At 69.4% G+C, this 227,914-nt stretch carries 205 protein-coding genes, 2 tRNA genes and 2 pseudogenes (2 of these 209 running past the window's edge); 104 read left to right on the forward strand and 105 right to left on the reverse strand.

From position 1 onward, the window contains the following. Together SLW55_RS04475 and SLW55_RS04480 are read right to left on the reverse strand one after the other, a co-directional pair. Positions 1–1,354, reverse strand: partial view of a Na+/H+ antiporter gene (locus tag SLW55_RS04475; RefSeq protein WP_017907651.1) — the 5' portion only. The gene continues 284 nt to the left of window position 1, outside the view; the window shows 1,354 of its 1,638 coding nt (coding positions 1–1,354); it begins with the start codon at positions 1,352–1,354; its stop codon lies off the left edge, out of view. A gap of 420 nt (positions 1,355–1,774) precedes the next feature. Next, positions 1,775–2,248 (reverse strand): hypothetical protein, encoded by a 474-nt coding sequence (locus SLW55_RS04480; RefSeq protein WP_267124091.1) that lies wholly within the window; start codon positions 2,246–2,248, stop codon positions 1,775–1,777. 444 nt (positions 2,249–2,692) lie between these two features. Between SLW55_RS04480 and SLW55_RS04485 the strand changes: the two genes are divergently transcribed. From SLW55_RS04485 to SLW55_RS04495, 3 genes are all read left to right on the forward strand, one after another. Continuing rightward, a complete protein-coding gene (locus SLW55_RS04485; protein ID WP_017914793.1) occupies positions 2,693–3,361 on the forward strand; it encodes a class I SAM-dependent methyltransferase in 669 nt (222 codons plus the stop codon). Between the two features lie 248 nt (positions 3,362–3,609). Continuing rightward, entirely contained in the window at positions 3,610–4,227 is a 618-nt protein-coding gene (locus tag SLW55_RS04490) for a pentapeptide repeat-containing protein (RefSeq protein ID WP_267085660.1), read from the forward strand. 254 nt (positions 4,228–4,481) lie between these two features. Then, a complete protein-coding gene (locus SLW55_RS04495; RefSeq protein WP_017911977.1) occupies positions 4,482–5,072 on the forward strand; it encodes a fasciclin domain-containing protein in 591 nt (196 codons plus the stop codon). 123 nt (positions 5,073–5,195) lie between these two features. Here the strand turns inward: SLW55_RS04495 and SLW55_RS04500 are convergent, their stop codons facing one another. The 3 genes from SLW55_RS04500 to SLW55_RS04510 all read right to left on the reverse strand — a co-directional run bounded on the left by SLW55_RS04500 (position 5,196) and on the right by SLW55_RS04510 (position 9,203). Continuing rightward, complete coding sequence (locus SLW55_RS04500; protein WP_267100587.1) at positions 5,196–6,638, reverse strand: UdgX family uracil-DNA binding protein; 1,443 nt, start codon at positions 6,636–6,638, stop codon at positions 5,196–5,198. A 419-nt stretch (positions 6,639–7,057) separates the two neighbouring features. After that, positions 7,058–8,302 carry a putative DNA modification/repair radical SAM protein gene (locus tag SLW55_RS04505; protein ID WP_017914786.1) on the reverse strand — a complete coding sequence of 415 codons (1,245 nt, stop codon included), beginning with the start codon at positions 8,300–8,302 and terminating at the stop codon, positions 7,058–7,060. A 94-nt stretch (positions 8,303–8,396) separates the two neighbouring features. Beyond that, on the reverse strand, positions 8,397–9,203 hold the full coding sequence (locus SLW55_RS04510; protein ID WP_152235745.1) for a class III extradiol ring-cleavage dioxygenase: 807 nt from the start codon (positions 9,201–9,203) through the stop codon (positions 8,397–8,399). 138 nt (positions 9,204–9,341) lie between these two features. On the opposite strand from SLW55_RS04510, the gene SLW55_RS04515 reads away from it, so the two are divergent. Together SLW55_RS04515 and SLW55_RS04520 are read left to right on the forward strand one after the other, a co-directional pair. After that, complete coding sequence (locus SLW55_RS04515; protein WP_017909607.1) at positions 9,342–10,247, forward strand: LysR family transcriptional regulator; 906 nt, start codon at positions 9,342–9,344, stop codon at positions 10,245–10,247. A gap of 107 nt (positions 10,248–10,354) precedes the next feature. Then, on the forward strand, positions 10,355–10,924 hold the full coding sequence (locus SLW55_RS04520; protein WP_010343649.1) for a flavodoxin family protein: 570 nt from the start codon (positions 10,355–10,357) through the stop codon (positions 10,922–10,924). 199 nt (positions 10,925–11,123) lie between these two features. Here the strand turns inward: SLW55_RS04520 and SLW55_RS04525 are convergent, their stop codons facing one another. Continuing rightward, positions 11,124–12,035 (reverse strand): LysR family transcriptional regulator, encoded by a 912-nt coding sequence (locus SLW55_RS04525; protein WP_267085662.1) that lies wholly within the window; start codon positions 12,033–12,035, stop codon positions 11,124–11,126. A gap of 147 nt (positions 12,036–12,182) precedes the next feature. Here SLW55_RS04525 and SLW55_RS04530 point away from each other — a divergent pair, with 147 nt between their 5' ends. The 12 genes from SLW55_RS04530 to SLW55_RS04585 all read left to right on the forward strand — a co-directional run bounded on the left by SLW55_RS04530 (position 12,183) and on the right by SLW55_RS04585 (position 23,676). Next, the gene (locus tag SLW55_RS04530) at positions 12,183–13,250 is read left to right on the forward strand and encodes an aldo/keto reductase (RefSeq protein WP_320744672.1); all 1,068 of its coding nucleotides are present in this window, start codon (positions 12,183–12,185) and stop codon (positions 13,248–13,250) included. A gap of 38 nt (positions 13,251–13,288) precedes the next feature. Continuing rightward, a complete protein-coding gene (locus tag SLW55_RS04535; protein WP_152235741.1) occupies positions 13,289–13,708 on the forward strand; it encodes a carboxymuconolactone decarboxylase family protein in 420 nt (139 codons plus the stop codon). 54 nt (positions 13,709–13,762) lie between these two features. After that, positions 13,763–14,758: an aldo/keto reductase gene (locus SLW55_RS04540; RefSeq protein ID WP_320744674.1), complete on the forward strand. Its 996-nt coding sequence runs from the start codon at positions 13,763–13,765 to the stop codon at positions 14,756–14,758. Between the two features lie 64 nt (positions 14,759–14,822). Beyond that, positions 14,823–15,524: a glycosyltransferase gene (locus tag SLW55_RS04545; RefSeq protein ID WP_043093436.1), complete on the forward strand. Its 702-nt coding sequence runs from the start codon at positions 14,823–14,825 to the stop codon at positions 15,522–15,524. A gap of 81 nt (positions 15,525–15,605) precedes the next feature. Then, entirely contained in the window at positions 15,606–16,052 is a 447-nt protein-coding gene (locus SLW55_RS04550) for a GNAT family N-acetyltransferase (protein ID WP_208602381.1), read from the forward strand. A 109-nt stretch (positions 16,053–16,161) separates the two neighbouring features. Next, on the forward strand, positions 16,162–17,178 hold the full coding sequence (locus SLW55_RS04555; RefSeq protein ID WP_320744677.1) for a 3-oxoacyl-[acyl-carrier-protein] synthase III C-terminal domain-containing protein: 1,017 nt from the start codon (positions 16,162–16,164) through the stop codon (positions 17,176–17,178). 1 nt (position 17,179) lies between these two features. Beyond that, on the forward strand, positions 17,180–18,157 hold the full coding sequence (locus tag SLW55_RS04560) for an NAD-dependent epimerase/dehydratase family protein (protein ID WP_320744679.1): 978 nt from the start codon (positions 17,180–17,182) through the stop codon (positions 18,155–18,157). Continuing rightward, complete coding sequence (locus SLW55_RS04565; protein ID WP_295958099.1) at positions 18,154–19,002, forward strand: MBL fold metallo-hydrolase; 849 nt, start codon at positions 18,154–18,156, stop codon at positions 19,000–19,002. The genes SLW55_RS04560 and SLW55_RS04565 overlap by 4 nt, the downstream gene beginning before the upstream one ends. Continuing rightward, complete coding sequence (locus SLW55_RS04570) at positions 18,995–20,176, forward strand: ATP-grasp domain-containing protein (protein ID WP_320744681.1); 1,182 nt, start codon at positions 18,995–18,997, stop codon at positions 20,174–20,176. The genes SLW55_RS04565 and SLW55_RS04570 overlap by 8 nt, the downstream gene beginning before the upstream one ends. Continuing rightward, positions 20,173–21,288 carry a hypothetical protein gene (locus SLW55_RS04575; protein ID WP_320744683.1) on the forward strand — a complete coding sequence of 372 codons (1,116 nt, stop codon included), beginning with the start codon at positions 20,173–20,175 and terminating at the stop codon, positions 21,286–21,288. The genes SLW55_RS04570 and SLW55_RS04575 overlap by 4 nt, the downstream gene beginning before the upstream one ends. A gap of 143 nt (positions 21,289–21,431) precedes the next feature. After that, the gene (locus SLW55_RS04580) at positions 21,432–22,619 is read left to right on the forward strand and encodes a GGDEF domain-containing protein (RefSeq protein ID WP_320744685.1); all 1,188 of its coding nucleotides are present in this window, start codon (positions 21,432–21,434) and stop codon (positions 22,617–22,619) included. A 43-nt stretch (positions 22,620–22,662) separates the two neighbouring features. After that, positions 22,663–23,676 carry a Rieske 2Fe-2S domain-containing protein gene (locus SLW55_RS04585; protein WP_267097265.1) on the forward strand — a complete coding sequence of 338 codons (1,014 nt, stop codon included), beginning with the start codon at positions 22,663–22,665 and terminating at the stop codon, positions 23,674–23,676. On the opposite strand, the gene SLW55_RS04590 is transcribed toward SLW55_RS04585, so the two are convergent. The 3 genes from SLW55_RS04590 to SLW55_RS04600 form a co-directional block, all read right to left on the reverse strand. Beyond that, on the reverse strand, positions 23,666–24,364 hold the full coding sequence (locus SLW55_RS04590) for an EAL domain-containing protein (protein WP_320744688.1): 699 nt from the start codon (positions 24,362–24,364) through the stop codon (positions 23,666–23,668). The genes SLW55_RS04585 and SLW55_RS04590 overlap by 11 nt on opposite strands. Further along, positions 24,322–26,562: a PAS domain S-box protein gene (locus tag SLW55_RS04595; RefSeq protein WP_320744690.1), complete on the reverse strand. Its 2,241-nt coding sequence runs from the start codon at positions 26,560–26,562 to the stop codon at positions 24,322–24,324. Before SLW55_RS04595 ends, SLW55_RS04590 begins: the two co-directional genes overlap by 43 nt. Positions 26,563–26,739: 177 nt before the next feature. After that, positions 26,740–27,669, reverse strand: coding sequence for an oxygenase MpaB family protein (locus tag SLW55_RS04600; protein ID WP_267100573.1), 930 nt, complete (start codon positions 27,667–27,669; stop codon positions 26,740–26,742). 114 nt (positions 27,670–27,783) lie between these two features. Here SLW55_RS04600 and SLW55_RS04605 point away from each other — a divergent pair, with 114 nt between their 5' ends. Then, positions 27,784–28,461: a hypothetical protein gene (locus tag SLW55_RS04605; RefSeq protein WP_223875750.1), complete on the forward strand. Its 678-nt coding sequence runs from the start codon at positions 27,784–27,786 to the stop codon at positions 28,459–28,461. A gap of 308 nt (positions 28,462–28,769) precedes the next feature. Further along, the gene (locus tag SLW55_RS04610) at positions 28,770–30,887 is read left to right on the forward strand and encodes a TonB-dependent siderophore receptor (protein ID WP_320744692.1); all 2,118 of its coding nucleotides are present in this window, start codon (positions 28,770–28,772) and stop codon (positions 30,885–30,887) included. A gap of 551 nt (positions 30,888–31,438) precedes the next feature. Here SLW55_RS04610 and SLW55_RS04615 read toward each other — a convergent pair. From SLW55_RS04615 to SLW55_RS04640, 6 genes are all read right to left on the reverse strand, one after another. Then, positions 31,439–31,834, reverse strand: coding sequence for a hypothetical protein (locus tag SLW55_RS04615; RefSeq protein WP_152238481.1), 396 nt, complete (start codon positions 31,832–31,834; stop codon positions 31,439–31,441). 43 nt (positions 31,835–31,877) lie between these two features. Further along, positions 31,878–32,645: a LytTR family DNA-binding domain-containing protein gene (locus tag SLW55_RS04620; protein ID WP_017916878.1), complete on the reverse strand. Its 768-nt coding sequence runs from the start codon at positions 32,643–32,645 to the stop codon at positions 31,878–31,880. Beyond that, a complete protein-coding gene (locus SLW55_RS04625) occupies positions 32,638–33,927 on the reverse strand; it encodes a histidine kinase (RefSeq protein WP_320744694.1) in 1,290 nt (429 codons plus the stop codon). The genes SLW55_RS04620 and SLW55_RS04625 overlap by 8 nt, the downstream gene beginning before the upstream one ends. A gap of 168 nt (positions 33,928–34,095) precedes the next feature. Beyond that, the gene (locus tag SLW55_RS04630) at positions 34,096–34,314 is read right to left on the reverse strand and encodes a hypothetical protein (RefSeq protein ID WP_295965353.1); all 219 of its coding nucleotides are present in this window, start codon (positions 34,312–34,314) and stop codon (positions 34,096–34,098) included. Then, positions 34,295–34,744 (reverse strand): type II 3-dehydroquinate dehydratase, encoded by a 450-nt coding sequence (locus SLW55_RS04635; protein WP_152182479.1) that lies wholly within the window; start codon positions 34,742–34,744, stop codon positions 34,295–34,297. The genes SLW55_RS04630 and SLW55_RS04635 overlap by 20 nt, the downstream gene beginning before the upstream one ends. Positions 34,745–34,754: 10 nt before the next feature. Next, positions 34,755–35,177, reverse strand: a complete 423-nt coding sequence (locus SLW55_RS04640) for a hypothetical protein (RefSeq protein WP_017913863.1) — start codon at positions 35,175–35,177, stop codon at positions 34,755–34,757. A gap of 283 nt (positions 35,178–35,460) precedes the next feature. Here SLW55_RS04640 and SLW55_RS04645 point away from each other — a divergent pair, with 283 nt between their 5' ends. Continuing rightward, a complete protein-coding gene (locus SLW55_RS04645) occupies positions 35,461–37,053 on the forward strand; it encodes an APC family permease (protein WP_017908520.1) in 1,593 nt (530 codons plus the stop codon). Positions 37,054–37,066: 13 nt separating this feature from the next. Here SLW55_RS04645 and SLW55_RS04650 read toward each other — a convergent pair whose 3' ends face one another. From SLW55_RS04650 to SLW55_RS04660, 3 genes are all read right to left on the reverse strand, one after another. Beyond that, a complete protein-coding gene (locus SLW55_RS04650) occupies positions 37,067–37,534 on the reverse strand; it encodes a hypothetical protein (protein WP_026143830.1) in 468 nt (155 codons plus the stop codon). 77 nt (positions 37,535–37,611) lie between these two features. Continuing rightward, positions 37,612–39,285 (reverse strand): M28 family metallopeptidase, encoded by a 1,674-nt coding sequence (locus SLW55_RS04655; protein WP_320744697.1) that lies wholly within the window; start codon positions 39,283–39,285, stop codon positions 37,612–37,614. Positions 39,286–39,561: 276 nt separating this feature from the next. After that, a complete protein-coding gene (locus tag SLW55_RS04660) occupies positions 39,562–40,080 on the reverse strand; it encodes a hypothetical protein (RefSeq protein ID WP_295965350.1) in 519 nt (172 codons plus the stop codon). 479 nt (positions 40,081–40,559) lie between these two features. On the opposite strand from SLW55_RS04660, the gene SLW55_RS04665 reads away from it, so the two are divergent. From SLW55_RS04665 to SLW55_RS04680, 4 genes are all read left to right on the forward strand, one after another. Next, positions 40,560–42,029 carry a cellulase family glycosylhydrolase gene (locus tag SLW55_RS04665; protein WP_267112731.1) on the forward strand — a complete coding sequence of 490 codons (1,470 nt, stop codon included), beginning with the start codon at positions 40,560–40,562 and terminating at the stop codon, positions 42,027–42,029. Between the two features lie 254 nt (positions 42,030–42,283). Continuing rightward, the gene (locus SLW55_RS04670; RefSeq protein WP_320744699.1) at positions 42,284–43,756 is read left to right on the forward strand and encodes a cellulase family glycosylhydrolase; all 1,473 of its coding nucleotides are present in this window, start codon (positions 42,284–42,286) and stop codon (positions 43,754–43,756) included. A gap of 164 nt (positions 43,757–43,920) precedes the next feature. Continuing rightward, positions 43,921–46,806 (forward strand): pitrilysin family protein, encoded by a 2,886-nt coding sequence (locus SLW55_RS04675; protein ID WP_026143887.1) that lies wholly within the window; start codon positions 43,921–43,923, stop codon positions 46,804–46,806. 263 nt (positions 46,807–47,069) lie between these two features. Continuing rightward, positions 47,070–47,849, forward strand: a complete 780-nt coding sequence (locus SLW55_RS04680; RefSeq protein WP_320744701.1) for a DUF72 domain-containing protein — start codon at positions 47,070–47,072, stop codon at positions 47,847–47,849. 437 nt (positions 47,850–48,286) lie between these two features. Here SLW55_RS04680 and SLW55_RS04685 read toward each other — a convergent pair whose 3' ends face one another. Next, complete coding sequence (locus SLW55_RS04685; protein ID WP_226977997.1) at positions 48,287–48,643, reverse strand: hypothetical protein; 357 nt, start codon at positions 48,641–48,643, stop codon at positions 48,287–48,289. Positions 48,644–48,973: 330 nt separating this feature from the next. On the opposite strand from SLW55_RS04685, the gene SLW55_RS04690 reads away from it, so the two are divergent. Both SLW55_RS04690 and treA read left to right on the forward strand, forming a co-directional pair. Continuing rightward, a complete protein-coding gene (locus tag SLW55_RS04690; protein WP_320744702.1) occupies positions 48,974–49,894 on the forward strand; it encodes a GAF domain-containing protein in 921 nt (306 codons plus the stop codon). 377 nt (positions 49,895–50,271) lie between these two features. Next, positions 50,272–51,966 carry an alpha,alpha-trehalase TreA gene (treA, locus tag SLW55_RS04695; protein WP_148829875.1) on the forward strand — a complete coding sequence of 565 codons (1,695 nt, stop codon included), beginning with the start codon at positions 50,272–50,274 and terminating at the stop codon, positions 51,964–51,966. A 73-nt stretch (positions 51,967–52,039) separates the two neighbouring features. Here the strand turns inward: treA and SLW55_RS04700 are convergent, their stop codons facing one another. After that, the gene (locus tag SLW55_RS04700; protein ID WP_320744704.1) at positions 52,040–52,813 is read right to left on the reverse strand and encodes a lytic transglycosylase domain-containing protein; all 774 of its coding nucleotides are present in this window, start codon (positions 52,811–52,813) and stop codon (positions 52,040–52,042) included. A 438-nt stretch (positions 52,814–53,251) separates the two neighbouring features. Further along, positions 53,252–54,253 carry a hypothetical protein gene (locus tag SLW55_RS04705; protein ID WP_295972173.1) on the reverse strand — a complete coding sequence of 334 codons (1,002 nt, stop codon included), beginning with the start codon at positions 54,251–54,253 and terminating at the stop codon, positions 53,252–53,254. A 270-nt stretch (positions 54,254–54,523) separates the two neighbouring features. Here SLW55_RS04705 and SLW55_RS04710 point away from each other — a divergent pair, with 270 nt between their 5' ends. Then, complete coding sequence (locus tag SLW55_RS04710; protein WP_153752318.1) at positions 54,524–55,309, forward strand: transporter substrate-binding domain-containing protein; 786 nt, start codon at positions 54,524–54,526, stop codon at positions 55,307–55,309. 84 nt (positions 55,310–55,393) lie between these two features. Beyond that, positions 55,394–55,867, forward strand: coding sequence for a DUF4410 domain-containing protein (locus tag SLW55_RS04715; RefSeq protein WP_017911769.1), 474 nt, complete (start codon positions 55,394–55,396; stop codon positions 55,865–55,867). 393 nt (positions 55,868–56,260) lie between these two features. Here SLW55_RS04715 and SLW55_RS04720 read toward each other — a convergent pair whose 3' ends face one another. Next, positions 56,261–57,160 carry an AraC family transcriptional regulator gene (locus SLW55_RS04720; RefSeq protein WP_265530875.1) on the reverse strand — a complete coding sequence of 300 codons (900 nt, stop codon included), beginning with the start codon at positions 57,158–57,160 and terminating at the stop codon, positions 56,261–56,263. Between the two features lie 302 nt (positions 57,161–57,462). Between SLW55_RS04720 and SLW55_RS04725 the strand changes: the two genes are divergently transcribed. Further along, complete coding sequence (locus tag SLW55_RS04725) at positions 57,463–57,822, forward strand: hypothetical protein (RefSeq protein ID WP_043093466.1); 360 nt, start codon at positions 57,463–57,465, stop codon at positions 57,820–57,822. A gap of 30 nt (positions 57,823–57,852) precedes the next feature. On the opposite strand, the gene SLW55_RS04730 is transcribed toward SLW55_RS04725, so the two are convergent. The 4 genes from SLW55_RS04730 to SLW55_RS04745 form a co-directional block, all read right to left on the reverse strand. Further along, entirely contained in the window at positions 57,853–58,773 is a 921-nt protein-coding gene (locus tag SLW55_RS04730; RefSeq protein ID WP_267083811.1) for a CorA family divalent cation transporter, read from the reverse strand. Between the two features lie 78 nt (positions 58,774–58,851). Continuing rightward, positions 58,852–60,222: a D-serine/D-alanine/glycine transporter gene (cycA, locus tag SLW55_RS04735; protein ID WP_010340292.1), complete on the reverse strand. Its 1,371-nt coding sequence runs from the start codon at positions 60,220–60,222 to the stop codon at positions 58,852–58,854. A gap of 139 nt (positions 60,223–60,361) precedes the next feature. After that, a complete protein-coding gene (locus SLW55_RS04740) occupies positions 60,362–60,718 on the reverse strand; it encodes a hypothetical protein (protein WP_017911542.1) in 357 nt (118 codons plus the stop codon). A 185-nt stretch (positions 60,719–60,903) separates the two neighbouring features. Next, on the reverse strand, positions 60,904–61,779 hold the full coding sequence (locus tag SLW55_RS04745; protein WP_010340290.1) for a DMT family transporter: 876 nt from the start codon (positions 61,777–61,779) through the stop codon (positions 60,904–60,906). Positions 61,780–62,044: 265 nt separating this feature from the next. Between SLW55_RS04745 and SLW55_RS04750 the strand changes: the two genes are divergently transcribed. After that, a complete protein-coding gene (locus tag SLW55_RS04750) occupies positions 62,045–62,881 on the forward strand; it encodes an SAM-dependent methyltransferase (protein WP_320744712.1) in 837 nt (278 codons plus the stop codon). A gap of 21 nt (positions 62,882–62,902) precedes the next feature. On the opposite strand, the gene SLW55_RS04755 is transcribed toward SLW55_RS04750, so the two are convergent. After that, positions 62,903–63,796 carry a LysR family transcriptional regulator gene (locus tag SLW55_RS04755; protein ID WP_320744714.1) on the reverse strand — a complete coding sequence of 298 codons (894 nt, stop codon included), beginning with the start codon at positions 63,794–63,796 and terminating at the stop codon, positions 62,903–62,905. An 84-nt stretch (positions 63,797–63,880) separates the two neighbouring features. Here SLW55_RS04755 and SLW55_RS04760 point away from each other — a divergent pair, with 84 nt between their 5' ends. Beyond that, positions 63,881–64,714, forward strand: a complete 834-nt coding sequence (locus tag SLW55_RS04760; protein WP_320744716.1) for an NAD(P)H-dependent oxidoreductase — start codon at positions 63,881–63,883, stop codon at positions 64,712–64,714. 65 nt (positions 64,715–64,779) lie between these two features. Beyond that, a complete protein-coding gene (locus tag SLW55_RS04765) occupies positions 64,780–65,871 on the forward strand; it encodes a DUF1615 domain-containing protein (protein WP_267082133.1) in 1,092 nt (363 codons plus the stop codon). Positions 65,872–65,898: 27 nt separating this feature from the next. On the opposite strand, the gene SLW55_RS04770 is transcribed toward SLW55_RS04765, so the two are convergent. From SLW55_RS04770 to SLW55_RS04780, 3 genes are all read right to left on the reverse strand, one after another. Beyond that, positions 65,899–66,231 (reverse strand): hypothetical protein, encoded by a 333-nt coding sequence (locus tag SLW55_RS04770; protein ID WP_244149935.1) that lies wholly within the window; start codon positions 66,229–66,231, stop codon positions 65,899–65,901. A 121-nt stretch (positions 66,232–66,352) separates the two neighbouring features. After that, positions 66,353–66,673 (reverse strand): DUF3817 domain-containing protein, encoded by a 321-nt coding sequence (locus SLW55_RS04775; protein WP_267100709.1) that lies wholly within the window; start codon positions 66,671–66,673, stop codon positions 66,353–66,355. Positions 66,674–66,893: 220 nt separating this feature from the next. After that, complete coding sequence (locus tag SLW55_RS04780) at positions 66,894–68,981, reverse strand: beta-galactosidase (RefSeq protein WP_320744719.1); 2,088 nt, start codon at positions 68,979–68,981, stop codon at positions 66,894–66,896. Between the two features lie 333 nt (positions 68,982–69,314). Here SLW55_RS04780 and SLW55_RS04785 point away from each other — a divergent pair, with 333 nt between their 5' ends. Beyond that, positions 69,315–70,532, forward strand: coding sequence for a glycoside hydrolase family 30 beta sandwich domain-containing protein (locus SLW55_RS04785; RefSeq protein WP_267121473.1), 1,218 nt, complete (start codon positions 69,315–69,317; stop codon positions 70,530–70,532). A 135-nt stretch (positions 70,533–70,667) separates the two neighbouring features. Here the strand turns inward: SLW55_RS04785 and SLW55_RS04790 are convergent, their stop codons facing one another. The 6 genes from SLW55_RS04790 to SLW55_RS04815 form a co-directional block, all read right to left on the reverse strand. Further along, entirely contained in the window at positions 70,668–71,492 is an 825-nt protein-coding gene (locus SLW55_RS04790; protein ID WP_267121474.1) for an alpha/beta hydrolase, read from the reverse strand. Between the two features lie 101 nt (positions 71,493–71,593). After that, positions 71,594–72,970, reverse strand: coding sequence for a type II toxin-antitoxin system HipA family toxin YjjJ (gene yjjJ / locus SLW55_RS04795; RefSeq protein ID WP_320744723.1), 1,377 nt, complete (start codon positions 72,968–72,970; stop codon positions 71,594–71,596). 213 nt (positions 72,971–73,183) lie between these two features. Further along, a complete protein-coding gene (locus tag SLW55_RS04800) occupies positions 73,184–73,819 on the reverse strand; it encodes a DUF2076 family protein (RefSeq protein ID WP_043093480.1) in 636 nt (211 codons plus the stop codon). Positions 73,820–74,159: 340 nt separating this feature from the next. Then, entirely contained in the window at positions 74,160–74,360 is a 201-nt protein-coding gene (locus SLW55_RS04805) for a hypothetical protein (RefSeq protein ID WP_082028787.1), read from the reverse strand. Between the two features lie 97 nt (positions 74,361–74,457). Further along, complete coding sequence (locus tag SLW55_RS04810; protein ID WP_320744726.1) at positions 74,458–75,426, reverse strand: polysaccharide deacetylase family protein; 969 nt, start codon at positions 75,424–75,426, stop codon at positions 74,458–74,460. Positions 75,427–75,550: 124 nt separating this feature from the next. Beyond that, positions 75,551–76,360 carry a hypothetical protein gene (locus tag SLW55_RS04815; protein WP_320744728.1) on the reverse strand — a complete coding sequence of 270 codons (810 nt, stop codon included), beginning with the start codon at positions 76,358–76,360 and terminating at the stop codon, positions 75,551–75,553. Positions 76,361–76,582: 222 nt separating this feature from the next. Between SLW55_RS04815 and SLW55_RS04820 the strand changes: the two genes are divergently transcribed. After that, on the forward strand, positions 76,583–77,551 hold the full coding sequence (locus SLW55_RS04820) for an alpha/beta hydrolase-fold protein (RefSeq protein ID WP_284468868.1): 969 nt from the start codon (positions 76,583–76,585) through the stop codon (positions 77,549–77,551). Between the two features lie 172 nt (positions 77,552–77,723). Here SLW55_RS04820 and SLW55_RS04825 read toward each other — a convergent pair whose 3' ends face one another. The 10 genes from SLW55_RS04825 to SLW55_RS04870 form a co-directional block, all read right to left on the reverse strand. Continuing rightward, positions 77,724–78,644: a hypothetical protein gene (locus SLW55_RS04825; protein ID WP_267116611.1), complete on the reverse strand. Its 921-nt coding sequence runs from the start codon at positions 78,642–78,644 to the stop codon at positions 77,724–77,726. Between the two features lie 149 nt (positions 78,645–78,793). After that, a complete protein-coding gene (locus tag SLW55_RS04830; protein WP_017907998.1) occupies positions 78,794–79,573 on the reverse strand; it encodes an SPFH domain-containing protein in 780 nt (259 codons plus the stop codon). Positions 79,574–79,758: 185 nt separating this feature from the next. Next, positions 79,759–80,634 (reverse strand): hypothetical protein, encoded by an 876-nt coding sequence (locus SLW55_RS04835; protein ID WP_320744731.1) that lies wholly within the window; start codon positions 80,632–80,634, stop codon positions 79,759–79,761. Positions 80,635–80,698: 64 nt separating this feature from the next. After that, a complete protein-coding gene (locus tag SLW55_RS04840) occupies positions 80,699–80,995 on the reverse strand; it encodes a hypothetical protein (RefSeq protein ID WP_320744733.1) in 297 nt (98 codons plus the stop codon). A gap of 321 nt (positions 80,996–81,316) precedes the next feature. After that, positions 81,317–82,165 carry a hypothetical protein gene (locus SLW55_RS04845; RefSeq protein WP_320744735.1) on the reverse strand — a complete coding sequence of 283 codons (849 nt, stop codon included), beginning with the start codon at positions 82,163–82,165 and terminating at the stop codon, positions 81,317–81,319. Then, positions 82,144–83,379: a S41 family peptidase gene (locus SLW55_RS04850; RefSeq protein WP_320744737.1), complete on the reverse strand. Its 1,236-nt coding sequence runs from the start codon at positions 83,377–83,379 to the stop codon at positions 82,144–82,146. Before SLW55_RS04850 ends, SLW55_RS04845 begins: the two co-directional genes overlap by 22 nt. Next, positions 83,370–83,822, reverse strand: a complete 453-nt coding sequence (locus SLW55_RS04855; protein WP_320744738.1) for a hypothetical protein — start codon at positions 83,820–83,822, stop codon at positions 83,370–83,372. The genes SLW55_RS04850 and SLW55_RS04855 overlap by 10 nt, the downstream gene beginning before the upstream one ends. 404 nt (positions 83,823–84,226) lie before the next feature. Beyond that, complete coding sequence (locus tag SLW55_RS04860; protein ID WP_320744740.1) at positions 84,227–85,126, reverse strand: XVIPCD domain-containing protein; 900 nt, start codon at positions 85,124–85,126, stop codon at positions 84,227–84,229. 110 nt (positions 85,127–85,236) lie between these two features. Next, positions 85,237–85,890: a hypothetical protein gene (locus SLW55_RS04865; RefSeq protein WP_295931928.1), complete on the reverse strand. Its 654-nt coding sequence runs from the start codon at positions 85,888–85,890 to the stop codon at positions 85,237–85,239. A gap of 163 nt (positions 85,891–86,053) precedes the next feature. Beyond that, positions 86,054–86,653 (reverse strand): hypothetical protein, encoded by a 600-nt coding sequence (locus SLW55_RS04870; protein ID WP_320744742.1) that lies wholly within the window; start codon positions 86,651–86,653, stop codon positions 86,054–86,056. Positions 86,654–87,232: 579 nt separating this feature from the next. Here SLW55_RS04870 and SLW55_RS04875 point away from each other — a divergent pair. After that, the gene (locus SLW55_RS04875; protein WP_320744744.1) at positions 87,233–89,077 is read left to right on the forward strand and encodes a Z1 domain-containing protein; all 1,845 of its coding nucleotides are present in this window, start codon (positions 87,233–87,235) and stop codon (positions 89,075–89,077) included. Further along, positions 89,067–89,516 (forward strand): hypothetical protein, encoded by a 450-nt coding sequence (locus SLW55_RS04880; protein WP_320744746.1) that lies wholly within the window; start codon positions 89,067–89,069, stop codon positions 89,514–89,516. The genes SLW55_RS04875 and SLW55_RS04880 overlap by 11 nt, the downstream gene beginning before the upstream one ends. Here the strand turns inward: SLW55_RS04880 and SLW55_RS04885 are convergent. Together SLW55_RS04885 and aceE are read right to left on the reverse strand one after the other, a co-directional pair. Next, positions 89,506–90,630, reverse strand: coding sequence for a hypothetical protein (locus tag SLW55_RS04885; protein ID WP_320744747.1), 1,125 nt, complete (start codon positions 90,628–90,630; stop codon positions 89,506–89,508). The genes SLW55_RS04880 and SLW55_RS04885 overlap by 11 nt on opposite strands. 227 nt (positions 90,631–90,857) lie before the next feature. After that, complete coding sequence (gene aceE / locus SLW55_RS04890) at positions 90,858–93,548, reverse strand: pyruvate dehydrogenase (acetyl-transferring), homodimeric type (RefSeq protein WP_017915609.1); 2,691 nt, start codon at positions 93,546–93,548, stop codon at positions 90,858–90,860. 216 nt (positions 93,549–93,764) lie between these two features. Between aceE and SLW55_RS04895 the strand changes: the two genes are divergently transcribed. The 5 genes from SLW55_RS04895 (at position 93,765) to SLW55_RS04915 (ending at position 99,155) form a co-directional block, all read left to right on the forward strand. Further along, on the forward strand, positions 93,765–95,741 hold the full coding sequence (locus SLW55_RS04895; protein ID WP_320744881.1) for a SpoIIE family protein phosphatase: 1,977 nt from the start codon (positions 93,765–93,767) through the stop codon (positions 95,739–95,741). Further along, positions 95,738–96,178 carry an ATP-binding protein gene (locus SLW55_RS04900; protein WP_320744748.1) on the forward strand — a complete coding sequence of 147 codons (441 nt, stop codon included), beginning with the start codon at positions 95,738–95,740 and terminating at the stop codon, positions 96,176–96,178. The genes SLW55_RS04895 and SLW55_RS04900 overlap by 4 nt, the downstream gene beginning before the upstream one ends. After that, the gene (locus tag SLW55_RS04905) at positions 96,175–96,567 is read left to right on the forward strand and encodes an STAS domain-containing protein (RefSeq protein WP_017910037.1); all 393 of its coding nucleotides are present in this window, start codon (positions 96,175–96,177) and stop codon (positions 96,565–96,567) included. Before SLW55_RS04900 ends, SLW55_RS04905 begins: the two co-directional genes overlap by 4 nt. Before the next feature lie 1,162 nt (positions 96,568–97,729). Then, positions 97,730–98,275 (forward strand): PadR family transcriptional regulator, encoded by a 546-nt coding sequence (locus SLW55_RS04910; RefSeq protein ID WP_320744750.1) that lies wholly within the window; start codon positions 97,730–97,732, stop codon positions 98,273–98,275. A gap of 85 nt (positions 98,276–98,360) precedes the next feature. Next, on the forward strand, positions 98,361–99,155 hold the full coding sequence (locus tag SLW55_RS04915; protein ID WP_320744752.1) for a siderophore-interacting protein: 795 nt from the start codon (positions 98,361–98,363) through the stop codon (positions 99,153–99,155). Positions 99,156–99,501: 346 nt separating this feature from the next. Here the strand turns inward: SLW55_RS04915 and SLW55_RS04920 are convergent, their stop codons facing one another. Next, complete coding sequence (locus tag SLW55_RS04920; protein ID WP_017910034.1) at positions 99,502–100,140, reverse strand: YceI family protein; 639 nt, start codon at positions 100,138–100,140, stop codon at positions 99,502–99,504. A gap of 83 nt (positions 100,141–100,223) precedes the next feature. After that, entirely contained in the window at positions 100,224–100,814 is a 591-nt protein-coding gene (locus tag SLW55_RS04925) for a malonic semialdehyde reductase (protein ID WP_017915369.1), read from the reverse strand. A gap of 126 nt (positions 100,815–100,940) precedes the next feature. Between SLW55_RS04925 and SLW55_RS04930 the strand changes: the two genes are divergently transcribed. Further along, the gene (locus SLW55_RS04930; protein ID WP_295910084.1) at positions 100,941–101,912 is read left to right on the forward strand and encodes a mitochondrial fission ELM1 family protein; all 972 of its coding nucleotides are present in this window, start codon (positions 100,941–100,943) and stop codon (positions 101,910–101,912) included. Positions 101,913–101,985: 73 nt separating this feature from the next. On the opposite strand, the gene SLW55_RS04935 is transcribed toward SLW55_RS04930, so the two are convergent. Further along, complete coding sequence (locus SLW55_RS04935; protein ID WP_320744753.1) at positions 101,986–103,860, reverse strand: S53 family peptidase; 1,875 nt, start codon at positions 103,858–103,860, stop codon at positions 101,986–101,988. 725 nt (positions 103,861–104,585) lie between these two features. Here SLW55_RS04935 and SLW55_RS04940 point away from each other — a divergent pair. The 4 genes from SLW55_RS04940 to SLW55_RS04955 all read left to right on the forward strand — a co-directional run bounded on the left by SLW55_RS04940 (position 104,586) and on the right by SLW55_RS04955 (position 109,468). Next, positions 104,586–106,883 (forward strand): TonB-dependent receptor, encoded by a 2,298-nt coding sequence (locus SLW55_RS04940; RefSeq protein ID WP_320744755.1) that lies wholly within the window; start codon positions 104,586–104,588, stop codon positions 106,881–106,883. Positions 106,884–106,963: 80 nt separating this feature from the next. Continuing rightward, positions 106,964–108,034, forward strand: coding sequence for a glycerophosphodiester phosphodiesterase (locus tag SLW55_RS04945; RefSeq protein WP_320744882.1), 1,071 nt, complete (start codon positions 106,964–106,966; stop codon positions 108,032–108,034). Positions 108,035–108,240: 206 nt separating this feature from the next. Then, a complete protein-coding gene (locus SLW55_RS04950; protein ID WP_320744756.1) occupies positions 108,241–108,828 on the forward strand; it encodes a queuosine precursor transporter in 588 nt (195 codons plus the stop codon). Positions 108,829–108,940: 112 nt separating this feature from the next. Further along, positions 108,941–109,468: a hypothetical protein gene (locus tag SLW55_RS04955; RefSeq protein ID WP_295912806.1), complete on the forward strand. Its 528-nt coding sequence runs from the start codon at positions 108,941–108,943 to the stop codon at positions 109,466–109,468. A 224-nt stretch (positions 109,469–109,692) separates the two neighbouring features. Here the strand turns inward: SLW55_RS04955 and glnE are convergent, their stop codons facing one another. Then, positions 109,693–112,533, reverse strand: a complete 2,841-nt coding sequence (gene glnE, locus SLW55_RS04960; RefSeq protein ID WP_320744757.1) for a bifunctional [glutamate--ammonia ligase]-adenylyl-L-tyrosine phosphorylase/[glutamate--ammonia-ligase] adenylyltransferase — start codon at positions 112,531–112,533, stop codon at positions 109,693–109,695. A gap of 657 nt (positions 112,534–113,190) precedes the next feature. Here glnE and proP point away from each other — a divergent pair. Next, a complete protein-coding gene (proP, locus tag SLW55_RS04965) occupies positions 113,191–114,672 on the forward strand; it encodes a glycine betaine/L-proline transporter ProP (RefSeq protein ID WP_267102865.1) in 1,482 nt (493 codons plus the stop codon). Positions 114,673–114,872: 200 nt separating this feature from the next. Here proP and SLW55_RS04970 read toward each other — a convergent pair whose 3' ends face one another. Next, on the reverse strand, positions 114,873–116,417 hold the full coding sequence (locus SLW55_RS04970; protein ID WP_320744759.1) for an MFS transporter: 1,545 nt from the start codon (positions 116,415–116,417) through the stop codon (positions 114,873–114,875). A gap of 164 nt (positions 116,418–116,581) precedes the next feature. Between SLW55_RS04970 and SLW55_RS04975 the strand changes: the two genes are divergently transcribed. Beyond that, positions 116,582–117,460, forward strand: a complete 879-nt coding sequence (locus SLW55_RS04975) for a LysR substrate-binding domain-containing protein (protein WP_320744761.1) — start codon at positions 116,582–116,584, stop codon at positions 117,458–117,460. A gap of 279 nt (positions 117,461–117,739) precedes the next feature. Here SLW55_RS04975 and SLW55_RS04980 read toward each other — a convergent pair whose 3' ends face one another. Continuing rightward, positions 117,740–120,055, reverse strand: coding sequence for a hypothetical protein (locus SLW55_RS04980; RefSeq protein ID WP_295952268.1), 2,316 nt, complete (start codon positions 120,053–120,055; stop codon positions 117,740–117,742). 284 nt (positions 120,056–120,339) lie between these two features. Between SLW55_RS04980 and SLW55_RS04985 the strand changes: the two genes are divergently transcribed. Together SLW55_RS04985 and SLW55_RS04990 are read left to right on the forward strand one after the other, a co-directional pair. Further along, positions 120,340–121,860, forward strand: a complete 1,521-nt coding sequence (locus SLW55_RS04985; RefSeq protein WP_152236712.1) for an acetyl-CoA hydrolase/transferase family protein — start codon at positions 120,340–120,342, stop codon at positions 121,858–121,860. 29 nt (positions 121,861–121,889) lie between these two features. Further along, positions 121,890–123,053, forward strand: a complete 1,164-nt coding sequence (locus SLW55_RS04990; protein ID WP_295950545.1) for an AAA family ATPase — start codon at positions 121,890–121,892, stop codon at positions 123,051–123,053. Positions 123,054–123,267: 214 nt separating this feature from the next. Here the strand turns inward: SLW55_RS04990 and SLW55_RS04995 are convergent, their stop codons facing one another. The 6 genes and pseudogenes from SLW55_RS04995 to SLW55_RS05020 form a co-directional block, all read right to left on the reverse strand. Beyond that, positions 123,268–123,582 (reverse strand): GIY-YIG nuclease family protein, encoded by a 315-nt coding sequence (locus tag SLW55_RS04995; protein WP_295946691.1) that lies wholly within the window; start codon positions 123,580–123,582, stop codon positions 123,268–123,270. A 92-nt stretch (positions 123,583–123,674) separates the two neighbouring features. Then, positions 123,675–123,782 (reverse strand): annotated as a pseudogene (locus SLW55_RS05000) (LysR family transcriptional regulator); the annotation flags it as partial. A 319-nt stretch (positions 123,783–124,101) separates the two neighbouring features. After that, positions 124,102–125,175 (reverse strand): 3-deoxy-7-phosphoheptulonate synthase, encoded by a 1,074-nt coding sequence (locus tag SLW55_RS05005; protein ID WP_150409731.1) that lies wholly within the window; start codon positions 125,173–125,175, stop codon positions 124,102–124,104. A 338-nt stretch (positions 125,176–125,513) separates the two neighbouring features. Then, positions 125,514–128,426, reverse strand: a complete 2,913-nt coding sequence (locus tag SLW55_RS05010) for a TonB-dependent receptor (RefSeq protein WP_320744883.1) — start codon at positions 128,424–128,426, stop codon at positions 125,514–125,516. Between the two features lie 845 nt (positions 128,427–129,271). Then, entirely contained in the window at positions 129,272–130,918 is a 1,647-nt protein-coding gene (groL, locus tag SLW55_RS05015; protein ID WP_010340980.1) for a chaperonin GroEL, read from the reverse strand. A gap of 147 nt (positions 130,919–131,065) precedes the next feature. Beyond that, positions 131,066–131,353, reverse strand: coding sequence for a co-chaperone GroES (locus tag SLW55_RS05020; RefSeq protein WP_010340979.1), 288 nt, complete (start codon positions 131,351–131,353; stop codon positions 131,066–131,068). 280 nt (positions 131,354–131,633) lie between these two features. On the opposite strand from SLW55_RS05020, the gene SLW55_RS05025 reads away from it, so the two are divergent. The 4 genes from SLW55_RS05025 (at position 131,634) to SLW55_RS05040 (ending at position 136,794) form a co-directional block, all read left to right on the forward strand. Then, complete coding sequence (locus SLW55_RS05025; RefSeq protein ID WP_152240146.1) at positions 131,634–133,412, forward strand: endonuclease; 1,779 nt, start codon at positions 131,634–131,636, stop codon at positions 133,410–133,412. Positions 133,413–133,569: 157 nt separating this feature from the next. After that, the gene (cutA, locus tag SLW55_RS05030) at positions 133,570–133,902 is read left to right on the forward strand and encodes a divalent-cation tolerance protein CutA (RefSeq protein WP_320744763.1); all 333 of its coding nucleotides are present in this window, start codon (positions 133,570–133,572) and stop codon (positions 133,900–133,902) included. Between the two features lie 4 nt (positions 133,903–133,906). Further along, entirely contained in the window at positions 133,907–136,204 is a 2,298-nt protein-coding gene (locus tag SLW55_RS05035) for a protein-disulfide reductase DsbD (RefSeq protein WP_320744765.1), read from the forward strand. Continuing rightward, positions 136,201–136,794 (forward strand): TlpA disulfide reductase family protein, encoded by a 594-nt coding sequence (locus SLW55_RS05040; RefSeq protein ID WP_320744766.1) that lies wholly within the window; start codon positions 136,201–136,203, stop codon positions 136,792–136,794. Before SLW55_RS05035 ends, SLW55_RS05040 begins: the two co-directional genes overlap by 4 nt. Before the next feature lie 234 nt (positions 136,795–137,028). On the opposite strand, the gene SLW55_RS05045 is transcribed toward SLW55_RS05040, so the two are convergent. Next, positions 137,029–138,420: an FAD/NAD(P)-binding protein gene (locus SLW55_RS05045; RefSeq protein WP_320744768.1), complete on the reverse strand. Its 1,392-nt coding sequence runs from the start codon at positions 138,418–138,420 to the stop codon at positions 137,029–137,031. Between the two features lie 428 nt (positions 138,421–138,848). Further along, on the reverse strand, positions 138,849–140,804 hold the full coding sequence (locus SLW55_RS05050) for a beta-N-acetylglucosaminidase domain-containing protein (RefSeq protein ID WP_320744770.1): 1,956 nt from the start codon (positions 140,802–140,804) through the stop codon (positions 138,849–138,851). A 311-nt stretch (positions 140,805–141,115) separates the two neighbouring features. On the opposite strand from SLW55_RS05050, the gene aroQ reads away from it, so the two are divergent. From aroQ to accC, 4 genes are all read left to right on the forward strand, one after another. Beyond that, a complete protein-coding gene (gene aroQ / locus SLW55_RS05055; RefSeq protein ID WP_019801847.1) occupies positions 141,116–141,562 on the forward strand; it encodes a type II 3-dehydroquinate dehydratase in 447 nt (148 codons plus the stop codon). Positions 141,563–141,654: 92 nt separating this feature from the next. Beyond that, on the forward strand, positions 141,655–142,137 hold the full coding sequence (accB, locus tag SLW55_RS05060; RefSeq protein WP_148827977.1) for an acetyl-CoA carboxylase biotin carboxyl carrier protein: 483 nt from the start codon (positions 141,655–141,657) through the stop codon (positions 142,135–142,137). 17 nt (positions 142,138–142,154) lie between these two features. Next, the gene (locus tag SLW55_RS05065; protein WP_026143397.1) at positions 142,155–142,532 is read left to right on the forward strand and encodes a four helix bundle protein; all 378 of its coding nucleotides are present in this window, start codon (positions 142,155–142,157) and stop codon (positions 142,530–142,532) included. Positions 142,533–142,586: 54 nt separating this feature from the next. Then, on the forward strand, positions 142,587–143,954 hold the full coding sequence (gene accC, locus SLW55_RS05070; RefSeq protein WP_017911501.1) for an acetyl-CoA carboxylase biotin carboxylase subunit: 1,368 nt from the start codon (positions 142,587–142,589) through the stop codon (positions 143,952–143,954). Positions 143,955–144,212: 258 nt separating this feature from the next. Here the strand turns inward: accC and SLW55_RS05075 are convergent, their stop codons facing one another. After that, positions 144,213–144,569, reverse strand: coding sequence for a hypothetical protein (locus SLW55_RS05075; RefSeq protein WP_150409239.1), 357 nt, complete (start codon positions 144,567–144,569; stop codon positions 144,213–144,215). Next, on the reverse strand, positions 144,566–145,495 hold the full coding sequence (locus SLW55_RS05080; protein WP_320744772.1) for a hypothetical protein: 930 nt from the start codon (positions 145,493–145,495) through the stop codon (positions 144,566–144,568). Before SLW55_RS05080 ends, SLW55_RS05075 begins: the two co-directional genes overlap by 4 nt. Positions 145,496–145,910: 415 nt before the next feature. On the opposite strand from SLW55_RS05080, the gene prmA reads away from it, so the two are divergent. The 4 genes from prmA (at position 145,911) to fis (ending at position 148,742) form a co-directional block, all read left to right on the forward strand. Further along, positions 145,911–146,831, forward strand: coding sequence for a 50S ribosomal protein L11 methyltransferase (gene prmA, locus SLW55_RS05085; protein ID WP_320744773.1), 921 nt, complete (start codon positions 145,911–145,913; stop codon positions 146,829–146,831). Positions 146,832–146,917: 86 nt separating this feature from the next. Next, entirely contained in the window at positions 146,918–147,364 is a 447-nt protein-coding gene (locus SLW55_RS05090; RefSeq protein ID WP_267098754.1) for a helix-turn-helix domain-containing protein, read from the forward strand. A gap of 299 nt (positions 147,365–147,663) precedes the next feature. Further along, positions 147,664–148,353 (forward strand): DUF3426 domain-containing protein, encoded by a 690-nt coding sequence (locus SLW55_RS05095; RefSeq protein WP_320744775.1) that lies wholly within the window; start codon positions 147,664–147,666, stop codon positions 148,351–148,353. 116 nt (positions 148,354–148,469) lie between these two features. Beyond that, positions 148,470–148,742: a DNA-binding transcriptional regulator Fis gene (gene fis, locus SLW55_RS05100; protein ID WP_010343856.1), complete on the forward strand. Its 273-nt coding sequence runs from the start codon at positions 148,470–148,472 to the stop codon at positions 148,740–148,742. A gap of 414 nt (positions 148,743–149,156) precedes the next feature. Here the strand turns inward: fis and SLW55_RS05105 are convergent, their stop codons facing one another. The 8 genes from SLW55_RS05105 to SLW55_RS05140 form a co-directional block, all read right to left on the reverse strand. Beyond that, positions 149,157–150,131 (reverse strand): phosphatidate cytidylyltransferase, encoded by a 975-nt coding sequence (locus SLW55_RS05105; protein WP_017916454.1) that lies wholly within the window; start codon positions 150,129–150,131, stop codon positions 149,157–149,159. Continuing rightward, positions 150,128–150,760 carry a lysophospholipid acyltransferase family protein gene (locus SLW55_RS05110; protein WP_017909397.1) on the reverse strand — a complete coding sequence of 211 codons (633 nt, stop codon included), beginning with the start codon at positions 150,758–150,760 and terminating at the stop codon, positions 150,128–150,130. Before SLW55_RS05110 ends, SLW55_RS05105 begins: the two co-directional genes overlap by 4 nt. Next, positions 150,757–151,410, reverse strand: coding sequence for a CDP-alcohol phosphatidyltransferase family protein (locus SLW55_RS05115; protein WP_043093545.1), 654 nt, complete (start codon positions 151,408–151,410; stop codon positions 150,757–150,759). The genes SLW55_RS05110 and SLW55_RS05115 overlap by 4 nt, the downstream gene beginning before the upstream one ends. After that, positions 151,410–152,876: a TIGR04222 domain-containing membrane protein gene (locus tag SLW55_RS05120; RefSeq protein ID WP_320744778.1), complete on the reverse strand. Its 1,467-nt coding sequence runs from the start codon at positions 152,874–152,876 to the stop codon at positions 151,410–151,412. Before SLW55_RS05120 ends, SLW55_RS05115 begins: the two co-directional genes overlap by 1 nt. A gap of 13 nt (positions 152,877–152,889) precedes the next feature. Continuing rightward, positions 152,890–153,324, reverse strand: coding sequence for a hypothetical protein (locus SLW55_RS05125; RefSeq protein ID WP_267098758.1), 435 nt, complete (start codon positions 153,322–153,324; stop codon positions 152,890–152,892). Continuing rightward, positions 153,321–154,658 carry a phosphatase PAP2/dual specificity phosphatase family protein gene (locus SLW55_RS05130; protein WP_267098759.1) on the reverse strand — a complete coding sequence of 446 codons (1,338 nt, stop codon included), beginning with the start codon at positions 154,656–154,658 and terminating at the stop codon, positions 153,321–153,323. Before SLW55_RS05130 ends, SLW55_RS05125 begins: the two co-directional genes overlap by 4 nt. After that, complete coding sequence (locus tag SLW55_RS05135; RefSeq protein WP_152237842.1) at positions 154,655–156,409, reverse strand: bifunctional alpha/beta hydrolase/class I SAM-dependent methyltransferase; 1,755 nt, start codon at positions 156,407–156,409, stop codon at positions 154,655–154,657. The genes SLW55_RS05130 and SLW55_RS05135 overlap by 4 nt, the downstream gene beginning before the upstream one ends. A gap of 62 nt (positions 156,410–156,471) precedes the next feature. After that, the gene (locus tag SLW55_RS05140) at positions 156,472–157,086 is read right to left on the reverse strand and encodes a CDP-alcohol phosphatidyltransferase family protein (RefSeq protein WP_320744779.1); all 615 of its coding nucleotides are present in this window, start codon (positions 157,084–157,086) and stop codon (positions 156,472–156,474) included. A 256-nt stretch (positions 157,087–157,342) separates the two neighbouring features. Between SLW55_RS05140 and purH the strand changes: the two genes are divergently transcribed. The 5 genes from purH to yccS all read left to right on the forward strand — a co-directional run bounded on the left by purH (position 157,343) and on the right by yccS (position 164,816). After that, entirely contained in the window at positions 157,343–158,926 is a 1,584-nt protein-coding gene (purH, locus tag SLW55_RS05145; protein ID WP_320744781.1) for a bifunctional phosphoribosylaminoimidazolecarboxamide formyltransferase/IMP cyclohydrolase, read from the forward strand. Between the two features lie 11 nt (positions 158,927–158,937). Then, positions 158,938–159,801 carry a hypothetical protein gene (locus SLW55_RS05150; RefSeq protein ID WP_267124656.1) on the forward strand — a complete coding sequence of 288 codons (864 nt, stop codon included), beginning with the start codon at positions 158,938–158,940 and terminating at the stop codon, positions 159,799–159,801. 55 nt (positions 159,802–159,856) lie between these two features. Continuing rightward, on the forward strand, positions 159,857–161,146 hold the full coding sequence (purD, locus tag SLW55_RS05155; protein ID WP_267093031.1) for a phosphoribosylamine--glycine ligase: 1,290 nt from the start codon (positions 159,857–159,859) through the stop codon (positions 161,144–161,146). A gap of 698 nt (positions 161,147–161,844) precedes the next feature. Continuing rightward, positions 161,845–162,522 (forward strand): uracil-DNA glycosylase family protein, encoded by a 678-nt coding sequence (locus SLW55_RS05160; protein WP_267098763.1) that lies wholly within the window; start codon positions 161,845–161,847, stop codon positions 162,520–162,522. 65 nt (positions 162,523–162,587) lie between these two features. Next, the gene (gene yccS / locus SLW55_RS05165; protein WP_152237840.1) at positions 162,588–164,816 is read left to right on the forward strand and encodes a YccS family putative transporter; all 2,229 of its coding nucleotides are present in this window, start codon (positions 162,588–162,590) and stop codon (positions 164,814–164,816) included. Here yccS and SLW55_RS05170 read toward each other — a convergent pair. Beyond that, entirely contained in the window at positions 164,755–165,972 is a 1,218-nt protein-coding gene (locus tag SLW55_RS05170) for an MFS transporter (RefSeq protein WP_267093035.1), read from the reverse strand. The genes yccS and SLW55_RS05170 overlap by 62 nt on opposite strands. Positions 165,973–166,186: 214 nt before the next feature. Here SLW55_RS05170 and SLW55_RS05175 point away from each other — a divergent pair, with 214 nt between their 5' ends. From SLW55_RS05175 to SLW55_RS05215, 9 genes are all read left to right on the forward strand, one after another. After that, positions 166,187–167,113, forward strand: coding sequence for a hypothetical protein (locus SLW55_RS05175; protein ID WP_267083873.1), 927 nt, complete (start codon positions 166,187–166,189; stop codon positions 167,111–167,113). 88 nt (positions 167,114–167,201) lie between these two features. Next, positions 167,202–168,146: a LysR family transcriptional regulator gene (locus SLW55_RS05180; RefSeq protein ID WP_043093558.1), complete on the forward strand. Its 945-nt coding sequence runs from the start codon at positions 167,202–167,204 to the stop codon at positions 168,144–168,146. Between the two features lie 27 nt (positions 168,147–168,173). Next, complete coding sequence (locus SLW55_RS05185; RefSeq protein ID WP_267117310.1) at positions 168,174–170,096, forward strand: MFS transporter; 1,923 nt, start codon at positions 168,174–168,176, stop codon at positions 170,094–170,096. 153 nt (positions 170,097–170,249) lie between these two features. Continuing rightward, entirely contained in the window at positions 170,250–170,477 is a 228-nt protein-coding gene (locus SLW55_RS05190; RefSeq protein ID WP_267084041.1) for a CD225/dispanin family protein, read from the forward strand. Between the two features lie 46 nt (positions 170,478–170,523). Continuing rightward, a complete protein-coding gene (locus tag SLW55_RS05195; RefSeq protein WP_043093563.1) occupies positions 170,524–170,805 on the forward strand; it encodes a CD225/dispanin family protein in 282 nt (93 codons plus the stop codon). Between the two features lie 56 nt (positions 170,806–170,861). Further along, positions 170,862–171,284: a DUF2752 domain-containing protein gene (locus SLW55_RS05200; RefSeq protein ID WP_267098764.1), complete on the forward strand. Its 423-nt coding sequence runs from the start codon at positions 170,862–170,864 to the stop codon at positions 171,282–171,284. Positions 171,285–171,360: 76 nt separating this feature from the next. Further along, positions 171,361–171,711, forward strand: a complete 351-nt coding sequence (locus tag SLW55_RS05205) for a CD225/dispanin family protein (RefSeq protein ID WP_017912540.1) — start codon at positions 171,361–171,363, stop codon at positions 171,709–171,711. A 5-nt stretch (positions 171,712–171,716) separates the two neighbouring features. Then, entirely contained in the window at positions 171,717–172,124 is a 408-nt protein-coding gene (locus SLW55_RS05210; protein WP_320744782.1) for a DUF2752 domain-containing protein, read from the forward strand. Positions 172,125–172,129: 5 nt separating this feature from the next. After that, positions 172,130–172,486: a hypothetical protein gene (locus SLW55_RS05215; protein WP_267097342.1), complete on the forward strand. Its 357-nt coding sequence runs from the start codon at positions 172,130–172,132 to the stop codon at positions 172,484–172,486. A gap of 63 nt (positions 172,487–172,549) precedes the next feature. Here SLW55_RS05215 and SLW55_RS05220 read toward each other — a convergent pair whose 3' ends face one another. From SLW55_RS05220 to SLW55_RS05240, 5 genes are read right to left on the reverse strand one after another with little or no spacing between them, the layout of a single operon-like run. Then, positions 172,550–173,446, reverse strand: coding sequence for a hypothetical protein (locus SLW55_RS05220; protein WP_267098766.1), 897 nt, complete (start codon positions 173,444–173,446; stop codon positions 172,550–172,552). A 52-nt stretch (positions 173,447–173,498) separates the two neighbouring features. Beyond that, entirely contained in the window at positions 173,499–174,428 is a 930-nt protein-coding gene (gene nudC, locus SLW55_RS05225; protein WP_267098767.1) for an NAD(+) diphosphatase, read from the reverse strand. Between the two features lie 48 nt (positions 174,429–174,476). Continuing rightward, positions 174,477–174,863, reverse strand: a complete 387-nt coding sequence (gene erpA, locus SLW55_RS05230) for an iron-sulfur cluster insertion protein ErpA (RefSeq protein ID WP_017908990.1) — start codon at positions 174,861–174,863, stop codon at positions 174,477–174,479. A 31-nt stretch (positions 174,864–174,894) separates the two neighbouring features. Beyond that, positions 174,895–175,344, reverse strand: coding sequence for a polymer-forming cytoskeletal protein (locus tag SLW55_RS05235; protein WP_017908989.1), 450 nt, complete (start codon positions 175,342–175,344; stop codon positions 174,895–174,897). Positions 175,345–175,351: 7 nt separating this feature from the next. Then, on the reverse strand, positions 175,352–176,086 hold the full coding sequence (locus tag SLW55_RS05240; RefSeq protein WP_017912460.1) for a DUF6776 family protein: 735 nt from the start codon (positions 176,084–176,086) through the stop codon (positions 175,352–175,354). A 186-nt stretch (positions 176,087–176,272) separates the two neighbouring features. Here SLW55_RS05240 and SLW55_RS05245 point away from each other — a divergent pair, with 186 nt between their 5' ends. Genes SLW55_RS05245 through SLW55_RS05255 form a run of 3 tightly spaced genes read left to right on the forward strand, consistent with a single transcriptional unit; the run spans position 176,273 to position 181,565 of the window. Next, entirely contained in the window at positions 176,273–176,902 is a 630-nt protein-coding gene (locus SLW55_RS05245; protein WP_267098768.1) for a DUF4126 domain-containing protein, read from the forward strand. Positions 176,903–176,943: 41 nt separating this feature from the next. After that, positions 176,944–178,878 (forward strand): EAL domain-containing protein, encoded by a 1,935-nt coding sequence (locus tag SLW55_RS05250; protein ID WP_267098769.1) that lies wholly within the window; start codon positions 176,944–176,946, stop codon positions 178,876–178,878. Positions 178,879–178,880: 2 nt separating this feature from the next. After that, positions 178,881–181,565, forward strand: coding sequence for an ATP-binding protein (locus SLW55_RS05255; protein ID WP_267098770.1), 2,685 nt, complete (start codon positions 178,881–178,883; stop codon positions 181,563–181,565). Positions 181,566–182,333: 768 nt separating this feature from the next. On the opposite strand, the gene bfr is transcribed toward SLW55_RS05255, so the two are convergent. The 3 genes from bfr to SLW55_RS05270 form a co-directional block, all read right to left on the reverse strand. After that, positions 182,334–182,804, reverse strand: coding sequence for a bacterioferritin (gene bfr / locus SLW55_RS05260; RefSeq protein WP_017910327.1), 471 nt, complete (start codon positions 182,802–182,804; stop codon positions 182,334–182,336). A gap of 103 nt (positions 182,805–182,907) precedes the next feature. Next, positions 182,908–183,117, reverse strand: coding sequence for a (2Fe-2S)-binding protein (locus tag SLW55_RS05265; protein ID WP_017912292.1), 210 nt, complete (start codon positions 183,115–183,117; stop codon positions 182,908–182,910). Between the two features lie 80 nt (positions 183,118–183,197). Beyond that, positions 183,198–183,809 carry an RNA pyrophosphohydrolase gene (locus SLW55_RS05270; protein ID WP_010341422.1) on the reverse strand — a complete coding sequence of 204 codons (612 nt, stop codon included), beginning with the start codon at positions 183,807–183,809 and terminating at the stop codon, positions 183,198–183,200. 120 nt (positions 183,810–183,929) lie between these two features. Here SLW55_RS05270 and SLW55_RS05275 point away from each other — a divergent pair. Continuing rightward, positions 183,930–184,006 (forward strand) — tRNA-Met (locus tag SLW55_RS05275). 41 nt (positions 184,007–184,047) lie between these two features. After that, a tRNA-Gln gene (locus tag SLW55_RS05280) sits at positions 184,048–184,122 on the forward strand. A 478-nt stretch (positions 184,123–184,600) separates the two neighbouring features. On the opposite strand, the gene rpsI is transcribed toward SLW55_RS05280, so the two are convergent. Beyond that, on the reverse strand, positions 184,601–184,993 hold the full coding sequence (gene rpsI, locus SLW55_RS05285) for a 30S ribosomal protein S9 (protein WP_010341421.1): 393 nt from the start codon (positions 184,991–184,993) through the stop codon (positions 184,601–184,603). Positions 184,994–184,995: 2 nt separating this feature from the next. Beyond that, a complete protein-coding gene (gene rplM, locus SLW55_RS05290) occupies positions 184,996–185,424 on the reverse strand; it encodes a 50S ribosomal protein L13 (RefSeq protein WP_010341420.1) in 429 nt (142 codons plus the stop codon). 206 nt (positions 185,425–185,630) lie between these two features. On the opposite strand from rplM, the gene coq7 reads away from it, so the two are divergent. Together coq7 and SLW55_RS05300 are read left to right on the forward strand one after the other, a co-directional pair. Then, positions 185,631–186,275 carry a 2-polyprenyl-3-methyl-6-methoxy-1,4-benzoquinone monooxygenase gene (gene coq7 / locus SLW55_RS05295; protein WP_148829503.1) on the forward strand — a complete coding sequence of 215 codons (645 nt, stop codon included), beginning with the start codon at positions 185,631–185,633 and terminating at the stop codon, positions 186,273–186,275. 228 nt (positions 186,276–186,503) lie between these two features. Beyond that, a complete protein-coding gene (locus SLW55_RS05300) occupies positions 186,504–186,968 on the forward strand; it encodes a hypothetical protein (RefSeq protein WP_017910330.1) in 465 nt (154 codons plus the stop codon). Between the two features lie 24 nt (positions 186,969–186,992). On the opposite strand, the gene SLW55_RS05305 is transcribed toward SLW55_RS05300, so the two are convergent. After that, a complete protein-coding gene (locus SLW55_RS05305; RefSeq protein ID WP_017910331.1) occupies positions 186,993–187,310 on the reverse strand; it encodes a multidrug efflux SMR transporter in 318 nt (105 codons plus the stop codon). Between the two features lie 116 nt (positions 187,311–187,426). Beyond that, positions 187,427–188,221 carry an adenosylmethionine decarboxylase gene (gene speD / locus SLW55_RS05310; RefSeq protein ID WP_017910332.1) on the reverse strand — a complete coding sequence of 265 codons (795 nt, stop codon included), beginning with the start codon at positions 188,219–188,221 and terminating at the stop codon, positions 187,427–187,429. 147 nt (positions 188,222–188,368) lie between these two features. Between speD and crp the strand changes: the two genes are divergently transcribed. The 3 genes from crp to SLW55_RS05325 all read left to right on the forward strand — a co-directional run bounded on the left by crp (position 188,369) and on the right by SLW55_RS05325 (position 191,057). Beyond that, complete coding sequence (crp, locus tag SLW55_RS05315) at positions 188,369–189,058, forward strand: cAMP-activated global transcriptional regulator CRP (protein ID WP_010341415.1); 690 nt, start codon at positions 188,369–188,371, stop codon at positions 189,056–189,058. A gap of 27 nt (positions 189,059–189,085) precedes the next feature. Beyond that, positions 189,086–189,844 carry a sulfite exporter TauE/SafE family protein gene (locus tag SLW55_RS05320; RefSeq protein WP_017913961.1) on the forward strand — a complete coding sequence of 253 codons (759 nt, stop codon included), beginning with the start codon at positions 189,086–189,088 and terminating at the stop codon, positions 189,842–189,844. A 193-nt stretch (positions 189,845–190,037) separates the two neighbouring features. Continuing rightward, the gene (locus tag SLW55_RS05325) at positions 190,038–191,057 is read left to right on the forward strand and encodes a glycoside hydrolase family 5 protein (protein ID WP_267098771.1); all 1,020 of its coding nucleotides are present in this window, start codon (positions 190,038–190,040) and stop codon (positions 191,055–191,057) included. A gap of 27 nt (positions 191,058–191,084) precedes the next feature. Here SLW55_RS05325 and SLW55_RS05330 read toward each other — a convergent pair whose 3' ends face one another. The 13 genes from SLW55_RS05330 to SLW55_RS05390 all read right to left on the reverse strand — a co-directional run bounded on the left by SLW55_RS05330 (position 191,085) and on the right by SLW55_RS05390 (position 202,032). Beyond that, complete coding sequence (locus SLW55_RS05330) at positions 191,085–191,822, reverse strand: haloacid dehalogenase-like hydrolase (RefSeq protein ID WP_267098772.1); 738 nt, start codon at positions 191,820–191,822, stop codon at positions 191,085–191,087. Next, a complete protein-coding gene (gene trpC, locus SLW55_RS05335) occupies positions 191,819–192,616 on the reverse strand; it encodes an indole-3-glycerol phosphate synthase TrpC (protein WP_017910188.1) in 798 nt (265 codons plus the stop codon). The genes SLW55_RS05330 and trpC overlap by 4 nt, the downstream gene beginning before the upstream one ends. A gap of 158 nt (positions 192,617–192,774) precedes the next feature. Further along, positions 192,775–193,833, reverse strand: coding sequence for an anthranilate phosphoribosyltransferase (trpD, locus tag SLW55_RS05340; RefSeq protein WP_267098773.1), 1,059 nt, complete (start codon positions 193,831–193,833; stop codon positions 192,775–192,777). Next, on the reverse strand, positions 193,830–194,348 hold the full coding sequence (locus SLW55_RS05345) for a DUF3304 domain-containing protein (protein WP_267098774.1): 519 nt from the start codon (positions 194,346–194,348) through the stop codon (positions 193,830–193,832). The genes trpD and SLW55_RS05345 overlap by 4 nt, the downstream gene beginning before the upstream one ends. Before the next feature lie 9 nt (positions 194,349–194,357). Continuing rightward, complete coding sequence (locus tag SLW55_RS05350) at positions 194,358–194,996, reverse strand: flavin reductase family protein (protein ID WP_152238971.1); 639 nt, start codon at positions 194,994–194,996, stop codon at positions 194,358–194,360. 49 nt (positions 194,997–195,045) lie between these two features. Continuing rightward, positions 195,046–195,624: an aminodeoxychorismate/anthranilate synthase component II gene (locus SLW55_RS05355; protein WP_152236621.1), complete on the reverse strand. Its 579-nt coding sequence runs from the start codon at positions 195,622–195,624 to the stop codon at positions 195,046–195,048. 10 nt (positions 195,625–195,634) lie between these two features. Next, positions 195,635–196,402: an SIMPL domain-containing protein gene (locus tag SLW55_RS05360; protein WP_267098992.1), complete on the reverse strand. Its 768-nt coding sequence runs from the start codon at positions 196,400–196,402 to the stop codon at positions 195,635–195,637. A gap of 27 nt (positions 196,403–196,429) precedes the next feature. Then, entirely contained in the window at positions 196,430–197,503 is a 1,074-nt protein-coding gene (locus SLW55_RS05365) for an aminotransferase class I/II-fold pyridoxal phosphate-dependent enzyme (RefSeq protein WP_267098776.1), read from the reverse strand. After that, a complete protein-coding gene (gene trpE, locus SLW55_RS05370; protein ID WP_026144605.1) occupies positions 197,500–198,975 on the reverse strand; it encodes an anthranilate synthase component I in 1,476 nt (491 codons plus the stop codon). Before trpE ends, SLW55_RS05365 begins: the two co-directional genes overlap by 4 nt. Positions 198,976–199,381: 406 nt before the next feature. After that, on the reverse strand, positions 199,382–200,320 hold the full coding sequence (gene yegS, locus SLW55_RS05375; RefSeq protein WP_267098778.1) for a lipid kinase YegS: 939 nt from the start codon (positions 200,318–200,320) through the stop codon (positions 199,382–199,384). A gap of 217 nt (positions 200,321–200,537) precedes the next feature. After that, the gene (locus tag SLW55_RS05380) at positions 200,538–201,020 is read right to left on the reverse strand and encodes a GNAT family N-acetyltransferase (RefSeq protein WP_267098779.1); all 483 of its coding nucleotides are present in this window, start codon (positions 201,018–201,020) and stop codon (positions 200,538–200,540) included. A gap of 1 nt (position 201,021) precedes the next feature. Further along, on the reverse strand, positions 201,022–201,690 hold the full coding sequence (gene rpe / locus SLW55_RS05385; RefSeq protein ID WP_152236626.1) for a ribulose-phosphate 3-epimerase: 669 nt from the start codon (positions 201,688–201,690) through the stop codon (positions 201,022–201,024). Positions 201,691–201,699: 9 nt separating this feature from the next. Next, positions 201,700–202,032, reverse strand: a complete 333-nt coding sequence (locus SLW55_RS05390; protein WP_010341396.1) for a DnaJ domain-containing protein — start codon at positions 202,030–202,032, stop codon at positions 201,700–201,702. Between the two features lie 142 nt (positions 202,033–202,174). Between SLW55_RS05390 and SLW55_RS05395 the strand changes: the two genes are divergently transcribed. From SLW55_RS05395 to SLW55_RS05420, 6 genes are all read left to right on the forward strand, one after another. Further along, positions 202,175–203,101, forward strand: coding sequence for a phosphoribosylaminoimidazolesuccinocarboxamide synthase (locus SLW55_RS05395; protein WP_209030213.1), 927 nt, complete (start codon positions 202,175–202,177; stop codon positions 203,099–203,101). A 170-nt stretch (positions 203,102–203,271) separates the two neighbouring features. Beyond that, entirely contained in the window at positions 203,272–203,952 is a 681-nt protein-coding gene (locus SLW55_RS05400; protein ID WP_320744783.1) for a hypothetical protein, read from the forward strand. Positions 203,953–204,102: 150 nt separating this feature from the next. Then, entirely contained in the window at positions 204,103–204,585 is a 483-nt protein-coding gene (locus tag SLW55_RS05405; protein ID WP_267098781.1) for a hypothetical protein, read from the forward strand. 343 nt (positions 204,586–204,928) lie between these two features. Then, positions 204,929–205,462, forward strand: coding sequence for a hypothetical protein (locus tag SLW55_RS05410; RefSeq protein ID WP_152239025.1), 534 nt, complete (start codon positions 204,929–204,931; stop codon positions 205,460–205,462). A 70-nt stretch (positions 205,463–205,532) separates the two neighbouring features. Then, on the forward strand, positions 205,533–207,314 hold the full coding sequence (locus tag SLW55_RS05415) for a peptidoglycan-binding protein (protein WP_320744784.1): 1,782 nt from the start codon (positions 205,533–205,535) through the stop codon (positions 207,312–207,314). A 464-nt stretch (positions 207,315–207,778) separates the two neighbouring features. Further along, the gene (locus SLW55_RS05420) at positions 207,779–208,261 is read left to right on the forward strand and encodes an Mpo1-like protein (protein WP_152236627.1); all 483 of its coding nucleotides are present in this window, start codon (positions 207,779–207,781) and stop codon (positions 208,259–208,261) included. A gap of 115 nt (positions 208,262–208,376) precedes the next feature. Here SLW55_RS05420 and SLW55_RS05425 read toward each other — a convergent pair whose 3' ends face one another. After that, the gene (locus tag SLW55_RS05425) at positions 208,377–209,312 is read right to left on the reverse strand and encodes an NAD-dependent epimerase/dehydratase family protein (protein ID WP_295910041.1); all 936 of its coding nucleotides are present in this window, start codon (positions 209,310–209,312) and stop codon (positions 208,377–208,379) included. A gap of 445 nt (positions 209,313–209,757) precedes the next feature. Between SLW55_RS05425 and SLW55_RS05430 the strand changes: the two genes are divergently transcribed. The 6 genes from SLW55_RS05430 to SLW55_RS05455 are packed head-to-tail and all read left to right on the forward strand — an operon-like array spanning position 209,758 to position 215,667. Further along, a complete protein-coding gene (locus tag SLW55_RS05430; protein WP_295968982.1) occupies positions 209,758–212,589 on the forward strand; it encodes a monovalent cation/H+ antiporter subunit A in 2,832 nt (943 codons plus the stop codon). Further along, positions 212,589–212,954 carry a Na+/H+ antiporter subunit C gene (locus tag SLW55_RS05435; protein WP_017908199.1) on the forward strand — a complete coding sequence of 122 codons (366 nt, stop codon included), beginning with the start codon at positions 212,589–212,591 and terminating at the stop codon, positions 212,952–212,954. Before SLW55_RS05430 ends, SLW55_RS05435 begins: the two co-directional genes overlap by 1 nt. Further along, a complete protein-coding gene (locus SLW55_RS05440) occupies positions 212,951–214,513 on the forward strand; it encodes a monovalent cation/H+ antiporter subunit D (RefSeq protein WP_320744785.1) in 1,563 nt (520 codons plus the stop codon). The genes SLW55_RS05435 and SLW55_RS05440 overlap by 4 nt, the downstream gene beginning before the upstream one ends. A gap of 1 nt (position 214,514) precedes the next feature. Next, a complete protein-coding gene (locus tag SLW55_RS05445) occupies positions 214,515–215,018 on the forward strand; it encodes a Na+/H+ antiporter subunit E (RefSeq protein WP_010341382.1) in 504 nt (167 codons plus the stop codon). Then, complete coding sequence (locus SLW55_RS05450) at positions 215,015–215,299, forward strand: K+/H+ antiporter subunit F (protein WP_017908201.1); 285 nt, start codon at positions 215,015–215,017, stop codon at positions 215,297–215,299. Before SLW55_RS05445 ends, SLW55_RS05450 begins: the two co-directional genes overlap by 4 nt. Then, positions 215,296–215,667: a Na+/H+ antiporter subunit G gene (locus SLW55_RS05455; protein WP_017908202.1), complete on the forward strand. Its 372-nt coding sequence runs from the start codon at positions 215,296–215,298 to the stop codon at positions 215,665–215,667. The genes SLW55_RS05450 and SLW55_RS05455 overlap by 4 nt, the downstream gene beginning before the upstream one ends. Positions 215,668–215,731: 64 nt before the next feature. On the opposite strand, the gene SLW55_RS05460 is transcribed toward SLW55_RS05455, so the two are convergent. Further along, entirely contained in the window at positions 215,732–216,682 is a 951-nt protein-coding gene (locus SLW55_RS05460) for a sodium:calcium antiporter (protein ID WP_295942839.1), read from the reverse strand. A 212-nt stretch (positions 216,683–216,894) separates the two neighbouring features. Between SLW55_RS05460 and SLW55_RS05465 the strand changes: the two genes are divergently transcribed. The 3 genes and pseudogenes from SLW55_RS05465 to SLW55_RS05475 form a co-directional block, all read left to right on the forward strand. Further along, complete coding sequence (locus SLW55_RS05465; protein WP_152236634.1) at positions 216,895–217,992, forward strand: catalase family peroxidase; 1,098 nt, start codon at positions 216,895–216,897, stop codon at positions 217,990–217,992. Next, positions 217,989–218,558 carry a cytochrome b gene (locus tag SLW55_RS05470; protein WP_320744786.1) on the forward strand — a complete coding sequence of 190 codons (570 nt, stop codon included), beginning with the start codon at positions 217,989–217,991 and terminating at the stop codon, positions 218,556–218,558. The genes SLW55_RS05465 and SLW55_RS05470 overlap by 4 nt, the downstream gene beginning before the upstream one ends. Before the next feature lie 184 nt (positions 218,559–218,742). Continuing rightward, positions 218,743–218,904, forward strand: a pseudogene (locus SLW55_RS05475) (TonB-dependent receptor); the annotation flags it as partial. Positions 218,905–218,992: 88 nt separating this feature from the next. Here the strand turns inward: SLW55_RS05475 and SLW55_RS05480 are convergent. The 5 genes from SLW55_RS05480 to SLW55_RS05500 form a co-directional block, all read right to left on the reverse strand. Beyond that, positions 218,993–220,684 carry a diguanylate cyclase gene (locus SLW55_RS05480; protein WP_152236636.1) on the reverse strand — a complete coding sequence of 564 codons (1,692 nt, stop codon included), beginning with the start codon at positions 220,682–220,684 and terminating at the stop codon, positions 218,993–218,995. A gap of 103 nt (positions 220,685–220,787) precedes the next feature. Further along, positions 220,788–221,390 carry a response regulator transcription factor gene (locus SLW55_RS05485; protein ID WP_026143841.1) on the reverse strand — a complete coding sequence of 201 codons (603 nt, stop codon included), beginning with the start codon at positions 221,388–221,390 and terminating at the stop codon, positions 220,788–220,790. A gap of 52 nt (positions 221,391–221,442) precedes the next feature. After that, positions 221,443–222,642, reverse strand: a complete 1,200-nt coding sequence (locus SLW55_RS05490; RefSeq protein ID WP_267098787.1) for a sensor histidine kinase — start codon at positions 222,640–222,642, stop codon at positions 221,443–221,445. A 100-nt stretch (positions 222,643–222,742) separates the two neighbouring features. Further along, positions 222,743–223,528 carry an ABC transporter permease gene (locus SLW55_RS05495; RefSeq protein ID WP_267098788.1) on the reverse strand — a complete coding sequence of 262 codons (786 nt, stop codon included), beginning with the start codon at positions 223,526–223,528 and terminating at the stop codon, positions 222,743–222,745. Next, positions 223,525–224,427: an ABC transporter ATP-binding protein gene (locus SLW55_RS05500; protein WP_267098789.1), complete on the reverse strand. Its 903-nt coding sequence runs from the start codon at positions 224,425–224,427 to the stop codon at positions 223,525–223,527. Before SLW55_RS05500 ends, SLW55_RS05495 begins: the two co-directional genes overlap by 4 nt. 250 nt (positions 224,428–224,677) lie before the next feature. Between SLW55_RS05500 and SLW55_RS05505 the strand changes: the two genes are divergently transcribed. The 3 genes from SLW55_RS05505 to SLW55_RS05515 form a co-directional block, all read left to right on the forward strand. Beyond that, on the forward strand, positions 224,678–225,925 hold the full coding sequence (locus SLW55_RS05505; protein WP_267098790.1) for an efflux RND transporter periplasmic adaptor subunit: 1,248 nt from the start codon (positions 224,678–224,680) through the stop codon (positions 225,923–225,925). 929 nt (positions 225,926–226,854) lie between these two features. Then, positions 226,855–227,544 carry an ABC transporter ATP-binding protein gene (locus SLW55_RS05510; protein WP_017908954.1) on the forward strand — a complete coding sequence of 230 codons (690 nt, stop codon included), beginning with the start codon at positions 226,855–226,857 and terminating at the stop codon, positions 227,542–227,544. A gap of 13 nt (positions 227,545–227,557) precedes the next feature. Continuing rightward, a protein-coding gene (locus SLW55_RS05515; RefSeq protein WP_017908953.1) for an FtsX-like permease family protein crosses the window boundary here: on the forward strand, positions 227,558–227,914 show its 5' portion. Its footprint extends 801 nt past the window's final position; 357 of the gene's 1,158 nt are visible here — the first part of the coding sequence; it begins with the start codon at positions 227,558–227,560; its stop codon lies off the right edge, out of view.

Below are 227,914 nucleotides of genomic sequence, written 5' to 3' on the forward strand. Positions count from 1 at the left end.
GCAGCTTCTCCACCGCCGCCAGCGCCGCGCGCGAGGACTCGCGGCGGGCCAGGTCTTCCTCCAGGCGATCGGTCGGCTCTTCCGGCAACTCCAGGCCGCGCAGCAACCGCGGCAGGCCGATGCTGGCGACCAGCAGCGAGGTGACGATCACCGCGCTGGCCAGGAAGATCGCCAGGTCGCGCGCCGGGAACGCGGCGCCGCCGGGCAGGGCCAGCGGCAGGGTCAGCACGCCGGCCAGGGTGATCGCGCCGCGCACGCCGGCCAGCGAGGTCGCCACCACGATCCGCCACGGCGGGCTCTGCCGGTCCTCGCCGCGACGGCGCGCCTTGAGCAGGGTCCAGCGCAGCGACAGCCACACCCACAGGAAGCGCAGCAGCAGCAGGCCGACGTAGATCGCCAGCGCATAGGCGGGCAGCCACCACGGGTCCAGGTGGCCGGCTTCGTCCATGTTGTGCATGGCGCCCTGCACGATGCCCGGCAACTGCTCGCCGAGCAGCACGAACATGATGCCGTTGAGGGTGAACTGCACCATGTCCCACACCGCCGAGCGCTGCACGCGCATGCTGCCCGGCGCGCGGCCGCTCAGCTCCACGTAGCTCATGGCGATGCCGGCGGCGACCGCGGCGAGGATGCCCGAGGCGTTGATCGCCTCGGCCAGCAGGTAGGCGGCGAACGGCAGCAGCAGGTTGACCAGGATCGCCGCGCCCGGCTCCTCGCCGACCTGGCGCCACACCCAGCGCTGCGCCAGGCTGGTGCCGACCACCACCGCAATGCCGGCGGCCACGCCGACCAGCGCCACCCACAGGAAGGTCAGCGAGGCATCGGCCAGCGAGAACGTGCCGGTGATCGCCGCGGCCACCGCGAACTGGAAGCAGACCAGGCCGGAGGCGTCGTTGAGCAGCGACTCGCCTTCCAGGATGTGCATCAGCCGCTTGGGGATCGGCGCGCGCGCGGCGATCGAGGACACCGCGATCGGATCGGTCGGCGACACCACCGCGGCCAGCGCGAACGCCACCGCCAGCGGCATGGTCGGGATCATCCAGTGGATCAGGAAACCGGCGCCGATCACGGTGAACACCACCAGGCCCAGCGCCAGTTCCAGGATCACGCCCTTGTCGCGGAACAGGCCCTGCTTGGGGATGCGCCAGCCGTCCAGGAACAGCAGCGGCGGCAGGAACAGCAGGAAGAACAGCTCCGGCTCCAGCGCATAACCCTTCTTGAACACGCCGGCGATGATCGCGCCCAGGCCGATCTGCACCAGCGGCAACGGCAGCGAAAACGGCAGTACGCGCACCAGGTAGCCGCTGGCCACCACGGCCAGCAACATCGCCAAGACCACTTCGATCGAATGCATGCTCGTCCGGACGGCGGCGCCACGCCGGCGGCGCCGCCCATGAATGGGGGAGCCTGCAAGCAAAGCGCACCGCGGCGGCGATGTCCAGTGGTGCGGCGCAGCCGGACGCTGATGTCGCAATGTTGCAGCCCGGACGGGTGGCCGCCACCTGGCGCGCCAGGTAAGCAGCGCTCGCCCCAGACCAAGCAGCGTCCATCCCGTCCGGATATGGACGCCCCCGGTGTGTCACCGACCGATGGTGGCCGCACGGCCGCATTGTCTCGCTGGCTGCATCGCGCCCAGCGGCGCACGATCCGTCCATGTTCCCTGACGCAACACAGGTGCGGAACGACGGCACATCGCTCCCTGCGTCCGCAAAATGCGCGCACGCACGCATCGTGCCGAAAACGTGCGCAGCGAGCAGGCGCAGAACCGGATCGACTACGGCTTGTAGGGTTCGAATGCCTTGCCTTTCCCCGTGCCAGTACTGATGGTCCATATTTGCGTGCAGTACGCACGATTGATATAGATGTAGTCGCTACGTGGGTCCACGCCTTCATCGATACTCGCGTCGTAGCCGTTTTGCTTGGTAAGAAACAGGGCGATTCCCTGCTTGCCTCTGTCCCCCTTGATGGGCGTGACCAGCACGGCAGCCCCTTTTTCTTCCCAGGCATCGGGCAAGTCCATCTCAAAGCACAGCCAGCGATCGCCCGGCGTCGCCTTCAGGCCCAGCACCCGCGCCACCGGGTTACTGTTGTCGGCAAGTTGCGCCGGCGAAAGGCGTGTGACATAGCACGCTTTCGGCTTTCCTTCCGACTGATCCTGCGCGCTTTCGATGAACTCCCATCCCTTGCTGCCGCCCAGTCGCTTCACCTTGCTCAGAATCGACATTGGGCCGTAGTGGTAGTACTTCATGTCATCCTCTCTCTACATGTGATCGTGCGGTTGATTTGGCATGTCCTTGCATCCCGGTCGACGGCAGATGCCGATCGCGTTGCACTGGCGAAACCAGCGGCTTCCAGTTGATCGACTAGGACCGGATCGCGGTTGGCGAAGGCCACGCACCCACAGAATCGACCGTCGCCAAGGGAAGGGATGCCGGGCAAAACCTGATTTGTGGCCAATACCCACCCTATTGATCCCTTCCGGCGTAGGGGAGCGCGCTGCCAGTCAGTGTGAACGGCGACGGCTCGCGACGGCCCTGCCGGGCATGAGCGTGCGTCGCCTACAGGATGCTCCGGCAGCACTTGGCGCACTCGCCGGCATGACATATGCAAAATGGCGGCGTCCGGGGCAGCGCTGGAGCTACTATCCGACTGCAGCGCCGGTGACGGACCGGCGCATTCGGCCGGAGACCGCATGCTCACCATCCAGGAACTCAACCGCTTCATCGACGAACACGCGGCCGAAGGCAGCATTCCGCGGATCTGGGACCTGATCGGCGACCACTTCGTCCAAGCCCAGGCCGGCCTGCCGGCCGAGCACGCGATGGAGCGACGCGAGCTGTCCTTCCACGACCATGTGCGGCTGCTGGGTTATCTGTGCCTGCTGCTGGAGGGCGTGCCGGGCGATCTGGTGGAGATCGGGGTGTGGAAGGGCAAGTCGCTGGTGCTGATGAACGAGGTGTCTGGCCGCCAGCGCCGGGTGATCGGCATGGATCCGTTCGCGCTGCCGAATCAGTTCGAGGAATTCAACCACTATCGGCAGCAGTTGCTGCCCAATGCGCGCTTCATCCGCGGCTATTCCGAATTCTGCGCCGAACATTTCTACGCCATGGAGCCGAAGGTGGCGCTGTTGCACATCGACGGCGGCCACACCGGGCGCAACGTGTTGCTGGATTTCCTGCTGTACGGGCCGAGCGTGGTCTCCGGCGGGTTCGTGGTGTTCGACGACTACGGCGACTGGGAATACTCGCCGGAGGTCGGTCCCGCGGTGGACCTGCTGCGCGCCGCCGGCTACTTCGGCGACTTCCATGTGCTCGGCTGCGCCCACGGCTTCGAGAACAGCTATGTGCTGCAGCGCCGCTGAGCCGGCGCGCCTTGGCCCTCCAGCGCGTGCCGGCAGCGCAAAGCGACGTTCCGAGAACGGCATCGCCGGGATGATCCCGGCCAACCAACAGGACAAACATTTCCGACACACCGATCATCGGTCCTGGACCCTGAGCCCGACAGCCACTCAGGGTGCGGACGTCGCGGCGCGTCCGAAGCTGCAGCCGCGCTCAACCATAACGGCATGGCAGATAGCATGCCGCCAATTCATCGCCGAGGCGGCCACCCATGAAAAACACAACCGCCAAATGGCGAAACCATGAATATCTGGCGAGCATCATCGACAGCATCGATTCGATCGCGGCTGGACGACCGATCATTCGCGACGCTGATCTTTCCGGCATCAGCATCGGCCCATCTGCCATCCTGGAGCAGTTAAAAGCCGCAAATCTCTTCGAATCGAGGATCAGCAACACCGACCTGTCTTACTCGAAAATATCGGGAAGTGCGAACGATAGTTCCTTCATGAATGTCAGCTTCGAAAGTGCCAGCTTGAACGGAGCCCTTTTGTGCAGATCGGAAATAAAAAACTGCAACTTTTCAAAAAGCAAGCTTGTGATCAACATGGATGATGCGATCTGCGAAAAAACCGATTTCGTCAAAGCCAGATTTTCCGGTGGATCTTGCGGAGTGGAGTACGGCGGCCGCCGGGTAAAATTCATAGACTGCGATTTTACCGGCGCTGTCTTTGACAGAGTCGAATTCAGAGCATCGACATTCATCAACTGCATCTTTGCCGATGCGAAATTCAAGAAATGCGACTTGCGTGGCGCCAGGTTTGAGGCTGGCGTTCTGCCATTGGCAGCCCAATTCGAGGATATGGACATCCCTTCTCAGTGTCGGTGATCTCATCGATGCAGGCCGACAATGACGCACTACCTGCACTCGGGTAGACCATTCGCCGCAGCGCTGCCCGACCTTAGAGCTGCACCACCGTGCGACAGGGCACTCGCCTGAACCGCCCTGGATGCGAGCGGCGGTACCCGCCAACTCTTCTGTTCAGCATTATCTGGACGGCGTGATGCAACCGCGGCGGCGCAGGCCGCGTAAAGACAGGTGCACGGCCGACTGGCCGCGCATCCCTTTCAAGGAGCAAGCCCATGAAGATCCACTTGCTGTCCCTGGCCCTCGCCGGCCTCGTCTCCCTGCCCGCCATGGCCGCCCCCAGCCAGGCCGCGATGCACGACCACGCCGCGATGAGCGAAGCCAAGCCGAATCCGATGGTCGGCGGCGCGCCGATGTACGCCACCAAGGACATCATCGACAACGCGGTCAACTCCAAGGATCACACCACCCTGGTCGCCGCGGTCAAGGCCGCCGGCCTGGTGGACACGCTGAAGGGCGCCGGCCCGTTCACCGTGTTCGCACCGACCAATGCCGCCTTCGCCGCGTTGCCGGCCGGCACGGTCGACACGCTGCTCAAGCCGGAGAACAAGGAAAAGCTGACCCAGGTGCTGACCTACCACGTGGTCCCCGGCAAGCTCGATGCGGCGGCACTGCTGGCGCAGATCAAGGCCGGCGGCGGCAGCGCCAAGCTGACCACCGTGCAGGGCGAAACGCTGATCGCCAAGACCCGCGGCGGCAAGGTCACGCTCACCGACAGCAAGGGCAACACGGCGCACGTCACCACCGCCGACGTGATGCAGAGCAATGGCGTGATCCACGTGGTGGACAAGGTTTTGATGCCGTAAGCACGCGTCGGGGGGTGCATTGGCATCGCGGGGGCGGCTACGGCCGTCCCCGTTTTGCACGTCCATGCAGCCAACGGCGATCGCGCGCCACGCCGACAATGCCCGGACCACGCGCACGTACCGTCAGTCGCCAGCACCGCCTGCGTGCGGCATCGGCACCTGCGCTGCCAGCACACGCAAGTCATCCACAAAGCCTTGGTAGGCGGCCACGCCCGCCTCGCCGCCGCGCTGGCGCAGCACCCACGACGGATGCACGGTGGCCAGGGCGCGGGTGCCGTCGTCCAGCGCCTGCCATTGCCCACGTTGGGCCATCAGCTTGAAGCCGCTTCCCAGCACCGCGCGCGCCGCGGTCGCGCCCAGGCACAGCACGATGCGCGGACGCACCCGCGCCAGTTCGCCGGCCAGCCACATCCGGCAGGCCTCGACATGGGCGCGCTCGGGATTGCGATGCAGCCGCGCCTTGCCGCGCTGCTCGAAACGAAAATGCTTGACCGCGTTGGTGACGTACAGGCCTGCGCGTTCGACGCCCAGCTCCTGCAACGCGCGGTCGAACAAGCGCCCGGCCGGGCCGACGAAGGGACGCCCGCTCAGGTCCTCCTCGTCGCCAGGCTGCTCGCCCACCACCATCACCGCGGCATCCTGCGGACCTTCGCCGAACACGGTCTGGGTGGCCGGCTGCCACAGCGGACAGCGGCGGCAGTCGCGCGCCGCCGCGCGCAGCGCGTCGAGGCTGTCGTCGGCGGCCACCACCGGCGCCGGTGCCGGCGCGGGAATGCGCCGCCGCACCGGCTCGGGCGCGCGCTCGGCCATCTCGCGCACGCGCTGCCCGGCGTCGCGGATCAGCGTGGGCAGCAGTTGCGCTTCCGGCAGGTGCTTCCAGTATTTCTGCGGCATCTCCTGGCGCATCATCGTCGGATTGAGCCGCGCCGGGTTGAAGATGTTGGCGTAGTAGGTGCGCCACAGCGTGTCCTGCGCATCGTCGGCCGGCGCATCGGCGCGCTGGGCGCCGGCGCCGAACTGCAGCGTCTCGCCGTCCCAGCGCACGCTGCGGTACGGAGTGAGGATCGCCCAGCGCATCCCGGCGAAGCGCCGCGCGAAGAACGGCGCCACCCGATCGACGATGTGGTGCTCCGGCTCGAACCAGGCGATGTAGGCCTCCTGCTCGCCCGGCACCTCGCGGAAGCGCACGAACGCCTTCATCTTGTGGCTGTCGCGGCGCACCGCCTGCGCCCATTGCTGGGCGCGGTGCACGTCGGCATCGGTGACCCGCTGCAGCAGCGCGCGCTCGCCGCCGGCGATGCGCCACAGCAGGCGGTACAGCAGCGCGTGCCGCTGCGGATCGCGATGGCACAGCACCGCACCGGCCAGCGCCAGGAACTCGGCCGATACCCGCGGCGGCGGCACCTGCGCCGGCAACATCGCGACGTCGGTCCCGACCAGCAGCCCACCCTGCGCATCGCCGTCCCAGGCCAGCGTCTCCGGCGCCACCTGCGCGCACCACGCCGCCCGCGCCACCGCCCGCCACGCCTCCAGGCTCCACGGCGGCGCCACCTCAGCCTGGAACATGCACCGCTCCACGCATCAGCTCACCGAAACGAATGCAGAACACAGCAACACAACCGCCAACACAGCATCCGCAACCATCGCCGCGCGTGCAGATGTTGCTGTTGCTGTTGCTGTTGCTGTTGCTGTTGCTGTTGCTCGTGATGTTGCTTTTAAAACTTCCCGCCTTAAAGCGAGCCGAGCACCGGAGTGGCGAGCGGCCGAAGAGGCGCCCTTGTTTGAGCGAAGCGAGTTTGGGCGCCGTGCCGCTCGCCGCGAGGAGCGCAGGGGACCGGTGCGGCCGTATCGCACCGGCTCGTGTCAGGCGGGAGCGGTTTTGGTGACTTTTGCCAAGACAAAAGTCACTCGCGCCCGTAGGCGCGAAAGCCTTTGCTGTTGCCGTTGCCGTTGCAGCAAGCATGGCAACACCCCACCCCACCGCGTCAATCAAACAAGCCCCCCTGCCGCGGTGCCGGCGCCAGTTGCGCACGCAGCCGCTGCGGATCGTCCAGCCGCTGCCGCGGATGGTGGTCCAGCACACTGACGAACGGCAGCAACTTCTTCAGCGGCACCCGCAGCCGCGCCAGATCCTCGACCCGCAGCCGCGCATGCCGCCGCGCCAGCAGCAAGCGCTCGACGTTGCGGGTGCCCAGCCCCGGCACGCGCAACAACAGTTCGCGCGCGGCGGTGTTGAGATCCACCGGGAATCGCTCCGGGTTGCGCAGCGCCCACGCCAGCTTGGGGTCCACGTCCAGATCGAGCATGCCGCTGGCCGCAGGCGGGGCGATCTCCTCCACCGAGAAATCGTAGAACCGCAGCAGCCAGTCGGCCTGGTACAGGCGGTGTTCGCGCTGCAGCGGCGGCGCCAGCAGCGGCAGCTTGGCCGAGGCGTCGGGAATCGGACTGAACGCGGAGTAATAGACCCGGCGCAGGCGATAGTTGCCGTAGAGATTGTGGCTGGTGTGCAGGATCGCGCGATCGTCCGCGCCGTCGGCGCCGACGATCATCTGCGTGCTCTGTCCGGCCGGGGCGAAACGCGGCGGCTTGGCGCGCACCCGCGCCTCGGCCTTGCGTGCTTCCTTGCTCTCCTCGATGCGCCAGCGCAACTCGCCCATCGCCGCGCGGATACCGCCGACGTTCTTCTCCGGCGCCAGTTGCGCCAGGCCGCGCTCGGTCGGCAGCTCCACGTTGATGCTGAGCCGGTCGGCGTAGCGGCCGGCGGCGGCGAGCAGCTCCGGCGCCGCGTCGGGAATGGTCTTGAGATGGATGTAGCCGGCGAAGCGGTGCTCCTCGCGCAGTTGCCGCGCCACTTCCACCAGTTGCTCCATGGTGTAGTCGCTGTTGCGGATGATGCCGCTGGAGAGGAACAGGCCTTCGATGTAGTTGCGCTTGTAGAAATCCAGGGTCAGCTTGACCACTTCGGCCGGGGTGAAGCGCGCGCGGCGCACGTTGCTGGACACGCGGTTGACGCAGTACGCGCAGTCGAAGACGCAGAAGTTGGTCAGCAGGATCTTCAGCAACGACACGCAGCGCCCGTCGGGCGTGTACGAATGGCAGATACCCATGCCCTCGGTGCTGCCGATGCCGCCGCTGCGCAGCGAATGGCGCTTGTCGGCGCCGCTGGAGGCGCAGGACGCGTCGTACTTGGCCGCGTCGGCGAGCACGGCGAGTTTTTCGAGGGTATTCACCGGCCGACGATGCCGGGTCCGCGTCTCAAACGGTGAGACGCGGATGCGCTGCGGCCTTCACCGCGATGAACCGCTCAGGTCGATCTCCTGGCGTTCAGGCCGCCACGCGCGCTGCGGCGCCGTCGAAGCGGTAGATGTCCATCGCCAGCAGGCCGGCGTCGATCCCCGCATCGATGCGCTGCGCGCCCAGCCCGTCCGCGCCGGCCGCACCCATCGCCACATAGATCGGCAGCCAGTGCTCGTCGGTGGGATGCGCGCGCTCGGCGAACGGCGCCTGCCGGCGGTAGTCGAGCATCGCCGGCACGTCGTCGCGGCGCAACGCCTGCTCGGTCCATTCGATGAACGGACGCACGTAGGGCACTTCCTTGCCCTCGGCGTAGCGGCCGAAGTCGTGCAGGTTGTGGGTGATGCTGCCCGAGCCGATCACCAGCACGCCGTCCTCGCGCAGCGGCGCCAGTGCGCGGCCCAGCGCCAGGTGGTGCTCCGGCCCGAGTTCCGGCTGGATCGACAGCGGCACCACCGGGATGTCGGCCTGCGGGTACAGCAGCGACAGCGGCACCCACACGCCGTGGTCCAGCCCGCGACGCTCGTCCAGCACCGGCGCCAGCCCGGCCTGCGCCAACAGCTCGGCGACCTGCTGGGCCACGGCCGGCGCACCCGGCGCCTGGTACTGCATCGCGTACAGCGCCTGCGGGAATCCGCCGAAGTCGTGGATGGTCTGCGGCTGCGCCGCGGCGCCGACCAGCGGCCGCCTGCCCAGCCAGTGCGCCGAGGCCAGCACGATGGCGCGCGGCCGCGGCAGCGTCGCCGCCAGTTCGGCCAGCCGCGTGCCGACCAGGCCGGGCTGCAGCGCGGTCATCGGCGAACCGTGCGAGATGTACAGGGAAGGCAAACGCGCCATGGCAGGTCTCCACAGTGGGGGGCGGCACGGTGGCGCGCGCGGCCAGCGCCGGGCGTTCGTGCAGGCGACCAGGGTATTTCCGCCATCTGCGGGAATAAATTACCCTGCCGCCGACGATCCATTTCAGGAACCGAAACAATGGACACGCTGGAGGCGATGCGGGTCTTTGTCGCCGTGGTCGACCGCAACGGCTTCAACGCCGCCGCCGACGCGCTGGGCATTTCCACCGCCAGCGTCACCCGCCAGGTGGCGTGGCTGGAACAGCGCCTGGGCTCGCGCCTGCTCAACCGCACCACCCGCCGGGTCAGCCCGAGCAGTGTCGGCGCGGCGTATTACCAGCGCTGCCAGTTGCTGCTGGCCGAGTTCGACGACATGGAGGCGGCGGTCGGCGAGCAGGCGCTGACGCCCTCCGGCACGCTGCGGATCAACGCACCGTTCAGTTTCAGCGTCGCCCGGCTGGGTCCGCGCCTGGCCGGCTACAGCGCGCGCTATCCGCAGGTCGCCCTCGATCTGTCGCTGTCCGACCGCCTGGTGGACATCGTCGAGGAAGGCTACGACCTGGCGATCCGCATCACCCGCCAGGTGGCGCCCACCTTGATCGCGCGCAAGCTCGGCGAAGTGCAGGCGTTCCTGTGCGCGTCGCCGGACTACCTGGCGCGTGCCGGCACCCCGCAGCTGGCCGCCGACCTCGCCGGCCACGCCTTCCTCAGTTACAGCTACGTGCAGGACGACCTGACCCTGCACGGCCCCGACGGCGCGACCCAGGTGCGGGTGGCCGGCACCCTGCGCGCCAACTGCGGCGACGTGCTGCGCGAGGCGGCCATCGCAGGCATGGGCGTCACTGTGCAACCGGACTTCATGGCCGAAGCGGCGCTGGAGGACGGCCGCCTGGTGCGGGTGCTGCCCGACCATGAGATCGGGCCGATCGGCGTCTACGCGGTGTACGCCAGCCGCAGCCACCTGGCGCCGAAGGTGCGCAGCTTCATCGACTACCTGGTCGAAGTGGGCATCGACCGCACGATGCGCTCCCCGGCCGAGAGCTGAACCGCGGCGCGCGGACCGGACACAACATCCCGCCGATGACGCTGATCGCGGCCGCCGCGCATGCGCACAATGCCCGCGCTTTTCCCCTCACCTTCAGGAGTCCGCGTATGAGCAAGATCGCGATCGTCTACTTCAGCGGCTACGGCCACACCGTCAAGCAGGCCGAGGCCGTGCACGCCGGCGCCGCCAGCGTCGGCGAAGCCACGCTGTACCGCATCGACCAGGACGGCAACCTGCCCGACGGCGCCTGGGAGGCGATCGGCCAGGCCGACGCCATCGTCTACGGCAGCCCGACCTACATGGGCGGCCCGGCCTGGCAGTTCAAGAAGTTCGCCGACGCCAGTTCCAAGCCGTGGTTCGCGCAGGCCTGGAAGGACAAGATCGCCGCCGGCTTCACCAACTCGGCCTCGGTCAACGGCGACAAGTTCGCCACCATCGAATACTTCTGGACCCTGGCCCAGCAGCACGGCCAGATCTGGGTCGGCACCGGCCTGCTGCCGTCCAACACCAAGGCGCACGGCCCCAACGACGTGAACTGGACCGCCGGCTCCGGCGGCGCGCTGGCGATCTCGCCGTCCGACGCCTCGCCGGACGAGGCGCCGCGCAGCGGCGACCTGGAGACCGCGCGCCTGCTCGGCAAGCGCGTGGCCGAGTTCGCGGCCAAGCTCAAGGGCTGAGCCAGGCGGTGCCGCCCGCAAAGGGCGGCACTCTGCATCGCGATCGCGGCCGTCTCCGGGCGATGCGATGCCCCTGCGGCGCCCGGCCTTGCCGGTCGGGCGCGTCTTCGAGGGGACAATGCCCTCGCGCTGCGGCGCTGCCGCGTGTTCTCTGCATCCCGATCTCGCCATGTGCCGGCCCTCGGCCAGCGCCATCGCGCTACACCGTGCCACCCACTGGATGCTCCGCACGCAGATGATCGATGAACACGCGCAGCTTCGGCGGCAAGTGTTCGCGCGCCGGGTAGTAGATGTGCCAGCCGGCGAACGGCGCGTGCCAGTCGTCCAGCACCTGCTGCAAGCGGCCGGCGGCGACGTCGGCAGCCACCTGCCACTCGAACGCCTGGCCCAGACCCAGACCGCGGCGCGCGGCATCCAGGCCGACCGCGGTGTCGTTGACCACCAGCCGCCCGCTGACTTCGACCAGGAAATCATGGCCGTCGCGGGTGAACTCCCAGGCCTGCAGGCGGCCATCGGTGCGGCGCCAGCGGATGCAGTCGTGTTCGGCCAGTTCGGCCGGCGTGTGCGGCGTCCCATGCGCGGCGAAATAGGCCGGCGCGGCCACCACCGTCTGCCGCTGCGGCGGTCCCAGCGGCACCGCGATCATGTCGCGCGCCAGGCTCTCGCCCAGGCGGATGCCGGCGTCGAAGCCGCCGGCGACGATGTCGGCCAGGGTCCGATCCGAATACAGCTCCACGCTGACCTCCGGATAGCGCGCCAGGAACGCCGGCAGCTGCGGGCACACCAGTTGCTCGGCGGCCACCAGCGGCAGGTTGATGCGCAGCGTGCCGGCCGGGCGGTCGCGCAGGAAATCCAGGTCGGCGAAGGCCGCATCGATCTGCGCCAGGCCCGGCGCCACCCGCTGCAGGAAGCGCTCGCCATGCTCGCTCAGGCCGACCCGGCGGGTGGTGCGGTTGAGCAGGCGTGCGCCCAATTGCGCCTCCAGCGCGCGCAATGTCTGCGACAGCGCCGAGGGCGAGACGCCCAGCTCGGCGGCAGCGCGGGTGAAGCTGCCATGGTGGGCGACGCGGACGAAGGCGACGACGGCGGACAGCGGCGGTGGACGGTGCATGGCGAACGGGCGGCAGTGGAAGGACGAACGCGGCGGGCGAACCAGCCATTGTTTAGCACAGCTTCAAAGCACATGCGGATTACCTGGATTTATCCGTTGCGACATGGCGCCTACAGTGCCCGCACCCTCACTCCGGAGACCGCCGCGATGGCCCTCGATCACTACCGCCTGCTCGGCCGTTCCGGCCTGCGCGTCAGCCCGCTGTGCCTGGGCACCATGACCTTCGGCGCCGACTGGGGCTGGGGCGCGGACGAAGCCGAGGCGCGCCGCCTGTTCGACCTGTACGTGGATGCCGGCGGCAACTTCCTCGATACCGCCAACATCTACACCAACGGCAGCGCCGAGACCCTGCTCGGCCGATTCGTCGCCGGCCGCCGCGACCGCCTGGTGATCGCCAGCAAGTTCGCGCTCAATCCCTTTCCCGGCGACCCCAACGGCGGCGGCAACCACCGCAAGGCGCTGCTGCGCTCGGTCGACGCCAGCCTGGCGCGGCTGGGCACCGATTACCTGGACCTGCTGTACCTGCACGCCTGGGACGGCACCACCGGCATCGACGAGGTCATGCGCGGCTTCGACGACCTGGTGCGCGCCGGCAAGATCCTCTACGCCGGCATCTCCGACACCCCCGCCTGGCAGGTGGCGCGCATGCAGACCCTGGCCGACCTGCGCGGCTGGACGCCGTTCGTCGCCCTGCAGATCGAGTACTCGCTGGCGCAGCGCACCGTCGAGCGCGAACTGGTGCCGATGGCCGAGGCGCTGGGCATGTCGGTGCTGGCCTGGTCTCCGCTGGCGATGGGCGTGCTCACCGGCAAGTACGGCGCCGCCGATCTGGCGCGGGTGCGCTCGGCCGCCTCCGGTGGCGCGCAGGTCGATGGCGTGGGCCGCGCCGAGGTCGCGCATTCGCAACGCACCTTCAACGAACACGCGCTGGCAGTGGCCGAGGCTGTGGTGGCGCTGGCCGCCGAGCTGCAGCGCTCGCCGGCGCAGGTGGCGCTGGCCTGGCTGCTGGCGCGCGGGGCGATGCCGATCGTCGGCGCGCGCAGCGTGGCGCAACTGCAGGACAACCTGGGCGCACTCACCCTGCACCTGGATGCCGAGGCGCTGCAGCGGCTGGATGCCGCCAGCGCGATCGAACTGGGCTTCCCGCACGACTTCCTGGCCTCGCCCAACCCGCAGGCGCTGCTGAGCGGCGGCACCCGCATCCAGCCGCGCTGAGCGCGGCGTCCTGCCCCTTCGTACACGAGCACCATTCCATGGCATCCATCGCGAACGCGTTGCCGAGCAACATGACCCTGGCCGAGGCCGAAGCGGCCGGCATCGCGCAGATCGCCGCGCTGATGGGCCCGCAGCAGGGCGCGGCGATCCGCGCCCTGGCCGACGACGCAGACACCGCACTGAGCGGCCGCGGCGCCGCCATCGCCTTCGCCGAGATCTACCGCGCCGACAGCGCGCTGGACCTGAAGACCCGCGAACTGGTCACGGTGGCGGTGCTGGCCAGCCTCGGCCACGCCGCACCGCAGTTGCGCCTGCATCTGCGCGCCGCGCAGGCGGCCGGCGCCAGCCGTGCGGAGATCTTCGCCGTGCTCGACCAGTTGTACGCCTACGTCGGCTTCCCCACCGCGCTCAATGCCCTGGCCGTCGCCCGCGACGCGCTGGGCCCGTCCTCACCCTGAGCGAACCGCCCGGCGGCCACGCTTTCCCTCCCCTCCCCCTCAGGAGCATCCTCCATGCAAACCCGCACCCTCGGCCGCAACGGCCCCCGCGTCTCCGCCCTCGGCCTCGGCTGCATGGGCATGAGCGCGTTCTACGGCGGCCGCAGCGACGACGACGCCTCGATCGCGGTCATCCATGCCGCGATCGAGCACGGCGTCAGCCTCATCGACACCGCCGACATGTACGGCCCGCACACCAACGAAGTGCTGGTGGGCAAGGCGCTGGCCGGGCGCCGCGACCAGGTCGTGCTGGCGACCAAGTTCGGCATCAAGCTCGACCCCAACGACCCGGCCGCACGCGGCATCGACGGCCGCCCGGAGTACGTGCAGTCGGCCTGCGAGGCCAGCCTGCGCCGACTCGGCGTGGACCACATCGACCTGTACTACCAGCACCGGGTGGATCCGAACGTGCCGATCGAGGACACGGTCGGGGCGATGGCGCGGCTGGTGGAACAGGGCAAGGTGCGCTTCCTCGGCCTGTCCGAAGCGGCCGCCGCCACCATCCGCCGCGCCCACGCGGTGCACCCGATCACCGCGCTGCAGAGCGAGTACTCGCTGTGGTCGCGCGATCCGGAACACGACGGCGTGCTGGAGACGGTGCGCGAGCTGGGCATCGGCTTCGTGCCGTACTCGCCGCTGGGCCGCGGCTTCCTGACCGGGGCGATCCGCTCGCCGGAGGATTTCGAGGCCGACGACTACCGGCGCCATTCGCCGCGCTTCCAGGGCGAGAACTTCGACCGCAACCTGCAACTGGTGGAGCGGGTACGTGAGCTGGCGCAGGCCAAGGGCGTGACCCCGGGGCAACTGGCGCTGGCCTGGGTGCTGGCGCAGGGCGAGGACCTGGTGCCGATCCCGGGCACCAAGCGCCTGGCCTACCTGGAAGAAAACCTGGGCGCGCTGCAGGTGAAGCTGAGCGCCGAGGAACTGGCGCAGATCGAGGCGATCTTCCCCGCCGACGCCGCTGCCGGCCATCGCTACCCGGCCGCCTCGCGCGGCGCGCTGCAGGGCTGAACCGCGCCCCCGGCCGCGGCGCGGGTCGATTGCCCGCGCCGCGCCGGCCCCGCATGATGCGGGGGTGATCTCCTTCATCGTCCCCGCGCACGACGAAGCCGCCCTGATCGGCGACACGCTGGCCTCGCTGCATGTCGCCGCGCAGGCGCTGCGGCTGGACTGCGAGACGCTGGTGGTGGCCGATGCCTGCCGCGACGGCACCGCCGAGATCGCGCGCCGGCACGGCGCGCAGGTGCTGGAGGTGGAACTGCGGCACATCGCCGCCGTGCGCAATGCCGGCGCCGCCGCCAGCCGCGGCCGCCATCTGCTGTTCGTCGATGCCGACACCCGGGTCAACACCCCGCTGCTGGCCGCGGCGCTGCGCGCGCTCGGCACCGGCGCGGTCGGCGGCGGCGCGCAGGTGCGCCTGCTCGGCGACATCGCCTGGCACGAGCGCCTGGCGCAGACGCTGTTCGGTTGGCTGTTCCGCTGCACCGGCATCGCCCCCGGCTGCTTCCTGTTCTGCACGCGCAGCGCCTTCGTCGCCGCCGGCGGCTTCGACGAGCGCTACTACGCCGGCGAGGACGTGGCGCTGAGCCGCGCACTGGCGCGGCAGGGACGCTTCGTGATCCTGCGCGAGCCGGTGCACACCTCCGACCGCAAGCTGCGCAGCTTCAGCAAGCGCGAGCACCTGGGGCTGCTGTTGCGCCTGCTGCGCCGCGGCCGCAGCCTGCTGCGCTCGCGCGACGGACTTGGCTTCTGGTACGGGCAGCGTCGCGGGCGCTAACGCGCCGCCCATTTCCGCACAGATTGCGTCGGGTCGGCAAAGCGGTTGCGCCCGACGCGGGCGACTTCCTACTGCCTGCAAATGCGCGAGAACGGCACCCTGGACATCAGGAACGCGGCAATGGCGGACCGGCAGGCGATCGTGACGCTGATGGCGGCACTGGACTACGCCGGAACCGAGGACTTCATCGAGGCGCGCCTGGCGCAGCTCCTGGCACATCCGGACGCGGCCTTGCTGTTGGCCGCCTCAGGGGACGACGTCCTGGGTGTGTTGTCGCTGCACTTTCTGCCGCAGTTGGCATTGGCCGGCGACATCTGCCGCATCAGCTATTTCTGCGTCGACGATCGCGCGCGCGGCGCCGGGGTGGGACAGCGTTTGCTGGCAGAGGGCGAGGCACTGGCGCGGCAGCGCGGCTGCGACCGCCTGGAGGTGCACTGCCACAGCCGGCGGGAACGCGCGCACGCCTTCTATCGGCGCGAAGGCTTTGTCGAAGCGCCCACGTATTTCGCCAGGTCGCTGCGCGATTGAGGATTGTCTGAGGTCGCCAGCCGCAGACAGCGGCGCGATCTTCGCAAGAGCGGTTGCCGGCGCCGAGCCGCTGGCAGTACGCTGCGCGCCCCTTGTGCGAGCTTTACGGATGAGCGTCCACACCAGCAGGCCCATCGCGCTGCGCATCCTCGGCACGGGCGAGTATCTGCCCGCGCAGCAGGTGCCGGCGGAGGCCTTCGACCGGCGCTGGGGCAAGCCCGCCGGCTGGACCCTGCGGCATACCGGGGTCGCCACGCGGCACTACGCGGGCGCCGACGAGCCGGCCACCTTCATGGGCGAACGCGCCGCGCGCGCGGCGCTGCAGGCGGCGCAGTTGCAGGCGCACGAGGTCGATTGCGTGATCAGCGCCTGTAGCCTGATGGAACAGGCGATCCCGTGCAGCGCGGCGCTGCTGCACGCGCGGCTGGGCCTGCAGGGAAGCGGCATCCCCGCCTTCGACATCAACGCCACCTGCCTGAGCTTCATCGCCGCGCTCGACCTGGCCGCCTGCGCGATCGCCGCCGGCCGCCATCGCCGCGTGCTGATCGTCTCCAGCGAGATCGCCAGCGTCGGCCTCAATCCGGACGATGCGGACACTGCGCCGCTGTTCGGCGACGGTGCCGCCGCGGTGGTGCTCGGCGCCGACGACGGCGCCAGCGGTTCGCAGTTGCTGACCGCGCGCCTGGAAACCTATTCCGAAGGCATCGACCACTGCCGCGTGCGCGCCGGCGGCACCCGCCTGCGCCTGGATCACGGTGTCGAGGCGCTGCGCGCCGGTTCGCAATTCGAAATGAACGGCCGCGCCACCTATCGCCTCGCCGCGGCGAAGCTGCCCGGTTTCCTGCAGCGGCTGCTGGCGCAGGCCGGGGTCGATCTGGCGCAGCTGCGGCGGATCGTGCCGCACCAGGCCAGCGCCAAGGCGCTGCGTCACCTGCGCGTGGCGCTGGGGCTGGCGCCGGACGCGCTGATCGAGGTGATCGGCCAGCGCGGCAACCAGATGGCGGCCTCCATTCCGAGTGCGCTGCACCAGGCGATCCACAGCGGCCGCATCGTCCGCGGCGACCTGATCGGCCTGGTCGGCTCCGGCGCCGGGCTGGCGTTCGGCGGCGCGGTGTTGCGTTACTGACATGGCACGCGTCCTGGTCACCGGCGCGTCCGGCTTCATCGGCGCCTACATCGTGCGCGCCCTGGCCGATGCCGGCGTAGCGGTGCGCGCCAGCGGTCGCGACGCCGCCAAGCTGGCGGCCTTCGCCGGCAATCCGCGGATCGAGGTCGTGCCCGCCGAGCTGTGTCGCGATGACCTGGCGCCGTTGCTGCGCGGCTGCGATGCGGTGATCCACTGCGCTGCGTTGTCGGCACCTTGGGCCAGCGCCGAGACCTTCCGCCTGGCCAACGTGGTCGCCACCGAACGCCTGCTCGCCGCCGCGCTGGCCGCACGCGTGCGCCGCTTCGTGCACTTCAGTTCGCCCAGCATCTACTTCCGCTTCGCCGATCAATACCAGATCACCGAAGACTTCACCCCGCCGGCGCGCTGGATCGGCGGCTACCCACAGACCAAGTGGGAAGCCGAGGAAAAGGTGCGCGCCGCCGCCGCGGCCGGACTGCCGGCGGTGGTGCTGCGCCCGCGCGCGGTGTTCGGCCATGGCGACAACGCGATCGTGCCGCGCTTGCTGGCGGTGGCGCAGCGCGGCTGGTTCCCGCTGGTCAACGGCGGCCGCGCGATGATCGATGTGTGCTGCGTGGAGAACGCGGTGGCCGCGGCGCTGGCTGCGCTGCGCGCCGAGCACATCGGCGATGGCCGCGCCTACAACATCAGCAACGGCGTGCCGATCGCGGTGCGCGACCTTTTGACCGAACTGTTCGCGGTGCTGCGCCTGCGCGTGCGGCTGCTGCCGGTGCCGCGCGGACCGGCACTGGCACTGGCCACGCTCGGCGAGCAGATCGCGCTGCGCCGTCGCGGGCAGCCGGAGCCGCGGCTCAGCCGCTACGGTATCGGCGTGCTCGGCTATTCGCAGACGCTGGACATCGGCCGCGCCCGCCGCGAACTCGGCTATGCGCCCGTGCTGTCGACCGAGGCCGGGCTGACCGCGCTGGGGCGGCCATGAGCGCGCCCAGGCTGCAGTGGCGGCTGTACGAAGCCGGCCACTGCACACATCCGGAGCGCGCCACGCGCCGCGGCGCGCCGCTGGCGCCGTGTCCGTTTCCGGCGCTGGCGGCACTGCTGCAGCATCCGCAGCACGGCGACCTGCTGTTCGACACCGGCTATTCGCCGCACTTCTTCGACGCCACCGCGCGTTTCCCCGAGCGCCTGTACCGCTGGCTGACCCCGGTGCAGTTGGCGCCCGGGCAATCGCTGCGCGAACAACTCGCCCGCGACGGCGTGGATGCGGACCGCATCGGCTGGATCGTGCTGTCGCATTTCCATGGCGACCACGTCGGCGGCGTCGCCGATTTCCCGCAGGCGCGCCTGGCCTGCGCACAGCAGGCCTGGGACGATCTGCAGCGCCGCGGCCGGCTGGCCGCGCTGCGCGAAGGCTTCCTGCCGGCCCTGCTGCACGGCGCGCGCCCGCGCATGCACTGGATCGAGGCGCTGCCCGCGGCGCTGTCGCCCGCCGCGCTGCGCGACTTCGGCACGCCGCGCGACCTGTTCGGCGACGGCAGCGTGCTGCTGGTGCCGCTGCCCGGGCATGCGCCCGGCCACTACGGCCTGTGGTTCGAGGACGCGCACGGCCCGGTGTTCCTGATCGCCGACGCGGCCTGGTCCAGCGCCGCGCTCGCCGACGGCACGCCGCCGCCGGCGCTGGTCACCCACCTGCTCGGCGAGCATCGCGTCTATCGCGACACCCTGGCGCGGCTGCAGGCGCTGCGCCAGGCCGAGCCGGGCTTGCGCCTGGTGCCCTCGCATTGTCGGCAATGGCGGCCGGCACCGGCGGAGCACACGCATGGCTGAGGCCCCCGGCGTGCTGATCACCGGCGCACGCGCGCCGGTCGCGCTGGACCTGGCGCGCCGTTTCGCCGCGCAGGGTTGGCGGGTGCACCTGGCCGACAGCGTCGCCAGCCGCATCTCCGGCTGGTCGCGCGCGGTGGCCGCGCATCACCGCATCGCACCGGCACGCGATGCGCCACGCGCCTGGCTGGCCGATCTCAACGCCCTGCTCGCGCGCCAGCGCATCGACGTGCTGGTGCCGACCTGCGAGGAGGTGTTCTACCTGGCCCGCTATCGCAGTGCGCTGCCGGCGCAGTTGCAGCTGCCGTTGCACGACTTCGACACGCTGCGCACGCTGCACAGCAAGTACCACTTCATGGAACTGGCGCGCAGCCTGGACAGCGCCATCGACGTACCCGCCAGCGTGCGCGTGCGCAGCCTGGCGCAGGCGCGCGAATGGGCCGGCGACGCGCCGCTGGTATTGAAACCAGAATTCTCGCGATTCGGCGTGCATGTCCGGCTCTATCCGGACGGTGTGACCGCCGATGCCACGCCGCTGCCCGCGCAGGGCGACTGGGTCGCACAGCGCTACTGTGAGGGCGAGGAACGCTGCTCGTATGCGCTGGCGCGCGACGGCGTGCTGCTGGCGCATGCGGTGTACCGCCCGCGCTACCGCCTGCGGCGCAGTTCCAGCTACTACTTCGACGCCGCACCGAACCCGCAGATCGAGCGTTTCACCGCGCAACTGGTGCAGGCGCTGCGCTTCACTGGGCAGATTTCCTTCGACTGGATGGTGTCCGCGCAAGGGCGCTGCAGCGTGATCGAATGCAATCCGCGTGCGACCAGCGGCCTGCACCTGTTCGCCGCGACCGATCCGCTGGTGGCCTTGCTGTGCGGCGACGCGGGCGCGGCGCCGGCGCCGTTGCGCCCGGCCGACGACCGCGCAGCGATGCTGGGCATGCTGATGCTCGGCGCGGCCTTGCCGGCGGCGCTGGGCCAGGGCCGGCTGCGACAGTGGCGCCACGACTACGCGCGCGCCGAGGACGTACTGGCGCCGCGCGGCGACCGCTGGCCGCTGGTCGGCACGCTGTGCGACCTGGGCAGCCACGCGCGCCTGGCGCTGGCGCAGCGCTGCAGCGTGCGCGAGGCCGCCACCCGCGATACCGAATGGGACGGCGAAGCGCTGCCGCCGCCATGAGTACCGACAGCGCCGACGCCGCAGCCGCCGACTACGCCGCGAAGCTGCAACGCTTCGCCGCGCTGCACGCCGGCGGCGACGCGCAGCAGTTGGCCGACAACGCACATGCGCGCATCGAGGTATTGCAGGCGGGCGACCTGGCGCTGCCGGTGACGGTCGGCGAACGCCACCCCGGCAACGCCTGGGTGTGCTCGCCGCGCACCACCTATGCCGACTACGCCGCCGAAGAAGCCGCACGGCTGCTGCCGGGCACGCTGGCCGCGCCGGTGCGCGGCCTGTGCGGCGGCATCGGCGCGTGGCTGGACTGGGCACGGATCGACCGTGCGGTCACCCTCAACAACTGGCTGCTGTCCACCAACCTGTACCCGCCGCTGCCGCCGAGCGGCTTGCGCGCGTTGCTGGATGTCGCGCGCGCGCGCTGGCCCGACCACGCGCTGTGGTTCCGCTCGCTCAACGCGGTGGATACGCCGCAGTGGCTGCACGCGCTGCAGGCCGAAGGCTTCACCCTGATCGCCAGCCGCCAGGTCTACCTGTACGAGGACTGGCCGCGACTGCTGCGCCATCGCGACCTGGCCCGCGACCTCAAACTGGTCGAGCGCCGCGACCTGCAGCGCTGCGGCAACGACGCCATCGGCGAGGCCGACTATGCGCGCATCGCCGCGCTGTATGCGCAGCTGTATCTGGAGAAATATTCGCACTGCAATCCGGCCTACCACGCCGGCTTCCTGCGTGCCTGGCACCGCGCCGGGCTGCTGCGCTTCGACGGCTTCCGCGATGGCGACGGGCAACTGGTCTGCATCACCGGCCTGTTCGGCATCGGCGGCACCGTCACCGCCCCGATCGTCGGCTACGACCTGCACCTGTCGCAGCGGCTGGCGCTGTACCGCACCCTCACCGCCTGCGGCATCGACCATGCGCGACGGTATGGCCAGCGCCTCAACCAGAGCGCCGGCGCGGCCAGTTTCAAGCGCCAGCGCGGCGGCATGCCGGTCATCGAGTACAGCGCGGTCGATGCGCGCCACCTGCCGCTGCGGCGACGCCAGCCGATCGCCGCGCTAGGCGCCCTGACCCGGCGCATCGGTGTCCCGCTGATGCGCCAGTACCGGCTGTGAGGCCAGGCAGCGCCGGGCCCGAAGGCGGGCCGTAATCGTTTTCAGCGTCGATCGCGCATGCCGCGTCGGCTGCCCGACGCTGGCACTGGCATATACTTTGCTGCATCTGCAACACCTCATCGCCGCTGCGGCCCGGAACATCTGTGGAATGGATTGCGCATCTGGCCCATGCCGGCACCTTGCTGATCGTCAACGCATTGCTCGCGGCGGTGTCCTCGGCGATGTTCCTGGCGCTGTACGTCACCGGCCGCAAGGAACGGCACGCCCGCAGTCTGTTGCTGCTGACGCTGAGCTACGCCGTGTTCACCCTGGGCTTCGGCACCCTGCTGGCGCCGGCCTGGCACTACATGGAAGTCTGGGTCGCGCCCGCCGGCAACGTCACCCTCGACGTGGCCACCGCACTGACACTGTTGGCGGTAAACGCCTACCTGCGACGCCCGCTGCTGCAGTGGACATTGCTGGTCCCGATCGCGCTGCTCTGCGCGCTGGAACTCTACAGCCTGCACTACACAGGCCTCGATCACCGCATCATGGTGATCTTCGGCGGCCTGGTGCGCGGCATGCTGACCCTGGCCACCGCGGTGGCGCTGTGGCGCCATGCCGACAGCACCGTGCGCACGCCGGCGCGCTTCACGGCCGTCTTCCATTTCCTGTGGGCCGGCATGGTCGGGCTGCGGGTGGTCTGGTGGGCCGTCCATCCCGACGTCGATACCAGCTACGACCCGACCACCAACTTCGGCCTGCTCTCGCGCATCGTGCTGACCGCCAGCATCACCCCCGGCTTCCTGTGGATGCTGACCCGCGAAATGAACGCGGAACTGCGGCGGCACGCCTCGCAGGATCCACTCACCGGGGTCACCAACCGCCGGGTGATGTGGGAGCGCGGCGAGGCGGCGACCCTCGATGCCGCACGCAAGCGGGCGTCGATCGCGGTGCTGATGATCGACGTGGACCATTTCAAGGCGATCAACGACCGCTTCGGCCATGCGGTCGGCGACCAGGTGCTGGTCGCCATCGCGCAGACCCTGACGCAGCACATCCGCATGCCGGACCTGCTGGCGCGCATCGGCGGCGAGGAGTTCATGGTGCTGATTCCGCAGGGCGACGAGGCGTCGGTGCGCGATCTCGCCGAGCGCCTGCGGCGGCGGATCGAGCAGCAACAGATCGATGCTGCGCCGGAGGCGCCGCTGGTGTGCACGGTGAGCATCGGCTACTGCCTGTCGCCCGGGGCACAGGCGTCCTGGCAGACCCTGGTGCTGGCCGCCGACCAGGCGCTGTACGCGGCCAAGCGCGCCGGCCGCAACCGGGTCGCCGGCACCACCATCACATGAACGCGCGCGGCACGCGGCACACCACGCGCGTGGCGCCGGCGGCATGAGCGCCTGGCATCCGTCCCTGTACCGGCAGTGGTTCGCCGTCGCCCCCGCCACGGCGTTGCGGCGCCAGCCGCTGGCGGTATCGGTGATGGACCGGCATGCGGCGATCGCGCGTTGCGCCGACGGCGGCCTGCTGGCGCTGGAAGACCGCTGCCCGCACCGGCACGCGCCGCTGTCGGCCGGCTGCGCCACCGGCGACGGCCTGTCCTGCCCCTATCACGGCTGGCGCTTCGACCGCGCCGGCGCCCTGCGCGAGATCCCCGGCCTGCCGCCCGGGCAGGCGCCGCCGGCGGTGCGGGTCCGCGCCTTCGCCGCGCGCGAACACGACGGCCTGATCTGGCTGCGTCCCGACCCGGAAGGCGCGGACGCGCCCTCGCAACTGGTGCAGGCGCTGCAGCCGTCGGCGCGGCGCTTCCTGTGGCGCACGCGCTGGGATGCGCACGTGGTCGATGCGCTGGAGAACTTCCTGGACCCGTTGCACACCCATCTTCTGCATCCGGGGCTGGTGCGGCGCGGCGGCGCGCGCACCGCCATGCGCGCCGAGCTGCGCCACACCGACGAAGGCTTCCACGTCGACTACCGCGGCGCCGCGGCGCAGAGCGGCTGGCTGTACCGGTTGTTCGAATCGCCGCGCATCCTGGAACGCGCGCATTTCGCCGGCCCCGGCAGCGCGCAGATCGAGTACCGCTACGCGCGCGGCGGCCGCGTGCGGATCAGCCTGCACTTCACCCCGCTCGACGCGCGCAGCACCGACGTCTTCGCCAGCCTGCACGTGGAGGGGCGCTGGGCGCCGGCGTGGGCGGTGCGGCTGCTGGTGTGGCCGCTGCTGCGCCGGGTCGGCGAACAGGACCGGCGCATGCTCGCGTTGCAGTCGCGCAACCTGCAGCGCTATCCGGGCGCGCGCGGTGCCTCCACCGCGCTGGACCTGGTGCGCGAACCGCTGCGGCGTTACTGGGACGGCGAGCCGCTGCCGGCACCGGGCAGCGGCCACGACGTGGAACTCATGCTGTGACCGCGCCGAGCCGCTGCAGCACATCCGCCAACGGGGCCGGACGCCCGAGCAGATAGCCCTGCACGCCGCCGCAGCCGTGCGCGCGCAACCAGCGCAGCTGCGCCTCGGTTTCCACGCCCTCGGCGACCACGTCCAGCCCCAGGCAGTGCCCCAGGGTCAGCAGCGCCTGGCAGATCGAGGCGTTGCGTGGATCGTGGTCCACCTCGGCGACGAAGCTGCGATCGATCTTCAGCGTGTCCAGCGGCAGGTCGCGCAGATACGCCATGCAGGAGAAGCCGGTGCCGACATCGTCCAGGGCCACGCGCACCGCCAGCGCGCGCAGTTGCCGCAGCACGTCGCCGGCCTGCTGCGGCTGCCGCATCAGGCTGCTCTCGGTCAGCTCCAACTGCAGGCCGTTGGCGGCCAGCCCGGCCTCGGCGCAGGCCTGCACCAGGTCGGCGACCAGGTCGCCGTCGAAGAACTGCAGCGCCGACACGTTCACCGCCACCGGCAGGTCCGGCCATCCGTGCTCGACCAGGGCGCGACGCGCCCGCGCCGCCGCGCGCATCACCCAGCGCCCCAGCGGCAGGATCAGCCCGGTGTCCTCGCACAACTGGATGAACGCATCCGGCGCGATGAAACCGCCATCGCGCTGCGGCCAGCGGATCAGGGCTTCCAGTTCGCGCGGCGCGCCGCTGACGGCATCCATGATCGGCTGGAAGTACAACTCGAACTCCTGGCGCTCGATCGCCTGCTGGATGCGCCCGGCCAGGCGCGGCGTTCGCCGGTGCGCGCGGCCATGGCGCGGTCGAAGCGCACCAGGCTGCGGCCCTCTGCCTGCGCCGCATGCGCGGCCTGCGCGGCGCTGCCGATCGCCTCGTCGGCATCGGCGGCATCGTCCGGACACAGCGCCACGCCGATGTGCGCCTGCAATTGCTGGGCGAATTCGCCGCCCTGCACCGGTGCGTACAGCGCCTCCTGCAGCGCCTGCAAAGCCTGCGGCAGGAGCTGGGGGTCCAGGATCGCCAGCACGAAGTCCTGCGCCGGCTGGTGCGCGCTCAGGCCGAAGCGCTCGCCGAGCGTGCGGATGCGCCCGGCCACCGCGCTGCGCACCGCGTCGCCGGCGGCGCGGCCCAGGGTGTCGCCGATCAGGGCCAGGCCGCGCACCTGCACGTAGGCGATAGCATAGCCGCCGCGCTGCGCACGCAGGGCTTCGGCCAGCGCCCGCGGCTTGAGCAGGCCGGTGCTGAATTCGTGGCGTGCGAGATAGGCCAGTTCGCGTTCGTGAGCCAGGCGCTCGGTGACGTCCTCGGCCAGGATCAGCCGCGCCGGCACGCCGCCGAACTCCAGGTCGGCGCTGTGGATGCACACCGACAGCAGGCTGCCGTCCTTGCGCCGATGCGTCCACACGCTCGGCGCGTCGAAGTCCTCGCGCGGTTTGCGCACGTCCTGCAGCAAGCGCTCGGCATCCTCCGACGGGCGCAGATCGCGCAGGTCCATCGCCAGGAATTTCTCGCGGCTGTAGCCGTACTGGCGCACCGCGGCCTGGTTCACTTCCAGGAAGCGCAGGCTGTCCACGGAGAACACCCAGTACGGCAACGGATTGCGATCGAACACCAGGCGGAACTGGCGCTCGGCATCGAGCAGGCGCGCGTGTGCCGCCACCCGGTCGCTGACATCCTGCACCGCGCCGGTCATGCACACGCCCTCGCGGGTGTGCACCAGCGCGCCGCGCGCGGCCAGCCAGCGCAGGCGTCCATCGGGCAGGTGCATGCGATAGACGGTGTTGTAGTCCGCGCGCCCTTGCGCAGCGTCCTCGTACAGCTGCGTCACCCGTGCGCGATCCTCGTCGTGGATCCGCGCCAGGAACGCCTCGATGGGCAGTTGCATGCGCTGCAGGCCGAACATCGCGCCGGTCGGTTCGGACAGGCGCAGCACGCGCCGCGCGATGTCGACGCGCCAGGTGCCGATGCCGCCCATCCCGTGCGCCAGGCGCAGATCCTCGTCGCCACGCCGCAGGCGCTGCAGCAGGTGGCGCTGGCGACGCTCGGCGCGGCGCAGGCTGACCAGCAGATAGGCCAGGCCGAGCAGGTACAGCACGTACACCAGCGCCGCCGCCGCGACGAACCACCACCAGCCGGACAGCGTCTCGCGCAGCCCCACCCCGGCCACCGCCAGCAACGGATACGCACCGCCGCCGCTCAGCGCCAGGATCCGCGGTGTCCCGTCGAAGACATCGCGGCGTACCCCCAGGGCGCCGCCGTGCGGCATCGGCTGCGCCAGCGCGATCGGCAGACGTGGCTGGCCGGCCGCGAGCGGGCGGCTGGCGGCCAGCAGCACGCCCTGCGCGTCGGTCAGGGCGACGATGCCGTCGCGCCCGCTGTCGGTGCCCTGCACGATGCGTTGCAACGCGGCCACCCGCCATTGCGCCTCGACCCAGCCATCGGTCCCCCACGGGACCGCCACGCGCACCACCGCCTCGCCATCGGCCAGGCGCACTGGCGGACTCACGCAGACCCGGTCGCCGCAGCGCGCGCGCGGCATCCATGCGCGCAGTTGCGGATCGCCCGTGCCGCCGAAGCGGGGTTGGCCCTGCACATCCAGCAGGGCCACGTCGCGCAGTTCCGGGTGCCGCGCCTGCAGGCCGTGCAGCGAGGCGGCGATCAGCTCGGGCGCCCGCATCGGCGTCTCCGCCAGCAGCGCCTGCGCACTCAGGCCCTCGCTATGCAGGGCCTGGCCGAGATTGTCCAGTTGCAACTGCAGCAAGCGGTCGCTGCCGGTGGCCAGGGCCAGGCTCTGCCGCTGCGCTGCGGCCAGGCGGTTGTGGCGGTCCTGCGCCAGCACCAGCACCAGGCCGGCGGCCAGCAGCACCGCCAGCGCCACGCCCCAGGTCGCGATCGCCCGCAACGGCGCGCGCGTGACGCGCCGCAGGCTGTGCCGAAAGCGACGGTCACGCTTCCTGTCGGCGAGCGGATTCGGCGGCATCGAGGGTCGGGAGTGCGGCGTAGATGCTGGATACAGCGGCCTGGGACCGGCGATCTTGACCGCCCGTGACGCGATGCTGCGTTCAGCGATGCGGATAAATCATTCAGTCCGCTGTGGCCACTGCGCCAGTGCCGGCGTCGTCAGCCCCACCCGTCGGCACGCACGCGCGGCGATGCCATCGTGCAGTGCCACCCGGAACAGCGGCGCCACCTGCTGCAGCAACCAGGCCGGCACCGTCGGGCCGGTGCGCTGCAGCCGTGCCTGCCGCAGCAGGGCGCTGGCCCATGGCGGCAGCAAGGCCGCGCCGGCGCCCAGGAACAGTTCGCGCGATAGTCCCGGCGCCGGCACCGGCAGGCGCAGGCCGGACAGCACCGCCAGCACCTCGCGCGAGCGCGCATCCACCCGCAGCAGCGGCCGCTGCCGCTCGAAATAGTCCAGCACCGCCGCCTCGCTGGCCGGAACGTCGCGTGCGCCCAGCGCTTCGGCGACGCGCCGGCCTTCGTCGTAATAGCGGTCGGCGATCGCCGCCGGCACCGCGCGGCAGTAGCGGCGGTAGCCCTGCAGGAAGCCGTAGGCCTCGGTCACGTGGACCCAGGTCAGCAGCGCCGGATCGTCGGCGGCGTAGGCGCGTCCGTCGGGCGTGTGGCCGCGCACCCGCGTGTGGATCGCACGCACACGGGCGATCTGGCGCTGCGCCGCGTCGGTGGGCGCGTAGCTGGTGGCGGCGACGAATTGGGTGGTGCGGCGCAGGCGCCCGACCAGATCCTCGCGAAAGTTGGAATGGTCGTAGACCCCGGCCAGCGCCAGCGGATGCAGGGTCTGCAGCAGCAGCGCACACAGCCCGCCGGCCAGCATCCCGGGAAACTCGGCATGGATGCGCCAGGTGACGCTGTCCGGACCGAACAGGCCCACATCGCCGAGCGGCTGGTCGTAGTCGATGGCGTCGCGCTCGCGCGGGAACGCGCCCAGCACCCAGCGGCGGATCTGCGCGGTGGCCGGAGCGGAGAGGGTGCGTAGCAGCGGGGGCATGCGCCGATGGTAGCGAAAGCGGCGCGAGCGCCGTGCGATGGCGTATGGCGCGCCGCTACCGCGCCGCATGTGCGACCGCAGCATGCACTTTGCGGCCGCTGTGCTAGAAAGAAGCTGCCTCAAGATCGCCAACCGACGTTCCGCGTCCGTCACCGCATCTGCAAGGAGCCCGTCATGCTCGCTCTGTTCAAAGGCTTGGGATTGCTGCTCGAGGACAACGCGCTGCACCAGCGCTCGTTTCCCGAGCAGGTCGCGCACTGGCAGCACAAGAGCGAGGCGCAGATCCGCGAAGAGGTCGCGTTGCTGGCCAAGGCCAAGCAGCAGTGGCTGGTGGCGTCGATCATCGGCTGGCAGGCGATCTCGCTGATCCTGCTCGGCGTGATCACCGCGCAGTTGTGGCAGCACGACTACCACCTGACCTTCTCGCGCATCGTCATCGTGGTCACCTCGTGGGTGGCGATCCTGTTCGTGATCTGGTTCATCGCCAACATGTTCGACCGCACCGCCGGCTTCGAGCGCTGGCTCACCGCGTTCAACAGCCGCGAACCGCTGTCGGCCGATGCCGACACCGTGGAGTGCGTGGCCGACGCGCTGAACATGGCGCGCAAGTACCCGGAGATCCTCGCCTACAAGCGCGAGGTGGTGGCCAACCGCGAACTGCGCCACGAGGACATCCGGATCATGCGCGAGATGGGCCGCATCCGCCTGCATGCCGAACTGGTCGCCTCGCTGATCCAGTTCGAGGGCACGCCACCCGGCGGCCAGCCCGGCGTGTTCCGCGTCGCCGGCTGAGTCGGCGGCACACGCATCTCACGCGCGCCGTCTGCGATAGACGGCGCGCCCGCCGATCCGACATCACGCGCGGGCGCGACTCGGGCGCAACACGCGCACAGTCGGTCGCGATCCGCGCGCCCGATAGCGTGTTCGCTCAAGCCCGCGGTCGCCGCAAGGGCGCAACGCCACGGCGATGCCAGCCCCCAGTCAAACCGCACCGACCCGACGCAGCCGGCGTCGGCCGACCGCGATGACACAGGGCATTCCCAACGCCCGTTTCGCGAAATATAATCATTCTCGATTAGAACTTTCGCCTCACGGTCTCGATGACACTGCATCCCCTTTCGTGCGCCTGCCTGCTGGGCATGGCGCTGTCCTTGCCTGCGCACGCCGCCAGTGCCGACACCGCCTCGGACGCCGACAGCGGCGCCGATGCCGCACAGGCGACCGCCCTGCCCACGGTGCAGGTGCGCGCCGACGCGCAGAGCGGCTTCCGCGCCACCGGACCGGTGCAGGCCGACAAGTCGGATGCGCCGCTGGCGCAGACGCCGTTCTCGATCACCGTGGTGCCGCGCGCGCTGCTGGACAGCCAGCAGGCGCGCACCCTGTCCGATGCCCTGCACAACGTCTCCGGGGTCGTCGCCAACACCTACGGCCGGCGCGGCTGGGACGACCTGATCATCCGCGGCCAGACCGCCTCCGACGCGCTGTTCGTCGACGGCCTGCGCACCGCCGACAGCAACCGCGTGGCCGAGCAACTGTTCGGCGTGCAGCAGGTGGAGGTGCTGAAGGGCCCGGCCTCGCTGCTGTACGGACAGGTGCTGCCGGGCGGCCTGGTCAACCTGATCAGCAAGCGTCCCGGCGCCGAGCCGATGCGGCGGGTCGACCTGGGCGTGGGCAGCGACGGCCTGCGCCAGGGCAGCGTCGATCTCAACCAGCCGCTGTCGGCCGACGGCAAGGTCGCACTGCGCCTCAATGCGCTGGCGATGAACAGCGACGACCCGACCGACCACGTGTACTTCCGCAGCCGCTGGATCGCCCCGTCGCTGTCGCTGGACCTGGGCCCGCGCACCGACTTCGTGCTGCTGACCAGCTACCAGGAACGCGACTACATCCGCCAGCAGGGCCTGCCCTGGGAAGGCAGCGCCGAACCCAACCGCAACGGCAGGATCGACCGCGCGCTGTTCACCGGCGAACCCGGGCAGCGGCCGTACCACAGCCACCAGAGCCGGATCGGCTACGTGCTCGATCACCGCTTCGACAACGGCTGGAGCCTGCACCACGCCGCGCGCTGGCAGAGCTTCGGGCTGGACGGTTTCCTGATCGCCAACAACGGCCTGGCCGCCAACCTGCGCACCCTGCGCCGTACCGCCACCCAGCAACAGTTCGACGGACGCACCTGGGTGCAGGACACCTACCTGCAGGGCGGCTTCGCCACCGGCACCTGGCAGCACACCGTCACCGCCGGCCTGGACGCGTTCAAGACCTGGGAATGGAACGTGCAGTCGACCTGCCGCGTCGGCAATCTCGACGTGTACGCGCCGGTCTACGGCAGCGCCGTGACCTGCCCGGCACGCCCCACCCGCGACAACCTCAGCGTGGTGACCTCGGGCGGCCTGTACCTGCGCGACCGCATCCAGTTCGCACCGGACTGGCAACTGCTGCTGGGCCTGCGCCACGACCGCAGCCGCAACCGCAGCGAGGACCGGCTGGCCGGCAGCGACACGCGCACCGACAACAGTGCCACGACGGGTTCGGCAGCGCTGATGTTCGACGCCGGTGGCGGGCTGCGCCCGTATGTCAGCGTCGCCACCTCGTTCTATCCCAATGTCGGCGTCGATGCGCAGGGCGCGCAGTTCGATCCCGAGCGCGGGCGCCAGGTGGAACTGGGCGTCAAGATGGAAGTCGGCAGCGGCACCAGCCTGAGCATGGCGCTGTACGACCTGCGCCGGCGCAACGTGCTGCAGACCGATCCGTTCAACGACGGCTACAGCATCGCCGTGGGCGAACAGCGCAGCCGCGGCCTGGAGCTCAACGCCGCCGCCGACCTGGGCAACGGGTTGAGCCTGTTCGGCGGCTACGCCTACACCGATGCGGTGGTCACCGACGACGGTGGCCAGCGTGTCAGCAGCGTCGGCAGCCGCCTGAACAACGTGCCGCGGCATAGCGGTTCTGTGTGGCTGCAGTACACCGCCCACGGCGCGGCCGACGGCTGGAGCGTCAGCGGCGGCGCCCGCGCCGAAGGCGAGAAGACCGCCTACGGCCATCGCATTCCCGGCTACCTGGTATTCGATGCCGGCCTGGGCTACCGCCAGGGCCATTGGCGCTACGCGCTGAACCTGAAGAACGCCTTCGACCGCGACTACTTCACCGGCGGCCTGCAGCGCGCCGTGGCCCTGGGCGACCCGCGCACGCTATTGTTCTCGGTGGGCGTGGATTACTGAGTGGGTGCGCGTCATTGCGCACGACGCGACGCCGTTCGTGCCAGCGTGCTGTGGGATCGCGGGACAGCATTCTGTGGGAGCGACTTCAGTCGCGACGCGAGAGCCCATCCGGCGGCTCCGTTGCGGAGGCGTCGGGACTGAAGTCCCTCCCACAACGGCAGCGATCCGATTGCGACAGTCGGATGCAAGGGCGGATACGGCGACGCGATGCGTCGGTCGACCTCGCATCCGGGTCGCGGCTGACGCCGCTCCGACGGTGCCGATCTTCGGACCGCAACGAGGCATCGCGCAGGAGCGGCGTCAGCCGCGACGCATGACGCTGTCCGACGGCTCTGCGGCAATGCCTCTCAACGGCTTCAGCCGCGACGCGCGACGTCCGACAGCTCCGCGGTAATGCCCGTGTGGGAGCCACTTCGGTCGCGATGCAAGACGCCATCCGGCAACTCCATTGCAGACGCGTCGGGACTGAAGTCCCTCCCACAACAGCCGCGGCCATCGTGCATCGCTGGTTGTGTCGGAAGATCGTATCGACCAGCGTTCGCTATCGCCTCTCACTCGCGCCCGCAGGCCGACGCCGGTGCATCCGACACCACGCACTGGCGGAAGTCGCGGGGCAGCCCGGCGATCTCGCGGCGCTGACCGATCGCCAGATCGAAGGCCTGCAGCACGCGCGGATTGCAGGCAGCGCCATCGCCGCCGCTAGCCTGCGGCGATGCCGTGCAGGCGGCGTAGACCTGGTAGTGGCAGCGCCCGCTGCGGCTGTCGATGCAACGGAACGTGGCCAGGCCACCGCGATACGTAGTGCGGCTGAAGAGCAGCGGCACGCCGCGTTCGCTGGCCTGCACCACGGTCTCGCGGCGGGCGCCCATGGACAGGTCGAGATCGGCATGTCCCTGGCAGCCGAACAGGCCGAGCAGGCACGACCACAGCACGGAGAGCAGACGCATGGCGGAGATTCCTTGTTCCAGTGCGAAGCGAGGGAATGCGCGGCTACATGCCGCGGAACAGGCTCATGTACGGCTGGCTGACGGTCAGGACCTCGTCGCGGTGGCGCAGCTTCAGCCGGCCCTTGCCGGTGTCGTCGCGCACCACCGAGGCCACCGCCTTGAGGTTGACGATGGTGGAGCGGTGGATCTGCCGGAACGCCGCCGGATCGAGCACGTCCAGCAGCTCCCGCAAGGAGGTGCGCAGCACCGCCTCGCCATCCCGGGTGAGCACCGTGGTGTACTTGCTGTCGGCCTGGAAATACAGCACGTCGTCGAGCAGGATCAGCCGCGTCTCGCGGCCGCTGCTGGCGGTGACCCAGGCCAGCGGTGGCGGCGCCGACGGCGCGGCCGGGCGCTGCTGCAGACGCTGCAGCAGCGCGTCGAGCACCGCCGGATCCGGCCCCTGCGCCGCCCGTGCCTGCAGCCGCTGCACCGTGGCCTGCAGACGCTCGCGCACGATCGGCTTGAGCAGGTAGTCCACCGCGCCATGCTCGAACGCGTCGATGGCGTACTGGTCGTAGGCAGTGACGAACACCACCTGCGTGTGCGGGCTCAGTTCGCCCAGCGCACGCGCCACCTCGATGCCGCTCAGCCCGGGCATGCGGATGTCCAGGAACGCCACCTGCGGGCGCAACTCGGCCAGCCGCTCCAGCGCGCTGGCGCCGTCCTCGCACTCGGCGACGATGCGCAACTCCGGCCACACCTCGCCCAGCAGCGCGACCAGCGCATCGCGCAACAGGGTTTCGTCCTCGGCGACGATCGCGTCAGTCATGGTGCGCTCCCGTGTGCGTCGCCACCGGCGGTGGCGGCGTCGTCCCCGCCGGCCACGGCAGGGTGAGGGTGGCGGCCACACCGCTGGGGAAGTTGGAGACGATGGCGAAGCTCGCCGCGCCGGCATAGGTGAGGCGCAAGCGCTCGCGCAGGTTCTTCAAACCGATGCCGGTGCCGCTGGACTGGGTGTTGAAGCCCAGGCCGTCGTCGGCCACGGTCAGGGTGACGTGGTCGTCGACCGCGCGCGCCAGGATCCAGATGGTGCCGCCGCCGGGCTTGGGTTCCAGACCGTGCTTGATCGCGTTCTCCACCAGCGTCTGCAGCATCATCGACGGCAGCGGCAGCGTCTTCATCGTCTCCGGCACCTGCACCTGCAGTTGCAGGCGTGCGCCCATGCGGATGCGCAGGATCTCCAGGTAGGCCTGGGTCCGTTCCAGTTCGTCGCCGAGCGAGCTCATCGCGTCCTCGGTGCTGGGCAGCGAACGCCGCAGGTACTGGATCAGATAGCCCAGCATCAGGTCGGCGCGCGGCGGATCGGTCCGCGCCAGCACCTGTGCACTGGCCAGCGTGTTGTAGAGGAAGTGCGGCTCGACCTGGGCGTGCAGCAGGTTCAGCCGCGCCACGGTCAGCTCCTGCTCGGTGGCGGCCTGTGTGGCGGCGGCCTGCTCGTCGCGGCGCAGCTCGGCCACGCGCCGCGCCAGCGCACGACCCAAGGCTTCGGCGTTCTCGTAGTTGCTGCCCTCGTCGACCGCGAACAGGTCGATCCAGGCGCTGGCATCCGGCTCCAGCAGCAGGGTCAGGCTGCTGGTGCCGGTGCCCGGGGTCACCGTCGCCACCACCTGGTTGCGCTTGACCGCGAAGCGCGCGGCCAGGTTCCAGCGCGACGGCGGGCGGCCGTTGTAGGGATCGATGCGACGCACCTTGGCGCGCACCTGCAGGCTGTCCAGCGTGCTTTCCACCTCTTCCACCCGTGGCAGCTCGCGCACCGCCGCATCCAGCAGTGCGAACGCCTCATGGGTGTCCAGCGGGATCTCGATCTGGCGCCGCTGGCGGCTGGCCAGGGTGCCCCAGTCAAGGCGCCCGGCGATCAGCCAGACCTTGCGCAGGTGGGTGATGCCGGCGATCAGCGCCGACAGCATCAACAGCATCGCCAACAGGCCGAACAGCCAGCCCGGTCCGGAATTCATACCGTAGAACAACCCGGCCCAGACGAAGGCGGCGACAACCACCGCCACTGCCCAGGCGCACAACAGGCGAACGAGGAAGAACAGGCTGGCGAGCATGGCGGCCGGGGACTGGGAAGTTCCGGCGAGGATAGCCGCGGCGTCGCACGGCGCCAGCGGCGTGCGACGAAACCGCCGCTGGCGAGGATGGGACCTGGCCTTGGCAGGACGAAACCGCAGCCCAGCCGCACGCCGAGGCGGCGGCGCCATTCCAGGCGACAGCGCGCCCTAGAGCCGGCTCACGCTGCGGATGCGGATCTCGCTGCTGTCCACGCCGTGGCGTTGCGCCGCCTGCGCCCGCATGTGACACAGCAGCCGCTCCGGGTCCAGCGGCGCGGGCTCGGCCCAGGTGTGCGCCAGGGTGCCCCAGGCCACGCGCTGGCCGAAGCTGTAGGCCTCGTAGTCGGCCAGGTAGTGGCGCTCGCGCTCAGGTGCCGACGTGGACATCGCCTTCGTAGCCGTTGCAGCCAAGATGTTCGAGCGCGATCGACAGCGCCAGCGCGTAGCCCTGCGCGCAGTAGCCGCCGACCTGGCCCAGGCGCTGCCCCGACGCCGCGCACAGGCAGGCTTCGCGGCGATCGCTGGCATCGTCGTGCACTTCCACGTAAGGCCGGCGCAGGTGCGCCACCGCGTCGGCGGTGATGGCGCTGTCCGAGCACGCGCCCGGATCCAGCAACAGCATCTCCACCCCGGCCTGGTCGGCCTGGGCCAGCGCCTGCAGCAGTTCGCGCTCGCTGGCGCAGCCGCGTACGGCCAGGGTCTTGCCGGCGCGGCCGGCATGGGCCAGCAATTGCCGCATCACCGGTGGGGCGATGCGGGCCGGGCGGCCGCGATGGCCGGCCACGCAGTCCGGGCCACGGAGCAACAGGATCGACATGGCGGCGCCCTCAGTTGGCCAGCGCCGCGCGCGCGCCGAGCCGGCGCTGCGCCACGCCCAGGGCGATCGCGTAGCTGTCGGCGAGCGCACCGTTGGCGATCACCGTCAGCAACGGCATGTGCCGCGGATGCAGCAGCGGTTCCAGCGCCTGCGCGCTGGCATCGTGCACCTCGATGTACGGATGGCCCAGCGCATCCAGCGCCGCGCACAACTGCGCGCCATGGTCGGCCAGCTCTGATGCCGGCAACTCGCCGGAATCCAGCAGCACCAGCTCGGTGTCGTCGCACGCGCCCTGCCGCAGCCGCGCCACGATCTGCGCGGCATCGGCACAGGCCACCGGCACCACCTGCGCGGCATGGGAAGCGGCCAGACACTGCGCCGCGGCGATGGCCGACGCATCGCGATGCGGGCCCTGGATCAGCAGAATCGACATGGAACACATCCAACGGAAAGGACGTGGCGCAGTCTGCGCGCGCGCCGCGTAAGCGTTCCATGGCGGAAGAGGGCCTGGGGCGTAAAGCTTGCGTAAGGCGGGAATCGGGAATCGGGAATCGGGAATCGGGAATCGGGAATCGGGAATGGAGAATGGAGAATCGTTGAGCGCAAGCCGGGAACGTTCAGCCAACGACATGCCGCTTTTCCGATTCCCCATTCCCCAATCCCCATTCCCGGCTTTATGCGATCATCCCCCGCTTCCCGCCGCCGCCGGACCCGCCATGACCCAAACCGCCCTGCGCCGCGATGTCGGCCCGTTCGCCCTGATGCTGACCGGCCTCGGTTCGATCATCGGTTCCGGTTGGCTGTTCGGCGCCTGGCGCGCCGCCGGGCTGGCCGGCCCCGGTGCGATCTGGGCCTGGGTGCTGGGCGCGGCGATCGTCACCACCATCGCCCTGGCCTATGCCGAGCTGGGCGCGATGTTCCCCGAGTCCGGCGGCATGGTCCGCTACAGCCACTATTCGCACGGTTCGCTGGTCGGCTTCATCGCCGGCTGGGCCAACTGGATCGCGATCGTGTCGGTGATCCCGGTGGAGGCCGAGGCCTCGGTGCAGTACATGGCGTCCTGGCCCTGGCAGTGGGCGCAGGACCTGTACGTGCAGCAGCCCGGCGGCGCCGGCGAGCTGTCGGTGCCCGGCCTGTGCATCGCCGCGGTGCTGGTGCTGGTGTATTTCCTGCTGAACTTCTGGAGCGTCAAGCTGTTCGCGCGCTCCAACAGCCTGATCACCGTGTTCAAGCTGGTGGTGCCGGCGCTGACCGGCGTGGCGTTGATCGCCAGCGGCTTCCACAGCGAGAACTTCAGCGTCGGCCTGCACGGCGGCAGCCACACCATCGACTTCGCCGCGGTGCTCACCGCGGTGGCCACCGCCGGCATCGTGTTCAGCTTCAACGGCTTCCAGAGCCCGGTGAACCTGGCCGGCGAGGCGCGCAATCCCGGGCGCAGCATCCCGTTCGCCGTGCTCGGCTCGATCGCGCTGGCCACGGTGGTCTACGTGCTGCTGCAGGTCGCCTATCTGGGCGCGGTGCCGCCGGACCTGCTGGCCAAGGCCGGCTGGCACGGCATCGACTTCCGCTCGCCGTTCGCGCAGCTGGCGATCATCGTCAACCTGCACTGGCTGGCGATGCTGCTGTACGTGGACGCCTTCGTCAGCCCCAGCGGCACCGGCATCACCTACACCGCCACCACCGCGCGGATGATCTACGGCATGGAGCGCAACGGCACCATGCCCAAGGTGCTGGGCCGGATCCATCCGACCTGGGGCGTGCCGCGCCCGGCGATGTTCTTCAACCTGCTGGTGTCCTACCTGTTCCTGTTCTTCTTCCGCGGCTGGGGCACGCTGGCGGCGGTGATCTCGGTGGCGACGATCATTTCCTACCTGACCGGCCCGATCAGCGCGATGGCGCTGCGCAAGCACGCGCCGGAGATGCACCGCCCGCTGCGCATCGCCGGCCTGCCGGTGCTGGCCGCCGCCGCCTTCGTGCTGGCCACCGAACTGCTGTACTGGGCGCGCTGGCCGCTGACCGGCGAGATCATCCTGCTGATGCTGGTCGCTCTGCCGGTGTACGCCTACTACCAGCAGCGCGACGGCTGGAAGGATTTCCGCCGGCACCTGCGCGGCGCCAGCTGGCTGATCGCCTACCTGCCGACCATCGCCCTGCTGTCGTGGGCCGGCAGCACCACCTTCGGCGGCCACGGTTACCTGTCCTACGGGCCGGACCTGGTGGTGGTCGGCGTGGTCGCGCTGGGCTTCTACTTCTGGGGCGTGCGTGCCGGCTGGCGCACCCCGTCGCTGCAGCAGGCCAGCGGCGGCTGAGCCGCGGCGGCGCTCAGCCGCCGCGCAAAGTTTGCAGCGCGCGCGACAGCAACGTGGCGCCGCTGAAGCCGGCCAGCGCGCACAGCCCTGCCGCGGCGGCCAGCGCACCGATCTCGGCGTGATCGCCGAACAGCGCGATCGCCGAGCCGATGCACGCTGCCGAGAACCCGGCGCCGACCAGACCGATGCGCAGATGCGCGCGCCAGCCGCGCAGATGCGGCCAGGCGCGTACTGCGACCAGGCCGGTCAGCAAGGCCGGCAAGACGCCGAACAGGTAGGAATACAGCGCGATCCCCAGCAGCATCAGCAGCCCGCCGCCGATGTCACCGAGGTGAGCGCCGCCCCAGAGCCACGCGACTGCCATCACCGGCAGGCCGACCGCCACGGTCCCGAGCGGCGGCCCGACCAGCGGGAACGCCACGGCCACGCCGAGGTAGACCAGCCAGCGCGGCAGCGGATCGCTCCCCGCGTCGGCGCCCATCGGATCGGCGCCTTCCGCGCCCGCGCCCGGCGGCGGATCCGCAGCCGCCTGCGGCGCAGGCGGCACTGGGGCGTGACTCACTTGGCGGGCGCGGCTTGGCGCTGCGCGGTGCTGGCGTCGCGGGTGGCGCGGAACTCGGAGTCGCGGCTCCAGTTCGGCCACTGCGTCGAATTGGCCAGTTCCTCGCCCAGCGTGTACAGCACCTGCATGTCGCGCGCGGCGCCGGCGAAGGTCCAGTTCGGCTGCCATTCGTCGCCGGGCTGGTGGTAGCGCTTGGCGGTGTAGTCGTCCGAGGCGGCCTTGCCGGCCGCCACGCCGCCGTCCACCCAGTCCTGACCGGCAGCGAAGGACAGCGCCGGCACGCCGCGCTTGGCGAAGGAGAAGTGGTCGGAGCGGAAGAAGTAGCCGGCTTCCGGCTTCGGATCGGGCGTGTAGCGCAGGTCCCAGCCCTTGGCCACGCGCTTGAGGTCGTCGAGCAGTTCCAGCTTGGCGGTGCCGTAGATGCCGAAATCGCGCGAGGGTCCGAACGGGCTCATGCCGTCCATGTTGATCACCGCCACCGTGCGCGCCAGCGGATACAGCGGCTTGGAGGCGTAGTACTCCGAGCCGAGCAGGCCCTTTTCCTCGGCGGTGACCGCCATGAACACCACCGAGCGCTGCGGCGCCGGGCCCTTGGCGAAGGCGCGGGCCAGTTCCAGCAGTGCGGCGACGCCACTGGCGTTGTCCAGCGCGCCGTTGAAGATGCGATCACCCTTGGCGTCGGGTGCGCCCACGCCCAGGTGATCCCAGTGCGCGGTGTAGATGAGGGTGTCGTCCGGCCGGGTCTTGCCGGGCAGGCGCGCGACCACGTTGTGCGAGGTGATCACCTCCGACTTCACCGCGTAGTCGGCGTACAGGCGCTCACCCTTCAGCTCCACCGGCTTGAAGTCGCGCGATTGCGCCTGCTTCTTCAGCGCATCGAAATCCAGCCCGGCGCGCTTGAACAGGTCCACCGCCAGATCGCGCTGGATCCAGCCCTCCAGTTCAGGGTGCACCGACTTGGGATCGTCGCGGACCACATCGAACATGCTGTTGGTATTGGAGTTGGCGACGGTGGCCCAGCCGTAGGACGCCGGTGCGGTCTCGTGCACGATCAGCACGCCGGCCGCGCCCTGCCGCGCGCCTTCCTCGAACTTGTAGGTCCAGCGGCCGTAGTAGGTCATGCCCTTGCCGTCGAACGCGCCCTTGCCGGTCTCGAAATCGGGGTCGTTGATCAGCACCACCGCGATCTTGCCCTTCAGGTCCACGCCCTTGAAGTCGTCCCAGCCGCGCTCGGGCGCCTTGACGCCGTAGCCGACGAACACCAGCGGCGCGCCGTCCAGGGTCACCTGGCTGCTGCCGTCGAGCGCGGCGCGCACGGCGATCTGCTGGCCCTGGGTCAGGGCCTGGCGCTGGTCGCCGCTGGCGATGGCCAGCTGCGGGGTACCGACGATGTCGGCGCGGCGCAGCGGCACCGCCTGGGTCCACAGGCGCTTGCCGTCGCGCAGGTCGCCGCCGGGCTGCAGGCCGGCCGCCTGGAACTGCGCGCTGAGGTAGGCCACGGTCTTCTCCTCGCCCGCCGAGCCCGGGGCGCGGCCCTCGTAGGCGTCGGAGGCCAGTGTCTTGACGTCGGCGGACAAGCGCTTGGTGTCGAAGGTCGGTGCGGGCGGCGGTGCCGCCAGGCTGGCGCCGGACAGCGCAAGCGCCAGCAGGCTCACGATCGGTCGTTTCACGGAGTTCCCTCGGCAGACACAAAGAACCTCGAGTGTAGCGGCGCGGCCAGGCGATCGGCAGGGGCCGGGGGCGGTTTGGGCGCGCGCGGTCGTTCGAGCGCTGATGTCGTGGGGCGCGCCATCATCCCCGCGCATGCCGCGTGCCGCTGCGCGTGGGCGTAGCAGGGACGCGCGAGGAAATGGACGCTCGCCCGGGACTTCCGTGGCTGGAGCCCGCGGGCCGGCTGGCGCCCCCCTCGCTGCCGCAGGCCAGCACCGGCCGGGCCGCGGCAGCGCTCAGCGTCCGCGCAGCCGGTCCAGCGCCAGCGAGAGCAGCATGGCGCCGACGCCCCCGGCAAGCACGCAAGATCCCAGCCAGCCGCCGGGCTCGCGGAACGCGTCGCGATGGCTGTTGATCCAGGCGATGAGCGCACCGACGCAGACGGCCGACATGGCGGCACCGATCACCCCCACCAGCAGATGCGCGCGCCAGCCACGCAGGCGGGGCCAGGCATAGGCGGCGAACAGGCCGGTCAACAGCCCCGGCAACGCGCCGAAGATGCAGGACATCAACGCCATGAGCAGGAGAAGCGGCAGCGCATCGCCGAAGCCGCCGGGCTGCCCCCATGTCCAGGAAAACGCCAACGGCAGACCGACGACCAGCGTGCCCAGGAGCGGCGCGACGATCGCGAACGCCAGCACCACGCCGCTGCGGACCAGCCAGCGCGGCGCCCCATTGCCCGGGGGCACGCCCTCCGGCTGCGCGCGCGCAGCGGTCGCGGTGTCCGCCGGAGCGACCGCCGCAGCTTCGCCCATGCGTGCCGCCGCGGCCCCGGCGGCAACCGCCGGGGCAGGCGCCGGCGCTGCGGACGGCGGTAGCGGTTCCCGACTCACGCGCGCCGCGCTGCGTCGGCGCCGCGGCTCGCACGGAAGGCGGAATCGGGGCGCCAATGGGGCCACTGCACCGCGAAGGACAGGTTTGGACGTTGCACGAAGATCCCTCTCGGCAGGCATGAGCGGCCGAGTGTAGCGAGGCGGCCGCGGGACCGGCGAGGGCCGGGCACCCGCCAGACGTGCGCTGTCGCAAAAATTTATTGTGATAAACCGCTCAAATACGAACCTGAACATGCTCTAATGCCGCGCTCGCGTATCACGGGGCCGCGCCGATCCGGTGGCCACGCCGATCCGCGAGCGCCTCCCGGCTTCCACCCGAGCCGGGCGCGGCGCCCGTTGCCCCTACCCTCATCTGGGCCGCTCCGACTGCGGGGCCGGCCCGCTTCCGGAGACCTGCAGAGATGTCGATGTCCCCTCTCACCCGCATCACCCGTTGCGTGCTGGCCGCCGCGCTGCTGGCCGCCAGCGGTTCGGCCTGGAGTTACGCCGTCAGCAAAGGCACGGTGGTGGACGACCGCGGCAACGCGGTGCAGCTGCGTGGCGTCAACTGGTTCGGCTTCGAAGGCAGCGCGCACACCGTGCATGGCCTGTGGGCGCGCAACTGGAAGGACATGATCACGCAGATGCAGGGCCTGGGCTTCAACGCCGTGCGCCTGCCGTTCTGCCCGCAGACCCTGCGCGGCGTCGCGCCGACCAGCATCGACTACGGCCGCAACCCGGACCTGCAGGGCCTGAATTCGCTGCAGGTGCTGGACAAGGTGGTCAACGAGTTGAGCAGCCGTGGCATGTACGTGCTGCTGGACCACCACTCGCCCGATTGCCAGGGCATCTCCGAGCTCTGGTACACCGACTCCTACAGCGAGCAGCAGTGGCTCAGCGATCTGACGTTCGTGGCCAAGCGCTACGCGTCGGTGCCGGGCGTGATCGGCATCGACCTGAAGAACGAGCCGAACGGCCGCAACACCTGGGGCACCGGCAACCTCAAGACCGACTGGAACAAGGCGGTCGAGCGCGCCTCGGCGGCGGTGCTGAAGGTGGCGCCGAAGTGGCTGATCGTGGTCGAGGGCATCACCGACAACCCGACCTGCTCCAGCAGCTACGGCTACTGGTGGGGCGGCAACCTGGAACCGCTGACCTGCACCAAGCTCAACGTGCCGGCCAACCGCCTGCTGCTGTCGCCGCACGTGTACGGCCCGGACGTGAACTGGCAGCCCTACTTCGGCGACAGCAGCTTCCCGGCCAACATGCCGGCGATCTGGGAGCGCCAGTTCGGCCAGCTGACCCAGCTCGGTTACACCATGATGATCGGTGAGTTCGGCGGCAACGAAGGCCGCAACCAGGCGCAGGACCCGATCCTGCAGAAGGCGCTGATCGACTACCTGATCAAGAAGAACATCCGCAGCGGCTTCTACTGGGCCTGGAACCCGAACAGCCGCGACACCGGCGGCGTGCTCGACGACGACTGGACCACCGTGCGCACCGAGAAGATGACCGGGCTCAAGCGGCTGTGGGGCGACACCAGCGGCACCACGCCGACACCCACTCCGACGCCCACGCCCACCCCGGAGCCGACCCCGACCCCGACGCCGACCCCCACGCCGACCCCGGCCCCGGGCAGCGCCAGCTTCAGCACCAAGGTCATCGTCGACAGCGACTGGAACGCCGGCTACTGCGAACGCGTGCAGGTGACCAACAGCGGCAGCGCCACCGGCAACTGGGCGGTCACCCTGTCCATCAGCGGCACCGTCAACAACCTGTGGAACGCCACCTGGAAGCAGTCGGGCACCACCCTCAGCGCCAGCGGCGTGGACTGGAACAAGACCCTGGCCCCCGGCGCCACCGCCGAGTTCGGGTTCTGCGCCGCCCGCTGAAGACGGCGCCATCGCCCCGCGCAGCGCGCGGGGCGCAACCTCAACGGCAGCGTCCCACGACGCTGCCGTTGGCGTTTTCACCAGGCGACGGCACGCCCGTGGACATCACCACAGCTCCCGCGCGCAATCCGTGGACAAGCCCGTCTTCTGCAACGGCAGTCACGGCCGCCATGGCGGACACTGCCGATCATCGCCGCCAAGTATCCGCCCCCTTGGCCGGCGCACTCCGCACCGGCCACCCTCGGAGCATCGCGATGAACCGATCCCTGCATTCCCGCATTACCCGCTGCCTGCTGGCCGCGGCGCTCGTGGTCGCCAGCGGCTCGGCCTGGAGCTATGCCATCGACCAGGGCAAGGTGGTGGACGACGCCGGCAACGCCGTGCAATTGCGCGGCGTCAACTGGTTCGGTTTCGAGACCTCGCAGCACACCGTGCACGGTCTGTGGGCGCGCAACTGGAAGGACATGATCACGCAGATGCAGGGCCTGGGCTTCAACGCCGTGCGCCTGCCGTTCTGCCCGCAGACGCTGCAGGCGGTATCGCCCGGCAGCATCGACTACAGCCGCAATCCCGACCTGCAGGGCCTGAACTCGCTGCAGCTGCTCGACAAGGTGATCAACGAACTCAGCAGCCGCGGCATGTATGTGCTGCTCGACCACCACACCCCGGACTGCAACGCGATCTCCGAACTCTGGTACACCGGCAGCTACAGCGAGCAGCAATGGCTGAATGATCTGAGCTTCGTGGCCAAGCGCTACGCGTCGGTGCCGGGGGTGATCGGCCTGGATCTGAAGAACGAGCCGCACGGCGCCGCCACCTGGGGCAGCGGCAATGCCGCCACCGCCTGGAACAAGGCCGCCGAACGCGCGTCGGCGGTGGTGCTGAACGCGGCGCCGAACTGGCTGATCGTGGTCGAAGGCATTTCCAACACGTCCACCTGCTCCAGCGACACCGCCCACTTCTGGGGCGAGAACCTGGAACCGCTGGCCTGCACCCCGCTGGCCATCCCGGCCAACCGCCTGCTGCTCGCCCCGCACGTGTACGGACCGGACGTCTACATGCAGCCGTACTTCAGCGCGTCCAACTTCCCGGCCAACATGCCGGCGATCTGGGAGCAGCACTTCGGCCAGTTCGCCCAGGCCGGCCACGCGCTGCTGCTGGGCGAGTTCGGCGGCAAGTACGGCCAGGGCAATCCGCTGGACGTGCAGTGGCAGAACGCGCTGGTCGACTACCTGATCGGCAAGGGCATCCACAGCGGCTTCTACTGGTCGTGGAACCCGAACAGCGGCGACACCGGCGGCATCCTCAACGACGACTGGAGCACGGTGCGCACCGACAAGGTGACCCTGCTGAAGAAGCTGTGGGACAGTGACGGCAGCAGCACGGGCGGTGGCGGTGGCGGTGGTGGCAACGGTGGCGGTGGCAACGGTGGTGGCAATGGCGGCGGCACCACGCCCACGCCGCCGCCGTCCGGCAGCAGCTTCAGCACCAAGGTGCTGGTCGACAGCGACTGGAACGCCGGCTACTGCAACCGCGTGCAGGTGACCAACACCGGCGGCAGCAGCGGCGACTGGAGCGTCACCCTGTCGATCAGCGGCACCGTCAACAACCTGTGGAACGCCAGTTGGACGCAGTCGGGCACCACGCTCAGCGCCAGCGGCGTGGACTGGAACAAGACCCTGGCCCCCGGCGCCACTGCCGAGTTCGGCTTCTGCGCCGCACGCTGAGCGCGCCGCTGCGTCCCTGACGCCACCCGCACGGCCCTTCTCCCGCGCGGGCCGTGCGCGAGGCCGGCCGCCCACGCGGCGCCGCGCGGTGTGCCATCAGTCACGTTCCCGCGGCCGCCGCCGCCCCTCTATGCTGGCGCACTGTCCACACTCAGGCCCGGCCCATGCTCCGTCCCTTGTCGCTGTTGATCTCCAGCATCCTCACCCTCGGCACCGGCGCCGCCTTGGTCGCCGCGCCGTCGGCCCTGGCCGCGGCCACGCCGGGCCAGGCGACCGCGCCGGAGATCGCCTACACCCGCTTCACCCTGCCCAACGGCCTGACCGTGGTGGTGCACGAGGACCACAAGGCGCCGGTGGTGGCGGTGAGCATCTGGTACCACATCGGCTCGGGCGATGAGCCGGCCGGCAAGACCGGCTTCGCGCACCTGTTCGAGCACCTGATGTTCTCCGGCTCGGAGAACCACAAGGGCACCTACTTCCAGCCGTTCGAGAAGGTCGGCGCCACCGACATGAACGGCACCACCTGGTTCGACCGCACCAACTACTTCGAGACCGTGCCGACCACCGCGCTGGACACCGCGCTGTGGATGGAATCGGACCGCATGGGCCACCTGCTCGGCGCGATCGGCCAGAAGGAACTGGACACCCAGCGCGGCGTGGTCCAGAACGAGAAGCGCCAGGGCCAGAACCGCCCCTACGGCCGCGTCGACGAGAACATCCTGGCCAACATCTTCCCGGCCAACCATCCGTACCAGCACGACACCATCGGCTCGATGGCCGACCTCGACGCGGCCTCGCTGGACGACGTCAAACAGTGGTTCCACGACAACTACGGCGCCGCCAACACCACCCTGGTGCTGGCCGGCGACATCACCGTGGCGCAGGCCAAGGCCAAGGCCGAGCAGTACTTCGGCGACATCCCCGCCGGCCGCCCGGTGCCGCGCCAGCAGCCGTGGATCACCCCGCTGGCCAAGCAGACCCGCGGCGTGCAGCACGACCACGTCGCGCAGCCGCGCATCTACCGCACCTGGGTGGCGCCGCAACTGGGCACCGACGACGCGGTGCTGCTGGACCTGGCCACCACCGTGCTCGGCGGCGGCAAGACCAGCCGCCTGTACCAGCGCCTGGTCTACCGCGACAAGCTGGCCGACGACGTCTCCGCCGGCCTGCAGTCGTTCGCGCTGGCCAGCCAGCTGCAGATCACCGCCGACGTGAAGGAAGGCGTGGACCCGGCCAAGGTCGAGGCCGCCATCGCCGACGAACTGCAGAAGTTCCTGGCCGAAGGCCCCACCGCCGACGAACTGCAGCGCGCGCAGGTGGGCTACCGCGCCGGCTTCGTGCGCGGCCTGGAGAAGGTCGGCGGCTTCGGCGGCAAGGCCACGGTGCTGGCCGAGGGCCAGGTCTACCGCAACGATCCGGGCGCCTACAAGAAGGACCTGCAGCGCGCACAGGACGCCACCGTCGCCAGCGTGCGCAAGGCCGCCGACACCTGGTTCGGCAAGGGCGACTACCTGCTGACCGTGCTGCCGGCGCCGGAAGGCTTCGATCCGGCGGCCGAGGACAAGGCGGTCAAGCCGCTGCCGGCGGCCCCGGGCAAGCCCGCGCCGAAGGTGCCGGCCAAGGGCAACTACAGCGTCGGCAAGTCGCAGGTGGACCGCGCGGCCGGCGTGCCGGAGACCAGCCAGTTCCCGAGCCTGAGCTTCCCGCAACTGCAGCGCGGCAAGCTCAAGAACGGCATCGAGGTGGTGCTGGCCGAGCGTCACACCATCCCGGTCACGCAGATCCAGATGCTGTTCGATGCCGGTTACGCGACCGACCGCGGCAGCAAGCTCGGCACCGCCAACTTCACCGCGGCGCTGATGAACGAGAGCACCCGCAACCTGGATTCGGTGGACGTGGCGCAGCGCCGCCAGCGCCTGGGCGCGATGACCAGCGTGTCCTGCGAACTGGACAGCTGCGACGCCTCGCTCAACGCGCTCAACGACCAGTTGGCGCCGTCGCTGGAGCTGTTCGCCGACATCGTGCGCAACCCGGCGTTCAAGGCCGACGACATCGAGCGCATCCGCGGCCAGTGGCTGGCCTCGATCGCGCAGGAGAAGACCCAGCCGCAGGGCCTGGCGCTGCGCACCCTGCCGCCGCTGCTGTACGGCCCCACCCATCCGTACGGCGTGCCGCTCACCGGCACCGGCACCGAGGCGGCGATCAAGAGCCTCACTGCGGGCGACCTGAGCGCGTTCCAGAACAACTGGCTGCGTCCGGACAACGTGCGCATCCTGGTCGCCGGCGACACCACCCTGGCCAAGATCATCCCGCAGCTGGATGCCGCGTTCGGCGACTGGCAGGCCCCGGCCGGCAAGCGCCCGACCAAGAGCCTGCCGCAGGTGGCCGCGCAGCCCAAGCCGCGCGTGTTCCTGATCAACCGCGACGACGCCCCGCAGTCGCTGATCCTGGCCGGCCTGCTGGCACCCTCGACCAAGGCGCCGAACAACCTGGCGATCGGCGTGGCCAACGGCGCCTTCGGCGGCACCTTCACCTCGCGACTGAACATGAACCTGCGCGAGGACAAGCGCTGGGCCTACGGCGCCAACAGCTTCATGATCGACGCGATCGGCCAGCGCCCGTTCCTGTTCTTCGCCCCGGTGCAGACCGACAAGACCGCCGAATCGGCCGCCGAGATCCTCAAGGAAGCCAAGGCCGTGGTCGGCGACAAGCCGCTGACCGCCGCCGAGATCGCCAAGATCAAGGAACAGCGCGTGCGCGCCCTGCCGGGCAGCTTCGAGACCACCGGTGCGGTGCTCGGCGCGATGGAAGGCATCGTCCAGTACGGCCGCCCGGACGACTACGTGCAGACGCTGAAGACGCGCCTGGAAGCGGTCGACCAGCCGGCGGCGGAAGCGGCGATCAAGGAGATCGTGGCGCCGCAGGCGATGACCTGGGTGATCGTCGGCGACCTCAAGCAGATCGAAGCGCCGGTGCGTGCGCTGAAGCTGGGCGAGGTGCAGGTGCTGGACAGCGACGGCCAGCCGGTCAAGGCGAAGGCCAAGCCGTAACGCCGCACACGCATGGCGGGGCTGCCCCGCCATGCGCCACGCGCCGGCGCCAGCATGGGCGCCGGCGCCATCGCAACGCATCGCCAACGCGCGATGCGACATGCGACGACAGTGAGTGAACGCGCAGGCTGCAGGCATCGACCGTCCCTGGCATGCGCGCGGGTCGCGCATGGATCGCCAAGGCGGCGCGCCGCGCCTGTCCTTCACGGCGCCTGGTCGCAACGCTTGGTATCCGCAAGGCCTGTCCTGGCCTGCCACCGCCGATGCCGACCGCTTCTCCCCGCTGCGTCGTCGCCCCCCGCATCCGCATCGGCTGCGCCGGCTGGTCGATCGCCAGCACGCAGCGCGGCTTGGTCGGCGATGGCGCCAGCCAGCTGGCGCGCTATGCCACTAGCTTCGACGCGGTCGAGATCAATTCCACGTTCTACCGCGCCCACCGCGCCAGCACCTACCAGCGCTGGGCCGACAGCGTGCCGACGGAGTTCCGCTTTTCGGCCAAACTGCCACGCACCATCACCCACGACGCGCGCCTGTCCAGCGTCGGGCCGCTGCTGCAGACCTTCCTCGACGAGGTCGGCCATCTCGGCGACAGGCTCGGCTGCCTGCTGGTGCAACTGCCGCCAAGCCTGGCCTTCGACGCGCGCACCGCCGCCACCTTCTTCGCGATGCTGCGGCGCCGCTGGCACGGCGGCATCGCCTGCGAACCGCGTCACGCCAGCTGGTTCGACGCACGCGCCGAGGCGCTGTGGCAGCGCCACCACATCGCGCGCGTGGCCGCCGACCCGGCCCTCAACGCCAACGCCGCGCAGCCAGCAGGTGCGGCGGCGCCGGCCTACTGGCGCTGGCACGGCGCACCGCGCCTCTACTACAGCGCCTACGCCGACGACACGCTGCGCGGCCTGGCCGAGCGCGTCGTCGCCGCCACGCCACGCACGGGCGAAGCCTGGGTGATCTTCGACAACACCGCGCTCGGCCACGCCCTCGACAACGCCGCCACGCTGCAGACGCAGCTGCGCGCGCTCGGCGCCGGCGCCGCCGTCTGACCGCCACACCCCGCCGATTCCCGCGATGTGCGGACAAGCCCGCTCCTCCGACGGGGACCAGCCCGGCATTCGCCGATGCTGTAGAAGCGGCGGCAGCCGCGACCTCAAGCGGATCGAAGCCGCCGGCGCGAGCGCCGAAGCTGGGCGAGGTGCGGGTGCTGGACAGCGACGGTCAGCCGCTCAGGCGCTGATCGGCCACGGCCCGCCGCGCCACGGCTGCGAGGTCATCGCAGCGCGGCGCGGCCTCGTCCGACTCACGGCCGCTGTGCTGCAGCACATCGGTGCACCGGCCACCTACAAGCGCGCGCAGGCCCCGAGGGCTGGACCGCTCGGCGTGGAAGCGCCCAAGACGCGGGTAGTCCCCTCGGGTACTGCAGCAGCCGGCGCGGATGGAGCGTTGCCGGGCTCGCCGGCCAACGCGGCGCAGTAGCGGCGGATTAGTGGAAAGCCACGCTGTGGATGTCCTCTCCGTCGCTCCATCGGGTACAGGCATCGGTACCTTCGATCCAAACCGGCTTCCCGGCCATGTAGGCTGAGAGCAGCATCGCCAACTGCGCCTTGCCGACGTCCGACGTCTCATCGCGGATCATGTAGTACGTCGTGTTGCCGGCGCAGGTCGGGCGTTGGCTAGGCGTGCCGTTGACCACGACGTAGTGCACGCCGTCGGTCGAACGCACATAGAGATCCTTGATCGTTCCCGTCACCCTGCTGGCGGACGCCAGGCCGGTCGGCAGCCAGAGCACAAGCAAAACAGCGGCGAGCGTGTGGGAACGGCGGGGAGCCAGCAGAGCCATGGTGGTCGTCCTTGCGAAGTGGTGGCGCGTGCCGGCGCCGAAGCATGCATCCAGCGGCATCCGGAGGCACGCAGCACGGCCATTACAGATGCTGGCGCAAACGCGTCACTCCGGCTCAGCTGAACTGCGAACCGTCAGACTGCGGATGCTATCACGGTGAATTTCCGGATCCGACGCCATCGGGCGGATCGTCATCGCTGGCGGCGCCGGGCCAGGCGCGCAAGATTCGCACGTGCACGGCGTCACGCTTGCGACATCGTCCACGCGACGTCGCCACGCCCTGCGGTATGGTGCTGCGCCTCGCGATCCGCGCCAGACCCGACGCCGCCCATGACCGATGAAGCCCAGCGCCAGCGTGTCCTCGACAGCTACCGCATCGTCGACAGCCTGCCCGAGGCCGCCTACCAGGACATTGTGCAGATCGCCGCCGCGCTGTGCGACACGCCGATCGCGCTGCTTTCGCTGCTGGACCGCGACCGGCAGTGGTTCAAGGCCCGCCTGGGCTTGGACCTGCCGCAGACCGAGCGCAGCCAGGCAGTGTGCGATCACGCGATCCGTGAGCCCGAGCAGTTGCTGGAAGTGCCCGACCTCGCCGACGATCCGCGTTTCGCCAATATCTCGGTGGTCCGCGGCGACACCGGCGCACGTTTCTATGCCGGCATGCCGTTGGTGACCGACGACGGCGTCGCACTAGGCACGGTCTGCGTGCTGGACACCGCACCGCGCCAGCTCAGCAATGCGCAACGCGACGGCCTGCGCGCCCTCGCGCGCACCACCATGCGCCTGCTCGACGAACGCCGCAACGCCCTGCAGCGCGAACGCGAGGCGATCCTGCATCCGCACGCCGCCGATGCCCATGGCACCGGTGCCGACGGCCGCTATCGGCTGGTGATCCTGGAAGTGCAGGAACTGGCCGCGCTGGCCGAGCGGCAGAGCGAACGCCTGCTGGGCAGCAGCCTGCAGCAACTGGACCGCACCTTGGCCAGCTACGTGCACGACGGCGGCGCCGATACCGTGGACCGCGCCACCGAGCACGCCGAATTCATCGTCATGCTGCACGGCGCCGACGCCGAGCAGAAGCTGCGCGGCCTGCGCGAGATCGCCGCGCGGCAGCAGGCGCTCGGGCTGACCGTACTGGTCGGCGACGCCCAGGCCACACGGGCGGACGAGCCGATCGGGCAGGTGTTCCTGCGCGCCGAAGCCGCGCTCAGCGCGGAGAAGGACCGCCAGCGGCCGCATCAGTCGGCCTGACCTGCGGGCGGATCGCCGACCGGCGACCGCCGGCGCACGTGGCGCGCTGACGCCCCAGCTCCCTGATCCGCAGCGGGCAAGCACCTACGCGCACCGGCCTTGGCGACGCGCTGAACGCCCAGCCGCCCCGCTCTGGGCGAGCGGCGCCAACCATTCTGCAGATGACGTGCTCCGGCTGACCCGGTGACGAGCAGCCACGCCGCCCTAGCGGCCCCGTTCTTGCATGCCCCCAGGCGTTGCGGTCCCTCACCGGTACGAGCCGGGCGGCGCGCGGCCGCCAGGGCAGGATCGGGTGGGCACGCACCGGATCCGGCCGCGCGCCCCCGTCTCCGCTTCGGTCGTTTACCATGCCGCACGCATCCTGCTCTGGACCCGACATGAGCCATGCCGCTCCTCCCTGTTGCACCCCGCTGCTGAGCCTGTCGCTCGGCCTGTTGCTGGGCACCGCCGACACCGCCATGGCGGAGGCCGCGCCCGCGACCACGCTGACCGCGCCGGCACCGCCGCCGCAGACGCCCGACCTGGCCTACCCGGAACTGTTCCAGGCGGTGCAGCAGCAGGAGCTGTTCGACGACCAGAAGCACTTCGTCGACGCGTTGCCGCTGCGCGACCCGGCGCTGATCAACGCCGACTATCTGGCGCAGCGCCAGCAGCCGGGCTTCGACCTGCGCCGTTTCGTCGCCGCCAACTTCGAGGAATCCGGCCCGGTGCAGACCGAGGCGATCCGTCAGGACACCGGCCTGCGCGAGCACATCGACGCGCTGTGGCCGCTGCTGGTGCGCCGCCAGGTCGACGTTCCGCCCTACAGCAGCCTGCTGTCGCTGCCGCACCCCTACGTGGTGCCGGGCGGGCGCTTCCGCGAGGTCTACTACTGGGATTCCTACTTCACCATGCTCGGCCTGGTGGAGAGCGGCGAACACGAACGCAGCCGGCAGATGCTGGACAACTTCGCCTACCTGATCGACACCTACGGGCACATCCCCAACGGCAACCGCACCTACTACCTGAGCCGCTCGCAGCCGCCGTTCTTCTCGCACATGGTGCAGTTGCAGGCCAAGGTGGAGGGCGATGCCGCCTACGCGCGCTACCTGCCGCAGTTGCAGAAGGAATACGCGTACTGGATGGAAGGCGCGCAGACCCTGGCCCCGGGCAGCGCGCATGCGCACGTGGTGCGGCTGGCCGACGGCAGCCTGCTCAACCGCTATTGGGACGCCCGCGACACGCCGCGCCCGGAAGCCTGGCTGCACGACGTGCGCACCGCCGCCGAGGCCAAGGACCGCCCCGCCGCCGAGGTCTACCGCGACCTGCGCGCCGGCGCCGAGAGCGGCTGGGACTATTCCAGCCGCTGGCTCGGCGACCGCAAGACCCTGGCCAGCATCCGCACCACCGCCATCGTCCCGGTCGACCTGAACAGCCTGCTCTACCACCTGGAGAGCACCCTGGCCCTGGCCTGCGCCAAGAACCCCGGCGCGGCCGGCTGCGATACCGACTACGCGGCCCTGGCCAGCGCGCGCAAGACCGCGATCGACAAGCACCTGTGGAGCGATGCCGGCTACTACGCCGACTACGACTGGCAGCAGCGCCGGCTGCGCGACCAGGTCACCGCCGCGGCGCTGTACCCGCTGTTCGTCGGGGTCGCCTCGCCGGCACGGGCCAAGCGCAGCGCCGACACCGTGCAGGCGCAGTTGCTGCGCCCCGGCGGCGTGGCGACCACGCGCCTGCACACCGGCCAGCAGTGGGACGAACCCAACGGCTGGGCGCCGCTGCAGTGGATCGCCGTGGACGGCCTGCGCCGCTACGGCCAGGACGCGCTGGCGCAGCGCATCGGCAGCCGCTTCCTGGCGCGGGTGCAGGCGCTGTTCGCGCAGCAGCACAAGCTGGTGGAGAAGTACGGCGTGGACGCGCAGGCCAAGGGCGGCGGCGGCGGCGAGTACGCGCTGCAGGACGGCTTCGGCTGGACCAATGGCGTGACCCTGTTGCTGCTGGATCTGTATGCGGCGCCGGCCGCGGCGCCGACAGCGCCGCACGCGCAAGCAACGACCGAAGCCGAGGCGGAGGCCGTCGCGCTCTGAGCCGCCGCGGGCGGCACCGCGGCCACGCCGCGTCCGCCTGCCCCCCCGTCGACGCCGGCGGTGGGCGCCGCCGCTATTGCGCGGGCGTCTCCACGGCCATCCCCATCGCGAGGCGGTAGCGCTGGTACAGCGCCATCACCTTGTCGATGTACGCGCGGGTCTCCGCGTACGGCGGCACGCCGCCGTAGCGCGCCACCGCGCCGATGCCGGCGTTGTAGGCCGCCGCGGCCAGCACCCGATCGCCGGCGTAGCGGCGCAGCAACGCGCGCATGTAGCGGGCGCCGCCGTCGATGGACTGGTCGGCCGCGAACGGGTCGCGCACGCCGTACTCCCTGGCGACCTCGGGCAACAGTTGCATCACCCCCTGCGCGCCCTTGGGCGAGACCGCGGCGGCATAGAAGCCGCTCTCGGCATGCGCGATCGCGCGCAGCCACGGCTCGTCGACCCCGGTGGCGCGCGCCGCGGCGCGGAACTGTTTGGCATGCGCCTGCAGTTGCGGCGCCCCGAGCTTGCCCAGTCCGGGATGCGCCACCTCTCCCGGCGGCGTGACCGCGGTAAAGCGCAGGTACGGGCGCGAGCCCGGCAGGTTGCGCGTGGAGTAGACCAGTTGCCCGTCCTGCTCGCGCTCGTACAGGGTGCCGCTGAACACGCCGAGGTTGCCCCACAGATTGGGCGTGGCGATCGCCGCATCGTCCAGTTCCCTGGGGGTGCAGCGCGAACCCGGTTCCGGCGCGGTAGCCAGGCTGACCGTGCCGTCGCGCACGCAGCGGTACACCGTGCGTGCTGCCGCGTCGGCGACGACGCCACAGCACAGCAGCAGGCACAGCACGGCACGGGCAAGCGGCATCGGCGACACGCTCGGATGGGGCGGGCGCGCATCATCGCGCAGCGCGCGTGGACGCAGGTGACGGCCTGTCGCCCGGCGCTGTTTCCGACACGGGTCTGGATAAGAGCGGCTTCAGCCGCGACCAGGCTCCTGCACACCACGATGGCACCAGACTCCACGGGTCGGGACTGAAGTCCCTCCCACAGGGGCATGCGGTACGCTGGCTGGAACATCGTGGGCGGGTCTTTGGACCCGATTGCTTCAGCGGCCGGATAGCGCACCGCCTTCGCTCGTCGCGCCTGAAGCCGTTCCTACAAGAACGTGCAGCACACGGCCTGGGCGCACTGTGGGAGGGACTTCAGTCCCGACTGCTGCCAAGGTCGAATCGCTCGCGGCCTCCGCTCTTCGCGCTTCAAGCAGCGACGACCATTGCATGCGTCCTCCGACCTGCACGCCCGCCTACGGCGCACACGCCGCCAGCTTCTGATCGGCGTACCACAGCGCGCGCCGCGCCAGGTCGTAGGCGCTGTCGGCCTCGCGCGGCAGCAGTTGCTGCGCGCGGATCGGGTCGGCGCCCTTGGCCATGGCGGTTTCCACCTGCAGCAGCGCATCCAGGTGCTGCTGCACCGGCGCCAGCAGGCGCGCGCGCTGCGCCGCCGGGCAGGCGCCGCGGCGTTGCTGCAGATCGGCCAGGGCCTGGCGAATCCGCCGACTGGCTTCGCCCTCCAACCCGGGCGCCTTTTCGAAGGCGATCGGCGCGGCCTTGTAGGCATCGCCGGTGGCCTCGCTGCCGAGGTCGCTGGCGCGCTCGTGCAGCGCCGGGTTGAAACGCACGTCCGGCGGCGGCCGCGCCACCGCCGACTGATGGGTGTTCTTCGGCAACAGTTGCTTGATCGCCCGGTCGATGCCCTGCACGGCGACGTCGCCGAGGGTGCCGTCGCTGGCCCAATCCTTGTCGAAACGGGTCGACCGGTAGTCGATCGGGTTGGGCCGTTCGAGCAGGCGCTTGGACTTGGCCACGTCGCGCGGATTGAGCGTCCCCGGCGGCGTGCCCTGCGCCTGCGCGAACGGATCCACCGCCACCCCATCCGGCAGGCGCGGATGGCCATCGCCGGTGTACAGCATCGCCGCCATGCCGGTCGCGGCCGCGGCGGCCGCGGCGGGCGCGGTCGGCGTCTGCGAGGGCGAAGACGGCGGCGCGGCGGCGCCGCGCGGCGGCCGTGCCCCGGCCAGCATGCGCGCGTCCACGGCCGGCGCGCGCGCGGACGCCGGCGACGGGGCCGGAACACGCTGCGCGGGCTGCCGCGGCAGGAACACCAGGCGCAGCGCGTCCTCGGCCACGGCACGCGGCGGCGCCGACGGCGTGCCCCACAGCAGGCGTCCCAGCAAGGCCAGAATCATCGCCGTCGCCAGTGCCGCCCACAGCTGCAGCCATCGGTCTTGCGCAGGAAGGGGGGTCACGACGGTCGAGGATCCATGGGCAAGCGGCGAGGACGAATGTGGGGGACGGACCGGTACAGCGTGCCGCGAGTTCCGTTGCCGGCGCGTGCCGCCGCGCGCGGCAAGCGGCAACATGGCGTCACCGGCGCCCGCCCGGTGCACGCAAGGCCTTGTCGCGTCAGGGATTGCGTCGGTGCATGCGCAAAACGGCTAAGGTGACGCGCACCGCCGGCGCGACAGCCGGCGTACAGCCAACGGGCACCGATGCCCACCCTGCCGCAGGAGAACCGCATGATCCGACGCCTGGCCGCCGGCCTGCTCGGCGCCGCGCTGGCGCTGCCCGCACACGCCGCGCCCTCGCACCTGGACAGCGTCCTTCGCGATGGCGTGCTGCGCGTGTGCACCACCGGCGACTACGCGCCCTACAGCCGCCTGCGCCGCGACGGCACCTACGAAGGCATCGACATCGCCCTGGCGCAATCGCTGGCCGACAGCCTGGAGGTCAAGCTGCAATGGGTGCCCACGCGCTGGCCGACCCTGCTGCCGGACCTGCTCGCCGACCGCTGCGACATCGCCGTCGGCGGTATCTCGGTGTCGCTGCCGCGGCAGCGCCAGGCCTGGTTCAGTGCCGTGCTGGAGGTCGACGGCAAGATCCCGCTGGTGCGCTGCGCCGACCGCACGCGCTACCGCACCATCGCCCAGATCGACCGGCCCGAAGTGCGGGTGATCGAACCGCGCGGCGGCACCAACGAGGCGTTCGCCCGCCGCGAACTGCCGCATGCGCAGTTGCGCCTGTCCGACGACAACCCCGCCATCTTCCGCGACCTGCGCGAGGGTCGTGCCGACGTCATGATCACCGACGCCTCCGAGGCGCGCTTCCAGCAGCGCCAGGTGCCCGGCCTGTGCGCGGTGGCGCCGGAGCAGCCGCTGCAGTACAGCGAGAAAGCGTTCCTGCTGCCGCGCGACGACATGGCCTGGAAGGCCTACGTCGACCAGTGGCTGCACCTGAGCAAGGCCAGCGGCGCCTATGCACGGATCGTGGCCGCGTGGCTCGGCGATCCGGAGACAACGCGCTAGGCCTCCCGCCTGCCCGCGCGCAGCCGCTATGCTGCCGCGGCCGGCGGCGTTCGCCCCGGCATGGGGATTCAACAAGGAGAGAGCATGAGACTGCAATGGAAAACGCTCGCGCTGGTGAGCGTGATGTTGCTGGCCACCGGCTGCGCGACCAACAGCGTGGTGCACCAGAGCTACAAGGCGACCACCGCCGAAACCTACTGGTACCAGCTCACCGGCAACGACGACACCGATGCCGAGAGCCTGACCATGTTCCGCCGCCAGCTCGACGCGCAACTGGACGCGGCGCACCTGCACGGCACGCAGGGCCAGGCCAATGCGCGCAAGATGACCATCGTCATCGATCACTACTACATGCGCAGCAACGGTGCGCGCTTCTGGGCCGGCATCATGGCCGGGCGCGACAAGATCAAGAGCCGTGTCACCGTCGCCGATGCCAACGGCAAGACCGCCGCGCAGTTCGACGTGGAATCGACCAACAGCACCGCCTGGGGCACCTCCGAAGGCCTGATCGAGCGCCACGCGCAGGAGATCGTCGCGCGGCTCAAGCAATTGCAGTAGTGCGTGCCGCCCGTGCAGGACCGCAGCGGTCCTGCACGGGCGCCGAAGCACACCAACGCGCTGCCTGCAGCACCTCGAATCGCTTGATCCGGCGACACGCAAGCCGGATGCGGCTTGCTCTGTAGGAGTCAAGTGTCATGCAGCCGCGACGCGCGATGTGGTGTGCGTTCCGATGGCGCAATGCGTCGGGACTGAAGTCCCTCCCACAGTGCACCCGGCGGACTCGCCGCAAGCCCCTGTGGCAGCGACTTCAGTCGCGACGGAGCTTTCCCGGTAACGCGCGTAGCGGCTGACGCCGCCCTACGGGACGTGCCTCGGAGTGATGAGAGAGGCCCTTGGTCGATCAAGCAGCACGTCAGATGCACAAGGCGGCGCGCGCAGTGCCGGTACCGCTCAGCCGGCCAGGCCCAGCTGCTCGGCCAGGTCGCTGCGCGGCGACCGCCCGTACAGCCGGCTGTATTCGCGACTGAACTGCGACGGGCTCTGGTAGCCGACGCGGTAGCCGGCCGCGCCCACGTCCATGCGTTCGACCACCATCAGCCGCCGCGCCTCGCGCAGGCGCAATTGCTTCTGGTACTGCAGCGGCGTCATCGCCGCGACCGCGCTGAAATGGTGGTGCAGCGAGGACACGCTCATGTTGACCTGGCGCGCCAGATCCTCGATCCGCAGCGGTTCGGCGTAGTGCTGGCGCAGCCAGGCGATGGCCTTGGCGATGCGGTTGCTGGGGCTGTCCTCCTGGGCGATGCGCAGCAGGTTCGGCCCGCACGGCCCGACCAGCAGGCGATACAGGATCTCCTGCTCGATCAGCGGCGCCATCGCCGCGATGTCGGCCGGGCGTTCCAGCAACCGCAGCATGCGCAGCGTCGCGTCCAGCAGGTCCGGGCAGGCGGTGTTGACCGAGACCCCGCGCGGGCGCTCGGCGCCCACCTGCGGCGGCAACGGAATGCGCTCGAGCAGTTCGCGCAGCCGGTCCGGCCGGATCGACATGCCCACGCCCAGCAGCGGCTGTTCCGGGCTGGCCTGGGTGATGCGCGAGACCACCGGAAGATCCAGCGTCACCAGCAGAAAGGTGCCCACGCCGTAGTGGTACTCCTCGTTGCCCAGGGTCAGGGATTTCTCGCCCTGCAGCACCAGCGCGAAGACCGGCCATTGCGCGGTATGCGTCTTCGGCGACGGCGCGGAGCGGTAGGAACAGAAGAAGCCGTCGATGGCGGTGTCGTGGTCGCCATCGGGGACGGCCAATCGGGCAACCAGGGCGGCCATTTCCTGGTAACGGTGGGCGAGCGCGGTCATCGGCAAGGGCGCCGTAGCGTGCGGAGGGGGAAGGCAAGCTTGCACGATGCTGCGCCGGCACGGACCACGGCGCGACGCGGCTTGCAGGATCGTACAAGAATTCCGTTGGATCGCGCTAACGCGCCCGCGGCGCGGGCCAGCATCCTGTGTCGGCCGGTTCCCGCACCGGCGCCGTCCCGGAACGCCCGCCCCCGCCCGCCTGTTCCGGCCGTTCGGCCCTGTCCCTTCCCCCATGCCCCTCGTCGCGCTGCCGCGTCGCCGCCAGCGTGCCATGCGGGCGACGCAGACCGCAGGAGAGACCGATGCATCCCCATACCGAAGCCCTGGAAATCGCCACGTTCCGCCTGCTCGACTGCACCTGGCGCACCTTCCTGCGCGCCAATGCCGAGGTCGATGCCTGGCTGCAGTGCCAGCCCGGCTTCCGCTCGCGGCGCATCGCCCGCCGCCGCGACGGCAGCGTGGTCGACATGGTGCTGTGGGACAGCGTCGCGCACGGCACCGCCTCGGCACGACGGCTGATGCGCGAACTGCAGGGCGCGGCGATCCACGCCCTGATCGATCCGGACACGGTGTCGTGGGACATCGCCGCGGTACAGCACGTCAGCGGCGAGGAAAGCGACACGGAGGAGCATGCCGCCGAGGCCGACAGCCTCGCGGCGTGACCTGCGCGGCCGGCGCCGCGCGCAGCTGGCTCAGACCCAGCCGCGCCGGCGGAACCAGGCCAGCGGCAGCAGCATGCTCAGCGCGATCACGCCCAGCGCCCAGTAGTAGGCGTCGTGCCATTTCAGCTCGGGCATGTGCGCGAAGTTCATGCCCCAGATGCCGACCAGCACCGTCGGCGGGATGCCGACCACCGAGGCCACCGCCATCACCTTCATCACGTTGTTCTGGTCGACGTTGATCATGCCCAGCACGCTGTCGAGCAGGAACTCGATGCGGTCGTCCAGGTGCTGCTCGAATTCGATCAGGGTGGCCAGATCCTTGTGCAACAGGCCGATGCGCTTGGCCGCGTCCTCGCCGAACCAGTTCGGCGCCGCATCGTCCAGGTAGGTGGCCAGGCGCAGCAGACCGTGGCCGGCGTTGTGCATGCCGCCCAGGCGCCGGCCCATGTCGCCGACGTCGTGCAGCATCCGCTCCAGGTGCCGCGACTTGTGCCGCGCATGCGGCTTGGCGAATGCCGCGCGCGTGGTCTCGGTGATCTGCGCCTCCAGCGCTTCCAGGCGGTCGGCCAGGCGCCCGACCAGTTCGTCGAGCAGGCGCAGCAGCAGGTCGTCGCTGCTGCGGCAGGGGCTCTGCTGCAACTGCGCGGCCACCGCATCCAGCGAGGCCATCGGCTGCTCGCGCTGGGTCACCAGCACCCGCGGCGACACCGCGAAACCGAGCGGCGCGGTCGGACCGTCCTCGTCCTGGAAGCGCGGCACGTTGAGGAACAGCACATCGCCTTCCACCCGCACCCGGCTGCTGAACTCGATCTCGCCGATGGCCGCGCGCGTCGGCACCGCGAAACCGACCTTCTCGTCGACCTCGGCCAGCTCCGCCTCGCTCGGCCGGCACAGGTCCACCCAGCACACCGGCGTGTCGGAGGTGCCGCCGAGGCGGTGGATGGTGATCATCGGGACTGGCTCGCGCAGGAAAGGCCGCGAGCATCCGTCAGCGCGCGCGGAGCGTCAACGCCCGCCGCGCGCACCGGTTCAGGCGCTGCGGCGCTTCAACGCATAGCCCACGCCCAGCAGCAGGAACCATACCGGGCTGGCGAACAGCGCCTGGCGGGTGTCGGCCTGCAGAGTCAGCAGCGCCAGCACGAAGGCGAAGAACGCCAGGCACACATAGCACATGACCACCCCGCCGGGCATCTTGAACGCGGAGGCCGCGTGCAGTTGCGGGCGCTTGCGCCGGTAGGCGATGTAGGCGCACAGGATCAGCGACCAGACGAACATGAACAGCACCGCGGCCAGCGTGGTGACCAGGGTGAAGGCGGTGACCAGGTTCGGAATCAGGTACATCAGCACGGTGCCGCCGAGCAGGCAGGCGCAGGAGAACAGCAGCCCGCGCGCCGGCACCGCCGCGCGCGAGAGCCGGGCGAAGCCGCGCGGCGCGTGGCGCTCCTCGGCCAGGCCGTAGAGCATGCGGCTGGTGGAGAAGATGCCGCTGTTGGCCGAGGACGTGGCCGAGGTCAGCACCACGAAGTTGATCAGGCTGGCCGCGGCCGGCACGCCGGCCAGCACGAACAGCTCCACGAACGGGCTCTTGCCCGGCACCACCTCGCGCCACGGCGTCACCGCCATGATCGCCACCAGCGCCAGCACGTAGAACACCAGGATGCGCACCGGAATCGAGTTGATCGCCTTGGGCAGGTTGCGGCGCGGGTCGGCGGTCTCGGCGGCGGTGGTGCCGACCAGTTCAATGCCCACGAAGGCGAACACCGCGATCTGGAAGCCGGCGAAGAACCCGCCCAGCCCCATCGGGAACATGCCGCCGTCGTTCCACAGGTTGGCCAGCGAGGCCACGTGCCCGGACGGCGACTGGAAGCCCCAGGCGACCAGCCCGGCGCCGGTGAGGATCAGCGCGCAGATCGCCACGATCTTGATCAGCGCGAACCAGAATTCCATTTCGCCGAACAACTTCACCGTCACCAGGTTCAGCCCCAGCAGCAACAGCACGCACAGCATCGCCGGGATCCACGGCGCCAGCGTCGGGAACCAGAACTGCGCGTAGGCGGCGATCGCGATCACGTCGGCGATGGCGGTGATGATCCAGCAGAACCAGTAGGTCCAGCCGCAGAAGAACCCGGCCCAGGGCCCCAGCAGATCGGTGGAGAAGTCGATGAACGACTTGTACTCCAGGTTCGACAGCAGCAGCTCGCCCATCGCGCGCATCACGAAGAACAGCATCACGCCGATGATCAGGTACACGAACAGGATCGACGGCCCAGCCAGGCTGATGGTCTTGCCCGAGCCCATGAACAGGCCGGTGCCGATCGCTCCGCCGATCGCGATCAACTGCAGGTGGCGGTTGGACAGGCTGCGCTGCAGGTGGTCGGGCTGGGCGGACGGATCGGTCATGGGCGCAGGCCATCGCGAGGGATTAGCCTGCAAACATAGAAGATGGCGGCAGCGCGCGCCAGCCGCGCGTGCGCCGGGTGGCGCCCGCGGCGGCACGGACGGCGCCGCATGCCGTCCGCGCCGCCGCGGGTGCCGTCGCTCAGGCCAGCGCGCCGCCCTGGCCGATCGCGACGAAGCTGAAATCGCGGTCGGACTGGTTGCCGCCGCCATCGCCGGTCTTCAGCAGCACCTGGCCCGCATCCAGGCGGATGATCACCGCGTTGTCGCAGGTGCTGCCGTCGCCCGAATAGATCTGGGTGACCGAGACGCCATCCAGCGCCTGGAACGGCGGCTGGAAGCTCACCAGGTAGTGGCCGGTGCTCACATGCGCCACCGTGTACCCCGCGCCGTTGCGGACCGCACCGTCCGCGCCGACCACGCCTGCCACCACCCGCACACCCGCCGCGCCCGCATGGGCGGCGGCGTCGAGCAACTGCCCCATCGCATTGTTCGTCATGCCGTTCTCCGATCTTGATAAGGAAAGTCCGATGGCGCGGCGACCGCTGCGCTCCCTCGCGGCCACGCGCCGCTGCCCTGCCTCGTCCGTGAGCCGGCAGCATCGCCGCGCTGCGTGCGCGGCCGTATCGGCGATTTCCTGATCGGCGCCGGTGCGGCGACCGAGATCGGCTCAGGCGACCGCGCTCACACCAATTTGGTGCGCCGCCACCACCGCGTGACCTTCTCCTCGCGCACCAGGGTGAACAGCCCGGCGCCCAGGATCAGCGCGATGCCCACCGCCATCGGCCAGTCCAGGTGATCGTGGAACAGCCAGTAGCCGAAGCCGATCGCCCACAGCATCTGGCTGTACTGGGTCGGCGCCACCGCGCTGATCGGCGCCGACCGCGAGGCGTACATCATGAAGATCGCGGCCAGGCCGGCGAGCAGGCCGTAGCCGGCCAGCAGGATCCATTGCTGCCAGGTCGGCCAGACGAAGGTCGGCAGCATCAGCAGGCCACCCATCAGCAGCGGGCCGAGCACGCCGGCACCGTACAGGGTCAGGCGCTTCTCGCCGGGCCCGGCCATGCGCAGGCTGATCACCGACACCGCCCCCACCAGCCCGCAGACGATCGCCGCGACATGGCCCTGGCCCAGGTGCCGGAAGCCCGGCCGCAGCACCACCAGCACGCCGATGAAGCCGACGATCACCGCCAGCCAGCGCCGCCAGCGCACCTCCTCCTTGAGCAGCAGCACCGACAGCACGGTGACGAAGATCGGCATCAGGAAGATCAGCGCGAACGCCTCGGCCATCGGCAACAGAGTGAACGCGGTAACCGCGGACAGATTGCCGGCCGCGCCGGTGAACGCGCGCAGCAGCCAGATGCTGGGCCGCTGCGCCACCACCACCTCGCGCCAGCGATCGCCCGGCTTCTTCAGGAACGGCAGCGCCGACAGCATCAGCAGCGCCCCGAAGAACACCACCTCGTAGGCCGGCAGCGACCCCTCCAGCCCCTTCACGAAGGCATCGCTGATCGAATAGGCGGCGTAACAGGCGAAACCGAGCAGCACACCCTTGAGCATGGACGATCCTGGCCGGCAGCGGCGCTGCGACGGCGTACGTGGGGGGGATGGTCAGTATCCCTCTTTTGTCGTGGCGCTGCCGCCGCGCTGGCAATGAAAATGACGAACTTTCGATCGCTGCAGCTTGCCGCCACGCGGCACGTACTTTCCTTCGGGAACAGGCACGCGGCAATGCGCGCCGGCGATGCGGGTGCATGGAGCCATCGGTTACGATGCGCTCCCGCATCCGAGCCCCATGCCGCGCCCTGCCGCCGGCAGATCCCCCGTGACCCGCTATTCCGGCCCCCTGCTCACCCGTCCGCTCGCCGTCGCGCTGCTCGCCGCGCGCGATGCCGGCGCCGCCACCTGGTCCGGGTCGCTCGACCTGGAGCGCAGCCAAGGCCAGGCGTTGCTTGGCGCTGAAAGCTGGCAATGGCAGGGACACGACTATCCCTATCCGGGCAAGCTCAAGGACCGCACGCTGTACTACTGGGACGGCGACGAGTTCGCCGCGGTGTCGCGCTTCGGCGGTGCGCTGATCAAGCTGGTGCCGACCGAGTGGGGCGCGCCGACGTTCGAGATCGACGGCATCAAGATGTTGCCCAGCGCGCAGCTGTCGCCGTTCGAGGACGCGCGGCGCAAGGTGGCGCTGGTGGAACCGCGCGGCAAGCAGGTGCTGGATACCTGCGGCGGCCTCGGCTATTTCGCCGCCTGCGCGCTGGAGGCCGGGGTGGCGTGCCTGCACTCGTTCGAGAAGAACGCCGACGTGCTGTGGCTGCGCACGCTCAATCCGTGGTCGCCGGATCCGGCCACCAGCGATGGCCGCCTGCAGCTGACGCATGGCGATGTCGGCGCCGCCATCGGCGGCATCGCCGATGCGTCGATGGACGCGATCCTGCACGACCCGCCACGCTTCGGCATCGCCGGCGAACTCTACGCGCAAACCTTCTACGACCAACTCGCGCGGGTGCTGCGCCGCGGCGGCCGGCTGTTCCACTACACCGGCAGCCCGAACAAGCTCACCAGCGGCCGCGACGTGCCGCGCGAGGTGGCCAGGCGCCTGGAGAAGGCCGGCTTCGCCGCGCAACTGGCGCTGGACGGGGTACTGGGCACGCGCCGCTGAAGCGAGATCGCCTCCGCCGCGTCAGAGCGACGCCAGTAGGTGCTCGCGCAACCAGCGATGCGCCGGATCGCGGTGAACGCGCTCGTGCCAGAGCATGGCCATTTCGTAGCCGGGCAGCTCCAGCGGTGGCGCGCACACCCGTAGACCGGGCTGGTCGCGCACCAGGCGCTCGGGCAGCATCGCCACCAGGTCGCTGCGCTGTAGCGCGGCAACGACGAACTGGAAGTGCGGCACCGACAGCACCACCCGGCGCTGCAGGCCGCGCGTCCGCAACGCCGCATCGGTAGCGCCGCTGAAGCCGCCGCCGTCGGGCGAGACGATGACATGCTCGAGCGCGCAGAACTGCGCCAGGCTCGGTCGACGTCGCAACCGCGGATGGCCGGCCCGACCGACCAGCACATAGTGTTCGGCGAACAGCGTGCGCCGGCGCAGGCCGGGCGGCGCGTCGGCGACGGTGTGCAGGGCCAGGTCGATCTGGCCCTGTTCGGCCTGCTGCGCGATCGTCGGCGGCGCCAACTGCAGTACCGCCAGTTGGGTGCCCGGCGCCACCCGGCGCAAGGCGGCGATCGCCGGCAGCAGCACGGTGGAGGCGCCGTAGTCGCTGGCCGCCACCCGCCACAGCGTCTGCGCGCGCGCCGGATCGAACGGCGCGTCCGGCGCCACCGCCTGCTGCAGTGCCTGCAAGGCCTCGCGCAACGGGACGCGCAGCGCGTCGGCGCGTGCGGTGGGGCGCATGCCGCGCGGCCCAGGCAGCAGCAACGGATCGCCCAGCGCCTCGCGCAGCTTGGCCAGGTGCACGCTGACCGACGGCTGCGACAGATGCAGACGCGCCGCGGCGCGGGTCACGTTGTGCGTGTCGAGCAGCGTGTCCAGGGTCAGCAGCAGATTGAGGTCCAGGCGGCGCAGATCAACCATGGCAATAGCGACTATCAAGGCAATTCATTTCCACTATAGCGAAGCGCGGCCTAGCGTGGAGGCCTTCCCTCACCGAGAACCCGCATGAACGTGCTGCTGGTCTATGCCCATCCCGAACCCGCCTCGCTCAATGGCGCCCTCAAGCAGATCGCGGTACACCGCCTGCAGGCCGCCGGCCATCGCGTGCAGGTGTCGGACCTGTATGCGATGGACTGGAAAACCACCGTCGACGCGCAGGACAGCCTGGACGGCGCCGCGGACGCGCGCTTCGATCCTTCGCGCGACTCGCAGCGCGCCTTCGCCAGCGGCCGCCAGCGCGCGGACATCGCCGCCGAGCAGGACAAGCTGCGCTGGGCCGATGCGCTGCTGCTGCAGTTCCCGCTGTGGTGGTTCTCGATGCCGGCCATCCTCAAGGGCTGGGTGGACCGGGTGTATGCCTGCGGCTTCGCCTACGGCGTCGGCGAACACTCCGACACGCACTGGGGCGACCGCTACGGCGAAGGCACGCTGGCCGGCAAGCGCGCGATGCTGATCGTCACCGCCGGCGGCTGGGAATCGCACTACGCACCGCGCGGTATCAACGGCCCCATCGACGACCTGCTGTTCCCGATCCAGCACGGCATCCTGCATTACCCCGGCTTCGAGGTGCTGCCGCCGTTCGTGGTATACCGCAGCGGACGCATGGATGCGGCGCGTTTCGCGCAGACCAGCACGGCGCTGGGCGAACGCCTGGACACGCTGTTCAGTACCGCGCCGATCGCGTTCCGCAAGCAGAACGCAGGCGACTATGCGATTCCGGCGCTGACCCTGCGAGATGAGTTCGCACCCGGCCGCAGCGGCTTCGGCATCCATGTGCTCGACGCGGACACGCAAGCGGCGGCGACCTCCGACCGCACAGCGTCGACGCCGACGACGTAGGCGCGGCGCCGACAGCGCACCTGTAGGATGCAGGCGACCGCCACTCCGTTGGAACCGCCGCGCCGATGTCCACCGCCGTCTTCGTGCGCCTGCTCGCCGTGTGCAGCGCCGCCTTGCTCGGCGCCTGCGCCACGCAGGCGCCACGCCTGCCCGAGCGCACGCCCAGCGAGGTCAAGGCCGACATCGCCCGGCGCATCCCGGCCACGGTACCCGATCGCCGCGGCTGGGCCGACGACGTCTACGTGGCCCTGGCCTCGCAGAGTCTGGGCACCAATGCCGAGAACATCTGTGCGGTCCTGGCGGTGATCGAACAGGAATCGACCTACCAGACCAATCCACCGGTGCCAGGTCTGGGCAAGATCGCCCGGGCGGAACTGCAGCGGCGCGCGGCGGCGGTGCATGTGCCGGCGTTCGCGCTGGATGCGGCGCTCAAGCTACGCGGGCCGGATGGGCGCAGCTATGCCGAGCGCCTGGCCGCCGCGCGCACCGAGCAGGATCTCAGCACCATCTTCGAGGACATCGCCGGCAGTGTGCCGCTGGGCCAGCGCCTGTTCGGCGACCTCAACCCGGTGCACACCGCCGGGCCGATGCAGGTGAGCATCGCCTTCGCGCAGGCGCATACCGACGGCTATCCGTATCCGCTGAGCGACGGCGTGCGCCACGCGGTGTTCACTCGCCGAGGCGGCATCTGGTTCGGCACCCGCCACCTGCTCGGCTACCCGAACGCGGCGGCGATGCTGTACCGCTTCGCCGACTTCAATGCGGGCTGGTACGCCAGCCGCAATGCCGCATTCCAGGCCGCGCTGGCGCGCGCCAGCGGCCTCTCGCTCGCCCTCGATGGCGATCTGCTGACGCCCGGCGCCGACCTCGACGCCCCCGGCGCCACCGAGCGCGCCGCACGCAGCCTGGGCACGCAACTGGGCATGGACGCGCGCACGATCCGCCGCGAACTGCAGCGCGGCGGCGAGGCGGATTTCGGCGACAGCGCGCTGTATCGCCAGGTGTTCGCCCTGGCAGACCGCGATGCCGGCAAGCCGCTGCCACGCGCGGTACTGCCGGGCATCGCCCTGGAAAGCCCGAAGATCACCCGCAAGCTCACCACCGCCTGGTTCGCGCAGCGCGTGGCCGAGCGTTGGCAGCGTTGCCTGGCCAGGTGACGGTCGCGGCGATCCGCCGACCCAACGCTACTTCGGTTTGCGTAACGCCATCAGCGCCCAGCCCGTTGCGATGGCCAGCGCCAGCAACACGAGGCAGACCACACTGTCCCACGCGATCGAGAACCAGTAGTGGCCTGGATCGGTCGCCAGCTGATAGATCCGTTTCGGCCCTGCTCTCGGTACGCCGATGTACACGCCGCTCTGCAGCGCTTTCGCCAGCAGGTACAGCTTCATCGCGGCGACCGCCACCATGACCGCCGCCATCAACATCAACACCGGCCGTTCCAGACGCGCGACCAGCCGTTGCAGACGCGTGGGTGTCGGCATTGGCGGGGGCGGTCGTCGTTTGCGTTTGCCCATGGCCTCCTCGCCTGCACTGGGGACAGCATTCTAGAGCGCTGCCGGAGAATGCAGTCACAACGCACCACCGATGCGGCGCACCACACGGGCAAGATGTCTCGCCTGCGCCACCGCGCCTGCACTATTCCACGGCACTCTGCGCTTGCGCGCCGAGCAGGCCGATCCGGCGGAACCACACTTCCAGCGGCACCGTGACCAGCGGCGGCAGCGCCGCCAGCAGGCTCAACGCCCACGCCCACCAGGGCCAGCGCAACCGCAACGCCGCGAGCAGGCTGGCGACCACATACAGCAGGAACGCCACGCCATGCAGACGGCCGAACAGCCACACGCCCAGCTCGGTGGTCTGGGTGCCGTACTTGAGCAGCATGCCGAGCAACAGGCCGGCCCAGGTCAGGCCTTCGAACACGGCGGCAGCGGCGAACAGCCGGCCCACCGGCGACAACGGACGGGAAGAAGACAAGGACACACGCAACTCCAGTGACGGGAACGAGGCCGCGACGCGATGGCGGCGGCGACGCCCGCTGGCAGGTGCATTGTAGAGCGTGTCCTTGCACGTGGCGCACAGGCGCGACGCGGCCACGGCGAGCGCGGCACAGCTGCACCCACCGCACCGATCCGTCATCGCGTGGCCGGCAATGCGCCGTAGCGCACCGCGACAGTCCTCAGCGACGCTGTTCCAGCACCGCCACGTCATCGGGTGCCAGTTGCACCGTGTCGTTGCTCGGCGTCGGCCCCAGCAGCGCGCGCATCGGCGCCGGCAGCCGCACGTTGTGCGGGGTGGCGTCGTGGTTGATCAGCACCACGATGCGGCGCGCGCCGTCGCTGCGCACGCCCACTTCCACATCCTCCGGCACGTCGGCCAGCGGCGCCTGCACCCCGGCGTCGCGCAACCAGTCGCCGGTGAGACGATCCAGCGTGGCGTCGTCGAACCAGCCGCCGACATAGCTGATGCGGCCCTTGCCGACGCGCCGGGTCAGCAGCGCCGGCGCGCCGTCCAGCCATCCATTGGCTGCGCCGTACTGCAGCGGTGCGGTGGTGTCGGCGGCGGTGGCCTGCAACTGTTCGGCCCAGATTTTGGCGCTGCCGTCGGCGCCCGCGCCGACCAGCGGGATCGGCTTGTCCAGCGCATAGAACTGCTCCACGCGGCCGCCAAGCAAGGTCGCGAGCGGGCCGGGCTGGCGCTGCGGATGCAGGCCGTTGTCGACGTTCTTCATGCCGCTGCGCGGCCCCAGCACCAGGTGCCCGCCGTGTTCGACATAGGCCTTCAGCCGCTGCGCCTGCGCCTCGGTCAGCACGTTCAGCGCCGGCGCCACCACCAGCTTGTAGCGCTCCAACGGCGCCATCGCCGAGACCACGTCGACCACCTGCGCCTGCTGCCGCAGCGGCCGGTAGAAGCTCTTCATCTGCACGACCGGATCGAAGTCGGCCGCGTGCTTCTGGAAGCCGATCGCCCAGCGGCTGTCGAAGTCGTTGATCAGCGCCACCTGCGCCTGCGGCGTGGTGCCGGCCAACGCCGGACCGGCCTTGGCGAACTCGGCACCGACCTGCTGGATCTCCGCATACACCGGCACCGGCGTGCCGTCGGCGCCGACCAGGGTGCCGTGGTATTCCTCCTGCCCGTTGGGCGCAGCACGCCACTGCCAGTACGACACCGCATCGGCGCCATGCGCCACCGCCTGCCACGCCATCGCGCGTACCTGGCCCTTGCGCAGCGCCACGTTGGTCGCGCGCCAGTTGACGAAGCCCGGCTGGGTTTCCATCACCCAGTAGTTGCGCTGCTTGTAGCCGCGGGTCAGATCGTGGCGCGCGGCGTTGTCGACCCAGTCATAGCGCTCGCCGGCGACGTAGTCGTCCCAGGCGGCGATGTCGAGCACGTCGTGCACAGTGTAGGCGTCGAAACCAGCGAACCAGCCCATGGTGTTGGTGGTGATGAACTGGCGCGGATCGGCATGCGGGCGGATCGCGTCGATCTGGTTGCGCGAATAGTCGGCCCAGGTGTCGCTGACGAAGCGCTTCCACTCCAACAGCAGCGCCGGATTTTCCTCGTCCTCGCGCACCGGGATCTGCGCGAAGTCGTTGTAGGTCTGGCTCCAGTAGGCGGTGGCCCAACGCTGGTTGAGCGCCTCGATGCTGCCGTACTTGCGCTGCAGCCACGCGTGGAACTGCGCCTTGGCCTCGGGATCGAACGAGGACTGCGCGTACTCGTTGTCCAGTTGCCAGCCGACCACGTGCGGGTTGTGCCCGTAGCGCTGCGCCATCTGCTCGGCGATGGCATGCGCGAAGCGCCGGTAGCGTGTACTGGCGAAGGAGAACTGCTGGCGGTTGCCGTGCTCGTCGCGCACGCCGTCCTGGCTGACCCGCAAGGTGTCCGGATAGGTCTGGGTCAACCAGGCCGGTGGCGCCGCGGTCGGCGTGCCCAGCACCACCACCATGCCGTGCCGCGCGGCCGCGGCGATGGCGCGGTCCATCCAGTCGAAGTCGTACTGCCCCTCGCGCGGCTCCATCCGGCTCCAGGCGAACTCGCCGATCCGCACCACGCGCACGTGCGCCGCCTGCATCAGCGCCAGATCGCGCTCCCATTGCGCCTCCGGCCACTGCTCCGGATACCAGGCCACGCCCAGCAACAGCGGCGCGACGTCGCGATAACGGGTGGCCTGCGCCTGCGCCAGCATCGGCAGGCAGAGCAGGATCGACAGCATCGCAGCGAATAGGGCAACGCCGCTGCGTTGCGGAAGACGGAACAATGGCATGCGCAACACCCTTCGCAAGAGGAGATGCCGGCGTGTCCCCTGCGTCCTGCCGGCGCCTGCATTGTGCGCAGTTTTGCCATGCGCGCACTTGTGCATCTTGCGGCGTTTGCACGCGCAACTGCGCACAATCCGCACGCCGTACCTCACGCCGCAGGCGTGTGGTGCACCGCGCTGCACGCATCATGCAGCGCGACGCATACGCTGATGTGGATTGAGGAGACGTTAGCGCTTGGGGTGCGCCGCCGGTCTCACTTGCCGGCTTTGGACGACCGCGACATTGAAATGGTCATCTGCGCTGGCTAGCGTCACGCCTCCCCCACTGCTGGACACGCCATGAAGACCCCTCGTTTGCTCGGCACCTTGCTCGCCGCAGCCGCCACGTTGTTCTCAGCCGGCACCGCCCTGGCACAGACCGTCACCGTGACCCCGAGCGAGGTCCACCAGACCATCCAGGGCTTCGGCGGCATGAACGGCGCCGGCTGGGTCGCCGACCTCACCCCGGCCCAGGTCGACCTGGCGTTCGGCAGCGACACCGGGCAGATCGGCCTGTCGATCATGCGCATGCGCATCGATCCGTCCAGCTCCGGCTGGAGCCAGCAGGTGCCGTCGGCGGTGCGGGCCCGCGCGCACGGCGCAGTGCTGCTGGCCACGCCGTGGTCGGCGCCGGCCTACATGAAGTCCAACAACAGCCTTAACAACGGCGGCAAGCTGCTGCCGCAGTACTACGACGCGTACGCCAAGCACCTGCTGGATTTCACCGCCTACATGGACAGCAAAGGCGCGCCGATCTACGCCCTGTCGCTGCAGAACGAGCCAGACTGGCATCCGGACTACGAGTCGGGCGACTGGAACGGCACCGACTTCCTCAACTTCATCAGCGCGCAGGGCGCGAAGTTCGGCAAGTTCAAGCTGCTCGCCGCCGAGTCGCTGGGCTTCAACCCCGCGCTGACCGACCCGGTGCTCAACAGCAGCGCCGCCCAGTACCTGTCCATCGTCGGCGGGCACCTGTATGGCGTGCAGCCCAAGGACTACCCGCTGGCGCGCAGCAAGGGCAAGCAGCTGTGGATGACCGAGCACTACACCGACAACACCGACGGCAACGCCTGGCCGTCCGCGCTCGGCGTGGGCAGCGAACTGCACAACAGCATGCTGGCCAACTACAGCGGCTACATCTGGTGGTACATCCGCCGCAGCTACGGGCTGATTGCCGAGAACGGCACAGTGAGCAAGCGCGGCTACGTGATGTCGCAATACGCACGCTTCGTGCGTCCGGGGTCCGTGCGCATCGGCGCCACCGCCGCGCCGTATAACGACGTCGCCGTCAGCGCCTACAAGACCCCGAGCGGCAAGCTGGTCCTGGTGGCGGTCAACACCGGCACCCAGCATCGGCAGATCACCGTGCGCGTGCCCGCCGGCAGCGCCACCGCGTTCACCAAGTACAGCACCTCGTCCACTCTCAACGTCGGCTACGGCGGCAAGTACAGTGTCGCCTCGGGCCAGACCGTGGTCTACGTCGATCCGCAGAGCGTGGCGACGCTGGTCGGCGAGTGATCTGCGCGATGGCTTGAGTCGGCCGGATCGACCCACGGCAGCCGAGCGCTGCCGCGGGTTGGTTTCTACCTGCTGCCTAGTCGCGTCGTCGCGGTGCCACGCCGTGAGCGTCGGCACCGAGACACGCGCCAGCGATCAGCCCAGCTTGGCCAGGAACCCCAGCAGCGCCTGATTGAACTCCTCGGCATGGCTGGTGTTGCAGCCATGCGGCGCATCCCTCAGCAACACCACGTCGCTGCCGGCGATGGCGCGATGGGTGCGCTGGCCCGAGCCCTCGTACGGCACCGTGGCGTCGGCATCGCCGTGCAGCACCAGGGTCGGCACGTCGACCTTCTTGAGGTCCTCGCGGAAATCGGTGGTGCCGAACGCCTGCATGCAGCCCAGCGCCGCGGTCTGGTCGCTCTGCAGGCACAGCGCGATCGCCTCCTGGCGCTGCGCCTCGCTGACCTTCAGCGTGCCGTGGGCGCTGAAGAAGCCGCGGGTGAAGTTATCGAAGAAAGTCTCGCGGGAGGCCTTCAGGGCCTGCTCCATCTCCTGCGCCTGCTCCTTGCTCAGCGGCCCTTCCGGGTTGTTGTCGGTCTTGAGCATGTACGGCGGCACCGCGGAAGCGAACACCACGCCGGCGAGCTTCCCGGTGCCATGCCGCGCCACGTAGCGCGCCACCTCGCCACCGCCCATCGAGAACCCGACCAGCACCGCGTCGCGCAGTTGCTTGTCCTCGATGATGCCGGCCAGGTCGTCGGCCAGGGTGTCGTACTCGTAGCCGTCGGCCGGCTTCTCGGAACGGCCGAAGCCGCGACGATCGTAGGCGATGACCCGGTAGCCGGCCTGCTGCAGCGGCCCGACCTGGTCCTTCCACGCCTCGGCCGACAGCGGCCAACCGTGGATCAGGATCACCGGACGACCGGCACCGCCGGTATCTTCGACATGCAGACGGACACGTGTGCTGGTTGCAGCCATGGGCAGGACCTCGTGGTGGGGAGTCGCGGCAGCTTCCACTGCCGCATGTCCGGCCCGCGTGAGGGCGATGTGTCGGGTGATTTAACGCTGTGCGAAAGCGCTCAACCGATCCGCACTACAGCGCGGGTCAACTGCGCCAACGCGTCCCGCGCAATGCTGTGGAATGCCGCGGACACATGCACGTCCTCGATGACACGCCCCCAGAACGGCACCGCCATGCCGGCCGCCGCACGCCAGTCGTCGCGCTGGTCCGGTGTCGGCAACGGCAATACGTAAGCGCGCTCCACCACCTCGCCGCTGGCCGCGGGTCGGAACGCCATCGGCAACATGTCGTAGATCGGCGCCAACGCCAGCGGCAAGGCATCGCCCAGCATCAGGCCAGCGTTGCCCAGATGCATGTCGTTGTTGCCGATCAAGGCGCCGAACCAACCGCACACGCTCAGGCGCTGCGCATCTGCGTCGCTCAGCCAGCCTTCGCGCTGCAGTTGCGGTGCGAACGACCACCAGTCGATGCGCCCATGGCCGAAGTAGGCCGCATCCACCGCGGCCAACGAGACGAAGCCGCGCCGTCCCAGCACAGGCGTGCGGTCGAACCGCGTGGACTGCAGGAACACGCGACCGTCGCTCTCGAGCAGTTCGCTCTCGGCGGCGGCGATACCGTGCGCACGCAGGATGTCGCTGGCCAGGTGTTCACACCGCAGCAGGTCGCTCCAACGCTGCGCGGCCGGCGTGCCGGCACGCTCGCTGAACTTGACGATGACTGCGGTGTAGCCGCCTTCCGTGTGCAGGATTGCGGTGAACTTCGGTTGTTCGCCTCCTGCCGACGAGCCCACCGCCTCGCCACGCAAGACGGCGTTGGCGCGCTGCGGATAATGCTGAGATCGCTGCGCCTTCTCCAGCGCATCAGCCGGCTGCAGGGCGGCCTGTTGCGCACGCTGCAAGGCGAACTCGCCCAGGACCAGGTCGCCGGGCTGATCGTCGCCATGCCGCAGCAACGACAGGACGACATCGTCAGGCTGCCAGCGCTGCAGATCCTGCGGCGCGCCGATGTCTTCGGCGACGCGCCGTGCGAAGGCACGGCCGAGGAAGCCTTGCGGGCGCTGATCGTCCAGGAACCACGGCAGCCCTGGGAACACGCCATCGGCGAATTCACCATGCACCAGAACCGGTCGCGCGTTCTGCGGAACGAACAGAAATCCATCGCCGTGCATGGCATGGAGATCGCCAAGCGTCTCGGCGCGCCCGTCAGGACGCAGACGGAACAGGGGCCAGTGTCGGCCTGCCCGGCCCAACGTGCGGCTGAGCGCGTAGCGCGTGGCGCGCGCCTTGCCGATCCGCAGCACCTGATCGCCGGCAGCGCTGAGCAGACGCGAGACCGTCGGCTGGCTGACGCCGAACGCCGCTGCGATACCAGGCGCCGTCGCTGCCCCCTCATGGCGCAGAAAAGCAATCAGATCGCGTAGCCGGGCCTCGCTCATTCCCGGATTGAATAGATTTATGAATAGATAGTCAAGAGAACTAGACTTGTAAGCGCCTGTATTCCTTGACCCTTACTTCGATACCGGCCCACTGATGACTGTTCTTTTGAATAGATCCCTGAAGCGATGGATGGCCAGCCTGCCGAATCTCAGGCGATCGCCCTACCGGCGCTCGCCTGACTGCTCGATCCGGCAGCAATGCAAGCGGCGAGGTTACGTCCAGTTGTCGTTGCCGAAGTCGCCGTCGTCCTGGAAGTCCTGGCCCATGTCCTGCTGCGGCGTGTCGTCGTAGTAGTTGTTGGTGATGTTCTCGACCACGGTTTCCTGCGGCGCGCCGCCGCCGAACAAACCACCGCCGTGGTGGCCGCCCAGCAGGCTTTCCACGCCCTCGAACAGGAACATGCCGCCGGCCACGCCGGCCGCCGTGGTGGCCGCGGTACTGAGGAAGCTGGGGCCACGCGCGGCGGCCGGTGCCGGCGTCGGCTCCGCGGCCGCAGCGCCACCACCGAACCAGCGCTCGCGCCAGCCGGGCGCACCAGCCCCGGCGACGCCTGTGGCGGCGGGCGCAGGCGGCAACGGCGGCGGCGCCGCATTGAAGCCCTGGCCCAGGAAGCTGGCCGGCGGCGGCGGGGGCGTGGCCGCCTGCTGCAACTGCGCGATCTGCGCCTTGGCGGCCTCCAGCGCGTGCTCCAGCAGCAAGGTGCGCTGCACCAGCAGATACGCGGCATCGGGTTGATCGGCCAGGCGCGCGTGGATCAGCGCGTCGGCCTGCGGATCTTTGGCCACCCCGCCGGCGCTGCGCAGGCGCGCCAGGAAGTCTTCGAGAAGCTGCTGTTCTTGCGGAGTCATACCCGTACCTGGATGCGATGACCGGCCCAGTGCCGGCACGGCACGGTATGGGCATGGCCCGCGCGGCGCCAAGGGCATGGCCTCCGCGCCAGTGCGCCGGCATTCATCCAGGCGCGACCTCTCGCAGCCACCGACGTGTGGGCGGCCCATGACTTGCGACGGGGCCGGCCGAAGCATGACGATCGTTGCAGTCAAACAGGGCGCAGAACCACGAGAGACGGCCACACCAAGCGGCGGGATCCTACAGGCGGCATCGGCACCACTGGCGGTTCTTTCCGAAGCGAGGCGGCTGCGCGATACGTCTGCCAGGGCGCGGCGCTCCGCACCTGCAGGTTCGGCGCTACTCCGACTTGGCCGTCCCGGAGGACGACGCATCCCGCGGCAGGCGCGCCGCCCACATGTTGTCGACCAGGTTCGGATACGGCCGGCCGTTCTCCTCGGCGCGCTGCTTCGCCGCCGCCTTCTGCGACGACGACAACGGCTGGCTGCGCTGACCGCGCGGATTCGGCTTCTTCCACGGAGGCGTTTTGGACGAGGGCATGGGCGTCGGGGCAAACGGAGACGGGCCATCGTGATCCCACCGCGCGTACGCAAGCAGTGAAGGCCTGCCGGTAGCGCCGATAAGCTGCATGCGCTACCTACTCCGAGTCCACCCCCGCCAGCGCGAACACCCACCGCGGCACCACGGGTTCACCAGCATAGAAGTCCTTGGGCTTGTCCTCAGCCATCGCCCAACGGTGCAGCCAACTAATCCCGCCGGGGCCAGTATAGCCCTCGGCATGGGTGTAGGCAGGGTCGCGCAACGCTTCATCCAGGGAAATGAATGCGTAGCCACGGCGGCGCGTGGCCGCGACCAGCTCGGGGAAGGCGGCAGCGTTGAGCGCGTTGGCGTGCATCAGCCACACCTGCGGGATGCGGCGGCCGAACAGGGCCTGCGATTCGCGCTCGAAGAAGTCCAGCTTGTTGAGCATATACGGCACATAGCCCTTGCGCAGGCGCAGCAGCATGGCATCGCGCGCCGGGCCGGGCGGCTCGTCCAGCACATGCGCGTAGGCGAACGCCCAGACCCACTCGCCGCTGTCCACGGTGACCGGCGCGATGCGGTAGCCATGCGCGGCCAGGAAGCCGTTGACCGCCTCACGGTCGGCGACGCTGCGGCCGGTGGCCAGATACGGATGACGGAACCACTGCAGCGACTGGCCACGCTCCGTGAGCAACGGCCGCAACGTACGCTCGCCACGCACGATCGCGTCCTCGTACACCGGCACGCCCACCCGGTGCAGGTTCACATGGCCGTAAGTGTGGTTGCCCAGCGCATAGCCGGCATCCAGCCAGTCGCGCAGCATCGCCACGCGTTGCGGCTGCACTTGACCGTCCTGCTCCAGCTTGTCCTCGTTGACGAAGCCGACGATGGGTACCTGCGCCTGCCGCAGCGAGGCCATCAACTGCGCATGCAGCGCCGGCAACTGGGCAGGCGGCGTCTGCTCGATGCGCTGCCACGGCAGGTCGTCGATGGTCACCGCGATGCGGCGCGTGTCGTCCTGGGCCTGAGCGAATGCGGCGAGGCACAGCAGGGCCGGCAGCAACAGGCAGCGAAGTACTCTCATCGGACGCCCCCAGTATGGAGTTGCCAGTCTATACGCACACATCCGGACGACACCAAGGAGCACCTGTCAGCCGGTTGCGCGCCCTGCCTGGCCGACTCACCTGCAAGAGCCAGGCACCGAAGATTCAACTCCCTGCGTGCGCGTTGCCACGATCCTGCGAGCAGGATAAAGGAGAGCGGCGTTCCAGGTTCCGAGCCAGCACCCTCACCAGCTGCTCGCGCGCCAAGCGCTTTCGTGCAGGCGACAGGGCCGGCAGGATTTCCACAAGCGCATCGCTGAGCGGCAGCGACCAGGTCGCCTTGGGGCCATCCATCGCCTCATCTCTTCGGATCCCAGGCACACCGTGGATCCACGCCAGCATGAACGGCTTCTGCGACTGCGAATGGAACACCAGCGGCGCACCACGTTCGGGCACGATGCGGATCGTCATGGACGGGCTATCGTCGGTCCATGGAATAGTTTCGCCATAGAGCCGCTCGAGCGCGTCTCTCACGCCATCTCCATTCACTTGCGCGGCACGCAGTTGGCGCTGTTGTAGGGGTGGACAATCCCGATCGACAAACAGCGCATTGCGGATTCTGGCGATGGTCGCTGGCTCCATCGCCCGCTGCTGCAACGCGCCCAGCCCGGTCGCGCGATCGATGCGAGGCGCGCGTGCCGCCGCGAACAGCGCCATCACCTTGTCCGTAGCGACCACCTGCTCGGCGTGCCTCGCCCCATCCTGATCCGTCCAGCGCATGACAAACCCCATGCCGTTGCGCGCCGGAACCAATTGGAAACGTTCATCGACGTACCCCCACCCCATGTATTTGTATTGGATCGAGACCGAGGCGATCCTGATCGGGGCTTGCCGCCCGGTCGGCGCCGCAGCACGTCCTGCAGCAAGCAGCCAGAGCGATGCCACGGCAACGACGATGACCAACGCGATACGCATGCGACTCCCCCCAAGTGCAGGCAACCTAATCTACCTTTCATGCAGAGGGAAGCCGCCAGCGCCGGAATCTCCTTTTCGCACGTCCAATCGACACGGACCGCGGGCGCCGCGGAACGGGTGCGCGCGCGATGCAGAACACGCGAGGCGCCGGCACTCGCGCCGCCATGGCACCATGCAGATGCGCCGACTCGCGCGCGGACCCGAACAAACGGAAATGACGGAATGAGGAAACCGCTTTGGCTGGTCTGGACGTGCCTGCTGCTCGCCGGGTGCACGAACACGGCGCAGGCGCCCGCGGCAGCGTCTGCAACGAAGGAGGCCACCACGCAACCGGCACCACCTCCCGCACGCACGGTAGCGACGCAGCTCGGTGGTCAGCGCGGCAGCGGTGCGCCGTACGAACTGGCCGGGACCGAAGTGTGGGATGTCCCCGATCGCTTGTCCGGCCGCACCTACCAGGTGTTCGTGGCGTTGCCTGCCGGCTATGTGGATCACCCCGAGCGGCGCTACCCGGTGCTGTACGCCACCGATGCCGACTACGCGTTTCCGGTGGCGCGGCAGATTGCGCGGCGCTTGAACGGCGAAGGTCCGGCTATCGAGGACTTCATCCTGGTCGGCTTGTCGTATGCACTCGGCGATGAACCGATGCCAAGCCGTCGCCGCGACTACACGCCCACCACCGAGGCCGGCGATGTTGCGGCCGCCGGCGCCACTCACGGGGGTTCCAGCACCTACATTGCGTACTTGCGCGGTCAAGTGCTCCCTTTCGTTGCGCAGCACTATCGCACCGATGAAGCGCGGCGCCTGTTCCTTGGCCATTCCTACGGCGGCCTGCTCGGTACGCAGATCCTGCTGAGCACACCCGAGCTGTTTTCCGGCTACATCCTGGGCAGTCCATCGTACTGGTTCGGCGAACATGCCATGCGCGCGGAGGAGGCCCGCTTCGCTTCCAGTCACCGCGATCTTCCGGCACAGGTCTACGTGTATGTAGGCGAGTACGAACAGCGCCGCTACGGCAAGCGCTACGACATGGTGACCGACGCGCAGCAGATGGTGCAGACCTTGCGTGGACGGCACTATCCGTCGCTGCGCCTGCAGTTGGACGTGTTGGACGACGAGGATCACCTGAGCGTTGCGCCGCGCGGGCTCACCCATGGCTTGAAGTTTCTGCTGGGTGTTCCGCGGCAGTGAGGCGCGGCGCGCACGCCGCCGGTCGGGCGGATGCTGCATCTCCACATGGCGTTGTCGCGGCTGAAACCGCTCCTACAGGTGCCGGCCGGCCGCCGTTAAAGGTCTTCTAAAGCAACGCCATTTACCGGCACGTATTCGCAGAGGTTTACTGAAGGCACCGCGCAAAAGCCGGTCAATACTTGAGCGCATCCGCCGTCGGCGCCAATGGCGCGAAGCGTGCGCCGCTGAAATCGTGCAGCAACTGGAAGGCCGGCTCCCCCCGCTGCGCCACCTCGCCGAAGTCGCTCTTGCGCAAGCGATACAGCCCGCCCTCGCGCGCAAACACCAGGTCGCTGCCGTCCCAGTCGGCCCAGTCGCTGCCCGGCAGGTCGACCAGCACGGTGCCGTCGCGGTCCAGCACCCGGTGATCCTGGCCATACCAGGCATGGTTTTCCTGGCCGACCGCATGCAGCAGCGACTGCAGGCGGCGGCCATTGGCGCCGAGCTTCTCGCGCACGCGCGGGCGGCTGAAGCGGAACAATGCGCCGCTGCGCAACCCGCCACGTTCGCCCTCGCCGTCATCGCGCAACTGCCAGCCATCGCGCTCGCGCAACACGCCGTCGATCGGCTCGTCCTCGCCGCCGCCCGAATGCGTGCCGAACGGCCGCACCTGCAGATGGTGCGGCAACTGGAAGCCGGTCGGCATCGGAAAAGGATCCCGCCCCTCGCGTGGCCGGTGGTTCAACAACAAGGTCCGCTCGTCCTCGAACATCCCGCCGCCGCCCCAGCAGTCGCCCTTCGGCCACAGCGCCAGCGCAGTGAAGAACGGCGGCCGCGACAACGCCGTCCAGGTGCCGAAGTCGCCGCGCTGCTTAGAGGCGAAATACACCAGCAGCCGCCCCGACGGCGACAGATCGCAACGCCGCTCGTAGATGCGGCCCTTGAACCACTGGCCGTGCACGAACGTGTCGTCGCGCAGATCCCAGTGGATAAGCTGCACCTGCTTGCTCGGCCCGCGGCGGAAGATCACCCCGATGCGCGCCTCGCGCGCCAGCAAGGCGAACAGGCGGGTTGACGGCGGGCACTGCAACGCTGGGGATTGTGCGGGCTCCATCTGCGGATCTCCTCGCAGGACACGGCTGTCACAGTGGCAGACCCGCGGCACCGCGACAACCGCCGCCGGCGCGCCGCATTCGCGACGCGCATGCCACCACCGATGTCCGCAAACGGCGGGCCACCCGGGCCCGCCTCTACCGCGTCGCGCTACTTGGCGATCACCGACGTCCCCGACGGCACCATGTAGCAGGCCTGCGCCTTGGCACAGGCCTCGGCGTTGATCTCGGCGATCTGGCTGGCCAGGTACTGCTCCGGGGTCAGGCCCATGCGGTTGCGGTAGGCATTGTCCGCATCGGCCTTGGCCACCTGCTCCTGCTCGCGCTGGCGCTCGGCGGTGGTGGCTTCCACCAGGGTCTTGACCCGCTGCTGCTGCGCCGCGGTCAGGTTCATCTGCTGCAGCACGTCGGGATTGGGACGGGCACGGCCGAGGGTGATGTTCTGGATCTGGATTGGCAGGCCCTGCTCCTTGACCAGGGCGCGCACGTTCTCGGTCACCGCCTCGTCGATCTTCCGTGCACTGTCCGGGTCGCTCATCATCCGCGTCATGTCGTAGCGCTTCACCTGATCGCGCACGATCGCCGCGTACTGGCTGGCGACGTTGTTCTTGAACCAGTCCTGGCCGAAGCCGGACAGCAGCCGCGCTGGCGCGGTGATCCGGTATTGGATCTGCGTGGAGAAGTCCAACAGGATGTTGTCGCTGGACGAGAAGTCGTCGAAGGCCACCTGTACCGTCTGCGGCGTGGTGTCCACGTACACTGCCGAGGTCGTCATCCACGTGTAGGTGCGGCCGGGATCGCGCACGTCGTCCAGGCGGATGCCGCCCTTGCCGAACAGCAGCGGCTTGTCCACCAGCACCGCCTGCTGCCCCGGATCGGGCGAGACCACGGTACAGCCGCACAGCAAGGCCGCCACGGCCGCGGCCAGCATGGAATATTTCATCGATGTCCCCCTGAAGGACGGCGCCGCGCGCCGTCGTGTGCGGGGGATGCTAGCGTATCGAGGGGTGCAAGGCATCTGCTGGTCTGCCGACGCCAGGCAGGCGCCACTCATCTCGCGCCGCGTCGTGCGTTCAAGGCTGACGCCGGCAAGCTGAAGCCCAGAAGACGTAAGGCTCAGTGCTTCGAACTGGCAGGCGCAATCGCGCGGCACTGTGCGAGCAGCGCCTCACCGGCGGGGCTTTCCCTCGTCATGGGGAGGTCGCCAAAGACCTGAAGCACCTCGGTCCGCACACGTTCGGCGCTCTCGGATGAATCGACAAGATGCGGATCGTCCGACGCCATGCCGAAGCCCGGCAGCGCCGAAGGCTCCAGATGTCCCAATGCCACCAGTTGCCCGCACAGCCCATAGAGGTAGGCAGCGTACTCGTTCCCAGCCAGCGACACGTCGCCAGCGGCGAACATGCCCACGTGGAAGCCCTCATGTGCCACCAGATCGGCGACGTTGGCCAGCGTCGCCTCTTCGCTCGGCAGCACCGGCACGATGAGGACGAGCTTCGGCCCTCTGCCCACCCTGTAGAAGGTCGCCTGGTAGTTCACCCGACTGGGCACGACGAGCAACGTGATGGCGATGTTCTGCACGTGCGACTGGGCGCTGACCAACGCGAGTGCCTCGGAGGCGACGCGGCAGACCAGCTCAGGCGTGCGCTCCAGTCCCTTGGCAAAGGCCACCTTGATGCGGCGATCGCTGCAGACGATGCGTTTTTTGAAGTGCAGAGGCTGCGCGTGCCCCTGTGTCGCGACCTGAGAACGTGTCAGGAACAAGCCCATCCCATTGGTGGCACTGTGCTTGTTCATGCCCTCGACGGAGAGGCGCGGTGCATCCGCCGCCAGCGCTTGCGTGCAGATGAGTGCCACCCAGATGCATTGGGAGACCAGCAGATGCGCCAAACTGCGCCTGCGCACGTTGTGCTGCAACCTCATGACCGAGTCAACCCGCATCGAAAGCCGTTCCCTGAGGTGCGTGGTGTAGAGGCCGCTGATGCCCAGCACCCTGTGGTCCGGATGATCCAGCGGGGAGAGAGCGCATAGGCAACCTGTCGATCCGGCAGGACATCTACATCAGGTCCGAGTAATCGCCGATCTGATTGCAGATCTCCACAGGCGGCTCGGCCAACTCCACCAACCGGCGCTTGCGGGTCGCTGCGTCGTTCTTCGGCGACACAATGCGATACAGCAGATACAGGCGACCCTGCACCCGCCAAAGACCAAACGTAGAGAGCTCGGAGAACTGGTATGCCTTGCCGTCCAGCCGATGTGCAGTGAAGTTGCACTCGGCGTAGCTGCCCGAGCCACAACTGGCGTCGAGCGATCGCAAGCCGCCTGTTACTCTCAGGTCGAAATGATAGGTCACCCCCACCTCGTTCCCTATGATCGTTGGCGTGATCTGCTGCGCGGACAACGATCCCCCACTACCCCAATCGGCGGCTTGCCTACAGATTGCGTCTCCAGACACTGCTGCCACCACGTCGCCGGCAGGGGCACTGGCACATCCGGTCAACAAGAAGGCGAACAGTCCCCGCCAACAGCAAAATCTCGCCATCGCTCCCTCCCTGATGCCCCGGCGGCTGTGAAATGGCAGGTCTGGCTTACCTCCCCCTAAAACGTAGCCGAGCGCGTGGAGCACTGTCCATCTCCACCAGCTTGACCTGGCCTGCCAAGGGCCGCTTTTGGCTCACTCAGGGGCCGTCTGGCAGAAGTGCGCCATCCCGCGCCCTTCGGCCGAGTCCCTGGTCACCAAGCCATCCCGCATGAACCGCATCAGATCTTTGGCAACCAAGATTCCCGCAGCGTTGGATGCGTTGACGCTTTCAGAAATACCCTCGGCCCGCTTTGGAAGCGCAATGGATGGTAGATCCTTGCTCCTCACCCATCCCAGTGCCTGCAGTTGCGCGCATGCGCCCATCGTGTAAGCCAGGCGTTCTTCCTTTTGCATCTCGGACGTCGTGCCGCTGAGGCCACGCAGCAGGTGGAATGTTTCGTGTGCCGTTGTGGAGACGACGTTCGCGGCGGCCAAGTCGCTTTCCTTGTCTAGTGCGAATGCATAGCGCGTGCTAGCCCCGCCCGCTGTTGCGAGCGATGACGTGCGGGCAATGAGTTGCCGCCCTGGACTGATCAGATCCACAGTCAGCTTCAACTCCAGGTCGGGCAAGTCGGACGCAGCGACGGCGTACTGAAGTGCCGCCAGCACTGCACCACAGGCCGGCGCAGCATAGGGCTCTGCACTCTCCTGCCGTCGCAAGGCGACGTGCAGCGTTCCGCTGCGACACTCGTCAGTGACAGCGAACTTTTCGGCCGCGCGTGCGCTACCAGGCAACACGCTCACGGTTCTGACCACGAACACCGGCCCGATCCTGGTCACCGCCGTGGCGTGCGCGCCCTCTTTGGCGATCAAGTTGGCAGGTGGCGCCTCGATCGAGGTGCAGGCAGGCAACAGCAAAAGCGCCGTGGCCAGTGCGATGGCGCAGACGTGCCACCGCGCCGCACGCGGCGCATGCCGTATCAGCGCGACGTCGATGGCCACTGCTGGCCCAGCGCCGCCACCGCGCGTTCGAGCACGGGGTCGTTGCCGTCGCGTAGGTCGGTGCGGGTCGGTGCGGCCACGATGTCCGGCAGCACGCCGACGCCGACGAAGTCGGTGCCGTCGGGGTAGCTGTCGCGTTTGACGCAGATCCGCGCCGAACCGCCGCCGGGCAGGGTCAGCAGCAACGGCTGGCCGGTGCTCCCGCCTGTCGCCTGCCCCACCAATGGGCCGCGCCGCATCAGCCGGAACACCGCCGCCGTGTCCTCGCCGGCGGAGAACGTGCCCGCGTCCACCAGCATCGCCACCGGGCCGGAATAGGCGTTCGGTTCGGGTGCCACCGGCTCTTGTTGCACCGGCCGCCACTCGATCAGCCTGGCCCCGCGTGCCTGCGCCAGCGACGAGCCGTTGTCGCGCTCGACAGAGCGCAGCGATGGCAACGGTGCCGCGGCGATATAGCGCAGGATCTGCAAGCCGAACCACGTGTTGCCGCCACCATTGCCGCGCAGGTCCAGGACCAGTCCGCGCGCGGTACGCACGCGCGGCAGTGCCTGCTTGAGCGCCTGCAGGCTGGCATCGTTCTCCAACTGCGACACACGCAGCACCGCCACGCCATCGCGGCGAATGCGCAGCAGCGGCGCCTCCGGCATCTTCATCGTGGCGTAGCCGCTTCGGTCGGCACGCACCTCGCTGCGGTGCCCGTCAGCGTGCTCCACCGACAGCCGCACCGGGGTGGCGGCATCGCCGGCCAGCAAGGCGTAGGTATACATGCGCAATTGCAGGTCTTGCGGGGTGGAACTGCTGAGCTGCGGACGCACCACCCGCTGCGCGTACTGCTCCACCGGCTCGCCGTCGATCGCGAGGATGCGGTCACCGCGTGCCACCCCTTGGCGGCGCAGCGCGGCATCACTGACCGAGGTCACCACCACCTCCCCGTCCAGCCAGGCCGTCCGCAGCCCGGGACGGGCATACCAATGGTCCTCCAGCTCCTTGGGCGGCAGGATCCCGGTGTGTCCGTCGTGCAACTGCGCCAGGAAGCGCGCCAGCACGCGGTAGTAGGCGTCGGTATCCGCCGCGCGCTGGGCCAGCGGCAGCGTCTCCAGGTACAGGCGGTCCCAGTCCAGGTCGGGAACGTGGTCGAACCAGACGAAGCGCTCGCGCGCGGCCATCCACACCTGCGACAACCCGGCCACGCGCTGGGCTTCGGTCAGCTGCACGGCGTGAGGCACCGCGATCGAGGGCGCCTTACCTCGGCCAGGCGCGGATCGTCCAGCAACGCCGCCGTCGCCGGGTCCTTGTCCACCACGAAGTCGATCAGCCCCTCATGCCAGGACATCGCGTCCAAAGCGCGCCAGGCCGCCACCGCCGCGTCGCGGTCGCCGAGCCACACCTGCACCCGCACCAGATCGCCCAGCAGGTTCAGGCGGCGGAAGCGCAGCGTCTTGCTGCCCTCGGCGAGCGCTGCGACCGTCGGATCGTCGAGATACTGCAAGCCCTGCTGCAGGGCATCGCGTGCCTGCAGCAGGTCCTCACGCGTGCTCTTGGCACCGTGCTCGCTGAGCTGACTGGCCCGGTCGCGGAAAGCGGTAGCGCGTGCATAGGCCTGATCGGCCGGCGTTTCCGCCGCCCCCACCGACGGCAACAGCAGCAACCACAACAACGCACCCCATCCGTAGCTTCGCATCGCACCCTCGCGCTCGAGCGTTTGAATCGCAGGCTGCAGTATCGGGCATCTGGCGCGCGCAAGCATCTGGACGACGCTGGGCCGCTGCGGCGACCAAGGGACAAGAGCCTGTCATGAGCCGCGCTCTCCTTCGCCCGGTTCGTCGCCAGGGGTGAACTGCAATCCACTACCGGCATCGCGCCCCTGGCGCATCCAGCGCCAGACGATTGAGCGCCTGATTCCTAGACGCCAATGTTGGCGGACCGCCACCTGGCCATCGTGCACGCAGCGAGAACCAACATCGGCCTGTGCCGCGAAGGCGCAATGCAGCAGTAAGTGCGGCTCGCAGCCGAACCTTTACAGGACCGCGGCACTAATCGGGTGCTGATAGCGCAGGCAGGCTATCCCATCTGATGTGGTCGGGCCTGGATCTGGTCCCGCTGCTCCACACCTTGTGCCAGGTTCTGGCGTTGCGCCTCGTTCAACGACTGCAGCTGCGCCAGCGTCTCCTCAACCGGCTTGCGCAGCGCATCCTCGGTCCGCATGTGCGCACGCAGGTGTGCGGGGTCGTTCAGCGCTCCCTGGACAACGAACAGGTTCTCGCCTGCCCGCACATTGCGCGAGTCCTGGCTGAGTACCACGTGGTCGATACGGGAGAGGCCGCTTTCTTTTGCAAGGTATGCGGCACTTGCCGCCAACTTGGCGCTGTTGCCGTCGTAATCCCGCCCCAAGCCTTGCTCCAACTTCACCACCGCGGACTCCGCCTGCTGCAGCAATGGGTCGCGTGGTAACTCAGGCCCTGCACCGGCGAGCCTCCCGGACGCGCGCTGCTCGCCTTGCGTCCCATTCTCGGTGATGACCTTCTGCAGGATGGTCTGCTTCGGCATCGGATTGTGATGCTCTTTGTTGAGTTCGCTTCCCGGCTTTGGCGCGGGGATGCTTTGAACGTCGTCCTTGTTGCTCAGCGGCTTGAGGTCGCCTTCGAACTTTTCATCGATGGCGCCATGGCGATCTCGACGGTGCAGCCCGGCGTAGTTGAGCGCGCCCCAGGTGAAGTCGATGCAACTGTTCGTCGTACCGCTGTACTTCATATCGAAGCCGTGCTTTTGCGGTGCGTCGCCAAAGGCGCGCAGCCGGTCGTACTGCTCCCGGCTGATTTCCATGGTGCGGCTGTAGTAGGGATCCTTGTAATCCCGCAGATCCCTGTCGTACACCTTGCCCTGACCACTGGAGCTTCCGTGTTCGACAGGCGCAAAGCCGTAGCTATCAACCTGCTTTCCATCGGAAAGCGTGTAATACATGTGTCCCGCCGCAGACGTTCCGCCGGATAACGTCAACGGTGTGCCGGGGGCAGCCAGATAGACAGTGACCGTGTACCGCGGTGTAGGCTCGCTCATGGTGCTACGCCTCCCTATTGCGCCTTGGCGGTGAAGGCAACCAGCAGTTCCGGGTGTGTCTCTTCCAAGGCACGAACATTGCCCCCGAAGCGAACGGACACCCGGTAGCGACCAGGCGGTGTATCGCGAACAAAGGCCAGATCCATTTCACGATAAGTAGCACCTGGCGCGATCAATCCAGCGGTGCGCATCGTCGGCTCATCTGCATTCGCCTTGAGGAGACCTGGCACATGCCCGTCGCGGTCCAATGCTACCGTCTGGTACTCGGTGCGCCCAACCAGTTCGCTCCGCTGCAATACCACGGGCTCCTCGCCTGCCGCCGTCAACCGAGAGAGATGGACCTGCGCGGTGACGCCGGCGTCGCGTAAGCGGTCCACTGTGGACAGTGCAGCCTCAGCATCCGGGGCCGTTACCCTCACCCCAATGAAGATAGGCGGTTCCGGATCATCGGCCTGGGCGGGAACATCGAAATCCAGCGTGATGGCATCAGCCAACACTTGCGGGCTCAGCGGCCTGACCAACGGCACGGTGGTTCTCATTACAGATTCCTCCTTGGCATGCGGCGCTCGGTCCGGCGCTGGGGGCTGAGCCGAGTCAGCCTGGCATCCTGTCAATTGCAGCGTCGCGGCAATGAAGAGGATGCCGATCAGGTGCTTCGCTGTCAGCATGACACGCTCGCTTCGATTCTCTTGCGCTAGAGAATAGTCCGGCCGGCAAGTCGGCGCGAGTATGCCGTCGCGCACGCGGACGCTCGCTGCACCCTGTTCGGTCCAACGGCGTTGGGCAGACCTTGTCTTACAAAGCGCCCGCGCCACGCCAATGTAGCCAGGATCAATGTAGCCATCCGCCTCCCGCAGGCGGCGCCTCGGATTCCAACGCATAGACCGCCCGCTCTTCGCGGATTCGGTTCGACGCCGGTTCGCGCAGCGGCTGGTGTGCGATCTGCAGCAGCAGTTCACGCACATCGTTCGCCGCGGCACAGAGCGTGCTGCCCACTTCCGGCAACGTCTGGCCGGCACGCTCGGCCGCATCGCCAGCCACCACCATCCGGGCATTGGCGGAGACGGTCTCGGCCAGTTGTGTGAGCCTGTCGATCTGCTGCTGCGTCACGCGGAACGTGCCGCTGCCAGCATCCGCTGCTGCCTGGACAGTGGCATCGGACCAAGTGCCACGGGTCGTGTCGGTCCGCTGGGCGGGATAGGACAGCGCGCCCAGCACCAGGTCCACTTGCTCGGCCAGCAGCTCCAGGCAGAGCGCCAGTTCGCCCATGCGTACCTTGGGTTCGGCGGCGCGCTCCTCGTCCGGCGTACGCGGCTGCGCAAGCCGGACCAAGAACCTCACGTGATCACGCAGCTTCGCCAGCCGGAACTGGCTGTCCTCCGGCAGGAAATAGCCGGGCATGTCGTCGTCGTCCAAACGGTCGTGCGCCATCGTTGCCTCCTCGTTCCATGAAGGGGTCCGGCCGCCACGCATGGCGGACGGGAAGTCGGGAGGTTCGAAACCGCACAGAGCCGGCGGGCATATTCCCCCGAAGGGTGTTGTATTAGCCGCCCTCCCGACGCAGGCATCGCGTCGGCTTGCGCCCGAGCATCAGGCACAAAAAACCCACCGGTTTGTCGGAGGTGGGTACCGCTCTGTGAGGAGTTTCGACGCTCCTTTAGCAACAGTGCAACGCACCGATTGTACTCGTCAATAGCAAATTGTAGACATTTCGCGATCAAGTTATCCCTCTAGCGCGCGCAGCACGTCTGCGGAATACTGGTGCCATTAGATCACCATCGCGCCGCAAACATGTTGCTTGATCGGTGGCGGCGCTCGAACATGCATACGCGGCGGCGGCACCATGCCTAACTTCGATAATTCCCAGAGGGCTTCCAGGAAATCTAAAACTCTGTTATATCTCGACACACAAAAGTAAATTAGCGACCATTCCAAAGGAAATAGATTTTAAATTTCGCTCTTAACTTTACAAATCAACTTCCCCAAAATTTATCATGGATGGAGCAGGCAATGGCAAGCACAGGCAGGTTTTTTGACCCCACGAAGTTTAACAAGAAGCAAGATTCCAGTTCAAAACAATACGAGCGCCAATTAGCCCGCCTCCGCAAAAGCGGAAAGGAAGTTACCTCAATCGAATCAGCGGTACGTGGAGCATACAACAATCTTCAATCTCACTCTAATTCCTTTGTTATCTATGGAGAACCACAAAGTGGGAAGACTGAGATGATGATTTGCTTGACGGCGAAGCTTTTGGATGAAGGATATCAGTTAATAATTCATCTTCTTAATGATAGCGTTGATCTTCTTGGCCAAAATCTAGGACGCTTTAAGACTTCAGGACTTTCACCGGCAGCGAAGAATTTCAGTGAAGTCCTAGATCCCGCCGTAAAAATAAAAGGGCAGAGCCATGTGATATTCTGTAAGAAAAATGGCTCAGATCTTAGAAAGCTGATTGACAAGATCGATGGCGTGAAAAATCCTATCGTCATTGATGACGAAGCAGATTACGCGTCGCCCAACGGTAAAATAAACAAAGGCGAAAAAACCAAGATAAATGAATTGATTACCAATATACTTGGTGATGAAGGCATTTATATAGGCGTCACTGCTACGCCCGCGCGACTAGACCTCAATAATACTTTTTCCAATGACAGCCATGTATGGGTTGATTTCCCAACTCACTCCCGCTACACAGGCCAGGACGTTTTCTTTCCAGAAAGCGGCCCAATCAAGTATCAACGCACGCTCTTGCCAGATGCAGGTGATGATCCAAAATACGTAAGGCAGGCATTATTCAGCTTCCTCGTTAATGCCGCACATTTAAATCTGCACATTAATCACGGCGAGCAAAACTACTCCTTCTTACTGCATACGAGTGGCAAAAAGATTGATCACAAGGGAGATTGGTCTCGAATACATAGTGCCATAGAAGATCTCTCAGATCGAACGAGCCAAAATTTCTCGAAGTACGCCGAAGCGATTTGGACACTTGCAAACGAGCGCTATCCTGATTTTGACCCCGATGAGATCACTACTTACGTTCTTGAGAATGCTCCCCGGCACGCGCTTGTGGTGCTGAACAGTGAGCGAGATTGGAAGAATAACTCTGGCGCGGCGACCGATCCTCAAAGCCTCTTCACTATAATTATTGGCGGGAATATCGTCTCCAGAGGCGTCACACTGAACAATCTTCTCTCGATGTTTTTCACTCGAGATGTTAAACACAAAATTCAACAAGACACATACATTCAGCGCGCAAGAATGTTTGGAAGTCGCGGGGCTTATCTAGAATTCTTTGAACTAACGATGCCTCAATCATTGTATGTTGATTGGCATCGCTGCTTCATGTTTCACAAGTTGGCTCTCAGTGCTATTCGAGAAGGTCAGGGGGCATTGGTATGGATTGGCGATCACCGGATAGCTCCAGCTGCAAGCGCCAGTATTGACCAGTCAACTGTCGATATTGACAGAGCTGAAATGGCATTTGACCTCTTTGATTTCCCTGAGTCTTCCTCCATTGAGTTTGGCGCAGGAAAGGACCGCATGTATGCCCTGGCCGCGCTGGTTGGAGAGAAAAATCTACCTTCGTATCTTGTTCGCTACATCGATAGATCAACAGAAGGCACCCCACAGGCTGTCTACGTTCACCCCCCCATTGATATTAGCGGCTATGCGGATCCAGACGTCGTTGCAAATGTCAGCAGAAGAAGAGGCTTTATCGGCAACCCACAGTTAGCGAAAGGCGGCTCCGCAATTCATCATCTTTTTGTTGTTCATAACGGCTCAAAAGCCAGAATAATTTATAAGTTCAAGGGCAACATTAGCTTCATCAAAAATCTGGCACATGATTCCTGATTACCATCTATATCACGGTGCAGTTCTAGCCAGTCTCGTTAGCGGGACTGGCCATCCCTTAACAATCACATCACCTCAAGCCAGTGGCCGGGCGGCTGAATATATTATCAATAACCATATTGCATTGTATTTGAAGCATGCAACACAGCGACTTCGCCCGTGGCACTTTGGATTCACACCGGACAACATAAAATCAATAACATTACTTAAGGAGAAATATGAGAAAAGCTTCCTCGTTCTAATATGCAGGCAAGATGGATTAATAGCAGTCGACTTACAAACCATCATCAACAATATAGCGCCATCAGGCTCTCTATGGATAAGAGCAGACCGGGGAAAAAGAAAGAAATATCGTCTTTACGGCCCCAAAGGAGAGCTCCCAAAGAAGTATGACTCCAATTTAATAAGCTTAAAAGAGGCTTTAGGTATCAATCCATGACAGTAAACGTTTCTACACTTTCGTAGCGCATCCTCCGCGCCAAAGAACTTGTCTCAGCTGCTATAGGCAAATATCGCTTGGCTGCAGGAATTTCGCGAACAACTTTTCCAATGGCTTTAAATCCAAAGCGGCATGCAATATCAGAAAATATTTTTGAACTAGGCACCTCAACCCCACGCACTACTGAGTCTGCCAGTACCAACACAAGCTTCCCACCTGGCACAACCACTTTCTGTAACTCTTTCAAAATATCTTCCGCATCGTGGGCATATTTATTAACAATTGACTTTTGGCGAATAGGGAGTTTAGAGATACCGGGCACTAGTGCTTCTAAACCTGGGTAATCTGGAGTCCTTTGATGCCGTGTAGACCCCGATTTCTCAGTTCCAATACTGCCAGATCGAATGTTTCGGAGCTCCGGTATCGTGTAGCCAAGCCAAACGAGCGCAAGCTTGTGCCCACGAAGATAATCAATCGCATTCAAATACGGTGGAGATGTTACAACTGCATCAAACTTCTCTTTGACGAGATCCTTCAGATCCCGGCAATCCCCACGTTTGACACAGATTTTTCCATTTGGCTGTTCAACGAGTCTTGCCAAGATCGCCCGTACTGAAGACTCAAATCCAGAGAAAACGTTATAGTCATTCTCTAAACGCATGCGATGGGGGCGACTGTGCGATACATCCCAGGCTAGAGAAGCGCCGACATGCTTCGTTACTATCGTTCTGCTAAGCGCCAAATGAAGCAAATCGCGAATCGATGATGGGGGGGCGAGGCGCGCAATGGCGCCGCTTAGCCTAGCAAGTTGATTCTGTTGTTTTTCAGCGAACCAGTAGTTGATGAACTGCTGTGTCTCGGGGCAAGCCCCAACCTGCGTTAGCCCAATAGGCGTCAATCTACTTCGCTTTGCCATTGCAACCACGTCTGCTGCGACATCTGTAACCGCCAGATGATCAACACGACTAGTCCAAACTCGACTCATCAAAACTGCAAGCGGATCAACATCAATGCCTACAGCATAATGACCTCGATGACCAGCCTGACGCAACACCACGCCTGAACCGCACATTGGATCAAGTATCTTTGCACCTATTGGCAACCTGTCAAGCATCTCCGAAATTGTTTCAGGCGCCATCCGGGCCGGAAATGGATGTATTGGCCGCATTTGTCTTTATCCTTAAGAGAGCTCGGCGCGACTACCAGTCTTACACAGAACCATGTGCACACACACAAAAAATAATCAGCTCAGTCGTCGAATTGATAGTCTTAGCCCTTCATCTTAAAAAAAGAGGGGCCAGTCGGCCCCTCTTTTAATCTCACCTAAGATCAATCGGAACGTCAAACCCCAACCGGATTAGCCTTCTCCGGATCGATCTTGTACTGCTTGATCGCCCGAGCCACATCCTTGCCGGTCATCTTCCCCTCCTTCGCCAACGCCGCAATGGCCGCATGCGCGATGTAGTACCGATCGACCTCGAAGAACCGGCGCAGGTTGGCACGCGTGTCCGAGCGGCCGAAGCCGTCGGTGCCCAGCACGGTGTAGTGCATCGGCACGAAGGCGCGGATCTGGTCGGCGAAGGCGCGCACGTAGTCCGTGGCGGCGATGGCCGGGCCTTGGCGGCCTTCCAGCAGCTGGGTGACGAACGGCTTGCGCTGTTCGCCTTCCGGGTGCAGGCGGTTCCAGCGCTCGGCGTCGAAGCCGTCGCGGCGCAGTTCGTTGAAGCTGGGGCAGGACCAGATGTCGGCGGTGACGCCGAAATCCTTGTCCAGCAGCTCGGCGGCGGCGATGGCTTCGCGCAGGATGGTGCCCGAGCCCAGCAGCTGCACGCGCAGTTCGCCCTTCTTGGGCTTGCCGGCGTCCTTGAGCAGGTACATGCCCTTGATGATGCCGTCTTCCGCGCCCGCCGGCATTTCCGGGTGGGCGTAGTTCTCGTTCATCAGGGTGATGTAGTAGTACTCGTCCACCTGCTCCTGCATCATCCGCTGGATGCCGTACTGCATGACCACGGTGACTTCGTAGCCGAAGGTGGGGTCGTAGCTGCGCACGTTGGGGATGGAGCCGGCGATGACCTGGCTGAAGCCGTCTTCGTGCTGCAGGCCTTCACCGTTGAGCGTGGTGCGGCCGGCGGTGCCGCCGAGCAGGAAGCCGCGGGTGCGCATGTCCGCCGCCTGCCAGGCGATGTCGCCCACGCGCTGGAAGCCGAACATGGAGTAGTAGATGTAGAACGGCAGCATCGGTACGTTGCTGACCGAGTAGCTGGTGCCGGCGGCCAGCCACGAGGAGATCGCGCCCGGCTCGCTGATGCCCTGCTGCAGCACCTGGCCGGACTGGTCCTCGCGGTAGAACATCAGTTGGTCGGCGTCCACCGGCTTGTACTTCTGGCCGAACGGGGCATAGATGCCGATCTGCCGGAACATGCCTTCCATGCCGAAGGTGCGCGCTTCGTCGGCCACGATCGGCACGATGCGCGGTCCCAGTTCCTTGTCGCGCAGGGCGATGTTGAGGCTCTGCACAAAGGCCATGGTGGTGGAGTAGGTGCGCTCGCCGCTGTCCTTGAGCAGGCGCTCGAACTTGTCCAGGCCCGGGGCCGGGATGGACAGGTCGGCCTTGCGGCGGCGCTGCGGCAGGTAGCCACCCATCGCGGCGCGACGCTCCTGCAGGTACTGCACTTCCGGCGAGTCCGGGCCGGGGTGGTAGAACGGCACCTGCTCGGCGTCGGCCAGCTGCTTGTCGCTGAGCGGGATGTTGAAGCGGTCGCGGAACGCGCGCACGGCGTCGTCGTCCAGCTTCTTGGTCTGGTGGGTGGGATTCAGCGCCTCGCCGGCCGAGCCCATGCCGTAGCCCTTGACGGTCTTGGCCAGGATCACGGTGGGCATGCCCTTGGTGTTCACCGCCTGGTGGTAGGCGGCGTAGACCTTGTGCGGATCGTGGCCGCCACGGTTCAGGCGCCAGATGTCGTCGTCGGACAGGCCGGCGACCATGGCTGCGGTCTCCGGGTACTTGCCGAAGAAGTTGGCGCGGGTATAGGCGCCGCCGAAGGCCTTGCAGTTCTGGTACTCGCCGTCGACGGTTTCCATCATCAGCTTCTTGAGGACGCCGTTGGTGTCCTTGGCCAGCAGGGCGTCCCAGTAGCCGCCCCACAGCAGCTTGATGACGTTCCAGCCGCCGCCGCGGAACACGCCTTCCAGCTCCTGGATGATCTTGCCGTTGCCGCGCACCGGGCCGTCCAGGCGCTGCAGGTTGCAGTTGACCACGAAGATGAGGTTGTCCAGGCCTTCGCGGCCGGCCAGGGCGATGGCGCCCAGGGTCTCGGGTTCGTCGCTCTCGCCGTCGCCGATGAAGCACCACACCTTGCGGTCGGACTTCTCGATCAGGCCGCGGTGTTCGAGGTACTTCATGAACTGCGCCTGGTAGATGGCGCTGAGCGGGCCCAGGCCCATCGACACGGTGGGGGTCTGCCAGAAGTCCGGCATCAGCCACGGGTGCGGATAGGAGGAGATGCCCTGCCCGTCCACTTCCATGCGGAAGTTGTTGAGCTGGTCTTCGCTGATGCGGCCTTCCAGGAAGGCGCGGGCGTAGATGCCGGGGGAGCTGTGGCCCTGGATGTACAGCAGGTCGCCGGGGTGCTTGTCCGAGGGCGCGCGCCAGAAGTGGTTGAAGCCCACGTCGTACAGGGTGGCGCTGGAGGCGAAGGAGGCGATGTGGCCGCCCAGGTCGCCCGGCTTACGGTTGGCGCGGACCACGGTGGCCATCGCGTTCCAGCGGATGATCGAGCGGATCTTCCACTCGATGGCCGCGTCGCCCGGGCTCTTGGCCTCGTTGGCGGGGGCGATGGTGTTGACGTACTCGGTGGTCGGCGAGAACGGCAGGTAGGCGCCGGAACGACGGGTCAGCTCGACCATGTCCTCCAGCAGCTGATGCGCACGCTCGGGGCCTGCGACATCGATGACGGCCTTGAGCGATTCGATCCACTCCTGGGTTTCAGTGGGATTCGGATCGTTCTGCAGCACCTCGTTCAACCAGTTCATAACGCTCCCGTAGGTCGCACGCACGCGCGCGATGGCATGTGTTTTCTCGAAGCTTGCAAGTGTAGCGCAACCGCCTCGCAGGACCTCGTACGCCAGCGTATGGAACGGACTGTCACATTGGCCCGGGACACGCGGCGGGACAGTGCGGACAGCCGCTGCGCCGGGCGGCCGCGGCTGCGCTTATGATCGGGCTCCAGGCCCCCGTGGAGCGCCGCCATCGCCCTTGCCTCGTCAGCGCAGGACGCCTCCGCGGTCGCCTGGCGGCACAGCCTGCGCACGCGGCTGCTGTTGTGGGGCAGCCTGCTGCAGGTGGCGCTGCTGCTGGGCCTGGCCCTGCTGTTCTACCTGGGCGCGCGCGAGGTGATGGTGCGCAACGCCCGCGAGGAGGTGGCCGGGCTGACCCAGCAGACCGCGCGCAGCCTGGACGCCACACTGGGTTCGGTGCAGGTGAGCGGGCGCACCCTGGCCGCCGCCGCGAGCGGGCTGGGCCGGCAGCCGTTCAACCTGCGCAACCTGCTGCTGGCCACGCTGCAGGGCGACCCGGACATCGCCGGCGCCTTGCTGGTGATCGAGCCCGGCGCGCTGAAGGACGACGGCCGCGGTTTCGCCTGGCACCTGCGGCGCACCGCTACCGGGGTGCTGGAACAGCCGGTGGAGGCGCTGGGCTTCGACGCGCGCAGCATGCCCTGGTACCAGCGCACCCTGGCCGCGCCGGCGCCGTGGTGGTCCGAGCCGTACAGCGACGCCAGCACCGGCGGCGCCTACCTGACCACCTACAACCTGCCGCTGCGCCTGCCCGGCGATGGGCCGCAGGCGCAGGCGATCGGCATGGTGAGCGTGGACGTGCCGCTGCAGCGGCTGCAGGCCATCGTCGCCGAACTGCCGGCCAACAGCGGGCTGCAGCCGATGCTGCTGTCGCCGGACGGGCTGTTCGTGCTGCATCCGGACCCGGCGCTGCGCTTCCGCCGCACCCTGGAGGCGCACGTAGCGCGGGCGCGGCCGGACCTGTCGCCGCTGGCGCAGGCGGCCGACACCCACACCGCGGTGCGCTTCGAGCACACCGCGCCGGACGGCACCCGCTACCTCACCCAGAGCGCGGCGGTGGGCGACACCGGCTGGACCTTCGCGCTGAGCGTGTCGGAGGACTACATCCTGGCCGGGCTGGACCGCATCGTGCTGTGGGGCGCGCTGGCCGGCGCCGCCGCGCTGGCGCTGTGGCTGTGGCTGCTGCACCGCTACACGGTGCGGCTGGTGCGGCCGATCGAGGACCTGACCGACTCGGCGCTGCACTTCAGCCAGGGCGCGTTCGACTACCCACTGCGGCATGTGCAGCGCGCGGACGAAGTGGGGGTGATGGCGCGCGCCTTCGACAGCGCGCGCGGCTCGATCAAGCGCCAATTGGACGAGATCGCCACGCTGGCGCAGGCGCGGCAGCGCATGCAGAGCGAGCTGTCGATCGCGCGCGACATCCAGCAGGCGATGCTGCCGGGTGGGCGCACCTTCGACAGCGCCCACAAGCACCTGGAAACCTATGCGCTGCTGGAACCGGCAGAGATGGTGGGCGGCGATTTCTACCAGTTCTTCGAGACCGAGCCGGGGCTGCTGTGGTTCGTGGTCGGCGACGTGTCGGACAAGGGCGTGCCGGCGGCACTGTTCATGGCGCGGGCGATGACGGTGCTGGAGATCGCCGCGCGCCGGCACACGCGCCCGGACGCGATCCTGATCGCGGCCTCGCAGCGGCTGGTGGAAGGCAACGAGCCGTGCATGTTCGCCACCGTGCTGTGCGGGCTGATCGACGTGCACAGCGGCGACTACTGGCTGTCCAGCGCCGGCCATGAGCCGCCGCTGCTGCTCGACGCCGACGGCAGTGCGCACCTGCTGCCGCTGGAATCGGGCCCGCCGCTGGGGCTGGAGCCGCAATCGCGCTATCCGGTGGTGCATGGGCGCCTGGCCGCCGGCGCCACCCTGCTCAGCTACACCGACGGCATCACCGAGGCGATGGACGCGCAGGAGCGGCCCTACGGCGAGGCGCGGCTGCTGGCGGCGCTGCAGCCGGGCGCCGACGCGCAGGCGCAGTGCGCCGCGGTGCTGGCCGACGTGCAGGCGTTCACCGCACCGGCACCGCAGTCCGACGACATTACGCTCCTGGCGATCCGGCTGCGCCAGGATCCGGCACGGGAGGCGACGCGATGATGCTGCGATGGCAGATGGAACCGGCAATCGACGCACTGGCGCAATTGAGCGACAGCGTGGAGGCGGCGCTGCTGCGCCACGGCGTGAGCGGCGAGCAGGTCAGCCGCACCCGGCTGATCGTCGAGGAGCTGGCCTGCAACACCCTGGAACACGGCCACCTGCGCCGCGCGCCCTTGCCGGTGGACGTGATCCTGCACCTGCTGCACGACGCGCTGGTGCTGGAGTTCCACGACAGCGGCCCGGCCTTCGACCCGCGCAACGCGCCGGTGCCGGACCTGGACGCGGACATCGCCGAGCGCCCGATCGGCGGCCTCGGCCTGCACCTGGTGCAGCAACTCGCCGATCGCCTTGAGTATCGCCACGACGCCGGCCGTAATGTGGTGCGCATCGTGTTGCTGCAACCTGCCGATCCCCCTCTTCAGGAGTCGCCCGCATGACCACGTTGAGCCTGCAGATCGACCCGGCGCAGGACAAGCGCCAACGCCTCACCCTGAGCGGGCGACTGGACACGCACACCTACCAGGCCCTGGACGAGGCGCTGGCGCCGCTGCTGGCCACGCCGATCACCACGTTGGTGCTGGACCTGTCGCACCTGGACTACATCAGCAGCGCCGGCATCCGCTCGATCTTCAAGGCGCGCAAGGTGCTGGCCGCGCGCGACGGGCGGGTGCTGGTGGTGAACCCGCAACCGCAGATCCGCAAGGTGTTCGACGTGGTCAAGGCGGTGCCGTTGAACGAGATCTTCACCTCGGTGCAGGAACTGGACGAGTACCTGGACGAGATGCAGCGGCGGGTGCTTGCCGATGGCGCAATGCGTCGGGACTGAAGTCCCTCCCACAGTGCACCCGACGAGCGCGTCGCAAGACTCCTTTTTTGACGCACGTCGACTGCCATGCCGCCGCGATGCGCGACGTGGCGTGCTTGCCGATGGCGCAATGCGTCGGGACTGAAGTCCCTCCCACGGTGCACCCGGCGAGCGCGCTGCAAGGCGCTCTTTTGACGCACGTCGACTGGCATGCGGCCGCGATGCGCGACGCGGCGCGCCTTCCGATGGCGCAATGCGTCGGGACTGAAGTCCCTCCCACAGTGCGCCCGGCGAGCGCGCTGCAAGGCGCTCTTTTGACGCACGTCGACTGCCATGCCGCCGCGATGCGCGACGCGGCGTGCCTGCCGATGGCGCAACGCGTCGGGACTGAAGTCCCTCCCACAGTGCACCCAGCGAGCGCGCTGCAAGACCCTCTTTCGACACAAGTCGGCTGTCATGCAGCCGCGATGCGCGAAGCGGCGCGCGTTCCGATGGCGCAATGCGTCGGGACTGAAGTCCCTCCCACAGTGCACCCAGCGAGCGCGCTGCAAGGCGCTCTTTTGACGCACGTCGACTGCCATGCAGCCGCGATGCGCGAAGCGGCGTGCATTCTGATGGCGCAACGCGTCGGGACTGAAGTCCCTCCCACAGTGCACCCGGCAAGCTCGCTGCAAGACTCTCTTTTGACACAAGTCGGCTGTCATGTAACTGCGACGCGCGACGCGGCGTGCGTTCCGATGGTGCAGTGCGTCGGGACTGAAGTCCCTCCCACAGTGCACCCGGCGAGCGCGCCGCAAGACCCTCTGTCGACACAAGCGGCCCAGGCCGCGAACGGAGTTGCCGTACAGCGCGTCATGGCTAAGCCACTTCCACAGGGATGGACTGGGCATCTCTTGTGGGAGGGACTTCAGTCCCGACGAGGGAGGGTGTCAGTCGGCTTCCGGCTTCCCTTTTCGCGACTGCATGACCAGCTGACTCTCAAAAGGGCCACGGCTGGCCGATGCAACTTGGACAGCGCATCCCCGCGGAACTCCCAAGCACACCGAATGCACGCGCAGGACGCAAACGCGCGCTGCCGTCCTGACTGAACCAATCCCACCGCGCTCCCGCGCCCGGCCTGCCAAGCGCTTGCCGGCCACACTGCTTCGATATATCTTTTCCACACCAGATTCGACATATCGAAATGCCACGACCCCACGCCCCCGGCCCGCATCCCGCGCACCGCCTGTTCGACGAGGACCGGGCCGGCCGCGGCCGTGGCGCACGCGGCCCCCGCCCGCTCGGCCACGGCGACCTGCGGCTGTTGCTGCTGGCGATGATCGAGACCCAGCCGCGCCACGGCTACGAGCTGATCCGCGCGGTCGCCGAGCTGTTCCATGGCCTGTACACGCCCAGCGCCGGCACGGTCTACCCCACCCTGGCGCAGTTGGAAGCGCAGGGCCTGGTACATGCCGATGCCGACGCCACCCGCAAGCGCTATGCGATCACCGAAGCCGGCCAGGCCTTCGTGCGCACCGAGCGCGCGCAGGTGGACGCGGCGCTGCAGCGCACCCAGCACAGCGCGCGTGCGCTGGTGCGCGCCAACGTGCCGGCGCCGGTGCGCGAGGCGATGCGCCGCATCAAGCACGGCCTGCTGGCGCGGCACGGGCGCTGGGACCCGGACGAGATCGAGCGCGTCGCCGCGCTGTTGCATGCCGCCGCCGACGGCATGGATGGCAACACACCCTGATTCCCCTTCCAGCCAGCACGCGGACATTAGCGCTTTCGGCGTCCGCGTCGCCTGCCAACCCTCTCCCCCACTTCCGAGGATTCCCATGGCGACCCACGAACACCGCCTGCTGCGCCACCCGCTGCGCCTGCGTCATCTGCAAGTGCTGCGCACGCAACCGCTGACCCCGCACATGCGCCGCATCGTCGTCGGCGGCCCCGAGCTGGACGGCTTCGTCAGCGCCGGGCCGGACGACCACGTCAAGCTGTTCTTCCCCAACCCCGAAGGCGCGTTCGTGCTGCCGACGATGACCGAGCACGGCCCGGTGTATCCGGCCGACGCGCTGCCCTCGCCCGCCCGCGACTACACCCCGCGCCACTATGATGCCGACGCGCAGGAACTGACCCTGGACTTCGTGCTGCACGGCGACGGCCCGGCCTGCCGCTGGGCGGCACAGGCCGACCCGGGCGATGCGCTGGTGGTCGGCGGGCCGCGCGGCTCGTTCGTGGCCGCCGACGATTTCGATGCCTATGTGCTGATCGGCGACGAGACCGCGCTGCCGGCGATCGGCCGCTGGCTGGAGACCCTGCCGGCCAACGCGGAAGTCGACGCGCTGATCGAGATCCCCGGCTACGCCGACCGGCAGGCGCTGGACTGCGACGCCGAGCTGCGCATCACCTGGCTGGAACGCAACGGCGTGGACGCGCGCAGCAGCCAGTTGCTGGAAGGCGCCCTGCGCGACTTCGACCCGCCCGAGGGCGACGCGTTCTACTGGATCGCCTGCGAATCGGCACGCGCGCGGATGATGCGCAAGTTCGTCGAAGGCCACCTGGGCGTGCCCAAGGAGTGGATCCGCGCGACGGGGTATTGGAAGGCGGGCGGGGACGCGGCCGAAGACTGAAAGCCGCGTCGAAGAAAGCAAAAAGCACGCGCAATATGGCCGGCACGGAATACACGGCAATCCGGCGCAATAGTCCCTCTCCCACCGGGAGAGGGGTTGGGGTGAGGGTAAGGACGCGCCTGGCGCTTCGGGCGCATGCGGGGCTTCGCCAAGAACCATCGCGGTAAGGCCATCGCGGCTGAAGCCGCCCCTACGGTGCGTCTTTCGCGCGCAGTAGGATCGCCCCGCGCAGTTTCATTGCACTGCACCCAGCGAGATCCTGAAAACACAAACGCCCGCCGAATGGCGGGCGTTTGCATTGCGGCAGGCGGCAGCGCGCGAAGCGCTGCCGCAACCACAGGCGGCCTTACTTGGCCGCTGCCTGCAGCGCTTCGGTGGTGATGCGGATCTTCACTTCGTCGCTGACGTTCGGCACGTAGGCGCCCAGGCCGAAGTCGCTGCGCTTGACCGTGGTGGTGGCGTCGAAGCCCAGCGCCGGCACCTTCTTCATCGGGTGCGGACCGGCACCGTTGAGGGTCACCGCCAGCACCACCGGCTTGGTCGTGCCCTTGATGGTCAGGTCGCCGGCGACGGTCAGCTTGTTGCCGCCGGCCGAGGTCACCTTGGTGCTCTTGAAGGTGGCGGTCGGGAACTTGGCGGCGTCGAAGAAGTCGGCGCTCTTCAGGTGCTCGTCGAACTTGGCGGTGAAGCTGTTGAGGCCGGACAGCGGCAGGGTCACGTTGACGCTGGACTTGCTCACGTCCTGGGCGTTGTAGACCAGGGTGCCGTCGACGTCGCCGAAGTGCGCGGACGGGTTGGAGAAGCCGAAGTGGCTCCACTGCACCAGCACGTCGGTGTGGGCCGGATCGAGCGTGTAGGTCCCGGAGACGCCCTTGGCGGCGGCAGCGGCGGCGGCCGGGGCGGCGAAGGCGCTGGTGGCCGGCTGGGCGACGACGACGGCCAGGGCCATGGCGAGCGGGAGCAGCAGTTTGCGGGTCTTGGTCATGGTGGAACTCCTTGGAGGGGTGATGGGACGAAACTGCGGCAGGCGCGGGCCTGCGGTGGGACACGAAAGCGGAACCCGCGCGCTCACTCGATGCGCGCGGCCTCGTCGAAACTCAGCCGCGGCAGGCGCGGGAACAGGCCGCTGGGGTCGCCGTAGCCGAGGTTGACCAGGAAGTTGGATTTGATCGCAGTGCCTGCGAAGAACGCGGCATCGACCTTGGCGTTGTCGAAGCCGGACATGGGACCGGCATCCAGGCCCAGCGCACGCGCGGCCAGGATCAGGTAGGCGCCCTGCAGCGAGCCGTTGCGGAACGCGCCTTCGCTGCGGCCTTCGCGCGGGCCGTCGAACCAGCTCTTGGCATCGGTGTGCGGGAACAGATACGGCAGCTTCTCGTGGAAGTCCTCGTCGTGGGCCACGATCACCGTGACCGGCGCGGCCAGGGTCTTGGCCAGGTTGCCCTCGGACAGCGCCGGCTTGAGCTTTTCCTTGGCCTGCGGCGAGGTGACGAAGACGAAGCGTGCCGGGCTGCCGTTGGCCGCGGTCGGGCCCCACTTCACCAGGTCGTAGAGGGCACGCAGGGTGTCTTCGGCGACCGGCTTGTCCAGGAACGCGTTCTGGGTGCGCGCGGTGCGGAACAACTGGTCGAGGGCGGCGTCGTGCAAGGCGTCGGACATGGAGGAAGTTCCTTGATCGAGGGAAGCGCCAGGAGGCCGGTGGGGCCGTCCCGATGCGAGGCGGCCAGTGTAGAGTGGCACGATTGTCGCAACACCCGGCCGCGATGCAACGGATTACTACCAAACGTGAAACGATCGGACGCGACCTGGGCGATTAGCGATGGCCGCGCCGGCAACGCCCGCCAGGCCGAGGCACTGGCCGCCGCGTTGGCGCTTCCGGCCGCGGTACCGATCCAGGCGCAGGTGTTGCATCCGCACATGCCGTGGCGCTGGTTGGCGCCGCGCTGGCTGCCCGGCGCGCGGCATGCGTACGGCACGACGTTCGCCGCAGCATTGCGGCAGCCGCCTCCGCTGGCAGTGGGCTGCGGCCGTCAGGCGGCGCTGGCGACGCGGTTGCTGCGCGCACGCGGCAGCCGGGTGGTGCAAATCCTGGATCCGCGGCTGGATCCGCAGCACTGGGACATCGTGGTGGTGCCGGAACACGATCGCCTGCGCGGCCCCAATGTGCTGACCCTGCTCGGCAGCCTGCATCCGATCGACGATGCCTGGCTGGCGGCAGGACGCGCCGCGTTTCCTGCGCTGGGCGCGCTGCCCTCGCCGCGTGTCGGACTGTTGGTGGGCGGCCCCTCCGGGCTGGCGCCGTGGAGCGCAGCACAGGCACAGGCCGCCTTCGCCGACATCGCCGCACAGTTGCGCGCGCACGGCGGCAGCCTCCTCGCCAGCGCATCGCGGCGCACGCCGCCTGCGGTGGCCGCGGCCTTGCGCCGCACGTTTGCCGACGTGCCGGGCATGGTGTGGTGCGGCGCGGACGACGGCGCCAATCCCTATGCCGGCCTGCTCGGCTGGGCCGAACGCCTCGTGTGCACGCCAGACTCGGTGAACCTGCTGTCGGAAGCCTGCGCCACGCGCGTGCCGGTGCAGGTGCTGATGCCGGAGACGGCGCGTGGCCGCGCCCTGGATTTCCATCGCGCCTTGCAGGCGCGCGGGCGGCTGCTCCCGGCAGAGAATGCCGGTGACGCACCCGCCACCGACATTGAACCGCTACGCGAAACCGCGCGGGTGGCCGCACTGATCCGCGACCGCTTGGCGCTGGCCTGATCGGCCGCCGTGCCGGCGTCGCTGCCACGACACCGACACGGCAACCGGGCCCAACGCGTCACATCACGCTATGTCAGGGGTTGCTCGGCGAACGCGGCACGCCGGCCGGCGCCGCATCCAGCGCGCCGATCAGCAGCCGCACCACCGGCGTGCCCACGCCGACCGTGTAGTTGTACTTGCCCTTGATCGGCTGGTTGTTGTCGACCACGCCGTTGTAGCCGGGGATGCCGCGATGCAGCGCCTCCGGCCCATTGGCGGCCAGGCGGTACAGGTAATCGTTGAGATTGCCCTGGCGGCCCTGCTTCTCCACCAGCAGCGCGACCGCGCTGGCGAATTCCGGCGCGGCGACGCTGGTGCCGATCACCGCCGAGATGCCGCCCTTGAAGTAGGTGGCCACCGAGCTGTCGCCCTCACGGCACGGCTGCGTCGCAATCCCCGGGCAGCCGCCGACCAGCATGCCGATGTCCGGCAGCGCGCGCATGGACGTGCGCGTCCCGCCGAGTGCACGCAACTGGTAGGCCGGACGCTGGAACAGGGTGCTGACGCCGCCACCGGCGCCCCAGTAGCCGCCGGCCAGGTTCGCGCCGACGCCGTAGTAGTCGGCAGTCTCCAGCGGATCGCCGTAGGCGCTTTCGCTCTTGTAGCCGGATTCCAGGCTGCCCTTCTTGTACGCAGTGAGCAGGTTGCCGCCGCCGACCGCGGTCACGTGCGGGCTGGCTGCGGGGTGTTCGACGCCGGCGACGAAGTGGCCGTCCTTGTGGTCGACCGCGTACTGCGTATCCGCGCAGTCCAGGCCGGCGTTGTCGCCGCTGGAGGCGACGAAGGTGATGCCCTGCGCGTTGCCCTGCTTGAACACCGCATCGTAGGGGCGCAGCAGCGAGGTGAAATCCTTGCCGCCGTTGTAGGCCGCGGTGTAGTACAGCTCGCAGACGCCGAACGAGGAACTGACCACGTCGGCCTGGTTGTCCTGCACGATCTGCCGGTAGCCGGCCAGCACCGAGGCGTCGCTCAGGTCCGGGATCACGTACAGCAGCACGTGCGCACCCGGCGCGCCGCCGAGCGCCATCTGCACGTCGAGCGCGGCCTCGCCGCCTGCGGCGTCGTTGCCGTCCTGCAGGCCGGGCTTGGCGCCGGCCACGTAGTGGCGCGCGTACAGGGTGGGATCGGCGTGGTTGGCGGCGTAGCGGCTGAAGTTTTCGTGGTCGAACATCGCCTTGATGTCCGAATCCAGCACGTCGCTGCTGATCAGGATGGCGATGGTGCTGCCGGTGCCGTCGAGCCGGCGCTGCTGCCCGGCCGCGCCGGTGGTGGCCTGGTAGGACGGGTAGCCGTAGGCCTGCTTGAGATCGTTGTACCAGTAGGTGGTACCGCCGGCACCGTAGCGGTTGGCGGGATTCTTGGTGGGCGCGCGCTGCCAGTTGACGTGCATCGGCGGCGCACCACGGGTCAGGCCGGTCACGGTCGCACCGCTGTCGCGCAGCACGGCGGGCAACTGCAAGGGCGCGGCGGCGGCGAGGTGGGCCTGGCTGCCCTGCTGGACCTCGGCGGTCAGCGGCACCGCGAACAAGCGCTCGACGTTGTTCGCGCTCGCACTGACATGCAGGGTGTTGCCCTGCTCGGTGACGTTCATGTGCGCGGCCTGCAGCGCGGCACGCACCTGCGCGACCTGTGCCGGCGCCGGTGCGAAGCGGCGCTGGAATTCGGCCGGCGTCAGCCAATGGTGATACTGCGGGGAGACCGGATCCTGGATATCGGCCAGCAACGCGTCCAGGCCGGCCTGATCGCGCAAGGGCAGGTGCACGTCGAAGGTGACCGGCGCGCTGCGCAGGGTGGCGGTCATCGCCGCGATGGAGGCGTCGGGCACGGCATTGGCGGTGCCGAGCGCGCACAGCAGGGAAGCGGACAACACGGCAGCCAGCAAGGGCCGACGGCGGATGCGATCAAGCATGGGCGTCTCTCCGGGGGTAGAGCGGGTGGGACGAGGCCGTGGCGGCCTCGCGGTGGGAAATCGACTGCCCCTCTTCCCTCGGGAGAAAGGTTGGAGTGAGGGTGTGAAGCGCGAAGTGCGCGCGTGGTGCGTTGCTGCGAGGCTGCGCCCGTACCCTCATCCGCCCCTGCGGGGCACCTTCTCCCGAGGGGAGAAGGGAGCAGCCTGAGCCCCTCTCCCACCGGGAGAGGGGTTGGGGTGAGGGTACGGCGCGCGCAGACCTGTCGAGGCGAGGACCCAACAGCGCATGCGAACGACGCTCCGAGCGACGCGAGGGCACTGTGCTTCCTGCTCATGTCTGCACGCATCGGCACGTCGTCGGGCTTGGGCGAGGCGTGATCATTGAGGAGGAGCGCACTACAAAACTTTGACGGACGACGCCGTTTTCGACTTTGGAAACAGCATGTTTCGCCGGGTCTCCGACACACACGCCTACATGTGTTCACCACTCGTCATGCATGGCAATTGGCGACACTCTGTATCGCATTGATGTCGACACGCGCGCGCCACGCCGCTTCTTCCGCGATGTCGCACGATGGCGCGCCTGCAGTCATCGCGCGCCCGGCGGCGGCGACACGAACGCCATGCCGCAGGACCGCTGCATGACAACCGCAACGCCGATGACGCCAACCTGCAACGTCGCTGTCGCATCGTGTGCGCACTTCCTTTACGAATCCCCCTTGCGCATGCCTCTCCATTCCCTGCTGAGCACGGCGATCCTCGCCGCCCTGTTGTCGCCCTTCGCCGCCACCGCTGCGGAGCCCGCCGCCGATGGTGCCGCGGCCGACGTGCAGCAACTCGATGCGGTGTCGGTGATCGGCCAGGGCGAGACCCGCCAGGTGCAGCGCATCACCACGCAGGACGTGGCGGTGCTACCGCCGGGCACCAGCATCCAGAAGCTGCTCAACCGCATTCCCGGCGTCAACGTGCAGTCCAACGACGCCTTCGGCGCCAACGAGGAATCGCAGACCATCAGTCTGCGCGGCTTCAACGGCGTGCGCCTGGGCTACACCCTCGACGGCCTGCCGCTGGGCGACAACGCCTACGGCAACTACAACGGCCTGAACATCAGCCGCGCGCTGATCGCCGAGAACTTCGGCGGCGTGGAACTGGCCTCGGGCATCGGCAGCCTGGGCACGGCCTCCACCAGCAATCTCGGCGGTACGGTGCAGTACTACTCCGACGATCCGTCCACCGAGGTGGGCGTGCGCCTGGCGCAGACCGTGGGCTCGGACAGCAACCGCCGCACCTACCTGCGCCTGGATACCGGCGAGCACAACGGCTTCTCCGCCTACCTGTCCGGCATCTATGCCGACGCCGACATGTGGGCCCCCCCGGGTTCGCCGACCCACACCGCGCAGTTCAACGGCAAGGGCGTGTACCAGTTCGAGGGCGGCAAGATCACCGCGTTCGTCGACACCTCGCGCACCTCGCAGGCCGACTACGCCTACCTGTCCAAGAGCGGTCTGCACCGTGGCCTCGGCTGGGACTGGAACCTGTATGCGCCGGACTGGCAGCGCGCACTGGCCGCGGCCTATTGCGCGCCGGCCACGCGCAACCCCAGCCGCTGCGGCTACAGCGGCGGCGTGGACAACATCGACGACGCCTACTACCAGAGCCGCGCGCTGCGCAACGACGACCTGTACTACCTGGCCGGCGACTTCCAGCCGTCCGATGCGGTGAGCGTGCACACCCAGGTTTACCATCACGAGAACGAAGGCCAGGGCCACTGGTGGTCGCCGGGCCAGCCGTCCTACCCGGGCACGCCGCAGGCGCTGCCGATCTCGATCCGCAGCACCAACTACACCATCAACCGCACCGGCGGCATCGCCTCGCTGGGCTGGGACATCGGCCCGCACCACCTGGAAGCGGGCGTGTGGTACGAGCGCAACAAGCACCACGTGGAGCGCAACTTCTACTGGATCGACGGCCCGATCGACGACGACATCTTCCTCAGCAACCCGAACCGCCGGCTGTTCTCGCAGGACTACGTCATCACCACCAAGCAGGCCTATGTGCAGGGCACCTTCAAGTTGCTCGACGAGCGCCTAACCCTGGACATCGGCGCCAAGAGCCCGCACACCACGATGACCGCGCGCGAGACCCCGGGGATCGCGGTGGAAGCGCCGGTGGCCAACGGCGAACTGAAGGCCAGCAAGGCGCTGCTGCCGCAGGCCGGCCTGAGCTACCGCCTGGCCGAGGGCCAGGAAGTGTTCGCCTCCTACGCCGAGAACATCGCCGCGTTCCAGGGCGGCGGCGCCGGCGGCCCGCTGCTGGTGACGCAGGCTTCGTTCGACGCCAGCGTCGGCGCGCTGCAGCCGGAGAAGTCCAAGACCTTCGAAGCCGGCTACCGCCTGGTGCGCGACCAGTTCGAGGCCTCGCTGGTCGGCTACGACGTCACCTTCGACAACCGCCTGCTCTCGCTCAACCCGTGCCCGAGCATCCAGCAGGGCACCAGCCCGGCGTGCACCACGCGCTTCTTCAACGTGGGCTCGGTGAGCAGCCGCGGCGGCGAGCTGACCTTCATCTGGAAGCCGACCGCGCACCTGCAGTGGTACAACTCGGCCTCGATCAACCGCTCCACCTACGACGACAACTACGTGCAGAACGGCGTGGTCATCCCCACCGCCGGCAAGTCCACCGTGGACACGCCCAAGCGCATGTTCGCCAGCGAACTCAGCTGGACCTGGAACGGTTGGAACGCCAACCTGCGCGGCAAGTACACCGGCCAGCGCTACTACACCTACACCAACGACCAGGGCTTCGGCGGCTACACCTCCTTCGATGCCGGCGCCGGCTACGATTTCGGGGCGGTGTCGTTCCTGCGGGACCTGAAGCTGTCGTTGAACGTCACCAACCTCACCGACAAGCGCTACGCCTCCAACCTCACCGCCTTCAGCAACAGCGACCCGAACGGCCGCTCGCTGGCCTTCCACGCCAGCGCGCCGCGGCAGGCGTTCCTGACCCTGGACGCGCGCTTCTGAGCGCGTCCATCCTGTCCGTCCGCCCCCGAACCGGAACGCATGCGATGATCCGATCCACCTCCTGGTTGTTGGGATGCGCGATGGCCGTGTTGGCGACCACCGCGGCGGCCGTACCGGCCGCCGCCCCGGGCGAGCACAAGCCGCTGGTGATCGGCCACCGCGGCGCCAGCGCGCTGCGCCCCGAACACACCCTGGCGTCCTACGCCAAGGCCATCGCCGACGGCGCCGACTTCATCGAGCCGGACCTGGTCTCGACCAAGGACGGCGTGCTGGTGGCGCGCCACGAGAACGAGATCGGCGGCACCACCGACGTGGCCGCGCACCCGGAGTTCGCCGCGCGCAAGACCGTCAAGCAGATCGACGGACAGCGCGTGGAAGGCTGGTTCACCGAAGACTTCACCCTGGCCGAGCTGAAGACCCTGCGCGCGCGCGAGCGCCTGCCGCAACTGCGCGGCACCGCCTTCGACGGGCAGTTCCAGGTGCCGACCATGGACGAGATCATCGACTTCACCGCGGCCGAGTCGGCCACGCGCGGGCGTCCGATCGGGCTGATTCCCGAGATCAAGCACGGCACCTACTTCCGCGGGCTCGGCCTGGCGATGGAAGACAAGCTGGTCGCCACCCTCGATGCGCATGCCTACACGCGCAAGGCGCCGGTGGTGATCCAGTCGTTCGAGATCGGCAACCTGGAATACCTGCACGGCAAGTTGGGCAGCACCCATCCGAACGTGCGACTGGTGCAGTTGCTGGGCGATCCCAAGGAACGCCCGGGCGACCAGTTGCGCAATGGCCCGACCTACGCGCAGATGGGCAGTGCACAGGGCCTGCGCGCGATCGCCAAGTACGCGCAGCTGGTCAGCCCCAACCTGCGCGCGATCGTGCCGGTGAGTGCCGACGGCGACCTGGCTCCGCCCACCTCGTTCGTGGCCGATGCGCATGCGGCCGGCCTGCAGGTGATTCCGTACACCTTCCGGCCGGAAAACTATTTCCTGCCCAAGCAGTTGCAGGACGCGCGCGGCCCGGCTGCGGTGAATGCCGCCGGCAGCATGAAGGAAATGCGCGCGCTGATCGACGCCGGCATCGATGGCTTCTTCACCGACGACCCGGCGGTGGGCCGCGCGGCGGTGGATGGAACGGCGCTGCCGCGGTGAAGCCGAGAATGGGGAATGGGGAATGGGGAATCGCAACAGCGGTTCCCAGCGCGGAGTTCCATTTGTAGGAAAGGCTCCAGCCGCGATGGAGCCGGGATTGGGGAATAGTGAATGGGGAATCGCAAAAGCGGTTCCCAGCGCGGGGTTCCATTTGTAGGAGCGTGTCCGCACACCGGCATTGGTCATCGCGCGTCCGGGCCGCGATAATGCGCGCCCGCCGCCCTGCCCCGACCGCCGTGCCGTCCGTTGCCGCTCCCTCGCCCACTTTCGCCGCGCTGACCCCGCGCGCGCTGCTGCTGTCCGTGCTGGCGATGGGCGCGGTGGTGCTGCTGTCGAACGTGCTGGTGCAGTTCCCGATCAACGACTGGTTGACCTGGGGCGCCTTCAGCTATCCGCTGGCGTTCCTGGTCAGCAACCTGATCAACCGCCGCTTCGGCCCGCGCGCGGCGCGGCGGGTGGCCTGGTGCGGGTTCGCACTGGCGGTGCTTCTGTCGATCTGGATCGCCACCCCGCGCATCGCCGCGGCCTCGTGCCTGGCCTTCATCGCCGCGCAACTGCTGGACATCACCGTGTTCGACCGACTGCGCCGCGGGCGCTGGTGGCGCGCGCCGATCGTCGCCACCACCTGCAGCGCGACGCTGGACACCACGATCTTCTGGTCGATCGCCTTCGCCGGCTCGGCGCTGCCGTGGCTGAGCTGGGCCGCCGGCGACCTGGCGGTGAAGCTGGGCATCGGCGTATGCCTGCTGGCGCCGTTCCGCGCGCTGCTGTGGCGGATGGCGCCGACGCGCTGACGGCTGCGCCGCGCTTTGCGCAAGCGCGGCTTCACAAGCGGCCACGGCAGACGTTGAACAGGCCATCGGCGGCGCACGTCCCGTGCGCCGCGCCTGCGACGAGACCACACCCATGCCGCACGACGTCACCCCCGCCCTCGCGCTGAGTGCGCTCAACGCCACCCTGGCGCAACTGCAGCCGGCCGGCACAGCGCTGGCCACGCTGACCAGTCCCGCCGTTTCCAACCCAGCGTGGTCGTGCAATACCTTCGCCCCGCTGATGCTGGAAATGGTGCTGCTGCGCCGCGACCGGCCCTTGCGCACCACGCCGTACCTGGCGGACGCGGCGTTGCCGACCTTCGGCGACGGCGACTTCGTCAACATCGTGCTGCTGGGCGATCCGTCGCAGTTGATCCACAACGTCAACATCCTGGTGGACGGCGAGCGGGTCTACCTGTTCCAGGCCTACCTCGAGCAGGTCGTGGACGTGGTGCGAGTGTTCGAGTCAGTGACCTTCCATGCGCTGTGGCACGACCTGTGCGCCGGTCGCGCCGGCCTGTGGAAGCGCGCCTACCAGGCGCTGTTCGGCGTGGATCCCGACCAGGTGGTGGACACTGATCCCGACGCGGTCTGGTTCCAGTCTCAATACGTCAGCGTGTAGCAATCGCGCCACCGCGGCGCGGAACGGCATGCCGACGCCGATCGCCGCGATCAAGGCGGCGTGTTTGCGGTGGCATCACGACGGCGAGCCCAGGCCCTCCGGCCGATCGCAGCCAGCGCCGACGGCGCGCTTTCCGCCGCGACTCGGCAAGACGCGGCGTTGCCGGAGAAGCATGTCGCCACCGACACCATGCGTGCGCGCATGCGCTGCCAACAAGAATCGCGCTAGCGCGCCGCGTCGCCGTCCGCTCGGCCATCGACGAACACCAGGTCCAGGGCGGCCGCGGCAGCGCGAATCGCCGCACGCGCCGCGGCGATCTCGACCGTGGGCGCGGTCAGGCGCGGACGCCGGTCCAGCGTGCAGGCCAGGCCGGCCTCGACCAGCGTGGCATGCGCGGCATGCAGGCTCGCCGCGATGGGCGGCGGCAACCAGCCGATGTGCGCCAGCGCATCGAGCAGCGCTGGCGTGTCGCGCGGCAACAACAGTGCCGGCTGCTGCGCGGCGCCGAGCAGCACGCCGGCCTGCACCAGGAATTCCAGGTCGACCAGGCCGCCGGCACCCTGCTTGAGGTCGAAGCGCGCGGCATCGCTGCGGTCGAGTTCGGCGCGCATGCGCGCACGCATCTTGCGCACTTCCTCGCGCAGGGACGCGGCCTCGCGCGGGCGCGCCAGGGTCTGCGCGCGCACCTGCTCGAACTGCTGCAGCAGCGGCGCATCGCCGGCCACGCCGCGCGCGCGCACCAAGGCCTGGTGCTCCCAGGTCCAGGCGCGCTCGCGCTGATACTCGCGGTAGCTGGCCAGCGACGACACCAGCGCGCCCTTGCCGCCGTCCGGGCGCAGGCGCACGTCGATGTCGTACAGGCGGCCGCCACCGGTGACCGCGCCGAGCAGGGCGATCACCTTCTGCGCCAGCCGCGCGAACCAGCGCCCGCTCTCCAGCGGCCGCGGCCCGGCCGAGGCCTCCACGCCAGGCGGGTGGTCGTACAGGAACACCAGGTCCAGGTCCGAGCCGATGCCCAGTTCCACACCGCCGAGGCTGCCGTAACCGACGATGGCGAAACTGCCGCCAGGCACCTCGCCGTGCGCGGCGACCAGATCGGCACGCGCCAGGCGCAGCACCGTTACGACCACCGCCTCGGCCAGCTGCGCGAGCTGGCGGGCGCTGTCGAGCGCGGGCTGGCGCCGGTCCAGCGTGGCCAGGGCGATGCGGAAACTCAGCGCCTGGCGCGCTTCGTTGAGGCCGCGCAGGGCCGCTTCCGGATCGTCGCCGGCGGTGGCGACCGCGGCATCGCACAGCCGCTGCATCGCCGCCTGGTCCGGCATCGCGCCGTCCACGCGGCTGTCGAGCAGTTCGTCCAGCAGCAGCGGGTGCGCGGCCAGCCGTTCGGACAGGAAGGCGCTGCGCGCCAGCACGTCGACCAGCCGCGCCAGCGCGCTGGGTTGTTCGTCGAGCAGGGCCAGGTAGCTGGCCCGGCGCAGGATCGCCTGCAGCAGGCCGAGCACGCGGTGCAGGGCGGCATCGGCCTGCGCCGAGCGCGCCGCGGCATGCAGCAGCGCCGGCAGCACCCGGTCCAGGCGCGCACGCGCGGCATCGGAGAGCGTGCGCACGCCCAGCGACTGCACGAAACCGCGCAAGGCCTGGTCGGCGCCGTCAGGGTCTGAGAAACCAGCCTCGCGCAGCACCTGCACCTGGCCAGCGTCGGGCAGGCTGCGCCAGTAGTCGGCCAGCGCATCGGGCGCCAGCGCGCGCTCGCGCGGCGCCAGCAGTTCGGCGAACTCGGCGGCGACGCGATCGCGCTGCACCTGCAGCGCCGCGTGCAGCGCGGCCCAGTCGGCATGGCCGAGGCCGAAGGCGATGCGCGCGCGGTCCAGCGGATCCTCGGGCAGCGCGTGGGTCTGCGCATCGCGCAGCATCTGCAGGCGGTTCTCCACCTGGCGCAGGACGCGATACGCCTGTGCGAGCGCTGCGCCGTCCTCGGCGGCGACCTGGCCGGCGGCGACCAGCGCGTGCAGCGCCGGCAACAGGCGGCGTTCGCGCAGTGCGGGTTCGCGGCCGCCGCGGATCAACTGCAGCGACTGCACCAGGAACTCGATCTCGCGGATGCCGCCGGCGCCGCGCTTGATGTCGTCCAGCCGGTCGTGGCGCGCCACTTCGGCGGTGATCGCCGCCTTCATCTCGCGCAGGCCGTCCAGCGCGGTGTAGTCGAGATAGCGCCGGTACACGAACGGGCGCAGCGCCTGCAGCCATTCCTCGCCGGCGGCGATGTCGCCGGCCACCGCGCGCGCCTTCAGCCAGGCGTAGCGCTCCCAGTCGCGGCCTTCGCGCTGGAAATACTGGTCCATGCCGGCGAACGACAGCGCCACCCGGCCGGCGGTGCCGAATGGGCGCAGACGCAGATCCACGCGGTGCGCGAAGCCGTCCGCGGTGGTCTCGTCGAGCAGCCGCGCCAGGCGCTGGCCGAGCCGCGCGAAGTATTCCTCGGCGGCCAGCGCCCGCGCGCCGTCGGACTCGCCGCCCTGCGGATAGGCGTAGACCAGATCCACGTCGGAGGAGAAATTCAGTTCGCCGCCGCCGAGCTTGCCCAGGCCGAACACCACCAGCCGCTGCACGCTGCCGTCGGCGGCACGCACCACCCCGTGGCGCGCGGCGAACTCGCCCTCCAGCGCCTGCAGCGCCAGCGCCAGGCAGTCCTCGGCCAAGCGCGTGCTGCCGGCCAGGGTCGCATCGACCTCGTCCAGGCCCAGCACGTCGCGCCACACCAGCCGCGCCGAGGCGGCCGCGCGGTAGCGGCGCAACTGCGCCGGCCATGCGGCGGGCTGCGCCGGATCCAGCTGCGGCAGCGGCAACGGCGGCGGATCCGGCTGCGCCAGGTGCGCGAGCAGCGACGGCTGCCGGCACAGCGTGTCGAGCAGGAAGTCGCTGGCCAGCAGCGCGCGCGCCAGCGCGTCCTCGAAACCGGGATGAGACGGCCACGGCTGCGCGGCGACGGCCTGGCGCAAGCGCGCCAGGCTGCGTTCGAGCGTGGGTTGCAGGACGTCGGGAACGGCGAAGGGAGCAGAAACCATCGGCCGATGATGGCATCCCGCGGCGACCGCGGACAGGACCGCGGCGTGGATGCAATCAAACGCGCGCCGTCGGACACGGCGAGCGCAAGGAAAGCGTCGTGATTGCAGCATCGGCCCCAGCCAGGGCGGAGCTGTCTGCGCTGCATACGAGGAACTTCATTCCGACGTGTCCGACGCTTGCTGGATCTCCCACCACCGCGCGTCGCGGCTGAAGCCGCTCCCACAGGTGAAGCACCCACATTCTCGGCAACCCCACGGTGCAGCAATGCACTGTGGGAGGGACTTCAGTCCCGACCCGACGGCCCATCCGGCGCCGAAAGGCCGTTCCACCGTCGCACGTTACGACGGAGGCCATTCCCGCACAGCTCCAAAATCCACGCAGAACGCAGCTTTTCAGCACTTTTCGCAACGTTTCGCAGACCTTGTCGCCAGCCCCGTCACGACGATGGTGTATCATGGCCGTCTCGACGGAGCCCCTGTGCGCCCTGCGCCGCCCGCTCCGTTCTTCGATCCTGCAGCGCCGTGGTGTTGACGCGGCCGTCCGGGATCGCCCCCGCAGACCAGTGCGGCGCCCGTAGCGCCCTGTCGTTCCGTCTTGCTTGCCTGACGCGTGCGGGCCGGGGGTCATCACCTCACCGTTCCAGGACAGGAGAAGACATGTCGGAGTTCCACGCCCATTTCGGATGGTTCAAGCGCCGCCGCCAACTGCAGGTGGAAGAAGTCACCGTCGTCGACAAACCCATGCTCAAGCGGGCCGTCGGCGCGGCGGCGCTGGGCAACGCGATGGAGTGGTTCGACTTCGGCGTGTACGGCTACCTGGCCGTGACCCTGGGCCACGTGTTCTTCCCCAGCACCAACCCCACCGCGCAGCTGATCGCCACGTTCGCGACCTTCACCGTGGCGTTCCTGGTGCGCCCGCTGGGCGGGCTGGTGTTCGGCCCGCTGGGCGACCGCTACGGCCGGCAGAAGGTGCTGGCCGCGACCATGATCCTGATGGCGCTGGGCACGTTCTCGATCGGCCTCATCCCCTCCTACGAGCGCATCGGCATCTGGGCGCCGATCCTGTTGCTGGTGGCGCGGCTGGTGCAGGGATTTTCCACCGGCGGCGAATACGGCGGCGCGGCGACCTTCATCGCCGAGTACTCCACCGACCGCAACCGCGGCTTCATGAGCAGCTGGCTGGAGTTCGGCACGTTGGGCGGCTACATCGCCGGCGCCGCCACGGTGACCGCGCTGCACTTCACGCTGAGCGATGCGCAGCTGCACGACTGGGGCTGGCGCGTGCCGTTCCTGATCGCCGGCCCGCTGGGCCTGCTCGGCCTGTACATGCGCATGAAACTGGAGGAAACCCCGGCGTTCCAGGCCTATGCCGAAGAGGCGGAAAAGCGCGAGCACGATGCGCCGGGCCTGGGCGCGCTGTTCCGCGTCCACTGGCCGCAGTTGCTCAAGTGCGTGGGCCTGGTGCTGGTGTTCAACGTCACCGACTACATGCTGCTGACCTACATGCCCAGCTACCTCAGCGTCACCATGGGCTATGCCGAGAGCAAGGGCCTGCTGCTGATCATCATCGTGATGCTGGTGATGATGCCGCTCAACGTGCTTGGCGGGTTGTTCAGCGATCGCCTGGGCCGCAAGCCGATGGTGATCGGCGCCTGCATCGCGCTGCTGGTGCTGGCGGTGCCGTGCCTGCGGCTGGTCGGCACCGGCAACGACTGGCTGATCTTCCTCGGCCTGATGCTGCTGGGCGTGGCTCTGGTGTGCTTCACCAGCTCGATGCCGTCGACCTTGCCGGCGCTGTTCTACACCCCGGTGCGCTACAGCGCGCTGTCGATCGCCTTCAACGTGTCGGTGTCGCTGTTCGGCGGCACCACGCCGCTGGTCACCGCGTGGCTGGTCGAGCGCACCGGCGATCCGCTGGTGCCGGCGTACTACCTGATGGGGGCGGCGGTGGTCGGCATCGCGACCATGGCCTTCGTGCGCGAAACCGCCGGCCTGCCGCTGCGCGGTTCGCCGCCGGCGGTGGCCAGCGAAGCCGAAGCGCATGCGCTGCTGCGCAGCGACGAGCCGCTGACCGTGGATCCGACCCGGCCGGAACTGCCACCGTCGCCGGAACCGCCGTCGCAGGCCATGCCGACCTGACGCACACGCAACCGGCGCCGCGCACCCCGCATCGACGACGGTTCGCGGCAGTCGAGGCGCAGCGGCGCCGCCGGCGGCGCATGTGCACGCGCCGCCGCGGACAATCCACGTCCCAGCGCCCGGGCTTCGGGCGCAGCGCAGGACGCGGCGCTTCCGTCATGGGCAACCGGCCGAGCGCCTTCGCCTCGGTCGCGCGTCCATCAGGCGACCTCTTTCGACACGGCAGACCGATGTTCGGCGCCACGCCTTCCGAACACGATCACGCTGCAGAGCGCGAGGATCCAGGCACTGATGCCGCCATACAACATCACCCATTGCATGCCTTGGATCATGGCTGCCGCCGCGACGTCGGGCGGAACCGTCGGCGTGGAGAGGCCCTGCCCCGCCGCGTGTGCGGTTCCGCCGGAAAGCCGCTCAGCCAGCCCCCGCAGCAACGTGACGTCGACCGTCGGCAGCGTCCGGCGGAGAAAGGACAACACGCCCTCCACCAGGATGAATCCCATGACCGCGATATTGATCGCAAGGCTGATCAGGCGCGCACTGGTGTCCATGCCGGAGGCCATGCCGGTACGCGCGACGCAGACCGACGCGGTGATGGTATTGGTCACCGGGGTGTTGACGATCCCCAACCCGGTACCGGCCAGTAGGCACCCGGGGAGCATCGTCAACCAACTGGCCCGCACCGTGCCGCTGCCCCACGCCATCAGCAAGAAGCCGGCTCCGATCGCAAACAGACCGGCAGGAATCACGGTATGCGCGCGGTAGCGCAGCGCCAGCCGCTCGCCCAACGGCGGCAGCACCAGGGTCGGCAAGGTGTAAGCCAGCAGCGAAAGTCCGGTGGCCACGTTGCCGTAGCCCAGCCCATGCTGGAACAGCAGCGGCAGATAGATCATGAGCGGCCAGAAGCTGAAGTTCATGCCCATCGAGCCCAACAGGGCGCCGGAAAAGTCGCGGATGCGGAACACCGAGAAGTCGAACATGGGCGCGTCGGCGCGGCGCTCCGCCACAACGAACGCGACGCAGCTGCCGCTGGCGATGATCAGACTCGCCAGCGACGAAACGCTGCCAAAGCCGGTTACCGGCCCTTGCGTGATGAACCACGCCAAGGCGAGCACCGCGACCGACAGCGAGACGATCCCGGCGACGTCCAAACGGCGCCGCTGCGGATCGCGCGACTCATCGACACCGACAAGCGCCAGTCCCAGAGCGATCGCGGAAATGGGAACATGCACAAGGAAAACCCATTCCCAACTCCACAACGCGACGATGCCGGCACCGATGATCGGGCCGAAACCCAGGCCGATGCCGAAGACGATCCCCCAGATCCCAAACGCCTTGGCACGGGCCGTCGCGTCTGCGAATTGCTGCGAGAGCACGGCGAACTGGCACACCAGCATGGCGCCCCCGGCCATCCCCTGAAGGAAGCGACCAGCGATCAGCAGCTCCGTGCTCCCTGCCAGGCCGCATACCAAGGAGGTCACGCCGAACAGGAACACGCAGATCAGGAAGATCCGCTTGCGCCCGTAGCGGTCGGCCAGCGTGCCCGTCGCCATCAGCACGGTGGTGCAGGCGATGGTGTAGGCATTCATGATCCACTGCAGATCGCGGAAGCTGCCATGCAGCGCCGCTTCGAGGAGGGGAAGGATCACCGGCACGCTGGAGATCTCCAGACCGAACATCAGCGAAGCCAGGCAGGCGGCCGCCAGCGTGAGGGTGTTCCTGCGCACGGAAGGAAGGTGCGTCATGGGCTTTTCCTAGAGGGACATCCGCCCGCGGCGCCGAGCGGACCGACCGGTGCACGGCGGGTCGATTCGGGCTTGGGAGCGGCTGACTTCCAGTCTGCGAGCACACAATGGATGATGGAAATGATTTAATTTTCTTGAATTAATTAAACAATGGACTGAATCGCATGGACTACGATCCGGATCTGTTACGCACTTTCGTTGCGGTGAACGAGACTGGCAGCTTCACGCGCGCTGGCGAACGGCTGCACCTCACCCAGTCGGCCATCAGCCATCACATTCGCAAACTGGAAGCGCAGGCCGGCACGGCACTGCTGAATCGCACAACCCGCCGGGTGAGCCTGACCGAAGACGGCGAAGACTTTCTTCGCCATGCGACGCAGGTGCTGCAGGCGCATGACGCGCTCGCACGGCGTTTCCGGCGTTCTCCGGTGTCCGGCACGGTGCGTTTCGGTGCCCCCGAAAGCTACGTCGGCGATCGCCTTCCGCCGATGCTGGCGCGGTTCGCACGGATGTTTCCGGCGGTGCGGCTGGACGTGACGGTGGATACCTATGCCGCGCTGCACGAGCAGATCGTTGCGGGCTCCCTCGACCTGGCGGTGACACTCGCACTGGAGGACGACCCGACAACGCCCCTGTTGCGCCGGACCCGCTTCGTGTGGGCGGCCGCGCCAGCGTTCGCGCCGGCCGCGAATGCGCCAGTCCCGCTCGCTTTTGCGCCCAAGCCCTGCCTGCACCGGCAGGTGGGAACCGCTGCACTGGAGCGCGCCGATCTCGCCTGGCGAGTGGCATTCACCTCGCCAAGTCAGCAGGGACTGCGCGCCGCCGTGAAGGCCGGCCTGGCCATCACCGCCCTGCCCCAGGAAGATCTGGAAGCGGGAATGGTCGCCGTGGACGAGCGCTTTGGATTGCCGCCGTTGCCGCACGCCAGCTTCCGGCTGCTGTGGAGCGAGGCCAACCGAACGCCGGCAGCGGAGGCGCTAGCGCAACAACTGTCGCAATCACCCGAGGCACTTTCCGACAGCGACGCGATGCCCGCCGACTGAAATAAAAAAGCCCGCTTGCAGCGAACTGCCAGCGGGCTTTGCTCCCTCCCCCACGTCGGGATGCAGGGCGATCTTGGGCGCTTTTTTTGGACATTGCACGCTGCACTGCAAAACGATACCGGGCAGTACATTCTGCGTGGGCGGGAATGGGAAGACGGGAATGGGGAATAGATAAGCGGGGGGATACGCGCGTTGCGTGCTTTCGCGTGCCGGCATGGCGCGGCGCACAGCGCATCCACCCGCAGCCAGCGAAACAGGCCTAACGGGATCTCTGTCGCGCTAAGGCGATGCCGCCGGTGCCGGCGCCTCCGGCAGCCATGCCGGTTGCTTGTCGTACCACTCGCGCGCGCCGAGCAGATGCCATTGCCGTTGTTCGCCGCGCAAGGCCACGCCCACGCCAAGCACGCCCCAGCGCGCATACAGATCGCCCTGGGTGCCGGCATCGCCCACGCGCAGGCGCGCGCGCAAGGCCACCCGCTCGTTCTCCGCCGCGACCCGATCCAGCCACAGCGCGTCCTTGCGCCAGCGCAGCTGTCCGCTGGCCTGCAGTTGCCCGGCGTCGGCCAGCTTCAGCAACCACGCCGGCGCATCGCTGTGCTGCGCGAACACCGCCAGCACCGGGCCGGCGTCGCGCATTTGCATCTGCACCTGCGCATCGGCCTGCACCGGCGCCGCTGCGGCGATGCGGCCCTGCGGAATGCGCAGCGTCGCCCACCAGTCGCCCTGCCTGGGCTGGGTGCCGTAGCGCACGCCCTGCAGGCGCAGGGTGCTGCCGCTCAGATCGAAGCGCTTGTCCTGCAGCTCGGCGCGCCGCAGCCGCGCGTCCAGGTCGAGATCACCGGCCAGTTCCAGGCCCGCGGTCTGCAGCCGCGCCCGGCGACCGAGCACGCGCAAGGTGCCCTGGCCGACCTGGCCGGACGCATCCAGCTGCAGATCGCCGCTGAGCCGGCCATCGCCGCCGAGCACACGCACCTGCGCCGCCGGCAGGTAGCGGTTGTAGGCGCGCAGGTCCGGCACGCGCGCATCGGCGAAGCGCAGCCGCGCCTGCAACGAGTCGCGCAAGGTGGCCAGCGCGCCGTCGCCCTGCAAGTCCAGTTGCAGGTTCTCGCCTTCGACGAAGCTGGCCTTGGGCGCGTCCAGCGGCGCCAGCGCGAAGCGGCGCATGCGCACGTCCAGTTGCGTGCGCGGCTGTTCGGCGCTGCCGACGATGCGGCCGACCGCCTGCGCCTTGCCGCTCAGGCGCACGCGCATGATCTCCGCCACCGCCTGCACGTCGGGTACGTCGAGACGGCTGCCGGGCTGCAGCGCGCCCTGCCGCAACTGCAGATCGGCGGCGACGTCGCCGCCGCCATCGAGCTGGAACCACGGCTTGCGCACCAGCAGGTCGCTGATCCAGTTCAACGATTCGAAATGCCAGCGTCCCTGCACGCGGCCGGAGGTGCGCGGCAGCAACGCCGCCAGGTCGTCGAACGGCACCTGGCGCCCGGCGATGCGCAGGTCGGCATCGAGCATGCTGCGCGGATCGACCTGACCGGGCAGGCGCGCGCGGGCGCGGATGTCCTCGCCCTCCACGTCCAGCAGCAGCGTCAGCACGCCGCGATCGGTGGCGCCCACGCCGGCATGCAGCGGCACCCGCCAGTTGAGCGCACTGCCGGGCTGCAGCGCGCCGCGCAGCAGGTGCAGATCGGCCTGCACATGGCCCAGGCCGGGTTCGGTGCTCAGCTTGGTGGTGTCGCCGGCGGTGTCGATGCGCAGGGCCACGCTGCGGCCGTGCATGCGCAGCGCCAGGTCGGTGATGCCCAGCTTGCGCAGCCCCGGCGCCTGCGCGCGGTAGTGGCGCGGGAACGAGAAGCGCGCGTCCAGCGTGGCCTGGTCGGCGATCTGGCGCTTGCCGTAGCGCACGCTGGCGTCCTCGAACACGATCTGCGAGCGGAACAGTTCCGACGGGCCGCCACGCAGTTGCTTGAGGAAGCCGACGGTGCCGTGGCCCTTGCCCTCGATCGCAAAATCGCCGAAGCGGGCGCGGCGCAGCGTGCCGCTGTGGATCGCATCGAAGCGCAGGGTCCAGCCCTGGTCGCTGGGCGGCGGTGGCGGGATCATCTCCTCGACGCGGTCCATCTCGCCGATCACGTTCACCGCTTCCATCCACGGCAGGCGCACTTCGCGATGCAGCAGCGGCAGCAGCGCGATGCGCGCGCTGGCGCGGTCGGCACGCACCTGCCAGACATTGCGCTGCACGTGGCCGCGCATGCGCACGTTCCAGGCGGTGATGAAGCCGGGCAGCACGGTGACGGCCGGCCCGGTGTGCATGCGGAACTTCTCCGGCTTGCGGTTGGTGGCCAAGTCGAACAGCGGCGTGTTGAGGAACACGTTGCCGGCCAGCAGATACAGCAGGTAGGCGATCAGCAGGCCGCGCAGGAGCAGGCGCCAGCCGCGCGGCAGACGCCGGTAGCGAGCATGGACGGCGGTCAGTGGGCGGGCGGAGAGCGGCACCGCCGCACTATCGCCGCGGCGCGGCGTGGAACGCGTGAAAGCGACGGTGGCGCATACCCGGCGTTGCGTGGCGGTGCACGCAGGGCCGCCAGGCCGCTCCATTGCACCGGCTGCATGCGCGCTGCGTCCTGCCATCGCAAACCAGACCCCACAAGGAGAGCGGAGAAACCAGCGCCCCTCTCCCACCGGGAGAGGGGTTGGGGTGAGGGTGCGGCGCGCGAAGCGCCGCACACATCGCACACACCGTGGCGTACATCCTCATCGCTGCGTCCGTTGCGCCGCATGCGCCGCCACGCGACAGGCGCAAAAAGTGGGGACACACCCCAACGCGGGCCTCGGCCCGATCCGCGATAATTGCCATCCCCTTCCCACGCCATGGTCGCCGCATGTCCGCCGAACGTATCCTCCATCCCCGCCTGCGCGAACGCATCGTCAGCGCCGAGGCCGCGGCGGCGTTGATCCAGCCCGGCGAGACGGTGGCGATGAGCGGCTTCACCGGCTCCGGCTATCCCAAGGCGGTGCCGATGGCGCTGGCGCAGCGTATCGAGGCGGCGCACCTGCAGGGGCAGTCGTTCAAGATCCAGCTGATGACCGGCGCCTCCACCGCGCCGGAACTGGACGGCGCCCTGGCCAAGGCCGACGGCATCGCCCTGCGCATGCCGTTCCAGTCCGACCCGGACGCGCGCCAGCGCATCAACGCCGGCAGCCTGGACTACATCGACATCCACCTCAGCCACGTCGCCCAGCACGTGTGGTTCGGTTTCTATGGGCAGATCGACACCGCGGTGGTAGAGGTAGCCGGCATCCGCGAGGACGGCAGCCTGATCCCGTCGACCTCGGTCGGCAACAACAAGACCTGGCTGGACCTGGCGAAGAAGGTGATCGTCGAGGTCAACGACTGGCAGCCGGCCGGCATCGACGGCATGCACGACGTGTACTACGGCACGGCGTTGCCGCCGCATCGCAAGCCGATCCCGCTGCTGCATGCCGACGACCGCATCGGCGAGCCGTCGCTGCGCTGCGACCCGGACAAGATCGTGGCGGTGGTGCGCACCCACGGCCCCGACCGCAACAGCCCGTTCACGCCCGCAGATGCCACCAGCCAACGCATCGCCGAGCACCTGATCGCGTTCTTCCAGCACGAGGTCGGCAAGGGCCGGCTGCCGCCGAACCTGCTGCCGCTGCAGTCCGGCGTGGGCAACATTCCCAACGCGGTGCTGGCCGGCCTGGCCAGCAGCGGCTTCCGCGACCTCAGCGCCTTCACCGAAGTGATCCAGGACGGCATGCTCGACCTGTTGCGCAGCGGCGTGTTGAAGGTCGCCTCGTGCACCGGCTTCGCGCTGAGCCCGGAGGCCAACGAGGAGTTCAAGCGCAACATCGACTTCTACCGCGAGCGCATCATCCTGCGCACGCAGGAGATCTCCAACCATCCGGAACTGGTGCGGCGGCTGGGCTGCATCGGCATGAACGGCATGATCGAGGCCGACCTGTACGGCAACGTCAATTCCACCCACGTGATGGGCAGCCGCATCATGAACGGCATCGGCGGCTCCGGCGACTTCGCGCGCAACGGCTTCCTGTCGATCTTCCTCAGCCCCAGCACGGCGAAGCACGGCAGCATCTCCTCGATCGTGCCGATGGTCAGCCACGTGGACCACACCGAGCACGACGTCTCGATCATCGTCACCGAGCACGGCCTGGCCGACCTGCGCGGCCTGCCGCCGCGGCAGCGCGCGCAACAGTTGCTCGCGCACTGCGTGGACCCGAGCTACCGCGCGCAGTTGCAGGACTATTTCGACCGCGCCCTGCACGCCAGCTACGGCAAGCACACCCCGCACCTGCTGCCCGAGGCGCTGTCCTGGCACCAGCGCTGGCTGGATACAGGGACGATGCACGCGGGCGGCTGAGCGGCGCCGGCAGCGGGTATGCTGCGCCGATGCTGACCACCCTGGCGGTTTCCTCCTATCGTTCCCTGCGCGAGCTGGTGCTGCCGCTGGCGGGGCTGACCCTGATCACCGGCGCCAACGGCAGCGGCAAGTCCAACGTCTACCGGGCGCTGCGCCTGCTCGCCGACACCGCCCAGGGCGGGGTGATCGCCGCACTGGCCCGCGAAGGCGGCTTGCCGTCGGCGCTGTGGGCCGGCCCGGAGACGCTGAGCCGCGCGGTCCGGCGCGGCGAGCATCCGGTCGAGGGCACGGTGCGGCAACAGGCCATCGGCCTGAAGTTGGGCTACGCCAGCGACGCATTCGGCTACGCCATCGACCTGGGCCTGCCGACGCCGTCGGCGTCGGCCTTCGGGCTGGATCCGCAGATCAAGCGCGAATGCATCTGGGCCGGCCCCTGGCTGCGCCAGTCCAACCTGCTGGTGGAGCGCAACGGGCCGGCGGTGCGCCTGCGGACCCAGGACGACGGCTGGACCGATGCCGGTGCCGGCATCGCCAGTTTCGACAGCGTGCTGGCGCAGTTCTCCGATCCGCGCGCGGCACCGGAGATGCATGAGGTCCGCGAGAACATCCGTCGCTGGCGCTTCTACGACCACTTCCGCACCGATGCCGCGGCACCGGCACGCATGGCGCAGATTGGCACGCACACGCCGGTGCTGAGCAACGACGGCGCCGACCTCGCCGCTGCCCTGCAGACCATCCTGGAGATCGGCGACGCCGACGGCCTGCATGCGGCGGTGGACGATGCCTTCCCCGGCGCGCGGTTGACGATCGAGGTGCATGCCGGGCGCTTCGATTTGGCGATGCACCAGCATGGCCTGCTGCGGCCGCTGTCGGCGGCCGAGCTGTCCGACGGCACCTTGCGCTACCTGCTGTGGATCGCCGCCCTGCTGAGCCCGCGCCCGCCGGAACTGCTGGTGCTCAACGAACCGGAAGCGAGCCTGCATCCGGACCTGCTGCCGGCGCTGGCGCGGCTGATCGGCAGCGCCGCGCGGCAGGCGCAGATCATCGTGGTCTCGCATGCCAGCCGGCTGATCGCGGCGCTGGAGCAGCAATCCGATTGCCTGCACCACCTGCTGATCAAGGAGCACGGCCAGACCGACGTCGCCGGCCTGCGCGCGCTCGATCGGCCAGCGTGGCATTGGCCCAGCCGCTGAGGCCGGGTGTGCATCGGGTGTGTCTGCTGCGTACAGCGGCATGCCCGATGGAGCGGTTGTCGCGTCGTTCGGGTTCGTCGCGTCGGGACTGAAGTCCCTCCCACAGTGCAGCCCTCTCGCATCCAGAATCTGCGCGAATGTGCGGCATCGTCGCGGGAGCGGCTGCAGCCGCGACGGGCGTTACGGGTCACGCCTCTCGCGGCTGAAGCCACTCCTACGACACCGCTGCGGATTCGGCGGTCGCTTGAAGGTTATCGGCGTCAGATGCGGTCTCGGGCGCGGTCAGGAACGCCAGCTTGCGGTCACGCGGCAACTGCTTGAGTGCGTACTCGGCGCGCGAGGCGGCGGCACGGTCGGGGTAGGCGCGACTGGCCAGTAGCCGCACCGGTGGGTTGGCGCGGGTGTACTTGGCACCGGCGCCGCGCAGGTGCGCCTGGAAGCGTGCCTGCAGGTCCGGGGTGATGCCGGCGTAGTAGCTGCCGTTGCGGCATTCGAGCAGGTACAGGAACCAGGGCGAGTCGGCGGCCATGCAGGCATTATCGACACGGTGACCGGTTTCGCCAGCAGCGGCGTCCGCACATGCGCGCATGCGACTCGGGCAGCACCTATCGGTCAGACCCCGATGTCGGCCAACGCGGCGCTGGCGGCATCGGCCAGTTGCCGATCTTCGGCGGTCAGCTTGACCCCACGCGCATGGCGCTGGAACAGCGTCGCGCCGAGCAGGACCTGGTGCGTCCGGCAGGCGATCGCCGCTATGCCCCCGGCCCATCAATGCGCGGCTTGTACATCCCATCGCGCCACTTCCACGCCGCCGCGCTGAACCGGCGACAACCGGTCTTAACGCCTCGCCAACACCTTGCCAGCCGCTGCCACACACCGGCATACCGTGGTCACCGGATGGGCGGATAACGTCATCACCGGCACGCAGCCGTCGATACCGAAGCTCTCTCCCTTCGCATTCGGCGGCGCGTCCGGCCCCTCTTCAGGGCCTCCCCCGCCCCCACGCACGCAGCCGGTCAGGCTGCGTGCGTTTCTCCCAGCAGCGCCCTCAGGCCGCCTGCGCCACGCGCGCCTGGCGCCGTGCGCGTACCGCCTGCGCCAGCCGCTCGAGCACCTGCACCGAGGTATCCCAGTCGATGCAGCCGTCGGTGATGCTCTGGCCGTAGACCAGCGGCTGGCCGGCGACCAGGTCCTGGCGGCCGCCGCGCAGGTGGCTCTCGACCATGGCGCCGACGATGCGGGTCTGCCCGGCCTCGAGCTGGCGGGCGATGTCCTCGATCACCTTGGGCTGGTTGTCCGGGTTCTTGCCGCTGTTGGCGTGGCTGGCGTCGACCATCAGTCGCGCCGGCAGTCCGGCCTTCTCCAGCACCTGCGCCGCCGCGGCCACGCTGTCGGCGTCGTAGTTGGGCTGGGTGCCGCCGCGCAGGATCACGTGGCAATCGGGATTGCCGGCGGTGGCCGCCACCGCAGTCTGCCCGTCCTTGGTCACCGCCAGGAAATGGTGCGGATGCGAGGCCGCGCCGACCGCATCGACCGCGATCTTGACGTCGCCGCTGGTGCCGTTCTTGAAGCCCACCGGGCACGACAGGCCCGAGGCCATCTCGCGGTGCACCTGGCTCTCGGTGGTGCGCGCGCCGATCGCGCCCCAGGCCACCAGGTCGGCGATGTACTGCGGCGAGATGATGTCGAGGAACTCCACGCCGGCCGGCAGACCCAGACGGTTGATGTCGCGCAGCAGGCCGCGCGCCAGGCGCAGGCCCTTGTTGATGTCGAAGCTGCCGTCGAGGTTGGGGTCGTTGATCAGGCCCTTCCAGCCGACCGTGGTGCGCGGCTTCTCGAAGTACACCCGCATCACGATCTCCAGCGCATCGCCGTAGGTCTCGCGCAGCGGGCGCAGGCGCTGCGCGTACTCCATCGCCGCGACCGGGTCGTGGATCGAGCAAGGACCGATCACCACCGCCAGGCGGTCGTCGCGGCCGTGCAGGATCTCGTGCAGCGCCGCGCGCGCGGCGGCGACGGTCTGCGAGGCCTCCTCGTCGCAGGGCAGCAGCGCCTGCAGCTGGGAGGGCGGGGTCAGCGGTTCGATCTTGCGGATGCGCAGATCGTCGGTGTGCGGGGCCATGTGCGTGTCTCGTCGGGGGGCTGGGTGGGGGCCAGATCCGGCGGCATGAAAAAAGCCGCCAGGTTCGCTGGCGGCTTTCGGGATTGCGGCTGAAGTGTCCTTCAGGGTGAACGCGATCCTTCCTCCGCCAGCGGCATCGGAAAACCGTAATACCAAAAGTAAAAGCTGCGGCAGGAAGCGTTCACGGGACGTAGTGATAGCACAGGGTTTGCGGCAGCGCCACAGTTGCATCAGCAACTTGTGGCGCCGGGAAAGGGGAACCGGGAATGGGGAATCGGAGAAGCAGCATCGCCGCGCCGCTTTCGATTCCCCATTCCCGACTCCCCATTCCCGGCCCCTCAGAAATCCAACACATATTCCATCGCCACCTCGCGGCCGATCGCGTCGTACAGGGTGGTGTTGTAGAACTGGTAGCCGTAGTAGCGCTCCTTGTTGTCGTAGCCGACGGTATCGAGCACGTTGTTGATGTACAGGTTGACCTTCATCTTCGGGGCGATGCGGTAGCCGGCGGTGAGGTTCCAGTACAGCGCCGGGCCGACGCGACCGAAGTAACGCGTGGTGCTCTCGCCGAAATGGCGGTTGGCGCTGTCGGTGACGCGGCAGGCGTCGGAGGGGCTGGGCTGGTAGCCGTCGTCGAAGCGGGTGCAGGTGCCCCAGTTCACCGCCTGGGTGGAGCCGAAGCGCTTGGCGTACACGGTCAGGTCCAGCGGGCCGCCGTTCTCCCAGTGCACGCTGCCGCGCAGCTTGCTGCGGATCTTCTGGTCGCGCAGGTTCTTGTCGTCGTCGGTGCGATAGGTCTGCTCGTGGTAGCCGATCAGGTTGTTGTAATCCAGGGCGACACTGAAGTTGCCCCAGCGCGCGGTGTTAAAGCGGTACTTCAGCGAGGCATCGACGCCGGACACGTGCATCTGCGCGATGTTGATCGGTCCCTGCTCGATGCCGGTGACGCGGCCGGCGGCATCGCGCGCCACGCGCGAAAGGATGCGCGCGCAGTACTCGGCGCCGCCGGGATTGACCCACACGCCGCCGGCGGTGGTCAGGCCGGTGCGGCAGCCGGCTTCGGCGCTGAGCACCTCGTCGCGGTTGAGGTCCTTGATCATGTCCTGCAAGCGAATCCGGTAGTAGTCCGCGGTCAGCGACAGGCCCTCGGCGATGTCCCAGACGAAGCCGGCGGTGACCGAGCGGCCATGCTCCGATTCCAGGTCCGGGGTGCCGCGGCGATTGACCTGCATCAGGTAGAACACGTCGCTGTTCTCGGCGCTGCAGCCGCCGGTGAGGTAATAGCCCTTCTGGATGCAGCGGTACTGATCGATCACGGTCTGCTGGGTGGAACTGGGTTCGCCGAGCACGTAGTGCATGTCCGGGGCGCGGAAACTGGTGGCGACGCTGCCGCGCAGCAGCAGCGTGCTCAGCGGCCGCCACTCCAGACCGGCGCTCCAGGTGGTGTCGCGCTGCGTGCCGATCGCCGCGCCCAGGTCGCTGCCGTAGGCACGGTAGTCGCCATAGCGGTCGTGACGCGCGGCCAGGCTGGCGTTGAGCGTGGACAGCAGCGGCACGTCGAACTCGATGCCGCCGGAGTAGCGCAGGCGCTCGCCGCCGCCGTAGTCGACCACGTCCAGCGGATAGCAAGTATTGGCGCAGGGATCGGGCGACAGCCGGTAGCCCTGCTTGGCCACTTCGCCCACCGCGGCGAACTTGATCGGCCCGGCCCAGCCCTGCAGCAGCTCGCCGGTGATGTTGGCGCTGGCCTGGTTGACCCAGGAATCGGCACGGTTGTGCGCCTTCACCGCCAGGTCGTTGTACTGCGCGCCGGTCAGCGGCTGGTACCAGCGCGACTCGTCGAGATCGTAGATCGGCGTGCCGTCGGCGGTGCTGCCCAGTTGCGGGCCGAGAAAATAGGCGGTGGCCTTCTGCGTGTCCACGGTGCGCACGTATTCGTCGACGGTGTAGCGCGCGCGGCCCACCGCCACTTCCCAGTCGAAGCGATCGGCGAGGCGGCCCTTGAGGCCGGCACTCAGGTCCCAGGACAGTTCCCTGGTGGTGTTGGCCAGGTTCTTCCAGCCGCCGGATTCGTAGCGGGTGAGCTGGCGGATCGCGTACAGGTCGCGGTCGCTGCCGGTGTCGTGGAACGGGCCGAGGTAGACGTAGGGCGGGTCGTAGGTCCAGTAGCCCAGGCTCTTGGTCGTGGACAGCGTGCTCCAGGCCTGCACGCCGTTGTCGAAGTCGAAGGTGCCGTACAGATACGCCGAGCCGCTGTCGCCGCCGCTGGCGGCCAGCCAGTCGGCGTAGTCGTGGGCCATGCCGCAGTAACCGCCGAGGTTGCGCACGGTGTCGCTGTTGTAGTCGTAGCTCAGCCGCTGCGCGTCGACGAACTGGCCGCCGAAGCGCGCACAGGTGCCGCTGGGCGGCGCCAGGCGCGTGTTGTTGCCGGCGTCGACCAGGCTCAGGCCGGTGAATGGATTGAAGCCGTACTTGCGCGCCTGCGCGGTCCAGTTGCTGTAGGACTCGTCGTCCTGGTCGTCCATCTTCGGCCGCTCGCCGACCGAGAGCGGATCGCGCCGGGTCCACTGCAGCGCGTAGGTCAGGTTCCACTTGTCGCCGCTGCGCCCGCCGACCCAGGACAGGTCGACCACGTCGCGCCCGCCGGCGGTGGCGGTGCCGCCGCGCAGGCGCACCTGGTTGCCTTCGTAGCCTTGCTTGAGGATCACGTTGATCACGCCGGCGACCGCGTCCGAACCGTAGATGGCCGAGGCGCCGCCGGTGAGGATCTCGATGCGCTCCACCGCCGCGGAGGGGATATTGGCGTAGTTGGCGAAGTTGCTCTCGCCGGCGTAGGGCTGCGGGTAGTCGGCGACGCGGTGGCCGTTGACCAGCAGCAGCGTGCGCCCGGGCCCGAGGTCGCGCAGGCTTACCGGCGAGGCGTTGGGCGTGTGCGAGCCGTACTTGGTGTCGGCCTCGACGCTGCCCTGCTGGTTGAGCGTGCTGAGCACGTCGTAGACGGTGAGAAAGCCTTCCTGCTGGATCTGCTGCGCACTGATCGTCAGCACCGGTTCGGCGCCCTCCACTTCCGAGCGTTTGATCCGCGAGCCGGTGACCACGACCTGACCGAGGTCGGTGGTGGCGGCGGCCTTGGGCGCGGCGGTGTCGGCGTCCTGCGCGCGCGCGTCGCTGGCGCCGTACAGCGCCAGCACGATACCGAACGCGAGGGTGGTGGATGAGCGAAGTGGCATGCGGTGTCCCCGGCAGCGGATGGAAGCAGCGCCGTGCGAACACGACCTGCGGCGCCCTCTTCGCTGCGCCGCGCCCACGACCGTGCTGCGCATGCCGCCGGCACGCGCCACCGTGCGCCGGCCGCGGCGCAAACAAAAGGACGAACATGCGGGCGTGCAGATCCCCCTGGACGCCCGTGCGTCCTAACCTGCATGGCGCTGAAAACGCTGTCAACACGCGGCTACAGCGCACTTGTAGACGATTGCGCGTTGTGCGCGATTCGCCGCGCAGCGCGTCGATTCTCGCCGTATCGCCACCGCAGGCCGTGCCAGCCGCACCTCTGGCGGAGACGCTGCTGGGCAACGATGGGCTGCATGCGCATCGCGATCGCGTGCCCCTCTTCCGTTGAGAGAGGGGTTGGGGCAAGGGTCCGGCGCGCAGCGTCTCGTGGTGTTTGAGGTGCATGGAGCGAAGCCTGCACTCGCATCCGTCCGGTTGGGTCACTGCCGCCTGGCACGCCTGTGCCGCGCCTCGGTCGGGGAGATCGCACAAGCCCGGCACAGGCAGCTTCCATGACCCGCTTCGCTGCTTACCGCAGCTCGGCGAGAAACGCCGTTGTCCTCGCGGGACCGGCTTCAGCCGCGACAGGCATTCCCGGTAGCGCCTCGTCGCGGCTGAAGCCGTTCCTGCGCATGATCCTGCGTCCTGACGGGAAGCTCGCTACAGACGCGCGCCAAGCGGATGCGCCAGCGGCGCGGCCGGCAGGTTGGTCAGCATGCGAGCGCATCGGCATGCCCCGATGTCGATGACACAAAAAAAGAGCCCCGCATCGCTGCGGGGCTCCTTTCGACTGCGTGGAACAACAGGTCGGCCGAGGCCGGCTGGATCAGAAATCCATGCCGCCCATGCCGCCCATGCCGCCACCCATGCCACCCGGGGCGGCCGGCTCTTCCTTCTTCGGGGCCTCGGCCACCATCGCTTCGGTGGTGATCATCAGGCCGGCGATCGAAGCGGCGTTCTGCAGCGCCGAACGGGTCACCTTGGTCGGATCCAGGATGCCGAACTCGACCATGTCGCCGAACTCGCCGTTGGCGGCGTTGTAGCCGAAGTTGCCGCTGCCTTCCTTGACCTTGTTGAGGATCACGGACGGCTCTTCGCCGGCGTTGGTGACGATCTCGCGCAGCGGCGCTTCCATCGCGCGCAGCGCGATCTGGATGCCGTGGGTCTGATCTTCATTGGCGCCCTTCAGCTCGCCGATCGCGCTCAGCGCGCGCACCAGCGCCACGCCGCCGCCCGGCACCACGCCTTCTTCCACCGCCGCACGGGTCGCGTGCAGGGCGTCTTCGACGCGCGCCTTCTTTTCCTTCATCTCGATCTCGGTCGAGGCACCGACCTTGATCACCGCCACGCCGCCGGCCAGCTTGGCCACGCGCTCCTGCAGCTTCTCGCGGTCGTAGTCCGACGAGGTCTCTTCGATCTGCGCCTTGATCTGCTTGATGCGCGACTCGATCGCCGAGGTGTCGCCGGCGCCGTCGATGATGGTGGTGTTCTCCTTGGAGACCTGCACCTTCTTGGCGCGGCCCAGGTCCTTGATGGTCGCCTTCTCCAGCGCCAGGCCCACTTCCTCGGAGATCACGGTGCCGCCGGTCAGCACGGCCATGTCTTCCAGCATCGCCTTGCGACGGTCGCCGAAGCCCGGGGCCTTGACCGCCACGACCTTGACGATGCCGCGGATGGTGTTGACCACCAGGGTCGCCAGCGCCTCGCCTTCCACTTCCTCGGCGACGATCAGCAGCGGCTTGCCGGCCTTGGCCACGCCTTCCAGCACCGGCAGCAGGTCACGCACGTTGGAGATCTTCTTGTCGTGCAGCAGCACGAACGGGTCGTCCAGGTCGGCCTGCTGGCTCTGCTGGTTGTTGATGAAGTACGGCGACAGGTAGCCGCGGTCGAACTGCATGCCCTCGACCACGTCCAGCTCGTTCTCCAGGCCCGAGCCTTCCTCGACCGTGATCACGCCTTCCTTGCCGACCTTCTTCATGGCGTCGGCGATGATGTTGCCGATCGACTCGTCGGAGTTGGCGGAGATGGTGCCGACCTGGGCGATGGCCTTGTCGTCGGCGGTGGGCTTGCTGATCTTCTTCAGCTCGGCCACGGCGGCCACGACGGCCTTGTCGATGCCGCGCTTGAGGTCCATCGGGTTCATGCCGGCGGCGACCGCCTTGGAACCTTCGCGGATCAGCGCCTGCGCCAGCACGGTGGCGGTGGTGGTGCCGTCGCCGGCGTTGTCGGAGGTCTTGGAGGCGACTTCCTTCACCATCTGCGCGCCCATGTTCTCGAACTTGTCGGCCAGTTCGATTTCCTTGGCGACGGAGACGCCGTCCTTGGTGATGGTCGGGGCGCCGAAGCTCTTCTCGAGCACGACGTTGCGGCCCTTCGGGCCCAGGGTGGCCTTGACGGCATTGGCGAGGATGTTGACGCCGCGCACCATGCGCGAACGGGCGTCTTCACCGAAACGGATATCTTTGGCAGCCATGTTGAGTTACCTCGGGAATAGGGAATGGAGAACAGGGAATAGGCAGATCAAGAGCGGGCGGTCGGGACGGGACGGAAATCGCGGGCGACGAAGGCGCCTGACCGATTCCCGATTCACCATTCCCGATTCCCGCGATCGGCGGCGCTCTTAGCCGACGATCGCCAGAACGTCGTCTTCGCGCAGCACCTTGTACTCGACGCCTTCGGCCTTGTAGCTGGAACCGGCGTACTGGCCGTAGATGACCTTGTCGCCGACCTTCAGCGCCGGGGCGCGCACGCTGCCGTTGTCCAGCGGCTTGCCGGCGCCGACGGCCACGACTTCACCCTTGGTGGACTTTTCCTTGGCCGAATCCGGGATCACGATGCCGCCGGCGGAGATTTCGTCGGCTTCGATCGGCTTGACTACGACGCGGTCGTGAAGCGGCTTGATGCTCATTGAGTGAGACCTCTTAAGTGATTGATTGGTCTAGGAAAGGCCGGCGATGTTAGCACTCGCCCATGACGACTGCCAGCAACGCTCGCGAAAAAACCCGGTAGCGCCGGGATGCGCCTGATGTAGTGCCGCGGCCGGGGCTTTCAAGGGCGGGAGGCAAAAAATTTTTGCCAGGAACGTGCATTCGGTGGCAAGCAGTGACCGAATCCCGTCACAGTGTCACAGAGGCAGGCTAGGCTGAGCGCGGACCCATGGGGGGATCCGTCACCAAAAGGAGTTGTCGATGAAGCCATCCGCCGTTGCGCTGCCGCTGGCCTGCCTGCTCGCCCTTGCCGGGCCGGCCCAGGCCGCCGTATTCATCAATGAATTGCATTACGACGATGCCACCGCCGCCGGCGACACCGGCGAAGGCGTGGAGATCGTCGCCACCGCCGGGGAGAGCCTGAGCGGCTACCGCGTCTACCTGTACAACGGCAGCAACCCGGGGTCGGCCGCCGTCTACGCCAACAGCGCGGTGCCGGCCGGCAACCTGGTCAGCTGCGGCGGGCAGGTGCGCATCGCCACCGTCAGCTACGCCAGCAACGGCATCCAGAACGGGCCCAACGACGGCCTGGCGCTGGTCGACGGCAACGGCAAGGTGGTGCAGTTCCTCAGCTACGAGGGCGCCATCACCGGCGGCGGCGGCCCCGCCGCGGGCATGACCAGCCAGAACCTGCCGGTCAGCGAGAGCAACAGCACCCCGGCCGGCACCTCGCTGCAGCTGCGCGGCAACGGCAGCGCCGCGGCCGACTTCAGCTGGAGCGACAGCGCCACCAGCACCTTCGGCGCCTGCAACAACGGCCAGACCTTCGCCGGCGGCGGCGGCAGCAACGCCGCGCCGACCGTGACCGCCACCACCCCGACCCAGGGCGCCACCGACTTCCCCGCCGCCGGCGACCTGGCGGTGACCTTCAGCGAGGCGGTGAGCCTGGCCAGCGGTGCGTTCGGCCTGAGCTGCCAGCAGTCCGGCAGCGTGGCGCTGACCTACCCCAGCAGCGGCACCCAGTTCGCGCTGTCCACCAACACCGCGCTGAAGGCCGGCGAGAGCTGCACCCTGAGCATCGTCGCCGCACGCGTGAGCGATGCCGACGGCGCGCATCCGGCGCAGGATCGCAGCGTCGCCTTCAACGTCGCCAGCGGCTCGGGCGGCGGCGGCAATGGCGCCGGCAGCTACTACTCGCGGGTCAACACCTCCAGCCCCAGCCAGCTGCGCTGCTCGCTGCACGAGACGATCAAGGGCCACACCGTCTATCCGTACAGCAGCAGCTCCGGCACCGACACCTGGGCCATCCTGGAGATCGCCGACGAGGATCCGAACAACAGCCAGCGCGTCCTCGACGCCTACCGCAACCGCAGCTATGCCAAGGGCACCGACCGTGCCGGCAGCGGCAGCGGCCTGAAGTACAACCGCGAGCACAGCTGGCCGAACTCGCTGGGCTTCGGCACCGCCACCGGCAACAAGGGCCTGCCCTACGCGCCGTACACCGACACCCACATGCTGTACCTGACCGACGCCACCTGGAACGCCGACCGCGGCAACAAGCCCTACGCCAAGTGCGACAGCAACTGCGGCGAGCGCGCCACCGAGGCCAACGCCGGCTTCGGCGGCGGCAGCGGCCGCTACCCGGGCAATTCCAACTGGGTGCGCACCCCGGACGGCAACAGCGGCACCTTCGAGGTGTGGGACCACCGCAAGGGCGACATGGCGCGTGCGGTGATGTACATGGCGATCCGCTATGAGGGTGGCGTGGATGCCAAGACCGGGCAGTCCGAGCCGGACCTGGAGCTGACCGACGACCGCAGCAAGATCGTCAAGACCTCGTCCTCGCCGGCCTACATGGGCCTGCTGTCGACCCTGATCGCGTGGAGCCAGCAGGATCCGCCGGACGACGCCGAGCGTGCCCGCAACGAGGTGATCTACAGCTTCCAGGGCAACCGCAACCCGTTCATCGACCACCCGGAGTGGGCGACCTCGTCGCTGTTCACCTCGGCCAAGCCGGCCAGTTGCCAGTTGCTCAACTGAGCCGTGGTGCCTCGCCCGCTGCATTTGCAGCGGGCGGGGATGATCAGCCATTCGGCTGCTGAAAAATCCGGGATTCGGGATTGGAGATTCAGAGCGGCGCCGGCTTTCCCCGCGGGCGCCGCCAAAGCGCGGCCGGCATCCCTATACTGTCGGCCGCATGTCCGCGCCCGCCCTCCGCTTGCTGCTCAGCACCTGCCCCGATCCGGCCAGCGCCGCGCGGGTTGCCCAGGCGCTGGTCGACGAACGCCTGGCCGCCTGCGTCAGCCGCCTGCCCGGCGTGCAGTCCACCTACCGCTGGCAAGGCGAGGTGGAACACGGCGAGGAAGTGCTGCTGCTGATCAAGACCGCCGCCGACCGCCTGCCCGCGTTGCGGCAGCGGCTGTGCGCGTTGCACCCCTACGAGGTCCCCGAACTGGTCGAACTCGAGGTCGCCGGCGGCCTGCCGCCCTACCTGCAATGGGTGCATACCGAAACCCGTGAGGAACCGTAAGCCGATGACCCTGCTGCACCGCCTCGCCGCCCTGTGCCTGCTGGCCGTGGCCGCCTTCCCCGCCCTGGCGATCAGCGAAAAGGACCTGCTGCCGGTGGACCAGGCCTTCGCGCTGAGCGCACAGGCACCCGAACGCGGCCGCATCGCGCTGCACTGGGACATCGCCAAGGGCTACTACCTGTATCGGCACCGCATCGCGGTGAAGGTGATCGGCGGCTTCAAGCCCAACCCGACCCTGCAGTTGCCGGCCGGCCACAAGAAGACCGACCCGTACTTCGGCGAGGTGGAGACCTACCGCGACGAACTGAACGCGGTGCAGAGCGGCGTCGCCGATCCCGGCACCAGCCGCGTGCAGCTGGAGGTGCGCTACCAGGGCTGCGCCGATGCCGGCGTGTGCTATCCGCCGCAGAAGCGCTTGCTCGAGGTGACCCTGCCGGCCGCCACGGCCGCCACCGATCCCGCACCGGCACTGCCGCCGCCGGCCGCAACGGGCGGGCTACCGGGCAACGGCCCGGGCGCCGGCAACGGCGCCAAGCCGCTGTTCGGTCCCGGCCCCGGCACCGCGGCGGTGCAGGGCCTGCCGCTGCCCTCGGACCAGGCGTTCCAGTTCGAAGCCATCGTCGGCGACGGCAATACCCTGCTGCTGCGCTTCACCCCGGCGCCCGGTTATTACCTGTATCGCGACCGCACCGCGCTGGCGCTGGAGGGCGCGCCCGGCATCCGCACCGGCATGCCGCGCTGGCCCAAGGGCAGCTCGCACCAGGACGAACACTTCGGCAACGTGGTGGTGTACTTCGACCAGACCGAGGTCACCGTGCCGCTGCAGCGCCAGCGCGCCGACGCCACCGCCGCGACCCTGGTGGCGACCTTCCAGGGCTGCCAGACCGACGGCATCTGCTACCCGCCGATGACCCGGCGGGTGAAGCTGGCGCTGCCCAAGGGCACCGTCACCCCGGCCGACCAGGCCGAGGTCAGCCCGCTGCTGGTGACGCCGCTGGACAGCCGCCAGGCCGACGCCAACGACGCGGCCGCGGCCACGGCCGCCGATGCCCTGCCGGCGACGCCGGACGCCTCGGCGCACAACGCCGCGCGCAGCGCCGCACCGCCGCCGGCCACGCAGAACCTGCTGTGGATCCTGCTGCTGGCGCTCGGCGGCGGCCTGCTGCTGAACCTGCTGCCGTGCGTGCTGCCGATCCTGTCGCTGAAGGTGCTGGGCCTGGCGCAGAGCGGCGAGAGCCGCGGCCGCGCCCGCAGCCATGCGCTGTGGTACACGCTGGGCGTGCTCGCCTCCTTCGCCGTGGTCGGCGGCATCGCCGTGGCCGCGCGGCTGCTGTGGGGCTTCCAGCTGCAGCGCCCGGGCTTCGTCGCGGTGCTGGTGTACCTGATGTTCGTGGTCGGGCTGAGCCTGTCGGGCGTGTTCACCCTCAGCGCCAACCTCGGCGGCGTCGGCCAGTCGCTGTCCACGCGCAGCGGCCCGGTCGGCGATTTCTTCACCGGCGTGCTGGCCTGCGTGGTGTCCAGCGCCTGCATCGGCCCGTTCATGGGCCCGGCGCTGGGCTATGCGCTGACCGCGCCGCCGGCGATGGCGATGCTGGTGTTCCTGACCCTGGGCCTGGGCCTGGCGCTGCCGTTCCTGCTGATCGGCTTCGTGCCCTCGCTGGCCAGACGCCTGCCCAAGCCCGGCGCCTGGATGGAGACGCTCAAGCAGGTGCTGGCGTTCCCGATGTACCTGAGCGCGATCTGGCTGCTGTGGGTGCTGGGCAAGCAGCGCGGCGTGGACGCGGTGGCGCTGCTGCTGATCGGCGCCACCCTGCTGGCGCTGGGCCTGTGGTGGTTCGAGCGCGCGCGCTGGCGCGACCACAAGACCGGCATGCGCCTGGCCGCCGTGCTGCTGCTGGCCGCGCTGGTGCCGGCCTGGGGCGTGACCCGGCTGCCGCCGCCCAGCGTCAGCGTCGAGCGCAACACCGTGGCCTATTCGCCGCAGATGCTCGACCGCCTGCGCACCGACAACCGCGTGGTGTTCGTCAACATGACCGCCGACTGGTGCGTCACCTGCAAGGCCAACGAACGCAACGTGTTCGACAGCGACGCGTTCCGCGACACCATCAAGCGGGTGGACGCGGTGTACATGAAGGGCGACTGGACCAACGAGGATCCGCGCATCAGCGCCTTCCTCGCCGAGCACAAGGCGGTGGGCGTGCCGCTGTACGTGGTCTATGGCCCTGGCGCGCCGCCGACGGTACTGCCGCCGGTGCTGAGCCAGGCGGTGGTCGAGGACGCCCTGCTGCGCGCGGCGCGATGACTCCCGCCAGCGCGCGCCTGCTGGCGGTCGCCGCGGTGGCGGCGGTGCTCGGCGTGGCGGCGGCGCACTGGTGGGAACGGCGGACGCCGGCGCAGCCCCCGGCAACGTCCGCCACGGCCAACGGCCATGCGGCCGCGCCGCCGGTCGCCGCGGCGCGCCCGGGCGATCCCGCCCCGGCGCTGCGCCTGCCCACGCTCGACGGCGGCCACCTGACGCTGGCGCAGTTCCGCGGCCGGCCGCTGCTGGTCAACGTCTGGGCGAGCTGGTGCGAACCCTGCGTGCGCGAGATGCCGGAACTGGACCGGCTGGCGCGCGCGCAACCCAGCGACGGCCTGCAGGTGCTGGGCATCGCCCTAGACCGTGCCGAAGACGTGCGCGCCTTCCTGCAGCGAGTGCCGATCGGCTACCCGATCGCGCTGGAGACGCCCGGCCCGGCCGACGCCAGCGTGCGCCTGGGCGACACCCAGGGCCTGCTGCCGTACAGCGTGCTGATCGACGCCGACGGCCGCATCGTCAGGCAGAAGCTCGGCCCGTTCGCGCCGGGCGAAGTGGAGGGCTGGGTGGGCGGCGGCGCGCAGCCGACGCAGTAGCCGGCGAGCCAGCCGCCGATGCGCGCCCTTGTGGGAGCGACGTCCGCGTCGGCGACGCATTGCCGATAGCGCTGTCGCGACCCACCTCGCGCCTCCCAAGCGGCTTGCGGCGAGCCTGCCGGGTGCACTGTGGGAGGGACTTCAGTCCCGACGCATTGGATTATCGGGAAAGCGCACTGCAGCGTCGTGAGAGTTGCCTCCCACGCCACGTCCACGCCGCACCGGATCAGTCCGCTAGAACGCCTGCCGCTGGCGTGCCTCGCCTTCATCGGCGGTCCGCACCTGCGCCAGCGTCGCCAGCTCCTCGGCCAGGCGCTGCGCGGCGGTACGCAGTTCCGGCACCGCGGTGATCTCCCACAGCACGCCACGCAGCAGCGGCCCGATGCAGTACAGCCCGGCGACCGGATGGCCACTGCCGTCGCGCACCCGCAGGCGCTCGTCCACCTGCAGCCCCAGGCCCAGCGGATCGGCCTGCAGCAGGCCGGCGTCGCGCATCGTGGCGACCAGCGGATGGCTGGTGCGGGCGACGTCGGTGTCCAGCCCGGTGGCGCGGATCAGCACATCGAAGTCCTCGGTGCGCGCGTTGCTGCTGGCGCGATCGCGGATCACCGCTTCCACCGCGATTTCGCCCAGCCGCGCGCGCAGCAGGCGCCCGGCGCGGATGCGCAGCTGGCCCTGCGCCTGCAGTTGCGCCAGCGCGGCCGCCGCGGCCGGCGCCAACCGATGCCGCGCCGCTTCCCAGTACGGCCGCAGGTGGCGCAGGAAGCGGGCGCGCGCCGCCGGCGCCAAGCCTTGCCAGAACGGCTGCAGGTGCGGACGCAGCGCATCCACCACGCAGCGCCAGTCCTCCACCACCGTGGTCAGTTGGCGCAGGCTGCGCACCAGACCGCGCAGGTCGTGGCTGCGCAGCGCCTGCACGACGCTGGGCGGCAGGCTCACCGGCGCGCCCGGCACCGCCAGGTGCGCCTGTGGCGCCAGGCCGCGCCGCGACAGCGCGGTGATCGGGCCGCGGTGTCCGCGCCGACGCAGGGTCAACGCCACATCGGCCATGGTCAGGCCGGTGCCGACCAGCAACAGCCGCGCCTGCGGCGGCACCTCGTCCAGCACGCCGTCCTGCCACGGCCAACCGATGTAGCGGCGATGCACCGCCAGGCGCGGGCCGATGCCCGGCAGCGCCGCCGGCGGCAGCGCGCCGATCGCCAGCACCACCACGTCGGCGACCACGGCCTCGCCATTGGCCAGGAACAGGCGGAAGCCGTCCGGATCGCGCTCCACCGCCACCGCCTCCTCGCTCACTCGCGCCACCTCGACCGGCGACGCCGCCAGCGCATCGTCCAGGTGCTGCTGCAGGTAGCGGCCGTACAGCAGCCGCGGCAGGAACTGCAGGCGTTGCGCGGCATCCAGCTGCATGGCGTCGGCGAAGCCGCCCGGCTCCTGCGGATCCACCCCCAGGTCCTTGGCGCGCACGTTCAACACGTGTTCCGGCCGCGCCGCACCGTAGGCGATGCCGCGGCCGTAGGTGTCGGCCACGCCGACCAGGGTGATGTGGCGGGCGGCGCCCTGCCTGGCCAGCGTCGCGGCCAGCACGTTGCCGCAGAATCCTGCGCCGATGATCGCAATTCGCATGGCTCGCACCTTGGCCGGTCGGGCGTTCTTTGTGCCCGGGATGTCCGCCGGAGGTGTAAACCCTCGGTTAATGCGTGCGCAGATCGCCATGGCAATGCGGCATCAGCACATGGGCGATGTCCATGAGTCAGGCTGCACGGCGATCGGCAAGGCCGAGCCGAAGGCCGCTGACGCCGCGGCAGACACAGAAGCGCTCGGTCCGCACGTACCGACGGCGCGACCCTCGCGGCTCGCGGCTGCGGCCTCCTCGCGCGGCGTCGCCGCGGGGCCGATCAAGCTCCGCGCGTTCTCGCCGGCAACGACGCCGCCCGCCGCCTCGTGTCGGACACCGCGCGGGCCGCATCGGCAAGGTGCCGCGCCGGACCCGGCGTCCGCCGCGCAACAGGTGAGCCGTCGGCAAGGAGCGCCGTGGTGCGCCGATCCTGGCGCTAACGCGCCGGCGGACGCTGCACCAGGCCGGGGGCATCGGCGACGAAGGTGTCGAGCACGCCGTCGGCGACCTTGACCGGGCCGCCGAAGCGGGTGGCGCCGGGGATGGACGGGATCGCCGCGGCCTGCGCGGCGAGTTGCCCGGCGGTGGCGAAGGCCTGCTCGGCCGCCGGATCGCCGGCCAGCGCCTGGTTCAGCCCGTCCACGCTCAGGCGCAGCGCGCGGCCCCATAGCGCGGTCGCGTCCAGCCATGGAGCTGCCTCGGCCACGAACGCGCCGGTGGTGGTGCCGGCACGGATGCGCTGCGGTGCCGCCACCAGGTCGTCGGCGGCGCGGCCCAGCGCGGCCAGCGCCGCGCTGCGGGCAGCCGGATCGCCGTCGGCCAGCGCATCGCGTGTCGCATCGATCAACGCCTTGAGTCGCGGCGCCTGCGGCTGCCAGGGCAGATGGCCGAAGGTCGGCGCCAGGTGCTGGGTGTCGAAGAAGGTCAGCAGCGCGTCGGCGACCTGCGCATCGCCACCGGCCAGGTCGCGGGCGGCCACGCGCCAGGTGCGTTGCGCGTCGTAGCCGCGGTCGTTCCAGGCGAAGGCGAGCAGCCCGGCCACCGCCGGCCGGCTGGCCACTTCCTGGTTCATCGGGTTGGACACGATGCCGCTCAGCTCCGTCGACAGCCCGGCCTGGCGACGGTCGTAGGGCGCCAGCAGCAGGCGCCCGGCGGTCTCGGCGAAGTCGTTGACCGGGTAGTTGTCCCACAGCAGCGTCTTGCGCCCGAACGCCTTGGTCGCGTTCTTCGCATCGCTGACCGAGATCGACGCCGGGACCACGTCGGTGCCGGTCCACTGCACCACCACGCGCGGATCCAGCGCCTTGCGCAGCGTCGCCTTGTACGGCGACTCGGTGACGTTGAAGTACTCGGTCGGCACCATGATCAGCGCGCCGTGGCCGGCCGCGGCGATGTCCGCCTGCACCGCGTTGAGCAGTTGCGCCTGCGCGGTGGCCGCGGCCTGCTCGCCGGCCCGACCGAACGCGGCGGCGTCGCCGGGGCAGTTCCACTTGGTGTATTCGATGTCGTCGAAGGCGATGTAGAAGCTGCGCACGCCGCGCGCGCGCAACGCGGCGAACTTGCGCCGGATCGCCTGCAGGTCGGCCGCATCGCTGTAGCAGATCGACGGCCCCGGCGAGAGCGCGTAGACGAAGTTGATGTGCTCGCGGTTGGCGACCGCGGCCAGCTTGCCCAGCGCCGCGAGCGTGGCCGCCGGGTACGGCGCGCGCCAGCGATCGCGCGCGAAGGCATCGTCCTTGGGGCTGTAGATATAGGTATTGGCCTTGAACCGCGCCAGGAACGCCAGGTGCGCGGCGCGCTCGGCCATGCTCCAGGGCTTGCCGTAGAAACCCTCGATCGTGCCGCGCACCGGCATCGCCGGCGCATCGGTCACCGCCACCGCGGCGATGCGCCCGTGCGCGACCAGTTGCCGGAAGGTCTGCGCCGCGTGGTACAGGCCGGCGCCGTCGCGGCCGGCCAGCACGATCCGCGTGCCGCGGCCGCTGGCCATGCTGCCCAGCGCATAGCCTTCCGCGCGTTCCGGCACGTCCAGGTCGATGGCGGCCAGCGCATCGCGCACCGGCGCCGCGTCGACGGTGCCGAGCACCACCGACACCGCCTGCGGGTCGTGCGGCAGCGTGCTGGCGCGGCGGATGCGGGAAACCCCGGCCTCGCGCAACACCGCGCGCACCAGCACGTCGGTGGCCGGGTCGGCCTTGCCGGCCTGCACCAGCACCACCGACGGCCCCAGCGGCAGCTCCGGCCCGAGCAGGCGCAGCGCGGTCGGCGTCGGGTACACCGCCGGCAGGGTGGCCGGCGCCGCCGCCAGCGCGGGTGCGGTCGCCCCGGCCAGCAGCGCGAACGCCAGGATGTGGCGGCCAAGGCCACAACGGCCAATACGCTCGGTTCGCATGCGCCTACCCTCGACTGGTATTTCAGTGATTTTGAAATGGTATATACCACTTCCGCCGGCGCGTCGACGCGCGGCGGCGATGGCGCTGCAATGTGGCCGTCCCATGCTGCAGCGACACTTGCATGGTCCGCGCAAGATGCGACATAACCGCAGGCAGTGGCGCTGCCCGTTGCCCGCCCGCCATGCCTGCGCTGACGCGACGCAGACCGGCGAAAAATCAAACATTTGTTTAAAACACCCGCAACTTCGCCGAACTGGACAGCAATGCCGGCTTCGCGCAGACTGCCGCCCTTTCCGCTGCTTTGTTCCCGATGGCGCGACTGCTGCTGCTGCATGGCCCCAACCTCAACCTGCTCGGCACCCGCGAGCCGGGCGTATACGGCCATGCCACCCTGGCGCAGATCGATGCCGCGCTGCTGGCCCAGGCCAGCGCCGCCGGTCACGCGCTGGAGAGCCTGCAGTCCAACGCCGAGCACGTGCTGGTGGACCGGGTGCAGGCCGCGCGCGGCGACGGCACCGCCTTCATCCTGATCAACCCGGCCGCGTTCACCCATACCTCGGTGGCGCTGCGCGACGCGCTGGCGGCGGTGGCGATCCCGTTCATCGAGATCCACCTGTCCAACCCGCACAGCCGCGAGCCGTTCCGCCACCACAGCTACTTCAGCGACCACGCGGTCGGCGTGGTCTGCGGCTTCGGCGCCGACAGCTACCGCTATGCGATGGACGCGGCGCTGACCCGGCTGGGAGCGGCCGCATGAGCCGCGCCCACGCCCGACCGGCACCGCACACCCCCGTCTGAGTCCCCGGGCCGCGCGCCCGGTCTTTTTCAAAGTCACCTCACGAGGCCGTTATGGATCTCCGCAAAATCAAGAAACTGATCGACCTGCTGGAAGAATCGAATCTCGCCGAGATCGAGATCAAGGAAGGCGAGGAAAGCGTGCGCCTGGCGCGCACCCCCAAGGGCATGACCGCCAGCGCGCCGCAGTACGTGGCCGCCGCCCCCGCGGCCGCGCCGGCCGCCGCCGCGCCGATGCCGATGAGCTCGCCCACCGAGGCCTCCACCGGCGGCAGCGCCAAGCCCGGCAACGCCCTGCCCGAGGGCCACGTGCTGCGCGCGCCGATGGTCGGCACCTTCTACACCTCGCCGGCCCCGGACAAGCCGGCCTTCGTCAGCGTCGGCCAAGCGGTCAAGGCCGGCGAGACCCTGGCGATCATCGAGGCGATGAAGATGTTCAACCCGATCGAAGCCGACGTCTCCGGCACCATCGTCGCGATCCTGGGCGAAAGCGGCCAGCCGGTGGAGTTCGATCAGCCGTTGTTTGTGATTGGCTGAGACGCCGGGAATCGGGAATGGAGAATGGGGAATCGTCAAAGCGACCGCACGAGCGGCTCGACGTCTGGCGCGACTCCATGGATCTGGTGGAAATGATCTACCGCCTCTCCGAGACGTTTCCTGCGACGGAACGTTTCGGGCTGACGGCGCAGCTGCGCCGTGCAGCGGTCAGCATCCCCGCCAATATCGCCGAAGGCGCGGCACGCCGCTCCACTCCCGAATACCTGCGTTTTCTGTCGATCGCACGTGGCTCGCTGTCCGAGGCCAGCACGCACCTGCAGATCGCGCGCCGGCTCGACTACACCTCCGACATCGCGGCACTCGACGGATTGATCGATACGATCTTCGCCAAACTGACCGCATTGATGAATGTTCTGAGCAAGCGCGGAGATTGACGATGCACGCCGTCCTCCATTCCCGATTCTCCATTCCCAATTCCCGGCCTTCCCATGCTCGATAAAGTCGTCATCGCCAATCGCGGCGAAATCGCGCTGCGCATCCTGCGCGCGTGCCATACGCTCGGCATCCGCACGGTCGCGGTGCATTCCACCGTGGACCGCAACCTCAAGCACGTGGCCATGGCCGACGAGTCGGTGTGCATCGGCCCGGCGCCCTCGTCGGAGAGCTACCTCAACATCCCGGCGCTGATCGCCGCGGCCGAGGTCACCGATGCCCAGGCCATCCACCCCGGCTACGGCTTCCTGTCGGAGAACGCCGACTTCGCCGAGCGCGTGGAGCAGTCCGGCTTCATCTTCATCGGGCCCAAGGCCGACACCATCCGCCTGATGGGCGACAAGGTCGAGGCGATCCGCGCGATGAAGGCCGCCGGCGTGCCGTGCGTGCCCGGCTCCGGCGGCCCGCTGGGCGAGGACATCGTCGCCAACACCAAGATCGCCCGCGAGATCGGCTACCCGGTGATCATCAAGGCCGCAGGCGGCGGCGGCGGCCGCGGCATGCGCGTGGTGCATTCGGAGGCCGCGCTGAAGGCCGCCATCGAGACCACCAAGTCCGAGGCCAAGGCCGCCTTCAGCAACGACCAGGTGTACATGGAGAAGTTCCTGGAGAACCCGCGCCACGTGGAGATCCAGGTGCTGGCCGATGGCCAGGGCGGCGCCATCCACCTCGGCGAGCGCGACTGCTCGATGCAGCGCCGCCACCAGAAGGTGGTGGAGGAGGCGCCGGCGCCGGGCATCACCGAGGAACTGCGCAACGAGATCGGCAAGGTCTGCGTGGACGCCTGCATCCGCATCGGCTACCGCGGCGCCGGCACCTTCGAGTTCCTGTTCGAGAACGGGCGCTTCTACTTCATCGAAATGAACACGCGCATCCAGGTGGAGCACCCGGTCACCGAGCGCATCACCGGCATCGACCTGGTCTGCGAGCAGCTGCGCATCGCCGCCGGGCACAAGCTCAGCATCAAGCAGAAGGACATCGTCCTGCGCGGCCATGCGATCGAGTGCCGCATCAACGCCGAGGACCCGGAAACCTTCATGCCCAACCCGGGCCTGATCACCGGCTTCCACCCGCCCGGCGGCCCCGGCGTGCGCGTGGATACGCACATCTACAGCGGCTACAAGGTGCCGCCGAACTACGACTCGATGATCGGCAAGCTGATCGTGCACGGCCCCGACCGCGAGACCGCGATCGCGCGCATGCGCGTGGCGCTGAGCGAGATGGTGGTGGACGGCATCAAGACCAACATCCCGCTGCAGCAGCGGATCATGCGCGACAAGGGCTTCCAGGCCGGCGGCCAGAACATCCACTACCTGGAAAAGCGTCTGGCCGAGCGCAAGAACAAGTCGATTGCGTTGGTTTGACAGCCGGGAATGGAGAAACGGGAATCGGGAATCGGCAGTGCCGGCTCCCGAGTTTCGGCGGTGAAGGCCGCGACCTCGCTAGCGCGCTCGCATAAGCACCACGGGATCGGGGCGGAACGAATAGGCCCCGGGAGCGAATGGCCTCGACGTAGCGCGTCGGCGCCCGTCGCCGACATCGTTGCGACAACCACCGCGCAGTGCAATGAGGGGCCGGGAACCCGCTCTTGCGATTCCCCATTCCCGGTTCCCCACTCCCGGCTACTTCCCCTGCTGGGTTCCCGCCACCGGCTCCACGCCCAGGCTCGAGGTCGGGCTGACGATCATCACCGTCTCGGTGGAGCCGTCCGGCCAGACGATCTGGAAGGTGCTGCCCGGAGCCAGGGTGGAGAACGGCATGCCGCTGTTGGCGCGGTAGATCGCCGCCACCTGTGCGGCGCCAGCGCGGCGCACGTCCGGCGCGGAGTGCGCGGTGGTCAGTTCGACCTTGGACAGGCCGCGGTAGCGCTGTTCGGCGGTGTCGATCAGCAACAGGCCCGCCGCCGCCGCCGAATAGGCGACGAAGGCCAGGACCCAGAACCAGAATTTGGCGCCGTGCAGCCATCGCCGGTAATTCATGAGCCTGCTCCCTTGCTGTCCACCAGTCGATTGACCATGTCGTTCATCGTGTCCGTGCCTTGCCGCGGCACCGCGGCGTCGTAAACAAAACTGCTGAAGTCCTGCGTGGGGTCGCGCGAGCAGATCCCGCCGTTGGCGCAATAGCGGGTCATCAACTCGCTGTCCGGGCCGCAATCCAATCCCAGCCTGCAGGCGGCCAACTGCCAGGCCAATTCGGAAAACTGAGTGCCGGCCACGCGCCCGTCCAGGCTGTCGTCGCCGCTGGCGGCCAGGCCCATCGCCGGCGACAGCGCCACGTAGGCATCGGGATCGCCGGAGGCGCGCACCCGCGCGACCAGATCGCGCTTGTACTCGGCGCCGGCATGCAACGGCTGGCCCAGCGCCAGCAGCGCCGCTTCGGCGGCCAGGTTGCCGCCGCGCGCGGCCTGCACGCGCTGGGCGACGATGGCCTGGCGGGTCAGGCCGTCGCCGGGCGCGAAGCCGGCGCAGCGGCGGCCGACGCGGGCGCGCGCCTGCACCATCTGCGCCGAGGTCGGCAGGCGCGCGTCGGCGATGGCGCGGGTATCGGCCCCGTAGCCGACCGGGTCCATCGCATAGCCGGCGCAGTAGTCGTAGATGCGGCTGAGCCGCCAGGACGCCTCGGGGTCGCCGTGCGCGGCGGCGATCGACAGTTGCTGCGCGGCGCGGTAGAGGTCGGCACTGTGTTCGCCCTCCTTCTCCTCACGCAGGCGCGCAGGCGCCGACGCCTGGCGCGACGCCGTGGCCGGCGTGGCGGACGCGGGGTAGGCGTCGGCCGCCACCACGCTCGCCGGCGCGAGCGCCGCCATCGGTGCCGCCGGCAGCGACAGCGCGCGATAGGCGACCACGCCCAGCAACAGCGCGGCGGGCGCCAGCAACAGCCAGGTTGGACGGGACACGACGGGCATGCGCGAAAGAGCCGGACCACGGGCAGAAGCGCAGCCGGACCCCCTGTCGCCCGGCCGCTGCGAGCCGGCAGTCTACCCCAGGCCACGGGCGCGGCATGCGCCAAATGCGTGACGCATGGACGTGCGGACCGGCGGCACGGACGAACGGCACGGCGTCACGGGCGGCGCGGTGCAGATCGCAGTGCCGGTGCTGGCCCGGCAGCGTCCGAACGCATTGCTGGGCCTGTTCGGCCCGGTGCGGCCAGCGCGACGCCGCGTACCGCCGTCGCGTGTCGCATTCCGAACGGCGCCGGCTGGAGGTGGTTCGCACCCGGCCGAAATGCGTGCCGTCCCCCGCTCCGCCGCAAGTCGGCCTCCAGCGCGAAGCCCGCCGCCCGTCTAAGATGCGTGCTTCCCCTGATTGCCCCACCGACCGATGCCGTTCCTCGAACTGACCATGCGCTGCACCGACGCCACCCAGCCCCGCTACGAGACCGCGCTGGAGGATGTCGGCGCGCTGGCGGTGACCCTGCTCGATGCCGACGCCGACACCAGCAACGAACGCGCGATCCTGGAACCGGGCGTGGGCGAGACCCCGCTGTGGGGCACGCTGGTGCTCACCGCGCTGTTCCCCGAGGAGCAGGACGCGCTGGTGTTGCTGGCTGCGCTGGAGGCCTTCGACCCCGGGCTGGACTGGACCCAGGCCACCTTCCGCAAGGTCGACGACCAGGACTGGGAACGGGCCTGGCTGGACCAGTTCCAGCCGATGCGCTTCGGTGCGCGCACCTTCATCGTGCCGTGGAACCACGACCTGCCCGAGGACGCCAGCGGCGCCGATGCCGCCGTGGTGCGCCTGGACCCGGGCCTGGCGTTCGGCTCCGGCACCCACCCGACCACCGCGCTGTGCCTGCGCTGGCTGGATGCGCTGGCCACCGACGGCGTCCTGGCGCAGGCGCGCGTGCTCGATTTCGGCTGCGGCTCGGGAATCCTGGCGCTGGCCGCGCTGAAGCTGGGCGCCGCCGCCGCGGTGGGCGTGGACAACGACCCGCAGGCGCTGCTGGCCAGCCACGACAACGCCGAGCGCAACGCGGTGGGCGAGCGCCTGGTCGTGTACCTGCCTGCCGACGAACCGGCGGCCACCTATCCAGTGGTGGTGGCCAACATCCTCGCCTCGGCGCTGGATGCGCTGGCGCCGACCCTGGCCGCGCGCGTGGCGCCGGGAGGGCGCATCGCCCTGTCCGGCATCCTGCATGGCCAGGAACAGGAGCTGCTGCAGCGCTACGCCCCGTGGTTCGCCCAACTGCGCACCGAACAGGACGGCGACTGGATGCGCATCGACGGCGTGCGCCGGGACTGAACCGGGGCACGGCCAGGCCGGGGCGTGGTCCACCTCAAGGCCAGCCGGCCCATTGCGCCAGGGACAGTATCGCTAACATTTCAATGATGGACAGCGCCGCGAACCAAGCGCGGCCGCCGGCGCGGCTATATCTCGCCTCCCCTGCGGAGGTGCGTGTGAACAGCAAGCTGTACGAACGGGTGCGCGAAGCGCGCAAGCTCACCGGCCTCACCCAGGAGGCCCTGGCGCTGGACCTGGGCGTGACCCGCAGCGCCGTGGCGCAGTGGGAAATGGCCGAAGGCACCGCGCCGGCGCTGGAGCACCTGATCGCCCTGGCCCGCCGCAGCGGGCTGCATTTCGAATACCTGGCCACCGGCCGCGGCGAGCGCGTGTTCGGCGAACCGATGACGGCCGATGCCGCCGCCATCGGCGAACTGCCCAGCCAGTACCAGTTCACCGACCAGCAACTGCGCCTGCTGGAGCGCTTCGACAGCCTGAGCCCGCGTCAGCGCGCCGGCTTGCTGGACCTGCTCGACACCCGCAAGTCGCGCTGAGCCGCCGCGTGACCCTCGCTCCGTAGAGCGTCCAGCGCTGACAAAGACCACGATCCGCCGGCAGCGCACTGCAGATCCCGCCGGCGCGTGCTTGAATACGGCTCTCGCCGTCGTCGCCCGCGCGCATGCCCGATCGCACTCCGCCCCGCCCCAGCCTCGCCACCTTGCTGCGTCAGCCCGATCCGTCCGCCACACAGGGCGAGACCCCGGTCGCGCCGGCGGCGGGCGGTGACGCGTCGGCACACGCGACGCCGCTGACCGACACTGCAGCGCCGCCCGTGGCGTCGAGCGTCTCACCAGTGTCTGCGAACGTGAAGCCGGCCGAGGAAGAGACTGACGCGGTCCACGCCGCACCTGATGCGGGCGACCTGGAGACGCTGTCGCTAGCCCGCGCGTCGGCGACCGACCCGGCACTGGCACCGGCCGCGGGCGCGACTCCCGCGACAGTCCCCACCTCGCCAGTGTCCGCCGCCGCCGCGCCCAGCTTCCTGCATGGCCCGCGCGAACGCCGCCCGGTGCTGCGTGCCGCGCCCTGGCAGTGGATCGCACTGGCCGGGCTTGGCCTGCTGCTGGCGCTGCAGATCCTGATCGCCGATCGCCAGCGCCTGGGCGCCGACCCGCGCTGGCGGCCGTGGGTGGCCGGGGTCTGCCAGGTCCTGCGCTGCAGCGTGCCGGCCTGGCACGAGCCGGCCGCCTTCACCATGCTCAGCCGCGAGGTGCGGCCGCTGCCCGGCCATGCCGGCACCTTGCAGGTGCAGGCGACCTTCCGCAACGACGCGCGCTGGGCGCAGGCCTGGCCGCTGCTGCAACTGTCGCTGGCCGACGCCGACGGCCGCACCATCGGCAGCCGCGTGCTGCGCCCGCAGGAGTACCTGGGGCGCGCACGGCCGGACAGCGCCACACTGGCGCCGGGACAGAGCGCACAGATCGCGTTCCAGGTGCGCGAACCGGCCGCCGAGACGGCGGCATTCAGTTTCGATTTCCACTGAGAACGCTGCGTTCGGGCACTACGCCATGGCAGCGGCGCAGGCCACGCGCTAGACTCGTCCCCCCGCGCCGGCCCTCCTGCCGTCCGGCGCCGCTGTCACCCGGGGATCCGTCGAACTTGAACGCCGCCACCACTCGTCCTGACTCCAGTCGCGGCGCGCCGAAGCCGCCGCTGCGCGAACACGTGGCGCAATCGGTCCGCCGCTACCTGCGCGACCTCGACGGCTGCGACGCCGACGACGTGTACGAGATCGTGCTGCGCGAGATGGAGATCCCGTTGTTCGTGGAAGTGCTCAACCATTGCGAAGGCAACCAGAGCCGCGCCGCCGCGCTGCTGGGCATCCACCGCGCCACCTTGCGCAAGAAGCTCAAGGAATACGGGTTGGCCTGAGGGAGGCCGGGAATCGGGAATCGGGAATCGGGATCCAGCATGCTGTCCTGCATGACTCGACTGTCAAGCGATCCGACACGGCAACCCAGCTTGTAGCGCCGGTGCATCGCCCTCATAGGTGCGGCTTCAGCCGCGACGCCTGAAACCCACCCAGGCGATCGAACGCATTACCGCAGCGAAGAAAAACACCGAACGCCGAACCGCGCGCCTCGCCATTGTGGGAGGGGCTTCAGCCCCGACGCGACATCGTCTGAAGATGCGGGTGCGGACGCCATGCTGTCCTCCTGCTGCGCGATCGGCCGCGATGCGCGCTCGGTAAAGCATCGCGGCTGACGCCGCTCCTACGCAGGCGCAACACTCGCAGCGCGCGCCACTCCAACGAATCCCCAATCCCGACATCCCCACTCCCCGCCCTCACACCCACCCATAGCGGATCAGGTGGAAGAACACCGGCGCCGCGAAGCACACCGAGTCCAATCGGTCGAGCACGCCACCGTGGCCTTCGATCATGTGGCCCCAGTCCTTGATGCCGCGGTCGCGCTTGATCGCCGACATCACCAGGCCGCCGAAGAAGCCCATCAGGTTGGCGACCAGCGCCAGCGCGAACGCCTGCAGCGGCGAGAACGGGGTGATCCACCACAGCGCCGCGCCGAGCAGGCTGGCCGAGAGGATGCCGCCGACGAAACCTTCCACGGTCTTGGACGGCGACAGCCTGGGCGCGATCAGGTGCCGGCCCAGCAGCTTGCCCCACACGTACTGCAGCACGTCGGAGGACTGCACCACGATCACCAGGAACGCGAACAGCAGCAGGTTGCGGTCCTCGTAGCCGGGAATGCGCAAGTTGAGCAGCGCCGGCACGTGCGAGATGCAGAACACGCTGATCATCAGCCCCCACTGCACCTTGGCGGTGCGCTCCAGGTAGCGCGTGGTGTCGCCGCCGATGGTGGACAGGATCGGCAGCACCAGGAACGCGTAGACCGGGATCAGCAGCGTGTACAGGCCGTACCAGTCGCTCCACACCAGCCAGTACTGCCACGGCAGCACCACGTAGAACGCGGCCAGCAGCGCGTAGTAGTCGCCGCGCCGGGTGGGAGTGAGGGTGATGAACTCGCGCAGCGCGAACAGCGACACCAGCGCGAACAGCACGATCACGCCGAGCCGGCCGAAGGCGAACGCCAGCGCCACGACCGTCGCCATCACCCACCAGGCGCGGATCCGCGCCACCAGGTTGTCCAGCACCGCACTGGGCCGTTCGCGCGCCCGCCAGCGCAGGGTCTCGGCGATCAGCGTGGCCACCACCAGCACCGTGGCGATGCCCAGGAACAGCCATACCGTCTGTTGCCGCAGCGAGGATTGCTGCAGGTGTTCGCTCAGCGCGATCGGATTCATCGGGCGGCCTCCGCCTGCTCCGGCGCCAACGCCAACAAGGCCGCGCGCGCGCGATCGAGAAAGGCCTGCTTGTCCTCGCCGGCGCCCAGCCGCAGCGGTTCGCCGAAGGTGGTGGTGCACAGCAACGGCAACGGCAGCCACTTGCCCTTGGGCATCACCCGCTTGAGGTTGTCGATCCACACCGGCACGAACTCCAGTTCCGGACGCTGCCGCGCCAGGTGATAGAGACCGCTCTTGAACGGCAGCAGCCCCTCCTCGGTATTGCGCGTGCCTTCCGGAAACAGGATCAGCGAGCCGCCGCCGTCGACCGCCTCGCACAGGCAGGCGATCGGATCGCGCTGGCGCTGCTGCGGATCGCGCTCGATCAGCACGCCGTTGAACACCGCGTGGATCAGGTAGCGGCGCAACGCGTCGCGCTGCCAGTAGTCGGCCGCCGCCACCGGCCGCACCTCGCGTCGCAGCGCTGCCGGCAACGACGACCAGATCAGCACGAAATCGCCGTGGCTGGCGTGGTTGCCGTAGTACACGCGGCGCTCGCTGGACGGCATGCAGCCGCGCCACAGCGCACGTGCGCCGGTGAGCAGACGGATCGCGGCACTGCAGCCGCGGGCGATCAGACGGGCGATCATTTCCACTCCAGTTCGCGCACGATGGCGCGCACGCGAATCGCGATGGTCAGGGCGGCGGCGGCGATCAACAGCGCCAGCGCCACGGCAAGCAGCATGTAGGCCAGTGTGGCGTGCTGCAGCAGCAATGCAGCGGCCGCCGCCAACGCGGCCAGCGACAGCCAATGCATGCGCTGCACGCGCGCCATCGGCCCCTGCAACGGTTCGCGCACCGCGCAGGCCAGGCCGAGCATGCGCACGTAGGCGGTGCCCATGCACACCAGCGCAGCGGCCCAGCCCAGCTCCGCACCGACGCCCAGCACCGGCTGCAGGCCATAGCCCACGCCCAGGCACACCGCCACGTCCGACAACCGGTCCGGCGCTTCGTTGTACACCGCCCCGGCACGGCCGATCATCTGCGCCTGCTGCGCCAGCAGCCCGTCCAGGCGGTTGCACAGCAGCCGCGCCTGCAGCGCCAGCGCCGCCAGCACCAGCAGCGCGGCGGCATTGGCCGGCGGCTCGCGCCAGGCCAGGGCGAACATCAGCGCCGCCAGCACCGCGCACGCCAGTCCGGTCCAGGACACGCCATTCGGCGTGGCTCCGCGCGCGCGCAACGCCAGCGCCAGCCGCGCGCGCCACTGCGCGCGCCGCGCCTGCCAGGTCGAAGCGGCCATCAGTCGCCGCCTCCACAGCCGCCGCAGCCACCACCGCCGCAACTGCTGCCGCCGTCGCTGCTGCCACCGCCCCCACCGCAACTGCTGGTCGAAGCGCTACAGCCAGCACCGTTGGGCAGCGGCAAACGCAAGGCGTGGTAATCGGCCCAGGGCGTGGTCATCAGCACACTGGTGCCGGCCAGGGCCAGCGGCAGCGCCAGATGCGAACCGGGCGCCAGCGAGGGCGCGGCGACGCCATCGCGCCAGGCCGCCTCGCGCTCGGCCAGCAAGGCATCGCCGGCGACGCTGCGCCGCGGCGGCGTGAGCAGGAAGCCGAGCGCAACGACCGCGACCACCACCATCGCCGCCACCAGAAAGCCGATCGGGCGCTGCAACTGCAGGCCGATGCGCAGCTTCAGCAGGCCCACCATCCACAGCGCCAGCAACGGTGCGGCGCCGAACAGGCGGGCGCACAACGCCTGTCCATGGCCCAGCCACAGCCCCTTGTCGACCAGCGACCGGCGCAGCGGCGCGGCGTCGCGCCGCAATGCGGCGAGCGCCTGCTGGAGCTGCGGCTGCGCACGCACGGTCGCCAGCGCACGCTGCAGCGCCGGCGGTGCGGCGACGCGGGTGTGCTCCAGCCGCGCGTGGCGGCGCACATTCGGATCGGGCTGCAGGCGCAATGCGCCGGCCGCCAGCAGCAGGGCCAGTTGCTGATCGGCAACGCGCTCGCTGCCACCGGCCAGATACGCCAGTTCGGCCGGGTCCAGCAGCGCCTGGGTGTCAGCGCCGCGCAGTCCGCGCACGGCTAGGCGCAGGCGCGCGCCCAGGCTCCAGGCCAGGCCGATGCCGGCCAGGAACAGCAGCAGGAACGGCGGTCCGGGCCAGTGCAGCGGCGAGCGTGGGCCGTTGCCCTGCCATAGCACCGCGAACAGCAGCGCCACGCCCAGCATCCAGCCCCACAGGGCGCCGCCGCCGCGCGCGCGGACGACGCGGCGCGTACCGGCCTGGCGCGGTGCCGGCGCATTCGGCGCGCCGGCTGGCGCCGGCCAGCACGCCAAGGGCGGCTCGCCGAAGTGATGCCAGTAGTACCCCAGCGTGGCCTTGTACTGCGCCTGGAAGCGCTCGGCGTCGGCCGGGTCGCCGCGCCCGGGTTGATGATGCAGGGTGATCCGCAACACCTGCGGGCAGAACCGTTGCCAGTACTCGCGGGTATCGGTGAGGTGGGTGTGCCAGACCTGGTCAACCAGGGCGCTGGGCGTCACCTCCTCGCCGGCCACGCAGGCCAGGAAGCAGAAGCGCCGGTATTCCTCGACCGCGTGCGCGGCCAGCGCCTGCGACACGTTGGCTTCCTTGGCCACGCGGCGCACGAACGCCGGCAACGCCGCTTCGCCCTCGCCGAAGCGGTAGGCCTGCAGGCGCTGCCACAGCGCGTGCCGCGCCGCATCCACGTCGGAGCGCAAGGTCGCTGCGGGTTCGTCGGTCATGACGCCTGCGTCCTCATGCAAACTGCGCCGTGCATAGCGCCAGCAGCAATGCCAGCCACTGCGCCGCGAGCGCGATCAACTGCCGCCGCAACAGGCGGCGCATGCCCTGCCAGCGCGCCAGCCAATCGCGCGGCGGCGGCAGCGTGCGCAGCAGGCCCAATCTGTGCAGGACCGCATCCAGGTCGGCACCGGCGCGCGCTGGTTCCGCTTCGGCTAGCACCGCCTCGAGCAGGTCCACATCCAACCCGACCCGTGCCGCCCAGTAGCGCTGCAGCAGGCCGGCCAGCGCCGAGCCTGCGCACAGCGCCGCGGCGAGCACGGCGCCGGTGCCGGCATACCAGGCGACCAGCAGCAGGGCCGTGGCCAGCAACATCAGTGACAACCGGTCCAGCGGCGCACCCTGGCGCAACACCGCCGCCATCGTGCGCAGTTCCAGCGGCGTGCTCATGCCGGCACCTCCTGCGCCTGCAGCGGCGCCGGCGGCGCGGTGCAGGCGGCGGCGATGGCGGCACGCTGCGCCGGTCCCAGCACGATGCGTGGCGCGCGCGCCCGCAACAGGGCCAGCGCGTCGTCCAGCGTGGCGGCACGGCCGCTGCGCAGCAGCCAGGTGGCCACCGCGGCCGCACTGCGCGAATAGCCCAGCGCGCAGCAGGCCAGCACCGCGCCGTGCGTGCGCGCCGCCGCGATCGCGTCGGCGGCCGCGCGCAAGGCCGCGGCCGGCGGCGCCACCAGGTCCAGCATCGGCACCACACGGTCGTGCGCCTGCGCCTCGCGCAACGACAGTTCGGCACTGACATCGACCACCGCGGCGAAGCGCGTGCGCTCGCCGCGGCCGGGCAGGCGCCCGAGCCAGACGCCGTCGGCGATCTCGCGCGGCGCAGGATCGCGCCAGGTCCAGGCACGCGAGTTGAGCCAGGCGGCGGCCAGGTACGGCGCGTACAGCCAGCGCGCGGCCAGGCTCAGGCGGCCGTCGTCACGTTTCTGCATGCCCGGCGGGCCGAGCAGCGCGTAACTGAGCGCCACCAGCAGCAGCGACAGCGCCGGCCACAGCAGCCACCAGCCGGCGCCGCCGAGCGCGCGTGCGGCGGCCACGCAGGCCGCGCTGCCGAGCAGGTACAGCGCGGCCAGGCGCCAGCGCCGCGGATCGCGCGCCGGTGCCGCGGCGCGCCACGGCGCGGCGATGCGCTCCGGCCACAGCCACACGCACAGCCAGCCGGCGGCCAGGCCGGTGGGCACGTCGAGGAAGTGATGCTGGTAGGTGGTCAGCACCGACAGCCCGATCAGCGCGAACCAGCCGTGCAGGGCCAGCCGCGCCAGCCCGTGCAGGTGCTGCGCATAGCGCACCCACAGCACCACCAGCAGCACGATGTGCAGCGACGGCGCCTGGTTGAACGGCTTGTCGAAACCGAGCAGCACCGCGAACAGCCAGCCGAACACGCCCTCGGTCGGCGGCCGCTCGAAACTGAAGCGCAACGGCCACAGCAGGAAGCAGCCCACCGCCAGCAGTTGCGCGGTGAGCAGACGCCGCGCATGCGTGCCCAGTTCGACACGTGTGCGGCAGACGAAGAACGAGATCACGTAGAACAGGTCGATCGACCAGTACGGGACGATGGTCCACGGCCAGAACGGGATGTGGGGTTCCCAGGCGAACGGCAGCGACGGCACGGCGGCGCGACGCGCGGCCAGCGTGTTGGCCAGGCCGTAGCTGAGGAAGAAGAACGGCCCCAGCAGCGCCAGCCAGGCCAGCGCCCGCCGCCACGGCCGCGCGGCCGCGGCGCTCATGGCGCGATCCGCTGCGCCAGCGACACGGTGAAGATGCCCCACTCGTCGATGCGCTGCTCCAGCTTGCGGAAGCCGGCCGTGCGCACCAGTTCGTCCATCTCCTGCTGGGTGCGGCGGCGCATCACCCAGGCCGCGCCGCCGCGGTGGCTGGTCAGCGCGCGGGCGATGAACTCCAGCTGCGGATGCCAGGGCTGGCCGGTGTAGGCCAGGTAGCCGCCCGGTTCCACCGCCGCGGCCACGCCCTGCAGCGAGCGCAGCACCTGGTCGTTGTCCGGGAACAGTTCGTACAGGCCCGACACCACCGCCAGCGTCGGCCGCGGCTGCAGCGCGGCCAGCGCGTCGCGGTCGAAGGCGTCGCCCTGTTCGAAGCGGGCGATGTCGGTGGCGCCGAGCGTGGCGATCAGCGCGCGACCCTGCGCCACGTTCAAGGGGCTGAAATCGCGCAACAGGATCGCGTCGGCGCGCTGGCTGCCGCCGGCCAGCGCTTCGAGCACGTAGCGGCCGTGGCCGGCGGCGATGTCCAGCGCGCGCACCGGCAGGCCGGCGGCACGCAGCCGCTGCATCGCCAGGCCCAGCAGCTCATGCAGATGCTGGCGACGCACGCGGATGCCGCGCCAGCCGATCGCATCCAGGTAGTTGCGGTCGATCATCCGCCCCAGCGGGCCGCGCCCGGCCGCCTGGTCGCGGTAGATGTAGTCCAGCGTGCTGCCGGAATCGAAACCGGTCTGCAGGCCGAGGGCGATGCCTTCGGAGAGCTGCCCGCCCAGGCGCAGGCCGGCGCGCACGCCGCGCCAGCGCAGATCCTGCAGGCTGTACCGTTCCGGTGGCCAGGCCAGACGCTCGGCTTCCTCGAAGGTCGGCCCGCGGCGGTGCGCGTGGCGCAGACTGGGCAATGCCGGTTCCTCGGCGAAGCGCTCGCGCACGAAGCGACGGATCTGCGCCAGCGCCGGCGCGCGATCGCGCTCGCCCAGCGTGTCGTGGAAGAAACCGGGCAGCAGGTGGCGCTCCTTCACCGGCGAGGACAGGCGCTCGTAAAAGCGGTCCTGCGGGCCGCGGTGCACCACGAAGTCGCTGCCGGACACCAGCAATTGCACCGGCACGGTGATCGCCTGCGCATCGCCGACCACGCGATCCGCCGCCGCGTACAGGCCCAGCAGCACGCGCACCGAGATCGGCCGGGTGATCAGCGGATCGTTGCGGTAGCTCTCGACCCGCGCCGGGTCGTGGGTCAGCCACTGCGGCTTGACGTAGCTGTTGACGAAGAAGTTGCCGCGCAGCGTCTGCATCAGGGCCAGCCCGGGCCGCGCGAACGGCACGTACAGCTTGACCTTGAACGCCGGCGAGGCCAGCACCAGCGCGCGCAGCGGCGGCGCGTAGTCGTGCACCCAGGTGCTGGCGACCACCGCGCCCACGCTCTGCGCCACCACCACGATGTCCTGCACGGCGATGCCGTGGACCTCGCCGATGTGCGCGACGAAGCGGTCCAGGTCGCGCACCAGCGCCGAGAAGCCGGGCGCGTCGCCGCGCGCGCCGGGCGAGCGGCCGTTGCCGCGCGCATCCCAGGCGAACAGCGCGCACTCGTCCAGGCCCAGTTCCTCGGCCAGGTGCATGACCCGCCCGGAATGCTCGTGGCCACGGTGCAGCAGCACCACCGCCCGCGGCGGCGCCGCCGGCGTCGTGGCCGGCCAGTGCCGGTAGAACAATCGTGTGCCGTCGAAACTGGCGAATTCGCTTTCGTTGACCTGCCGCATCCGTTGCCGATTCCTTGTCTGTCTTGAATCCCTGTTCGCCGCGGCCACGCCGGCCGCCCCGCTCACGCGCGTGCCGCCGCCTCGCGCAATCCCGCCGCGACCCGGCGCAGCACGGTCGCCGCGCACAACAGCGCCACCGCCATGGCGACGGCCGTGACCGTCGCCGCGCCGATCCAGGCGCCGGCCAGCAGCAGCCCCAGCACGCCGATGACGAAGGCACGGTCGCTCTTGCCCATCGGCCCATCGTAGCGGCGGCTGGCGCCGACCATCAGCCCGAGCACGCCGGCATATTCGGTCAAGGCCGCGGTCAGCGCCATCAGCCACAGCCAGCCGGCACCGACGCCAGGCACGCCGAGCAGGCTCAGATACAGCGCCGCATCGGCGACCACGTCGCACAGTTCGTTGAGGTAGGCACCCAGCCGCGACTGCTGGCCGAACTCGCGCGCCAGCATGCCGTCCACCGCGTTCAAGGCCATCCGCAGCAGCATCCACAGCGGCAGCAGCGCGTACCACAGCGGCTGCGCCGCGCCTTGCGCGTACACCACCGCGGCGACCAGCAGCGACACTAGCGCCGCAGCCACCGTCACCTGGTTGGCGGTGACGCCAAGCCGGTCCAGCACGCGCACGCCCGGCCGCAGCAGGTCCTGGAAACGTCCTTTGAGGGCATAGATCGACACGCGCGTGGTCCTGACGGCGAGGGCGGGGCGGCGACAGCCTAATGCATCGCAGCGGCTGCGCGCGCGGCCGAAGCCACGGCGCAGGTGTTCTGCACGGCCCGCACGCACCGCGCGCGCGGCTCCACGGCGAGGCGCGCACACCGTGTGCCGGCGCCGCCGCGCATGCGATCCGCAGGCCCGTGGGCCCGGCCGGCCGGGCGTCGGCGGGCCTCAGCGCCTACAATGGCAGCCCGTTCCGCTGCCCCCGCCCTGCCTCATGTCCTCCGATTTCCTGCCCGTGCGCCGGGCGCTGCTGTCCGTTTCCGACAAGACCGGCCTGATCGACCTGGCCCGCGCGCTGGCCGCGCGCGACGTCGAGCTGCTGTCCACCGGCGGCACCGCCAAGGCCCTGCGCGAGGCCGGGCTGGCAGTGAAGGACGTGTCCGAACTGACCGGCTTCCCGGAAATGATGGACGGCCGGGTCAAGACCCTGCACCCGCTGGTGCACGGCGGCCTGCTCGGCCGCGCCGGCATCGACGATGCGGTGATGGCCGAGCACGGCATCGCCGCGATCGACCTGCTGGTGCTCAACCTGTATCCGTTCGAGGCGGTCACCGCCAAGGCCGACTGCACGCTCGCCGACGCGGTGGAGAACATCGACATCGGCGGCCCGGCGATGCTGCGCTCGGCGGCCAAGAACTTCGCCCGCGTGGCGGTGGCCACCGATCCGGCGCAGTACGCCGAACTGCTGGCCGAGCTGGAGGCCAACGACGGCCGGCTTTCGGCGGCCAAGCGCTTCGCCCTGTCGGTGGCCGCGTTCAACCGCGTCGCCCAGTACGACGCGGCGATCAGCAACTACCTGTCCGCGGTCACCGCCAGTGACGCCGCCGTGCCCACGCGCAGCGCGTTCCCGGCGCAGATGAACTCCAGCTTCGTCAAGGTGATGGAACTGCGCTACGGCGAGAACCCGCACCAGCAGGCCGCGTTCTACCGCGACCTCTTCCCCACGCCCGGCACCCTGGCCACCTTCACCCAGCTGCAGGGCAAGGAGCTGTCCTACAACAACATCGCCGACAGCGATGCGGCCTGGGAATGCGTGCGCCAGTTCGACGCGCCGGCCTGCGTCATCGTCAAGCACGCCAACCCGTGCGGCGTGGCGGTCGGCGCCGGCTGCGGCGACGCCTACGAACTGGCCTACGCCACCGACCCGACCAGCGCCTTCGGCGGCATCATCGCCTTCAACCGGCGCCTGGATGCGGCCACCGCGCAGGCGATCCTGGACCGCCAGTTCGTCGAAGTGCTGATCGCCCCCGACTACGACGACGCCGCGCTGGAGTACGCCAAGAAGAAGGCCAACGTGCGCGTGCTGCGCATCCCCGCCGGCGACGGCGCCTACGGCATCGACAGCAAGCGGGTCGGCTCCGGCATCCTGCTGCAGACCAGCGACGCGCACGTGGTGCCGCGCGATGCGCTGAAGGTGGTGACCCGGCTGGCGCCGACCGAGGCGCAATTCGCCGACCTGCTGTTCGCGTGGAAGGTGGCCAAGTACGTCAAGTCCAACGCCATCGTCTACGCCAAGGACCACCGCACCATCGGCGTCGGCGCCGGGCAGATGAGCCGGGTGTACTCGGCGCGCATCGCCGGCATCAAGGCCACCGACGCCGGCCTGGCCGTGGAGGGCTCGGTGATGGCCTCCGATGCGTTCTTCCCGTTCCGCGACGGCATCGACGCCGCCGCCGCGGCCGGCATCAAGGCGGTGATCCAGCCGGGCGGTTCGATGCGCGACGCCGAGGTCATCGCCGCGGCCGACGAGCACGGCATCGCCATGGTGTTCACCGGCGTGCGCCACTTCCGCCACTGAGGTCTGCAGCGATGCGCCTGTCCGCTGTCGTGCCGCGTCCGTTCGCCGTGCTGGCCCTGGCCGGCGCCCTCGTGCTGGGCGGCTGCAAGCCGGCCGCGACGCCCGCACCCAGCGCGGCACCTGCGTCGGCCCACGCCAGCGCGGCGGCCCAGCCCCACGTCAGCCGCACCGCGCGGCTGCAGGCGTTCCTGCAGCAACGCTACGGCAGCGCCGCGACGCTGGTCGGGCATTGGCCGGGGCAATGGACCCAGGGGGGCGAGAGTCATGCGGTGGACTGGCAGGTCTGCGCCGAACAGCCGGTGGTCACCGGCGACGGCTGGCAGCAGTTGCTGGCGGTGTGCGGCGCGCTGCGCGATGCCGGCCATCCCGAACCTGGCACCATCGACTTCTACGTGCTGCGCCCCGAGGGCCAGGGCTTCGCCGTCGCCGCCGAGCGCACCGGCGGCACCTACGGCAGCCAGGGCCAACCCGGCGAGGTCGGCATCGTCCGCGCCGGCAGCGATTTCTACGGGTTCCGCGTCGAGGACGGCTGGTTCGGCCAGGGCTATGCGCTGCAATCGCAGACCCTGATCCTGCCCGGCCCCAAGGGCCTGGTCGACGCCGGCAGCGTGCGCAGCCACATCGACAACAGCGCCGCCGCCGACTGCGATGCCGCCGATGCGGCCGCGGACTGCAAGGCTGGCCAGTTCGCCATCGACTTCGCCCTGCGCTTCGACGACCGCGACCACGCCGCCCGCGTCTGGCCGCTGCTGATCGAGGAAACCGGCACGGAGTGCGGCCAGCGGCCGGTGCAGCGCAGCCACCGCTTCGCCCTGGACGCGAAGACCTGGACCTACCATTTCCCCGAGGCGCTGCAGCGCGAAGGCTGCACGTGAGGCACGCGCGCCCGGCGCAGCCGCTCCCCTTTTCCCTGCAATCTGGAATTCCGCGATGAAACTGCTCGTCATCGGCTCCGGCGGCCGCGAACACGCCCTGGCCTGGAAGCTGGCCCAGTCCCCCCGTGTCGACGAAGTGCTGGTGGCGCCCGGCAATGCCGGCACCGCCGGCGAGGCCAAATGCCGCAACGTGCCGGTCAAGGTCAACGACCTCGACGGGCTGCTGGCGCTGGCCCGGGACGAAGGCGTGGCGCTGACCGTGGTCGGCCCGGAAGTGCCGTTGGTGCTGGGCGTGGTCGACCGCTTCCGCGCCGCCGGGTTGCGCATCTTCGGCCCCAGCGCCGCCGCCGCGCAGCTGGAAGGCAGCAAGGCCTACGCCAAGGATTTCCTGCAGCGCCATGGCATTCCCACCGCGTTCTACGCCGTGCACACCGAGGTCGAGGCCGCGCTGGCCTATGTCCGCGACAAGGGCGCGCCGATCGTGATCAAGGCCGACGGCCTGGCCGCCGGCAAGGGCGTGATCGTGGCGATGTCGCTGGACGAGGCCGAGGCCGCGGTGCGCGACATGCTGTCCGGCAACGCGTTCGGCGACGCTGGCGCGCGCGTGGTGATCGAGGAATTCCTCGACGGCGAGGAAGCCAGCTTCATCTCCATGGTCGACGGCCACACCGCGCTGCCGATGGCCACCAGCCAGGACCACAAGCGCGTCGGCGACGGCGACACAGGCCCCAACACCGGCGGCATGGGCGCGTACTCGCCGGCGCCGGTGGTGACGCCCGAGGTGCACGCGCGGGTGATGCGCGAGGTGGTCGAGCCGACCGTGCGCGGCATGCGCGACGACGGCGTGCCGTTCACCGGTTTCCTCTACGCCGGGCTGATGATCGACGCCAGTGGCGCGCCCAAGGTGATCGAATTCAACGTGCGCTTCGGCGACCCGGAAACGCAGCCGGTGATGCTGCGACTGCAGTCGGACCTGCTCGACCTGCTCGAGGCCGCGCTCGACGAACGCCTGCACGCCACCGAAGCGCAGTGGGATCCGCGCCCGTCGCTGGGCGTGGTGCTGGCGGCGGCGCCGTATCCGGAGACGCCTGTCACCGGCGAAGCGATCACCGGCCTGGACGCGGTGCCGGGCAACGCCAAGGTATTCCATGCCGGCACCACGCTGGACGCGCAGGGCCGCGTGCTCAGCGCCGGCGGCCGCGTGCTGTGCGTGGCGGCGCTGGGCGACAGCGTGGCCGAGGCACAGCGGCATGCCTACGCCGGCGTGGCGCAGATTCACTGGGCCAGCGAATTCCACCGCCACGACATCGGCTGGCGCGCGATCGCGCGCGAGCAGGGGGCGTAACACGTCGCCACGGGCAGGAGCGGCTTCAGCCGCGACGAGCGAAGCCCGATGCTGGCTGACACCATCCGGCGTCGGGACTGACGTTCCTCCCACAAGGACATCCGACCCACTCCCTGTGGGAGCGGCTTCGGCCGCAACGAGCAAAGCCCGATGCCGCCTGACACCACCCGGCGTCGGGACTGAAGTCACTCCCACAAGGACATCCGACCCACTCCCTATGGAAGCGGCTTCGGCCGCAACGAGCAAAGCCCGATGCGGGCTGACACCATCCGGCGTCGGGACTGAAGTTCCTCCCACAAGGACACCCGATCCACTCCTTGTGGGAGCGGCTTCAGCCGCGACGAGCAAAGCCCGATGCCGCCTGACACCACCCGGCGTCGGGACTGAAGTCCCTCTCACAAGGACACCCGATCCACTCTCTGTGGGAGCGGCTTCAGCTGCAACGAGCAAAGCCCCGATGCCGGCTGACACCACCTGGCGTCGGGACTGAAGTCCCTCCTACAAGGACACCCGATCCCACTCCCTGTGGGAGCGGCTTCAGCCGCGACGAGTGAAGCTCAAAGTGCGGCTGACATCCTCGCTTGCCGGGACTGGTGTCCCTCCCACAAGGAGCGCACACCGCTCTCGCGTGGAAGCCCGCACGCAGCCACCATCGCCGCTGCGCTAGCCTGGATTCCCCACCGATTCGCACACGCTCCATGGCCCTCTCCCCCGCTCTCCGCACCCGCTTCCGCGCGCTCGCCGCGCAGACCGACGGCATCGATACCGCGGCCTATGCCGCCTGCGGCAAGGATCCGCTCGATCCCATCATCGGCCTGGGCCGCCGCGACGCGCGGGTGTGCATCCTCGGCCGCGACCCGGGCCGCAGCGAGGTCGAGCACGGCGAACCCTTCGTCGGCAGCGGCGGCCAGCTGGTGCGCAAGGCGCTGTACCGACACCTGCACGACGGGGCAGAGATGCCCGACTTCGCGGCCGGGCTCAAGGCCGGCCGCGTCGCCTTCTGGCTCAACACCGTGCCGTACAAGCCGGTGGGCAACAAGGCGTGGTCGATGCCGGTGAAGCGCCGCTTCCATCCGCTGATGCGGCACCTGCTGCTCGAACAGTGGCGCGGCCACGCCATCCTTACTCTCGGCCGCGAGGCCTTCCTGTGGTTCGGCATCGACCAGCCGCGCGAGGTGCGCGCGGCGCTGGAGGCGTTCTGGGCGCGCGAGGACCGCTTCCAGGCGCAGACCGAGGTCGCGCTGCGCAGCGAGGACGGCCGCCGCGCCCGCCGCGTGACGCTTTACCCGCTGCCGCATCCCTCGCCGCTCAACCAGACCTGGTACAAGCGCTTCCCGGCACTGCTGGACGCCCGGCTGCGGCACCTGGAGGTCTGAGCGCCCGCGTGCATCCACCCTCCCGAGGGGGATCGCATACAGCGACGGTGCGTTATCGTGGAGCGGTGCCGACCCCCTCGATCGAAACCCGCCTGAGCCGCCTGTGGGCCCATGAAAAGGCCAGCTACGGGCTGCGCGTGTTCATCGCGCTGGCGGTGGCGATGGGCGTGTGCTGGCACCTGCAGCAACTGGAGGCGGTGCCGGCGATCTTCCTGGGCACCATCGCCAGCGCCATCGCCGAAACCGACGACAACTGGCTGGGCCGGATCAAGTCGGTGCTGCTGTCGCTGCTGTGTTTCGCCGCCGCCGCGGCCGCGGTGGTGCTGTTGTTCCCGTATCCGTGGCCGTTCGCGGCCGGCCTGGCGCTGTCCACCTTCGCCCTGACCCTGCTCGGCGCGCTCGGCGAACGCTACGCCTCCATCGCCCAGGCCACGGTGGCGCTGGCGATCTACGCGATGATCGGCCTGGATCACGGCACCCAGAACGGCCATGTCGGCGGCAACGCCTGGCACGGCGTGGCCTTGCTGCTGCTCGGCGCCGGCTGGTACGCGGTGCTGTCGGTGCTGTGGACGGTGCTGTTCGCCAACCGGCCGGTGCGCGAGCGGCTGTCGCGGCTGTACCTGGAGCTGGGCCGCTACCTGCGGCTCAAGGCGGCCCTGTTCGAGCCGGTGCGGCAGAGCGACCTGCACGCGCGGCGGCTGGCGCTGGCCGAGCAGAACGCGCAGGTGGTGGCCGCACTCAACGCGGCCAAGACCGCGATCATCAGCCGCTTCGGCCGCTCCGGCCGGCCCGGCGTGCAGTCGGGCCTGTATTTCCGCCTGTACTACATGGCGCAGGACTTCCACGAGCGCGCCAGTTCCTCGCACTACCCGTACGAGGCGCTGACCGACGCGTTCTTCCACAGCGACGTGCTGTACCGCTGCCAGCGCCTGCTGGCCCTGCAGGGCAAGGCCTGCGCGGCGCTGGGCGAGGCGATCCGGCTGCGGCAGCCGTTCGACTACGGCGAGCAGACCCAGCAGGCCACCACCGACCTGCGCGAGTCGCTGGATTTCCTGCACGCCCGTGCCGACCCACGGCAGGCGCGGCTGCTCGGCTCGCTGGAATTGCTGGTGACCAACCTGCACAGCATCGAGCGGCGCCTGGCCGAGGCCGCGCAATCGGACACCACCAGCGACACCCTCGACACCCGCCTGCGCGACTCCTCGCCGCACACCCTGCGCGAGATGCTGCGGCGCCTGGGCCAGCAGCTCACGCCCGGCTCGGTGCTGTTCCGGCACGGGCTGCGCATGGCCATCGCGCTGGTGGTGGGCTACGCCATCATGCAGTCGATCCACGCCAGCAACGGCTACTGGATCCTGCTGACCACCGCCTTCGTGTGCCGGCCCAACTACGGCGCCACCCGCCTGCGCCTGGCCCAGCGCATCGCCGGCACCCTGATCGGCCTGGGCGCGGCGTGGGCGCTGATGCAGCTGTTCCCGGGCACCGAGCTGCAGTTGCTGTTCGCCCTGCTCGGCACGCTGGTGTTCTTCGTCACCCGCACCGACCGCTACATGCTCGCCACCGCGGCGATCACGGTGATGGCGCTGTTCTGCTTCAACCTGATCGGCGACGGCTTCATGCTGATCTGGCCGCGCCTGCTCGACACCCTGATCGGCTGCGCGATCGCCGCCGCCGCCTCGTTCCTGATCCTGCCGGACTGGCAGGGCCGTCGCCTCAACCAGGTGCTGGCGACGGTGCTGTCCAGCAGCGCGCGCTACCTGGCGCAGGTGCTGGAGCAGTACCGCAGCGGCATGCGCGACGACCTGCCCTACCGCATCGCCCGCCGCGACATGCACAACGCCGACGCCGCGCTGTCGGTGGCGCTGTCGAACATGCTGCGCGAGCCCGGCCGCTACCGCCGCAACCTGGATGCCGGCTTCCGCTTCCTGGCTTTGTCCAACACCTTGCTCGGCTATCTGTCGGCGCTGGGCGCGCATCGGGCGGCGCTGGCCGGCGAGACCGATCCGGACATCGCCCGCGCCGGCGACTACCTGCCGCAGGCGCTGGGCGCGCTGGCCGACGCGCTTGCGGAACGACGTGCGCTGCCGGCCGCCGACGAGCCGGCCGAGATCGCGCTGGCCGAGGCGCTGGAACGCGAGGACGGCATCGACGAGGCCAAGCGCCGGCTGGTACGCAACCAGCTCGCGCTGACCCTGCGCCTGCTGCCCAAGCTGCGCGACGCCGCGCAGGCGGTCACTGCCGCGACGGTGCCGTCGGCGCCTGCGCCGGCGCTTGCCGCGCCGGCCGCACGCTGAGGCCCATCCAAAGCAGCGCCACCACCGCCAGCGCCGCACCGCCGAGCGCTACCCCGCGCCAGCCGGCGTAGGCATAGGCCGCGGTGCCGAGGCTGGACCCGATCGCACCGCCGATGAAGTAGCAGGTGACGTAGGCCGAGGTGATGCGGTTGCGCGCGGCCGGATCCAGTTGGTAGATCACGCTCTGGTTGCCGATGTGCACGCCCTGCACCGCCACGTCCAGCAGCACCACGCCGGCGATCAGCAGCCACAGCGAGTGCGGCGCGCCGAGCAGCAGCAGCCACGACAGCAGCAGCATGACCAGGCCGCCCCAGCCGACCAGATGGCCGGCGCCGCGGTCGGACAGCTTGCCGGACAGGTTGGCGGCGAACGCGCCGGCCGCGCCGATCAGCCCGAACAGGCCGATGGTGGCGGTGCCGTAGCGGTAGTCCGGGCCGGACAGCAGGAACGCCAGGGTGGTCCAGAACATGCTGAAGCCGGCGAACAGCAGCCCGCCCAGCACCGAGCGCGCGCGCAGCACCGGCTCGTCGCGCAGCAGCGCCAGCACCGAACCGATCAGGTGCGGATAGGACAGGTGCGGGTTGCCCGGGTGCCGTGGCAGGCCGCGCCACAGCAGCCCCGAGGCCACCAGGATCAGCGCCGCCGCGACCCAGTACACGGTGTGCCAGCCGCCGATCCCGGCCAGCAGGCCGGAGGCCGTGCGCGCCAGCAGGATGCCCAGCAGCAAGCCGCTCATCACCGTGCCGATGACTCGGCCGCGCTCGTGCGGCGCGGCCAGGGTCGCGGCGAACGGCACCAGGATCTGCGCCGCCACCGAACTCAGGCCGGTGATCAGCGTACCCAGCAGCAGCAGCGCGAAGCTGTGCGCCATCGCGCTGACCAGCAGGCCGACCGCGCTGAGCGCGTACAGGCCGACGATCAGGCTGCGGCGCTCGAAACGATCGCCCAGCGGTACCAGGAACAGCAGGCCGGCGGCGTAGGCCAACTGCGCGGTGGTGACCACCGCACCGGCGCGGCGCACGTCGATGGCGAAGGTCTGCGCCAGCACCTCCAGCAGCGGCTGCGCGTAGTAGTTGCTGGCCACCGCCAGGCCGGTGGCGGTGGCCATCAGCAGCACCAGGCCGCGGCGCATCGGCGGATGCGAAGTCGTTTCCATGGACGGACACCGGATCGTGGGGAGGGGCGCAGTCTGTGGCGGTGGCAGCGATCTTTCAAACGCATTTTTTTCACCACTGCCATCTGTTTTCGAGATAGTGTGATTCCCGCGCCGACAGGCCGGCCGGTTCGCCGGGGCCGCCGCTTCGAACGCAGGCGGCGTCCGGACTGGAGCGCCGCCCCACCACCGCCCCCGCGCCGAAGGAACCCGCACCATGCCCAGCACCGACATCGCCGAGGCGCTGCAGCAGCACGGGTATGCGGTGGTCCGCGGCTTCCTGGGCGACGGCGACATTCCCGACAGCCTGCTGCGCTTCCTGGAAGGCGCCGAGAAGTTCCACGACGGCGTGATCGGCGACCTGCCGGCGGCGGACATGCAGCGCATCCAGGCCCGCATCGCCGCCACCGTGCCGGCGGTGGCCGCGGCCATGGGCCTGGCGATCGCCGTCGACCGCTTCGGCTACTGCGCCATCCGCATCCGCGAAAGCCATGCCGCGCCAAGCCTGCGTCTGCCGTTCGACCAGCACCGCGATCCGAAGGCCGCGCCGGGCGGCGCGCTCAACTGGCACCTGGACCACTTCAGCTATTTCCTGCATGGCGACCACCGCAACTACCTGATCTGCTACATGCCGGTGCGCAAGCCCGATGCCGGCCTGGCCAACGTGGCCATCGTCGCCGACGACGTGGTCGCGCGGCTGGATCCGCAGCTGCACCAGCGCATCCAGGGCCGCGGCGCGCTGCGCTTCCGCTGCGTGGAGGCCGACACGCTGGACTGGTTCCGGCTGCGCTTTCCTGGCGAGGCCCTGGCCATCGGCGACTGGTACGCGATCGAGGATCTGTACGACGCCAGCCCCGGCTGGAAGATCGGCTTCGACCTGGAAGCGCACAAGGTGGTGCCGCACCTCGCGGTCGGCGACCTGCTGATCATGCGTGCCGACGTCATCCACCGCACCCACGACGCCGGCTGTGACCGCATCTCGGTGCGCTGCGACGCCCTGCCCGCGCAGGCGCCGCGGCTGGACACGCTGCGCGGCCTGCTCGGCATCACCCTGCGCTACCCGTTCATGAGCCGCAAGCGCCGCTACAACATCCGCCTGTGGCTGCGTCAGCAATGGCGCAAGCGGCTCGGGCGCACAGCATGAGGCGTGCACTGCGACAGACGCCGCGTGGCGCATGCAGCCCCGGCGCGGATCGGCTGCGGCATTGCCACCGTGCGCGCCAGGCAGCGCCATGCTGACCCTGCGCCAGCTCGAATTCGCCGTCGCCGTCGCCGAGGAAGGCAGCTTCACCGCGGCCGCGCGCCGCTGCCACACCGTGCAGTCGGCGCTGAGCCACCAGATCGCCAAGATCGAGCAGGCGCTGGGCGCGCGCCTGTTCGAACGCGGGGCGCGCCACGTGCGCGCCACCGCCGCCGGCGAGGTGTTCCTGCACAACGCGCGCGCCACCCTGCGCGCCGCCGAACGCCTGCACGAGGAAATGGCGCAGACCCTGGGCACGGTGCGCGGCCGCCTGCAGATCGGGCAGATCTCCTCGTTGAACGCGGTGCAGGTGCCGGCGGTGCTGCGCCGCTTCCGCGAGGCACACAGCGCGGTGGACGTGCACCTGCGCACCGGCATGAGCGATGCGCTGCTGCTGGAACTGGGCGAAGGCCGGCTCGACGTGGCCCTGGTCGGGGTCGGCCCGCACGTGGCGCTGCCGCCGCAACACCTGCTGCTGCACGAGGAACCGCTGGCGCTGATCGCCGCACCCGGCAACCGCTTCGCCGCGCGCCGCCAGGTCTCCCTGCGCGACCTGGAAGACGCGCCGATGGCCGGGCTGATCCCCGGCGCCGGCGTGCGCGGCATCATCGACCGCGCCTTCGCCGCCGCCGGCCTGCGCCAGCGCCTGCAGTACGAGGTCACCCACGCCGACCTGCAGCGGCAACTGGTGGCCGAGGACCTGGGCCTGGCGGTGGTGCCGCAGACCATGGCCACCGGCATGCACGGTGTGGCCACGGTGGCATTGCGCGAGCGCTTCCGCTTCCTCACCTACGCCGTGTGGCGGCCGGATCCGACCCCCGCCGCACGCGCCTTCATCGCCCTGCTGCGCGCCCAGCGCGACGCCCTGCAGGCCGCAACCGACAGCGCCAGCACCGGCCGCCGCGCGCCGCGCCTGCGCGCGCGGCGAACCTGCTAGGCTGCGCGCGTTCGCAAAGGAGCCTGCATGTCCGCCCACAGCCAGTTCGCCCTGTTGCGGCAACGCCGCTTTCTGCCGTTCTTCGTGGTCCAGTCGCTGGGCGCGTTCAACGACAACGTGTACCGGCAGGCGATCATCGGCCTGCTGTTCTACCTGGGCGTGACCCCGGAGCAGCGCACGCTGTACACCAACCTGGCGCCGGCATTGTTCATCCTGCCGTACTTCCTGTTCTCCTCGCTGGCCGGGCAGATCGCCGAGAAGCTGGAAAAGTCGCGGCTGGTGGTCATCACCACCACGATGGAGATCGGCATCATGTCGCTGGCCGCGGTCGGCTTCCTGACCGAGAACATGGCGGTGCTGCTGGTGGCGCTGTTCTGCACCGGCCTGCAGTCGACCCTGTTCGGCCCGGTGAAGTACTCGATCCTGCCCTCGGTGCTCAAACCGGAAGAACTGACCGGCGGCAACGGCCTGGTCGAGATGGGCACCTCGATCTCGATCCTGTGCGGCATGATCCTGGGTGGGCTGATCTTCCAGATCGCCGGCAGCCACGGGCCGGTGGCCGCCGCCACCGCGGTGGTCGCGCTGGCGGTCACCGGCAACCTGATGGCGCGCTGCATCCCCAAGGTCGACGCCGGCGCACCCGAGCTGAAGATCAACTGGAACCCGCTGCCGGAATCGCTGGCGATCATGCGCCTGACCCGGCGCCAGCTGGCGGTGCGCAACGCCGTGCTCGGCGTGTCCTGGTTCTGGTTCGTCGGCACCGTGCTCACCGCGCAGTTGCCGACCTACGCCGAACTCAACCTGGGCGGCGCGCAGGACCTGTACATCTTCGCCCTGGCGCTGTTCTCGATCGGCACCGGCACCGGCTCGTTGCTGTGCGAGAAGCTGTCCGGGCGCACCGTCGAGATCGGCCTGGTGCCGCTGGGCGCGTTCGGCATCAGCGCCTTCATGCTCGACCTGTACTTCGCCCGCCCTGGCGCCGCGCTGCAGACCGGCCTGGGCATCGGCCAGTTCGTCCACCAGGCCGGCAGCTGGCGGATCATGCTCGACCTGGTCGGCATCGGCCTGTGCACCGGCCTGTTCGTGGTGCCGCTGTTCGCGCTGATCCAGAGCCGCACGCCGAAGGCGGAACTGTCGCGCGTCATCGCCGGGCTCAACATCCAGAACTCGCTGTTCATCGTACTGGCCGCGATGATAGGCATCGCCCTGCAGATGCAGCAGTTGCACCTGTTCGGCGTGCGCATCCCGATGCCCGGGCTGAGCATCCCGCAGGTGTTCCTGGCGCTGGCCATCGCCAACGCGGTGGTGGCGATCTGGATCTTCAGCATCGTGCCCGAGTTCCTGATGCGCTTCCTCAGCTGGGTGATGGTGCGCACCCTGTACCGGCTGCGCCTGCACGGCGTCGAACGCCACGTGCCGGACGAGGGCGCGGCGCTGATCGTGTGCAACCACGTCAGCTACATGGACGCGCTGGTGCTGGCCGCGGCGATCCCGCGCCCGGTGCGCTTCGTCATGTACTACCGCATCTTCAACATTCCGGTGATGCGCTGGATCTTCCGCACCGCCAAGGCGATTCCGATCGCCGGGGCGCGCGAGGATCCCGAGCTGATGCAGCGCGCGTTCGACGCCATCGACGCCGCGCTGGCCGAGGGCGAGCTGGTGTGCATCTTCCCCGAAGGCGCGCTGACCAAGGACGGCGAGATCGCCGCGTTCAAGTCCGGCGTGGAGAAGATCCTGGCCCGGCGCGCGGTGCCGGTGGTACCGATGGCGCTGCGCAACATGTGGACCAGCATGTGGAGCAAGCGCGATTCGCGGCTGCGGCGCATGCGCGTGCCACGGCGCTTCCGCGCCCACATCGAGGTGATCGCCGATGCGCCGGTAGCCGGGGCCCAGGCCACCGCCGAGACGTTGGAGGCGCAGGTGAGAAGGCTGCGTGGCGATGCCGCCTGAGTGCGGCGCAGGTGCCCTGGGCACGCGCTTCGGGTAAATTAACCGCAGGGGAGACGCCACAGGCCGTGGCGTCCAGTGCGAAGGACCGAGCGGACAGTGAACCAGCCCGAACCACCAGCAGCGCCCAACGCGGGCGTCTATGTGCCCAACAACATGGTCTGGGCGATCCTGTCCACGCTGTTCTGCTGCCTGCCGCTGGGCATCGTGTCCATCGTCTACGCGGCGCAGGTGGATGGCCGCCGCGCTGCCGGCGACATCGAGGGCGCGCGCGCCGCCGCACGCAAGGCCGGCTGGTGGGCGCTCGCTTCGCCGATCCTGGTCGTCGTGTGGATCTTCGTGGCCGTCCTGCTGGAGGCGATCGGCAGCCTGGCCGGCAACTGACCCCCACCGTTTCCCGTTCCACCACCCAACCACCGGAGTAACACGGATGAATACCACCGCACCGCAAGTGTCCAACAACCTCGTCTGGGCGATCCTGACCACGCTGTTCTGCTGTCTGCCGCTGGGCATCGTGTCCATCGTCTACGCCTCGCAGGTCAACACCAAGCTCGCCGCGGGCGATGTGGCCGGTGCGCGCGATTCGTCGGACAAGGCCAAGAAGTGGGCGATCTACTCGGCGGCGACCTCGGTGGTGCTGATCGTGCTGTACCTGATCTTCATCTTCGCCCTGGGCGGCCTGGGCATGATGCAGCAGTCGTCCATGTCCTGAGCGCCGCGGCCGCCGTCGCCTGCGACGGCGGCCGACCACGCGATCGTCCGCCTGCCATGTCCCTTCAGCGCCTGCAGTCTCTGCCCCGCTGGTTGCCGCTGGTCGCACTGAGCGGCGCCGCGGTGGTGGCCACCGTGGTGCTGCGTCGGATCGATCCGAATGTCCCCGGCAATCCGCTGCCGGGCTGCCCGTTCCGCGCCCTTACCGGCCTATATTGCCCCGGCTGCGGCAGTACCCGCTGCCTGCACGCGCTGGTGCACCTGGACCTGGCCCATGCCTGGACCAGCAATCCCCTGCTGGTGGTGGCACTGCCGCTGCTGGTGATCATGGCGCTCAACGCCGCCGGCCTGCGCCTGCGCCCGCTCGCGCCGCTGCTGAAGATCCTCGCCGACCCGCGATTATGGCTATGGGTGCTGCTCGGCTATGCGCTGCTGCGCAATCTGCCCTGGTATCCCTTCACACTGCTCGCGCCGCACTGACGGCCCGCCACCTCCGCACCGCAGCGACTCGTCTAGACTCACCGACTGCCGTGCACCACCCATCCAGGAGATCCACATGAGTACCGTCAGCCCCGTCGCGCCCCCGCCGCCTCCCGCCTCCGGCGTCCCCGGTCCGGTTCCCAACCACCTGGCCTGGGCGATCATCTCGACGGTGCTCGGCTTCTGCCTGTGCTGCCCGGCGCTGATCACCGGCATCGTCGCCATCGTGTTCTCCAGCAAGGTCAACGGCCTGCTCAACCAGGGCGACCTGGAAGGCGCGCGCCGCGCCTCCAACACCGCCAAGACCTGGTGCTGGGTGACCACCGCACTGGCCATCATCGGCCTGCTGATCAATGCCGTCATGGTCGCCACCGGCGGCATGCAGAGCTACATGGACTACATGCAGCAGATCCAGCACGCGAGCTGATCGGCGTGCGCGCCTGGCAACAACGGGCGTGCCTTGGCGCCGCCGCCGCATTCGCGGCCGGCGGCGCCACGCTGCTGTACCGCCTCGATCCCAATGCCGCGAACAACCCGTTCGCACCGTGCATGTTCCATGCGCTCACCGGCTATTACTGCCCGGGCTGCGGCATGACCCGCGCCCTGCATGCGCTGGTGCACCTGGACCCGGCCGGCGCGTTCGCGATGAATCCCGGCGCGATGCTGGGCCTGGCCCTGTTGCCGGGCCTGATCGCCTGGAAGGCCGGCTGGCGCGCGGCCTGGTTTGCGCCAGTCGTGAGCATGGTCTCGCGGCCGAATTTCTGGCTGGTCGCGCTGCCGGGCTACTGGATCGCGCGCAATCTGCCGTGGTTCCCGTTCACCCTGCTGGCGCCCGGCTAACGGCCATGCCGCAGTTCGGCATCTACAGCAAGGAACTCTTGGTCGGCTGGTCCGCGCTCGAACTTGGCGACGCGCCCATGGGCGTGGCGTTCGGCAGGTTCGTGCCGACACCGTCCTATAGGTTGATCCAGGCGCAGGTGATCGCCGCCCAGGGTCCGGCGTCGGAGGGCTTGCATCTCTCGGCACGCGATGCGAACGGAACATTGCTCGAATGCATCGGCGTGTGCATCAGCGACCACTCGGCGGAACTCGGCGCGAGTGGGCGCGAAGTGTCGGTCATCGGCATCAGCGATCCGCAGTATGCCCAGTTGTTTCCCCTGCATGTAGCTGCGTACGAGCGCCAGTTCCCGAGCGGCGACTGACAGCCCGCCGTCAGTTCGGAACGCGTCCCCCCGCCGAATTGATGCCGGCCTTGGGTATGCGCCTCAGCTGACCCAGCCGGCGATCACCAGCAGCGCCAGCAGCACCAGCCACAGCAGCAGCACCCGCCACACCTGGCTCATCGCATCGCGCAGCTCGGGCAGGCGCCGCAGCGCCGGCACCACCATGCCCGCGTCGCTGTAGTCGTGCGCCTCGGCATCGAGTTCGCCGCGCACGCTGGCGCAGGCCACCGGCCCGAGAAAGCCGGTGTCCAGTTGCCACCGCTTGCCGCCGGCGGCGCGCCAGGCGCCGAACACCGCTTCGAAATTGCCGACCAGGGCCAGCGAGAAGGTCATCAGGTGCGCCACCGGCCATTCCAGCGCCGCCAGCAACGCGCGCGCGCCGGCGGCGGTCGCCGGCGGCAGCCGCGCGGCATAGGGGCCGACCGCGGCCAGCGCCAGCAGCCGATAACCCAGCGCGCCGAACGGCCCCAGCAACAGGAACCAGAACAGCACCGCGAACCAGCGCCGCAGCGCGCTGACCGCCACCGCCTCGACCAGCCCGGCCGGATCCTCACGCAGCGGCCCGCCATCGGCCTGCAGTTGCGCCACCGCCAGGCGCCGCGCGCTGGCGTCATCGGCGTCGATGATCGCCTCGACGTCGGTGTCCAAGTCGCGCGGGCCCCAGCTGAAGGCCAGCACCACGATCCCGAACAGCAGGATCAGCAGGCCCAGGTGCGGCGCGGCCAGCAGCCACTGCAGCAGGCCGACCAGCAGCAGCGGCGGCAGCAGCGCCAGCGCGATGCCGAAGCGGCCGCGCCAGGCGCCGCCCTCGCCGGCATGCGTGTCCAGCCAGCTCAGCCAGTCGCCGAAGGCGTCGAAGCGGCGCAACGAGGCCACCATGCCGGGCGCGACATGGCCCAGCACCAGGGCGACGATCACAGCGACGAGGGTCGTGAACATGCAGGTCCTCCGGGACCGTTCTGAAGCGGGTGCGCGGAACGTGCCGGCGCGGTCAGGCCGGCGCGCCGTGCCGGTACCAATCCTCGATCAGCGCGCGGGCGATGGAGATGCGTGGCGGCAGACGCAGGCCGTGCCCATCGTCGGCACTGTCGCCCTGCGCCGCCAGGCGCGCCAGCGCGGCGCCGACCTCCTCGCGCTCGAACCAGCGCGCGTCTTCCAGTTCGCCGTCGACCTGCGGCGTGTCCGCCTCCGCCTGCGCACTGAAGCCCAGCATCAGCGCGCCAGGAAACGGCCACGGCTGCGCGCCGTAGTAACGGCAGCTGCCCGGTCGCACCCGCACCTGGGTCTCTTCGGCCACCTCGCGCGCCACCGTCTGTTCCAGCGATTCGCCGGGCTCGACGAAGCCTGCGATCACCGAGTAGCGCCGCGCCGGCCAGCTCGCCTGGCGCCCCAGCAGCAGGCGCCGGCCATCGCTGACCGCGACGATCACCGCCGGATCCACCCGCGGATAGTGTTCGCTGGCGCACCGCGTGCAGACGCCGAGGAAGCCGCCGCGCTGCAACGCGATGGTGCCGCCGCACACGCCGCAGAAGCGGGTGCGCGATTGCCAGTGCAGCATCGCGCGGGCGTAGGCGAACAGGCCCGCCTCCGGCGCCGGCCACTCGGCCGCGGCGCGGCGCAGGTCGATGCGCTGCGGCGGCGCCAGCGCCTGCGGCAGCGCGTCGGCGGCCAGCGCGAACCAGGCCTGATCCTGGTCCAGGCCAAGGAAGATGGCCTGCTCTGCCAGCGCGCCCAGGGCGGCGGCGCTGGCGATCAGCGGGCGTCCGTCGGCATCGGCATGCGCCTGGCCATCGGCTTCCAGCACCAGCACCCTGGCCTGTTCCCAGGCCTGGCGCAGCGCGGCCGGGTCGTTGCGTACGGCATCGGCACGGTCGATCGCAGGACCGGCGAAGGCGAAAGAGGCAGGCGTCGGATCGGACATGCGCCGCAGGGTGCAGGCAAACCGTGCGTCCCGCAAGCCGCAGCGTGTCTACACGCTGAAGCTGCTGCCGCACCCGCAGGTGGTCTTGGCGTTGGGATTGCGGATCACGAACTGCGCCCCGTGCAGGCCTTCGCTGTAATCCACTTCCGCGCCCATCAGGTATTGCAGGCTGAGCGGGTCGACCAGCAGGGTGACCTGGTCGGTCTGCACCGCCAGGTCGTCCTCGGCGCGGTTCTCGTCGAACTCGAAGCCGTACTGGAAGCCGGAACAGCCGCCGCCCTGGATGTAGACGCGCAGCGCCAGCGCGTCGTTGCCTTCCTCGCGGATCAGCTCGCGCACCTTGGCCGCGGCGGCCGCGGTGAAGTTCAACGGCCGGTCCAGAGACTGGTAATCGGGCGTGGGCGCGGCGCCGGGCAGGGAGACGAGAGTGCTCATGGCGGGAGAATGGGGACGGCGGACGGCCGAATCAAGCCTCGGCGGTGAGCGCGCGCGGCGGCTCGGCGTCGCCGGCTGCCTCGCGGTGCGCTTCCGGCGGCGCCAGCGCGGCCAGGCTGCCGGCGTGGATCAGGCGGCCGGTCAGCTGCGCGCCGGCGTTCATCTCCACCACCTGGTAGTGCACGTTGCCCTGCACCCGCGCCTTGGACGCCAGTTCCACGCGCTCGGCGGCATGCACGTCGCCGATCAGCTGGCCGTTGATGATCACCACCGGCGCGCGCACCTCGCCCTCGATGCTGCCGTGCTCGGACAGGGTCAACGTGGCCGGCGCGCCATCTTCGGCCACGACCTTGCCGAGGATGCGCCCTTCCACGTAGAGGCCACCGCTGAACACCAGGTCGCCGCGGATCACCACCTGCGCGCCGATCAGCGTATCGACCACGGTCTGGCCGCTGTTGCGGCTGTTCTTGTTCCCAAACATAGGCTGATTATTCCCCTTTGCCGTTACCGGCCAATGTCCAATCGAAGGTCTGGCTGACCGGCGCCCCGCCGCCGCTCAATGCCACCCGCACCCGTTGCGGGGTGAAGCCCTTGGGCAGGATCACGCTGCCGTCCAGTTGCTGGAAGTAGCGGAACGAGTAGTCCTGCCCGGGCACACCGGTCTTCTGGTGCAGTTCGTCCCAGCCGACGCTGGTCAGTTTGCCGCCGCGCACGCCTTCCACGGTCAGCCGCAGCTGCCCCTGGCTGATCGCGCCGCGGTTGAGGTTCTGGGTCAGCACCACGTTGTAGCGCCAGGTGCCGCCGGCCTCGGCGGAGAACTCCACCGAATGCACGCTCAGGCCCTTGCGCTGGCTGGTCGCGCCGACCAGGCGCTCGTAGAACGCCACGTCGGCACGCAGCCCGGCGATCTCCTCGTCGCGCTCTGCCAGCGAACTCTGCACCTCGTTGTTGGCGGCGCGGCTGATCTGGTCGGAACGGGCCAGGGTCGCCTGGCGCTGGTTGAGCGTCTCGATCTGCCGCTGCTGCGCCTGCAGGTTGCGCTCGGCCTCGCGCAACTGCGCGCTGACCGCACCGAGTCGCGGCGCGGCCTGGCGGCTGGCCAGCCACCAGGTCAGCGCCAGCGACAGCAGCCACAGCCCGGCCAGCAGCAACCACAGCCCGCGGCCGCGGCGGGGCGCGGCGCCATTGGGCACGATCTGGAAACGGGGAACGGGTCGGTTCATGCGCGCTGCCGCGCCACCGAGGCGGCGCCGGCGTCGATCCTCGCGGGTCGGCCTGCTGGGCCACCTAGTGTAAGCCACCCTCCTGAGCGGCGCCGGACTGCGCGGCCGGCCCGCGCCACGGGCTGGCCTTCGTGGCGGGCTTGGCCGATAGTGGCCGGCATCCGTGCAGTTGCAGGAGCGCCTGCCATGACCGACGCCCATCTCTTCGTAATCGGCATCCTGCTGGCCTGGCTGGCCGGCATCCGCGTCTACCTGACCGTGTTCGGCATCGGCCTGGCCGGCCTGCTCGGCTGGCTGGAGCTGCCGCCGGCACTGCAGGCGACGCAGTCGTGGTGGGTGCTCGGCACCTCCGGCGCGCTGGCGCTGGCCGAGTTCTTCGCCGACAAGATCCCCGGCGTGGATTCGGTGTGGGACCTGCTGCAGACCCTGACCCGGATTCCGGCCGGCGCCTTCCTGGCCGCGGCCACGCTTTCGCCCGACGGCCAGCTGAGCGCCGGCGCGCTGGCCACCGGCGCGGGCGTGGCGCTGACCAGCCACGCGCTCAAGGCCGGCACCCGCGCCCTGCTCAACACCTCGCCGGAACCGGCCAGCAACTGGATCGCCTCGCTGGCCGAGGATTCGGTGGTGATCGCCGCGCTGGCCCTGGCCCTCGCGCACCCGTGGCTGGCACTGACCGTCGTGCTGGCGGCGAGCGCGCTCGGCGCGTTGCTGGTGTGGTGGACATGGCGCCTGCTGTGGCGGGGCATGCGCCGCCTGCTGGCCTCGCCGACGGCACCGACCGGCAACCCCTCGCAGCCCGGCGCACAGCCATCGTGAACTTCGTCGCATAATTGGACGCGCCCCAGGAACCAGACGCGATGCCCGCCAACGACACCGCTCCGCTTTCCCATCGCGAGGACGCGCGCGCGCGCCATGTCCGCGCCGAGACCCCGCCGCCGCACTACTGGCGGCGCTGGGTCGGCGATGCGGCGCGCGCGGCGCCCGCCGACCCTGTCGCCGGTGACGGCCTGGCCGCTCCGGTGCCCACCGAACTGGCGGCAGCCGCCACGCCACTGGCCGCAAGCGAGCACGACGACGGCACCGCCGACGCCAACGCGGCCGCCTTCGTCGTCGCCGACGCCGCCCCCGATCCCGCCGCACCGGCCGCGGCCGCGCCGTACCGCGTGCTGATCGTCGAGGACGACCGCGCGCAGGCGCTGTTCGCGCAGAGCGTGCTGCATGGCGCCGGCATGCATGCGCAGGTGCAGATGCAGGCCGAAGGCGTGCAGCAGGCCATCGTCGACTACCGGCCGGACCTGATCCTGATGGACCTGCACATGCCGGGACTGGACGGCATGCGCCTGACCGCGCTGATCCGCCAGCAGCCGCAGCACCAGCTGCTGCCGATCGTGTTCCTGTCCGGCGACGCCGATCCGGAACTGGAATACGAAGTGCTCGACAGCGGCGCCGACGACTTCCTGACCAAGCCGATCCGGCCGCGGCACCTGATCGCCGCGGTCTCCAACCGCATCCGCCGCGCCCGCCAGCAGGCCCAGCAAGGCCACGCCGAGGCGGTGCCGCTGAACAACCCCGAGACCGGCCTGCCGACCCGCGCCCACGTGCTGCAGTTGCTGGACACGACGCTGCGCGCGCGCCGCCCCGGCAGCCTGTACTTCATCGAGATCGCCAGCGCGCTCGGCCTGCGCGAACGCTATGGCTACGCTGCGTTCGAGCGGCTGATGGTGCAGGCCGGGCGCCGCCTGGCCGGCATCACCGCGCCGCAGCCGCTGGCGCGGCTCAACGACAACAGCTTCCTGTTGCTGGCCGACGACGCCGATGCCGACGCGCAGCGGCAACGCGCGCAGAGCCTGCGCGACACCCTGTCCGGCCACGCCTTCCCGTTGCGCGAGGACGAGGCGCTGCACCTGCGCTGCGCGATCGGCTACGCCGACTTCGGCCATGGCTTCGAGGACGCTGGCAGCGCGCTCGAAGCGGTCGAACGCACCGCGCTGCAGGCGCGGCTGCATCCGCAGAGCATCGCCGCCTACGTGCCGCCGCGCACCGACGAGGACCTGCAGCGCATCGCGATGCTGGAGGGACAACTGGAACCGGCCTACCAGCCGATCGTCGCCGTCGCCGGCGGCGACATCGCCCAGTACCAGGTGCTGCTGCGCCTGCGCCAGCGCGACGGCAGCCTGCTCTCGGCCGGCCAGGTGCTGCCGGCCGCCGAGGCCGGCGGACGCCTCGCCGACCTCGACCAGCAGGTGCTGGACCACGCGCTGGGCCTGCTGCATCTGTACCAGCACGCCACCCCGCCGCTGCGCCTGTTCGTCTCGCAGTCCACGCGCACGCTGGCGCGCACCGCCTTCGCCGAATGGCTGATCGACACCATCGGCCGGCGCGGCGTCACCGGCACCTCGCTGGTGATCGACCTGCGCCTGGACGATGCGCTGGTCCACACCGCCACGCTGCAGCAGTTCTGCGCACGGCTGATGCCGCTGGGCGTGCAGTTCTGCATCAGCCAGTTCGAACCGGGCGCCGAGGCCGAAGCGCTACTGGCGCATCTGCCGCTGGGTTATCTGCGCCTGTCGGCACGCTTCGCCGGCGCGCATGCCGATGCCGAACTGCGCGACCAGCTGCGCGCCACCATCGACCTGGCACACCGCGCCGGCCTGCTGATCATCGGCCAGCAGATCGAACAGGCGCAGGCCGCGGCCGCGATGTGGATGGGCGGGGTCGACTTCATCCAGGGCAACCTGGTGCAGTCGGTCGGCGACCAGCTGAACTTCGACTTCCAGAACGCGGTGCTCTAGCCATGTCCGTCCGCAGACGTCGGCCCGTCCCGCGGCCGGCGACCTTCGCCGCGGCGCTCGCCGTCGCCGGCACCTTGCTGGCACTGCCGCCGCTGGCGCTGCCGTTGCCGCCGCTGTGGCATTGGCTGGCGCCGCTGTGCATGGCCGCCGCCGCGGCGCTGGCCACCCTGGCTGGCTGCCGCGCGCGCCAGCAGATCGAACGCCTGGATGCGGCGCTGGCGCGTGCCGCGCTGGCCGAGTCCGAGCGCAACGCCCTGCAGCACGACGTGCACGTGCGCGAGCGGCTGGAACAGGAACTGCTGCAGGCCAAGCAGGCCGCCGAGGCCGCCGTGCTGGCCAAGGGCGAGTTCCTGGCGACGATGAGCCACGAGATCCGCACCCCGCTGAACGGCATCATCCCGATGCTGGAACTGATCGGGCGCGGCCCGCTCGGCCTGGACCAGCGCGAGATGCTGCGCGCGGCCAACACCTCCTCGCTGCAACTGCTGCGCATCGTCGACGACATCCTGGACTACTCCAAGCTGGAAGCGAACCGGCTGGAGCTGGAGATCACCACCTTCAACCTGCGCGAACTGCTCGACGGCGTGCTGGAGCTGATGCAGCGCGCGGCCGAGGCCAAGGGCCTGCGCATGGCGCTGCAACTGGACCCGGCGGTGCGCCTGCCGGTGCGAGGCGATCCGGTGCGCCTGCGCCAGGTGCTGAGCAACCTGCTCGGCAACGCGGTCAAGTTCACCGCGCGCGGCGGCATCGACCTGAGCGTGCGCCGGCTCGGCGAGACCCCGGCACAGCACCTGCTGCGCTTCGAGGTACGCGACACCGGCATCGGCATCAGCGCCGAGCGCCAGGAGCACCTGTTCCAGGCCTTCACCCAGGCCGACGCCTCCACCACCCGCCTGTACGGCGGCACCGGGCTGGGCCTGACCATCTGCAAGCGCATCGTCGAACTGATGGGCGGGCGCATCGGCGTGGCGTCGCGGCAGGGCCAGGGCGCCACGTTCTGGTTCGAGATCCCGCTGCTGAAGGTGATCGGCGACCTGCCGCAGAATCCGGGCGGCCTGCCGCGGCTGCATGCGCTGCTGGTCGGCGCCGACCAGCGCCTGCAGCAGCGCCTGAGCGTGCTGCTGCCGAACTGGGGCGTGCAGGTGAGCAAGGTCGATTCGACCCAGGAGGCGCTGGAGCGGCTGCGCGGCAACGGCAGTGGCGGTAGCGTGCGCCCGACCTACGATCTGGTGATCGGCGACCTGGACGGGCTGCGGCAGAGCGCGCGCGCCTTGCAACGGGCGGTGGCGCGCCTGCCGGCGCCACAGACCGCACGGCTGATCTGGCTGTACGGCGAGGCCGACATTCCCGAGGAAATCCGCGCGCACGGCGCGCTGCTGTCGCGGCAGGCGGCGGACATCGACCTGCGCAGCATGCTGGCGCTGGCACCGGCGACGCCGAGCCTGGCCAGCGAGACCGCTGGCGATGGCGCCGACACCGCCGACGCGTTCTACCACGACGCCTTCGCGACGGACCTCATGGACGCCCCCGCGCCGGCCCGCGCCGCGGAACCGACGACCGTCGTGGCCGACGCGCCGCCGCCGCGCAGCGGCTACCGCCTGCTGCTGGTCGAGGACAATCCGGTCAACCTGATGGTGGCGCGGCGGCTGCTGGAATCGCTCGGCCACCACGCCGACAGCGTCGAGGACGGCGCCGCCGCATTGGCGCAGTTGTCGCGGCAGCCGTACGACCTGGTGATGATGGACTGCCAGATGCCGGTGCTGGACGGCTACGCCGCTACCCGGCAGTGGCGCCAGCGCGAGGCCGATGCGTCGCGCCCGCGCCTGCCGATCGTGGCGATGACCGCCAATGCGATGGCCGGCGACCGCCAGCGCTGCCTCGATGCCGGCATGGACGATTACCTGTCCAAGCCGCTCGACCGCGCGCGGCTGGAGGACTGCCTGCAGCGCTGGCTGCCGCTGCAGCCGGCGGTCGCGCCGGCCGGCGCGGCGTTCGCGCCGGAGGCGGATGCAGCCGCGGACGGGTCCGCGGCGATCGCCAGCGGGCCAGCGGCGGATGCGCTCGCCGAGGCGGTGCACGTCGAACCGCAGGACACCCGCCACACCACCCTGCACACGACGGACGCCGCCACGGTATCCAGCCCCACCACCACGTCGACCGCCTCGCTGCCATCGCCCGATCACGCCACGCTCGACGCCCCCCCGGCAGCGCCTGCGCTGGAACAGGACCTGGCATCGCGCGTCGCCACCGCAACGTCGACGCCACCGCTCGCCGCGCCGGAGGCAGACGATCCGGAACCGCCATCAGCGGTACCGGCGCCGGTGCTGGAGATCGCCGTGCTCGACGAGTTGCGCGAGGTCATCGGCTCGGCCAGCGTGGCGCAGATCGTCGAGCTGTTCCTGGCCGATGCGCCGCTGCTGATCCAGCGCCTGGAGCAGGCTGCGGCGACGGCGCAGAGCGACGCGCTGCGCGAGGCCGCACACACGCTGAAGTCCTCGGCCGCCAACCTCGGCGCACTGGCGCTGTCGGCGGCGGCGCTGCGCATCGAGTCGGGCGTGCGCACCGGCACGCTGGATCGCCCGGTGGTCGCGGTCGCCCTGGTGATCGCCGAATTCGCGCGCGCGCGCCTGGCGCTGAGCGGCTACCGCGCCAGCGTCCGCGACACCGCCGAACCCGCCGAACCCTAGCGCGGTATCGCGCTACGGCGCGTCTGCAGACGACACGCGCCCGCGAGACCCGGCCACAGTGCATCGAAGACATCGACGCACGGTCTACTGCCTTTCTTGTAGGAGCGCTTCAGCGCGACAAGGCGCTACCGGTAACGCCATCGCGGCTGAAGCCGCTCTTACAGGAACAGTGGCGCTGTGCATGCATGGCTGTCGTGGTGCACCTGCATGACCTTCGCCAAGCCGCATGCCCCACCCGCGATCACGCGCAGAGGACGCCGCGAGATTCATCAGCGACGTGTTGCGGTGGTCCGCACAGGAAGGTCTCGCTGCGCTTGCGCCGTACCGCCGCAGTCGCCGCCTGCCCGGTGCGTGCAGAAACGGCTTCAGCCGCGACGACCACCATCAACGCGTCGCGGCTGAAGCCGCTCCCACAGGAGAGCGAGGTGGTGCGATGCCGATGCCATGTCGGCCGCATGGACTCTCGCAGGAGCGGCATGTGCTGCTGTTCGGGATCAGCGGCGACTTTCGGCCTGCAACGCGTCGCGGCAGAAGCCGTTCCAACAGAAAGGGCAACGCCGCACGATGCGGGTGCCATGTCGTCACCATGGATTCGCGCAGAAGCAGCATGTGCCGCTGCGCGGGATCAGCGGCGACCTTGCGCCAGCCACGCGTCGTGGCTGAAGCCGCTCCCACACGTGCATGTCAGCGCCATCCCGGAGCGCAGAGCGAACAACATCCTGCGCGGCGCGGACACAGGCCAGCGCCGCGGCCTCATGCGCCGACGATTCAGTCGTCGAGCTTGGTCAGCAGGTAGTTCGGCTCGCCGATCCGGTCGATCAGGTCGAGCTGGGTTTCCAGCCAGTCGATGTGCTCTTCTTCCGATTCCAGGATGTCGGCCAGGAGCTGGCGGCTGACGTAGTCCTGGATCGATTCGGCGTAGGCGATGCCTTCGCGCAGGGTGACCGTGCCGTCCTGTTCCAGCGCCAGGTCGCACTCGAGGATTTCCTTGGGGTTCTCGCCGATGCGCAGCTTGCCCAGCGCCTGGAAGTTGGGGAGCCCCTCGAGGAACAGGATGCGGTCCGCCAGCTTGTCGGCGTGCTTCATCTCGTCGATGGATTCCTTGTACTCGTGCTCGGCCAGTTCCTTCAGGCCCCAGTTCTTCAGCATCTTGGCGTGCAGGAAGTACTGGTTGATCGCAGTCAGCTCGTTGTAGAGGACCTTGTTGAGGAACTCGATGACTTTGCTGTCGCCCTTCATTGCATCGCTCGCGTAAGCCGGAAAGCGCAGACTCTAGCGAATCGCGCTGCGACGTGAAGGAACGCGAATCGTGATCATCCCGCGCTGCAGCGCGGCGACGGCCTCAGGCGGCGCGGGCCAGGCCGCCGAGCACCGGCAGGGGCAGCTCGCGGCTCAGCGCGCGCTCCAGCAGGTCGCCGGCCATGTCCAAGCAGGAGCCGCAGGTGGCCCCGCAGCCCGTGCGCATGGTCAGTTCGGACACGCTGCGGCAGCCGGCTTCGGCGGCTTCGCGGATCTGACGATCGGTGACCCCATTGCAGATGCAGACGTACACGGCGGGCTTGGCGGCGGACGGCGCGGACTGCGCCTGGCGCCCATTCAAACCAAAGTGAGAATGGTTGTCAATTCCGCCCGTTAATCGTTATTAATCCGCGCCGCCCAGGGTCCGCCGCGCTTGCGTGGACGCTTGCGCGGCCGCTCGTGGCCGGCGGTATTTCCGGGCAACCAGGCCTCCTGGGCCAGGGTCGGCATGGCGCGGATGCCGGCGCCGGCGATGGTCTGCGCCAGCGGCGCCAGGTGGCGCAGCGCCCGCGCATAGACCCCGCGCTTGAACAGCACCACGTGCTCCACCGGGTACCAGAAATCGACCCAGCGCCAGTGGTCGAACTCCGGCGTCTCGGTCAGTTCCAGGTTCAGCTGGCTCTCGTCGCACTGCATCCGCAACAGGAACCAGACCTGCTTCTGGCCGATGCAGACCTGGCGCTCGTTGCGGCGGATGGCCCGGCTGGGCAGGCGATAGCGCAGCCAACCGGGAGTGGCGCCGAGCACTTCCACATGCTCGGGCAACAGCCCGGTTTCTTCGCGCAACTCGCGGTACATGGCCTCCACCGGGGTCTCGTCGGTGTTCATGCCGCCTTGCGGGAACTGCCAGCCGTCCCGGCGCACACGGCGTGCCCAGAACACCTGACCATCCGGCCGCATCAGCACGATGCCTACGTTCGGTCGATAGCCGTCCGGATCGATCACGATGCGGACTCCTGAAAAATCTACTGGCTCCGACTCTGCCATGGCTGCGGCCGGGCCACAAGCAGCGCAGAAACCCGTTGACAGCCGCCCGCTTCTCCATAAGAATTGGCGGTTCACCAGGGCTATGTAGCTCAGCCGGTTAGAGCACAGCACTCATAATGCTGGGGTCGGTGGTTCGAGTCCACCCATAGCCACCATGGTGTGTACGCCCAAGGCGTGCGATACTTGCAGTCCACATTGCCCCGTCGCCAAGCGGTAAGGCACCTGACTCTGACTCAGGCATTCGGTGGTTCGAATCCATCCGGGGCAGCCAAACAAAAAAGAAGGCCGATCGAAAGATCGGCCTTCTTTTTTGTTTGGCGCGGGGTTTGCGCAGGCGCTTCGCGCCTACGCCCCACATCTTGCTGCGCAAGATGTGGGCCCCAGCCCTTCCGCTTCCACATCCCCGCGCCTGTCGGCGCGCGCCCTTGGACTCCAAGGGGGCTACTCCACCAGATGGAATGCGGATCGTTGGAAGCAGGCGCGAGCCTATGAACTTCATCGGAAGCATTTCGGCAGCAGGGCGCGCGACCTCGAGCGTGAGGCAGGAAACCTCCCAGCGACCCCGGACCTCCAATCAGGCCGGCGACCGCCCAAGCCCGTGAGTAGATCCAACGAGGCAGAGCCTCGACGACCACCACTGCACTTGCCAGCACAAACCACAACCCTAGAACGACAAAAGCCCGGCCGAAGCCGGGCTCTTGCTTGGTCCCCAGCAGGCTCCCGAGGGAGCCCACGCCAGGCGCGATGGATCAGCGCTTGGAGAACTGGGTGGCGCGACGGGCCTTGTGCAGACCGACCTTCTTACGCTCGACTTCGCGGGCGTCGCGGGTCATGAAGCCGGCCTTGCGCAGCTCGGTCTTCAGGGTTTCGTCGTACTCGACCAGCGCACGGGCGATGCCCAGGCGGATCGCACCGGCCTGGCCGGTGGTGCCGCCGCCGGTGGCGGTGACCAGGATGTCGAAGCTCTCGGTGTTCTTGGTCAGTTCCAGCGGCTGGCGCACGATCATGCGCGCGGTCTCGCGACCGAAGAACTCGTCCAGCGGACGGCCGTTGACGGAGATGTTGCCGGTGCCCTTGCGCAGGAACACGCGGGCGGTGGAGGACTTGCGGCGGCCAGTGCCGTAGTTTTGCGAAATCGCCATGATTAGATATCCAGAACCTGCGGCTGCTGAGCGGCGTGCGGATGCTCCGCACCGGAATAGACCTTGAGCTTGCGGTACATCGCGCGGCCCAGCGGGCCCTTGGGCAGCATGCCCTTGACCGCGATTTCGATCACGCGCTCCGGGTGGCGCTCCAGCGCCTGCTCCAGGCTCTCGGTCTTCAGGTTGCCGATGTAGCCGGTGAAGCGGTGGTACTTCTTGTCCTTGAGCTTGTTGCCGGTGACGACGATCTTCTCGGCGTTGATCACCACCAGGTAATCGCCGGTATCGACGTGCGGGGTGTAGACCGGCTTGTGCTTGCCGCGCAGGCGGCGGGCCAGTTCGGTGGAAAGCCGGCCCAGCGTTTTGCCGGCGGCGTCGACGAGATACCAGTCGCGCTGGACGGTCTCGGACTTAGCAGTGAAGGTGCTCATGATCAGACTCGGTTGGTCGGGCGGATTCCTGCAGCGAACGGCCGGAACTTTGCCACGCGTTGTGAATTGCAAAAACGCAATTCTACGTGGCCCGGCCGCCGCGCGCAAGTGCGCCCTAGACCTGCGGTGCCAGGGTCGGTGGCGCGCTTGGCAGCACACCGGCCGGCGGCGAAAATCGGGATCCCCACTGCTTCCGGGCTTCCCCCATGACGACCAGCCGCCAGCACTCCCCGCTCGATCGCGCCCTGGTCGAGGCCCAGCGCGCGCTGGAGACCGTATTCGGCGACCCGCCGGCGCAGCGCCCCTACCCGGCCGCGGCCACCGCCGATGTGGTGCTGGCGCCGGACGAGCGCCGCCATGCCGCCGGCCTGATGCGCATCAACCACGTCGGCGAGGTCTGCGCACAGGGCCTGTATTTCGGCCAGGCCGCGGTCGCGCGCGATCCGGCCACCCGTGCGCACCTGCTGGAGGCGGCGCAGGAAGAGACCGACCACCTGGCCTGGTGCGCGGCGCGGCTGCGCGAGCTGGACAGCCGCCCCAGCCTGTTCAACCCGCTGTGGTACGCCGGCAGCTACGCGATCGGCACCCTGGCCGGGCTGCGCGGCGACGGCTGGAACCTGGGCTTCGTGGTCGAGACCGAGCGCCAGGTCGAGGCGCACCTGGACGAGCACCTGCAGACCCTGCCGCCGGCGGACCTGCGCAGCCGCGACGTGCTGACAGTGATGAAGGCCGACGAGGCCCGCCACGCCGAGCATGCCGAACAGGCCGGGGCGCGGCGCCTGCCGCCGCCGATCCCCACGGTCATGGCCGCCGCCTCGCGGCTGATGAAGGCCGTCGCCTATCGGCTGTAGCCGCCCGCCGGTCGGGCCGATGCCGCCCCGGCTGGCATTGCCGGCCCGATCGCGTTAAAGTGAACGAACGCTGACTGATTCCACGTCGGCGCCCGCCGTTCCGGCTGCGGTATCGCCATGTGCCGCAGCCACCGATGTACCCGTGCCGAGCCGCGCCCGTGTGCGCTCCGCCTGCAGACTGTCATGCCCGCATCCTCGCCCCATCTGCCATCGCCCCGGACCCGCTGGTTGTCGCGCCTGCTGTTCGCGACCCTGTTCGCGATCGGCGGCGGCGCCCTGCTGCATCACCTGCTCGGCGACTACCGCCAGGCCAGCGCGATCCTGCGCGACCATTCCGTCGCCACCGTCCCGGTGATCGCCGACGGCGCCTTCGGCGTGCAGACCGAGCCACTGGTGCGCTACCGCTTCCACTATGTGTTCGAGAGCAAGGGCCGCCTGCACAGCGGCGCCTTCGAGGCCAGCGGCGCGGAGGCCGCGCCGTTGCTGCTGGACGGCGCCACGGTCGAGATCGCCTACGCCAATGCCGATCCCGCACGCTTCGGGCGCCTGGACCAGCTGCAGCACGCCGGCAACCTCGGCAGCGTGTTCACCCGCGCGCTGATCGCGCTGTCGATCGCCGCCCTGCTGGCGGTGGTCGCGCACCGGCTGCTGATCGGCCGGGTGCTGACCCGGCGCCGCATCGCCGCCGCCTGAGGCCCACGCGCGCGCGGGCTGCGCTCAGTGCCCGACCAGCTTCAGGCCGATCACCCCGACCACGATCAGGCCGATGCAGGCCAACCGCGCCGGCGAGGCGCTGTCGCCGAACAGGGCGATGCCGAGCACCGCCGTGCCCAGCGCACCGATCCCGGTCCAGATCGCATAGGCGGTGCCCAGCGGGATGTGCTTGAGCGCCTGGGTCAGCAGCCACAGGCTCAGGCCCGCACCGGCCAGGGTGGCCACGGTCGGCCACGGCCGGGTGAAGCCTTCGCTGTACTTCAGGCCGAGGGCGAAGCCGATCTCGAACAGACCGGCGAGCAGCAGGTAGATCCAGGGCATTGTCTTTCTCCGTAGACAAATGAAAACGAAAACGGCCCGATGTCTGCACATCGGGCCGCCGTCGGCAGGGGTCGCAGCGCGTGCTGCGGGCGGGCCGTCCCGCCGGTGTGGAGCGCTTACTCGGACAGGTTGCGCCCGTGGAACAGCTCCTCGATCTCGCGCTTGAGCAGCGCCTCGATGCGCATGCGCTCCTTGAACGAGAGATTCTTGGCCTTTTCCTCGAACAGGTACTGGTCCAGGTCGAAGTCCTTCAGGTGCATCTTGGTGTGGAAGATGTTCTCCTGATAGACGTTGACGTCGAACATCTCGTAGCGCGACTTGACGTTCTTGGCCAGGAAGTTCTGGATCGAGTTGATCTTGTGGTCGATGTAGTGCTTCTTGCCCTTCACGTCGCGGGTGAAGCCGCGCACGCGGTAATCCATGATCACGATGTCCGATTCCAGGCTCTCGATCAGGTAATTGAGGGCCTTCAGCGGCGAAATCACGCCGCAGGTGGCGACATCGATGTCGGCGCGGAACGTGGCGATACCGTGCTGCGGATGGGTTTCCGGGTAGGTATGGACGGTGATGTGGCTCTTGTCCATGTGCGCGACCACGGCGTCGGAAATGATCTCCTTGCCCGCCGCCTTCTTGTCGATGACCGGCTCCTCGGAGATCAGGATCGTCACCGAAGCGCCCTGCGGATCGTAGTCCTGGCGCGCGATGTTCAGGATGTTGGCGCCGATGATCTCGGCCACATCGGTGAGGATCTGGGTCAGGCGATCGGCGTCGTACTGCTCGTCGATGTACTCGATGTAGCGCTGGCGCTCCTCTTCGGAGATCGCGTAGCAGACGTCGTAGATGTTGAAGCTCAACGCCTTGGTGAGGTTGTTGAAACCTTGCAGCCTCAGGCGAGGCAACGGCTTGACCACGGCGTGGATCCTCTGGAAGTGGGTCGGGGGGAAAGCCAATCAATTATGAGCCAAATGGCCGCGCTGCGAAACGTGGCGTCCGTCTCTTGTTTGCCGCCGCGAACGCGTCCCGTTAAGCTTCGGGAATTACGCCGTAGCGAAGCCGCCATGAGCCCCGGAAACACATCCACTGCAGCACCTGTGCGCATCGCTCCAAGTCCTTTGACGTTGGACACCGCCACCATCGACCGCTTCCTGGCCCACAGCCACCGTCGCCGCTATCCGGCGCGGACGGACGTGTTCAGGCCAGGCGATCCGGCCGGCACCCTGTACTACGTGGTCAGCGGCTCGGTCAGCATCATCGCCGAGGAAGATGACGACCGCGAGTTGGTGCTGGGCTATTTCGGCAGCGGCGAGTTCGTCGGCGAGATGGGCCTGTTCATCGAGTCCGACCAGCGCGAGGTGATCCTGCGCACCCGCACGCCCTGCGAACTGGCCGAGATCAGCTACGAGCGCCTGCACCAGCTGTTCCTGGGCTCGCTGTCGTCCGATGCGCCACGGGTGCTGTACGCGATCGGCGTGCAGCTGTCCAAGCGCCTGCTGGACACCTCGCGCAAGGCCAGCCGCCTGGCGTTCCTGGACGTGACCGACCGCATCGTGCGCACCCTGCACGACCTGGCCCAGGAGCCGGAGGCGATGAGCCACCCGCAGGGCATGCAGTTGCGCGTGTCGCGGCAGGAACTGGCGCGACTGGTCGGCTGCTCGCGCGAGATGGCCGGCCGCGTGCTGAAGAAGCTGCAGGTCGACGGCATCCTGCACGCCCGCGGCAAGACCGTGGTGCTGTACGGCGCGCGCTGACCGCCATGGGTCGATAGGCCCGGCACGATGGTGCTGAGCGAGACCTTCTACTGGTTCGTGCTGGTCGGCCTGGCCGCCCAGCTGGTGGACGGCGCGCTGGGCATGGCTTTCGGCCTGGTTTCGTCCTCGGTCCTGCTGAGCCTGGGCCTGCCGCCGGCGGTGGTCAGCGCCAGCGTGCACAGCGCCGAGGTGTTCACCACCGGCGCCTCGGGCCTGTCGCACCTGGCCCTGGGCAACGTCGACAAGCGGCTGTTCCTGCGCCTGGCGCTGCCGGGCATGGTCGGCGGGGTCGCCGGCGCCTACGTGCTGACCCAGTTGCCGGGCGAGCTGATCCGCCCCTTCGTCTATCTGTATCTGCTGGCCCTGGCGGTGCTGATCCTGCTGCGCGCGGCCGGCCGTGCGCTGCCGCGCCGCGAGGTGCGGCGGGTGCCGCTGCTGGGTTTCGTCGCCGGCCTGCTGGACGCCAGCGGCGGTGGCGGCTGGGGCCCGGTGGCGACCTCGACCCTGCTCGCCCACGGCGGCCAGGCCCGCACCACCATCGGCACGGTCAACGCCGCCGAGTTCCTGGTGACGCTGTCGATCTCGCTGACCTTCCTGCTGACCATGGGCGTGCAGCACCTGGACATCGTGCTCGGCCTGCTGGTCGGCGGCATGCTCGCCGCGCCGCTGGCGGCGCTGCTGGTCAAGCGCGTGCGCGAGCGCTGGGTGCTGGTGGCGGTGGGCCTGCTGGTGCTGGGCATCAGCCTGTATCAGGTGGGCGGGGCGCTGTATCGGTGGTTGGGGTGAGGCCCGGGATTTGGGAGTCGGGATTGGGGATTCGCAAAGGCGGTCTCCGCGGCGCCTGAAGCCGTTGCGCTGGTGACCCGATCTGCGGTCAGGCCGCGTTCGCTTTTGCCGGGGTGGGCCGCGCGATGATCGCGGCCGGGATGCCGCCGCCGATGGCTGCGCGTCTCGCCCCTCCCTGCCCCGCGAGACCGCCATGCGCCGTGCCCTTCCGCTGTTCCTGGCCTTGCTGTGCCTGGTGCTGCCGGCGCCGCGCGCGCAGGCCGACGACGCCTTCGCCCGGCTCGGGCGCGGGGTCAACATCCTCGGCTACGACCCGCTGTGGAACGATCCGGCGAAGGCGCGCTTCCGTCCGCCGCTGTACCGCACGATCCGCGACGGTGGCTTCCGCACGGTGCGGGTCAACCTGCAGGCGTTCGCACACATGGACGCGGACAACCGGCTCGACCCGACCTGGCTGAAGACGCTGGACACGGTGGTCGACCAAGCCACCGCCGCGGGCCTGAACGTGATCCTGGACGAACACGACTTCCACCCCTGCGCGGCCGACGCGGCGGTGTGCCGGACCAGGCTGCTGGCGTTCTGGAGCCAGGTCGCCCCGCGCTACCGCCATGCGCCGCCGTCGGTGCTGTTCGAGATCCTCAACGAGCCCAACGGCCAGATGACCAGCGCGGTGTGGAACGACCTGCTGCGCGATGCGCTGCAGATCATCCGCCGCGACAACCCGACCCGCACGGTGGTGGTGGGCCCGGCCAGCAGCAATTCCTTCACCGCGCTCGACAGCCTGCGCCTGCCCGACGACGATGCGCACCTGCTGGTCACCGTGCACTACTACAACCCGTTCCGCTTCACCCACCAGGGCGCGCCGTGGGCCCCGGCGGACATCCGCGACCACACCGGCGTGAGCTGGGGCAGCGCAGCCGACCGGACCAAGCTCTACGGCGAGTTCGACCGCATCGCGGCCTGGGCCAAGGCGCATCACCGGCAGGTACTGCTGGGCGAGTTCGGTGCCTACGAGCAGGCGCCGCCGGCCGATCGCCTGGCCTGGACGGTGGCGGTGGTCAACGCCGCCGAGAAACGCCATTTCGCCTGGGCGTATTGGGAGTTCGAGGGCAGCTTCGGCGCCTACGACATCGACCGCGGGCAATGGATCGCGCCGCTGCACCATGCGCTGGTGGGCAGCGACAGCGCTTACCGCGGGGCTGCCGGCGGCTGACGCCGGCCTTCCCCGCCGCGGCGCGCGCTAGCGGGAACCGCCAGCGTCGCCGGCGCGGTCGCGGCAGCCCCAGTTGAGGATCGGCGTGCCGGACGGCAACAGCCGGCGGAACACCGCCACCGCGCCGTGCTTGGGATTGACCACCACCGGCGCGGCCGCGGCCTGCAGCAGCGGCAGATCGGCGGTGCTGTCGGAATAGGCCATGGCGATCTCGCCGTAGCCCAGTTCGCGCAGCATGCGCATCTTTTCCTCGTTGTGGCAGTGGCGGGTGGCGGTGACCGCGCCCAGGCGCGGGCCGATCAGGCTGCCGACCACCGGCACGTCCTGGTGCGCGACGAAGCCGAGGATGGCGCGCGCCAGTTCCGGCGGCGCGCCGGTGGCGACCACCACGCGATCGCCGGCGGCGCGGTGCCGGGCGAACACCTCCAGCGCCTGCGGCAGCAGCCGCTGGCGGATCTGCGCCTGATGCTGCAGCACGTACTGGTCGATGATGCGGTTGAACGCGCGCGCGCGGCGCAGGCCGAAGCTGGCGATCCAGACGTAGCCGGAGATGCCGGTGCGGCGGGTCGGCAGCATCGCCACCAGCGGCCCCAGCAACGGGGTGGCCAGCACCGCGGCGGCCAGGCGCAGCGGATTGCGCTTGATCAGCCAGGCGAACAGGTGGCTGCCGGAGTCGCCGTCGTACAGGGTGTGGTCGAAATCGAACACCACCAGCGGCGCATCGGCGCGCGGCAGCGGGTACGGACTGGCGTCCTGCCCGCTCATGCCGCGAAGAACAGCTGGCGCAGCGCTTCGCCCGGCTCCTCGGCGCGCATGAACGCCTCGCCGACCAGGAACGCGTGCACGCCGGCGCCGCGCATCAGCGCCACGTCGTCGGGGCCGAGGATGCCGCTTTCGGTGACCAGCAGGCGGTCGCGCGGCACCGCGTCCTGCATCGACAGGGTGGTCTGCAGCGACACCTCGAAGGTGCGCAGATTGCGGTTGTTGATGCCGATCAGCGGCGCCGGCACCTGCAGCGCGCGCTCCAGTTCGTCGATGTCGTGCACTTCCACCAGCACGTCCATGCCCAGCTGCAGGGCCAGCGACGACAGCTCGGCCAGTTGCAGGTCGTCCAGCGCGGCCACGATCAGCAGGATGCAGTCGGCGCCGAGCGTGCGCGCCTCGTACACCTGGTATGGATCGATGGTGAAATCCTTGCGCAGCACCGGCAGCGTGCAGGCATCGCGCGCCTGCTGCAGATAGCGGTCGTGGCCCTGGAAGAAGTCCTCGTCGGTCAGCACCGACAGGCAGGCGGCGCCGCCGAATTCGTAGCTGACCGCGATGTCGGCCGGGTGGAAGTCCGGGCGGATCACACCCTTGGACGGGCTGGCCTTCTTGACCTCGGCGATCACCGCCGGGTCGCCGTTGGCGATGGCCGCCTGCAGCGCGCGGGCGAAGCCGCGGGTGGGCGGCATGGCCTCCGCGCGGGCGACCAGCTCGGCCAGCGGCACGCGCGCGCTGCGCTCGGCGATCTCGTCGGCCTTGCGCGCGAGGATGGTGCGGAGAATGTCGCTGCTCATGCGGTGGGAATCCTGGGGGATGGCCGGATTATCGGCGATGTGGGGTAAAGAAGGGACCCGGGACCCGGGACCCGCAACAGCCTAAGCCGCCATGCACGCGTTGCAACTGACGACGGGATGGCCGGACGCCAATCGCCGCAGATCGGCGAACTGCGCTCCTACCGGGCCCCGGGTCCCGGGTCCCGGGCCCCCACCAGACCCTGCGTACACGCCACATACGCCTCCAGCTTCGCCCGCGCACGCCCATCGGCGATGGCCGCACGCGCCAGGGCGATGCCGGCGCCGATGTCTTCGGCCAGGCCGGCCACATACAGTGCCGCGCCGGCGTTGAAGGCGACGATGTCCAGGGCCGGGCCGGGCACGTTGTCGAGCACGGCGCGCAGCATCGCCATCGATTCGGCGGCGTCGGCGACCTTGAGGTTGCGGCTGGCCGACATGGCGATGCCGAAATCCTCCGGGTGCACCTCGTACTCGCGGACCTGGCCGTCGCGCAGCTCGCCGACCAGGGTGCCGGCGCCGAGGGAGAGTTCGTCCATGTCGTCGCGGCCCCACACCACCAGCGCGCGTTCGGCGCCCAGTTCCTGCAGCACGCGCGCCTGGATGCCGACCAGGTCGGGGTGGAACACGCCCATCAGGATGTTCGGCGCGCCGGCCGGGTTGGTCAGCGGGCCGAGGATGTTGAAGATGGTGCGCACGCCCATCTCGCGCCGCACCGGCGCCACCACCTTCATCGCCGGGTGGTGCACCGGGGCGTACATGAAGCCGATGCCGGTCGCCGCCAATGCCTGCGCCACCTGCTCGGGCTGCAGTTCGATCGCCGCGCCCAGCGCCTCCAGCGCATCGGCGCTGCCGGACTTGGAGGAGACGCTGCGGTTGCCGTGCTTGGCGACCTTGGCGCCGGCCGCCGCGGCCACGAACATCGCGCAGGTGGAGATGTTGAAGGTGTGCGAGCCGTCGCCGCCGGTACCGACGATGTCGACCATGTGGGTGCGGTCGACGACCGGCACGGTGCGCGAGAACTCGCGCATCACCACCGCCGCACCGGCGATCTCGCCGACCGTTTCCTTCTTGACCCGCAGCCCGGTGAGGATGGCCGCGGTCATCATCGGCGACACCTCCCCGCGCATGATCTGCCGCATCAGCCCCACCATCTCGTCGTGGAAGATCTCGCGGTGCTCGATGGTGCGTTGCAGGGCTTGTTGGGGCGTGATGGTCATGGGAGAGGAGCTGCTCGTAGCTGGGGAAGAAGTAGATCTTTTCGGGTTTCCCAGGGGCGCTTATCTTCTTCGCTCATGGGGTAAAGAGGGTGTCCAATGCCATATTCCGAAATTACTACCTTGACTTTATGATCTGGATAAAAATGCACTTGAATATCCCCGCCTTGGCTTGGATATTGGGGTAGATCAACAATTGCTTCTTGCGGCGATGGGGGCTGCGAGCCATTTTGCGTGGTGTCATAGGTCCATTGGATCTTGACCTTCATTCCCGGATGCCAACGCCTTGGAATGGACGCACAGCATGAAAATTTCCCGCCCCCTTCCTCGGGCGAAAGGTTGGGTCCACTTGCGCCGTCGACTGTAAATCTCTCGATGCTCCAATCGCTCATGTGATTGTAGCCAGTCACAGATGCGGGCAAGCGATCATTGCCGCAACCACTTAATGAGATGCAGGCGACAAGCATGGACAATGAATTCCAGTACTGGATGCGTTTTTTTGTTTTTCTGTTTTGCATGTGATGGGCTCAGCGCGCCTGCGTCGGCCGCGACATGCGCAGGCGCCCTTGCGCCAGCACCTCGAAGTAGTCGGCCGGGCCGCCGGCGCGCAGCAGGGTGGCGACCGCGGCCGGGTCGTAGATGCCGTCGTGCAGGGCGTGCTCGGCGATGTGCACGCCGACCACCTCGCCCAGCACCAGCCAGGTCTGGATCGGCTCGCCGCGTGCGCTCTGCAGCGGCAGCAACTGGCTGAGCCGGCATTCGAAGCTGACCGGGCTGGCGGCCACCCGCGGCGCACCGATCAGGCGCGAGGGCGCGGCGGTCAGGCCGGCCAGCGCGAACTCGTCCACCTCCGGCGCCACCGCGGCGGAACTGGCGTTCATCGCCTCGGCCAGCGGCCGCGTGGCCAGGTTCCAGGTGAACTCGCCCGTGGCCTCGATGTTGCGCACGCTGTCCTTCCAGCCGATGCTGGCGAAGCCGACGATCGGCGGGACGTAGTTGAAGGCGTTGAAGAAGCTGTAGGGCGCCAGGTTGGCGACGCCGTCGGCGCCGCGCGAACCGATCCAGCCGATCGGCCGCGGCCCGACGATGGCGTTGAACGGGTCGTGCGGCAAGCCGTGGCCGTTGGCCGGTTCGTAGAAATGGAAGGCGTCGGTGCGCTCGTGCATCGGCAGGGTCCGGCAGTGACGGGAAGTGGGCGACGCCGGCGCGGCGCGCTCAGCGCTCCAGGAAGTTCTTCAGCAAGGCGTGGCCATGCTCGGTGAGGATGGACTCGGGATGGAACTGCACGCCCTCGACCGGGAACTGGCGATGGCGCAGGCCCATGATCTCCTCCACCGTGCCGTCGTCGTGTTCGGTCCAGGCCGTCACTTCCAGGCAGTCGGGCAGCGTGGCCTTCTCCACCACCAGCGAGTGGTAGCGGGTGGCCTCGTAGCGGTCCGGCAGGCCGGCGAACACGCCGCGGCCTTCGTGACGGATGCGCGAAGTCTTGCCGTGCATGATGGTGCCGGCACGCACCACCTGCCCGCCATAGACCTGGCCGATGCTCTGGTGACCCAGGCACACGCCCAGGATCGGCGTGCGCTGGCCCAGCCGCTCGATCAGTTGCAGCGACACGCCCGCCTCGTTCGGCGTGCACGGCCCCGGCGAGATGACGATGCGCTCGGGCGCCAGGCGCTCGATCTCGTCCACGCTGAGCGCATCGTTGCGCACCACCTTGACCTCGGCGCCGAGCGCCTGCAGGTACTGCACGAGGTTGTAGGTAAAGCTGTCGTAGTTATCCAGCATCAGCAGCATGGCGAAGGACTCATTGCGCGATCAGGAAGACCGCATAGACGTTTTCGGAGAGGGTGAGGGTGCCGGCTTCGAGTGAGTCGACGATCGCGCCAACGTCGCTGGCTGGCGCAGGCGGCTCTGGAGAGGACACAAAGCCGGCGCGGACGTTGCGCGCGGCTGGCCAGGTGCCAGCCTGGATGCCATAGGAAAAGCTAGGCGCGACATCGGAGATGGTGTAAAGCCCCTGGATACGAACGCCATAGGCCTTGGCAAGCCCCTCTGCCGAAACACGGGTCTGCTCGGCGGCTTCCCGCTTGAGCTGCATACGTATCTCGTCCTCCTTGCTGTACGAAGTCTGGATTCCAGACAATTCGACCTCACGGCTGGTCTTGAATCCGCTTAGGAACTGGCGCGCATCGTCGAGCGACCGGAACGTGGCACCAATGCTGCGCTTGACCTCGGTACCCTCGAACTCCTGAGTTCCTCCTTGCGGCGAGAAGCGATACGAGGGTTGGATCTGCAAAGAGGAGGCCATGATGCTGTCCTGCAAGGCACGATTCCTTTTGAGTGCTGAAAGAATCTGCTCCGCCGATGCCTGGATTCGCTTGCGAGCAAGGTCGGGCTGCATATCCACAGCGCGCAGGTTGATGCGTAGCGAGAACCTGTCCGGCACCACCTCGCGCTGCGCCTCCCCCTTCACCAACAAATGCGGCTGCGACGGCAGGCTGTTGACCTGCGCGCTGGCGACGGCCGGCAAGACCAGCACCGCGGCAAAGGCCCAGGCAACGAGCGTACGGATTTTCATCTTCCTCTCCTTGGCGGAATGTCAGCCGGCCGCACGCGGCGTGCCGGAGTGGATCAGCGCGGCGAAATCCGCGATCAACGTGTCGACCGCATCGGCCTGCGTCGCCCACGAGGTCACGAAGCGGATCACCCAACGGCCGTCGCCCAGTACCTGCCAGCGCTCGAAGTCGTAGCGCTGTGCCAGGGTCTCGACCGCGGCGGCAGGCAGGATCACGAACAGCTGGTTGGTCGGCGAATCCGAGGCGAACTGCGCACCGGCGGCGGTCAATCCGTCACGCAGCCGCGCGGCCATGCGGTTGGCATGCGCGGCCAGTTCGTAGAACAGCCCGTCCTCGAACAGCGCGGCGAACTGCGTGCCCAGCACCATGCCCTTGGCCAGCAGCGCGCCGCGCTGCTTGAGCAGGTAGCGAAAATCCGCTTTCAACACCGGGTTGAGGATCACCAGCGCCTCGCCGAGCAGCGCACCATTCTTGGTGCCGCCGATGTAGAACGCGTCGGTCAGCGCGGCGACGTCGGCCATGCGCAGATCATTGCCCGCGGCGGTAAGCGCGCTGCCGATGCGCGCGCCGTCCAGGAACAGCAGCAGGCTATGCGCGTCGCAGAACGCGCGCAAGGCCTGCAGTTCGTGCTTGCGGTAAATCGTGCCGACCTCGGTGGTGTTGGACACGTAGACCAACCGCGGCTGCACCATGTGCTCGTTGCCGTGCTCGGCCAGCAGCGGCGCGATTCGCTCCGGCGTGAGCCGGCCGTCGGCCGCGTCCACGGTGAGCACCTTGTGGCCGGTGGCCTCGATCGCGCCGGTCTCGTGGGTGGCGATGTGGCCGCAAGCCGCGGCGATCACCGCCTGGTGCGGGCGCAGGAACGCGGCGATGGCGGTGAGGTTGGTCTGGGTGCCGCCCACCAGCAGGTGCACGTCGGCGTCGGCGCAGCCGATCTCGGCACGGATCAGCTGCGCGGCGCGCGCGCTGTGCCGGTCCAGGCCATAGCCGGCGTTCTGCTCGACACTGGCGGCGGCCAGCGCGGCCAGCACGCGCGGATGCGCCCCTTCGCTGTAGTCGTTGCGGAAGCCGATCCGCGGCGATGCGGCGGCGTTCACAGCCCCTTCGCCGCTTCGGCGACCGCACGGAACAGCGCGCGGCCCTTGTTCATCGTCTCGTCCCATTCGGTCTGCGGATCGGAGTCGTAGACGATGCCCGCGCCGGCCTGCACGTGCAGGCGGCCGTGCTTGATCACCGCGGTGCGGATGGCGATGGCGGTATCGGCGTCGCCGTGCCAGCCGAGGTAGCCAATGCTGCCGGCGTAGACGTTGCGCTTGATCGGCTCCAGCTCGCGGATGACTTCCAGCGCGCGGATCTTCGGCGCGCCGCTGACGGTGCCGGCGGGGAAGGTGGCGCGCAGCACGTCGGCATAGCTGAGGCCGGGCAGCAGGGTGCCGGTGACTTCGCTGACGATGTGCATGACGTGGCTGTAGCGCTCGATCACGAAGCGCTCGCCGACCGCGACGCTGCCGGCCTGCGAGACCCGGCCGGCATCGTTGCGGCCCAGGTCGATCAGCATCAGGTGCTCGGCGCGCTCCTTCGGATCGGCCAGCAGTTCCGCCTCCAGCGCCTGGTCCTCTTCCGGGGTCTTGCCGCGCGGGCGGGTGCCGGCGATCGGACGCACGGTGACCTGGCCGTTCTCCAGCCGCACCAGGATCTCCGGCGAGGAGCCGACCACCTGGGTGTCGCCGACGTCGAGGAAATACATGTACGGCGACGGATTCAGCGCGCGCAGCGCGCGGTACACGTCCACCGGGCGCGCGGTGAACGGCACGCTCAGGCGCTGGCTCAGCACCACCTGGAAGATGTCGCCGGCGCGGATGTAGTCCTTGGATTTCTCCACCGCGGCGATGAAGCCCTCGCGGGTGAAACCGGAGACGAAGTCGCTCTCGTCCAGCACATCGCGCGCCAGCGGCGCGGGGTAGCCGGCGCCGGGCTGTCGCAACGTCGTGGTGAGCGCATCCAGGCGTGCCTGCGCGCGCTCCCAGGCGTCGGCTTCGGCCGGGTCGGCGTGCACGATCAGGTACAGGCGGCCCTTGAGGTTGTCGAAGACCGCCACTTCCTCGGACAGCATCAGCAGGATGTCAGGCGTGTCCAGCTCGTCGCGGGCGACGGCGCCGGCCAGGCGCGGCTCGATATAACCGATGCATTCGAAGCCGAACCAGCCGACCAGGCCGCCGGTGAAGCCGGGCACGCCCGCCAGCTTGGGCACCACATGCTGGGCGCGCAGCGCTTCGACCTCGGCAAAGGGATCGGCCACCTCGCGGCGCTCGATCAGCTCGCCATGGTCGCGCACCTCCAGGGTGTGCCCGCGGAAGGTGTACACGCGACGCACCGGCAGGCCGATGATCGAGTAGCGCCCGAAGCGTTCGCCGCCTTCGACCGATTCGAACAGGTAGGTATGCGGGGCGTCGGCGAGCTTGAGATAGACCGACAGCGGCGTGTCCAGGTCGGACAGCACTTCGCGGACGACGGGGATGCGGGTGTGACCTTCAGCGGCGTAGCGCTGGAACTGCTCGCGGGTAATCAAGACGGCTTTCCTTCCGGGACTCGGTGACAGGGCGGACGACGGCTGCAGGCCACCATCGCCACGCACGGCGAGCGGAAGTGAAGGAAAGCGGGGTCGTCAGACTGGACACGGCGGCTACTTTACCGCAACTGCGGCGACTGGCAACGGTTGCAGGCGCGACCGATCGAGTGCGGTGCGGAAGCGGTCGGCGAGGGCGTCGTGTCGGGACTGAAGTCCCTCCCACAGGAGGCGGCGCATGACTTCGGGCGCGCTGTTCGGCGCGCATCGCACCCATCCGTGATCCGTCGTGTTCGTCCTGCCACGGCGCGACCGAGCGCGGTGTTGCGGAGATCGGTAAGGACAGCGCGTCGGGACTGAAGTCCCTCCCACATGGGCGCCGGCCTTCGGGCTGGCCCTCGACCTGCGGTTAGCGCTCTGGCGCCTGCAGCAGCGGCGAGTCCGGCGGCAGATGCATGCGCAGGCGCCCGGGCACGCAGTCGATGCGGAAGTGGCGCGAGGTTTCCGGCTCGCCGTCCAGATTCAGGGTCAGCGGCTGCGCCGCCTCGATCCGCAGCCACGGCAGGCGCGCGCGCACCGCCACCCGCTCCAGCGCGGCCTGCTTGCCGGACGTGACCAGGGTGCCCAGGGTCGCGGCGACCTCGCCGGTCAGCTCCGGCACCAGGGTCAGGTCGAGCAGGCCGTCGTCGAGCAGCGCGTCCGGGCACAGCACCTGGCCGCCACCGGCCTGGCGGCCGTTGCCCAGGCCGAGCGCGATGAAATCGCCTTCCCAGGCAAAGTCCGGCCCTTCGAAGCGGGCCCGGATCGGATCGATCCGGCCCAGCCGGCTCATGCCGGTGACCAGGTAGGCCAGCCCGCCGAGCATCTTCTTCAGGCCTTCGTCGGTCTCCACCGTGACCTGGGTGCCGAAGCCGCCGCTGGCGACGTTGGCGCACCAGTGCGGGCCGTGCTCGGCCTCGATGCGCAACAGGTCGATCGGCTGCGCCGTGGTGCGGGCGATCAGCTCCAGCGCCTCCAGCGGCGGCAGCGGGAGGCCGGTGGCCGTGGCGAAATCGTTGGCCGTGCCCAGCGCCACCAGGCCCAGGGCCGGCAACGCCGCGGCCGGTTCCTGGCGATGCGCCAGCGCCGTGGCGACCTCGCTGAGGGTGCCGTCGCCCCCGGCGGCGACGATGCACGCAGCACCATCGGCCACCGCTTCGGCCACGTAGCGCTCGGCATCGCCCTGCTCCCAGGTCACCCGCACCTGCAGCGCCACGCCGCGCGTACGCATGGCCATGACCGCCTCGCGCAACGCCTCGTCGCCGGCCGATTTGCCGTTGAGGATCAGACGCCAATGCGCTGCAGCCATGCGAACCATCCCGGGGTGAGGCGCCCAGGCTAACGGGCGCGGCATGCGCGATGCGTGAATCCAGGCGGGTGCGCTGTCATACGCACGTCACCGTGCGTCCGGAACATGGAAGGCCATAGCAAGGAAGACGGATGGAGGCAGGATCAGCCTCCGATTTCTCTCCCAGGGGCCGCACCGGCGACGGTGCGGTTCTTTTCTTTTGGCCGTCCGGCGCCGCTCAGCCGGCCGCGAACCTGGCCAGCGCCTCGCCCTGCAGGCGGTAGACGGTCCACTCGTCCTGCGCGCGGGCGCCGACCGCTTCGTAGAAGTCGATCGCCGGCTGGTTCCAGTCCAGCACCGACCATTCGAAGCGGCCGCAGCCCTCGGCCACCGCCTGCCGCGCCAGGTGCTGCAGCAGCGCCTTGCCGGCGCCCACGCCGCGGTGCGCCGGGTCCACGTACAGGTCTTCCAGGTACAGGCCGTTGCGGCCGAGCCAGGTGGAGTAGTTATAGAAATACACCGCGTAGCCGATCGGCTGGCCGTCGGCCTCGCAGATCAGCGCCTGCGCGCGGGCATCAGCGCCGAACAGGGTCGCGCGCAGGCCGGCCTCGTCGGTCTGCACCGCGTCCTCGGCGCGCTCGTAGCGGGCCAGGTCGCGGATCAGGCGCAGGATCAGCGACGCATCGTCGGCCACCGCCGGGCGGATGTGCAGCGCCGCCATCTCAGCGCCCCGCCACCGCGGCGCGCATCTGCGTGATCACCTCGGCGTAATCCGGCGCGTTGAAGATGGCCGAGCCGGCGACGAAGGTGTCGGCGCCGGCGGCGGCGATCGCGGCGATGTTGTCCGGCTTGACCCCGCCGTCGATCTCCAGCCGGATCGGCTTGCCGCTGGCGTCGATGCGGGCGCGGATCGCGCGCAGCTTGTCCAGCGCCGAGGGAATGAAGGCCTGGCCGCCGAAACCCGGGTTGACCGACATCACCAGCACCAGGTCCAGCTCGTCCAGCACCCAGTCGAGGATGTCCACCGGGGTGGCCGGGTTGAGCACCAGGCCGGCCTTGCAGCCGTGCGACTTGATCAGCTGGATGCTGCGGTGCACGTGGCGGCTGGCCTCGGGATGGAAGCTGATGATGCTGGCGCCGGCCTCGGCGAAATCCGGGATCAGCCGGTCCACCGGCTCCACCATCAGGTGCACGTCGATCGGCGCGGTGACGCCGTGCTTGCGCAGCGCCTGGCAGACCATCGGGCCGATGGTGAGGTTCGGCACGTAATGGTTGTCCATCACGTCGAAGTGGATCCAGTCGGCGCCGGCGCGCAGCACGGCATCCACTTCCTCGCCGAGGCGGGCGAAATCGGCGGACAGGATGGACGGGGAGATGATGCAGTCGGACATGGCGGGATCTCAGCGCTTGCGCAGGGTGCGGATACGGTCGTAGGCGGTGTTGAGCTGGCTGGCCTTCTTCTCGGCGCGGGCGCGCAGCTCGGGGCTGGCGCTGGCGACCTTGTCGGGGTGGTACTGGGACATCAGCCGGCGATAGGCCAGTTCGATCTCGGCGTCGGTGGCGTCGCGGGTCAGGCCCAGTTCCCGGTAGGGATCCTCGCGCTGGGACAGCTTGAACCAGTCGGCGTCGAAGGCGTGCCCGATCAGCAGCCCGATCAACGCGCCCAGCACCGGCGTGGGCCGCAGCAGCAGGGCCCCGGCGATGGCGCCGAGCAGTTTTCCGTACCAGGGCATGGGGCAAGGGCGGGCGCGGCGTCAGGGCCGGCCATTTTACGGCACAGCGGGGCATTCCGGCCGTACACTACGCGGCCCGCCGTCCGCCGCGGGCCCGCCGGGTCCCGGGACGGTCGCCATTGCGAAGTCCGTAGGAGTGCCTGTGTCCACCACGCTGTTGCAATCCGATCTGCCCGGCCTGCCCTTGCGCCACCGCGGCAAAGTCCGCGACGTGTTCGATATTCCCCGCGAGCGCCTGCCGGCCGATGCGCCGCCCGGCGACTACCTGCTGATGGTGGCCACCGACCGCCTCTCCGCCTTCGACGTGGTGCTGCCCGACCCGATCCCGGGCAAGGGCGAGATGCTGTGCCAGGTCTCCAACTTCTGGTTCAAGAAGACCGAGCACCTGATGCCCAACCACCTCACCGGCATCGACGTGGCCGCGGTGCTGCCCGAGGGCGTGGACACCGCGCTGTACGCCAAGCGCGCGGTGGTGACCCGCAAGCTCAAGCCGGTACCGGTGGAGGCCATCGCCCGCGGCTACCTGATCGGCAGCGGCTGGAAGGACTACCAGCGCACCGGCAAGGTCAGCGGCATCGAACTGCCCGACGGCCTGCGCCAGGCCGAGAAGCTGGCCGAACCGATCTTCACCCCGTCGACCAAGGCCGCCGTCGGCGACCACGACGAGAACATCGACTTCGACGCCATGGTCAAGACCGTTGGCGCCGAACTGGCCGAGCGCGTGCGCGACGCCACCCTGCGCATCTACCGCTTCGCCGCCGACTTCGCCGCCGAACGCGGCATCCTGCTGGCCGACACCAAGTTCGAGTTCGGCACCGACGCCGACGGCCGCCTGTACATCATGGACGAGATGCTGACCCCGGACTCCTCGCGCTACTGGCCGGCCGACCAGTACGAAGTCGGGACCAGCCCGCCGAGCTACGACAAGCAGTTCGTGCGCGACTACCTGGAGACGCTGGACTGGGGCAAGACCGCGCCCGGCCCGCGCCTGCCGCAGGACGTGATCGACCGCACCCGCGCCAAGTACGCCGAGGCGCTGCAGCGGCTGGCGGGGATTTCGGTCGACTGAGTGTGGGGCCGCGCGCCGGATGCCCGGCGCGTCACGGGTGGTCGCGGAAGGCGGCCACCTTGCGGGCACCGACCGCCATGCCCGCCGCTTCACGACCCGGAGCATCCTGGCCGGCTAGACTCCGGCACCCGCGCGAGCGCTCGTGCGCGCGACCCGATCAGGAGGATCCGTTGGCTAGTTCGCCCCCGCTTTTTGCAGCCCTCACGCTTGTCATGGCGCTGGCTGCCTGCAGCCCTAGGCAGACCGATGCGTCGACAACCGCAAGTCCCGCCGCTGACGCATCCGCTCGCACTGCATCTTCGGACAAGGCCGCCCCCGTTCGCGCGTCCACCGCATCGCAGACGGCCCATCAGGATGACGGCGTTGCAGCACTGGCCGAGTCCTTGCACCTTCGTTGTGAGAATGCGGCCAAGGGCAACGGCTGCGTAGCGGGCAACATGGACGCTGGCGATTTCTACGACGTCGACGTGTCTCCAGACTGTGGCGCAGACGGAAACTTCGCAGGCGTGGCCGAACGCGACGCGACACTTCTGGATGCCCTACCCGTCACCGGCAGCAAGGTGCAGGTCACCGCCAAGCTTTCGGATGGACAGTTCGTCTGCATTCTGGCGAACGCGCATGCGGGTCAACAGGCAGCCTACTACTACGTGGTCGCCGTCCCTCCCGCCAGCGTCGGCGCATGCAACGGCAAGCCCATTTGCAATCAGTATGGCGAGCGCCCAATCGACTTCGTGACACAGCGCAAACAGGGCAAACACTGCACCATTGCAGGCAATGCGCGTCCTGAAGGCGATTGTGCGCAAGGATGGATCGAACCGCGGAAGCTGGATGTGTTCTCGAATGGACTGTGATCCTTTCGCCACGCTGCTTACAGCCCTGACGTTCGCTGCCGGTAGATCCCCGACAATGTCCCGGTTCGGCTTCACGACATGATGATCCTGGTGAACTAAACTCACCCGCCCGAAGGGCGATTGCCCGCTCGACCCGATCAGGAGGATCCGTTGGCTATCGCACGCCCCATTCTGACGTCCCTGGCATTGGCCGCGGCCCTGGTCGCGTGCAAGGTGCAACCGGCTGGCTCCACGGTGGCCGCGGCGACGGCCGCGCCCACGCAGGCCGCACCTGCCGCAGCCGCCCCGCGTTGCCAGGACGCCGATTTCGATGCCTTCCTCAAGCGCTTCAGCGCCGACATCGCGGTCCAGGAGAAGGCGACCGCCAACCCGTTGACGATGATCCACATCGACCCGGACGCGCAGCCGGAACCGGCGCCGGTGACCCGCAACGTGCCCCTGGCCGAGGTCGAATGGCCGGTGATCCCGAACCTGGATGCGGCCCGCAAAGGCGGACGCGAGGTCGTGGTGACGCAGAACGCCGAGGGCCGGCAAGTCATGGTGCGCACTCCCGATACCGGCGACCAGCAGGTCTACCAGTTCGCACAGAAGCCGTGCTGGACGCTGGTGAAGGTCGACGATCAGGCGTTGTAGTCGCGGCCCCAGGAGACCCGCATGGATGCTTATTCGCCAGCGCAACGCCGTTCCACCTATCGCGCCACAAACGTCCGCCGTCTATCCAACACTCGCGCCCAGAAACTGCGGAGCAGTACGTATATGCCCGCCTCACTGGGTGGAAATTGAACCTAAAAGAGGAATTCGCGTGCATTTCCTGAAGTTCTCTTCGCCTCTCCTCGCCCTGGCATTGGTAGCCTGCGGAGGTGCGCCCGCGGACGGCAAGTCTGCCGACATGCGAGACACCCCGCAGCAGTCTCCCTCCCCTAGTCAGCAAAACCAGGGGCAGAACGCCACCGCCAACCAGCAAGGGAGTGCTCCTGTGCAAAATGTCGCATCCTTCGTTCCTGCTGGCATGGAGGCCGTGGACACGCTCCGGGGCGACCTCACCGGCACCGGTCGGTCAGATGCATTACTGGTCGTTTCCCCCCCATCGCCCGCGGGCGAGAAGTTGGGTCAGGGCGCGCCAAGAACGGTGATCCTGCTGACCCAGAATGAACGTGGAGAGCTGCACAAGGCCGCGGAGAATGCGCATATCGTCCCATGCGCGAACTGCGGCGGCATGGCCGGCGATCCTTATGCGTTTTCGCGGATCGAGAAAGGGCAATTCACCATCTCCATCTCGGGCGGCTCGCGCGAGCGCTGGGCTGACGACTTCACTTTTCGCTATGCGCCTGACAGCAAAACCTGGCTGCTGGACAAGGTGGTACGCGAACTCACCGATACGCAATCAGAACAACATAAGCAATTGGAACTGACGGCCAAAGATTTCGGGCAGGTGGCATTCGCGGATTTCGACCCCGCCAAGCTACCCAAGGTCGCCCCACTGGAAGAGGGCGCACCAGACAAGAATTAAAGGGAAGTAATGGTTTCCGCGGACATGGATGGTCCGTCCATCACGTTGCTGAGAAATGAGGAGCTACACCATGGCAACAGACAGAGAGAACCAGATGCTCCGCGCCGCCTACGCGGCCGGCATCACACAGCCCAGGGAACTGGCGAATTTCATGGCGCAGGTGGGCCATGAGTCCGGCGGACTTTCCAGGCTTGAGGAAAGCTTCAATTACACCAAGGGAATCGGACAGATCACGGCCAATGTGCGTTCTGCGTTGCGCGAAGGGCCGGAGGCGCTCGAAAGCGCGCGCGTCGAGGCGCTCAGGGGACGACCCGAACGGCTCGGCGAACTCATGTACGGCAATCGACGGGATCTCGGCAACGATCAGCCGGGAGACGGCTATCTGTATCACGGCCGTGGCTACATGCAATTGACCGGCAAGGCGCAGTACCGCGCGGCTGGCGAGGCGTTGGGGCTGGATCTGGTCAATCGGCCAGAACTGGCATCTCAGCCCGAGAACGCCTCGCGCATCGCCACTTGGTACTGGCAGCAGAAAGTTCCCGAGGAACAGCGCAACAGCGTCCAAAACGCGGGTGCCACCATCAACGGCGCCAACCCACCGAACGGCCTGGCGGATCGCGAGAGGCGTTTCGAACACTGGCAACGAACGCTGACACCCGAGTTGATGCAGAACCTGGCAGCGGGACGGCTGGGTGAGCCCGTGGCTGCACCCACGCAGGGCCATCGTCCGGCGACCGCCAACGCAGGGGCGTCTCACAGCAACTTCCAGCAGACGATGGAACGCATGCTGCCCAGCCAGGGCAAGGTCGATCCGCACATCACCGGGCACTACGGCGAACAGCGCGCCCGCGGCCCGCACGGCGGCACCGACTTCAACTACGAAGGCGGCCAGACCGGCATCAACCGGCAGCACCCGACGGTGCACGCACCGATCTCCGGCACGGTGACCTTCTCCGGCGGCCAGTACGGCACGGTGAAGATCCGCGACGCGCAGGGCAACTCGCACGAAATCCTGCATCTGGATTCACGCTCGGTGAAAGAAGGCGATACCGTGCGCGCCGGCGATCCGATCGGCACCATGGGCGGACGCGGCCCGAATGGGGCGAACCAGTACGCGCAGCACGTGCATTACCAGATGCACGATGCGAATGGGAAAGCCGTCAGCCCGGAGACGTGGTGGAACCGCGGCCAGCAGGTCGACGCGTCTGCGCGCGATCAGGCCCAGCGCGGCAACGGCACGCTGCGTCAGGGCGACCACGGCTCGGAAGTGCGCGAGTTGCAGCAGCACCTCAATCGCCTCGGCATCCGCGACGCGCAGGGCCGCCCGCTGGCCGAGGACGGCCGCTTCGGCGACAACACCCACGAAGCGGTAACGGCCCTGCAGAAACAGCGCGGCCTCACCCAGGACGGCATCGTCGGCCGCGACACCCGGGCCGGGCTGGCCGCCGCCGAGCAGGCCCAGGCCAAGCCGGCGAAAGGCCCGCAGCTCGGCGAGCCGGGACATCCGGATACGCCGCTGTACGACAAGATGCGCACGGAGGCCGATCGCGCCGCCAAGCAGGCCGATCCGCAACACGCCAAGCTGTCGAACGAAGCCGTGGCCAACCTGACCCTGCAGGCCAAGCAGGCCGGGATCGACCACCCGGACAAGCTGAAGGAAGTCAGCATGCGGGGTGAAACGGCCTTCGTCGCCGGGACCACGCCGGGCTTCCGTGCGGTGGTGGATCTGCAGCAGCAAGCACCGCCGCTGGAGCAGACCAGCGCACAACTGGCTCGCCAGTCCGCGCAGCAGCAGGAGTCGGTGCAGCGGGAGCAGCAGCAGGAGACGAACAAGAGCATGGCCCGCGCCTGAGTCGCCAAGCCGTGGCGGGGCGATCGTGCCGACAGCGCGATCGCCCCCGATCGGCGACGCCACCGCGTGCCTGCGCTGACCGGTCGTGCGGCGTCCGACGCATCTCAGACGCCGTTCGTCGAAACGAAGCGAGCACCTCTCATCCCCCTGCATCCGGCACGATCGAACCGGATGCACGTTGCCTTGCGGGAGCGACGGGATGTTCCCGGCAAAGCCCGTCGCGGCTGAAGCCGCTCCCACAGGACATTTCCCAACGTTCCTGGAGGCTCCGAAAGGTCGCTCCGCTGGGCACGGCCTCATCTGCGCTGCGCTGGGCGAGGACATGGACGGTGTCGGGCGCGACCAGCAAGCGGGCAAGGCGCCGTGCTGCGGGCAATCGCTGCCTGCGTTGCCGGATCCACGGCGCGGTGTCTCCGCATCGCGCCGGCGATGGCGCTATGCTGGAGCGGTTCCTGGGAGGGAAGATGGATACCACCGCCTACGCGCGCCCGATCGACCGCTATTTCGCCAGCTATTCCGACGATCACCGCAATGCCGCCAACCAGCGCATCCACGTGGTCGCGGTGCCGGCGATCCTGTGGTCGGTGGTGGCCCTGCTGTGGTGCATCCCGGTCGGCGGCACCTGGTTCCAGAGCGGGCTGTGGGCGGCGCTGGGCATGTTCGCGGCATGGATGTACTACAACCGCCTGTCGCGCCCGCTGGGCTACGGCATGCTGGCGGCGTTCTTCTTCTGCGGCTGTCTGTGCCGGCTGCTGGAGGCGCACCTGGGCCTGCAGGGGCTGCTGTGGCTGGCGATCGGCGTGTTCGTGGTGGCCTGGATCGCGCAGTTCATCGGACATGCGCTGGAAGGCCACCGACCCAGCTTCCTCACCGATCTGACCTATCTGCTGATCGGCCCGGCCTGGGTGCTGGCCAAGCTGTACCGGCGCATGCACTGGCGCTACTGAGCGCGGCCAGCACCACCACCGCGCATCGCCAGGCGGACGCAGGCGCTGCCGGAATTCCTCCACCCGCCGCGCCTACGCGCTGTTCGCATCGCGCCAGCGAGGACGCGACGCCGTGTCAGCCGTGCTGCGCCGTGTCCCCGGCCTCCAGGCCCAACATCGCCGCATCCGGCGCGAAGGCGCGCGGCGCGTAGCCGAAATCCTGCTGCGCCGGTTGCAGGTCGAATGCCAGGTCCTCGCGCATGCGCTGCAGCGCGGCGCGGTTCATGCCCTGCAGGCGGCCGCAGGCGTGGGCCAGCGTCAGCGCCAACGCGAACGCCGCATGTGGCAGCGATAGCAGCCGCGCCGGCGGCCGCAGCGCGGCCAGCACCCGCCGCACCATCTCACGGTAGCTGAGCGTCTCGCCGCCACCGAGGGCGTAGCTGCGCCCGTGCGTGGCCGGGTGCGCCAGCACCGCCAGCGCCGCGTCGGCCAGGTCCTGCACGTGCACCGGCTGGCGCAGGCCGCTGGCGCTGCGCGGCAGCACGAACCAGCCGGTGCGCCGCGCCAGTGCCGCGATCGCGCTGAGGGTGCGGTCGCGGCCGGCGCCGTAGACCAGGGTCGGCCGCAACACCGTCGCCGCCGCGCCGCGTTCGGCGGCCACCGCGAACACGATGGCTTCGGCCTCGCGCAGGCGCCGGGCGACGTCGCGTTCGGCGGCGTCCAGCGAGTCGCGCTTGACCTCCAGGCTGGTGGAGCCGAAGGCGACCACGCGCGAAGCGGCGACGGGGGCGCGCCGATACCAGTCGGCGAAAGCGTCCAGCGGCCCGCAACTGAACACCACCTCCGCCGCCACCGGTGGCGCCTGCAGCGCACTGAGTTCGCCGGCATGCCAGTGCAGGCCGGGATGCGCCGCGCGCGCCTGCCGGGAGTAGGCGTGCACCTCCCACCCGTCGGCCAGCAGGCGGTGCAGCAGGCGCTCACCGATCTGGCCGCTGCCGCCGAACACCAGTGCGATGCGCGGTGGCGCGACGGTCGTCGGAGAAGCGGAGGCAGCGGCGAGCGAATCGGTCATCGGCACAGGATAGTGCGTACGCCGCCGTTTGCGGCTGGGATCACGCGGCATCCGCACGCTGCACGGCATGCGACGGCCGGTGGAAGCGGACAAGGCGACACGTGGCGCGGACACACGCAGCCGCCAACGATCGCCAAGCGCACCGGCGACCTGGTACGGCCGCACGCACCAGCACCCGGATGGAGAGCGACGCGCGACGCGCTGGAGAACCCGCTCACCCACGGCGATGCTTGCGCCACACGCGAGCGCGCGCCGCGCATGGCGTGTGGCGCATCGCGCAGCGCCAGCGTTCGATCACTCCCCTCCCACCCGCACTCGCAAGCGCATCACCTGCGCACCGCTACGCTGTCGGCATGACCGTGCACGCCTTCCGTTCCCGCGCCGGCCACCGCCGTGACGCGCCTGTTACACTCGGGCTCCTGCTCGCGAATCTCGTATTCCCTGCATGATCCCAGCCCTCGACCTCCTGCTGGCCTTGCCGTTTCTGATGGCGGCGGCCGTCGTCGCCCTGCGCCACCGCTCACGCGCCACCCTGGCCTGGGCCGCGGCGCTGGCGCCGTTGGCGGGCCTGGCGGTGCTCGGCGCGCTGACGCCCACGGTGCTCGAAGGCGGCATCGTCCGTGCCGACCACGCCTGGCTGCCGCAGATCGGCCTGCAGTTCTCGCTGCGCCTGGACGGCCTGGCCTGGATGTTCGCCGGCCTGGTGCTGGCGATCGGCGCGCTGGTGGTGATGTACGCGCACTACTACCTGAGCCCGCGCGAGAACGCCGCGCGCTTCTACGCCTACCTGCTGCTGTTCATGGGCGCGATGCTGGGCATGGTGATCGCCGGCAACCTGTTGCTGCTGATGGTGTTCTGGGAACTGACCAGCATCAGTTCGTTCCTGCTGATCGGCTTCTGGTCGCACCGCCAGGATGCGCGCGACGGCGCGCGCATGGCCCTGGTGATCACCGGCGGCGGCGGCCTGGCGCTGCTCGGCGGCGTGTTGCTGCTCGGGCGCATCGTCGGCAGCTACCAACTCGACGCGGTGCTCGCCGCCGGCGATGCGATCCGCGCCAGCGCGCTGTATCCGTGGGCGCTGGGGCTGATCCTGCTCGGCATCTTCACCAAGAGCGCGCAGTTCCCGTTCCATTTCTGGCTGCCGCACGCGATGGCCGCGCCCACCCCGGTATCGGCGTATCTGCACTCGGCGACGATGGTCAAGGCCGGGGTGTTCCTGCTGGCGCGGCTGCATCCGGCGCTGGCCGGCAGCGACCTGTTCTTCTACACGGTCAGCGGCATCGGCGCGGTGACCCTACTCACCGGCGCCTGGTTCGCGATCTTCCAGCACGACCTCAAGGGCCTGCTAGCGTATTCGACGATCTCGCACCTGGGCCTGATCACCATGCTGTTCGGGCTGTCCACGCCGATGGCGGTGGTGGCCGGCGTGTTCCACATCCTCAACCATGCGGTGTTCAAGGCTTCGCTGTTCATGGCCGCCGGCATCATCGACCACGAAACCCACACCCGCGACATGCGCCGGCTCGGCAACCTGCGCCGCTGGATGCCGATCACCAGCGCGCTGGCGATCACCGCCTCGCTTTCGATGGCCGGCATCCCGCTGCTCAACGGCTTCCTGTCCAAGGAGATGTTCTTCGCCGAGGCGCTGGGCGCCGACGGCCCGGCGGCGATGCGGGTGTTCACCGCGACCTCGGCGCTGCTGGCCGGCGTGTTCGGCGTGGCCTACAGCCTGCGCTTCGTCTACGAGACCTTCTTCGGCCACGGCCCGCGCCGGCTGGAGACGATGCCGCACGAGCCGCCGCGCTGGATGAAGATTCCGGTGGAGATCCTGGTGCTGGTGTGCGTGGCGGTCGGCATCGTGCCGGCGCTGACCGTGGCACCGGTGCTGCGCAGCGCCGCCGGCGCGATCCTGGGCAACGCCCTGCCCGACTACAGCCTGGCCGTCTGGCACGGCTGGAACGCGCCGCTGGCGATGAGCATCGCCGGCGTGGTCGGCGGCGTGGCGCTGTATTTCGGGCTGCGCCGGCTGACCGCGCTGTACACCGAGGTGCGCCGCTCGCTGGGCAAGCGCGTGTTCCACTGGCACGTGCAGACCCTGTTCGGCGTGGCCGCACGCTTTACCCGCCTGCTCGCCAACGGCCGCCTGCAGCGCAGCCTGCGCTGGCTGGTGCTGGCCGCGGTGGTCGTCGTGGCCGCACCGCTGCTGCAGGCGCCGCCGCTGTGGCAGCAGTGGCCGGCGCCGCAGGGCATGCCGTTGCTGGGTTGGGGCCTGTGGCTGCTGATCCTCAGTTGCGCGCTGTCCACGCTGTTCCTGTACCGGCAGCGGCTGCTGGCGGTGCTGGTGCTGGGCGGCAGCGGCCTGGGCGTAAGCCTGGTGTTCGTGTTCCTGTCGGCGCCGGACCTGGCGCTGACCCAGTTGCTGGTGGAGATGGTGACCCTGGTGCTGATGCTGCTGGGCATGAACTACCTGCCCAAGGCCTCGCCGCCGGAACCGCGGCGCTGGCGCCGCTGGCGCGATGCGGCCCTGGCGATCGTCGCCGGCGGCGGCATGGCGCTGCTGGCGTATTCGGTGATGACCCGGCCGGCGACGACGATGGCCGGCGAGCTGCTGCAGCGCGCGCTGCCCGAAGCCTACGGCCGCAACGTGGTCAACGTGATCCTGGTGGACTTCCGCGGCTTCGATACCTTCGGCGAGATCACCGTGTTCGGCATCGCCGCGCTGGTGGTGCATGCGCTGCTGCGGCGCGCGCGGATGGCACCGGAGAAGGTGATGCCCGGGCCGCCGATCAAGCTGCCGGTGCCGGCCGACCTGGCGCAGCTGATGTTCCCGCTGACCCTGACCGTGTCGATCTTCCTGTTCCTGCGCGGCCACAACGCGCCCGGCGGCGGCTTCATCGCCGGGCTGGTGCTGGCGGTGCCGCTGCTGATGCAGTACGTGATCCAGGGCGCGGCCTCGGTGGAGTCGCGCTTCGGCTTCGACTACATCCGCTGCATCGGCCTGGGTCTGCTGCTGGCCACGCTCGGCGGCATGGCCTCGATGCTGTTCGGCGTGCCGTTCCTCACCAGCGGCCATCTGGATCTGCAGTTGCCGCTGATCGGCACGGTCCCGCTGGCCAGCGCGCTGGTCTTCGATACCGGCGTGTATCTGGTGGTGTTCGGCGGCACCATGCTGACGCTGTCGATGATGGGCACGATCAAGCCCTCGCGTACCCGCGACTCGCAGCGCGGGCAGATCGACCCGACGCGGCGTTCGCCCATCACCGGGGAGATGCACTGATGGAACTGGCACTGGCGAGCGCGATCGGGGTGCTGACCGCGGTGGGCGTGTATCTGCTGCTGCGCGCGCGCAGCTTCGACGTGATCCTGGGCATGACCGTGCTGTCCTACGCCACCAATCTGCTGATCTTCGCCGGCGGCCGGCTGGTGCAGGGCAAGGCGCCGGTGCTGCGCGACGGCATCGCCCCGACCCTGGCCGAGCACGCCGATCCGCTGCCGCAGGCGCTGGTGCTGACCGCGATCGTGATCGCCTTCGCGATGACCGCGGTGAGCATCGTGCTGGCGATGCGCAGCCGCGGCGACAACCACAGCGACCACGTCGATGCGCGCCCGGACCCCGATCCCGCCGACGGGGAGGCGCCATGACCCATCTGCTGATCCTGCCGATCCTGATCCCCTTGCTCGGCGCGGCGCTGTCGCTGTTCGCCGAGCACCGCCGCTACGGCCGCAAGGTGCGCCGCGCGGTGGCGTGGACCGCGATGACGGCGCTGGCCGCGGCGGTGCTGGCGCTGTGCGTGCAGGTGAGCGACGGCCAGGTCCATGCCTACCTGCTCGGCGACTGGCCCTCGCGGCTGGGCATCGTGCTGATGGCCGATCGCCTGTCGGCATGGATGCTGGCGACCACCACCCTGCTCGCCGGCGCCTGCCTGCTGCACGCCTGCGCCGGCTGGGACCGGCGCGCGCCGCATTTCCATGCGCTGTTCCAGTTCCAGCTGGTCGGCCTCAACGGCGCGTTCCTGACCGGCGACGTGTTCAACCTGTTCGTGTTCTTCGAGGTGATGCTGATCGCCTCCTACGGCCTGCTGCTCAGCGGCGGGCGTGGCCTGCGCCTGCGCGTGGGCTTCCACTACGTGGTGTTCAACGTCACCTCCTCCACCGTGTTCCTGATCGCGCTGGGCCTGCTGTACGCGCTGCTCGGTTCGTTGAACATGGCCGAGCTGTCGCAGCGCGTGGCGCAGGCGCCGCCGCATAACGTGGCGCTGATCAAGGCCGCGTTCGGCCTGTTGCTGCTGGTGTTCTGCGCCAAGGCCGCGCTGCTGCCGCTGTACCTGTGGCTGCCGGAAACCTATGCGCGCGCGCCGGCGGCGGTGGCGGCGCTGTTCGTGATCATGACCAAGGTCGGCCTGTACGCGGTGCTGCGGGTGAGCACGCTGATCCTCGGCAGCCAGGCACAGGCGCTGGACGGCTATGGCCGCGACTGGCTGCTGTGGCTGGGCCTGGCGACGCTGCTGCTGGCCGCGCTGGGCGTGCTGGCGGCGGTGCGCCTGCGGGTGCTGATCGGCTACCTGGTGATCGTGTCGGCGGCGACGCTGTTCGTGGCCTTCGCGCTGGACTCAGCCGGCACGCTCGGCGCCGGGCTGTATTACCTGGCGCACAGCAGCTTCGTCGCCGCGGCGCTGTTCATGATCGCCGACCTGATCCGGCGTCGCCGCGGCGGCGCCAGCGACCGCAAGGAGATCATCGCGCCGCTGCCGGGCAAGACCGTGCCCGGCGTGCTGTTCCTGATCGCGGCGATCTCGGTGGCCGGGCTGCCGCCGCTGTCCGGCTTCCTGGCCAAGGTGGCGATCCTGAGCGCGACGCCGGGCGGGCTGACCGCGCCGGTGTGGGCCGCGGTGCTGCTCAGCAGCCTGATGGTGATCATGGGCCTGACCCGCGGCGGCGTGCGCCTGTTCTGGCGCGTGCCCGGCGACCAGGACACGGCCGAGGACGGCACCGTGGAATTGCCGCGCCCGGCGCCGCGCAAGGCGCCGGCACGGCCGCTGGAAACCGCCGCCACCGTGCTGCTGCTCGGCTACGGCGTGGCGATGACCGTGGCGGCCGGGCCGCTGCTGCGCTACAGCGAGGCCGCCGCCGCACAACTGCTGCACCCGGCCGACTACACCACCCAGCTGCGCGGCACCGCGCCGATCCTGCGGGAGCCCTGACATGTCCGCCCGTCCCTGGTCGCGCCGTCTGTTCCCGTCCTGGCCGCTGAGCCTGACGGTCACCGCGTTCTGGCTGCTGATGAGTGACAGCTTCAGTCTCGGCCAGGTGCTGCTGGGCGCGGTGCTGGGCGTGGCGGTGCCGCTGTTCGCCGCGCGCCTGGACCGCGAGTTCGCGCGCATCGGCTCGCTGCGCCCGGTGCCGAAGATGCTGTGCGTGGCGGCCTGGGACATCGTGCGCTCCAACGTGGTGGTGGCGCTGCAGGTGCTCGGTCCGGAGAAACGCATCCACCCCGGCTTCATCTGGGTGCCGCTGGACATCGCCAACATCCACGGCATCGCCGCGCTGACCAGCATGATCACCCTGACCCCGGGCACGGTGTCGGCGGCGCTGTCGGACGACCGCAAGTACCTGCTGGTGCACGTGCTGCACCTGGACGATGCCGAGACCGTGATCCGGCAGATCAAGACGCGCTACGAAGCGCCGCTGATGGAGATCTTCCCATGACCAGCCACATGTTCATCGAGACCACGATCGTCGTGTGCATGCACGTGGTGGCGCTGGCGATGCTGCTGGCGCTGTGGCGGCTGCTGCGCGGGCCGACCGTGCCCGACCGCATCCTGGCGCTGGACACGCTGTCGGTGACCGCGATCGCCGAATTGATGCTGTTCGGCATGTACCTGGATTCGCCGGTGTATTTCGAGGCGGCGCTGATCATCGCCATGCTCGGCTTCGGCAGCACCGTGGTGCTGAGCAAGTTCGTGCTGCGCCGGGACATCGTCGAATGATCGGCGTGCTGCAGGTCGGGCTGTCGCTGCTACTGATCGTCGGCTGCTTCTTCATCCTGGTCGGGGCGCTGGGGCTGGTGAAGCTGTCGGACTTCTTCAAGCGCCTGCACGCGCCGACCAAGGCCAGCACCCTGGGCGTGGGCTGCGTGCTGCTGGCCTCGGTCGGCTACCACCTGTTCCTGGGCCAGGACCCGCAGCCGCGCGAGTTGCTGATCACCGCGTTCCTGTTCATCACCGCGCCGATCAGTGCGCACATGATGGCCAAGGCGGCGCTGTCGCTGATGCTGGAACAGCGCCCGCAGGTGCCGGGCAGCGACCACGCCGAGCAGGAAGGGCTGCCGCCGCCGGAGCAGCCGGAGGAGCGCTGAGCGCGCGGGTCTGCGTAGAAGCGGCTTTTCCGATTCCCGATTCCCGATTCCCCACTCTCGGCACTCACGCCACCAACGCCAACTCCAGTCCCACCCACGCCAGGAACGCCACCAGCAGCACCGCGCCCTCGCCGCGACTCAACCGCATGCCGCCGCGCAGCATCGGGTACAGCACCGCCGCCAGCGCGATCGCTGCCGGCAGTTCCAGGCGCACGAACGAGGCCGGCAACGGCAGCGGCCGCAGCGCCGCCATGCCGCCGATCACCACCAGCAGGTTGAACAGGCTCGAGCCCAGCACATGGCCGACCACCATGTCGCCCTGGCCCCGGCGCGCGGCGGCCACCGCGGCCGCGGCTTCCGGCAGCGCGGTGCCGATCGCCACCGGCAGCAGGCCGACCAGCAGCGGCGACAGGCCCCAGGCCGCACCCAGCCGCGGCGCGTGTTCCACCACCAGATTGGCGCCGGCGTTCAACAACACGAGAGCGATCAGCAGGCGCAGCAGATTCAGCACCAGCCCGGTGCGGGTCACCGCGTAGCCGGACACGCCGAGCTGGCGCGCGGCCGGTTCATGCCGCGCGCGCAGCAGCAGGAAGGCGACCACGCCGACGAAGGCCAGCAGCAGCGCCACGCCCTCAGCGCGCGAGATCGCGCCATCCAGGCCGAAGCCGATCAGCGCCAGCGTCGCCAGGGTCAGCAGCACCAGCAGTGGCGGCAGCAGGCGCGTGCGCAGCAGCAGCGGCGCCGCCAGCGCGGCCAGGCCCAGGGTCAGGCCGAGATTGGCCAGGTTGCTGCCGATCGCGTTGCCCAACGCCAGGTCCTGCGCGCCGGCGGCGTAGGCGCGCGCGTTGACCGCCAGTTCCGGCAGCGAGGTGCCGAAGGCCACCAGCAGCAAGCCGGCCACGAACGGCGAGGCGCCGCAACGCTGCGCCAGGCCGGAGGCCGCCTTCACGATCGAGTCCCCGCCCAGCGCCAGGAACGCCAGCCCCAACAGCACCAATCCGATCGCACCGGCCATCGCCGACTCCCTGCCCGCAAGATGCGGCGATTCTATGCGCAGCGCCGATGACGCCGCCGTGGTCGTGCCTGCCCGGCCATGGCACGCTGCGGCGGCCAGTCCCGCGCGCAACCCGCCGCCACTGCACTGCGTTCATGCCCGACCGTGTCTGCTAGCGCCTGCCGCGCGCCCGACCGCGTCCCTCCCCTCGCCTTCGCCACAGGAGCCGCCCCATGTCCCGTCCCGATCCCACGCCGCCGCCGCGGCGGCCCTGGCTGGCGCTGGCCGGCATCGCCGCGATCGCCGCGGCACTCGCCGCCGCCTTCGCCTGGAGCGCCGGCTGGCTCGGCGGCCCGCAGCGGCTGACCGCGCAGCGCATGACCGACGCCATCGAAGCCGGCGGCCCGCCCCATCCGGGCTTCCGCCGTGCGCACAGCAAGGGCGTGTGCGTCAGCGGCCATTTCGAGGGCAACGGCCAGGGCAGCGCGCTATCCTCGGCGCGGGTGTTCGCGCAATCCTCGGTGCCGGTGCTGGGCCGCCTGTCGATCGGCGGCGGCGACCCGCATGGCGCCGACGGCGCCGCCCGCGTGCGCAGCATGGCGCTGCAGTTGCGCAGCGACGACGGCCAGGAATGGCGCACGGCGATGAACAGCTTCCCGTTCTTCGTGGTCGCCAGCACCGAGGGCTTCATGGCGCAGACGCTGGCCGCGCGGCCGGATCCGGCCACCGGCAAGCCGGACCCGGCGAAGATGGCGGCGTTCCTGCAGCGCTATCCGGAAGCGAAGAAGTTCCAGGAGTGGGCCAAGACCGCACCATGGTCCAACAGCTGGGCCAACACCCAGTACAACGGCGTCAACGCGTTCCGCTTCACCGCCGCCGACGGCAGCACGCATGCGGTGCGCTGGTCGATGCGCCCGCAGACCCCGTTCGCGCCGCTGTCGGCCGAGCAACGCGCCAAGGCCGACGCCGACTTCCTCAGCGAAGACCTGCAGGCGCGGCTGGCGCGCGGTCCGCTGCGCTGGGATCTGGTACTGACCGTGGCCGCGCCCGGCGACCCGGTCGACGATCCGTCGCAGCCGTGGCCGCAGGACCGCCAGCAGGTGGTCGCCGGCACCCTGGTGCTGGACCATGCCGAGCCGCAGGCCACCGGGCCGTGCCGCGACCTCAACTACGATCCGCTGATCCTGCCGCACGGCATCGCCGGCTCCGACGATCCGATCCTGGCCGCGCGCTCGGCGGTGTATTCGCAGTCCTTCAACCGCCGCGAGCGCGAGATCGCCCGCGGCCAAGCGCCCGACGCCACCGGTAAGCCGCACGGAGGTGCGCAATGAACCGCGACGACCGCTCCACCCACTTCAACCTGCTCGCGCGCGTGCTGCACTGGCTGATGGCGGCGATGATCCTGACCATGCTGTTCGTCGGCGTGGGCATGGTCGCCTCGGTGTCGCAGCGGCCCTGGCTGCTGAACCTGCATCGCCCGCTGGGCATCGCCATCCTGTTGCTGGCGCTGGTACGCCTGGGCAACCGCCTGCGGCACCGGCCGCCGCCGCTGCCGGCCGACCTGCCGCGCTGGCAGAAGGCCGCCGCCCACGCCTCGCACTGGCTGCTGTACGCGCTGATGCTGGCGATGCCGCTGCTCGGCTGGTCGATGCTCTCGGCCGGCGGCTACCCGATCGTACTGTGGCCGGGCGTGCAACTGCCGCCGATCGCCCCGCACAGCCCGACGCTGTACGCCGGGTTGCGCAGCGCGCACGGCTGGCTGGCCTACCTGCTGTTCGCCACGGTGCTGGCGCACCTGTGCGCGGCGCTGTTCCATGCCTGGGTGCGCCGCGACGGCGTGTTCTCGAGCATGGCGCGCGGCGCGGCGACGCCTGCAGCGCCACGCGACAAGGCGTAGTCCACCCGACGACGCGACACGCGGGGCGCAACGCGTGCGTCCCGCGCTGCGCACGCTAGCGCCGTCACGCGCACGTCGATTCGGCCAGCGCGGTACGGCCTGTCTCACGGGAGACGCTACGCGTTTGTGTCGCCCCGACATGGTCCCGGCCCCGGGCCGCCGTTACACTTGTCGGCGGACGGGCGCGCTGGTCAGCGCTTTCGCGCGCTACCGCCTGTCGCCGGCCTTCTCGGTGCAGCTCAACCTCAACAACCTGCTGGACAAGCGTTACTACGCGCAGATCTACGGCTACGGTGCCTGGGGCGAACCGCGCAACGGCACGCTGAGCTTCAGCTGGTCGTTCTGAGCCGGCAGGCCGCGCGCGGGTGCTGACGCTGGCACGGCCGCGGCGCAGGCGCGCGACCGCGGCACTGCATGCACGGGATGGAGGCGGCCTAGGCCTCGGCGATGCGCAGCGGTGCGTCGCCAGCGGCAGCGACCCGGTTGCGGCCGCTGCGCTTGCCGCGGTACAGCGCCGCATCGGCGCAGCGCAGCAGCTCCTCGGTGCTGCGGCCGTGGTCCGGATAGGCGGCCACGCCGATCGACACGGTCACCGGCGGCAGCGCCTGACCCTGGTGCTGCACCTGCAGGTTCGCCACCGCGGCGCGGATCTGCTCGGCGCGGCGCTGCGCCACGTCGGCGGCGGCGCCCGGCAGGATCACCGTGAACTCCTCGCCGCCGTAGCGGCAGGCGATGTCCTCCGGCCGCACCAGCCCGGCCAGCAACTGACCGAACGCCGCCAACAAGGCATCGCCGCCGGCGTGGCCGAGGCGGTCGTTGAGCGCCTTGAAGTGGTCCAGGTCCAGCATCATCAGCGCCAGCGGCTGGTCGCGTCGCTCGCAGCGCGCCAGTTCGCGCACCAGCGACTCTTCCAAGTAGCGGCGGTTGTACAGCCCGGTCAACGGATCGCGGATCGACTGCGTGCGCAGGCGCTGGCGCAACTGCAGGTTGTGCAGCGCCATCGCCAGCTGTTCGGCCACCACCTCGACCAGGGGCAGGCGTTCGAGCAGGGCCGGATCGCGGCTGGACAGATGGATCAGCCCCAGCGGCTCGCCCTGCACCATCATCGGCACGCAGGTGCCATGGCGCGCCACGCCGGCGGCGTGCGCGCAGGCCGGCGCGGCACCGGGCCGCTGGATCTGGGTGGCGCGGCTGCGCAGGCCTTCGCAGCCGCTCAGCGACAGCGACGGCGCGCACACCGCATCCTCGCCCCAGTGCGCGACGCAGACCGCCTGCTCGCCCGCCGCGTCGGTGCAGTACACGCTGCAGCCGGCGTCGCCGAGCAGGCGCTCCAGCGCCTGCCGCGCGACCTCCACCGCCTCGTCCTGCTGCACGCAGCTCTGCAGTCCGCGGCTGCAGCGGTTGAGCGTGCGCAGATCCTGTTCGGTGCGCTGCATCTGCTGCACGGTGCCCACCAGCAGCGCATTGGCATGGTGACCGCGCTGCTCGGCCTGACTGCGGCGGCCGATCTCGCGGCGCAGCAGCAGGTACAGGCCCAGGGTCAGCGCACACACCGTGGGGATGCCGATCACCGCCAGCCGGCGCAGCAGGTCGGCGTTGGCGGCGGTGGAGCGGGCGCTGCTGGCCAGCGCCGCGCGCTCGCTGCGCACCAGGCTGTCGGTGTTGCGCCGGATCGCCTGCGACATCAGACGGCCCTGGCGGGCGCGCTCCGGGTCCGGCTTGCGCATGCCTGCCGCCCTGCCCTGGAAGCGGGCCACGGCGAGCGCGCTGTCGCGTATGCGCGCCTCGATCTGCGCCTGGACCTCCTGCAGCCGCTGCTGCTGCGCGGGGTTGCCCTGCAGCAGCGTGGCCAGTTGCTGCAGCCGCGGCGGCAGCGCGCGCTGGCACGCCCGGAAATCGGCCAGGTGTTCGCGGCTGTCCAGCAGCAGGAAGCCGCGCAGCGAGGCATCGCAGTCGGCGAGGTTCAGCTGCAGGCCGTTGATCTCGGCAATGACCCGGTGGCTGCGCTGCACCGCGGCCGCATCGGCGAGAAAGCGCTCGCTGCCCACCAGCACGCCGCCACTGATGCCCAACAGCAGCAGCAGGGCCAGCGGCACGCCATAGCGGTTGATCGTGGTGGAGGGCATGGCGTTGGCCAATGGGAGGAAGGAAGGCCGCGCGCGCCCTGCACTGCGCCGCGCAGTCAAGCGCAGGGAGCCATGCAAGTTTCAGGCCGAACCGCGCGCCGCGTCACAGCCAGCCCTTCTGCCGGGCCAGCCGCGCCGCCTCGATGCGGTTGCCGACCCCGAGCTTGCCGATCGCCTCGGACAGGTAGTTGCGCACCGTGCCCGACGACAGCCCCAACTGCGTGGCGATGTCGCCGGCCGAGGCGCCCTCGCCGGCCAGACGCAGCACCTGGCGCTCGCGGTCGTTGAGCGGGTCGGCCTCGGACCAGGCTTCCAGCGCCAGTTCCGGGTCGATCGCGCGGCCGCCGCGATGCACCTGGCGGATCGCCTCGATCAGCCGCTGCGGCGGCGCATCCTTGAGCAGGTAGCCGCCGACCCCGGCGTCCAGGGCGCGGCGCAGGAAGCCGGGGCGGGCGAAGGTGGTGACGATGATGACGCGCACCGGCAGTTGCTGGCGCTGGATGCGCTGGGCCAGCTCCAGGCCGCTGAGGCCGGGCATCTCGATGTCGGTGACCAGCAGGTCCGGCGCATGCGCCTGCAGCGCGCGCCAGGCGGCTTCGCCGTCGGCCGCGCTGGCGACCAGGTCGAGATCCGCTTCCAGGCCCAGCAGTGCGCCCAGCGCACCGCGCACCATTGCCTGGTCCTCCGCCAGCACTAAACGAATCACGGCACCCCCCGGTCCTTGTCGGCCCATTGTAGTGCCCGGGCCGGGCCGGCGCTCAGCCGAGCGCGGCGTCCTGGTCCACCGGGGACTGCATCCGCGCCGCCGGCGCGGCGTCCGCCATCGCCGCCTCGACCCGCGGCAAGGGCGCGGCGGCGACCAGGCAGGTGCCCAGGCCGCGCTCGGAGGCGATGCGCAGGCTGCCGCCCACCGCCTCCAGCCGCTCGCGCATGCTGCTCAGCCCGGTGCCCGGCTGCAGCGCGCCGCCACGGCCGTCGTCGCGCAGTTCCAGCAGCGCCTGGCCGCGCTCGCACCACAGCCGCAACTGCGCGTGGCTGGCACGCGCGTGGCGCTGGATGTTGGTGGCGGCCTCGCGCAGCACCAGCGCGAACACCGTCTCCAGCTGTGGGCACGGCGGCAAGGCCTCGACCTGGTAGCGGAAGCTCACCCCCGACGACTCCAGCAGCAGCTTGGCCGAGGCGATCTCCGCCGCCAGCTGCGCCGCGCGGATGCCGCTGACCGCACGCCGCACCTGGCTCAGCGCCTCGCGTGCCACCTGGCCCACTTCCTCCATCTCGCGCTGCGCCGCGGCGGCGTCATGCGCGAGCAGGCGCGTGGCCAGGTCCGACTTCAGCGCCACCAGCGACAACGTGTGGCCGAGCAGGTCGTGCAGGTCGCGACCGATGCGCTCGCGCTCGGCCACCGCCGCCAGGCGCCGCACTTCCTCGTGGCTCAGGCGCAGCTGCGCCTCGCCGCGCGCACGGCGCTCGAAGCTGATGTTCATCAGCCCCACCGACAGGCCGACCACCATCGCGCTGACCATGTACAGCGGCGACCAGCCGCGCATCGTCCAGGCCAATGCGAACGAGGCCAGCACCAGCAGCATCGCCGCCACCGCCCGCTTCGGCTCGAAGCAGAACGCCAGGAAGGCGCAGGCATAGATGATGTAGCACTGCGCGCCGGGGTTGTACGGCAGCACCACGAACGCCAGCGCCGCCATGCCGGCCACGCACCAGGGCAGGTAGCGCCGGTGGCGGTAGTAGGCCACGTAGTACAGGGCCAGGAACATCAGATAGCTGGCCAGCGTCGGCGGGAACCAGTTGCGGAAGTAGTACGGTTCGTAGAGCGGAGTGACGAACAGCCAGATCGACCACACCAGCGACAGCCACACGAACCAGTGGGTGCTGGACTTGGCCGAGCTCCAGCCGATGCGGCGGGCGATCAGCGAGTCGGGCGATGCGTGCAGCAAGGCGATCACGTCGGGCTCCCAGGGCGGCACGGCCGCCGCAGCGCATAGCTTAGCGAAGGCACCGGCGCGCGAAACCGCGCGGCGACGCCGGGATCGGCACGGCGCACCATCAGCCGCGACGCAGGCGCCGCTGCGCCAGTGCGTAGAACACCACCGTCACCGCCAGCAGCGCGATGACATGGCCGGCACTGCCGTGGCCGTCGCCCTGCCCGACCACGCGCAGCGCCATCTGGCCCAGGTGATACGACGGCCACAGCGGCGCCAGCGTGGTCAGCCACGCCGGCAGCAGCTGCAGCGGGATCCACAATCCCGACAGGAACGCCATCGGCAGGTAGATCAGGTTGACCAGCGCCGGTGCGCCGCTGCCGCCGGCGTAAGCGCCAAGCGCCAGCCCGATCGCGCAGAACGGCAGCGTGCCCAGCACGTCCACCAGCAGCAGCCCGATCCGCTGCGCCGGCGTCAGCATCACCCCGCCGAGCAGCGCGGCCAGCGCCTGCAGCAATATGCCGATCGCCAGCGCGAAGGCCATCGCCAGCGCGGTGCGCGCCAGCAGCAGGGCCAGCGGCGGCACCGGCATCGCCCGCTTCAGCGCGAGCAGGCCGCGCTCGCGGTCCAGGGCCAGGCCGACGCCGAACCCGAACAGGGCCGGCGCCATCACCCCGAACACGCTGTAGCTGGCCATCAGGTACACCGCCGCGTCGTGGCGCCCATGATTGAGCAGCACGCCGAACAGCAGGTAGAACAACGGCGGGAACAGCAGCGTCGGCAAGGCGAACGACGGCGTGCGCAGCCAGCGCAGCACCTCGTAGCGGATCTCGCGCAACAGCAGCGCGCCCTGGTCGCGCAACGACCAGGCGGCCGCCGGGGAAGCAACGGACAGATCGATCGGATTCATGCGGCCTCCGCACGGGTGATGGCGAGAAAGGCGTCGGCGAGGCCGGCACGGCGCACTTCCAGCGCCGTCAGCGCCGGATCGCCGGCGAGCAGCCGCGCCACCACCGGCTCGGCCGGCTCGGCGACCACCTCCAGCACCCCGTCGCGGCTCTCGGCGCGACGCACCTGCGGCCACTGCGCCACCTGCGCCGCCGGCAGCGCGCTGCGGCAGCGGATGGTGCATTGTTCGAAGCGCGCACGCAGTTCGGCGACGCTGCCCTCGGCGATCAGCGTGCCGCGCTGCAGCACCGCCACCCGGTCGGCCAGCGCCTCGGCCTCTTCCAGATAGTGCGTGGTCAGCAGCACCGCGCAGCCGTCGGCGACCAGCTCGCGGATCGCCCGCCACAGGCCCTGCCGCGCCTCGATGTCCAGGCCGGTGCTGGGCTCGTCCAGGAACAGCACCCGCGGCCGCCCGCAGATCGCCATCGCGAATTGCACGCGGCGCTGCTGGCCGCCGGACAGTTGGCCGTAGCGGCGTGCCATCAACCCGTCCAACCCGGCCAGCGCCACGCAGTCGGCGACGCTGCGCGGCTGCGGGTAATAACCGCGCGCCTGCAGCAGCAGTTCGCCCACGCGCAGGGTGTCCGGCAGCCCGGCGGTCTGCAGCATCGCCCCGGCCTGGCGGCGTGCGGCCAGCGCCCGCGGATCCTGCCCGCACAGGCGCACGCTGCCGGCGTCGGGCGTCTGCAGCCCGAGCAGCAGGCTCACCGCGGTGCTCTTGCCGGCGCCGTTGGCGCCCAGCAGCGCCAGCAACTGGCCGGGCCGCAGCTGCAGGTCGACGCCGTCGAGCGCGACCAGCGTCCCGTAGCGCTTGTGGACGCCGCTGAGCTGCGCCAGCGGCAACGCATCGTGATCGGGCATGGGACACTCCGGTGCTGGCAGGGAGTGCCTAGGCTGCGCCGCGGCGGAGTCGCCGCCCAGTGCGGCGCGTCAGCTGCAGTGGATGACATCTGTCACTGGCAGCCCCCGCACGATTGCCGCATGCTGCGATCCACGCCGAGGGGCGGCGTTCTCCCGCTACAGCGCATCGCAGAAAGTGACTTCCGGCCATGCCCACAGCGGCCGGTGGCTCGCACACTGCAGCGCGCCGACCGTTTCGTTCAAGGACACGATGAGTACTTCCTCCGACCTGCTCAAGGAACTCCGTATCGACCGCAAGGCGCCGCCGAGCGAGCCGCCGTCGCGGCGCGGGCTGTGGATCGCCGTGGTGCTGCTGGTGGTGCTGCTCGCCCTGGGCGCCGGCGGCTGGTGGCTGTTCGGCCGCAGCAAGCCGCTGGAGGTGCGCACCGCCGCGGTGGTGGCGATCGCCCCCGGCAGCAGCAGCGCCTCGGTGCTGGACGCCAGCGGCTACGTGGTGGCGCGGCGCATGGCCACGGTGTCGGCCAAGATCACCGGCAAGGTCCGCGAGGTGCGCATCGAGGAAGGCATGCGCGTGCAGGAAGGCCAGGTGATGGCGACGCTGGATCCGATCGACGCCAACGCGCAACGGGTGCTGTCGGCCTCGCAGCTGGAGGCGGCGCGCAGCCTGGTCGCCAACATGCAGGCGCAGGTGCGCCAGGCCGATGCCGACGCGCAGCGGCTGCAGACCCTGGCCGGCCAGCAACTGGTCTCGCGCTCGCAGTACGAGCAGGCGGTGGCGCAGCGCGATGCCCTGCGTGCGCAGTTGCAGAACGCGCAACGCAACGTGGCGGTGGCCGGCAACCAGTTGTCGATCTCCGATCTCAACGTGGACAACACCATCGTGCGTGCGCCGTTCTCCGGCGTGGTCACCGCCAAGGCGGCGCAGCCGGGCGAGATCGTCTCGCCGCTATCGGCCGGCGGCGGCTTCACCCGCACCGGCATCGGCACCATCGTCGACATGGATTCGCTGGAGATCGAGGTCGAGGTGGGCGAGTCCTACATCGGCCGGGTCAAGCCGGGCATGCCGGTGGAGGCCACGCTCAACGCGTATCCGGACTGGAAGATCCCGGCCGAGGTGATCGCGATCATCCCCTCCGCCGACCGCGGCAAGGCGACGGTGAAGGTGCGCGTGGCACTGAAGCAGAAGGACGCGCGGATCGTGCCGGAGATGGGCGTGCGGGTCAGTTTCCTGGAGGCGCCGCAGCCGCAGGCGCAGCACACGCCGCAGGGCGTGCGGGTGCCGGGCGCGGCGATCGTCAAGCGCGCCGGCCAGGACGTGGCGTTCGCGGTCAAGGAGGACAACACGGTCGAGCAGCGCGCGCTGAAGACCGGCATCGCCCTGGGCGACGACCGCCAGGTGCTGTCCGGCCTGTCCGCCGGCGACACGGTGGTGCTGGATCCGCCGGAGGCCTTGCATGCGGGCATGCAGGTGAAGACGGCGGAGGCCGCTGCGCAGTAGTGCGCGATGGTGTGCTGCACATTGCGTCAGCACCCGATGTCGCACTTGATGTAGTCGCTTTTCAACTGCACCCAGCGCCGTCACACCGCTCTTGCTCTTGCTCTTGCTCTGCTCTTGCTCTGCTCTTGCTCTGCTGTTGCTCTGCTGTTGCTCTGCTGTTGCTTGGCTTCGGCTCTTGATTTACCGGGTTCCCTTCCGCAGCGGCGGATGGACCGGGGAAACACCCGAAGGGCGGCGCACATGGATGTGCGCCGTTCGCGGCAGGGGCAGGATGCCCCTTCCGCGAATCCCCGGTGCATCCGCGGACCCGGAGCGCGTAGCGCGGAGGGCGCGAGGCAGGGCGCGCTTTCTTTTGGTTACCTTTTCTTTGCGCGAGCAAAGAAAAGTAACTCGCCCGAAAGGGCGAAAGCCTTTGCTGTTGCTTCAAGCTCTCGTGTCGGACAAGAAGAACTGTAGGAACTGCTTCAGCCGCGACAAACGTACTCGGTCATGCATGTCGCTGCGTAAGCCGCTTCTAAGATCAAGCAGCAGCAAGTGCAAGAGCAAAGCTTTCGCCTTGCGGCGAGTTACTTTTCTTTGCTTGTGCAAAGAAAAGTAACCAAAAGAAAGCACACCCTGCCTACGCGCCCTCCGCGCTAACGCGCTCCGGGTCCGCGTCCAGCCCGGGGATCCGCGGAAGGGGCATCCTGCCCCTGCCGCGGACGGCGTACATCCATGTACGCCGCCCCTTCGGGGTTTTTCCCCGCGCTGGCCGCCGCTTCGGAAGGGAACCCGGCAAGTCAAAAGCAAGAACAACAGCAACAGCAGAAGCAACAGCAACAACTGCACTTGCACTTGCAACCGCAACCGCAACCGCAACCGCAACGGTAAACCCCTCGCCCACCGGCGACCGCATCGCCTCCACCTCGTCCACCGCCAGGAACACCACCATGTCCACCCTCGTCACCCTGCGCAACGTCACCAAGACCTACCAGCGCGGCCCCGAGAAAGTCCAGGTCCTGCACGGCATCGACCTGGATATCGCCCGCGGCGACTTCGTCGCCCTGATGGGTCCGTCCGGCTCCGGCAAGACCACCCTGCTCAACCTGATCGGCGGGCTGGATTCGCCCAGCGGCGGCGAGATCGAGATCGAAGGCCAGCGCATCGACCGCATGAGCGGCGGCCAGCTCGCCACCTGGCGCAGCCACCACGTCGGCTTCGTGTTCCAGTTCTACAACCTGATGCCGATGCTCACCGCGCAGAAGAACGTCGAACTGCCGCTGCTGCTGACCTCGCTCAGCGCCGCCCAGCGCAAGCGCAATGCCGAGATCGCGCTGACCCTGGTCGGCCTGGCCGAGCGCCGCAACCACAAGCCCAGCGAACTGTCCGGTGGCCAGCAGCAGCGCGTGGCCATCGCCCGCGCCATCGTCTCCGACCCCACCTTCCTGATCTGCGACGAACCCACCGGCGACCTCGACCGGCGTTCGGCCGAGGACGTGCTGGGCCTGCTGCAGGAACTCAACCGCAGCCACGGCAAGACCATCGTCATGGTCACCCACGACCCCAAGGCCGCCGAGTACGCCACCCACACCGTGCACCTGGACAAGGGCGAGCTGGCCGACGCGCCGGCCGCGCACTGAGCGAGGCGATGCCATGAAGTATTTTTCGTTGATCTGGGCGCAACTGTTCCGCAGCAAGACGCGGACAGTGCTGACCCTGTTCTCGGTGATCGTTGCGTTCCTGCTGTTTGGCCTGCTCGACTCGGTGCGCGTCGCGTTCACCGCCGGCGGCTCGGTGGAAGGCGTCAACCGCCTGGTCGTGGCCTCGCGCCTGTCGATCACCCAGTCGCTGCCGGTGCGCCTGGAAGCGCAGATCCGCAGCGTGCCGGGCGTACGCGACGTGACCTATGCGATGTGGTTCGGCGGCATCTACAAGGATCCCAAGGACTTCTTCCCCAACTTCTCGGTGGCGCCGAACTTCTTCGACGTGTACAGCGAGTACGAGATGCCG

This window comes from Xanthomonas sp. LF06-19 (assembly GCF_034105425.1).
Classification (GTDB): domain Bacteria; phylum Pseudomonadota; class Gammaproteobacteria; order Xanthomonadales; family Xanthomonadaceae; genus Xanthomonas_A; species Xanthomonas_A sontii.

Excerpts from the sequence above, each read along its gene's own strand:
- SLW55_RS05080 (WP_320744772.1), bottom strand. The coding sequence starts at position 145,495 with ATGCCCGTCGTGTCCCGTCCAACCTGGCTGTTGCTGGCGCCCGCCGCG.
- SLW55_RS05105 (WP_017916454.1), bottom strand. The coding sequence starts at position 150,131 with ATGAATCCGATCGCGCTGAGCGAACACCTGCAGCAATCCTCGCTGCGG.
- SLW55_RS04905 (WP_017910037.1), top strand. The coding sequence starts at position 96,175 with ATGACCACGTTGAGCCTGCAGATCGACCCGGCGCAGGACAAGCGCCAA.
- purD (WP_267093031.1), top strand. The coding sequence starts at position 159,857 with ATGAAACTGCTCGTCATCGGCTCCGGCGGCCGCGAACACGCCCTGGCC.
- SLW55_RS04765 (WP_267082133.1), top strand. The coding sequence starts at position 64,780 with ATGTCCACCGCCGTCTTCGTGCGCCTGCTCGCCGTGTGCAGCGCCGCC.
- SLW55_RS04600 (WP_267100573.1), bottom strand. The coding sequence starts at position 27,669 with ATGCCCCCGCTGCTACGCACCCTCTCCGCTCCGGCCACCGCGCAGATC.
- SLW55_RS04780 (WP_320744719.1), bottom strand. The coding sequence starts at position 68,981 with ATGCCATTGTTCCGTCTTCCGCAACGCAGCGGCGTTGCCCTATTCGCT.
- SLW55_RS05250 (WP_267098769.1), top strand. The coding sequence starts at position 176,944 with ATGCCCGCCAACGACACCGCTCCGCTTTCCCATCGCGAGGACGCGCGC.
- yegS (WP_267098778.1), bottom strand. The coding sequence starts at position 200,320 with ATGGCTGCAGCGCATTGGCGTCTGATCCTCAACGGCAAATCGGCCGGC.
- SLW55_RS05435 (WP_017908199.1), top strand. The coding sequence starts at position 212,589 with ATGGAACTGGCACTGGCGAGCGCGATCGGGGTGCTGACCGCGGTGGGC.
- SLW55_RS04635 (WP_152182479.1), bottom strand. The coding sequence starts at position 34,744 with ATGTCGATCCTGTTGCTCCGTGGCCCGGACTGCGTGGCCGGCCATCGC.
- SLW55_RS04685 (WP_226977997.1), bottom strand. The coding sequence starts at position 48,643 with ATGGCTCTGCTGGCTCCCCGCCGTTCCCACACGCTCGCCGCTGTTTTG.
- SLW55_RS04860 (WP_320744740.1), bottom strand. The coding sequence starts at position 85,126 with ATGTATTACACGCTTTCCGATGGAAAGCAGGTTGATAGCTACGGCTTT.
- SLW55_RS04975 (WP_320744761.1), top strand. The coding sequence starts at position 116,582 with ATGGACTACGATCCGGATCTGTTACGCACTTTCGTTGCGGTGAACGAG.
- SLW55_RS05220 (WP_267098766.1), bottom strand. The coding sequence starts at position 173,446 with ATGTTCACGACCCTCGTCGCTGTGATCGTCGCCCTGGTGCTGGGCCAT.
- SLW55_RS04915 (WP_320744752.1), top strand. The coding sequence starts at position 98,361 with ATGGCGACCCACGAACACCGCCTGCTGCGCCACCCGCTGCGCCTGCGT.
- SLW55_RS04630 (WP_295965353.1), bottom strand. The coding sequence starts at position 34,314 with ATGTCCACGTCGGCACCTGAGCGCGAGCGCCACTACCTGGCCGACTAC.
- SLW55_RS04920 (WP_017910034.1), bottom strand. The coding sequence starts at position 100,140 with ATGACCAAGACCCGCAAACTGCTGCTCCCGCTCGCCATGGCCCTGGCC.
- SLW55_RS04530 (WP_320744672.1), top strand. The coding sequence starts at position 12,183 with ATGGCCCTCGATCACTACCGCCTGCTCGGCCGTTCCGGCCTGCGCGTC.
- SLW55_RS05160 (WP_267098763.1), top strand. The coding sequence starts at position 161,845 with ATGGCCCTCTCCCCCGCTCTCCGCACCCGCTTCCGCGCGCTCGCCGCG.
- yjjJ (WP_320744723.1), bottom strand. The coding sequence starts at position 72,970 with ATGAGCGAGGCCCGGCTACGCGATCTGATTGCTTTTCTGCGCCATGAG.
- SLW55_RS04645 (WP_017908520.1), top strand. The coding sequence starts at position 35,461 with ATGACCCAAACCGCCCTGCGCCGCGATGTCGGCCCGTTCGCCCTGATG.
- SLW55_RS04525 (WP_267085662.1), bottom strand. The coding sequence starts at position 12,035 with ATGCACCGTCCACCGCCGCTGTCCGCCGTCGTCGCCTTCGTCCGCGTC.
- SLW55_RS05185 (WP_267117310.1), top strand. The coding sequence starts at position 168,174 with ATGTCCGCCCACAGCCAGTTCGCCCTGTTGCGGCAACGCCGCTTTCTG.
- SLW55_RS04790 (WP_267121474.1), bottom strand. The coding sequence starts at position 71,492 with ATGGCTGCAACCAGCACACGTGTCCGTCTGCATGTCGAAGATACCGGC.
- SLW55_RS04950 (WP_320744756.1), top strand. The coding sequence starts at position 108,241 with ATGCGCGCCCGCCGCCCTGCCCCGACCGCCGTGCCGTCCGTTGCCGCT.
- SLW55_RS04585 (WP_267097265.1), top strand. The coding sequence starts at position 22,663 with ATGAGCGCCTGGCATCCGTCCCTGTACCGGCAGTGGTTCGCCGTCGCC.
- SLW55_RS05125 (WP_267098758.1), bottom strand. The coding sequence starts at position 153,324 with ATGAGCACGCCGCTGGAACTGCGCACGATGGCGGCGGTGTTGCGCCAG.
- SLW55_RS04485 (WP_017914793.1), top strand. The coding sequence starts at position 2,693 with ATGCTCACCATCCAGGAACTCAACCGCTTCATCGACGAACACGCGGCC.
- SLW55_RS04755 (WP_320744714.1), bottom strand. The coding sequence starts at position 63,796 with ATGGTTGATCTGCGCCGCCTGGACCTCAATCTGCTGCTGACCCTGGAC.
- SLW55_RS05425 (WP_295910041.1), bottom strand. The coding sequence starts at position 209,312 with ATGACCGATTCGCTCGCCGCTGCCTCCGCTTCTCCGACGACCGTCGCG.
- SLW55_RS04800 (WP_043093480.1), bottom strand. The coding sequence starts at position 73,819 with ATGACTCCGCAAGAACAGCAGCTTCTCGAAGACTTCCTGGCGCGCCTG.
- SLW55_RS04620 (WP_017916878.1), bottom strand. The coding sequence starts at position 32,645 with ATGACTGACGCGATCGTCGCCGAGGACGAAACCCTGTTGCGCGATGCG.
- glnE (WP_320744757.1), bottom strand. The coding sequence starts at position 112,533 with ATGGTTTCTGCTCCCTTCGCCGTTCCCGACGTCCTGCAACCCACGCTC.
- SLW55_RS05090 (WP_267098754.1), top strand. The coding sequence starts at position 146,918 with ATGGACAGCGCCGCGAACCAAGCGCGGCCGCCGGCGCGGCTATATCTC.
- nudC (WP_267098767.1), bottom strand. The coding sequence starts at position 174,428 with ATGTCCGATCCGACGCCTGCCTCTTTCGCCTTCGCCGGTCCTGCGATC.
- trpC (WP_017910188.1), bottom strand. The coding sequence starts at position 192,616 with ATGAGCAGCGACATTCTCCGCACCATCCTCGCGCGCAAGGCCGACGAG.
- SLW55_RS05500 (WP_267098789.1), bottom strand. The coding sequence starts at position 224,427 with ATGCCCGATCACGATGCGTTGCCGCTGGCGCAGCTCAGCGGCGTCCAC.
- SLW55_RS05245 (WP_267098768.1), top strand. The coding sequence starts at position 176,273 with ATGACCGACGCCCATCTCTTCGTAATCGGCATCCTGCTGGCCTGGCTG.
- SLW55_RS04995 (WP_295946691.1), bottom strand. The coding sequence starts at position 123,582 with ATGGCCGCCGACTCGCCCTGGTTCCTGTACCTGCTCGAATGCCGCAAC.
- SLW55_RS04610 (WP_320744692.1), top strand. The coding sequence starts at position 28,770 with ATGACACTGCATCCCCTTTCGTGCGCCTGCCTGCTGGGCATGGCGCTG.
- SLW55_RS05380 (WP_267098779.1), bottom strand. The coding sequence starts at position 201,020 with ATGGCGGCGCTGCACATCCGCCCGGCGGTGGCCGACGATGCGTCGCTG.
- SLW55_RS05040 (WP_320744766.1), top strand. The coding sequence starts at position 136,201 with ATGACTCCCGCCAGCGCGCGCCTGCTGGCGGTCGCCGCGGTGGCGGCG.
- SLW55_RS05235 (WP_017908989.1), bottom strand. The coding sequence starts at position 175,344 with ATGTTTGGGAACAAGAACAGCCGCAACAGCGGCCAGACCGTGGTCGAT.
- SLW55_RS04945 (WP_320744882.1), top strand. The coding sequence starts at position 106,964 with ATGGCCGTGTTGGCGACCACCGCGGCGGCCGTACCGGCCGCCGCCCCG.
- SLW55_RS05455 (WP_017908202.1), top strand. The coding sequence starts at position 215,296 with ATGATCGGCGTGCTGCAGGTCGGGCTGTCGCTGCTACTGATCGTCGGC.
- SLW55_RS05025 (WP_152240146.1), top strand. The coding sequence starts at position 131,634 with ATGAAGCCATCCGCCGTTGCGCTGCCGCTGGCCTGCCTGCTCGCCCTT.
- SLW55_RS04825 (WP_267116611.1), bottom strand. The coding sequence starts at position 78,644 with ATGGAGCCCGCACAATCCCCAGCGTTGCAGTGCCCGCCGTCAACCCGC.
- SLW55_RS04570 (WP_320744681.1), top strand. The coding sequence starts at position 18,995 with ATGGCTGAGGCCCCCGGCGTGCTGATCACCGGCGCACGCGCGCCGGTC.
- aceE (WP_017915609.1), bottom strand. The coding sequence starts at position 93,548 with ATGAACTGGTTGAACGAGGTGCTGCAGAACGATCCGAATCCCACTGAA.
- SLW55_RS04810 (WP_320744726.1), bottom strand. The coding sequence starts at position 75,426 with ATGAGAGTACTTCGCTGCCTGTTGCTGCCGGCCCTGCTGTGCCTCGCC.
- SLW55_RS04805 (WP_082028787.1), bottom strand. The coding sequence starts at position 74,360 with ATGCCCTCGTCCAAAACGCCTCCGTGGAAGAAGCCGAATCCGCGCGGT.
- SLW55_RS04550 (WP_208602381.1), top strand. The coding sequence starts at position 15,606 with ATGCGCGAGAACGGCACCCTGGACATCAGGAACGCGGCAATGGCGGAC.
- SLW55_RS05035 (WP_320744765.1), top strand. The coding sequence starts at position 133,907 with ATGACCCTGCTGCACCGCCTCGCCGCCCTGTGCCTGCTGGCCGTGGCC.
- SLW55_RS05195 (WP_043093563.1), top strand. The coding sequence starts at position 170,524 with ATGAATACCACCGCACCGCAAGTGTCCAACAACCTCGTCTGGGCGATC.
- SLW55_RS05200 (WP_267098764.1), top strand. The coding sequence starts at position 170,862 with ATGTCCCTTCAGCGCCTGCAGTCTCTGCCCCGCTGGTTGCCGCTGGTC.
- SLW55_RS04510 (WP_152235745.1), bottom strand. The coding sequence starts at position 9,203 with ATGGCGCGTTTGCCTTCCCTGTACATCTCGCACGGTTCGCCGATGACC.
- SLW55_RS04520 (WP_010343649.1), top strand. The coding sequence starts at position 10,355 with ATGAGCAAGATCGCGATCGTCTACTTCAGCGGCTACGGCCACACCGTC.
- SLW55_RS05415 (WP_320744784.1), top strand. The coding sequence starts at position 205,533 with ATGGCAACAGACAGAGAGAACCAGATGCTCCGCGCCGCCTACGCGGCC.
- SLW55_RS04830 (WP_017907998.1), bottom strand. The coding sequence starts at position 79,573 with ATGCTGGCCGCGGCCGTGGCGGCCTTGCTGTGCGGCTGTACCGTGGTC.
- SLW55_RS05440 (WP_320744785.1), top strand. The coding sequence starts at position 212,951 with ATGACCCATCTGCTGATCCTGCCGATCCTGATCCCCTTGCTCGGCGCG.
- SLW55_RS04865 (WP_295931928.1), bottom strand. The coding sequence starts at position 85,890 with ATGCTGACAGCGAAGCACCTGATCGGCATCCTCTTCATTGCCGCGACG.
- SLW55_RS05175 (WP_267083873.1), top strand. The coding sequence starts at position 166,187 with ATGCCCAGCACCGACATCGCCGAGGCGCTGCAGCAGCACGGGTATGCG.
- SLW55_RS04980 (WP_295952268.1), bottom strand. The coding sequence starts at position 120,055 with ATGGAGCGGCCTGGCGGCCCTGCGTGCACCGCCACGCAACGCCGGGTA.
- accB (WP_148827977.1), top strand. The coding sequence starts at position 141,655 with ATGGATCTCCGCAAAATCAAGAAACTGATCGACCTGCTGGAAGAATCG.
- SLW55_RS04870 (WP_320744742.1), bottom strand. The coding sequence starts at position 86,653 with ATGGCGCACGACCGTTTGGACGACGACGACATGCCCGGCTATTTCCTG.
- SLW55_RS05240 (WP_017912460.1), bottom strand. The coding sequence starts at position 176,086 with ATGAACCGACCCGTTCCCCGTTTCCAGATCGTGCCCAATGGCGCCGCG.
- SLW55_RS04560 (WP_320744679.1), top strand. The coding sequence starts at position 17,180 with ATGGCACGCGTCCTGGTCACCGGCGCGTCCGGCTTCATCGGCGCCTAC.
- SLW55_RS04785 (WP_267121473.1), top strand. The coding sequence starts at position 69,315 with ATGAAGACCCCTCGTTTGCTCGGCACCTTGCTCGCCGCAGCCGCCACG.
- SLW55_RS04990 (WP_295950545.1), top strand. The coding sequence starts at position 121,890 with ATGCTGACCACCCTGGCGGTTTCCTCCTATCGTTCCCTGCGCGAGCTG.
- SLW55_RS05320 (WP_017913961.1), top strand. The coding sequence starts at position 189,086 with ATGGTGCTGAGCGAGACCTTCTACTGGTTCGTGCTGGTCGGCCTGGCC.
- SLW55_RS04690 (WP_320744702.1), top strand. The coding sequence starts at position 48,974 with ATGACCGATGAAGCCCAGCGCCAGCGTGTCCTCGACAGCTACCGCATC.
- SLW55_RS05305 (WP_017910331.1), bottom strand. The coding sequence starts at position 187,310 with ATGCCCTGGATCTACCTGCTGCTCGCCGGTCTGTTCGAGATCGGCTTC.
- purH (WP_320744781.1), top strand. The coding sequence starts at position 157,343 with ATGTCCTCCGATTTCCTGCCCGTGCGCCGGGCGCTGCTGTCCGTTTCC.
- SLW55_RS04720 (WP_265530875.1), bottom strand. The coding sequence starts at position 57,160 with ATGACCGCGCTCGCCCACCGTTACCAGGAAATGGCCGCCCTGGTTGCC.
- SLW55_RS04715 (WP_017911769.1), top strand. The coding sequence starts at position 55,394 with ATGAGACTGCAATGGAAAACGCTCGCGCTGGTGAGCGTGATGTTGCTG.
- SLW55_RS04940 (WP_320744755.1), top strand. The coding sequence starts at position 104,586 with ATGCCTCTCCATTCCCTGCTGAGCACGGCGATCCTCGCCGCCCTGTTG.
- SLW55_RS04725 (WP_043093466.1), top strand. The coding sequence starts at position 57,463 with ATGCATCCCCATACCGAAGCCCTGGAAATCGCCACGTTCCGCCTGCTC.
- SLW55_RS04710 (WP_153752318.1), top strand. The coding sequence starts at position 54,524 with ATGATCCGACGCCTGGCCGCCGGCCTGCTCGGCGCCGCGCTGGCGCTG.
- cycA (WP_010340292.1), bottom strand. The coding sequence starts at position 60,222 with ATGACCGATCCGTCCGCCCAGCCCGACCACCTGCAGCGCAGCCTGTCC.
- SLW55_RS05020 (WP_010340979.1), bottom strand. The coding sequence starts at position 131,353 with ATGAGCATCAAGCCGCTTCACGACCGCGTCGTAGTCAAGCCGATCGAA.
- SLW55_RS04740 (WP_017911542.1), bottom strand. The coding sequence starts at position 60,718 with ATGACGAACAATGCGATGGGGCAGTTGCTCGACGCCGCCGCCCATGCG.
- SLW55_RS04675 (WP_026143887.1), top strand. The coding sequence starts at position 43,921 with ATGCTCCGTCCCTTGTCGCTGTTGATCTCCAGCATCCTCACCCTCGGC.
- SLW55_RS04745 (WP_010340290.1), bottom strand. The coding sequence starts at position 61,779 with ATGCTCAAGGGTGTGCTGCTCGGTTTCGCCTGTTACGCCGCCTATTCG.
- SLW55_RS05420 (WP_152236627.1), top strand. The coding sequence starts at position 207,779 with ATGGATACCACCGCCTACGCGCGCCCGATCGACCGCTATTTCGCCAGC.
- SLW55_RS04480 (WP_267124091.1), bottom strand. The coding sequence starts at position 2,248 with ATGAAGTACTACCACTACGGCCCAATGTCGATTCTGAGCAAGGTGAAG.
- SLW55_RS05330 (WP_267098772.1), bottom strand. The coding sequence starts at position 191,822 with ATGAGCGGGCAGGACGCCAGTCCGTACCCGCTGCCGCGCGCCGATGCG.
- SLW55_RS04495 (WP_017911977.1), top strand. The coding sequence starts at position 4,482 with ATGAAGATCCACTTGCTGTCCCTGGCCCTCGCCGGCCTCGTCTCCCTG.
- SLW55_RS04660 (WP_295965350.1), bottom strand. The coding sequence starts at position 40,080 with ATGGGCGAAGCTGCGGCGGTCGCTCCGGCGGACACCGCGACCGCTGCG.
- SLW55_RS04680 (WP_320744701.1), top strand. The coding sequence starts at position 47,070 with ATGCCGACCGCTTCTCCCCGCTGCGTCGTCGCCCCCCGCATCCGCATC.
- SLW55_RS05480 (WP_152236636.1), bottom strand. The coding sequence starts at position 220,684 with ATGCCCTCCACCACGATCAACCGCTATGGCGTGCCGCTGGCCCTGCTG.
- SLW55_RS05430 (WP_295968982.1), top strand. The coding sequence starts at position 209,758 with ATGATCCCAGCCCTCGACCTCCTGCTGGCCTTGCCGTTTCTGATGGCG.
- SLW55_RS05115 (WP_043093545.1), bottom strand. The coding sequence starts at position 151,410 with ATGGCCGCTTCGACCTGGCAGGCGCGGCGCGCGCAGTGGCGCGCGCGG.
- SLW55_RS05190 (WP_267084041.1), top strand. The coding sequence starts at position 170,250 with ATGGTCTGGGCGATCCTGTCCACGCTGTTCTGCTGCCTGCCGCTGGGC.
- SLW55_RS05130 (WP_267098759.1), bottom strand. The coding sequence starts at position 154,658 with ATGAGCGCCGCGGCCGCGCGGCCGTGGCGGCGGGCGCTGGCCTGGCTG.
- aroQ (WP_019801847.1), top strand. The coding sequence starts at position 141,116 with ATGGCGCGACTGCTGCTGCTGCATGGCCCCAACCTCAACCTGCTCGGC.
- SLW55_RS04565 (WP_295958099.1), top strand. The coding sequence starts at position 18,154 with ATGAGCGCGCCCAGGCTGCAGTGGCGGCTGTACGAAGCCGGCCACTGC.
- SLW55_RS05045 (WP_320744768.1), bottom strand. The coding sequence starts at position 138,420 with ATGCGAATTGCGATCATCGGCGCAGGATTCTGCGGCAACGTGCTGGCC.
- SLW55_RS05050 (WP_320744770.1), bottom strand. The coding sequence starts at position 140,804 with ATGCGAACCGAGCGTATTGGCCGTTGTGGCCTTGGCCGCCACATCCTG.
- SLW55_RS04875 (WP_320744744.1), top strand. The coding sequence starts at position 87,233 with ATGGCAAGCACAGGCAGGTTTTTTGACCCCACGAAGTTTAACAAGAAG.
- SLW55_RS04885 (WP_320744747.1), bottom strand. The coding sequence starts at position 90,630 with ATGCTTGACAGGTTGCCAATAGGTGCAAAGATACTTGATCCAATGTGC.
- SLW55_RS05350 (WP_152238971.1), bottom strand. The coding sequence starts at position 194,996 with ATGCACGAGCGCACCGACGCCTTCCATTTCTACGAACCGGCCAACGGC.
- SLW55_RS04640 (WP_017913863.1), bottom strand. The coding sequence starts at position 35,177 with ATGTCGATTCTGCTGATCCAGGGCCCGCATCGCGATGCGTCGGCCATC.
- SLW55_RS05510 (WP_017908954.1), top strand. The coding sequence starts at position 226,855 with ATGTCCACCCTCGTCACCCTGCGCAACGTCACCAAGACCTACCAGCGC.
- accC (WP_017911501.1), top strand. The coding sequence starts at position 142,587 with ATGCTCGATAAAGTCGTCATCGCCAATCGCGGCGAAATCGCGCTGCGC.
- SLW55_RS05470 (WP_320744786.1), top strand. The coding sequence starts at position 217,989 with ATGAACCGCGACGACCGCTCCACCCACTTCAACCTGCTCGCGCGCGTG.
- SLW55_RS04820 (WP_284468868.1), top strand. The coding sequence starts at position 76,583 with ATGAGGAAACCGCTTTGGCTGGTCTGGACGTGCCTGCTGCTCGCCGGG.
- SLW55_RS04770 (WP_244149935.1), bottom strand. The coding sequence starts at position 66,231 with ATGGGCAAACGCAAACGACGACCGCCCCCGCCAATGCCGACACCCACG.
- SLW55_RS04515 (WP_017909607.1), top strand. The coding sequence starts at position 9,342 with ATGGACACGCTGGAGGCGATGCGGGTCTTTGTCGCCGTGGTCGACCGC.
- SLW55_RS05135 (WP_152237842.1), bottom strand. The coding sequence starts at position 156,409 with ATGCGGCAGGTCAACGAAAGCGAATTCGCCAGTTTCGACGGCACACGA.
- SLW55_RS04910 (WP_320744750.1), top strand. The coding sequence starts at position 97,730 with ATGCCACGACCCCACGCCCCCGGCCCGCATCCCGCGCACCGCCTGTTC.
- cutA (WP_320744763.1), top strand. The coding sequence starts at position 133,570 with ATGTCCGCGCCCGCCCTCCGCTTGCTGCTCAGCACCTGCCCCGATCCG.
- SLW55_RS04500 (WP_267100587.1), bottom strand. The coding sequence starts at position 6,638 with ATGTTCCAGGCTGAGGTGGCGCCGCCGTGGAGCCTGGAGGCGTGGCGG.
- SLW55_RS05005 (WP_150409731.1), bottom strand. The coding sequence starts at position 125,175 with ATGGCCCCGCACACCGACGATCTGCGCATCCGCAAGATCGAACCGCTG.
- rplM (WP_010341420.1), bottom strand. The coding sequence starts at position 185,424 with ATGAGCACCTTCACTGCTAAGTCCGAGACCGTCCAGCGCGACTGGTAT.
- SLW55_RS05150 (WP_267124656.1), top strand. The coding sequence starts at position 158,938 with ATGCGCCTGTCCGCTGTCGTGCCGCGTCCGTTCGCCGTGCTGGCCCTG.
- groL (WP_010340980.1), bottom strand. The coding sequence starts at position 130,918 with ATGGCTGCCAAAGATATCCGTTTCGGTGAAGACGCCCGTTCGCGCATG.
- SLW55_RS05075 (WP_150409239.1), bottom strand. The coding sequence starts at position 144,569 with ATGAATTACCGGCGATGGCTGCACGGCGCCAAATTCTGGTTCTGGGTC.
- SLW55_RS05120 (WP_320744778.1), bottom strand. The coding sequence starts at position 152,876 with ATGACCGACGAACCCGCAGCGACCTTGCGCTCCGACGTGGATGCGGCG.
- SLW55_RS05450 (WP_017908201.1), top strand. The coding sequence starts at position 215,015 with ATGACCAGCCACATGTTCATCGAGACCACGATCGTCGTGTGCATGCAC.
- trpD (WP_267098773.1), bottom strand. The coding sequence starts at position 193,833 with ATGACCATCACGCCCCAACAAGCCCTGCAACGCACCATCGAGCACCGC.
- SLW55_RS05460 (WP_295942839.1), bottom strand. The coding sequence starts at position 216,682 with ATGGCCGGTGCGATCGGATTGGTGCTGTTGGGGCTGGCGTTCCTGGCG.
- SLW55_RS04490 (WP_267085660.1), top strand. The coding sequence starts at position 3,610 with ATGAAAAACACAACCGCCAAATGGCGAAACCATGAATATCTGGCGAGC.
- SLW55_RS04815 (WP_320744728.1), bottom strand. The coding sequence starts at position 76,360 with ATGCGTATCGCGTTGGTCATCGTCGTTGCCGTGGCATCGCTCTGGCTG.
- SLW55_RS04760 (WP_320744716.1), top strand. The coding sequence starts at position 63,881 with ATGAACGTGCTGCTGGTCTATGCCCATCCCGAACCCGCCTCGCTCAAT.
- SLW55_RS05445 (WP_010341382.1), top strand. The coding sequence starts at position 214,515 with ATGTCCGCCCGTCCCTGGTCGCGCCGTCTGTTCCCGTCCTGGCCGCTG.
- SLW55_RS05205 (WP_017912540.1), top strand. The coding sequence starts at position 171,361 with ATGAGTACCGTCAGCCCCGTCGCGCCCCCGCCGCCTCCCGCCTCCGGC.
- SLW55_RS04955 (WP_295912806.1), top strand. The coding sequence starts at position 108,941 with ATGCCGCACGACGTCACCCCCGCCCTCGCGCTGAGTGCGCTCAACGCC.
- SLW55_RS05465 (WP_152236634.1), top strand. The coding sequence starts at position 216,895 with ATGTCCCGTCCCGATCCCACGCCGCCGCCGCGGCGGCCCTGGCTGGCG.
- SLW55_RS05255 (WP_267098770.1), top strand. The coding sequence starts at position 178,881 with ATGTCCGTCCGCAGACGTCGGCCCGTCCCGCGGCCGGCGACCTTCGCC.
- SLW55_RS05170 (WP_267093035.1), bottom strand. The coding sequence starts at position 165,972 with ATGGAAACGACTTCGCATCCGCCGATGCGCCGCGGCCTGGTGCTGCTG.
- SLW55_RS05355 (WP_152236621.1), bottom strand. The coding sequence starts at position 195,624 with ATGCTGCTGATGCTGGATAACTACGACAGCTTTACCTACAACCTCGTG.
- SLW55_RS05495 (WP_267098788.1), bottom strand. The coding sequence starts at position 223,528 with ATGAATCCGATCGATCTGTCCGTTGCTTCCCCGGCGGCCGCCTGGTCG.
- erpA (WP_017908990.1), bottom strand. The coding sequence starts at position 174,863 with ATGAGCACTCTCGTCTCCCTGCCCGGCGCCGCGCCCACGCCCGATTAC.
- SLW55_RS04970 (WP_320744759.1), bottom strand. The coding sequence starts at position 116,417 with ATGACGCACCTTCCTTCCGTGCGCAGGAACACCCTCACGCTGGCGGCC.
- SLW55_RS05505 (WP_267098790.1), top strand. The coding sequence starts at position 224,678 with ATGAGTACTTCCTCCGACCTGCTCAAGGAACTCCGTATCGACCGCAAG.
- SLW55_RS04985 (WP_152236712.1), top strand. The coding sequence starts at position 120,340 with ATGTCCGCCGAACGTATCCTCCATCCCCGCCTGCGCGAACGCATCGTC.
- SLW55_RS04925 (WP_017915369.1), bottom strand. The coding sequence starts at position 100,814 with ATGTCCGACGCCTTGCACGACGCCGCCCTCGACCAGTTGTTCCGCACC.
- SLW55_RS04540 (WP_320744674.1), top strand. The coding sequence starts at position 13,763 with ATGCAAACCCGCACCCTCGGCCGCAACGGCCCCCGCGTCTCCGCCCTC.
- SLW55_RS04900 (WP_320744748.1), top strand. The coding sequence starts at position 95,738 with ATGATGCTGCGATGGCAGATGGAACCGGCAATCGACGCACTGGCGCAA.
- coq7 (WP_148829503.1), top strand. The coding sequence starts at position 185,631 with ATGACGACCAGCCGCCAGCACTCCCCGCTCGATCGCGCCCTGGTCGAG.
- SLW55_RS05345 (WP_267098774.1), bottom strand. The coding sequence starts at position 194,348 with ATGCAAAACAGAAAAACAAAAAAACGCATCCAGTACTGGAATTCATTG.
- SLW55_RS04700 (WP_320744704.1), bottom strand. The coding sequence starts at position 52,813 with ATGCCGCTTGCCCGTGCCGTGCTGTGCCTGCTGCTGTGCTGTGGCGTC.
- SLW55_RS05215 (WP_267097342.1), top strand. The coding sequence starts at position 172,130 with ATGCCGCAGTTCGGCATCTACAGCAAGGAACTCTTGGTCGGCTGGTCC.
- SLW55_RS04615 (WP_152238481.1), bottom strand. The coding sequence starts at position 31,834 with ATGCGTCTGCTCTCCGTGCTGTGGTCGTGCCTGCTCGGCCTGTTCGGC.
- SLW55_RS05180 (WP_043093558.1), top strand. The coding sequence starts at position 167,202 with ATGCTGACCCTGCGCCAGCTCGAATTCGCCGTCGCCGTCGCCGAGGAA.
- SLW55_RS05390 (WP_010341396.1), bottom strand. The coding sequence starts at position 202,032 with ATGCCCTGGTACGGAAAACTGCTCGGCGCCATCGCCGGGGCCCTGCTG.
- rpsI (WP_010341421.1), bottom strand. The coding sequence starts at position 184,993 with ATGGCGATTTCGCAAAACTACGGCACTGGCCGCCGCAAGTCCTCCACC.
- SLW55_RS04650 (WP_026143830.1), bottom strand. The coding sequence starts at position 37,534 with ATGGGCGCCGACGCGGGGAGCGATCCGCTGCCGCGCTGGCTGGTCTAC.
- SLW55_RS04555 (WP_320744677.1), top strand. The coding sequence starts at position 16,162 with ATGAGCGTCCACACCAGCAGGCCCATCGCGCTGCGCATCCTCGGCACG.
- SLW55_RS04625 (WP_320744694.1), bottom strand. The coding sequence starts at position 33,927 with ATGCTCGCCAGCCTGTTCTTCCTCGTTCGCCTGTTGTGCGCCTGGGCA.
- SLW55_RS05065 (WP_026143397.1), top strand. The coding sequence starts at position 142,155 with ATGGAGAATGGGGAATCGTCAAAGCGACCGCACGAGCGGCTCGACGTC.
- SLW55_RS04880 (WP_320744746.1), top strand. The coding sequence starts at position 89,067 with ATGATTCCTGATTACCATCTATATCACGGTGCAGTTCTAGCCAGTCTC.
- rpe (WP_152236626.1), bottom strand. The coding sequence starts at position 201,690 with ATGTCCGACTGCATCATCTCCCCGTCCATCCTGTCCGCCGATTTCGCC.
- SLW55_RS05110 (WP_017909397.1), bottom strand. The coding sequence starts at position 150,760 with ATGATCGCCCGTCTGATCGCCCGCGGCTGCAGTGCCGCGATCCGTCTG.
- SLW55_RS04535 (WP_152235741.1), top strand. The coding sequence starts at position 13,289 with ATGGCATCCATCGCGAACGCGTTGCCGAGCAACATGACCCTGGCCGAG.
- SLW55_RS04590 (WP_320744688.1), bottom strand. The coding sequence starts at position 24,364 with ATGGATGCCGTCAGCGGCGCGCCGCGCGAACTGGAAGCCCTGATCCGC.
- SLW55_RS04575 (WP_320744683.1), top strand. The coding sequence starts at position 20,173 with ATGAGTACCGACAGCGCCGACGCCGCAGCCGCCGACTACGCCGCGAAG.
- SLW55_RS04730 (WP_267083811.1), bottom strand. The coding sequence starts at position 58,773 with ATGATCACCATCCACCGCCTCGGCGGCACCTCCGACACGCCGGTGTGC.
- prmA (WP_320744773.1), top strand. The coding sequence starts at position 145,911 with ATGCCGTTCCTCGAACTGACCATGCGCTGCACCGACGCCACCCAGCCC.
- proP (WP_267102865.1), top strand. The coding sequence starts at position 113,191 with ATGTCGGAGTTCCACGCCCATTTCGGATGGTTCAAGCGCCGCCGCCAA.
- SLW55_RS04935 (WP_320744753.1), bottom strand. The coding sequence starts at position 103,860 with ATGCTTGATCGCATCCGCCGTCGGCCCTTGCTGGCTGCCGTGTTGTCC.
- treA (WP_148829875.1), top strand. The coding sequence starts at position 50,272 with ATGAGCCATGCCGCTCCTCCCTGTTGCACCCCGCTGCTGAGCCTGTCG.
- bfr (WP_017910327.1), bottom strand. The coding sequence starts at position 182,804 with ATGAAGGGCGACAGCAAAGTCATCGAGTTCCTCAACAAGGTCCTCTAC.
- SLW55_RS04670 (WP_320744699.1), top strand. The coding sequence starts at position 42,284 with ATGAACCGATCCCTGCATTCCCGCATTACCCGCTGCCTGCTGGCCGCG.
- SLW55_RS05325 (WP_267098771.1), top strand. The coding sequence starts at position 190,038 with ATGCGCCGTGCCCTTCCGCTGTTCCTGGCCTTGCTGTGCCTGGTGCTG.
- SLW55_RS04665 (WP_267112731.1), top strand. The coding sequence starts at position 40,560 with ATGTCGATGTCCCCTCTCACCCGCATCACCCGTTGCGTGCTGGCCGCC.
- crp (WP_010341415.1), top strand. The coding sequence starts at position 188,369 with ATGAGCCCCGGAAACACATCCACTGCAGCACCTGTGCGCATCGCTCCA.